The organism is Enterobacter cloacae complex sp. CARB60, from assembly GCF_036487345.1.
GTDB lineage: Bacteria > Pseudomonadota > Gammaproteobacteria > Enterobacterales > Enterobacteriaceae > Enterobacter > Enterobacter asburiae_D.
The window spans coordinates 1,783,910-2,014,595 of the sequence record NZ_JAZKLC010000002.1; the positions used below are offsets into that span (position 1 = coordinate 1,783,910).

The 230,686-nt window shown below is 55.7% G+C and carries 217 protein-coding genes, 2 tRNA genes, 1 other RNA gene and 4 pseudogenes (2 of these 224 cut by a window edge); 141 read left to right on the forward strand and 83 right to left on the reverse strand.

Annotation, left to right across the window (positions count from 1 at the left end; translation table 11 throughout):
* The 11 genes from tar to bglB form a co-directional block, all read left to right on the forward strand.
* On the forward strand, window positions 1-779 hold the 3' end of the coding sequence (gene tar, locus V4835_RS09510) for a methyl-accepting chemotaxis protein II (RefSeq protein ID WP_331412023.1). The gene continues 889 nt to the left of window position 1, outside the view; 779 of the gene's 1,668 nt are visible here — the last part of the coding sequence; the start codon falls outside the window, past its left edge; its stop codon occupies window positions 777-779.
* Between the two features lie 44 nt (window positions 780-823).
* Window positions 824-2,425 (forward strand): methyl-accepting chemotaxis protein IV, encoded by a 1,602-nt coding sequence (gene tap / locus V4835_RS09515; RefSeq protein ID WP_331412024.1) that lies wholly within the window; start codon window positions 824-826, stop codon window positions 2,423-2,425.
* Between the two features lie 19 nt (window positions 2,426-2,444).
* Window positions 2,445-3,311 carry a protein-glutamate O-methyltransferase CheR gene (cheR, locus tag V4835_RS09520; RefSeq protein ID WP_331412025.1) on the forward strand — a complete coding sequence of 289 codons (867 nt, stop codon included), beginning with the start codon at window positions 2,445-2,447 and terminating at the stop codon, window positions 3,309-3,311.
* On the forward strand, window positions 3,308-4,357 hold the full coding sequence (locus V4835_RS09525) for a protein-glutamate methylesterase/protein-glutamine glutaminase (RefSeq protein WP_063143692.1): 1,050 nt from the start codon (window positions 3,308-3,310) through the stop codon (window positions 4,355-4,357). Before cheR ends, V4835_RS09525 begins: the two co-directional genes overlap by 4 nt.
* 17 nt (window positions 4,358-4,374) lie before the next feature.
* Window positions 4,375-4,764 (forward strand): chemotaxis response regulator CheY, encoded by a 390-nt coding sequence (gene cheY, locus V4835_RS09530; RefSeq protein WP_008500431.1) that lies wholly within the window; start codon window positions 4,375-4,377, stop codon window positions 4,762-4,764.
* Window positions 4,765-4,774: 10 nt separating this feature from the next.
* Window positions 4,775-5,419, forward strand: coding sequence for a protein phosphatase CheZ (gene cheZ / locus V4835_RS09535; RefSeq protein ID WP_023312251.1), 645 nt, complete (start codon window positions 4,775-4,777; stop codon window positions 5,417-5,419).
* A gap of 147 nt (window positions 5,420-5,566) precedes the next feature.
* Complete coding sequence (gene flhB / locus V4835_RS09540) at window positions 5,567-6,715, forward strand: flagellar biosynthesis protein FlhB (protein WP_063143693.1); 1,149 nt, start codon at window positions 5,567-5,569, stop codon at window positions 6,713-6,715.
* Complete coding sequence (gene flhA, locus V4835_RS09545; RefSeq protein ID WP_063143694.1) at window positions 6,708-8,786, forward strand: flagellar biosynthesis protein FlhA; 2,079 nt, start codon at window positions 6,708-6,710, stop codon at window positions 8,784-8,786. Before flhB ends, flhA begins: the two co-directional genes overlap by 8 nt.
* On the forward strand, window positions 8,786-9,178 hold the full coding sequence (gene flhE / locus V4835_RS09550) for a flagellar protein FlhE (protein WP_213327877.1): 393 nt from the start codon (window positions 8,786-8,788) through the stop codon (window positions 9,176-9,178). The genes flhA and flhE overlap by 1 nt, the downstream gene beginning before the upstream one ends.
* A gap of 262 nt (window positions 9,179-9,440) precedes the next feature.
* On the forward strand, window positions 9,441-11,024 hold the full coding sequence (locus V4835_RS09555; RefSeq protein WP_331412026.1) for an MFS transporter: 1,584 nt from the start codon (window positions 9,441-9,443) through the stop codon (window positions 11,022-11,024).
* 4 nt (window positions 11,025-11,028) lie between these two features.
* Entirely contained in the window at window positions 11,029-12,168 is a 1,140-nt protein-coding gene (gene bglB, locus V4835_RS09560) for a beta-galactosidase BglB (protein ID WP_331412027.1), read from the forward strand.
* Window positions 12,169-12,244: 76 nt separating this feature from the next.
* Here the strand turns inward: bglB and argS are convergent, their stop codons facing one another.
* Window positions 12,245-13,978, reverse strand: a complete 1,734-nt coding sequence (gene argS / locus V4835_RS09565) for an arginine--tRNA ligase (RefSeq protein WP_331412028.1) — start codon at window positions 13,976-13,978, stop codon at window positions 12,245-12,247.
* A 239-nt stretch (window positions 13,979-14,217) separates the two neighbouring features.
* Here argS and V4835_RS09570 point away from each other — a divergent pair, with 239 nt between their 5' ends.
* Both V4835_RS09570 and cutC read left to right on the forward strand, forming a co-directional pair.
* Complete coding sequence (locus tag V4835_RS09570) at window positions 14,218-14,778, forward strand: VOC family protein (RefSeq protein WP_331412029.1); 561 nt, start codon at window positions 14,218-14,220, stop codon at window positions 14,776-14,778.
* A gap of 79 nt (window positions 14,779-14,857) precedes the next feature.
* Entirely contained in the window at window positions 14,858-15,601 is a 744-nt protein-coding gene (cutC, locus tag V4835_RS09575) for a copper homeostasis protein CutC (RefSeq protein ID WP_331412030.1), read from the forward strand.
* 166 nt (window positions 15,602-15,767) lie between these two features.
* Here cutC and cmoB read toward each other — a convergent pair whose 3' ends face one another.
* Genes cmoB through V4835_RS09600 form a run of 5 tightly spaced genes read right to left on the reverse strand, consistent with a single transcriptional unit; the run spans window position 15,768 to window position 19,348 of the window.
* The gene (gene cmoB, locus V4835_RS09580; RefSeq protein WP_023336115.1) at window positions 15,768-16,739 is read right to left on the reverse strand and encodes a tRNA 5-methoxyuridine(34)/uridine 5-oxyacetic acid(34) synthase CmoB; all 972 of its coding nucleotides are present in this window, start codon (window positions 16,737-16,739) and stop codon (window positions 15,768-15,770) included.
* Window positions 16,736-17,479, reverse strand: coding sequence for a carboxy-S-adenosyl-L-methionine synthase CmoA (gene cmoA, locus V4835_RS09585; RefSeq protein WP_032647795.1), 744 nt, complete (start codon window positions 17,477-17,479; stop codon window positions 16,736-16,738). Before cmoA ends, cmoB begins: the two co-directional genes overlap by 4 nt.
* Window positions 17,480-17,519: 40 nt before the next feature.
* Window positions 17,520-17,915, reverse strand: a complete 396-nt coding sequence (locus V4835_RS09590) for an MAPEG family protein (protein ID WP_021240443.1) — start codon at window positions 17,913-17,915, stop codon at window positions 17,520-17,522.
* Between the two features lie 51 nt (window positions 17,916-17,966).
* Window positions 17,967-18,785, reverse strand: a complete 819-nt coding sequence (locus V4835_RS09595; RefSeq protein WP_331412031.1) for a DUF72 domain-containing protein — start codon at window positions 18,783-18,785, stop codon at window positions 17,967-17,969.
* Complete coding sequence (locus tag V4835_RS09600) at window positions 18,782-19,348, reverse strand: hydrolase (protein ID WP_331412032.1); 567 nt, start codon at window positions 19,346-19,348, stop codon at window positions 18,782-18,784. Before V4835_RS09600 ends, V4835_RS09595 begins: the two co-directional genes overlap by 4 nt.
* A gap of 263 nt (window positions 19,349-19,611) precedes the next feature.
* Here V4835_RS09600 and aspS point away from each other — a divergent pair, with 263 nt between their 5' ends.
* The 7 genes from aspS to V4835_RS09635 all read left to right on the forward strand — a co-directional run bounded on the left by aspS (window position 19,612) and on the right by V4835_RS09635 (window position 26,157).
* Window positions 19,612-21,384 carry an aspartate--tRNA ligase gene (aspS, locus tag V4835_RS09605; protein WP_331412033.1) on the forward strand — a complete coding sequence of 591 codons (1,773 nt, stop codon included), beginning with the start codon at window positions 19,612-19,614 and terminating at the stop codon, window positions 21,382-21,384.
* 1 nt (window position 21,385) lies between these two features.
* Window positions 21,386-21,829, forward strand: coding sequence for a dihydroneopterin triphosphate diphosphatase (gene nudB, locus V4835_RS09610; RefSeq protein WP_033145850.1), 444 nt, complete (start codon window positions 21,386-21,388; stop codon window positions 21,827-21,829).
* A 27-nt stretch (window positions 21,830-21,856) separates the two neighbouring features.
* Window positions 21,857-22,597 (forward strand): YebC/PmpR family DNA-binding transcriptional regulator, encoded by a 741-nt coding sequence (locus V4835_RS09615; protein ID WP_010432574.1) that lies wholly within the window; start codon window positions 21,857-21,859, stop codon window positions 22,595-22,597.
* Window positions 22,598-22,631: 34 nt separating this feature from the next.
* Window positions 22,632-23,153, forward strand: a complete 522-nt coding sequence (gene ruvC, locus V4835_RS09620; protein ID WP_063143704.1) for a crossover junction endodeoxyribonuclease RuvC — start codon at window positions 22,632-22,634, stop codon at window positions 23,151-23,153.
* 80 nt (window positions 23,154-23,233) lie between these two features.
* The gene (ruvA, locus tag V4835_RS09625) at window positions 23,234-23,848 is read left to right on the forward strand and encodes a Holliday junction branch migration protein RuvA (protein ID WP_063143705.1); all 615 of its coding nucleotides are present in this window, start codon (window positions 23,234-23,236) and stop codon (window positions 23,846-23,848) included.
* Window positions 23,849-23,856: 8 nt separating this feature from the next.
* On the forward strand, window positions 23,857-24,867 hold the full coding sequence (ruvB, locus tag V4835_RS09630) for a Holliday junction branch migration DNA helicase RuvB (RefSeq protein WP_023336108.1): 1,011 nt from the start codon (window positions 23,857-23,859) through the stop codon (window positions 24,865-24,867).
* Between the two features lie 132 nt (window positions 24,868-24,999).
* On the forward strand, window positions 25,000-26,157 hold the full coding sequence (locus V4835_RS09635; protein WP_331412034.1) for a DDE-type integrase/transposase/recombinase: 1,158 nt from the start codon (window positions 25,000-25,002) through the stop codon (window positions 26,155-26,157).
* A gap of 78 nt (window positions 26,158-26,235) precedes the next feature.
* On the opposite strand, the gene znuB is transcribed toward V4835_RS09635, so the two are convergent.
* Both znuB and znuC read right to left on the reverse strand, forming a co-directional pair.
* Window positions 26,236-27,021, reverse strand: coding sequence for a zinc ABC transporter permease subunit ZnuB (znuB, locus tag V4835_RS09640; protein ID WP_331412035.1), 786 nt, complete (start codon window positions 27,019-27,021; stop codon window positions 26,236-26,238).
* Window positions 27,018-27,773 carry a zinc ABC transporter ATP-binding protein ZnuC gene (gene znuC, locus V4835_RS09645; protein ID WP_023312233.1) on the reverse strand — a complete coding sequence of 252 codons (756 nt, stop codon included), beginning with the start codon at window positions 27,771-27,773 and terminating at the stop codon, window positions 27,018-27,020. Before znuC ends, znuB begins: the two co-directional genes overlap by 4 nt.
* 77 nt (window positions 27,774-27,850) lie before the next feature.
* Here znuC and znuA point away from each other — a divergent pair, with 77 nt between their 5' ends.
* The 3 genes from znuA (at window position 27,851) to lpxM (ending at window position 31,223) form a co-directional block, all read left to right on the forward strand.
* Window positions 27,851-28,795, forward strand: a complete 945-nt coding sequence (gene znuA / locus V4835_RS09650; RefSeq protein WP_063143730.1) for a zinc ABC transporter substrate-binding protein ZnuA — start codon at window positions 27,851-27,853, stop codon at window positions 28,793-28,795.
* Window positions 28,796-28,810: 15 nt separating this feature from the next.
* Window positions 28,811-30,130: a murein DD-endopeptidase MepM gene (mepM, locus tag V4835_RS09655; RefSeq protein ID WP_063143707.1), complete on the forward strand. Its 1,320-nt coding sequence runs from the start codon at window positions 28,811-28,813 to the stop codon at window positions 30,128-30,130.
* Between the two features lie 121 nt (window positions 30,131-30,251).
* Window positions 30,252-31,223, forward strand: a complete 972-nt coding sequence (gene lpxM / locus V4835_RS09660) for a lauroyl-Kdo(2)-lipid IV(A) myristoyltransferase (RefSeq protein ID WP_023312230.1) — start codon at window positions 30,252-30,254, stop codon at window positions 31,221-31,223.
* 45 nt (window positions 31,224-31,268) lie between these two features.
* Here the strand turns inward: lpxM and pyk are convergent, their stop codons facing one another.
* Complete coding sequence (gene pyk, locus V4835_RS09665; RefSeq protein WP_063143708.1) at window positions 31,269-32,711, reverse strand: pyruvate kinase; 1,443 nt, start codon at window positions 32,709-32,711, stop codon at window positions 31,269-31,271.
* 140 nt (window positions 32,712-32,851) lie between these two features.
* Window positions 32,852-33,721: a MurR/RpiR family transcriptional regulator gene (locus V4835_RS09670; RefSeq protein ID WP_023312229.1), complete on the reverse strand. Its 870-nt coding sequence runs from the start codon at window positions 33,719-33,721 to the stop codon at window positions 32,852-32,854.
* A gap of 356 nt (window positions 33,722-34,077) precedes the next feature.
* Here V4835_RS09670 and zwf point away from each other — a divergent pair, with 356 nt between their 5' ends.
* The 3 genes from zwf (at window position 34,078) to kdgA (ending at window position 38,279) form a co-directional block, all read left to right on the forward strand.
* Entirely contained in the window at window positions 34,078-35,553 is a 1,476-nt protein-coding gene (gene zwf / locus V4835_RS09675) for a glucose-6-phosphate dehydrogenase (RefSeq protein ID WP_023312228.1), read from the forward strand.
* Between the two features lie 233 nt (window positions 35,554-35,786).
* A complete protein-coding gene (gene edd, locus V4835_RS09680) occupies window positions 35,787-37,598 on the forward strand; it encodes a phosphogluconate dehydratase (protein ID WP_331412036.1) in 1,812 nt (603 codons plus the stop codon).
* A 39-nt stretch (window positions 37,599-37,637) separates the two neighbouring features.
* Entirely contained in the window at window positions 37,638-38,279 is a 642-nt protein-coding gene (gene kdgA, locus V4835_RS09685) for a bifunctional 4-hydroxy-2-oxoglutarate aldolase/2-dehydro-3-deoxy-phosphogluconate aldolase (protein WP_014884307.1), read from the forward strand.
* Window positions 38,280-38,321: 42 nt separating this feature from the next.
* On the opposite strand, the gene purT is transcribed toward kdgA, so the two are convergent.
* Window positions 38,322-39,500 (reverse strand): formate-dependent phosphoribosylglycinamide formyltransferase, encoded by a 1,179-nt coding sequence (gene purT, locus V4835_RS09690; RefSeq protein ID WP_331412037.1) that lies wholly within the window; start codon window positions 39,498-39,500, stop codon window positions 38,322-38,324.
* Between the two features lie 170 nt (window positions 39,501-39,670).
* Between purT and V4835_RS09695 the strand changes: the two genes are divergently transcribed.
* Together V4835_RS09695 and ptrB are read left to right on the forward strand one after the other, a co-directional pair.
* Window positions 39,671-40,318 (forward strand): tellurite resistance TerB family protein, encoded by a 648-nt coding sequence (locus V4835_RS09695; RefSeq protein ID WP_331412038.1) that lies wholly within the window; start codon window positions 39,671-39,673, stop codon window positions 40,316-40,318.
* Window positions 40,319-40,403: 85 nt separating this feature from the next.
* Window positions 40,404-42,464 carry an oligopeptidase B gene (gene ptrB / locus V4835_RS09700; RefSeq protein ID WP_331412039.1) on the forward strand — a complete coding sequence of 687 codons (2,061 nt, stop codon included), beginning with the start codon at window positions 40,404-40,406 and terminating at the stop codon, window positions 42,462-42,464.
* Here ptrB and exoX read toward each other — a convergent pair.
* The 3 genes from exoX to V4835_RS09715 all read right to left on the reverse strand — a co-directional run bounded on the left by exoX (window position 42,461) and on the right by V4835_RS09715 (window position 44,139).
* A complete protein-coding gene (exoX, locus tag V4835_RS09705) occupies window positions 42,461-43,123 on the reverse strand; it encodes an exodeoxyribonuclease X (protein WP_259385788.1) in 663 nt (220 codons plus the stop codon). The genes ptrB and exoX overlap by 4 nt on opposite strands.
* 24 nt (window positions 43,124-43,147) lie before the next feature.
* Window positions 43,148-43,798 (reverse strand): carbon-nitrogen hydrolase family protein, encoded by a 651-nt coding sequence (locus V4835_RS09710; protein WP_331412040.1) that lies wholly within the window; start codon window positions 43,796-43,798, stop codon window positions 43,148-43,150.
* Between the two features lie 110 nt (window positions 43,799-43,908).
* On the reverse strand, window positions 43,909-44,139 hold the full coding sequence (locus V4835_RS09715; protein ID WP_013096102.1) for a DNA polymerase III subunit theta: 231 nt from the start codon (window positions 44,137-44,139) through the stop codon (window positions 43,909-43,911).
* Between the two features lie 137 nt (window positions 44,140-44,276).
* Between V4835_RS09715 and yobA the strand changes: the two genes are divergently transcribed.
* From yobA to V4835_RS09730, 3 genes are read left to right on the forward strand one after another with little or no spacing between them, the layout of a single operon-like run.
* Window positions 44,277-44,648 (forward strand): CopC domain-containing protein YobA, encoded by a 372-nt coding sequence (yobA, locus tag V4835_RS09720; protein ID WP_063143713.1) that lies wholly within the window; start codon window positions 44,277-44,279, stop codon window positions 44,646-44,648.
* A gap of 1 nt (window position 44,649) precedes the next feature.
* Complete coding sequence (copD, locus tag V4835_RS09725; protein WP_331412041.1) at window positions 44,650-45,519, forward strand: copper homeostasis membrane protein CopD; 870 nt, start codon at window positions 44,650-44,652, stop codon at window positions 45,517-45,519.
* 16 nt (window positions 45,520-45,535) lie between these two features.
* Window positions 45,536-45,874: a YebY family protein gene (locus V4835_RS09730; RefSeq protein ID WP_063143715.1), complete on the forward strand. Its 339-nt coding sequence runs from the start codon at window positions 45,536-45,538 to the stop codon at window positions 45,872-45,874.
* A gap of 440 nt (window positions 45,875-46,314) precedes the next feature.
* On the opposite strand, the gene V4835_RS09735 is transcribed toward V4835_RS09730, so the two are convergent.
* Together V4835_RS09735 and V4835_RS09740 are read right to left on the reverse strand one after the other, a co-directional pair.
* A complete protein-coding gene (locus tag V4835_RS09735) occupies window positions 46,315-47,211 on the reverse strand; it encodes a benzoate transporter (RefSeq protein ID WP_331412042.1) in 897 nt (298 codons plus the stop codon).
* Between the two features lie 174 nt (window positions 47,212-47,385).
* Window positions 47,386-48,327 carry a VirK/YbjX family protein gene (locus tag V4835_RS09740; protein WP_331412043.1) on the reverse strand — a complete coding sequence of 314 codons (942 nt, stop codon included), beginning with the start codon at window positions 48,325-48,327 and terminating at the stop codon, window positions 47,386-47,388.
* Between the two features lie 167 nt (window positions 48,328-48,494).
* On the opposite strand from V4835_RS09740, the gene pphA reads away from it, so the two are divergent.
* Window positions 48,495-49,139, forward strand: a complete 645-nt coding sequence (pphA, locus tag V4835_RS09745; RefSeq protein WP_331412044.1) for a protein-serine/threonine phosphatase — start codon at window positions 48,495-48,497, stop codon at window positions 49,137-49,139.
* Window positions 49,140-49,173: 34 nt separating this feature from the next.
* Here the strand turns inward: pphA and V4835_RS09750 are convergent, their stop codons facing one another.
* The 4 genes from V4835_RS09750 to yebS all read right to left on the reverse strand — a co-directional run bounded on the left by V4835_RS09750 (window position 49,174) and on the right by yebS (window position 54,925).
* Entirely contained in the window at window positions 49,174-49,413 is a 240-nt protein-coding gene (locus tag V4835_RS09750) for a YebV family protein (protein WP_063143718.1), read from the reverse strand.
* Between the two features lie 106 nt (window positions 49,414-49,519).
* The gene (rsmF, locus tag V4835_RS09755; protein ID WP_442877311.1) at window positions 49,520-50,962 is read right to left on the reverse strand and encodes a 16S rRNA (cytosine(1407)-C(5))-methyltransferase RsmF; all 1,443 of its coding nucleotides are present in this window, start codon (window positions 50,960-50,962) and stop codon (window positions 49,520-49,522) included.
* A gap of 77 nt (window positions 50,963-51,039) precedes the next feature.
* On the reverse strand, window positions 51,040-53,673 hold the full coding sequence (locus tag V4835_RS09760; RefSeq protein ID WP_331412046.1) for a PqiB family protein: 2,634 nt from the start codon (window positions 53,671-53,673) through the stop codon (window positions 51,040-51,042).
* On the reverse strand, window positions 53,642-54,925 hold the full coding sequence (gene yebS, locus V4835_RS09765; protein WP_063143721.1) for a membrane integrity lipid transport subunit YebS: 1,284 nt from the start codon (window positions 54,923-54,925) through the stop codon (window positions 53,642-53,644). Before yebS ends, V4835_RS09760 begins: the two co-directional genes overlap by 32 nt.
* 132 nt (window positions 54,926-55,057) lie before the next feature.
* On the opposite strand from yebS, the gene V4835_RS09770 reads away from it, so the two are divergent.
* From V4835_RS09770 to htpX, 4 genes are all read left to right on the forward strand, one after another.
* Window positions 55,058-55,555: a GAF domain-containing protein gene (locus V4835_RS09770; RefSeq protein WP_008500476.1), complete on the forward strand. Its 498-nt coding sequence runs from the start codon at window positions 55,058-55,060 to the stop codon at window positions 55,553-55,555.
* A gap of 96 nt (window positions 55,556-55,651) precedes the next feature.
* Entirely contained in the window at window positions 55,652-56,338 is a 687-nt protein-coding gene (gene proQ / locus V4835_RS09775) for an RNA chaperone ProQ (protein ID WP_023336085.1), read from the forward strand.
* 19 nt (window positions 56,339-56,357) lie between these two features.
* Window positions 56,358-58,406, forward strand: a complete 2,049-nt coding sequence (gene prc / locus V4835_RS09780) for a carboxy terminal-processing peptidase (RefSeq protein WP_063143722.1) — start codon at window positions 56,358-56,360, stop codon at window positions 58,404-58,406.
* A 193-nt stretch (window positions 58,407-58,599) separates the two neighbouring features.
* Window positions 58,600-59,481, forward strand: coding sequence for a protease HtpX (htpX, locus tag V4835_RS09785; RefSeq protein ID WP_014884290.1), 882 nt, complete (start codon window positions 58,600-58,602; stop codon window positions 59,479-59,481).
* A 50-nt stretch (window positions 59,482-59,531) separates the two neighbouring features.
* Here htpX and V4835_RS09790 read toward each other — a convergent pair whose 3' ends face one another.
* Window positions 59,532-60,905: an MFS transporter gene (locus V4835_RS09790; protein ID WP_331412047.1), complete on the reverse strand. Its 1,374-nt coding sequence runs from the start codon at window positions 60,903-60,905 to the stop codon at window positions 59,532-59,534.
* 179 nt (window positions 60,906-61,084) lie between these two features.
* Here V4835_RS09790 and kdgR point away from each other — a divergent pair, with 179 nt between their 5' ends.
* The gene (kdgR, locus tag V4835_RS09795; protein WP_032641251.1) at window positions 61,085-61,876 is read left to right on the forward strand and encodes a DNA-binding transcriptional regulator KdgR; all 792 of its coding nucleotides are present in this window, start codon (window positions 61,085-61,087) and stop codon (window positions 61,874-61,876) included.
* Window positions 61,877-61,942: 66 nt separating this feature from the next.
* Here the strand turns inward: kdgR and V4835_RS09800 are convergent, their stop codons facing one another.
* Complete coding sequence (locus V4835_RS09800) at window positions 61,943-62,182, reverse strand: YobH family protein (protein ID WP_063143724.1); 240 nt, start codon at window positions 62,180-62,182, stop codon at window positions 61,943-61,945.
* A 160-nt stretch (window positions 62,183-62,342) separates the two neighbouring features.
* Here V4835_RS09800 and mgrB point away from each other — a divergent pair, with 160 nt between their 5' ends.
* From mgrB to rlmA, 7 genes and pseudogenes are all read left to right on the forward strand, one after another.
* The gene (mgrB, locus tag V4835_RS09805) at window positions 62,343-62,486 is read left to right on the forward strand and encodes a PhoP/PhoQ regulator MgrB (protein ID WP_006175995.1); all 144 of its coding nucleotides are present in this window, start codon (window positions 62,343-62,345) and stop codon (window positions 62,484-62,486) included.
* A gap of 74 nt (window positions 62,487-62,560) precedes the next feature.
* Window positions 62,561-62,851 carry a YebO family protein gene (locus tag V4835_RS09810; protein ID WP_063143725.1) on the forward strand — a complete coding sequence of 97 codons (291 nt, stop codon included), beginning with the start codon at window positions 62,561-62,563 and terminating at the stop codon, window positions 62,849-62,851.
* A 22-nt stretch (window positions 62,852-62,873) separates the two neighbouring features.
* A complete protein-coding gene (locus tag V4835_RS09815; RefSeq protein WP_331412048.1) occupies window positions 62,874-63,863 on the forward strand; it encodes an MBL fold metallo-hydrolase in 990 nt (329 codons plus the stop codon).
* Between the two features lie 525 nt (window positions 63,864-64,388).
* Window positions 64,389-64,533: pseudogene (locus V4835_RS09820) on the forward strand (DUF2627 domain-containing protein).
* A gap of 13 nt (window positions 64,534-64,546) precedes the next feature.
* Window positions 64,547-64,756 carry a transcription antiterminator/RNA stability regulator CspE gene (cspE, locus tag V4835_RS09825; RefSeq protein ID WP_001062678.1) on the forward strand — a complete coding sequence of 70 codons (210 nt, stop codon included), beginning with the start codon at window positions 64,547-64,549 and terminating at the stop codon, window positions 64,754-64,756.
* A gap of 219 nt (window positions 64,757-64,975) precedes the next feature.
* The gene (gene ftsI / locus V4835_RS09830; protein ID WP_331412049.1) at window positions 64,976-66,694 is read left to right on the forward strand and encodes a peptidoglycan glycosyltransferase FtsI; all 1,719 of its coding nucleotides are present in this window, start codon (window positions 64,976-64,978) and stop codon (window positions 66,692-66,694) included.
* 65 nt (window positions 66,695-66,759) lie between these two features.
* Window positions 66,760-67,575: a 23S rRNA (guanine(745)-N(1))-methyltransferase gene (rlmA, locus tag V4835_RS09835; protein WP_331412050.1), complete on the forward strand. Its 816-nt coding sequence runs from the start codon at window positions 66,760-66,762 to the stop codon at window positions 67,573-67,575.
* Here the strand turns inward: rlmA and mntP are convergent.
* From mntP to manX, 5 genes are all read right to left on the reverse strand, one after another.
* Entirely contained in the window at window positions 67,572-68,138 is a 567-nt protein-coding gene (mntP, locus tag V4835_RS09840; protein WP_029741998.1) for a manganese efflux pump MntP, read from the reverse strand. The two genes, rlmA and mntP, sit on opposite strands and share 4 nt — an antisense overlap.
* A 398-nt stretch (window positions 68,139-68,536) precedes the next feature.
* A complete protein-coding gene (locus V4835_RS09845) occupies window positions 68,537-68,995 on the reverse strand; it encodes a DUF986 family protein (protein WP_023336075.1) in 459 nt (152 codons plus the stop codon).
* 55 nt (window positions 68,996-69,050) lie between these two features.
* Complete coding sequence (locus tag V4835_RS09850) at window positions 69,051-69,902, reverse strand: PTS mannose transporter subunit IID (RefSeq protein WP_006810994.1); 852 nt, start codon at window positions 69,900-69,902, stop codon at window positions 69,051-69,053.
* A 12-nt stretch (window positions 69,903-69,914) separates the two neighbouring features.
* Window positions 69,915-70,715, reverse strand: a complete 801-nt coding sequence (gene manY / locus V4835_RS09855; protein ID WP_008500490.1) for a PTS mannose transporter subunit IIC — start codon at window positions 70,713-70,715, stop codon at window positions 69,915-69,917.
* A 46-nt stretch (window positions 70,716-70,761) separates the two neighbouring features.
* Complete coding sequence (gene manX / locus V4835_RS09860; RefSeq protein ID WP_032641236.1) at window positions 70,762-71,727, reverse strand: PTS mannose transporter subunit IIAB; 966 nt, start codon at window positions 71,725-71,727, stop codon at window positions 70,762-70,764.
* Between the two features lie 317 nt (window positions 71,728-72,044).
* Between manX and V4835_RS24375 the strand changes: the two genes are divergently transcribed.
* Together V4835_RS24375 and yoaE are read left to right on the forward strand one after the other, a co-directional pair.
* The gene (locus tag V4835_RS24375) at window positions 72,045-72,203 is read left to right on the forward strand and encodes a protein YoaL (protein WP_442877312.1); all 159 of its coding nucleotides are present in this window, start codon (window positions 72,045-72,047) and stop codon (window positions 72,201-72,203) included.
* Window positions 72,191-73,750: a CNNM family cation transport protein YoaE gene (gene yoaE / locus V4835_RS09865; protein ID WP_331412051.1), complete on the forward strand. Its 1,560-nt coding sequence runs from the start codon at window positions 72,191-72,193 to the stop codon at window positions 73,748-73,750. The genes V4835_RS24375 and yoaE overlap by 13 nt, the downstream gene beginning before the upstream one ends.
* 6 nt (window positions 73,751-73,756) lie before the next feature.
* On the opposite strand, the gene V4835_RS09870 is transcribed toward yoaE, so the two are convergent.
* The 4 genes from V4835_RS09870 to pabB form a co-directional block, all read right to left on the reverse strand.
* Window positions 73,757-75,355 (reverse strand): EAL domain-containing protein, encoded by a 1,599-nt coding sequence (locus tag V4835_RS09870; protein WP_063143819.1) that lies wholly within the window; start codon window positions 75,353-75,355, stop codon window positions 73,757-73,759.
* A 130-nt stretch (window positions 75,356-75,485) separates the two neighbouring features.
* Window positions 75,486-76,850, reverse strand: coding sequence for an L-serine ammonia-lyase (gene sdaA / locus V4835_RS09875; RefSeq protein ID WP_063143820.1), 1,365 nt, complete (start codon window positions 76,848-76,850; stop codon window positions 75,486-75,488).
* Between the two features lie 185 nt (window positions 76,851-77,035).
* The gene (locus tag V4835_RS09880) at window positions 77,036-77,614 is read right to left on the reverse strand and encodes a CoA pyrophosphatase (RefSeq protein ID WP_331412052.1); all 579 of its coding nucleotides are present in this window, start codon (window positions 77,612-77,614) and stop codon (window positions 77,036-77,038) included.
* 6 nt (window positions 77,615-77,620) lie between these two features.
* Window positions 77,621-78,946 (reverse strand): aminodeoxychorismate synthase component 1, encoded by a 1,326-nt coding sequence (pabB, locus tag V4835_RS09885; RefSeq protein WP_331412053.1) that lies wholly within the window; start codon window positions 78,944-78,946, stop codon window positions 77,621-77,623.
* 61 nt (window positions 78,947-79,007) lie between these two features.
* Between pabB and V4835_RS09890 the strand changes: the two genes are divergently transcribed.
* Window positions 79,008-79,193, forward strand: a complete 186-nt coding sequence (locus V4835_RS09890; protein ID WP_063143823.1) for a YoaH family protein — start codon at window positions 79,008-79,010, stop codon at window positions 79,191-79,193.
* Window positions 79,194-79,199: 6 nt separating this feature from the next.
* Here V4835_RS09890 and V4835_RS09895 read toward each other — a convergent pair whose 3' ends face one another.
* Entirely contained in the window at window positions 79,200-79,544 is a 345-nt protein-coding gene (locus V4835_RS09895; protein WP_008500498.1) for a RidA family protein, read from the reverse strand.
* Between the two features lie 133 nt (window positions 79,545-79,677).
* Between V4835_RS09895 and V4835_RS09900 the strand changes: the two genes are divergently transcribed.
* From V4835_RS09900 to rnd, 5 genes are all read left to right on the forward strand, one after another.
* Window positions 79,678-81,588 (forward strand): ATP-dependent DNA helicase, encoded by a 1,911-nt coding sequence (locus V4835_RS09900; RefSeq protein WP_331412054.1) that lies wholly within the window; start codon window positions 79,678-79,680, stop codon window positions 81,586-81,588.
* Window positions 81,589-81,654: 66 nt separating this feature from the next.
* On the forward strand, window positions 81,655-82,350 hold the full coding sequence (gene tsaB / locus V4835_RS09905) for a tRNA (adenosine(37)-N6)-threonylcarbamoyltransferase complex dimerization subunit type 1 TsaB (protein WP_331412055.1): 696 nt from the start codon (window positions 81,655-81,657) through the stop codon (window positions 82,348-82,350).
* A gap of 37 nt (window positions 82,351-82,387) precedes the next feature.
* Window positions 82,388-82,969 carry a Slp family lipoprotein gene (locus V4835_RS09910; protein WP_121424134.1) on the forward strand — a complete coding sequence of 194 codons (582 nt, stop codon included), beginning with the start codon at window positions 82,388-82,390 and terminating at the stop codon, window positions 82,967-82,969.
* Between the two features lie 203 nt (window positions 82,970-83,172).
* The gene (gene fadD / locus V4835_RS09915) at window positions 83,173-84,858 is read left to right on the forward strand and encodes a long-chain-fatty-acid--CoA ligase FadD (RefSeq protein ID WP_331412056.1); all 1,686 of its coding nucleotides are present in this window, start codon (window positions 83,173-83,175) and stop codon (window positions 84,856-84,858) included.
* 71 nt (window positions 84,859-84,929) lie between these two features.
* Window positions 84,930-86,057 carry a ribonuclease D gene (gene rnd, locus V4835_RS09920; RefSeq protein ID WP_331412057.1) on the forward strand — a complete coding sequence of 376 codons (1,128 nt, stop codon included), beginning with the start codon at window positions 84,930-84,932 and terminating at the stop codon, window positions 86,055-86,057.
* A 73-nt stretch (window positions 86,058-86,130) separates the two neighbouring features.
* On the opposite strand, the gene minE is transcribed toward rnd, so the two are convergent.
* The 3 genes from minE to minC are packed head-to-tail and all read right to left on the reverse strand — an operon-like array spanning window position 86,131 to window position 87,947.
* The gene (minE, locus tag V4835_RS09925; protein ID WP_008500504.1) at window positions 86,131-86,400 is read right to left on the reverse strand and encodes a cell division topological specificity factor MinE; all 270 of its coding nucleotides are present in this window, start codon (window positions 86,398-86,400) and stop codon (window positions 86,131-86,133) included.
* 3 nt (window positions 86,401-86,403) lie between these two features.
* Window positions 86,404-87,216, reverse strand: coding sequence for a septum site-determining protein MinD (minD, locus tag V4835_RS09930; RefSeq protein WP_063143830.1), 813 nt, complete (start codon window positions 87,214-87,216; stop codon window positions 86,404-86,406).
* Window positions 87,217-87,239: 23 nt separating this feature from the next.
* Window positions 87,240-87,947 carry a septum site-determining protein MinC gene (gene minC, locus V4835_RS09935; RefSeq protein ID WP_032658477.1) on the reverse strand — a complete coding sequence of 236 codons (708 nt, stop codon included), beginning with the start codon at window positions 87,945-87,947 and terminating at the stop codon, window positions 87,240-87,242.
* 123 nt (window positions 87,948-88,070) lie between these two features.
* On the opposite strand from minC, the gene V4835_RS09940 reads away from it, so the two are divergent.
* The 3 genes from V4835_RS09940 (at window position 88,071) to V4835_RS09950 (ending at window position 89,587) form a co-directional block, all read left to right on the forward strand.
* Complete coding sequence (locus V4835_RS09940) at window positions 88,071-88,346, forward strand: YcgL domain-containing protein (protein WP_029742143.1); 276 nt, start codon at window positions 88,071-88,073, stop codon at window positions 88,344-88,346.
* 47 nt (window positions 88,347-88,393) lie between these two features.
* Entirely contained in the window at window positions 88,394-89,053 is a 660-nt protein-coding gene (locus tag V4835_RS09945) for a fumarylacetoacetate hydrolase family protein (protein ID WP_032658472.1), read from the forward strand.
* A gap of 93 nt (window positions 89,054-89,146) precedes the next feature.
* Window positions 89,147-89,587 (forward strand): YcgN family cysteine cluster protein, encoded by a 441-nt coding sequence (locus V4835_RS09950; protein ID WP_024909872.1) that lies wholly within the window; start codon window positions 89,147-89,149, stop codon window positions 89,585-89,587.
* Between the two features lie 125 nt (window positions 89,588-89,712).
* On the opposite strand, the gene dsbB is transcribed toward V4835_RS09950, so the two are convergent.
* A complete protein-coding gene (gene dsbB, locus V4835_RS09955) occupies window positions 89,713-90,243 on the reverse strand; it encodes a disulfide bond formation protein DsbB (RefSeq protein ID WP_063143832.1) in 531 nt (176 codons plus the stop codon).
* Between the two features lie 143 nt (window positions 90,244-90,386).
* A complete protein-coding gene (gene nhaB / locus V4835_RS09960) occupies window positions 90,387-91,925 on the reverse strand; it encodes a Na(+)/H(+) antiporter NhaB (RefSeq protein WP_331412058.1) in 1,539 nt (512 codons plus the stop codon).
* 201 nt (window positions 91,926-92,126) lie between these two features.
* Here nhaB and fadR point away from each other — a divergent pair, with 201 nt between their 5' ends.
* Window positions 92,127-92,846: a fatty acid metabolism transcriptional regulator FadR gene (gene fadR / locus V4835_RS09965; protein WP_063143834.1), complete on the forward strand. Its 720-nt coding sequence runs from the start codon at window positions 92,127-92,129 to the stop codon at window positions 92,844-92,846.
* Between the two features lie 111 nt (window positions 92,847-92,957).
* Here the strand turns inward: fadR and V4835_RS09970 are convergent, their stop codons facing one another.
* Window positions 92,958-94,490 carry a SpoVR family protein gene (locus V4835_RS09970; protein ID WP_023293929.1) on the reverse strand — a complete coding sequence of 511 codons (1,533 nt, stop codon included), beginning with the start codon at window positions 94,488-94,490 and terminating at the stop codon, window positions 92,958-92,960.
* Between the two features lie 320 nt (window positions 94,491-94,810).
* Here V4835_RS09970 and V4835_RS09975 point away from each other — a divergent pair, with 320 nt between their 5' ends.
* From V4835_RS09975 to V4835_RS24380, 3 genes and pseudogenes are all read left to right on the forward strand, one after another.
* On the forward strand, window positions 94,811-96,109 hold the full coding sequence (locus tag V4835_RS09975; RefSeq protein ID WP_063143835.1) for a D-amino acid dehydrogenase: 1,299 nt from the start codon (window positions 94,811-94,813) through the stop codon (window positions 96,107-96,109).
* A gap of 9 nt (window positions 96,110-96,118) precedes the next feature.
* Window positions 96,119-97,189 (forward strand): catabolic alanine racemase DadX, encoded by a 1,071-nt coding sequence (gene dadX, locus V4835_RS09980; protein ID WP_331412059.1) that lies wholly within the window; start codon window positions 96,119-96,121, stop codon window positions 97,187-97,189.
* A 16-nt stretch (window positions 97,190-97,205) separates the two neighbouring features.
* Window positions 97,206-97,352 (forward strand): annotated as a pseudogene (locus V4835_RS24380) (hypothetical protein); the annotation flags it as partial.
* Here the strand turns inward: V4835_RS24380 and V4835_RS09985 are convergent.
* Both V4835_RS09985 and ldcA read right to left on the reverse strand, forming a co-directional pair.
* Window positions 97,287-99,020, reverse strand: coding sequence for a potassium/proton antiporter (locus V4835_RS09985; protein ID WP_331412060.1), 1,734 nt, complete (start codon window positions 99,018-99,020; stop codon window positions 97,287-97,289). The pseudogene V4835_RS24380 and the gene V4835_RS09985 sit on opposite strands and share 66 nt — an antisense overlap.
* Before the next feature lie 97 nt (window positions 99,021-99,117).
* Complete coding sequence (ldcA, locus tag V4835_RS09990; protein WP_331412061.1) at window positions 99,118-100,032, reverse strand: muramoyltetrapeptide carboxypeptidase; 915 nt, start codon at window positions 100,030-100,032, stop codon at window positions 99,118-99,120.
* Between the two features lie 107 nt (window positions 100,033-100,139).
* Here ldcA and emtA point away from each other — a divergent pair, with 107 nt between their 5' ends.
* A complete protein-coding gene (emtA, locus tag V4835_RS09995) occupies window positions 100,140-100,751 on the forward strand; it encodes a membrane-bound lytic murein transglycosylase EmtA (protein ID WP_063143839.1) in 612 nt (203 codons plus the stop codon).
* Between the two features lie 38 nt (window positions 100,752-100,789).
* On the opposite strand, the gene ycgR is transcribed toward emtA, so the two are convergent.
* Window positions 100,790-101,521 carry a flagellar brake protein YcgR gene (gene ycgR / locus V4835_RS10000; RefSeq protein ID WP_193940724.1) on the reverse strand — a complete coding sequence of 244 codons (732 nt, stop codon included), beginning with the start codon at window positions 101,519-101,521 and terminating at the stop codon, window positions 100,790-100,792.
* Between the two features lie 208 nt (window positions 101,522-101,729).
* Here ycgR and V4835_RS10005 point away from each other — a divergent pair, with 208 nt between their 5' ends.
* Both V4835_RS10005 and V4835_RS10010 read left to right on the forward strand, forming a co-directional pair.
* On the forward strand, window positions 101,730-101,984 hold the full coding sequence (locus V4835_RS10005; protein WP_008502662.1) for a GlsB/YeaQ/YmgE family stress response membrane protein: 255 nt from the start codon (window positions 101,730-101,732) through the stop codon (window positions 101,982-101,984).
* 112 nt (window positions 101,985-102,096) lie between these two features.
* Window positions 102,097-104,199, forward strand: coding sequence for a TonB-dependent siderophore receptor (locus V4835_RS10010; RefSeq protein WP_331412062.1), 2,103 nt, complete (start codon window positions 102,097-102,099; stop codon window positions 104,197-104,199).
* A 64-nt stretch (window positions 104,200-104,263) separates the two neighbouring features.
* On the opposite strand, the gene V4835_RS10015 is transcribed toward V4835_RS10010, so the two are convergent.
* Both V4835_RS10015 and V4835_RS10020 read right to left on the reverse strand, forming a co-directional pair.
* Window positions 104,264-105,949 (reverse strand): alpha,alpha-trehalase, encoded by a 1,686-nt coding sequence (locus tag V4835_RS10015; RefSeq protein ID WP_331412063.1) that lies wholly within the window; start codon window positions 105,947-105,949, stop codon window positions 104,264-104,266.
* A gap of 102 nt (window positions 105,950-106,051) precedes the next feature.
* Window positions 106,052-107,008: an AraC family transcriptional regulator gene (locus V4835_RS10020; protein ID WP_331412064.1), complete on the reverse strand. Its 957-nt coding sequence runs from the start codon at window positions 107,006-107,008 to the stop codon at window positions 106,052-106,054.
* Window positions 107,009-107,123: 115 nt separating this feature from the next.
* Here V4835_RS10020 and V4835_RS10025 point away from each other — a divergent pair, with 115 nt between their 5' ends.
* Window positions 107,124-108,311, forward strand: a complete 1,188-nt coding sequence (locus V4835_RS10025; protein ID WP_331412065.1) for an MFS transporter — start codon at window positions 107,124-107,126, stop codon at window positions 108,309-108,311.
* 48 nt (window positions 108,312-108,359) lie between these two features.
* Here V4835_RS10025 and V4835_RS10030 read toward each other — a convergent pair whose 3' ends face one another.
* The 4 genes from V4835_RS10030 to V4835_RS10045 form a co-directional block, all read right to left on the reverse strand.
* Window positions 108,360-108,839: an Hcp family type VI secretion system effector gene (locus tag V4835_RS10030; protein WP_331412066.1), complete on the reverse strand. Its 480-nt coding sequence runs from the start codon at window positions 108,837-108,839 to the stop codon at window positions 108,360-108,362.
* 222 nt (window positions 108,840-109,061) lie between these two features.
* The gene (locus V4835_RS10035) at window positions 109,062-109,766 is read right to left on the reverse strand and encodes a hypothetical protein (protein ID WP_331412067.1); all 705 of its coding nucleotides are present in this window, start codon (window positions 109,764-109,766) and stop codon (window positions 109,062-109,064) included.
* Between the two features lie 281 nt (window positions 109,767-110,047).
* The gene (gap, locus tag V4835_RS10040; protein ID WP_331412068.1) at window positions 110,048-111,058 is read right to left on the reverse strand and encodes a type I glyceraldehyde-3-phosphate dehydrogenase; all 1,011 of its coding nucleotides are present in this window, start codon (window positions 111,056-111,058) and stop codon (window positions 110,048-110,050) included.
* Between the two features lie 78 nt (window positions 111,059-111,136).
* Window positions 111,137-112,117, reverse strand: coding sequence for a GlxA family transcriptional regulator (locus V4835_RS10045; RefSeq protein WP_331412069.1), 981 nt, complete (start codon window positions 112,115-112,117; stop codon window positions 111,137-111,139).
* Between the two features lie 149 nt (window positions 112,118-112,266).
* On the opposite strand from V4835_RS10045, the gene V4835_RS10050 reads away from it, so the two are divergent.
* Window positions 112,267-113,238, forward strand: coding sequence for a fatty acid desaturase (locus V4835_RS10050; protein WP_331412070.1), 972 nt, complete (start codon window positions 112,267-112,269; stop codon window positions 113,236-113,238).
* Complete coding sequence (locus V4835_RS10055; RefSeq protein ID WP_331412071.1) at window positions 113,231-113,989, forward strand: phosphate/phosphite/phosphonate ABC transporter substrate-binding protein; 759 nt, start codon at window positions 113,231-113,233, stop codon at window positions 113,987-113,989. Before V4835_RS10050 ends, V4835_RS10055 begins: the two co-directional genes overlap by 8 nt.
* Here the strand turns inward: V4835_RS10055 and V4835_RS10060 are convergent.
* Window positions 113,968-114,864 carry a LysR family transcriptional regulator gene (locus tag V4835_RS10060; protein ID WP_331412072.1) on the reverse strand — a complete coding sequence of 299 codons (897 nt, stop codon included), beginning with the start codon at window positions 114,862-114,864 and terminating at the stop codon, window positions 113,968-113,970. The genes V4835_RS10055 and V4835_RS10060 overlap by 22 nt on opposite strands.
* 22 nt (window positions 114,865-114,886) lie before the next feature.
* Window positions 114,887-117,175, reverse strand: a complete 2,289-nt coding sequence (locus tag V4835_RS10065) for an FdhF/YdeP family oxidoreductase (protein WP_331412073.1) — start codon at window positions 117,173-117,175, stop codon at window positions 114,887-114,889.
* 1,001 nt (window positions 117,176-118,176) lie between these two features.
* Here V4835_RS10065 and V4835_RS10070 point away from each other — a divergent pair.
* The 42 genes and pseudogenes from V4835_RS10070 (at window position 118,177) to V4835_RS10270 (ending at window position 163,074) form a co-directional block, all read left to right on the forward strand.
* Window positions 118,177-118,671, forward strand: a complete 495-nt coding sequence (locus V4835_RS10070) for a hypothetical protein (RefSeq protein WP_032641145.1) — start codon at window positions 118,177-118,179, stop codon at window positions 118,669-118,671.
* A 23-nt stretch (window positions 118,672-118,694) separates the two neighbouring features.
* On the forward strand, window positions 118,695-119,198 hold the full coding sequence (tssJ, locus tag V4835_RS10075) for a type VI secretion system lipoprotein TssJ (RefSeq protein ID WP_047652274.1): 504 nt from the start codon (window positions 118,695-118,697) through the stop codon (window positions 119,196-119,198).
* A 28-nt stretch (window positions 119,199-119,226) separates the two neighbouring features.
* Entirely contained in the window at window positions 119,227-120,570 is a 1,344-nt protein-coding gene (tssK, locus tag V4835_RS10080; RefSeq protein WP_331412074.1) for a type VI secretion system baseplate subunit TssK, read from the forward strand.
* A gap of 17 nt (window positions 120,571-120,587) precedes the next feature.
* Window positions 120,588-121,826 carry a DotU family type VI secretion system protein gene (locus tag V4835_RS10085; RefSeq protein WP_063143855.1) on the forward strand — a complete coding sequence of 413 codons (1,239 nt, stop codon included), beginning with the start codon at window positions 120,588-120,590 and terminating at the stop codon, window positions 121,824-121,826.
* 2 nt (window positions 121,827-121,828) lie between these two features.
* A complete protein-coding gene (gene tssM / locus V4835_RS10090; RefSeq protein ID WP_331412075.1) occupies window positions 121,829-125,449 on the forward strand; it encodes a type VI secretion system membrane subunit TssM in 3,621 nt (1,206 codons plus the stop codon).
* Window positions 125,450-125,465: 16 nt separating this feature from the next.
* On the forward strand, window positions 125,466-126,182 hold the full coding sequence (gene tagF / locus V4835_RS10095) for a type VI secretion system-associated protein TagF (RefSeq protein ID WP_024909832.1): 717 nt from the start codon (window positions 125,466-125,468) through the stop codon (window positions 126,180-126,182).
* A gap of 11 nt (window positions 126,183-126,193) precedes the next feature.
* Window positions 126,194-127,210 carry a type VI secretion system protein TssA gene (gene tssA / locus V4835_RS10100; protein WP_331412076.1) on the forward strand — a complete coding sequence of 339 codons (1,017 nt, stop codon included), beginning with the start codon at window positions 126,194-126,196 and terminating at the stop codon, window positions 127,208-127,210.
* Window positions 127,211-127,285: 75 nt separating this feature from the next.
* A complete protein-coding gene (gene tssB / locus V4835_RS10105; protein ID WP_008502644.1) occupies window positions 127,286-127,810 on the forward strand; it encodes a type VI secretion system contractile sheath small subunit in 525 nt (174 codons plus the stop codon).
* Window positions 127,811-127,813: 3 nt separating this feature from the next.
* Window positions 127,814-129,313 (forward strand): type VI secretion system contractile sheath large subunit, encoded by a 1,500-nt coding sequence (gene tssC / locus V4835_RS10110; protein ID WP_014884232.1) that lies wholly within the window; start codon window positions 127,814-127,816, stop codon window positions 129,311-129,313.
* A 374-nt stretch (window positions 129,314-129,687) separates the two neighbouring features.
* Window positions 129,688-130,170 (forward strand): Hcp family type VI secretion system effector, encoded by a 483-nt coding sequence (locus V4835_RS10115; protein WP_063143858.1) that lies wholly within the window; start codon window positions 129,688-129,690, stop codon window positions 130,168-130,170.
* 58 nt (window positions 130,171-130,228) lie between these two features.
* Window positions 130,229-130,720 carry a type VI secretion system amidase effector protein Tae4 gene (locus V4835_RS10120; RefSeq protein WP_063143859.1) on the forward strand — a complete coding sequence of 164 codons (492 nt, stop codon included), beginning with the start codon at window positions 130,229-130,231 and terminating at the stop codon, window positions 130,718-130,720.
* Window positions 130,717-131,070: a T6SS amidase immunity protein Tai4 family protein gene (locus V4835_RS10125; RefSeq protein ID WP_331412077.1), complete on the forward strand. Its 354-nt coding sequence runs from the start codon at window positions 130,717-130,719 to the stop codon at window positions 131,068-131,070. Before V4835_RS10120 ends, V4835_RS10125 begins: the two co-directional genes overlap by 4 nt.
* A gap of 86 nt (window positions 131,071-131,156) precedes the next feature.
* Window positions 131,157-132,920, forward strand: coding sequence for a type VI secretion system-associated FHA domain protein TagH (gene tagH, locus V4835_RS10130; protein ID WP_331412078.1), 1,764 nt, complete (start codon window positions 131,157-131,159; stop codon window positions 132,918-132,920).
* The gene (locus V4835_RS10135) at window positions 132,917-133,714 is read left to right on the forward strand and encodes a PP2C family protein-serine/threonine phosphatase (protein WP_014884226.1); all 798 of its coding nucleotides are present in this window, start codon (window positions 132,917-132,919) and stop codon (window positions 133,712-133,714) included. The genes tagH and V4835_RS10135 overlap by 4 nt, the downstream gene beginning before the upstream one ends.
* A 16-nt stretch (window positions 133,715-133,730) precedes the next feature.
* Window positions 133,731-134,729 (forward strand): hypothetical protein, encoded by a 999-nt coding sequence (locus V4835_RS10140; protein WP_063143862.1) that lies wholly within the window; start codon window positions 133,731-133,733, stop codon window positions 134,727-134,729.
* Between the two features lie 9 nt (window positions 134,730-134,738).
* The gene (locus V4835_RS10145; protein WP_331412079.1) at window positions 134,739-135,551 is read left to right on the forward strand and encodes a type VI secretion system accessory protein TagJ; all 813 of its coding nucleotides are present in this window, start codon (window positions 134,739-134,741) and stop codon (window positions 135,549-135,551) included.
* On the forward strand, window positions 135,544-136,107 hold the full coding sequence (gene tssE, locus V4835_RS10150; RefSeq protein WP_063143864.1) for a type VI secretion system baseplate subunit TssE: 564 nt from the start codon (window positions 135,544-135,546) through the stop codon (window positions 136,105-136,107). The genes V4835_RS10145 and tssE overlap by 8 nt, the downstream gene beginning before the upstream one ends.
* A gap of 2 nt (window positions 136,108-136,109) precedes the next feature.
* On the forward strand, window positions 136,110-137,981 hold the full coding sequence (gene tssF / locus V4835_RS10155; RefSeq protein ID WP_331412080.1) for a type VI secretion system baseplate subunit TssF: 1,872 nt from the start codon (window positions 136,110-136,112) through the stop codon (window positions 137,979-137,981).
* Window positions 137,978-139,021 carry a type VI secretion system baseplate subunit TssG gene (gene tssG, locus V4835_RS10160; RefSeq protein ID WP_331412081.1) on the forward strand — a complete coding sequence of 348 codons (1,044 nt, stop codon included), beginning with the start codon at window positions 137,978-137,980 and terminating at the stop codon, window positions 139,019-139,021. Before tssF ends, tssG begins: the two co-directional genes overlap by 4 nt.
* 38 nt (window positions 139,022-139,059) lie before the next feature.
* Window positions 139,060-141,675, forward strand: a complete 2,616-nt coding sequence (tssH, locus tag V4835_RS10165) for a type VI secretion system ATPase TssH (protein ID WP_331412082.1) — start codon at window positions 139,060-139,062, stop codon at window positions 141,673-141,675.
* Between the two features lie 24 nt (window positions 141,676-141,699).
* A complete protein-coding gene (locus tag V4835_RS10170; protein WP_331412083.1) occupies window positions 141,700-143,121 on the forward strand; it encodes a serine/threonine protein kinase in 1,422 nt (473 codons plus the stop codon).
* Between the two features lie 121 nt (window positions 143,122-143,242).
* On the forward strand, window positions 143,243-143,815 hold the full coding sequence (locus V4835_RS10175) for a hypothetical protein (RefSeq protein WP_331412085.1): 573 nt from the start codon (window positions 143,243-143,245) through the stop codon (window positions 143,813-143,815).
* A gap of 64 nt (window positions 143,816-143,879) precedes the next feature.
* Window positions 143,880-145,808, forward strand: coding sequence for a type VI secretion system Vgr family protein (locus V4835_RS10180; RefSeq protein WP_331412086.1), 1,929 nt, complete (start codon window positions 143,880-143,882; stop codon window positions 145,806-145,808).
* Window positions 145,809-145,819: 11 nt separating this feature from the next.
* Window positions 145,820-146,614 (forward strand): DcrB-related protein, encoded by a 795-nt coding sequence (locus tag V4835_RS10185; RefSeq protein WP_331412087.1) that lies wholly within the window; start codon window positions 145,820-145,822, stop codon window positions 146,612-146,614.
* Between the two features lie 2 nt (window positions 146,615-146,616).
* Window positions 146,617-147,879 (forward strand): polymorphic toxin type 46 domain-containing protein, encoded by a 1,263-nt coding sequence (locus V4835_RS10190; RefSeq protein ID WP_331412088.1) that lies wholly within the window; start codon window positions 146,617-146,619, stop codon window positions 147,877-147,879.
* The gene (locus tag V4835_RS10195) at window positions 147,872-148,252 is read left to right on the forward strand and encodes an immunity protein Tsi6 family protein (protein ID WP_063143873.1); all 381 of its coding nucleotides are present in this window, start codon (window positions 147,872-147,874) and stop codon (window positions 148,250-148,252) included. Before V4835_RS10190 ends, V4835_RS10195 begins: the two co-directional genes overlap by 8 nt.
* 36 nt (window positions 148,253-148,288) lie before the next feature.
* On the forward strand, window positions 148,289-149,389 hold the full coding sequence (gene tri1 / locus V4835_RS10200; RefSeq protein ID WP_331412089.1) for an ADP-ribosylarginine hydrolase Tri1: 1,101 nt from the start codon (window positions 148,289-148,291) through the stop codon (window positions 149,387-149,389).
* Between the two features lie 128 nt (window positions 149,390-149,517).
* On the forward strand, window positions 149,518-149,865 hold the full coding sequence (locus V4835_RS10205) for an immunity protein Tsi6 family protein (protein ID WP_331412090.1): 348 nt from the start codon (window positions 149,518-149,520) through the stop codon (window positions 149,863-149,865).
* A gap of 110 nt (window positions 149,866-149,975) precedes the next feature.
* Window positions 149,976-150,410 carry a hypothetical protein gene (locus tag V4835_RS10210; protein WP_063143876.1) on the forward strand — a complete coding sequence of 145 codons (435 nt, stop codon included), beginning with the start codon at window positions 149,976-149,978 and terminating at the stop codon, window positions 150,408-150,410.
* A gap of 174 nt (window positions 150,411-150,584) precedes the next feature.
* Window positions 150,585-153,170, forward strand: coding sequence for a type VI secretion system Vgr family protein (locus V4835_RS10215; protein ID WP_331412091.1), 2,586 nt, complete (start codon window positions 150,585-150,587; stop codon window positions 153,168-153,170).
* A 70-nt stretch (window positions 153,171-153,240) separates the two neighbouring features.
* Window positions 153,241-153,678, forward strand: coding sequence for a hypothetical protein (locus tag V4835_RS10220; RefSeq protein WP_331412092.1), 438 nt, complete (start codon window positions 153,241-153,243; stop codon window positions 153,676-153,678).
* Window positions 153,679-153,772: 94 nt separating this feature from the next.
* Window positions 153,773-154,327 carry a hypothetical protein gene (locus tag V4835_RS10225; protein WP_331412093.1) on the forward strand — a complete coding sequence of 185 codons (555 nt, stop codon included), beginning with the start codon at window positions 153,773-153,775 and terminating at the stop codon, window positions 154,325-154,327.
* A 3-nt stretch (window positions 154,328-154,330) separates the two neighbouring features.
* Window positions 154,331-155,407 (forward strand): hypothetical protein, encoded by a 1,077-nt coding sequence (locus tag V4835_RS10230; protein WP_331412094.1) that lies wholly within the window; start codon window positions 154,331-154,333, stop codon window positions 155,405-155,407.
* Between the two features lie 75 nt (window positions 155,408-155,482).
* Window positions 155,483-155,923: a DcrB-related protein gene (locus V4835_RS10235; RefSeq protein WP_331412095.1), complete on the forward strand. Its 441-nt coding sequence runs from the start codon at window positions 155,483-155,485 to the stop codon at window positions 155,921-155,923.
* A 3-nt stretch (window positions 155,924-155,926) separates the two neighbouring features.
* Window positions 155,927-160,342 carry an RHS repeat-associated core domain-containing protein gene (locus V4835_RS10240; protein WP_331412096.1) on the forward strand — a complete coding sequence of 1,472 codons (4,416 nt, stop codon included), beginning with the start codon at window positions 155,927-155,929 and terminating at the stop codon, window positions 160,340-160,342.
* A 25-nt stretch (window positions 160,343-160,367) separates the two neighbouring features.
* Window positions 160,368-160,724 carry an SMI1/KNR4 family protein gene (locus tag V4835_RS10245; protein WP_331412097.1) on the forward strand — a complete coding sequence of 119 codons (357 nt, stop codon included), beginning with the start codon at window positions 160,368-160,370 and terminating at the stop codon, window positions 160,722-160,724.
* Between the two features lie 170 nt (window positions 160,725-160,894).
* Window positions 160,895-161,094, forward strand: a pseudogene (locus V4835_RS24385) (RHS repeat domain-containing protein); the annotation flags it as partial.
* Between the two features lie 153 nt (window positions 161,095-161,247).
* A complete protein-coding gene (locus V4835_RS10250) occupies window positions 161,248-161,502 on the forward strand; it encodes a hypothetical protein (protein ID WP_331412098.1) in 255 nt (84 codons plus the stop codon).
* Complete coding sequence (locus V4835_RS10255) at window positions 161,499-161,747, forward strand: hypothetical protein (protein WP_331412099.1); 249 nt, start codon at window positions 161,499-161,501, stop codon at window positions 161,745-161,747. The genes V4835_RS10250 and V4835_RS10255 overlap by 4 nt, the downstream gene beginning before the upstream one ends.
* 136 nt (window positions 161,748-161,883) lie before the next feature.
* Window positions 161,884-162,102, forward strand: a complete 219-nt coding sequence (locus V4835_RS10260; protein WP_331412100.1) for a hypothetical protein — start codon at window positions 161,884-161,886, stop codon at window positions 162,100-162,102.
* A 210-nt stretch (window positions 162,103-162,312) separates the two neighbouring features.
* Window positions 162,313-162,678, forward strand: a complete 366-nt coding sequence (locus tag V4835_RS10265) for a hypothetical protein (RefSeq protein ID WP_331412101.1) — start codon at window positions 162,313-162,315, stop codon at window positions 162,676-162,678.
* A 102-nt stretch (window positions 162,679-162,780) separates the two neighbouring features.
* Window positions 162,781-163,074 (forward strand): YciI family protein, encoded by a 294-nt coding sequence (locus V4835_RS10270; RefSeq protein ID WP_331412102.1) that lies wholly within the window; start codon window positions 162,781-162,783, stop codon window positions 163,072-163,074.
* 54 nt (window positions 163,075-163,128) lie between these two features.
* Here the strand turns inward: V4835_RS10270 and ychF are convergent, their stop codons facing one another.
* Together ychF and pth are read right to left on the reverse strand one after the other, a co-directional pair.
* Entirely contained in the window at window positions 163,129-164,223 is a 1,095-nt protein-coding gene (ychF, locus tag V4835_RS10275) for a redox-regulated ATPase YchF (RefSeq protein ID WP_010432886.1), read from the reverse strand.
* 126 nt (window positions 164,224-164,349) lie between these two features.
* On the reverse strand, window positions 164,350-164,934 hold the full coding sequence (pth, locus tag V4835_RS10280; protein WP_023336005.1) for an aminoacyl-tRNA hydrolase: 585 nt from the start codon (window positions 164,932-164,934) through the stop codon (window positions 164,350-164,352).
* Between the two features lie 274 nt (window positions 164,935-165,208).
* On the opposite strand from pth, the gene ychH reads away from it, so the two are divergent.
* Window positions 165,209-165,484 (forward strand): stress-induced protein YchH, encoded by a 276-nt coding sequence (ychH, locus tag V4835_RS10285; RefSeq protein WP_032656663.1) that lies wholly within the window; start codon window positions 165,209-165,211, stop codon window positions 165,482-165,484.
* Between the two features lie 121 nt (window positions 165,485-165,605).
* Window positions 165,606-166,664, forward strand: a complete 1,059-nt coding sequence (locus V4835_RS10290; protein WP_331412103.1) for a MerR family transcriptional regulator — start codon at window positions 165,606-165,608, stop codon at window positions 166,662-166,664.
* Here V4835_RS10290 and dauA read toward each other — a convergent pair.
* From dauA to lolB, 4 genes are all read right to left on the reverse strand, one after another.
* A complete protein-coding gene (gene dauA, locus V4835_RS10295) occupies window positions 166,650-168,329 on the reverse strand; it encodes a C4-dicarboxylic acid transporter DauA (protein ID WP_331412104.1) in 1,680 nt (559 codons plus the stop codon). The genes V4835_RS10290 and dauA overlap by 15 nt on opposite strands.
* A gap of 124 nt (window positions 168,330-168,453) precedes the next feature.
* A complete protein-coding gene (prs, locus tag V4835_RS10300; RefSeq protein ID WP_003856663.1) occupies window positions 168,454-169,401 on the reverse strand; it encodes a ribose-phosphate diphosphokinase in 948 nt (315 codons plus the stop codon).
* Between the two features lie 125 nt (window positions 169,402-169,526).
* Window positions 169,527-170,396 carry a 4-(cytidine 5'-diphospho)-2-C-methyl-D-erythritol kinase gene (ispE, locus tag V4835_RS10305; RefSeq protein ID WP_331412105.1) on the reverse strand — a complete coding sequence of 290 codons (870 nt, stop codon included), beginning with the start codon at window positions 170,394-170,396 and terminating at the stop codon, window positions 169,527-169,529.
* A complete protein-coding gene (gene lolB, locus V4835_RS10310; RefSeq protein WP_023336000.1) occupies window positions 170,393-171,004 on the reverse strand; it encodes a lipoprotein insertase outer membrane protein LolB in 612 nt (203 codons plus the stop codon). Before lolB ends, ispE begins: the two co-directional genes overlap by 4 nt.
* A 326-nt stretch (window positions 171,005-171,330) precedes the next feature.
* Between lolB and hemA the strand changes: the two genes are divergently transcribed.
* From hemA to kdsA, 6 genes and pseudogenes are all read left to right on the forward strand, one after another.
* On the forward strand, window positions 171,331-172,587 hold the full coding sequence (gene hemA / locus V4835_RS10315) for a glutamyl-tRNA reductase (protein WP_023335999.1): 1,257 nt from the start codon (window positions 171,331-171,333) through the stop codon (window positions 172,585-172,587).
* Between the two features lie 41 nt (window positions 172,588-172,628).
* Window positions 172,629-173,711: a peptide chain release factor 1 gene (gene prfA / locus V4835_RS10320; protein WP_023335998.1), complete on the forward strand. Its 1,083-nt coding sequence runs from the start codon at window positions 172,629-172,631 to the stop codon at window positions 173,709-173,711.
* The gene (gene prmC / locus V4835_RS10325; protein ID WP_331412106.1) at window positions 173,711-174,541 is read left to right on the forward strand and encodes a peptide chain release factor N(5)-glutamine methyltransferase; all 831 of its coding nucleotides are present in this window, start codon (window positions 173,711-173,713) and stop codon (window positions 174,539-174,541) included. The genes prfA and prmC overlap by 1 nt, the downstream gene beginning before the upstream one ends.
* An 8-nt stretch (window positions 174,542-174,549) precedes the next feature.
* Window positions 174,550-174,633, forward strand: a pseudogene (locus V4835_RS10330) (siroheme synthase); the annotation flags it as partial.
* A gap of 41 nt (window positions 174,634-174,674) precedes the next feature.
* Window positions 174,675-175,484 (forward strand): invasion regulator SirB1, encoded by an 810-nt coding sequence (gene sirB1, locus V4835_RS10335; RefSeq protein ID WP_023312124.1) that lies wholly within the window; start codon window positions 174,675-174,677, stop codon window positions 175,482-175,484.
* 37 nt (window positions 175,485-175,521) lie between these two features.
* Window positions 175,522-176,376, forward strand: a complete 855-nt coding sequence (kdsA, locus tag V4835_RS10340; RefSeq protein WP_029741601.1) for a 3-deoxy-8-phosphooctulonate synthase — start codon at window positions 175,522-175,524, stop codon at window positions 176,374-176,376.
* An 85-nt stretch (window positions 176,377-176,461) separates the two neighbouring features.
* Here the strand turns inward: kdsA and chaA are convergent, their stop codons facing one another.
* On the reverse strand, window positions 176,462-177,562 hold the full coding sequence (chaA, locus tag V4835_RS10345; protein ID WP_063143884.1) for a sodium-potassium/proton antiporter ChaA: 1,101 nt from the start codon (window positions 177,560-177,562) through the stop codon (window positions 176,462-176,464).
* A gap of 270 nt (window positions 177,563-177,832) precedes the next feature.
* On the opposite strand from chaA, the gene chaB reads away from it, so the two are divergent.
* Both chaB and V4835_RS10355 read left to right on the forward strand, forming a co-directional pair.
* The gene (gene chaB, locus V4835_RS10350; protein WP_008499518.1) at window positions 177,833-178,063 is read left to right on the forward strand and encodes a putative cation transport regulator ChaB; all 231 of its coding nucleotides are present in this window, start codon (window positions 177,833-177,835) and stop codon (window positions 178,061-178,063) included.
* A gap of 177 nt (window positions 178,064-178,240) precedes the next feature.
* Entirely contained in the window at window positions 178,241-178,936 is a 696-nt protein-coding gene (locus V4835_RS10355) for a gamma-glutamylcyclotransferase (RefSeq protein WP_331412107.1), read from the forward strand.
* A gap of 30 nt (window positions 178,937-178,966) precedes the next feature.
* Here V4835_RS10355 and V4835_RS10360 read toward each other — a convergent pair whose 3' ends face one another.
* The 3 genes from V4835_RS10360 to V4835_RS10370 form a co-directional block, all read right to left on the reverse strand.
* Complete coding sequence (locus tag V4835_RS10360; protein WP_331412108.1) at window positions 178,967-179,203, reverse strand: hypothetical protein; 237 nt, start codon at window positions 179,201-179,203, stop codon at window positions 178,967-178,969.
* A 195-nt stretch (window positions 179,204-179,398) separates the two neighbouring features.
* Window positions 179,399-181,183, reverse strand: coding sequence for a methyl-accepting chemotaxis protein (locus V4835_RS10365; RefSeq protein ID WP_331412109.1), 1,785 nt, complete (start codon window positions 181,181-181,183; stop codon window positions 179,399-179,401).
* 106 nt (window positions 181,184-181,289) lie between these two features.
* Window positions 181,290-181,643, reverse strand: a complete 354-nt coding sequence (locus V4835_RS10370; RefSeq protein ID WP_008499522.1) for a DsrE/DsrF/TusD sulfur relay family protein — start codon at window positions 181,641-181,643, stop codon at window positions 181,290-181,292.
* Window positions 181,644-181,820: 177 nt separating this feature from the next.
* Here V4835_RS10370 and V4835_RS10375 point away from each other — a divergent pair, with 177 nt between their 5' ends.
* A complete protein-coding gene (locus V4835_RS10375) occupies window positions 181,821-183,227 on the forward strand; it encodes a YchO/YchP family invasin (RefSeq protein ID WP_331412110.1) in 1,407 nt (468 codons plus the stop codon).
* Window positions 183,228-183,230: 3 nt separating this feature from the next.
* Here V4835_RS10375 and narL read toward each other — a convergent pair whose 3' ends face one another.
* Both narL and narX read right to left on the reverse strand, forming a co-directional pair.
* On the reverse strand, window positions 183,231-183,881 hold the full coding sequence (gene narL, locus V4835_RS10380) for a two-component system response regulator NarL (RefSeq protein WP_008499531.1): 651 nt from the start codon (window positions 183,879-183,881) through the stop codon (window positions 183,231-183,233).
* Window positions 183,874-185,670: a nitrate/nitrite two-component system sensor histidine kinase NarX gene (gene narX, locus V4835_RS10385; RefSeq protein WP_331412111.1), complete on the reverse strand. Its 1,797-nt coding sequence runs from the start codon at window positions 185,668-185,670 to the stop codon at window positions 183,874-183,876. Before narX ends, narL begins: the two co-directional genes overlap by 8 nt.
* Window positions 185,671-185,979: 309 nt before the next feature.
* Between narX and V4835_RS10390 the strand changes: the two genes are divergently transcribed.
* The 5 genes from V4835_RS10390 (at window position 185,980) to narI (ending at window position 194,416) form a co-directional block, all read left to right on the forward strand.
* Complete coding sequence (locus tag V4835_RS10390) at window positions 185,980-187,377, forward strand: NarK family nitrate/nitrite MFS transporter (protein ID WP_033145765.1); 1,398 nt, start codon at window positions 185,980-185,982, stop codon at window positions 187,375-187,377.
* Window positions 187,378-187,756: 379 nt separating this feature from the next.
* Window positions 187,757-191,500, forward strand: a complete 3,744-nt coding sequence (locus V4835_RS10395) for a nitrate reductase subunit alpha (protein WP_331412112.1) — start codon at window positions 187,757-187,759, stop codon at window positions 191,498-191,500.
* Window positions 191,497-193,032: a nitrate reductase subunit beta gene (narH, locus tag V4835_RS10400; RefSeq protein ID WP_023312109.1), complete on the forward strand. Its 1,536-nt coding sequence runs from the start codon at window positions 191,497-191,499 to the stop codon at window positions 193,030-193,032. Before V4835_RS10395 ends, narH begins: the two co-directional genes overlap by 4 nt.
* Complete coding sequence (gene narJ, locus V4835_RS10405; protein ID WP_063143893.1) at window positions 193,029-193,739, forward strand: nitrate reductase molybdenum cofactor assembly chaperone; 711 nt, start codon at window positions 193,029-193,031, stop codon at window positions 193,737-193,739. Before narH ends, narJ begins: the two co-directional genes overlap by 4 nt.
* Entirely contained in the window at window positions 193,739-194,416 is a 678-nt protein-coding gene (gene narI, locus V4835_RS10410; RefSeq protein WP_023312107.1) for a respiratory nitrate reductase subunit gamma, read from the forward strand. Before narJ ends, narI begins: the two co-directional genes overlap by 1 nt.
* Here the strand turns inward: narI and V4835_RS10415 are convergent.
* Window positions 194,413-195,309: a DMT family transporter gene (locus tag V4835_RS10415; protein WP_331412113.1), complete on the reverse strand. Its 897-nt coding sequence runs from the start codon at window positions 195,307-195,309 to the stop codon at window positions 194,413-194,415. The two genes, narI and V4835_RS10415, sit on opposite strands and share 4 nt — an antisense overlap.
* A 107-nt stretch (window positions 195,310-195,416) precedes the next feature.
* On the opposite strand from V4835_RS10415, the gene V4835_RS10420 reads away from it, so the two are divergent.
* A complete protein-coding gene (locus V4835_RS10420; RefSeq protein WP_331412114.1) occupies window positions 195,417-195,860 on the forward strand; it encodes an Lrp/AsnC family transcriptional regulator in 444 nt (147 codons plus the stop codon).
* A 96-nt stretch (window positions 195,861-195,956) separates the two neighbouring features.
* On the opposite strand, the gene V4835_RS10425 is transcribed toward V4835_RS10420, so the two are convergent.
* The 5 genes from V4835_RS10425 to V4835_RS10445 all read right to left on the reverse strand — a co-directional run bounded on the left by V4835_RS10425 (window position 195,957) and on the right by V4835_RS10445 (window position 197,842).
* A non-coding RNA gene (locus V4835_RS10425) (RtT sRNA) lies at window positions 195,957-196,087 on the reverse strand.
* A 45-nt stretch (window positions 196,088-196,132) separates the two neighbouring features.
* A tRNA-Tyr gene (locus V4835_RS10430) sits at window positions 196,133-196,217 on the reverse strand.
* 35 nt (window positions 196,218-196,252) lie between these two features.
* Window positions 196,253-196,337 (reverse strand) — tRNA-Tyr (locus V4835_RS10435).
* Window positions 196,338-196,494: 157 nt separating this feature from the next.
* Entirely contained in the window at window positions 196,495-197,337 is an 843-nt protein-coding gene (purU, locus tag V4835_RS10440; protein WP_023335983.1) for a formyltetrahydrofolate deformylase, read from the reverse strand.
* Window positions 197,338-197,383: 46 nt separating this feature from the next.
* The gene (locus tag V4835_RS10445) at window positions 197,384-197,842 is read right to left on the reverse strand and encodes a YchJ family protein (protein WP_032642221.1); all 459 of its coding nucleotides are present in this window, start codon (window positions 197,840-197,842) and stop codon (window positions 197,384-197,386) included.
* A gap of 114 nt (window positions 197,843-197,956) precedes the next feature.
* On the opposite strand from V4835_RS10445, the gene rssA reads away from it, so the two are divergent.
* The 3 genes from rssA (at window position 197,957) to galU (ending at window position 201,072) form a co-directional block, all read left to right on the forward strand.
* Complete coding sequence (gene rssA, locus V4835_RS10450) at window positions 197,957-198,859, forward strand: patatin-like phospholipase RssA (protein ID WP_063143896.1); 903 nt, start codon at window positions 197,957-197,959, stop codon at window positions 198,857-198,859.
* A 90-nt stretch (window positions 198,860-198,949) separates the two neighbouring features.
* Entirely contained in the window at window positions 198,950-199,963 is a 1,014-nt protein-coding gene (gene rssB, locus V4835_RS10455; RefSeq protein ID WP_063143897.1) for a two-component system response regulator RssB, read from the forward strand.
* Between the two features lie 200 nt (window positions 199,964-200,163).
* Window positions 200,164-201,072: a UTP--glucose-1-phosphate uridylyltransferase GalU gene (galU, locus tag V4835_RS10460; protein WP_063143898.1), complete on the forward strand. Its 909-nt coding sequence runs from the start codon at window positions 200,164-200,166 to the stop codon at window positions 201,070-201,072.
* 200 nt (window positions 201,073-201,272) lie between these two features.
* On the opposite strand, the gene hns is transcribed toward galU, so the two are convergent.
* A complete protein-coding gene (gene hns / locus V4835_RS10465; protein WP_028013434.1) occupies window positions 201,273-201,686 on the reverse strand; it encodes a histone-like nucleoid-structuring protein H-NS in 414 nt (137 codons plus the stop codon).
* Window positions 201,687-202,235: 549 nt separating this feature from the next.
* On the opposite strand from hns, the gene tdk reads away from it, so the two are divergent.
* The gene (tdk, locus tag V4835_RS10470; protein ID WP_063143899.1) at window positions 202,236-202,850 is read left to right on the forward strand and encodes a thymidine kinase; all 615 of its coding nucleotides are present in this window, start codon (window positions 202,236-202,238) and stop codon (window positions 202,848-202,850) included.
* A gap of 65 nt (window positions 202,851-202,915) precedes the next feature.
* On the opposite strand, the gene adhE is transcribed toward tdk, so the two are convergent.
* Window positions 202,916-205,594 carry a bifunctional acetaldehyde-CoA/alcohol dehydrogenase gene (gene adhE, locus V4835_RS10475; protein WP_063143900.1) on the reverse strand — a complete coding sequence of 893 codons (2,679 nt, stop codon included), beginning with the start codon at window positions 205,592-205,594 and terminating at the stop codon, window positions 202,916-202,918.
* Between the two features lie 478 nt (window positions 205,595-206,072).
* On the opposite strand from adhE, the gene V4835_RS10480 reads away from it, so the two are divergent.
* The 7 genes from V4835_RS10480 (at window position 206,073) to V4835_RS10510 (ending at window position 213,960) form a co-directional block, all read left to right on the forward strand.
* Window positions 206,073-206,720 carry a YchE family NAAT transporter gene (locus tag V4835_RS10480; RefSeq protein WP_023312098.1) on the forward strand — a complete coding sequence of 216 codons (648 nt, stop codon included), beginning with the start codon at window positions 206,073-206,075 and terminating at the stop codon, window positions 206,718-206,720.
* A gap of 770 nt (window positions 206,721-207,490) precedes the next feature.
* Window positions 207,491-209,122, forward strand: a complete 1,632-nt coding sequence (oppA, locus tag V4835_RS10485; protein ID WP_063143901.1) for an oligopeptide ABC transporter substrate-binding protein OppA — start codon at window positions 207,491-207,493, stop codon at window positions 209,120-209,122.
* Between the two features lie 84 nt (window positions 209,123-209,206).
* Entirely contained in the window at window positions 209,207-210,127 is a 921-nt protein-coding gene (gene oppB / locus V4835_RS10490; protein ID WP_008502786.1) for an oligopeptide ABC transporter permease OppB, read from the forward strand.
* A 14-nt stretch (window positions 210,128-210,141) separates the two neighbouring features.
* Window positions 210,142-211,050 carry an oligopeptide ABC transporter permease OppC gene (gene oppC, locus V4835_RS10495; RefSeq protein ID WP_023312096.1) on the forward strand — a complete coding sequence of 303 codons (909 nt, stop codon included), beginning with the start codon at window positions 210,142-210,144 and terminating at the stop codon, window positions 211,048-211,050.
* An 11-nt stretch (window positions 211,051-211,061) separates the two neighbouring features.
* Complete coding sequence (locus tag V4835_RS10500) at window positions 211,062-212,075, forward strand: ABC transporter ATP-binding protein (RefSeq protein WP_029741727.1); 1,014 nt, start codon at window positions 211,062-211,064, stop codon at window positions 212,073-212,075.
* Window positions 212,072-213,076: a murein tripeptide/oligopeptide ABC transporter ATP-binding protein OppF gene (oppF, locus tag V4835_RS10505; protein ID WP_023335972.1), complete on the forward strand. Its 1,005-nt coding sequence runs from the start codon at window positions 212,072-212,074 to the stop codon at window positions 213,074-213,076. The genes V4835_RS10500 and oppF overlap by 4 nt, the downstream gene beginning before the upstream one ends.
* Window positions 213,077-213,090: 14 nt before the next feature.
* Window positions 213,091-213,960: an ion transporter gene (locus tag V4835_RS10510; RefSeq protein WP_063143903.1), complete on the forward strand. Its 870-nt coding sequence runs from the start codon at window positions 213,091-213,093 to the stop codon at window positions 213,958-213,960.
* 31 nt (window positions 213,961-213,991) lie between these two features.
* Here the strand turns inward: V4835_RS10510 and V4835_RS10515 are convergent, their stop codons facing one another.
* Both V4835_RS10515 and cls read right to left on the reverse strand, forming a co-directional pair.
* Entirely contained in the window at window positions 213,992-214,321 is a 330-nt protein-coding gene (locus tag V4835_RS10515; RefSeq protein WP_006810881.1) for an HI1450 family dsDNA-mimic protein, read from the reverse strand.
* Window positions 214,322-214,354: 33 nt separating this feature from the next.
* Window positions 214,355-215,815 carry a cardiolipin synthase gene (cls, locus tag V4835_RS10520; protein ID WP_023335970.1) on the reverse strand — a complete coding sequence of 487 codons (1,461 nt, stop codon included), beginning with the start codon at window positions 215,813-215,815 and terminating at the stop codon, window positions 214,355-214,357.
* 144 nt (window positions 215,816-215,959) lie between these two features.
* Here cls and V4835_RS10525 point away from each other — a divergent pair, with 144 nt between their 5' ends.
* From V4835_RS10525 to V4835_RS10535, 3 genes are all read left to right on the forward strand, one after another.
* Complete coding sequence (locus V4835_RS10525) at window positions 215,960-216,133, forward strand: YciY family protein (RefSeq protein WP_086379783.1); 174 nt, start codon at window positions 215,960-215,962, stop codon at window positions 216,131-216,133.
* 108 nt (window positions 216,134-216,241) lie between these two features.
* Entirely contained in the window at window positions 216,242-216,877 is a 636-nt protein-coding gene (gene leuE / locus V4835_RS10530) for a leucine efflux protein LeuE (protein ID WP_023312092.1), read from the forward strand.
* A gap of 93 nt (window positions 216,878-216,970) precedes the next feature.
* The gene (locus V4835_RS10535) at window positions 216,971-217,924 is read left to right on the forward strand and encodes a bifunctional helix-turn-helix transcriptional regulator/GNAT family N-acetyltransferase (RefSeq protein ID WP_331412115.1); all 954 of its coding nucleotides are present in this window, start codon (window positions 216,971-216,973) and stop codon (window positions 217,922-217,924) included.
* A gap of 41 nt (window positions 217,925-217,965) precedes the next feature.
* On the opposite strand, the gene V4835_RS10540 is transcribed toward V4835_RS10535, so the two are convergent.
* Window positions 217,966-218,262: a YciI family protein gene (locus tag V4835_RS10540; protein ID WP_032656697.1), complete on the reverse strand. Its 297-nt coding sequence runs from the start codon at window positions 218,260-218,262 to the stop codon at window positions 217,966-217,968.
* Between the two features lie 220 nt (window positions 218,263-218,482).
* On the opposite strand from V4835_RS10540, the gene tonB reads away from it, so the two are divergent.
* Window positions 218,483-219,205, forward strand: a complete 723-nt coding sequence (tonB, locus tag V4835_RS10545; RefSeq protein ID WP_331414108.1) for a TonB system transport protein TonB — start codon at window positions 218,483-218,485, stop codon at window positions 219,203-219,205.
* A gap of 39 nt (window positions 219,206-219,244) precedes the next feature.
* On the opposite strand, the gene yciA is transcribed toward tonB, so the two are convergent.
* From yciA to V4835_RS10565, 4 genes are all read right to left on the reverse strand, one after another.
* The gene (yciA, locus tag V4835_RS10550) at window positions 219,245-219,640 is read right to left on the reverse strand and encodes an acyl-CoA thioester hydrolase YciA (RefSeq protein ID WP_023335966.1); all 396 of its coding nucleotides are present in this window, start codon (window positions 219,638-219,640) and stop codon (window positions 219,245-219,247) included.
* Window positions 219,641-219,744: 104 nt separating this feature from the next.
* Window positions 219,745-220,284, reverse strand: coding sequence for a septation protein A (locus V4835_RS10555; protein ID WP_023312088.1), 540 nt, complete (start codon window positions 220,282-220,284; stop codon window positions 219,745-219,747).
* A gap of 55 nt (window positions 220,285-220,339) precedes the next feature.
* Window positions 220,340-221,083: a YciC family protein gene (locus tag V4835_RS10560; protein WP_063145431.1), complete on the reverse strand. Its 744-nt coding sequence runs from the start codon at window positions 221,081-221,083 to the stop codon at window positions 220,340-220,342.
* A 25-nt stretch (window positions 221,084-221,108) separates the two neighbouring features.
* The gene (locus tag V4835_RS10565; RefSeq protein ID WP_063145430.1) at window positions 221,109-221,513 is read right to left on the reverse strand and encodes a YkgJ family cysteine cluster protein; all 405 of its coding nucleotides are present in this window, start codon (window positions 221,511-221,513) and stop codon (window positions 221,109-221,111) included.
* A 282-nt stretch (window positions 221,514-221,795) separates the two neighbouring features.
* Here V4835_RS10565 and ompW point away from each other — a divergent pair, with 282 nt between their 5' ends.
* Together ompW and V4835_RS10575 are read left to right on the forward strand one after the other, a co-directional pair.
* A complete protein-coding gene (ompW, locus tag V4835_RS10570) occupies window positions 221,796-222,428 on the forward strand; it encodes an outer membrane protein OmpW (RefSeq protein WP_023312086.1) in 633 nt (210 codons plus the stop codon).
* A 145-nt stretch (window positions 222,429-222,573) separates the two neighbouring features.
* A complete protein-coding gene (locus V4835_RS10575) occupies window positions 222,574-222,783 on the forward strand; it encodes a hypothetical protein (RefSeq protein WP_154816154.1) in 210 nt (69 codons plus the stop codon).
* 156 nt (window positions 222,784-222,939) lie between these two features.
* Here the strand turns inward: V4835_RS10575 and yedF are convergent, their stop codons facing one another.
* The 7 genes from yedF to V4835_RS10610 form a co-directional block, all read right to left on the reverse strand.
* Complete coding sequence (gene yedF / locus V4835_RS10580) at window positions 222,940-223,173, reverse strand: sulfurtransferase-like selenium metabolism protein YedF (protein WP_003856774.1); 234 nt, start codon at window positions 223,171-223,173, stop codon at window positions 222,940-222,942.
* Complete coding sequence (gene yedE / locus V4835_RS10585; RefSeq protein WP_331412116.1) at window positions 223,170-224,381, reverse strand: selenium metabolism membrane protein YedE/FdhT; 1,212 nt, start codon at window positions 224,379-224,381, stop codon at window positions 223,170-223,172. The genes yedF and yedE overlap by 4 nt, the downstream gene beginning before the upstream one ends.
* 181 nt (window positions 224,382-224,562) lie before the next feature.
* Window positions 224,563-225,372, reverse strand: coding sequence for a tryptophan synthase subunit alpha (trpA, locus tag V4835_RS10590; RefSeq protein ID WP_063145426.1), 810 nt, complete (start codon window positions 225,370-225,372; stop codon window positions 224,563-224,565).
* Window positions 225,372-226,565: a tryptophan synthase subunit beta gene (trpB, locus tag V4835_RS10595; protein WP_063145425.1), complete on the reverse strand. Its 1,194-nt coding sequence runs from the start codon at window positions 226,563-226,565 to the stop codon at window positions 225,372-225,374. The genes trpA and trpB overlap by 1 nt, the downstream gene beginning before the upstream one ends.
* 10 nt (window positions 226,566-226,575) lie before the next feature.
* On the reverse strand, window positions 226,576-227,934 hold the full coding sequence (trpCF, locus tag V4835_RS10600) for a bifunctional indole-3-glycerol-phosphate synthase TrpC/phosphoribosylanthranilate isomerase TrpF (RefSeq protein WP_063145424.1): 1,359 nt from the start codon (window positions 227,932-227,934) through the stop codon (window positions 226,576-226,578).
* Window positions 227,935-227,937: 3 nt separating this feature from the next.
* On the reverse strand, window positions 227,938-229,533 hold the full coding sequence (gene trpD / locus V4835_RS10605) for a bifunctional anthranilate synthase glutamate amidotransferase component TrpG/anthranilate phosphoribosyltransferase TrpD (protein WP_148241845.1): 1,596 nt from the start codon (window positions 229,531-229,533) through the stop codon (window positions 227,938-227,940).
* Window positions 229,533-230,686, reverse strand: the 3' portion of a protein-coding gene (locus V4835_RS10610; protein ID WP_331412117.1) for an anthranilate synthase component 1. The gene runs 409 nt beyond the window's last position; only the last 1,154 of its 1,563 coding nucleotides appear in the window; its start codon lies off the right edge, out of view; it ends in the stop codon at window positions 229,533-229,535. The genes trpD and V4835_RS10610 overlap by 1 nt, the downstream gene beginning before the upstream one ends.

Consider the following 230,686-nt stretch of genomic DNA (forward strand, 5'->3'; position numbering starts at 1 on the left):
CTTCCGCCCTGGAAGAGACGGCCGCCAGCATGGAGCAGCTCACCGCGACCGTGAAGCAGAACGCCGATAACGCCCGCCAGGCGTCTCAGCTGGCAGAAAGCGCCTCCGAGACCGCGCAGCGCGGCGGTCGCGTGGTGGACGGCGTGGTGAAAACCATGCACGAAATCGCCGACAGCTCGAAGAAAATCGCCGACATCATCAGCGTCATCGACGGCATTGCCTTCCAGACCAACATTCTGGCGCTGAACGCCGCCGTGGAAGCGGCGCGTGCGGGCGAACAGGGACGCGGGTTTGCCGTGGTGGCCGGGGAAGTGCGCAACCTCGCCAGCCGCAGCGCCAACGCGGCAAAAGAGATCAAATCGCTGATTGAAGATTCCGTCTCCCGCGTGGATACCGGCTCCGTGCTGGTGGAAAGCGCCGGGGAGACCATGAATGACATCGTGAATGCCGTCACCCGCGTGACGGACATCATGGGTGAAATCGCCTCTGCGTCCGATGAGCAGAGTCGTGGTATCGACCAGGTTGCCCTGGCGGTATCGGAAATGGATCGCGTGACACAGCAAAACGCCGCGCTGGTGCAGGAGTCCGCTGCGGCGGCCGCTGCCCTGGAAGACCAGGCGAGCCGTCTGAAGATGGCCGTCTCGGCGTTTCGTCTCGCTTCACTCGCTGGAAACACGGTCACCCCGCAGGCGACGTATCGCGCGCCAGCCGCTCAATCGGCTGCAAACCGTACGCGCACCGCGACGACCGGACAAGATGAAAACTGGGAAACATTTTGACTGACAATTAAACCGCGGCTGCTTGCCGCTTGATGGGAGCGTGGATGTTAAATCGTATTCGTATCTCGACCACACTGTTTTTGATTCTGATCCTTTGCGGTGTGTTGCAGGTTGGCAGTAACGGGTTGTCTTTTTGGGCGTTTCGCGATGGCTATCAGAATTTGCAGCAAGTTGAGGCGAGTAATCAGCAGCGCTCCGCACTGGCACAAACGCGTGCCGTGCTGTTGCAGGCAAGCACCGCGCTGAACAAGGCGGGAACCTTAACCGCGCTGAGCTATCCGCCGGATGACATTAAGGCGCTGATGGCGACCGCGCGCGACAGCCTGAAGCAGGCTGACGCGCAGTTTAAAGCCTTTACGGCACAGGCCGCCGACAGCGAGAAAGAGAAAGCGCTGAAGGCCGCCATGAAGACGAACTTTGAACAGTGGTACAGCGATCTGGACCACCAGGCGACGTGGCTTGAGAACAACCAGCTTTCGGACTTTATGACCGCACCGGTTCAGGCGTCTCAGGCGGCGTTTGACGGCAGCTTTAACGCGTGGCAGCAGGATATTAACCAGTCTGTTCAGCGTGCCGGCGATCAGAGCCGTAGCAGCTATCACATGTCGGGCGTCATCTTTGCCGTGGTGGTGATTCTGGCAGGGCTGCTGACCGGCGGGGCGCTGCTCTGGTCGCGCAGAATGATTGTGCAGCCGCTGGCAATCATCAGCAGCCACTTCGACAGTATTGCGAAAGGGGACCTGGCGCGTCCGGTCGCGGTGTTCGGCAAAAACGAAATTTCGGCGATCTTTGCCAGCCTCAAGGCAATGCAGGGATCGCTGCGGGAAACGGTGAGCGACGTGCGGCAGGGCAGTTATGCCATGCACACCGGGATCTCCGAGATTGCGGCGGGTAACAACGATCTCTCGTCCCGTACCGAGCAGCAGGCGGCCTCGCTGGCGCAGACGGCGGCCAGCATGGAGCAGTTGACCGCGACGGTAGGCCAGAACGCCGATAACGCGCGTCAGGCGTCTGACCTGTCAAAACAGGCGGCGATGACGGCGAAGAAAGGCGGCGACCAGGCCTCCCATGTCGCCAGCACCATGCAGGAGATTGCCACCAGTTCGCAGAAAATTGGTGACATCATCAGCGTGATTGACGGTATCGCGTTCCAGACCAACATTCTGGCGCTGAATGCCGCCGTTGAGGCGGCGCGCGCCGGTGAACAGGGGCGCGGATTTGCGGTGGTGGCGGGGGAAGTGCGTAACCTGGCGAGCCGCAGCGCCAACGCGGCGAAAGAGATTAAGGTGCTGATCGAGGAGTCGGTCTCGCGCGTTCAGCAGGGCTCAACCCTGGTGGATACGGCGGCGAAAACCATGCACGAGATCGTCACCTCCGTCACGCGGGTGAACGACATCATGGGCGAGATTGCCTCGGCGTCGGACGAACAGCGTCGCGGCATTGAGCAGGTTGCCCAGGCCGTCAGCCAGATGGATCAGGTGACGCAACAGAACGCCTCGTTAGTGGAGGAAGCGGCAGCGGCAACCGATCAGCTGGCCAGCCAGGCCGATCGTCTGACCGGACTGGTCGCGGTGTTTAATGTGAAAGAGCACGTTGAAGCAGTAACAGAAGTCGGGCGGTCGCAGGCCGTGCCAGTTGTATCCTGAATGTAATTAAGAAGGCGCTATGACATCACCAATGCCCCCTGGGCAAACGTCATTATTGTTGCAGATGACACAGCGCCTCGCGCTGTCCGACGCGCATTTTCGTCGGATATGTCAGTTAATCTACCAGCGTGCGGGGATCGTGCTTGCGGATCATAAGCGGGACATGGTCTACAACCGTCTGGTGCGGCGCTTGCGCACGCTGGGGCTGGACGATTTTGGCCGCTATCTGAGCATGCTCGAGGCGAACCAGAACAGCGCCGAGTGGCAGGCTTTTATTAACTCGTTAACCACCAACCTGACGGCGTTTTTCCGTGAAGCTCACCACTTCCCGGTCCTGGCCGAGCACGCCCGCCGTCGCACCGGGGAGTATCGCGTATGGAGTGCGGCCGCCTCAACGGGTGAAGAGCCGTACTCGCTGGCGATCACCCTTGCTGACACCCTGGGTATGACGCCCGGACGCTGGAAAATCTACGCCAGCGATATTGATACCGAGGTGCTGGAGAAGGCGCGCAACGGCGTTTATCGCCAGGATGAACTGAAAACGCTGTCGCCGCAGCAGCTGCAGCGTTATTTCATGCGCGGCACGGGCCCGCATGAAGGCCTGGTACGCGTACGCCAGGAGCTGGCGAACTGCGTCGAATTCGCGTCCGTAAACCTGCTGGATAAGCAGTACAACGTGCCGGGGCCGTTCGACGCCATATTTTGCCGTAACGTCATGATCTATTTTGATAAAACGACGCAACAGGACATTCTGCGTCGGTTTGTTCCGTTGCTCAAGCCTGACGGTTTACTGTTTGCCGGGCACTCGGAAAACTTCAGCAACCTCGCGCGTGAGTTTAGCCTGCGTGGGCAAACGGTATATGCGCTGAGTAAGGAAAAAGCATGAGTAAAATCAGGGTGTTGTCTGTCGATGATTCAGCGCTGATGCGTCAAATCATGACTGAAATTATCAATAGCCACAGCGACATGGAGATGGTGGCCACTGCGCCCGATCCTCTGGTAGCGCGGGATTTAATTAAAAAATATAACCCCGACGTGCTAACGCTGGATGTCGAGATGCCGCGCATGGATGGCATCGATTTTCTCGAAAAATTAATGCGGCTTCGGCCCATGCCGGTGGTAATGGTCTCCTCCCTGACCGGAAAAGGATCGGAAATCACCCTGCGCGCGCTGGAGCTGGGGGCGGTGGATTTTGTCACCAAACCGCAGCTCGGCATTCGCGAAGGGATGCTGGCCTACAGCGAAATGATCGCGGAGAAGATCCGCACCGCGTCGCGCGCAAAGCTTGCCGCCCACACGCCGATGGCCGCGCCTGTGACCCTGAAGGCCGGTCCCTTACTCAGCTCGGAAAAACTGCTGGTGATTGGGGCGTCAACCGGAGGAACAGAGGCAATTCGTCATGTACTCCAGCCATTGCCGCTTTCAAGTCCGGGTATTCTGATCACTCAGCATATGCCGCCAGGCTTTACCCGTTCGTTCGCCGAACGCCTGAACAAGCTGTGCCAGATCAGCGTGAAAGAGGCGGAAGACGGCGAGCGCGTGCTCCCGGGACATGCCTATATCGCCCCGGGCGACAAGCATATGGAGCTGTCGCGCAGCGGCGCTAACTATCAAATCAAAATTCATGACGGACCGCCGGTTAACCGGCACCGTCCGTCGGTGGATGTGCTGTTTCATTCGGTGGCGAAACATGCGGGGCGCAACGCCGTGGGGGTGATCCTGACGGGGATGGGCAACGACGGTGCCGCCGGAATGCTTGCAATGCACCAGGCTGGTGCCTGGACGATTGCGCAGAATGAAGCAAGTTGTGTGGTGTTCGGCATGCCGCGCGAGGCCATCAATATGGGTGGCGTGAGCGAAGTGGTCGATCTTAGCCAGGTAAGCCAGCAGATGCTGGCGAAAATCAGTGCCGGACAGGCAATACGTATTTGACTCAGGAGTATTATTTTATGGCGGATAAAGAGCTTAAGTTTTTGGTTGTGGATGACTTTTCCACCATGCGTCGCATCGTGCGCAACCTGCTGAAAGAGCTGGGCTTCAACAACGTTGAAGAAGCAGAAGACGGCGTTGATGCGCTGAACAAACTGCAGGCTGGCGGGTTTGGTTTTGTTATCTCCGACTGGAACATGCCAAACATGGACGGTCTGGAACTGCTGAAAACCATTCGTGCCGATGCGGGAATGGCGTCTATGCCGGTTCTGATGGTCACTGCAGAAGCGAAAAAAGAGAACATCATTGCCGCTGCACAGGCGGGCGCAAGCGGCTATGTGGTGAAGCCATTCACCGCGGCAACCCTGGAAGAGAAGCTCGGTAAGATCTTCGAGAAACTCGGCATGTGAGGTGATGGAAATGTTGCAACCTGCTATGAAACCCGTTGAAGAACACTCGCCGAGCGATATCATCGTCCGCATCGGCAGCCTGACGCGCATGCTGCGTGACAGCCTGCGCGAGCTGGGGCTGGATCAGGCGATTGCCGAAGCGGCGGAAGCTATTCCTGATGCCCGCGATCGTCTGGACTACGTTGTGCAGATGACCGCTCAGGCCGCGGAACGTGCGCTGAACAGCGTTGAAGCGTCACAGCCGCACCAGGATGCGATGGAGAAGGGGGCGAAAGCGCTGAGCAAACGCTGGGACGAGTGGTTTGAGAACCCTATCGAGCTGGCGGATGCCCGCGAGCTGGTGACGGACACCCGTCAGTACCTGGGTGATGTGCCGGGCCACACCAGCTTCACCAACGCCCAGCTGCTGGACATCATGATGGCGCAGGATTTCCAGGACCTGACCGGTCAGGTGATCAAGCGCATGATGGATGTTATCCAGGAGATTGAGCGTCAGCTGCTGATGGTTCTGCTGGAGAACATTCCGGAACCGGCAGCCCGTCCAAAACGCGAAAACGAAAGCCTGCTCAATGGTCCTCAGCTCGACGCCAGCAAAGCGGGCGTTGTGGCAAGCCAGGATCAGGTCGACGACCTGCTGGACAGCCTCGGCTTCTGACGGTCTGTTCCGCCTCAGGGGTTTACGCCGCCTGAGGCGGTTTACGACAAAATCACCGAAAAGAGCCCGATTAAACGGGCTTTTCCCGCCATTGGATTTCCGCTGCGCTGGCATGATACCCGTGACGTAATGGGCTGAGCATGCACTGTGGCAGAAGAGAACGACGACAAAACGGAAGCCCCCACACCCCACCGACTAGAAAAGGCGCGTGAGGAAGGGCAGATCCCCCGATCCCGAGAATTGACCTCCCTGCTGATCCTTATCGTAGGGGTGTGCATTATCTGGTGGGGCGGGGAGTCGCTCGCCCGCAAGCTGGCGGGGATGTTGTCTACCGGCTTACGTTTTGACCACAGCATGGTCAACGATCCAAATCTGATCCTCAGCCAGATTATTCAGCTTATTAAAGGGGCCATGGTCGCGCTGTTGCCCCTGATTACCGGGGTCGTGCTGGTCGCGCTGGTCTCTCCGGTAATGCTGGGCGGTCTGGTTTTTAGCGCCAAATCGCTGCAGCCGAAATTTTCCAAACTGAACCCGCTGCCGGGCATTGCGAAAATGTTCTCAGCGCAGACCGGGGCCGAGCTGCTCAAAGCCGTTCTCAAATCGGTGCTGATGGGCAGTTCCGCAGGGTTTTACCTCTGGTACCACTGGCCGGAAATGATGCGTCTTATCAGCGAATCGCCGCTCACCGCGATGAGCAACGCGATGAATCTGGTCGGGCTCTGCGCGCTGCTGGTGGTGCTCAGCATTATCCCGATGGTGGGTTTTGACGTGATCTTCCAGCTTTATACCCACTTCAAAAAACTGCGCATGTCACGTCAGGATATTCGCGACGAATATAAGCAGATGGAAGGTGACCCGCACGTGAAAGGGCGCATCCGCCAGATGCAGCGTGCCGTCGCCCGTCGACGCATGATGGAAGATGTGCCGAAGGCCGACGTCATTGTTACCAACCCGACGCACTATTCCGTTGCGCTGCGCTATGACGAAAACAAAATGAGCGCGCCGAAAGTCGTCGCGAAAGGGGCCGGACTGATCGCACTGCGTATCCGGGAAATTGGCACAGAACACCGCGTGCCGATCCTGGAAGCCCCCCCGCTGGCGCGTGCTTTGTACCGCCATGCGGATATTGGACAACAGATCCCGGGACAACTCTACGCCGCCGTGGCGGAAGTGCTGGCCTGGGTATGGCAGTTGAAGCGCTGGCGTCTGGCCGGCGGTCAACGGCCTGTGAAACCTGAGAACCTTCCGGTGCCTGCCGCGCTGGATTTTATGAACGAGAAGGACACTGATGGCTAATCTGGTGGCAATGTTGCGCCTGCCCGGCAACCTGAAATCGACCCAATGGCAGATCCTTGCCGGGCCGATTCTGATCCTGCTAATTCTGTCGATGATGGTACTGCCGCTCCCGGCGTTCATCCTCGATCTGCTTTTCACTTTCAATATTGCGCTGTCCATTATGGTGCTGCTGGTGGCGATGTTCACCCAGCGTACCCTGGAGTTCGCCGCGTTCCCGACCATTCTGCTGTTTACCACCTTGCTACGACTGGCGCTGAACGTGGCGTCCACGCGTATCATCCTGATGGAAGGTCACACCGGTGCGGCAGCGGCAGGTAAAGTGGTGGAGGCGTTCGGCCACTTCCTGGTGGGCGGCAATTTCGCTATCGGTATCGTGGTGTTCGTTATCCTCGTTATCATCAACTTTATGGTTATCACCAAAGGTGCAGGGCGTATCGCGGAAGTCGGCGCGCGTTTTGTGCTGGACGGGATGCCGGGCAAGCAGATGGCGATCGACGCCGACCTGAACGCCGGTCTTATCGCCGAAGATGAAGCCAAAAAGCGCCGTTCGGAAGTGACGCAGGAAGCGGACTTCTACGGCTCCATGGACGGTGCGAGTAAGTTTGTGCGCGGTGACGCCATCGCGGGCATTCTGATCATGGTGATTAACGTGGTCGGCGGCCTGCTGGTCGGGGTATTGCAGCACGGGATGGACATGGGCCACGCGGCGGAAAGCTATACGCTGCTGACCATTGGTGACGGTCTGGTCGCGCAGATCCCGGCGCTGGTTATCTCCACGGCGGCGGGTGTGATTGTGACCCGCGTGAGTACCGATCAGGACGTTGGCGAGCAGATGGTGGGCCAGCTTTTCAGCAACCCGCGCGTTATGCTGCTGGCCGCTGCCGTTCTCGGTTTGCTCGGTCTGGTGCCGGGGATGCCAAACCTCGTCTTCCTGCTGTTTACGGCGGGCCTGCTGGGGCTTGCCTGGTGGATGCGCGGTCGTGAAATCAAACCTGCGGCGGAGCCTGTTCCGGTCAAAATGCCGGAGAACACCCAGGCCGTAGAAGCCACCTGGAACGACGTTCAGCTGGAAGATTCCCTGGGAATGGAGGTCGGGTATCGCCTGATCCCGATGGTCGATTTCCAGCAGGATGGCGAACTGCTTGGCCGTATCCGCAGTATCCGTAAAAAATTCGCGCAGGATATGGGCTTCCTGCCGCCGGTTGTCCACATCCGGGACAACATGGACCTGCCGCCCGCGCGCTACCGCATTCTGATGAAAGGTGTCGAAATTGGCAGCGGTGATGCCTATCCGGGCCGCTGGCTGGCGATTAACCCGGGCACCGCCGCAGGCACGCTGCCGGGCGAGCAAACCATCGATCCGGCCTTTGGCCTGGCCGCTATCTGGATTGAAAGTGCCCTGAAAGAGCAGGCGCAGATCCAGGGATATACGGTTGTTGAAGCCAGTACCGTGGTGGCGACCCATCTTAACCACCTGATTGGGCAATTCTCGGCGGAGCTGTTTGGCCGTCAGGAAGCGCAGCAGCTGCTGGACCGCGTCACGCAGGAGATGCCTAAGCTGACGGAAGATCTGGTTCCGGGCGTGGTGACGCTGACGACGCTGCACAAGGTGCTGCAAAACCTGCTCGAAGAAAAGGTGCCGATCCGCGACATGCGCACCATTCTGGAAACGCTGGCAGAGCATGCGCCAATCCAGAGCGATCCGCACGAGCTGACGGCGGTGGTGCGCGTGGCGCTGGGCCGCGCGATCACCCAGCAGTGGTTCCCGGGAACCGGAGAAGTGCAGGTTATTGGCCTCGATACGCCGCTTGAACGTCTGCTTCTGCAGGCCCTGCAGGGCGGGGGCGGGCTGGAGCCGGGTCTGGCGGACCGTCTGCTGGCGCAAACGCAGGAGGCGCTGGCGCGTCAGGAGATGCTGGGCGCGCCGCCGGTGCTGCTGGTGAACCATGCGCTGCGTCCGCTGCTGTCGCGCTTCCTGCGTCGTAGCCTGAATCAGCTGGTCGTGCTGTCGAATCTGGAGCTGTCGGATAACCGTCATATCCGCATGACCGCGACGATTGGAGGAAAATAATGCGTAAATGGCTTTGGATTTTGCTCTTCCCACTGGCGGCACAGGCTGGCGGGGAGGGGACCTGGCAGGCGAGCAGCATGGGTGTGACCCTCAGCAACCGGGGCGTCGCCATGTCCTCTAACCCGCTTTCGCCTTCTGACGGGGTTTCCGGTCAGATGGGCCTTGTGGTCTGGAACTACCGGCTGATTGGCCCAACCCCGGCCGGACTGCGGGTGCGCCTCTGTTCTCAGACGCGCTGCACGGAAATCGACGGCGAAAATGGCACAACGCAGGCGTTCAACGGCGTACCGGCCATTGAACCTCTGCGTTTCATCTGGGAAGTGCCGGGCGGTGGACGCTTAATCCCGGCCCTGAAAGTACAGAGTAATTCTGTCATCGTGAACTACCGCTAACACCCTGTCTTTTCACCAGCCATCAGGCAATTCTGATGGCTGGCTCTCAAAACTGCCTTCGCCTTTTGAATAAATAGAAACACTGTTTTATAAATCAGTGACGCGCGTGACGATACTCTTTGCATTTTTGCCATTCACCCGCTTTGTGATGGCAGAAACAGAAAGGTATCAACAGGCCAATGGATTTACTGTAGCCGTATAAAAGCTCCCGGACGAAGCATGCTTGCAGGGAGTCTCCCAAAACTGATTAGGGTTGACGGCAATGAAAACACGTAAAATTGGACTCGCAAATTATCTTGCTTACGGATCAGGCGATTTCCTCGGGGCGGGTACTACCGCCCTGACGGCGGCCTGGCTTTTATATTTTTATACCACCTTCTGCGGGCTCTCACCGATCGAAGCCACGTTCATCTTTGCCGCGGCAAGGGTGCTGGATGCCGTTGTTAGCCCGTTAATGGGTTTTTTAACCGATAACTTTGGTACGACCTGGCTCGGTAAGCGCTTCGGCCGCCGTAAGTTCTTTATCCTGCTGGGGATTCCGTGCGTGTTCAGCTACTCGCTGATGTGGGTTGGCGACATGAGCTTCTGGTACTATCTGCTGACCTATCTGGTGTTTGATATTGTCTACACCATGATTCTGGTGCCGTACGAAACGCTGGTGCCGGAAATGACCGACGACTTTAAACAGAAAACCAAGTTCTCCGGGGCGCGTATCTCTATGGCGCAGATGTCCGCCATTCTGGCCTCCTTCCTGCCGGGGATCCTGTTGACCCACTTCGGGAAAGACAACGCGGTTTCCTTCTTCTACGCAAGCCTGGTCTTCTCCGTGCTCTGCGCGCTGATGCTGACCTTCGTCTGGTTCTTCACCTGGGAACGCCCGCGCGAAGAGTGGTCTGAAGCGGCGCTGCGTGCTGAAGAAGAGAAGAAGAAGCTGACGCTGGGGCAGAGCCTCAACCGCCTGTTCGTTGAGTTAAGCTCCACGCTGCGCATCAAAATTTTCCGTCAGCATCTGGGCATGTACCTCGGCGGCTATATCGCGCAGGACGTGTTTAATGCGGTATTCACCTACTACGTGGTGTTCGTGCTGATGCAGGAAGCGTCTATGGCGTCCAATCTGCTGGGCACGATGGCTATCTTCCAGTTCCTTGCGGTTATCGCCATGATCCCGCTGTGTATCCGCTTCGGGCCTGCGCCGTCCTACCGCATGGTCGTGGTGCTGTTTGGCCTGGCGTCTCTCTCTTACGCCATGCTCTATTACGCGGGCCTGAGCGACGTCTATGCTCTGCTGTTGCTGATTTCTGCGGTGGCTGGGCTGGGCCGCGGCGGTATCAACTACGTGCCATGGAATACCTACACCTACATTGCTGACGTGGATGAAGTGATCACCGGCCAGCGCCGCGAAGGGATCTTCGCGGGCATCATGACCCTGACCCGTAAGGCGTCACAGGCCGGTGCGGTGATGCTGGTGGGCATTGTGATGCAGATGTCCGGCTTTGTCAGCGGTCAGAAAGTGCAGCCTGCGGAAGTGAGCCACACCATTTTGATGATCCTGAGCGTGGGAACCATTCTGGTGCTGTTCTGCGGCTTCCTCGTTTCCCTGCGCTTCAAGCTCAATTTGCAGACCCACAGCACGCTGCGCGAGGAGACCGCGAAAATGCGTGAGTGTGGTCATGCGATGCCTGAGTCAGCGACGCCACACGCCCGCGCCACCGTCGAGATGCTGGCCGGTATGCCTTATGAGTCACTGTGGGGCAATAACAACATCGGTTATCTGAATCGCAACAAGCCAGCGGCGCCTTCGCTGAAGGATCGCGCGGTACTGAATTCGACATACAACAGAGGTTAAGATAATGAAAGTTTGGCCTGTCAAACATAGCCCGTTACTGCGTCAGCCAGAGCGCTTTATTGCCCGGGACGAGCTGAAATCGCTGATTCAAAAGGTGACGCATAGCCTGGTCAGTATCCATGACAAAACGGGTGAATTTTTGCTGCGGCTGGACGACGGGCGCGTGATCGACACCAAAGGCTGGGCCGGATGGGAGTGGACGCACGGCGTCGGCCTGTACGGTATCTGGCAGTATTACTGCCAGACCGGCGACGAAGGTATGCGAGGCATCATCGACAGCTGGTTTGCCGACCGCTTTGCGGAAGGCGCGACCACCAAAAACGTGAATACCATGTCCCCGTTCCTGACGCTGGCCTATCGCTACGAAGAGACCCAAAATCAGGCCTGGCTGCCGTGGCTGGAAAGCTGGGCGGAATGGGCGATGGCCGAGATGCCGCGCACTGAACACGGCGGGATGCAGCACATCACCCTGGCGGAAGAGAACCATCAGCAGATGTGGGATGACACGCTGATGATGACGGTGCTGCCGCTGGCGAAAATTGGCAAGCTGCTCAACAAACCGGAATACGTTGAAGAGGCGGTATATCAGTTCCTGCTGCACGTGCAGAACCTGATGGACCGGGAGACCGGGCTGTGGTTCCACGGCTGGAGCTACGACGGTAATCATAACTTTGCCCGTGCCCGCTGGGCGCGCGGCAACAGCTGGCTCACCATCGTCATCCCGGATTTCCTTGAGCTGGTGGATCTGCCGGAAAACAACGCCGTGCGCCGCTACCTGGTGCAGGTATTGAATGCGCAGATTGCCGCGCTGGCGAAGTATCAGGACGATAGTGGGCTATGGCACACGCTGCTTGACGATCCCCATTCGTATCTTGAGGCGTCCGCCACGGCAGGGTTTGCCTACGGCATTCTGAAAGCCGTGCGCAAGCGCTACGTTGGCGCGGAGTATGCCGACGTGGCAGAAAAAGCGATTCGCGGAATCGTCAAGAATATCTCGCCGGAAGGCGAGCTGTTGCAAACGTCGTTCGGTACGGGGATGGGAAGCGATCTGGCGTTTTATCGTCAAATCCCGCTGACCTCGATGCCGTACGGGCAGGCGATGGCGATACTGTGTCTGACGGAATATTTGCGGAAATACTTCTGAACCTGTGGATATCCCCGGTGGCGCTGCGCTTACCGGGGCTACAAAACAAAACCCGGCTTGCGCCGGGTTTTTTGTATTACATGCGTTCTACGGTTTCGATACCCAGGGTATCCAGACCCAGCTTCAGGGTCTTCGCCGTGAGCTGCGCCAGCTTCAGGCGGCTGTTGCGGACCGATTCGTTTTCCGCAGACAGAATAGGGCAATGCTCGTAAAAGCCTGAGAACAGACCCGCCAGATCGTACAGGTAAGCACACATTACGTGCGGCGTTCCGTCACGCGCGACAACCGTCAGCGTCTCTTCGAACTGCAGCAGACGCGCCGCCAGCTGTGCTTCACGGTCTTCCGTGATGGTCACGGCAGCATTCGCCAGCGCGCTTTCGTCGATGTTAGCCTTACGGAATACGGAGAGCACGCGGGTGTAGGCATACTGCATATACGGCGCGGTGTTGCCTTCAAACGCCAGCATGTTATCCCAGTCGAAGATATAGTCGGTGGTACGGTTCTTGGAGAGATCCGCGTATTTCACCGCACCGATACCCACGGCGTTCGCCAGTTTTTCCAGTTCGTCAGCATGCATGTCCGGGTTCTTCTCGGCCACCAGACGGCGGGCGCGTTCCAGCGCTTCGTCCAGCAGGTCGGACAGCTTCACGGTACCGCCCGCGCGGGTTTTGAACGGCTTGCCGTCTTTACCCAGCATCATGCCGAACATGTGGTGTTCCAGCGGAACGCAGTCCGGCACGTAACCGGCTTTGCGCACGATGGTCCACGCCTGCATCAGGTGCTGGTGCTGACGGGAGTCGATGTAGTACAGCACGCGGTCGGCGTGCAGCGTTTCGTAACGGTATTTCGCGCAGGCAATATCGGTGGTGGTGTAGAGGTAGCCGCCATCCTTTTTCTGGATGATCACGCCCATCGGTTCGCCTTCCTTGTTTTTGTACTCATCAAGGAACACAACCGTTGCGCCTTCGCTCTCAACCGCCAGGTGCTTGGCTTTCAGGTCGGCCACAATGCCGGGCAGCATTGGGTTATAGAGGCTTTCACCCATTACGTCGTCACGGGTCAGGGTGACGTTCAGTCGGTTATAGGTGAGCTGGTTCTGAGACATGGTGATGTCAACCAGCTTGCGCCACATCTCGAGGAAGTATTGATCGCCGCCCTGCAGTTTTACCACGTAGCTGCGCGCGCGCTCGGCAAAGGCTTCGTCTTCATCGTAGTGTTTTTTGGCTTCGCGGTAGAACCCTTCCAGGTCCGCCAGCGCCATTTCACCCGCGTTTTCCTGCTGCTGTTTTTCCAGGTAGGCAATCAGCATGCCGAACTGGGTACCCCAGTCGCCCACGTGGTTCGCGCGGATCACCTTGTGACCGAGGAACTCGAGCGTGCGCACTGCGGCATCACCGATGATGGTGGAGCGCAGGTGGCCAACGTGCATCTCTTTCGCCACGTTCGGGGCAGAGTAGTCGATCACGACGGTCTGCGCCTCCGGCTGGGAAACACCCAGACGGTCAGATTTCAGCGCCGCGTCAACGTGGCGTGCCAGGAATGCAGGCTCAAGGAAGATATTGATAAAGCCCGGACCGGCGATTTCGGTTTTGCTGGCAATGCCGGAAAGATCCAGATGCGTCAGTACCTGCTCAGCGAGCTGTCGCGGCGGCATGCCCAGTTTTTTAGCCACTGCCATCACGCCATTAGCCTGATAGTCGCCAAACTGTACTTTTGCTGACTGACGAACCTGCGGTTCGCAATCCGCAGGCGCACCTGCGGCAATCAGTGCCTGACTGACTTTTTCGGAGAGAAGAGCCTGAATATTCACCTGGATACCTTACGTTTTTGATGCGGGCCTACAACCGCCCGCGCCAGTTAAAGAATTTAGGGCGGGAGTATACTGCAAATGCCTTCTGGCGTCAGCATCACGGGCCCCGAAGATCGCTCAGAATCCAGGCGGTGAAGGTGTGCATAATCATGCAGTCGCAAAAAGCCGGATTCTGCGGTTGGTCAAAACAGGTCAACAGAGTAAATTAGCGGCTTTGCGACACGAAAAGAGAGTGAATTATGGCGAACTGGCAATCCATTGACGAACTGCATGATATTTCCGCAGATTTACCGCGCTTCACCCAGGCGTTCACAGAACTTGCCACCCGTCTGGGTCTGGATATCGCACCGCTTGAGGCCGATCACATCTCTTTGCGCTGTCATCAGAATGCCACCGCCGAGCGCTGGCGTCGCGGGTTTGAGCAGTGCGGTGAGTTGCTCTCCGAGAACATCATTAATGGTCGCCCCATTTGCCTGTTTAAACTGCATGAACCGGTGAGCGTGGCGCACTGGCGATTCACCGTGGTTGAACTGCCGTGGCCGGGTGAGAAACGCTATCCGCACGAAGGCTGGGAACATATCGAAATTGTCCTGCCGGGAGAGCCGGAGACGTTGAACGCGCGCGCGCTGGCCCTGCTGTCTGACCAGGGTTTAAGCAAGCCGGGAATTTTTGTGAAGACAAGTTCCCCCAAAGGCGAGCGCGAGCGGTTACCTAACCCGACGCTGGCCGTCACGGACGGACAGGTTACGGTGAAGTTTCATCCGTGGACCATTGAACAGATCGTTGCCAGCGAAGCGTAAGAAGATGTGAGTTCACGCCGGGACTGAAAATTGACGGGGTGGCATGATGGTGCGTTTAGTGGGATTTCAGGAGGATTAAATGGCGCTGCTGGAGATTTGTTGTTACAGCGTGGAGTGTGCCGTGACCGCGCAAAAATACGGGGCTGACCGCATTGAACTGTGCGCGGCACCCAAAGAGGGCGGGCTGACGCCGTCCTTCGGCGTGTTGAAGTCTGCCCGTCAGGCCGTCACTATTCCCGTTCACCCGATTATTCGTCCGCGCGGCGGTGATTTTTGTTACACGGCGGGTGAGTTCAGTGCCATGCTTGATGATATCGCGCTCGTTCGGGATCTGGGGTTTTCGGGGTTGGTCACCGGCCTGCTGGATGAAGACGGCAATATCGATCTACCGCGCATGCGTCAGATTATGAGCGCCGCCCAGGGGCTGGCCGTCACTTTTCATCGCGCATTTGATATGTGTAAAGATCCGCTTCAGGCCTTTGAAACGCTGGGAGAACTTGGCGTGGCGCGCATTCTGACATCCGGTCAACAGGCGTCAGCTGAAAAAGGACTGCAATTAATTACGGAACTAAAAGCACATTCCGGTGTTCCAATAATAATGGCGGGTGCGGGAGTCCGCGCCAGCAATCTGGAACGGTTTTTAAACGCCGGGGTAGAAGAGCTGCACAGCTCCGCAGGTAAATGGATACCTTCGCCCATGCGTTATCGCAATACAGGGTTGTCAATGTCGACGGACGCTGAAGCGGATGAGTATTCACGCTACGGCGTAGAGGGAGAGTCGGTTGCGGAAATGAAGTCGCTGATTGAGCGCCATCACGTGTAGCAACGTACCGATTTTTACCGCGCATCATGTCGCCCAATATGATGCTTGCTTGTACCAGGCCCCTGCAATTTCAACAGGGGCCTTTTTTTCTCCTTCATATTTCTATTTTGGAGAAAACCTTCACTGAGTAGGCCGGGTAAGGCGTAGCCGCCACCCGGCTAAAGGGCTACGGCTTGGTCGCAATCAACACCGCGCGCATCGGGGCCGGATAGCCTTCGATGGTTTTGCTGTGGTCGGCCGGGTCGAGGAACTGCTCCAGCGATTCGGTGATCATCCAGTCGGTGCGGCGCTGTTCCTCAATTGAGGTCACGCTGACATCGGCAATCCGCACATCCACAAACCCGCACTTCTCCAGCCAGTTCTTCAGCGCCAGCGCGGAAGGGATGAAGTAAACGTTGCGCATCTGCGCGTAGCGATCGCCCGGCACCAGAACGGCATGCTCATCACCTTCAATCACCAGCGTTTCCAGCACCAGCTCGCCGCCGCTGACCAGCTGATCCTTCAATTGCCACAGGTGTTCAAGCGGAGAACGACGGTGATACAGCACGCCCATGGAGAAGACGGTATCAAACGCTTTCAGGGCGGGGAGCTGTTCGATGCCCAGCGGCAGCAGGTGCGCGCGCTGGTCGTTGCCCAGCAGCTTGCGCACCGCTTCAAACTGGCACAGGAACAGCTGCATCGGGTCAATACCGACCGCCAGATGCGCGCCCGCGCCAATCATGCGCCACATGTGGTAACCGCTGCCGCAGCCCACGTCCAGAATGGTACGTCCGGTCAGGTCGGAAAGGTGGGGCAGAACGCGATCCCATTTCCAGTCCGAGCGCCATTCGGTATTGATGTTCACGCCGTAAAGTGAAAACGGCCCTTTGCGCCACGGCATCAGGTTACGCATCAGCGTTTCGATGCGGTTGATCTGCCCGGCCGGGAGCGGCTCTTCGCTCTCGGCGGTTACGCTGTGCAGAAGATCCAGACGGTACGGGGTCAGTTCGGGCAGAAACTCCACCGCGTTTGACCACTGCTTTAACAGGCCGTGCTGCTGATCGCGCTGCCATGCGGCAATCTGCGCGGGCAAGGTTTCCAGCCAGTGGGAGAGCTGGTTTTTGGCAATCAGCTGATAGAAGTTACTGAATTCGATCATGCGGATTCCCCCGCTTTCAGCGCCACCAGAGAGCCAAAGTTAAAGCACTGGAACCACAGTTCGCTGTGCTCAAACCCGGCTTTGCTCAGACGCGCTTTGTGGGTTTCTACGGAATCCGTCAGCATCACGTTTTCGAGCATGCTGCGCTTCTGGCTGATCTCCAGCTCGCTGTAGCCGTTCGCCCGTTTGAAATCGTGGTGCATGTTGAACAGCAGCTCACCAACCTCGGCATCTTCGAAGCTGAATTTCTCCGAGAGCACCAGCGCGCCGCCGGGATTCAGCCCCTGATAAATTTTATCCAGCAGCAGCTGGCGGTCTTCAGGCACCAGGAACTGAAGGGTGAAATTCAGCACCACCATCGAGGCGTTATTGATCTCAATCTCGCGGATGTCACCTTCCACCACGTCTACCGGAACAGGGGCTTTGTACGCGTCGATATGGCGACGGCAGCGCTCAACCATGGCCGGGGAGTTATCGACGGCAATGATTCGGCAGCCTTCCTGGTGAATATTACGACGAACCGACAGCGTTGCCGCGCCGAGCGAGCAGCCCAGGTCATAGACCTGCGTGCCGGGTTGAACGAAGCGCTCAGCCAGCATGCCGATCATAGAGATAATATTGGAATAACCGGGAACAGAGCGCTGGATCATATCCGGGAAGACTTCGGCTACCCGTTCATCGAAGGTCCAGTCGCCCAGGCTGGCGATAGGCGCGGAAAAAAGCGTGTCGCGATCTGACATAACGTAAAAATCCGGGAAAAATAAAGTGGCGTATTGTGCGCTAATGGAGGGAGAAAACCAACTCCCACGGCATATACCACAGGTTAGCCAGCACCATCAGCAAAAGCGAACACCAGGTCGCACTCATGCCGGAACGACGCCAGCGGATTAAGCGGTGGTGAAAGCCGTAATAATGCATCAGGCGGCCAGCAATAAGAAGCAGGCCACAGATGTGCACCATCCAGGTTTCTGCGCCATTCATCTCCATAAATAGCAGCAGGATTAAGGCTGCGGGGATGTATTCGACCGCGTTGCCATGAATGCGGATAGCGCTTTGTAGCTCTGAAAATCCCCCGTCACCGTAAGAGACACGGTACAGCGTTCTGAGGCGCACAACATCAAATGAAAACTTAATCAGCAGTAATGCACCTAACACCGCATACAGCGCGCTGACCATACAAACTCCCTGTTTTTGGCAGATGGCACTTCACTATGATAGGGGGTGATATCAGAAAAGAGAAGATTGTTGTGGGATGGCAGGGGCGCTGCCCACGGACGGCACCGCAGCCTGCAAGGCCTGCCACAGAGCATCGACCAGTTCGGGCGCCTGGGCGATATCCGGCGTGTGCAAAAAGAGATACGGCGTAGTGGTATGTTCCCACTTCGGCAATGTTTGCAGCCAGACGGCGAACATCGCCTGATTTTGCTGCATGTTATCGCTGCCGATAAACCTGACCATGGGGTTATGTGCGGTCACGATGGCGTGGACCGGCACTTTCGGTTTTTTACGCTGCGCTTCAACGATGGCTTCGCTATGGGGGACAGCGCTGTGCACCGGGCGGCTATCGAGGATCACCCGGTTTACGGAACGCTCAAGCAGGCCGCGATTGAGCGCTTTTTCTGCTTCGCCCTTCGCAAAAAATTCAGGATGCCTGACTTCCACGCCGTAGGTGAATTCACGGGGCAGGGCATCAAGGAACTGCCAGAGCGCAGGCAAATCGCGCGGGCCAAACGTGGCGGGTAGCTGGATCCAGTACTGACCGATGCGGTTCGCCAGCGGCGACATGCGCGCGAAAAATTCTTCGGTCAAATCGCCGCAGTTACGCAGCGCGGCGTTGTGGGAAATGGTGGCCGGAAACTTGAAGCAGAAGCGGAAGTCGTCGGTCGTTTGTTCCCGCCAGCGCGCAACAATCTCGGCTTTGGGGAGCGCATACAGGGTGGTGTTGCCCTCGACGCAGTTGAAGTGTCGGGCATACTCCTCAAGGCTGGTGATGCCAAGGCGCACCCATTTCGGGTGCGACCACTGGGGCAGGCCTACATACATCATAGTGCGCTGACAATCTCATCCGTGCTGCGCACGCGGCCGATGCGCGGGAAGATATGGGTCATGCTGCCCTGATGCTGTTCCGCGGAGGCTGCGCTGCAGGCATCTTCGGCGATCACCAGATTAAAGCCCAGCTCCCACGCGTTACGGGCGGTAGACTCCACGCCAATATTGGTGGAAATGCCGCATAGGATGATGGTGTCGATGCCGCGACGGCGGAGCTGCAGTTCGAGATCGGTACCGTAGAAGGCGCCCCACTGGCGTTTGGTCACTTCAATATCGCTGTCGCGTTTGCCGAGTGAGACCGGGTACGTCCACCAGTTTTCCGGCAGGGCGCGTGCAGGAGCATGGGCATCAACGGGCTGTTTTAACGCTTCGGCGTAATCCGCAGACCAGCCGACGCGCACCATGATAACAGGCGCACCGCTGGCACGACATGTTTCCGCCAGGCGAGCGGCGCGGCTGACTACATCATCCGCGGTATGCGGGCCACCGGCGAAGGGCAGAATGCCTTCCTGTAAATCAATCACGACAAGTGCGGTTTTACTGGCATCAAGTGTTAACATCGTTACTCCCGTTAAATTAGTCACTTCCAGACACCATACGACGTGATGGCCTGTTCCTGGTCGGATAATTTTGTTAATTTTTGTGAGAATGCGCAATAAGAGTGCAGCAAACGACCGCCAGGCCGTGGTTCGCTCTTATCGTCCGGCGGAATTTCCAGTATAATAGCCGCCTTTTTTCATCCAGTTGTGACATACAGAAAGCTGCGACATAGTAGCCTGCATACCAGGCGACATTTAGCCTGCGGCTAATTAAGGGATATCTCATGCGTACAGAATATTGCGGGCAGCTGCGTCAGTCCCACGTCGGACAGCAGGTAACCCTATGTGGTTGGGTCAATCGTCGTCGTGATCTTGGTAGCCTTATCTTCATCGATATGCGCGACCGCGAAGGTATCGTTCAGGTGTTCTTCGACCCGGATCGCGCAGATGCGTTGAAGCTGGCCTCTGAGCTGCGTAATGAGTTCTGCATTCAGGTTACCGGCACCGTGCGTGCGCGTGACGAGAAAAACGTCAACGCCGACATGGCGACGGGCGCCATCGAAGTGCTGGCGTCCGATCTGGTGATAATCAACCGTGCAGAAGCGCTGCCGCTGGACTCCAACCACGTCAACACTGAAGAAGCGCGTCTGAAATACCGCTACCTGGATCTGCGTCGCCCGGAAATGGCCCAGCGCCTGAAAACCCGTGCGAAAATCACCAGCCTGGTGCGTCGCTTTATGGATGACCACGGTTTCCTCGATATCGAAACCCCGATGCTGACCAAAGCCACGCCGGAAGGCGCGCGCGATTACCTGGTCCCATCCCGCGTTCATAAAGGTAAATTCTACGCGCTGCCGCAGTCTCCACAGCTCTTCAAACAGCTGCTGATGATGTCCGGCTTCGATCGCTACTATCAGATCGTTAAATGCTTCCGCGACGAAGATCTGCGCGCTGACCGCCAGCCAGAATTTACCCAGATCGACGTGGAAACCTCCTTCATGACCGCCGAGCAGGTGCGTGAAGTGATGGAAGCCCTGGTGCGTAGCCTGTGGAACGACGTGAAAGGCGTTGAACTGGGCGATTTCCCCATCATGACCTTCGCTGAAGCCGAGCGTCGCTACGGCTCCGACAAACCAGACCTGCGCAACCCGATGGAGCTGGTGGACGTGGCAGACCTGGTGAAAGCCGTTGAGTTTGCCGTATTCTCTGGCCCGGCTAACGATCCGAAAGGCCGCGTAGCAGCGCTGCGTGTACCGGGTGGTGCAGCACTGAGCCGTAAGCAGATCGACGACTACGGCAACTTCATCAAGATCTACGGCGCGAAAGGTCTGGCCTATATTAAAGTGACCGAGCGTGCGAAAGGTCTGGAAGGTATCACCAGCCCGGTAGCGAAGTTCCTGAACGCAGAGATCGTGGAAGCGATCCTTGAGCGCACCGGCGCGCAGGACGGCGACATGATCTTCTTCGGCGCAGACAACAAGAAAGTCGTGGCGGATGCGATGGGCGCGCTGCGTCTGAAGCTCGGCAAAGACCTGAGCCTGACCGACGAAAACAAATGGGCGCCGCTGTGGGTTATCGACTTCCCAATGTTTGAAGACGACGGTGAAGGCGGTCTTACCGCAATGCACCACCCGTTCACCTCGCCAAAAGACATGAGTGCGGCAGAGCTGAAAGCGGCGCCGGAAGACGCGGTCGCGAACGCTTATGACATGGTTATCAACGGCTACGAAGTGGGCGGCGGTTCCGTGCGTATTCACAGCGGCGAAATGCAGCAGACCGTGTTCGGCATCCTGGGCATCAACGAGCAGGAGCAGCGCGAGAAGTTCGGCTTCCTGCTGGACGCCCTGAAATACGGCACGCCTCCGCACGCGGGTCTGGCCTTCGGTCTTGACCGCCTGACCATGCTGCTGACCGGCACCGATAACATTCGTGATGTTATTGCCTTCCCGAAAACCACTGCCGCAGCGTGTCTGATGACCGAAGCGCCAAGCTTTGCCAACCCGGCCTCTCTGGCCGAGCTGGGCATTGAAGTGGTGAAGAAGGAAGAGAAAAACTGATATGGCATATAAGCTTCCCGTTTCGGTCCTGGTGGTCATTTATGCAGAAGATACGAAGCGGGTGCTGATGTTGCAGCGGCGCGATGACCCTGATTTCTGGCAGTCGGTAACCGGCAGTCTGGAAGAGGGGGAAACCGCGTCGCAGGCCGCCGCGCGTGAAGTAAAGGAAGAGGTCACCATTGACGTTGCCCGCGAGCAACTGACCCTGAAGGACTGTCAGCGCACGGTGGAGTTTGAAATTTTTAGCCATTTACGTCATCGCTATGCGCCGGGTACCGAGCGCAATACGGAGTCGTGGTTCTGTCTCGCGCTCCCCCATGAACGGGAGATCGTGTTTACCGAACACCTGACCTACCGCTGGGTGAATGCGGCGGACGCCGCCGCACTGACCAAGTCGTGGAGCAACCGGCAGGCGATTGAAGAATTTGTAATTAACGCAGCCTGAGAAGGCGCGATTTTTGGAGAACTTTTTATGGCAGGTCATAGTAAGTGGGCCAACACCAAACACCGCAAAGCGGCACAGGATGCCAAGCGCGGTAAGATCTTTACCAAAATCATTCGCGAGCTGGTGACGGCAGCGCGTCTGGGCGGCGGCGATGCGGGTTCTAACCCGCGTCTGCGTGCAGCGATCGATAAAGCGCTGTCTAATAACATGACGCGCGACACCCTGAACCGTGCTATCGCACGTGGCGTGGGCGGTGATGAAGACGCGAACATGGAAACCATCATTTATGAAGGTTACGGCCCTGGCGGTACTGCGGTGATGGTTGAGTGTTTGTCTGACAACCGTAACCGTACCGTTGCGGAAGTGCGCCACGCGTTCACCAAAACCGGTGGCAACCTGGGCACTGACGGTTCCGTTGCTTACCTGTTCAGCAAAAAAGGCGTCATCTCCTTCGAGAAAGGCGATGAAGATGCAATTATGGAAGCGGCCCTGGAAGCCGGTGCTGAAGACGTTGTGACCTTCGATGATGGTGCTATCGACGTTTACACCGCGTGGGAAGAGATGGGTGCCGTGCGCGACGCGCTGGAAGCGGCTGGCCTGAAAGCGGACAACGCTGAAGTCTCCATGATCCCGTCCACCAAAGCGGACATGGATGCGGAAACGGCACCAAAACTGCTGCGTCTGATCGACATGCTCGAAGACTGCGACGACGTGCAGGAAGTGTACCACAACGGTGAAATCTCTGATGAGGTTGCAGCGACTCTCTAATGAGAGCGTATAAACCCGTTACAGGAGATGCGTGATGTCGATTATTCTCGGGATTGACCCAGGCTCACGCGTCACCGGTTATGGCGTTATCCGTCAGGTGGGACGCCAGTTAACCTACCTGGGCAGCGGCTGTATTCGCACTAAAGTAGAGGATCTGCCGTCGCGCCTCAAGCTCATCTATGCGGGCGTGTCGGAGATCATCACCCAGTTTCAGCCTGACTTTTTCGCCATTGAGCAGGTCTTTATGGCGAAAAACGCCGATTCGGCGCTAAAGCTTGGTCAGGCGCGCGGCGTTGCCATCGTCGCTGCCGTGAACCAGGATTTGCCGGTATTCGAGTACGCGGCACGTCAGGTCAAGCAGACGGTGGTGGGCATTGGTAGCGCGGAGAAAAGTCAGGTGCAGCACATGGTGCGTACCCTGCTGAAGCTTCCCGCGAACCCGCAGGCCGACGCCGCGGATGCGCTGGCTATTGCGATTACCCACTGTCACGTCAGCCAGAACGCGATGCAAATGAGCGACTCGCGGCTCAATCTGGCGCGAGGCAGGTTACGATAATGACAAATCAGGCTGGATAAACATCCAGCCTTTTTTTATTATGTCGGCAGTTAATTTCTCCCAGAACGCAGGAGCGTCACGTGATAGGCAGACTCAGAGGCATCATCATTGAAAAACAACCCCCGTTAGTGCTGCTGGAAGTGGGTGGCGTGGGCTATGAAGTCCATATGCCGATGACCTGCTTCTACGAGCTGCCGGACGCGGGCAAAGAGGCGATTGTCTTTACTCAATTTGTGGTGCGTGAAGATGCCCAGCTGCTGTACGGCTTCAATAACAAGCAGGAACGGACCCTGTTCCGCGAGCTGATTAAAACCAACGGCGTCGGCCCGAAGCTGGCGCTGGCGATTTTATCCGGCATGTCAGCGGCACAGTTTGTGAATGCCGTTGAGCGCGAAGATCCTGCGGCGCTGATTAAGCTTCCGGGCATCGGCAAGAAAACCGCCGAGCGCCTGATTGTTGAGATGAAAGACCGCTTTAAAGGTCTGCATGGCGATCTGTTCACGCCGGCTGCCGATTTAGTGCTGACCTCTCCAGGCGGCCCTGCGACGGATGATGACGCCGAGCAGGAAGCTGTTGCCGCGCTGGTGGCGCTGGGCTATAAACCTCAGGAGGCCAGCCGTATGGTGAGTAAAATTGCCAAACCGGATGCCAGCAGTGAAACCCTGATTCGTGAAGCGCTGCGCGCTGCATTGTGAGGTAAAGGATGATTGAAGCAGACCGCCTGGTATCGGCAGGCACAATTCAGGCAGAGGACGTGGTGGATCGCGCGATCCGCCCTAAGCTGCTTGATGAGTATATCGGCCAGCCGCAGGTTCGTTCCCAGATGGAGATTTTCATCCAGGCGGCAAAACTGCGCGGCGATGCGCTCGATCACCTGCTGATTTTTGGCCCTCCGGGTTTGGGGAAAACCACGCTGGCGAATATCGTCGCCAATGAAATGGGCGTCAACCTGCGCACCACCTCCGGCCCGGTGCTGGAGAAGGCGGGCGATCTCGCTGCGATGCTGACCAACCTCGAACCGCATGACGTGCTGTTTATCGATGAGATCCACCGTCTGTCACCGGTGGTGGAGGAAGTGCTCTATCCGGCGATGGAAGATTACCAGCTGGATATCATGATCGGTGAAGGCCCGGCCGCGCGCTCTATCAAAATCGATTTGCCGCCGTTTACCCTGATTGGCGCTACCACCCGCGCCGGGTCCCTGACCTCTCCGCTGCGCGACCGTTTCGGCATCGTGCAGCGCCTTGAGTTTTACCAGGTGGCGGACCTCCAGCACATCGTTGGCCGCAGCGCCCGCTATATGGGGCTGGAAATGAGCGAAGAGGGCGCGTTTGAAGTGGCGAAGCGTTCCCGCGGTACGCCGCGTATCGCCAACCGGCTGCTGCGCCGCGTGCGTGACTTTGCCGAAGTGAAGCACGATGGCTCGATTTCCGCCGAGATCGCCGCTCAGGCGCTGGATATGCTGAACGTCGATGCCGAAGGTTTTGACTATATGGACCGCAAGCTGCTGCTGGCTGTGCTGGACAAGTTCTTTGGCGGCCCGGTCGGGCTGGATAACCTGGCGGCGGCAATTGGGGAAGAGCGTGAGACGATTGAAGATGTGCTGGAGCCGTATCTGATCCAGCAGGGCTTCCTGCAGCGCACCCCGCGGGGACGTATGGCAACGGTGCGGGCGTGGAATCATTTCGGCATTACGCCACCGGCAATGCCGTAAATCGTGCCGGATGACGGTTTCGGATGGTTTTGTAGCCCCGGTAAGCGAAGGGTATGAACCGGAAACATGGGTAACACTTTAGACCGGATACATGGGTAACAGTTATAACTGGCATAGAAGAGGAGACTCGCTATGCCCTGGACTGAGACCCGACCTATGCAACGCCTTGATTTTATCCGTGCCTGCCATGCAGGTACGGACTCCTTCTCCGCTCTTTGCCGTCTTTTTGGCATCAGCCGTAAAACCGGCTATAAATGGCTTCAGCGTTTTGACCCCTCTGACCTGTCATCTCTCTCTGACCGGTCGCGCGCGCCACACTCCCACTCCCGGACGGTTCCTGATGATATCGCCGGACACCTGACTGCCCTGAGGCAAAAACACCCTGACTGGGGCCCCAAAAAACTGCGGATGTGGCTGCTCAATCATCACGTCGATTTTACCGTCCCTGCTGCCAGCACTATCGGCGATATCCTCAAGCGTGAAGGCCTGGTTCCGGATAAAAAGCGAAAACGCAGAACACCGGGTAATCGCCAGCCTCTGACCATCATCAGTGAGAACAATCAGGTCTGGAGCGCTGATTTTAAAGGCAAGTTCAGGCTGCTGAGCAGAGAGTACTGCCATCCCTTCACCCTGACCGACAATCACAGCCGGTACCTTCTGAGCTGCCGGGGAACGGACCGGGAGAGCGAGCCCTTCGTCAGGCAGTGCCTGACGGATGCGTTCCTGGAGTACGGTCTGCCGGAAGTCCTGAGAACGGATAACGGTCAGCCGTTCGCGGGAACAGGTATCGCCGGGTTAAGTCGCCTTGCCGTCTGGCTGATAAAGCTGGGCATCAGACCGGAACGTATCAGAAAGGGGCATCCGGAAGAAAACGGCCGTCATGAGCGAATGCACCGCTCGCTGAAAAGTGCAGTGAAACAGGGCAACACCTTCATGACGATGGAAGAACAACAGCGGTGGTTCAGTGACTACCGGGAAGAGTTTAACCACGAAAGGCCGCATGAAGCCCTGGCGGGTGCAACGCCTGGAACGGTATGGAAACCCTCAGGCCGTCACTGGGATGGCAGGGTTCCTGAATATGTTTATCCGGAAGGAGGGACGGTCTACAGGGTGAAATCGAGGGGGACACTCTATATGGGGAAAAAGGGGACGGTGTTCCTGAGTGAAGCGCTGACTGATGAGTACATCATGCTGGAAGAACAAGATGATGGCCTTGAGGCCATCATCTTTAACGGAATAACGCTTGCGTACTATGACCGAAAAACCCAGAGTGTGCTCCGGATAGACTAAAAAGTGTTACCTATGTTCCCGGTCTGATCTGTCACCTATGTATCCGGTCATACAGAAGCGCCACCGGGGACATACCCGCTACTGTGCGGTCTTCTTCATCATACTGAAGATAAACAATACCGCCGCACTCAGCACCACGGACGGCCCCGCAGGCGTATCGTAGAACGCCGAGAAGGTTAACCCTCCCGTTACCGCAACCATCCCAATAATCACGGCCACGCCGGCCATCTGCTCCGGCGTACGGGCAAAGCGACGCGCCGTGGCGGCAGGGATGATCAGCAGCGACGTAATAATCAGCGCGCCGACAAACTTCATCGCTACACCAATCGTTAACGCCGTCACCAGCATCAGCAGCAGTTTTACGCGCTGCAGCTTCACGCCGTCGACAAAAGCCAGATCCGGGCTGACGGTCATGGCCAGCAAATTCCGCCACTGCCAGAGCAGAATAGCGAGCACCACCACCACGCCAATGGCGATAGAAATAAGATCTTCCGGCGTCACGGCCAGCAGGTCACCGAACAGGTAGGCCATCAGATCAACGCGAATATTGGACATCAGGCTGACCACCACAAGGCCCAGAGACAGGGCACTGTGCGCCATAATGCCAAGCAGCGTATCAATTGCGAGGTGAGGGCGCTTTTCCAGCCAGACCAGACCGGCAGCCAGCAGCAGCGTAACCACAATCACCGCGTAAAAAGGATTCACATTCAGCAGCAGACCAAAGGCAACGCCCAGCAGAGACGCATGCGCCAGAGTATCGCCAAAATAAGACATTCTGCGCCAGACGACAAACGAGCCGAGCGGGCCCGCGGCGCAGGCAAGCATAATCCCGGCCAGCCAGCCGGGCAGTAACAGTTCAATCATGAGTGTCCATTTCCCCGACGCAGTACGATTCGTCCCTGTAAATCATGGCGATGATTATGATGATGACGGTAAATGCCCAGCTGTTCGGCGCCGCGAGGGCCGAACATGGAGATAAATTCCGGGTGCATTGACACCACTTCAGGCGTACCGGAGCAGCAGATATGATGGTTGAGACACAGCACTTCGTCGGTTTTTGCCATCACCAGATGGAGATCGTGAGACACCATCAGCACTGCGCAATCAAGCTCTCGACGTAGCTGGTCGATCAGATCATAAAGCGCAACCTGACCATTCACATCCACACCCTGAGTCGGCTCATCCAGCACCAGCAGCTGCGGGCTGCTCAGCAGCGCACGGGCGAGTAACACTCGCTGCGTTTCACCGCCGGACAGTTTTTGCAGCGGCGCATCGACGAGATGGCCCGCCTGCACGCGTTTCAGTGCCGGGAGAATATCGGCTTTCCGCGTGCCGGGGCGCAGGCGCAGAAAACGGCTGACCGTCAGCGGCAGCGTGGCGTCGAGGTGGAGTTTTTGCGGCACATAGCCAATTCGCAATTTTTCCTCGCGCTTGATCACGCCTTCATCGGGTGCGACCAGGCCCAGCACCACGCGCACCAGGGTGGATTTGCCTGCGCCATTGGGACCGAGCAGCGTCAGAATTTTGCCGGGCTTCAGATCGAGCGACACGTCAGAGAGGACGCGGCGCTGGCCGAATGAGACCGAAATATTTTCAAGAGAAACCAATGTCGTCATGTCATTTTAAGCTTGAAGAAGTCAACGAATGTTATAATATCACATTCCACGCATTCACTACGATGATTAGTCGCATTATGTTACATAAAAATACGCTTCTTTTCGCAGCATTATCCGCTGCCCTTTGGGGTACAACCGCACAAGATGTTAACGCTGCGGTTGTCGCTTCGCTTAAACCACTCGGATTCATCGCGTCGGCCATTGCCGACGGGGTAACGGAAACTCAGGTTCTGCTCCCTGATGGTGCATCCGAACATGACTATTCCCTGCGTCCGTCAGATGTAAAACGCTTACAAAACGCGGACTTAGTCGTCTGGATTGGCCCGGAAATGGAAGCGTTCATGCAGAAGTCAGCAAAACAGGTTGCTGGCGAAAAGCAGGTTGCGATTGCTGAACTTCCCGGCGTGAAACCGTTGCTCATGAAAGGGGCGGATGACGACGGCGACGAACATGACCATCATGCTGCAGACGGTGAAAAAGGTGATGGAGATCACCATCACGGCGAGTACAACATGCATCTTTGGTTATCCCCAGAGATAGCGCGGCTTTCAGCGGTTGCAATCCATGACAAATTAGTGGAACTTATGCCGCAAAGTCGAGCCAAACTAGACGCCAACCTGAAGGATTTTGAGGCACAATTAGCCGCAACCGATAAGCAGGTAGGTAATGAGCTCGCACCGTTGAAAGGTAAAGGGTATTTCGTTTTTCATGACGCCTACGGCTATTACGAAAAACATTACGGTTTGACCCCGCTGGGTCACTTCACCGTCAACCCTGAAATTCAGCCTGGTGCGCAGCGTTTACATGAAATCAGAACACAGTTGGTTGAGCAAAAAGCGACATGCGTTTTTGCTGAGCCACAGTTCAGGCCAGCGGTCGTAGAAGCCGTGGCCAGGGGAACATCCGTGCGCATGGGAACCCTTGACCCGCTAGGTACGAATATCCAGTTGAGCAAAGCGAGCTATTCGCAGTTCCTCAGCCAACTGGCGAACCAGTATGCGAGCTGCCTGAAAGGAGATTAACGAGGAAGTGAATACGTGCAACAGATAGCCCGCTCTGTCGCCCTGGCATTTAACAATCTGCCTCGACCCCACCGCGTTATGCTGGGGTCGCTTACAGTACTCACCTTAGCGGTCGCCGTCTGGCGGCCCTATGTTTACCACCCGAGTTCTGCCCCTATCATCAAAACCATTGAGCTTGAAAAGAGCGAAATCCGTTCTTTGCTGCCTGAAGCCAGTGAGCCTATCGACCAGGCGGCTCAGGAAGATGAAGCCATCCCGCAGGATGAACTGGACGATAAAACCGAAAACGAAGCGGGTATCCACGAGTATGTTGTGTCTACCGGGGACACGCTGAGCAGCGTGCTGAACCAGTACGGCATCGACATGGGTAATATCAGCCAGCTGGCGGCGGCGGATAAAGATCTTCGTAACCTGAAAATCGGACAACAGCTCTCCTGGACATTAACGGCCGATGGCGATCTCCAGCGTCTGACCTGGGAAATGTCCCGCCGCGAAACCCGCACCTACGATCGCACTGCAAACGGTTTCAAGATGACCAGCGAAATGCAGAAGGGCGACTGGGTTAACAGCGTTCTGAAAGGCACCGTGGGCGCGAGCTTTGTCTCCAGCGCGCGAGATGCAGGCTTGACCAGCGCTGAAATCAGCTCGGTGATCAAAGCCATGCAGTGGCAGATGGATTTCCGCAAGCTGAAGAAGGGCGATGAGTTCTCCGTCCTGATGTCCCGCGAAATGCTGGACGGCAAGCGCGAGCAAAGCCAGCTGCTGGGCGTACGTCTGCGCTCCGAGGGCAAAGATTACTACGCGATTCGTGCCGAAGACGGTAAGTTCTATGACCGCAGCGGTACGGGCCTGGCGAAAGGTTTCCTGCGCTTCCCGACGGCAAAACAGTTCCGCGTCTCCTCTAACTTTAACCCGCGTCGTCTGAACCCGGTAACCGGGCGCGTCGCGCCGCACCGTGGCGTTGACTTTGCCATGCCGCAGGGCACGCCGGTACTGGCGGTAGGGGATGGTGAAGTGGTGGTGGCCAAGCGTAGCGGTGCCGCCGGATATTATGTCGCGGTACGTCATGGTCGCACTTATACGACCCGCTACATGCACCTGCGTAAGCTGCTGGTCAAACCGGGCCAGAAGGTGAAGCGTGGTGACCGTATCGCGATCTCCGGCAATACCGGACGCTCTACCGGCCCGCACCTGCACTATGAAGTGTGGATCAACCAGCAAGCAGTGAACCCGCTGACGGCGAAACTGCCGCGCACCGAAGGCCTGACAGGTAAAGATCGTACTGATTATCTGGCGCAGGTGAAAGAGGTGATGCCGCAGCTGAGCTTAGACTAAGCTCTCTGTTTTTGTTAAAAAAGCCGGCGCACACTGACGCCGGCTTTTTCTTTTGTGCGGGGACGGCTGCCTCGCTACACTATCTGAATAAAATTTTGCGTCATCAGACCCTGGATCCAGCATGGAAACCAAAAAAAACAATATTGAATACATTCCTGAGTTTGAAAAATCCTTCCGCCATCCGCGCAACTGGGGCGCCTGGCTTGGCGTTTACGCCTTTGCGGGGATGGCGATGCTGCCTGCTTCCGTCCGCGATCCTGTTCTGGGTAAAATTGGCCGTCTGGCCGGGCGTTTAGGCAAGAGCGCCCGCCGTCGCGCGCAGATCAACCTCTACTACTGTTTTCCTGAGAAAAGCGACGCCGAGCGCGAGGCAATCATTGATGAGATGTATACCACCGCGCCGCAGGCAATGGCGATGATGGCGGAACTGGCGCTGAAAGGGCCGGATAAAATCGTCGATCGCGTTGACTGGAAAGGGCTGGACATCATCGAGGAGATGCGCCGCAACGACGAGAAAGTCATTTTCCTCGTCCCCCACGGCTGGGGCGTTGATATTCCGGCGATGCTCATGGCGTCTCAGGGGCAGAAAATGGCGGCGATGTTCCATAACCAGGGAAATAAAATCTACGATTTTGTCTGGAACACGGTGCGTCGTCGTTTTGGCGGACGTTTGCATGCGCGTAACGATGGCATTAAGCCCTTCATTCAGTCGGTACGTCAGGGGTACTGGGGCTACTATCTGCCGGATCAGGACCACGGCCCCGAGCACAGCGAGTTTGTCGATTTCTTTGCGACCTATAAAGCGACGCTGCCCGCGATCGGCCGCCTGATGAAAGTCTGTCGTGCCCGCGTGATCCCGCTATTCCCGGTCTATGACGGCAAAACGCATCGACTGAGTATTGAGGTTCGTCCGCCGATGGACGATCTGCTCACCGCGGACGACCACACCATCGCGCGTCGAATGAACGAAGAGGTGGAGATACTGGTGGGGCCGCATGCCGAACAGTACACGTGGATACTGAAGCTGCTTAAAACGCGGAAACCAGGTGAAACAGAGCCCTATAAACGCAAAGAGCTTTATCCGAGGAAATAAAAAAAGCCCTCTCCATCTGGAGAGGGCTTTTTAACACAGACGTTATTACTCGACGGTCATAACGCGCGTGGTGTTGGTTGAGCCGATGGTGCTCATCACGTCGCCTTGGGTCACAATGACGATATCACCGGACACCAGATAGCCTTTGTCGCGCAGCAGGTTTACGGCATCGTGTGCGGCTGCCACGCCGTCATTGGTGCTGTCGAAGTGAACCGGCGTCACGCCGCGGTACAGCGCCGTCAGGTTCAGGGTACGTTCGTGACGGGACATGGCGAAGATCGGCAGACCAGAGCTGATACGAGAGGTCATCAGCGCGGTGCGGCCAGATTCGGTCATGGTGATGATCGCGGTAACGCCTTTCAGATGGTTTGCCGCGTACATCGCAGACATCGCAATCGCTTCTTCCACGTTATCGAACTGCACGTCCAGACGGTGTTTAGAGACGTTGATGCTTGGGATCTTTTCAGCGCCCAGGCAGACGCGCGCCATCGCGGCCACGGTTTCTGCCGGATACTGGCCCGCAGCGGTTTCCGCAGAGAGCATCACCGCATCGGTACCGTCCAGCACGGCGTTAGCCACGTCCATGACTTCTGCACGGGTTGGCATTGGGTTGGTGATCATGGATTCCATCATCTGAGTGGCGGTGATCACCGCGCGGTTCAGCTGACGTGCGCGACGAATCAGCGCTTTCTGAATACCGACCAGCTCAGGATCGCCGATTTCCACGCCCAGGTCACCGCGCGCCACCATTACCACGTCAGACGCGAGGATCACATCGTCCATGGCATCCTGATCGCAAACGGCTTCCGCGCGTTCAACTTTAGCGACGATTTTGGCATCGCAGCCTGCATCACGCGCCAGGCGACGCGCATAGTTCAGGTCTTCGCCGCAGCGCGGGAAGGAGACGGCCAGGTAGTCAACGCCAATCTGCGCGGCAGTTACGATGTCCGCTTTGTCTTTATCGGTAAGCGCTTCTGCAGAGAGGCCGCCACCCAGTTTGTTGATGCCTTTATTGTTGGAGAGCGGGCCGCCGACGGTGACTTCGGTGAACACTTTCATGCCCTGAACTTCCAGCACCTTCAGCTGTACGCGACCGTCGTCGAGCAGGAGGATATCGCCAGGCACCACGTCAGCCGGCAGGCCTTTATAGTCGATACCAACTTTCTCTTTATCGCCTTCGCCTTTGCCCAGGTTGGCATCAAGCAGGAATTTGTCGCCGATGTTGAGGAAAACTTTACCCTCTTTAAAGGTCGATACACGGATTTTTGGACCCTGCAAATCGCCGAGGATAGCCACGTGGCGGCCCAGTTTTGCTGCGATTTCACGCACTTTATCGGCACGTAATTTATGGTCTTCTGGCGTACCGTGAGAGAAGTTCATACGCACCACGTTGGCACCAGCGGCGATAATTTTCTCAAGATTATTATCGCGATCGGTGGCCGGGCCTAAGGTGGTTACGATCTTGGTTCTGCGAAGCCTTCTGGACATGTAATACTCCGTTGACTGAAACAACTTTGGTGTTGCGTGAACATTGAATCGGTCTTCATCTGCTGCAAGGCAGCGGAGAGTGGACCGAATGCCGTAAATCGTTACATCGTAATTATTGGTTACGTCTTCGTTATCAACTATCAGGGAACATCGCTCTTTATAAGCAATTCTTTATCAAAACGCGATTCCTTCAGCGCTTCCTTGACCCGCTTCAAGTTATCCCTGAATTTTGCCCCCCGACGTAAGGTAAAACCGGTCGCCAGCACGTCAATCACGGTGAGCTGCGCCAGTCGGGAAACCATCGGCATATAAATGTCGGTGTCTTCCGGCACGTCGAGAGTAATTGCCAGCGTCGCTTCACGCGCCAGCGGCGTGCCCGCCGTGGTAAGGGCGATCACCATGGCATCGTTTTCACGGGCCAGCTGCGCCAGCTCGACCTGACTCTTGGTGCGGCCGGTATGCGAAATCAGCACCACGACGTCATCTTCACTGCAATTCATACAGCTCATGCGTTGCAGCACAATGTCATCGGAGTAAATAACCGGGACGTTAAAGCGGAAAAATTTGTTCATGGCGTCATGCGCCACGGCCGCCGAGGATCCGAGGCCAAAGAACGCAATCCGCTTGGCCTGGGTGAGTAAATCCACCGCGCGATTCACGGAACTCATGTCCAGAGACTGGCGGACGTGGTCAAGAGAAGCCATAGCCGATTCAAAAATTTTCGCGGTATAGGCATCAACGCTGTCGTCTTCATCCACATTACGATTAACATAAGGGGTGCCGTTAGCCAGACTTTGTGCCAGATGCAGTTTAAAATCAGGAAAGCCGCGCGTTTCCAGGCTGCGGCAAAAGCGATTGACCGTCGGTTCGCTAACACCCGCTTCCTGTGCCAGAGCGGCGATGCTCGAATGAATCGCCTGAGCGGGGGAGGCGAGAATGACCTCGGCCACTTTTCGCTCGGATTTGCTAAGGTGTTCCAGTTGAAACTGGATTTTTTCCAGCATGTTCATGTTAACAGGATGCTCATGGGTGTAAACGATTTCATAAATTGATGAAATCGTGATTCGATTTAGCCGATATTACCCTCGTGGCTTCCATAAAGGGTAATAATCGACAAGATAATGTTGTTGTTTTTTTTCATTACTTGATCGGTGTCGGGTTTTGCCGTGGCCCTGTTGCGCAAAGAAACGACGGTTGTTGCGTCATTGCGCCGTCGTAATCCTCCAAAGGGGGAAAAATCGCGGTATCGCACGCGACGATAAGCGCTAATGGTTTCGGGAATGACGTAAAAGCAGTACAGTGCATTGTAATAAAATTACAACGATACCTGGCAGAAGTACCAGGTGATCCAACTGAGGAGAATGACATGGCGGTAACGCAAACAGCCCAGGCATGTGACCTGGTCATTTTCGGCGCGAAAGGCGATCTTGCACGCCGAAAATTGCTGCCTTCCCTGTATCAACTGGAGAAAGCGGGCCAAATTCATCCGGATACCCGTATCCTGGGTGTAGGGCGCGCCGACTGGGACAAAGACGCTTATACCAAAGTCGTCCGCGAGGCGCTCGAAACTTTCATGAAGGAAAAAATTGATGAAAGTTTGTGGGATACCCTGAGCGGACGTCTCGATTTCTGCAACCTGGACGTCAATGACGTCAGCGCGTTTACCCGCTTAGGCGCGATGCTGGATCAGAAAAACCGTGTCACGATTAACTATTTCGCCATGCCGCCAAGCACCTTCGGCGCTATCTGCAAAGGTCTGGGCGAAGCCAAACTGAACGCCAAACCGGCGCGCGTCGTGATGGAGAAGCCGCTGGGTACGTCGCTGGCAACCTCGCGTGAAATCAACGACCAGGTGGGCGAGTTCTTTGAAGAGTGCCAGGTCTACCGTATCGACCACTATCTCGGTAAAGAGACGGTACTGAACCTGCTGGCGCTGCGTTTCGCTAACTCCCTGTTTGTGAATAACTGGGACAACCGCACTATCGACCACGTGGAAATCACCGTGGCGGAAGAGGTGGGGATTGAAGGTCGCTGGGGTTACTTTGACCAGGCCGGCCAGATGCGCGACATGATCCAGAACCACCTGCTGCAGATTCTGTGCATGATTGCCATGTCTCCACCGTCTGACCTGACGGCTGACAGCATCCGTGACGCAAAAGTGAAAGTGCTGAAGTCACTGCGCCGCATTGACCGCTCCAACGTGCGTGAGAAGACCGTTCGCGGCCAGTACACCGCCGGGTTTGCGCAAGGAAAAAAAGTGCCCGGCTACCTGGAAGAAGAGGGCGCGAACAAGTCCAGCAACACCGAGACGTTCGTGGCGATCCGCGTGGATATCGACGACTGGCGTTGGGCGGGGGTTCCGTTCTACCTGCGCACCGGTAAGCGTCTGCCGGCCAAATGTTCCGAAGTGGTTGTTTATTTCAAAAACCCGGAACTGAACCTGTTCAAAGAGTCCTGGCAGGAACTGCCGCAAAACAAACTGACCATTCGTCTGCAGCCGGACGAGGGCGTGGATATCCAGATCCTGAACAAAGTGCCGGGCCTGGATCATAAACACAACCTGCAGACCACCAAGCTGGATCTGAGCTACTCCGAAACCTTTAACCAGACGCACCTGGCCGATGCTTACGAGCGTCTGCTGCTGGAAACCATGCGCGGTATCCAGGCGCTGTTCGTGCGCCGCGACGAAGTGGAAGAGGCGTGGAAATGGGTCGACTCCATCACCGAAGCCTGGGCTGCCGATCAGGATGCGCCAAAACCGTATCAGGCGGGGACATGGGGACCTGTCGCGTCGGTTGCGATGATCACCCGCGATGGCCGCTCCTGGAACGAGTTTGAGTAAGATAATCCTCTAGCTCGAAAGTGTTATTTTACCGGTAACATGATCTAACACAGCTAGTGGCACAATTTTCAACTTTTAAGCTCCGCGTGGATTCACCCGCGGAGCTTTTTTTATTACACTGCCGGAAGTGATTTTGCCCCTGAGCTCCGGACAGCAAGCGTTTCAGCGTTGTTAACAACTGCCAGCGACTTTGTAAACTCCCGAGCCCGGACAGATAAATTAGAGGAGCATTTATGAATCCGACATTGTTACGCGTAACACAGCGCATTATCGAGCGCTCGAAAGAGACCCGCTCGGCCTACCTCGCCCGGATTGAACAGGCAAAGCGCAACACCGTCCACCGATCTCAGCTGGCCTGCGGAAACCTGGCGCACGGCTTCGCCGCCTGCCAGCCAGATGATAAAGCGTCGCTGAAAAGCATGTTGCGTAACAATATCGCCATCATTACCTCCTATAACGATATGCTTTCCGCGCACCAGCCGTATGAGGTCTATCCCACTATCATCCGTAACGCGCTGCACAGCGTGAATGCCGTGGGCCAGGTGGCGGGCGGCGTCCCTGCCATGTGCGACGGCGTGACGCAGGGGCAGGACGGTATGGAGCTGTCTCTGCTGAGCCGCGAAGTGATTGCCATGTCCGCGGCGGTTGGCCTGTCACACAACATGTTTGATGGCGCGCTGTATCTCGGCGTGTGCGACAAGATTGTCCCGGGCCTGGTGATGGCGGCGCTGTCGTTTGGCCATCTGCCTGCGATCTTCGTGCCGTCAGGCCCGATGGCGAGCGGTCTGCCGAACAAAGAAAAAGTGCGTATTCGCCAGCTGTACGCGGAAGGGAAAGCAGACCGTCAGGCGCTGCTGGAGGCGGAAGCCGCGTCCTATCATGCGCCGGGGACCTGTACGTTCTACGGTACGGCTAACACTAACCAGATGGTGGTGGAATTTATGGGGATGCAGCTTCCGGGCTCGTCCTTTATCCAGCCGGATGCGCCGCTGCGCAAGGCGCTGACCGAGGCCGCAGCCCGTCAGGTTACGCGTCTGACCGGCAACGGCAACGAATGGATGCCGATGGGCAAAATGGTCGACGAAAAAGTCATCGTCAACGGGATAGTCGCGCTGCTGGCAACCGGAGGGTCAACCAACCACACCATGCATCTGGTTGCCATGGCGCGTGCGGCGGGCATTCTGATTAACTGGGATGACTTCTCCGAGATCTCTTCCGTGGTGCCGCTGATGGCACGCCTCTACCCGAACGGTCCGGCGGATATTAACCACTTCCAGGCCGCAGGCGGCGTACCGCTGCTGATGCGCGAGCTGCTGAAAGGCGGACTGCTGCATGAAGACGTGAATACCGTGGCGGGCTTTGGCCTTAAGCGCTACACCCAGGAGCCGTGGCTGAACAACGGCGAGCTGGACTGGCGTGATGGGGCGAGCGCCTCACTTGATGCGCAGGTGATTGCCACCATCGACAAACCGTTCTCACCTCACGGCGGCACCAAAGTGCTGAGCGGCAACCTCGGTCGTGCGGTAATGAAGACCTCTGCCGTACCGGAAGAGAACCAGATTATTGAAGCGCCGGCGGTGGTGTTTGAAAGCCAGCACGATGTGTTACCCGCCTTTGACGCCGGTCTGCTCGATAAAGACTGCGTGGTGGTGGTGCGTCACCAGGGGCCTAAAGCTAACGGGATGCCAGAATTACATAAACTTATGCCACCGCTTGGTGTATTATTGGACCGCCGTTTCAAAATTGCGTTAGTCACCGATGGACGCCTCTCTGGGGCATCCGGTAAAGTGCCTTCAGCCATCCACGTGACGCCGGAAGCCTACGACGGCGGGCTGCTGGCGAAAGTGCGCGACGGTGACATGATCCGCGTGAACGGTCAGACTGGCGAGTTAACCCTGCTGGTCGATGACGCCGAGCTGGCGGCACGTCAACCCCATATTCCTGACCTGAGCGCATCGCGCGTGGGGACCGGACGCGAAATGTTCAGCGCGCTGCGTGAGAAACTCTCCGGTGCGGAGCAGGGCGCAACCTGTATTACGTTTTAAGACGACTTGATTTTAACGATCTGGCGAGAGAAAACTCTGATGAAAAACTGGAAAACAAGTGCAGAAGCAATCCTGACCACTGGCCCTGTCGTGCCGGTTATCGTGGTAAACAAGCTGGAGCACGCTGTACCGATGGCGAAAGCGCTGGTTGCGGGCGGCGTTCGCGTTCTGGAAGTGACCCTGCGCACCGCCTGCGCGATGGACGCTATTCGTGCTATCGCCAAAGAAGTGCCGGACGCCATCATCGGTGCGGGTACCGTTCTCAACGCGCAGCAGCTGGCAGAAGTGACCGAAGCGGGCGCGCAGTTCGCCATCAGCCCGGGCCTGACCGAGCCGCTGCTGAAAGCCGCCACAGAAGGCACCATTCCGCTGATCCCGGGCATCAGCACCGTCTCTGAACTGATGCTGGGCATGGACTACGGTCTGAAAGAGTTCAAATTCTTCCCGGCTGAAGCGAACGGCGGCACCAAAGCGCTGCAGGCGATTGCGGGTCCATTCTCTCAGGTACGCTTCTGCCCGACGGGCGGTATCTCTCCTGCCAACTACCGTGACTACCTGGCGCTGAAAAGCGTGCTGTGCATCGGTGGTTCATGGCTGGTTCCGGCGGATGCGCTGGAAGCGGGCGACTGGGATCGCATCACCAAACTGGCTCGCGAAGCGGTTGAAGGCGCGAAGCAGTAAGCCATTCGTCATATGAAAAACGGGCCTTACGGCCCGTTTTTTTTATCCTGCAACCTTGACGCTCGCAGCGGCCGCTTTCGCTCTCGCCACGGCGTCGTCCACGTTATCTCCGGTGGCTAACGCCACGCCAAGACGGCGGGTTCCGTCGATCTCCGGCTTGCCGAACAAACGTACCTGCAATCCTGCCCCCACCGCCCCGTCGACGTTATCAAACGTGACGTTCTGGCTGGTTAACTGCGGCAGGATCACCGCCGAGGCGGCCGGGCCATACTGACGAACACCGCCGACGGGCAGGCCGAGGAACGCGCGCACGTGCAGGGCGAACTCGGAGAGATCCTGCGAAATCAGCGTGACCATGCCGGTATCATGCGGGCGAGGGGAAACTTCGCTGAAAATCACCTCATCACCGCACACAAACAGCTCCACGCCGAACAGGCCAAAGCCGCCCAGCGCCAGGACGGTTTTACGGGCGATCTCCTGAGCACGCTCCAGCGCCAGGGCGCTCATCTGCTGCGGCTGCCAGGATTCGCGGTAATCGCCATCCTCCTGACGGTGGCCAATCGGGTCGCAGAAATGGACGCCGTCAACGGCGCTGACGGTCAGAAGGGTGATTTCGAAATCAAACTTCACGACGCCTTCGACGATGACGCGACCGGCTCCGGCACGGCCACCCTGCTGGGCATAATCCCACGCGTTATCCAGGGTGCTGCTGTCGCGAATAAAGCTCTGTCCTTTTCCGGAGGAGCTCATCACCGGCTTAACGATGCACGGGTAGCCAATCTCCTCGACGGCCTTCAGGAATGCGGCTTTATCGCCCGCAAAACGGTAGCTCGAGGTGGGCAACCCCAGCTCTTCCGCCGCCAGGCGACGAATGCCTTCGCGGTTCATGGTCAGCTTTGCGGCTTTTGCGCAGGGCACCACGCGCTGGCCTTCCTGCTCGAGAGCGATCAGCGTATCGGTGGCAATGGCTTCAATTTCCGGTACGACGAAATCGGGTTTCTCGCGCGCGATCAGTTCGCGAAGGGCATCGCCATCCAGCATGTTAATCACATAAGAACGATGGGCGACGTGCATGGCGGGTGCGTCGGCGTAACGGTCTACGGCAATGACTTCCACACCTAAACGTTGGCACTCAATGGCGACCTCTTTACCCAGCTCGCCCGATCCCAACAGCATCACTCGCGTCGCCGCAGGCCGCAGCGCAGTTCCTAAACGAATCATAACAATCCCCCTAAAAAAGTTGCGCGCAGTATAAACGAAAACGTTTGCGTATGTCTTGTGCACGGCTAAACGAGGAGGCAGAAATTTGCGCTTCTTTAGCCCGACCAGACATTTCCTGACGCCTGCTCGCTTACGCTGTGGAACATGTTCACCGTTAAGTGAGGGAAACCATGTCTGGCTGGTTAAATCAACTGCAATCCCTGTTAGGGCAGAAAACATCGTCTGGCGAGCGGGACCTTAGCAAACTGCTGGTACCCGGGGCGCTCGGCGGGCTGGCAGGCCTGCTGGTCGCGAATAAATCCTCACGCAAGCTGCTGGCAAAGTATGGAACAGGCGCGCTGCTGGCCGGCGGCGGCGCCATCGCGGGCACCGTGCTGTGGAATAAATACAAGGACAGGGTACGGACCGCGCACAGCGATGAACCGCATTATGGCGAGCACACCTCGCCGTTGGATCTGCGGACCGAACGGCTTATTCTCGCGCTGGTTTTTGCCGCGAAAAGTGACGGGCATATTGACGATAAAGAACGATCGGCGATCGAGCAGCAGCTGCGCGAAGCCGGTGTCGAAGAGAAGGGAAGATCGCTGGTGGCGCAGGCGATTGAACAGCCGCTCGAGCCGCAGCGTCTTGCGCAAAGTGTGAAGAATGAGGAAGAGGCGCTGGAGCTCTATTTCCTTAGCTGTGCCGCCATCGATATCGATCACTTTATGGAGCGGAGCTACCTTAACGCCCTGGGCGATGCGTTAAATATCCCTCAGGACGTGCGCGAGGGCATTGAGCGGGATATCCGGGAACAAAAACAGGCGTTACAGGGATAGCCGTCGCCGTCGCGACGCGGTTTCGCTTGCATCATGCGTGGGTTTTGCCAACCTTATAGGGTGTAAAACTTAAAAGAATGATGACATGCCACCGAAAGCCCGACGTACTCCTTATGCGATCACCACGCATGGCGATACGCGTATAGACAACTATTACTGGCTGCGGGACGATTCGCGCTCCCGGCCAGAGGTACTCGACTACCTGCACGAGGAAAACGACTATGGCCGCAAGGTCATGTCCAGCCAGCAGACGCTTCAGGACCAGCTGCTGAATGAAATGGTGCAGCGTATTCCTCAGCGCGATATCTCCGCGCCCTGGACCAAAAACGGCTATCGCTATCGCCATATTTACGAGCCCGGCAATGAGTATCCCATCTACCAGCGTCAGTCGGTGTTAAGTGCCGAATGGGATGAGTGGGATATTCTGCTGGATGCCAACCAGCGCGCCGCCCACAGCGAGTTTTATACCCTGGGCGGCATGTCCATTTCGCCTGACAACGCGGTAATGGCGCTGGCGGAGGATTATCTCTCCCGTCGCCAGTACGGCCTGCGGTTTCGCAATCTGGACACCGGCAACTGGTATCCGGAAATGCTGGAAAACGTCTCCCCGGATTTTGTCTGGGCGAATGATTCCGAGACGGTTTACTACGTCAAAAAGCACGCGTCGACGCTGCTGCCTTACCAGGTGTGGCGACATACGGTAGGAACAGACTCCGCTGACGACGAGCTGGTCTATGAAGAGAAAGACGAAACGTTTTATGTCAGCCTGCATAAAACCTCCTCACGCCACTATGTGATTATCTTCCTTTCCAGCGCGACGACCTCGGAAGTTCTGCTGCTGGATGCCGAACTGCCCGATGCCCAGCCGCTCTGTTTCCTGCCGCGCCGCAAGGATCACGAGTACAGCCTGGATCACTTCCAGCACAGCTTTTACTTGCGCTCCAATCGCGAGGGCAAAAACTTTGGTCTCTATAAAACCAAAGTGCGCGATGAGCGCAAGTGGGAGGTGCTTATCCCCGCGCGGGATCAGGTGATGCTCGAAGGGTTCACCCTCTTTACCGACTGGCTGGTGGTGGAAGAGCGTCAGCGCGGGCTGACCAGTATCCGGCAAATCAACCGTAAAACCCGGGAGGTAGTGGGGATTGCGTTCGACGACCCGGCCTACGTGACGTGGATTGGTTTCAACCCTGAACCCGAATCGTCGCGGTTGCGCTACGGCTACTCGTCCATGACCACGCCGGACACCCTGTTTGAGCTGGATATGGATACCGGGCAGCGTCAGGTGATTAAACAGAGCGAGGTAAAAGGGTTTGAGTCCGAAAACTACCGCAGCGAGCACCTGTGGGTCACCGCCCGCGATGGTGTCGAGGTGCCGGTCTCTCTCGTTTACCATCGGGCGCATTTCCAGAAAGGCAAAAATCCGATCCTGGTGTACGGCTACGGCTCGTATGGCTCAAGCATGGACGCCGATTTTAGCAGCAGCCGGTTAAGCCTGCTCGATCGCGGTTTTGTTTTCGCCATCGCCCATATTCGCGGCGGCGGTGAATTGGGACAGCACTGGTATGAAGACGGGAAATTCCTGAAAAAGAAAAACACCTTCAATGACTATCTCGACGTCTGCGATGCGCTGATTGAGCAGGGCTACGGGGATCCGCAGCTTTGCTTTGGAATGGGCGGCAGCGCGGGGGGAATGCTGATGGGGGCGGCGATCAACCAGCGCCCCGACCGCTTTAAGGGGATTGTCGCGCAGGTTCCGTTTGTCGATGTGGTTACGACCATGCTCGATGAATCCATTCCGCTTACCACTGGAGAGTTTGAGGAGTGGGGGAATCCGCAGGATGAGATGTACTACCGCTATATGAAAGCGTACAGCCCGTACGATAACGTGGAGGCGAAAGCCTACCCGCATATGCTGGTCACTACCGGTCTGCATGATTCTCAGGTGCAATACTGGGAGCCGGCAAAATGGGTGGCAAAGCTGCGGGAGCTGAAAACCGATGACAACCTGCTGCTGCTGTGTACCGACATGGATTCCGGACACGGGGGTAAATCGGGACGGTTTAAATCGTATGAAGGGGTTGTCCTTGAATATGCCTTCCTGATAGGCCTGGCGCAGGACACGCTGCCAGGCCGTGCGGAGCGTTAGGCGTCGCCCAGATAATGTTTCAGCGTTAAGCGCAGCTCCGGGCTCATTCTGTCGAGGTTGTTATACAGCCAGCGCAAATAGCCCGGGTCTTTATCCGCCACCTCGGACACCGGCTTCCCGCGATATTTCCCAAAGGTAAACGTGGTCAGTAGCGCGGGGCGTCCGGTGATGGTCGCCATATCATCCGGCGTCCAGCCAGAGATATTCATAATGTCAATCAGCAGCGCGGCGGTGATATAGCAGTCATACAGGGCGCGGTGATGGTGAAGCCCCTCAGGGGTACGGACGCTGAGCTTACGGGATTTATACAGCGCCATATTGCTGTATTTGATCCCCGGCCAGAGGCGACGCGCTAGCTTCATGGTACAAATCCATTCGCCCGGCATTTCAGGTAACACCCGGCGGTCAAAGCTGGCATTATGCGCGACGTACCATGGGCTACCGTAATAGTGAGGAATGACCTCTTCTATCCACGGCTTATCCGCCACCATCGATTCGGTAATGCGATGGATAGCCATCGCCTGAGGGCTGATGGGGCGATCGGGACGCACCAGATGGCTCATTGGGTTGACGATTTTACCGTCAACCACGTCGACAGAGGCCACTTCTACAATTCCGCCCTGAAGATCGCAAGTTTCGGTATCGATGACGCGCAGCATTGAAAACTCCTGAGCTTAAAACGCCTAGCCTAAAGGAATGATATCGCCTTGCCAACCCTCTCCGCCGAGCGTACCGGTCACCAGAAGCTCGCCAGTATCCGCACGCACGATCAGCTGGCCTTTTTCATCCCACAGCGCGCTACCGCCGCAGGCGTTTGCCATCAGCACCGCAATGGCATATTTATGCGCGAAGCGCTGCAGGGTACTGATGGACTGCCGCCAGCGGTTATCCCTTACTGACTGGCAGCTGGTAACAAGCGTTGCCCTGGGATCGAGATTGGGGGAATCGGCATGCGCATCAATGATGGTAAGGTGCTTATCCCCCGGCACCAGGCTGGCACCGTGACCTTGCGGGTAGCGCAGGATGCGGTGGCGAGCGGGCGTAAAAAGCGCGAGGCCTTTCTGGCGCTGACCATTCCGCTCCAGGGGAATCCCGGCAATAACGGTAATCCGGTAAAAATGTGCCGCGTTAAGCAGCGGTTCCAGCTGCGCGTCATCGGGTGGGGGAGGGAGCGTCGACGTGCCTGAGCCCGTTAATGAGAGTTCAGGGAAGACCAGCAAATCACACCGCTGCCGTGCTGCTTCGGCGATGAAGCGCAGGTGGTGCGTAACATGGTCATCCACGCTCTGGTGCTGACCGCTATACTGGGCTGCCGCTATATTCCAATGTGACATCGTGACTTCCTTATACACTGAGTCGCAGAGATTTAAGAATACACCTAAATTAATCAGGGTTTTCTTATCCTGCCAGATTCCGCGTAAGGAAGTGTAACGACTCGTTAAGCTTATTTAACTTTTGGCTCGTACGGTAAACGGGAGAGGTTAACCGAGGCGAGACGGTGGGCAATTAATCTTTCGCGAAACCAGTCGCGCAGATGGGCGGGTTGTTCCCGTTCCACGACTTCAGCCACGATGGGCATGTTGTAACGCTCTTTAAACGCGACGCCAGCGGCAGCGAGATCGACATTCACTTTATCCATCTCGTCCTGCGGAAGGGCGGCCAGATTGATCTTCATTACCTTCTCCTTTTTATGCGGCGGCAACGTTACCGCGAATGCACGATGATGACAAGCGGAGGCAGGATGTTCCTCGACTCGTTTATTATACAGCGTTATTCTTTAGCATACAGACATAACAAAAAGGAATGATTGCGATGGGTTTCTCCGCCTCCCGCGCGGTATGCGCACTGGTTTTTGTGGCCTCAACAATGATGGCACCCTCCGTGATGGCACATGCACATCTTAAACAGCAGATTCCGGCAGCAGACAGCGTGGTGACCGCACCGCAGGCACTGACGCTGAATTTTTCGGAAGGTATCGAACCTGGGTTTAGCGGCGTGGTGGTAACGGATGCGCAAAAGCAGGTCATCAAAACGGGAACCGCCACGCGAGACGAAAAGAACAAGGCTCAGCTCACCGTTCCGCTGGAACAAACGCTGGCTTCGGGGACTTACCAGGTGGACTGGCACGTGGTCTCCGTAGACGGCCATAAAACCAAAGGCAGCTATCACTTTAGCGTGAAATAACATGCTGGCGCTGTGTTATATCGGGGTGCGCTTTATCCATTTCGGGGCGCTGATGCTGGTTTTCGGCAATGCGCTTTACAGCGTCTGGTTTGCGCCTTCGTCTCTCCATCGTCTGATGTCCCGGCGATTCCAGTCGCAGCAGAAAGTGGCTGCCTTAGTGGGCCTGGCGGCAGCGTTCCTGATGTTTATGCTGCAGGGCGGATTGATGGGTAACGGCTGGGGAGATGTCTTTGCTCCGCAGGTCTGGTTCAGCGTGATGGGGACCCGGTTTGGTGGCGTCTGGCTGTGGCAAATGATCCTCGCGGCGATGATGGTCGGTGCGGCATGGCTTGCGCCGCTGAAAGGTTCGCGGCTGCTGCTGCTCGCAATGGGCCAGCTTATCCTGCTGGCTGGGGTAGGGCACGCGGCGATGAACGACGGTCCGATGGGGGCGTTGCAGCGTCTTAATTATGCTTTTCACCTGATCTGTGCCGCAACCTGGGTTGGCGGATTACTGCCTCTGCTGTTCTGCATGCGCCTGGCGAAAGGACGGTGGCAGAATGCCGCCATCTTTACCATGATGCGCTTCTCGCGCGTGGGGCATTACGCCGTCGCGGGCGTGCTGCTCACCGGCGTGATAAATGCGCTCATGATACTGGGCGTCCATATTCCCTGGCAGGCTGGCTACGTGCGGTTTTTGTTGTTCAAATGTGCGCTGGTGGCGTTGATGGTGGTAATTGCGCTGGCAAATCGGTATTTTCTGGTGCCACGGTTTCGTCCGGAGACCGGGCGAGCACAACAGATTTTTATCAGGATGACACAGGCAGAAGTGGTGCTGGGAGCGCTGGTACTGGCAACGGTCAGTCTGTTCGCCACCTGGGAACCCTTCTGACAAGGTTAAATATCATATGAAAAAGACAGTATTTTCTCTCCTGTTGCTGGCCTGCACGGGGAGCGCGCTTGCCGCGCCGCAGGTTATCACCGTTAGCCGTTTTGAAGTGGGTAAGGACAAATGGGCGTTCAATCGCGAAGAGGTGATGCTGACCTGCCGTCCGGGCCACGCGCTGTATGCGATCAACCCGAGCACGCTGGTGCAATACCCGTTAAATGATACCGCAGAGCAGCAGGTAGCCAGCGGTAAGAGCAGCGGCCAGCCGATTAGCGTTATTCAGATCGATGATCCGGCGCATCCGGGACAAAAAATGAGCCTGGCACCGTTTATCGAGCGCGCCGACAAGCTCTGCTAACGTTCAGGTTTCCAATAAAAAACCGCAGATGCTTACGAAAGCACTGCGGTTTTTCAGTTTAAATGATGCTCTGACGCTTTTTTTCAGGCCGCTTTTGCTGTGGACTGGAAAACCTGGCGTCGTCATCTATTCTTAAAAGGCAAGGCGACTTAGCCTGCATTAATGCCAACTTTTAGCGCACGGCTCTCTCCCAAGAGCCATTTCCCTGGACCGAATACAGGAATCGTATTCGGTCTCTTTTTATCTGTATGTTTTTCAAAGCGTTGTTCGGTGATGACTCGAAATCACCCGAAACTTTCTCGAACTTTCCATATCCTGTCTAAACCATAACATACTCAGGACCGCGTGCGTCCAGGGTTTTTTGGGATCTTTGTTAAAATTTTGTGGCCGAGCGACCGCTGAGCAAACGTCTTCTGGCGAGCAAAAGGGCAGCCCGTAAGTTAAATAATGAACGCGCTGAATTTATCTTTGTGGCGGACAATGTACTCCGGGAAGTTTTCAACCGTCAGCTCTTGCTTGATTAACGTCCTGTCGCGTCCCCAGATATCTTCCGCATTTTTAATGACCTTCATAATGTGTTCCGGGTTGTTAAACTCAGGAAGATCATATTCAGTATGGGAAATGGTAGACATTTTTTCGGAGATACGCTCAGGTGTCATCACCCATGAGAAATGCCAGCCACCATTTTCAATGACGCAGTTGTTAACCTTGAACCAGTTCCATTTTAGCCACGACCAGCTTTTGACGCTTCGGGTGCGTTTAAGATTCCTGAATGATTCAGGTTCACCGCCAAAGAAATTAACGAGATTTTTATATTGGGTAGCTCTCGGTAATTTACATTTTCTTGGCGTGTTGTCAGTATTAAAAACCTGCAGGTTAAACTGATAATTGTAGAAATTCTGATAAATAGTGGTGCAGAGTTTTTTGGGATTTATTGATGCGACCACCCAAGGTGAAAATATCTCATCCACATCGGAAATTAAAATCAAATCATCATCGTTGGCCTGCGTCAAACCCTGCATGATAGCATTCCTCTGCGCGGCTTCATTTGCCCACGCATCTACCACCATACCTTCTGGCAGACCCGGAATGACTTCTCGAGCCGAATGTGATTCTTCAGCAGCTTTCGTTATTGGTTCTTTATCATGAACAACGTAGATAATTTTATCTTTAAACTGACTGTATTTATTAATGTCAAAATGCAGCTGTCTCTTTTTTCCGGTAAAGGTATGCGTTGACTCAACGATAACGAAGCGATCGACAACGTCCGCTAGCGTGTTAAGCCTGATTTCGAGAAGCATATCTTCATCGTAATATAAGAAGCAGTCATAGATCATTACCGAAGTCCCTCATTTTTGCGCCCACATTGCGCTTTTCCCAACGTATTCGTCAGTTTCATTTTGCACAATGCTAACTGAGCGCCCTCGCCCTGTGCAATAGTGGGCTGCTTTATCATTCCTCTTTTAAACAGAATGGATCCACTGTGCAGTGAGCGAAAGCGCCAGCAAGGCTTAAAAGTGGGACTTCACGGACGCCTCTATTTCATCGAGCAGCTCAAAGCGACGGCGGTATTCGGCTCGTTTTTTACTGGCAATCTCTTCCAGGGACTTCCGTTCCATCTGAAGCGGCAGCTGCCAGCAGTAGGCCGAGAGCTTTTTGCCGTCCAGAGATCCCCAAAACTCATCGTAGCTGGCATGGAAATGGCGGCCTTTGCTCAGGCGATATCGCAGCGCGCGGAAAACGTGCCCCTCATCGCTGACGGCAAAAATAGCCCGGATGGATGACTGCGCGGCAAGCTGGAAGAGGACTTCCATTAACACCCGTTTAGGGAACAGGCCGTGGCAGGCGCGGGTGGCCTGTTTTATGACGTCTCGCGATACGCTGCGGCGGGGACCCTGAAGGCCGCCGATGACCATCACTTGCTGACCGTTGCTGCGCGCGACGCTGAAGGTCAGGCTGGCCAGAAGCGTATCTTCGTTGTCGCGAAGCCACAATGTGCTTTCGCCTTCGCGCTCGGCTTTCCCCGCAGAGGAAGCATTGACCGTATAGGTTACCCCGTCTTTGGCGTGGAACTGTACGACGGTTTGCTCCTGCGGGCTGGTCAGGGCCTGAGCGAGACCGCTCTCTTTCAGGCTATCAATCCAGTAGTAATGGTTGACGATAGCGTCGGCGCGATCGTTAGCCGTCAGGCCGCGCATCAGATACTGCCGGTGGGTCTTGCTGGGTAACGTGATTTGTGAGGCAAGTAGCCTGTCGAAATCGTCGCGCCCGGAAAGGGCTTCCAGCATGCGATGGGTAGAGGACCAGAACAAAAGCGAGCGTAAAAGGAACTTCAGGCGATATTCGCGCTTCCTCCAGATTGGCCCCGGCACGCGTTTGCCGTTCACCAGCTCGGAAATAATATTTGTGCGATGCGGATAAAAAACATCGTTATGCAGGTGCGTATTAGACACGTGAAGACCCCTCTTTTTTTTCTACCCTTATTCTAAGGAGCCAGGAAAAAGGGATTAATAGCGCAAGGATCTTTATTTCTGTTTGGTTTACCGTTTGTTTCACTTCATGAGGACCGCGCCCGTCTGTTGCCTTTTCTGCGGTGGCTATACTGTTAAAAGGAGGTCCTATGTATCAGCGAATTGAAGGTGGGGTGTGGCGTCACGTCTGGGTTGTCAGCGATATACACGGGTGTTACCAGTGGCTTATGGATGAGCTTAAACGCCGTCACTTTAACCCGTATGAGGATTTGCTTATTTCCGTCGGGGATATGATCGATCGTGGCCCTGATAGCGTGAAATGCCTGCAGTTAATTCATGAAAAATGGTTCCGTGCCGTGCGGGGAAACCATGAGCAAATGGCTCTCGACAGTCTGGATAATAACGATTTTTCGCTCTGGACGATAAATGGCGGAATGTGGTTTGCCAATCTTGAACGCGACCAGCAACAGCTTGCGCTGTCGTTGCTTGAGGCCTGTCGGAAATTACCGCATATCATCGAGATAACCTGTGCGAACGGTCTGAATGTGATTGCCCATGCTGATTATCCGGCTGCGGAATATCGATGGCAAAAACCGGTTAGCGCTGAGCGCGTTTTATGGAACCGCGACAGGTTGATGGGATTTATGATGGGCAAAGGGCAGGGCATCAGCGGCGCGGATCATTTCTGGTTTGGCCATACGCCCCTCGACAGAAGGTATGATTTTGATAATCTGCACTACATTGATACGGGGGCGGTTTTCGACGGTTACTTTACGCTGGTGCAGCTGCAGTAATAAATAACCCGCCTTCGGGCGGGTTCTCTTTAGGTCAGGCAAGACGCATGACCCAGGCATCGGATTTACTATCGTAATGCTCACGGTAAAGGACAGAATGTTCGCCATCAAGTATTGCCGGGACGCTGGTGTCTGCATCCCATGCATCAAGCTGCATGCACAAATCCGGGTCGGATTTGCAGGGAATACTTAACGTTCGATCGCCCTGTGCTTCGCCGCGCAGCTCTGCGTCGTCGATCTCAAAAGCGCCAATACGCACGCTGGTTTTCGTCATAGTGCTCTCCGGGTCGGTTGTCAAAATCTGGTATGACCAGTGCGATCACCCATTTTTGATCGTAGACAAGGAGAGCAAAATCGCCAGTAAAAAAATGCGCTTTTTTTCAGTCAGTGCGATCGTTACCGGTAAACAGCCGGCCGTCCCGGACCAGCTCGCGCGGATAGCTGTTTTTCAGCCTGGAGCCGACTTTTTTTGCCAGCCCAAGCGGGTACCCTTGATAGGTCACTATCACTTCATCATGTGATGGCGCGCTGTCCGGATAGACATCGCGACCACGGTACCACTCTTCGGCTTCCTGATGCGTCAGGGCAAAGGTATTCTCGCGTCCGGCAAGGGCGATAACGGCCTCATGCTGCCAGCGGTACCCTTTGTTATGCACTTCCGCCAGGCGGATCCCGATTCGCGAAAAACGGACCTTTCCGATGAGCGGCTCGATCTGTGCCGGGAACAGCCATATCTCTTTATCACGCATCCAGAGATGCAGGCTCTCATCCCAGACCAGCCCAACCTTTTTAGCTGCGGCTTCAAGCTGTGCGGCATCGCGACCTTTAAGGGGGGCAAACGGGAAGTTGCCGACCTTGAACTTAGGTGCGGGCAGGGGAGCAACCGCCTGCGTTTTACGCAGACGCGCCACAAAAAAACCTTCGCAGTCGTAAATCTGCGGGAACACGTGGAGGAAACCCTCGGGGGTGACCGCCTCTTGCGCCGAGGCAAACAGATCGTTAAGCGGCAGGAACTCGACTGCGTCAGGGTAGTTCGCTTTCAGCCACTGACAGACTTCTTCGTTTTCATCGCGGTTTAGGGTGCATGTTGAATAGACCAGCGTACCGCCAGGGCGCAACGCGTGAAATGCGCTCTCGATCAGCTCTCGCTGCGTGGCGGCGATCTCAAGGTTGCTTTCTACGGACCAGTTCTTTAACGCATCGGGATCTTTACGCACCACCCCTTCGCCGGAGCAGGGGGCGTCCAGCAGAATGGCATCAAAGGCTTCCGGTAGGGCGGCGCCAAACACGCGTCCATCAAAGTGCGTCAGGGCAACATTATGAATGCCGCAGCGGCTGATGTTGGCATGAAGCACCTTCACGCGGCTGGCGGAAAACTCGTTGGCGAGGATCGCCCCGTGGTTACCCATCCGGGCGGCAATCTGCGTGGTTTTCGAGCCGGGCGCCGCGGCAACATCCATCACGCGCTCAGGCGCGTTGCCATCGGCAAACAGGGCGGCAACCGGCAGCATCGAGCTGGCTTCCTGAATATAGAACAGACCGCTCAGATGTTCAGCGGTACTGCCCAGCGGCAGCGAGGCCTCGTCATCGCGTTCAATCCAGAAACCTTCAGCACACCACGGTACCGGCGTAAGCTGCCAGCCGTACGCCGAGACCAGCGCCAGAAAATCATCGACGCTGATTTTCAGCGTGTTGACGCGAATACTTCGGCGTAATGGACGCTGGCAGGCGGCGATAAAATCGTCTAACGACAGGTGAGAAGGAAGCGCCTCGCGCATCTGCGCCAGGAATTGTTCAGGAAGAAATACGGAGTTTTGAGCCACGGGCACACCACAGGGAAAAGTTCAGGCGCGCAGTGTAACATAAAGGCTCCGGTGCGTTGACACCGAAGCCTGTCAGATTAACGCGGCAGAGCGGTTCCCCACTCGCGCCACTCTTTCGGTTCGCTTTCGAGCAGCAGGAAGTGTTTACCCGGCTGCGCTTTAGGCGCCAGCGGCGTTCCCGGCGGCGTGGCAAACGCGATACCGCCACGAATGAACTGGTTGAAGGTGCCGGTTTTCACCACGCCTCCCGTCAGGCCAAAGTCCAGCGAATAGCCGGATGCCAGCCAGAATACCGAGTTATTACGTACCAGGTGCTGGTAGCGTTCGCTGATGCGCAACGCCACCATTACGCGGTCGGAGAGCGTACCGAGCGTCAGGCCCGTGACCGTGCCCACTTCAATGCCGCGGAACAGTACCGGAGTGCCGATGTTCAGCGAGCCCGCTTCCGGCACTTCCACAACGATGCTCAGGCCGCCAAGGTAGCGCGAGTCGGTGATCGTGGCTTCCTGCAGTTCGAAATCACGACGGGCATTGCCCTGGCCTGGCTCAACGTTGATGTACGGCTGCAAAATGGTGTCGAGATGCTCAACGCCCGCGGCTGAGATCTGCGGCGTGACCACCGAGAAGCGCGAACCCGTGCGGGCGAAGGTCTGCATATATTCCGGGTAAAGCACGGCGGTAGCCTGCACCTCGTTACGCGAGGTAATCAGCTTCAGCTTCTGGATCTGCCCGATATCAATGCCCAGATAGCGGATTGGCATACCTTCCGCCAGCTTACCGGCATCAAACGCGTGCAGGGTAATCTGTCCACCCACGGCGCGTGCGGCGGTTTCGGACGGGAAGAGAATACGCTTATCACCTTTACGCAGATTCGCGCCCGCGCCGCTGAGGTTATCGAAGCTAATCGCCCCGCGCAGCGCGCGTGAGAGCGGGGAGGCCTGTACGGTCAGCCCGTTACCGTTAAGCTGAACTTTCGCGCCGCCTTCGGCCCAGAAGACGCTGTTTGGCGTCAGCAGCTTGCGGTACTCCGGCTTGATATGCAGTTCGATATCGAACGCGTCCGCACGCGGGCGAACGGTGATCACTTCCCCGACTTCAAACTTGCGATACAGCACTACGGATCCCGCCTGTACGTCCGGCAGCGTCTCGGCGCTTAGCGTCAGCGTGGTGGTAGGAAGATCGCTCAGGCTGTTTTCAATCGCTTTCTCCAGGTTGGCATACAGCGGATAGCTGTCGCGCACGGGGCCTTTATCGCCGGGCAAAATACGGATACCGCCGTTAACCCATTCGCTGGCACTGGCACCGAGGAACTCCACGCCGTCCAGACCCACCTTCACGTCGACGCGACTGTTCACCACGAATTTGCTGTCACCATGCACCAGGTCGCTGTACTGCGGATCGATGGCGACCGAGAACGTCACGCCATCCGCGGAGAGCTTACGCTCCAGCACCTGACCGACCTGCACGCCGTGTAAAATTAACGGCTGTCCGGCTTCGATACCGTAACTTTCTGGCGCACTCAGCGTGACCGTCACCACGCCCGGCTTTTGCAGCAGGGTTTTATCCGCCGGGGCAATCACGAAGCTATTGCTGGGCTCACCATCACCGGGGATGAGCTCAAACGTATTTCCGGTCAACAGCGTGCTGAGGCTGGCATCGTTCAGTGAGAGCTTTGGACTGCGCATTTCGATGCGCGTTTTCTCGCGCAGGAGATCGACCACGCTCGGATCGACCGTCATTTCGCCGGTGACCGAACCACCCGGGTTGAGCGTCATTTTGGTGAGCTGACCAACCTGCAACCCCTGATACATCAGCGGCGTCGAACCCGCTTTTAGCCCTTTAGCATCGGGCAGGGCGAGTTTGACGATCACGCCGCGCTGGCTGTGCGCCAGGTCAGCATACAATCCAAATGAGTCATCCGCGGTGGCAGGGCTTGAGTTTTCCGGTGAGTCAAAGGCAATGGCGCCATTCACCAGCGCGGCCAGACTCTCCAGCTTCACTTTCGCACCGCTCAGGCTGAGATCCGCATCCACGCCGGAGACGTTCCAGAAGCGGCTGCCTTTTTTCACCAGATTGGTGAAGCGACGCTCGATCAGCACGTCGATGGTGACGCCCTGTTTATTCGGGTTGATCGCGTAATCGTACACGCGGCCAACCGGGATTTTGCGGAAATAGACCAGCGAGCCACTGTTCAGAGAACCGAGATCCGGCGCCTGCAGATGGATCATTAAATCGCCGTTATTGAGCCGGTACTTGGGCTGTGTATCCAGGGCAACAAAGTGATCCTGCGGCTCGCCTTTACCCGGCATCATGCCAATATAGTTACCGCCCACGAGCGCATCCAGCCCGGAGACACCGGCCAGAGAGGCTTTTGGCGTCACCAGCCAGAACTGCGTTTCGCTGCGCAGGGCATCCTGCATGTCAGATTTAATACTGACCCGCACCTGAATCTTGTTCAGCCCTTTTCCAAGGGAGATGTCCTGTACCGTACCCACCTCAACCCCCTGGAAGCGAACGGGCGTTCGCCCGGCGACGATGCCGTCGGCGGTCTGGAAATCAATGGTGACCGTACTCCCGCGATCTTCATAGCTCGTCCAGATCAGCCAGCCAGCAATCATCAGGGCGATGACGGGCAGCAACCAGAATGGCGAAATGCGGCGTTTTGTTTTAATTCTCGCTTCAGTCGGCGAAGCGGGGGTTTCCTGACTCATGTGCATCCCAAAGTAAGCGGCTATCCAGCCATTCCACAGCAAGAATAGTCAATATCACCGCAGAGCCGAAATAAAAAGCCGCGGGTCCCATTGTAAAAGCAAGTAGCTGGTCGCGATTGATGAGCGACATCATCAGCGAAATCACGAACAGATCTAACATTGACCAGCGGCCAATCCAGGTGACGAATCGCAGAAGCAGAATGCGTGTCCGTAAGCCTTGTTCACATTTAAAGTGAATGCTGATGAGCAGGGTAAACATCACCACCACTTTGGTAAAGGGAACCAGGATACTGGCAATAAAGACGATCGCCGCCACCCCGACGTTGCTGTGCGCAAGGGAGATAATCCCGGAGAGGATAGTATCCTCCTGACGCCCGCCATTCACGTAAATGATGGAAATCGGCAGCATATTGGCTGGGATCAGAAACACCAGGGAGGCGATCAGCGCGGCCCAGCATTTTTGCAGACTGTTGTTGCGCCGCAGTCTCAACGGAATGTGGCACCGCGGGCAGCGTCCACGCGCGTCGGGCAAGCCGGTATAGTGACATCCCAGACAGACGCGCAGATTGTCATCGGGACGCGTAGCGGGGCGCTGAGGGTAAAACCGTTCCCAGAGCTGCTCAACGTTCAGGTGGATAAGCGTCAGGATGCTCAGCAATACCAGACTGATGAAGGCAAAGAGCCCGATACCGGGCTGCAAAAAGGCATAGTCCTGTACCTTTATTGACGCAACGCCCACGCCCACCAGATAAATATCCAGCATCACCCACTCTTTGAGCTTATCCAGCATCAGCAGCACCGGGCGAAGGTTCATGCCGAGAATATTGCCAAACCAAAGATAGGCAATGGCGGCAACCAGCACCAGCGGCGCGCCAACGGTGCAGAACAGCACCATGGCAGCGGTGATGGGATCGCCCTGACGGGTCATCTGCCAGATACCCTGCAGCACGTTGGCGTCAATACGCACGCCAAGCAGGTAGAGTTTCAGCAGCGGTTCGCTCCAGGCGAAGGGCATCAGCAGCAGCATGGTGACGGCCATGGCGGCGAGGCGGGTTAGCGACCAGTCGCGACCGTCACGGATTTTGGCGTCGCAGCGGGGACAAAAGGCACTTTGGTGCGATTTCATCTTCGGCAACATAAAAAGCGTATCGCACTGGGGGCAACGCTGATAATGTGCACGTGGCAAAGCTTCGCTTACCGTATGGACAGTTATCTTTCTTGTCGGCGTAATTTTGGTTGTTTTTAAGGCCATCAGCAGCGCACAAATAAGTATTGTTGAAAGTTATAATAACTCATGAACGGATTCATCTTGAGCATGAGCGCATTTAATGCTTATTTTAATAGGCTATGCGGTAAATTTGTAAGACAACTAAGTGATTGAATAATGAACAAAACAGAATTCTACGCGGATCTGAACCGCGATTTTAAGGCATTGATGGCGGGTGAGACCAGCTTCTTAGCCACTCTGGCAAATACTAGCGCATTGCTGTTTGAACGTCTCTCTGACGTGAACTGGGCCGGCTTTTACCTTCTGGAAGGTGAAACGCTGGTGCTTGGCCCGTTCCAGGGCAAACTGGCCTGCGTGCGTATTCCGGTAGGGCGCGGCGTATGCGGTACGGCGGTGGCCGAGAACCAGGTCCAGCGTGTGGAAGACGTTCATGCGTTTGACGGGCACATTGCCTGTGATGCCGCCAGTAACTCTGAAATCGTTCTGCCGCTGGTGGTCAAAAATCAGATTATTGGCGTTCTGGATATCGACAGTACGGTCTTCAGTCGCTTTACAACCGAGGACGAACAGGGGCTGCGCGAGCTGGTGGCGAATCTGGAAAACGTACTCGCTGCAACCGATTATCAAAAATTCTTTGCGAGCGTCGCAGGATAATCAACGGATAACGTAGCATTTACTGATAGCGTCATTATAATGACGCCTGTTCATGCCTGCGCTTGTTGGCAACGTCCGTTGTAATCAGGAAATTTCATGGAAAATCAACCTAAGTTGAATAGCAGTAAAGAAGTTATCGCATTTCTGGCCGAGCGTTTCCCGCAGTGCTTCAGCGCGGAAGGTGAAGCTCGTCCCCTGAAAGTCGGTATTTTTCAGGATCTGGTGGCGCGTGTTGAAGGGGAAATGAACCTCAGCAAAACTCAGCTGCGTTCCGCCTTACGTCTTTATACTTCGAGCTGGCGTTACCTGTACGGTATCAAAGCTGGCGCGACCCGCGTGGATCTCGACGGCAACCCGTGTGGTGAGCTGGACGAGCAGCACGTTGAGCACGCGCGCAAGCAGCTTGAAGAAGCCAAAGCACGCGTTCAGGCACAACGTGCAGAACAGCAGGCGAAAAAACGCGAAGCCGCAGCGGCAAACGGCCAGGAAGAAGCGCCTCGTCGTGAGCGTAAACCACGCCCTGCGCCGCGCCGTCACGATAATAACGATCGCAAACCGCGTGCAGACAAACCAGCAGCAAAAGCCCCGCGTGCCCCTCGTGAAGAGCCGCGCCATACGCCGGTTTCTGACATTAACGCTCTGAGCGTAGGTCAGGCGCTGAAGGTAAAAGCGGGTAACAATGCTATGGACGCCACCGTACTGGAAATCACCAAAGATGGCGTTCGTGTACAGCTGACTTCTGGTATGTCAATGATTGTACGCGCAGAACACTTGTTGTTCTGAAACGGAGGCCAAGCCTGGCATGAACACTTTTTTTAAGCTCACCGCGCTGGCGGGCCTGTTTGCCATAACAGGTCACGCTTTTGCAGTGGACGATATCACGCGTGTTGATCAAATTCCGGTACTCAAGGAAGAGACGCAGCACGCGACGGTGAGCGAGCGCGTGACCTCACGTTTTACCCGCTCGCACTATCGTCAGTTCGATCTCGATCAGGCCTTTTCGGCCAAAATCTTTGACCGCTATCTGAACTTGCTGGATTACAGCCATAACGTTTTGCTCGCCAGCGATGTCGAGCAGTTCGCTAAGCGCAAATCCGAGGTGGGTGATGAGTTGCGTTCAGGCAAGCTGGATCTGTTTTACGATCTCTACAACCTGTCGCAAAAGCGCCGTTTTGAACGCTATCAGTACGCGCTGAAAGTGCTGGAACGTCCGATGGACTTCACCGGTACCGACACCTTTAATCTGGATCGCAGTAAAGCACCCTGGCCGAAAGATGAAGCCGAGTTGAATGCGCTGTGGGACGGTAAAGTTAAATACGACGAACTGAGCCTGAAGCTGACCGGCAAAGACGAAAAAGAGATCCGTGACACGCTGACGCGTCGTTACAAATTCGCCATTCGTCGTCTGGCCCAGACCAACAGTGAGGATGTCTTCTCGCTGGCCATGACCGCCTTTGCTCACGAAATCGATCCGCATACCAACTATCTCTCTCCACGCAACACCGAACAGTTCAATACCGAGATGAGCCTGTCTCTGGAAGGTATCGGCGCGGTGCTTCAGATGGACGATGATTACACGGTGATCAATTCGATGGTCGCGGGTGGCCCGGCATCCAAAAGCAAAGCGATTAGCGTAGGCGATCGCATTGTGGGTGTAGGACAAACCGGCCAGAACATGGTCGACGTGATCGGCTGGCGTCTCGATGACGTGGTTGCGCTGATCAAAGGTCCGAAAGGCAGCAAGGTTCGTCTGGAAGTTCTGCCTGCCGGTAAAGGCACCAAAACCCGTATCGTTACCCTGACCCGCGAGCGTATCCGTCTGGAAGACCGCGCGGTGAAAATGTCGGTGAAAACCGTGGGTAAAGAGAAGGTAGGTGTCCTGGATATTCCTGGCTTCTACGTAGGGCTGACTGACGATGTGAAAGTTCAGCTGCAGAAGCTTGAAAAGCAGAACGTCAGCAGCATTATCATCGACCTGCGCAGTAACGGCGGCGGTGCGCTGACGGAAGCAGTTTCACTCTCTGGTCTGTTCATTCCATCTGGTCCTGTGGTTCAGGTGCGCGATAACAACGGTAAAGTGCGTGAAGATGCCGACAACGACGGTGTGGTCTACTACAAAGGCCCTCTGGTGGTCCTGGTTGACCGCTTCAGTGCTTCCGCGTCTGAAATCTTTGCCGCTGCAATGCAGGACTATGGCCGCGCGCTGATCGTCGGTGAGCCAACCTTCGGGAAAGGCACCGTTCAGCAGTATCGCTCTCTGAATCGTATTTACGATCAAATGCTGCGTCCGGAATGGCCTGCACTGGGCTCGGTTCAGTACACCATTCAGAAGTTCTACCGCGTGAACGGCGGCAGTACGCAGCGTAAGGGCGTAACGCCGGACATCATGATGCCGACAGGCACGGAAGAGACGGAAACCGGCGAGAAGTTTGAAGATAACGCGTTGCCGTGGGACAGCATCAATGCCGCGACCTACGTGAAAGCGGGTGATATGACGCAATTTGGCCCTGAACTGCTGAAAGCGCATAACGACCGCATCGCGAAAGATCCGGAGTTCCAGTACATCATGAAGGACATTGCACGGTTCAATGCCCTGAAAGATAAGCGGAATATCGTTTCTCTGAACTACGCACAGCGTGAGAAAGAGAACAACGAAGACGATGCAACCCGCCTGGCGCGTATCAACGATCGCTTCAAGCGTGAAGGTAAGCCTCTGCTCAAGAAACTGGACGATCTGCCAAAAGATTACCAGGAGCCGGATCCGTATCTGGACGAGACGGTGCATATCGCTCTCGACCTGGCGAATCAGGAAAAAGAGAAACCTGCCGTACAGCCGGCTCCGGCAAAATAATCTCCCAACAGGCACAAGAAATTGTGCCTGTTTCTTTTTGTTCTTCATCCTTCCGTCAGCCAGATTTCCAATTGTGTAAAGTTGTGTCTTTCTGGTGACTTACGCCCGCCGGATGCTTGAAAATAGCCGCAATACCCATACGATGTGGGTAATCGCATAGTGCGTTTTGTTAAACTGAGGTAAAAAGAAAATTATGATGCGAATCGCGCTCTTCCTGCTCACCAACCTGGCGGTCATGGTGGTTTTCGGGCTCGTGCTAAGCCTGACGGGAATTCAGTCGAGCAGCGTTCAGGGTCTGTTGATTATGGCGCTGCTGTTTGGTTTTGGTGGCTCGTTCATCTCCCTGCTGATGTCGAAGTGGATGGCGCTGAAATCGGTGGGTGGTGAGGTTATTGAACAGCCGCGTAACGATATGGAACAGTGGCTGATGAACACGGTGGCTCAGCAATCCCGCCAGGCCGGGATCGCCATGCCGCAGGTGGCGATTTACCATGCCCCGGACATCAACGCTTTCGCTACTGGCGCTCGTCGCGATGCGTCACTGGTTGCCGTCAGCACCGGATTGCTGCAGAACATGAGCCGTGACGAAGCCGAAGCGGTTATTGCCCACGAAATCAGCCATATCGCCAACGGTGACATGGTGACCATGACCCTGATTCAGGGCGTAGTGAACACCTTCGTGATCTTCATCTCCCGTATTCTGGCGCAGATTGCGGCAGGCTTTATGGGCGGCAACCGCGACGAAGGTGAAGAGAGCAACGGCAACCCGCTGATCTACTTCGCCGTTTCGATGGTTCTGGAACTGGTATTCGGTATTCTGGCCAGCATCATCACCATGTGGTTCTCCCGCCACCGTGAATTCCACGCGGATGCCGGCTCGGCGAAACTGGTTGGTCGTGAGAAGATGATTGCCGCGCTGCAGCGTCTGAAAACCAGCTACGAGCCGCAGGAAGCGAACAGCATGATGGCCTTCTGCATTAACGGTAAATCCAAATCGCTGAGCGAGCTATTTATGTCTCACCCGCCGCTGGATAAACGTATCGAAGCGCTGCGCAGTGGGGAATACCTGAAGTAACGCAACGAACCTTAGTAAGCCGGGCAGGAGAACACTCCGCCCGGCTTTTTTTATGCCTGAACTCTGGGCTGAGTCACGCGCAGGCCGCTGACGACCGCCGCGAGGGAGGCAAGAGCACCCGCGGTGAGAAGCGCAACATGGTTGCCGTTTTGTCCGGCGAGGTTAAACATCAGGGCAACCAGCGCCGCACCGGTGCTTTGTCCCAGAAGGCGCGCGGTCCCCAGCATGCCGCTGGCACCTCCGCTGCGATGACGCGGCGCGGAGGTGATAATGGTGTGGTTGTTAGGGGACTGGAACAGGCCAAACCCTGCGCCGCACAGAATCATGCGCCAGATGATGTCCAGATCGGTTGGCGATGACGGTAGCAGAGCCAGCGCGAATAGGCCTGTCGCCATTACCGCCAGCCCCAACGCTCCCAATAAACCGGCATGGACGCGTTCAATCAGATAACCTGCCAGCGGTGCCATTACCATTGTCGCCAGCGGCCAGGGAGTTAACAGCAGGCCGGTCTCCACTTCTGAACGGCCTACGACGCTCTGCAGAAAGAAGGGCAAAGAAACCAGAGCCAGCATCTGGGCGCAGAACGAGCAGACTGACGTGCAAATGGAGAGGGAAAAGAGGGGAATACGCAGCAGATCGACCGGCAGTAAAGGCACCGGGAGAGTGAGCTGGCGGCGAACAAAGAAAAAGCCGATCGCCAGAAGGGCGATGAGCTCCGCGCCGGTAAGCATCAGAGACTGTCCCTGCGCAAAGCCGCTCAGGGCTGTAATCAGCAGGCCAAAAGTCAGAGCATTCATCACTGCACTCGCCACATCGAAGCGCGGCATGGTGCTTTTGGGACCGTTAGCGGGGAGAAAGCGCAGGGCGAAGAATATCGCGACGATACCCAGCGGCACGTTAATGGCGAACAGCCATTGCCATGACGCAACGGAAAGGATCGCCGCCGCAATGGTTGGTCCGGCGGCGGAAGAGACGGCGACAATAAACGAGTTTATCCCCATGCCGCGCCCCAGATGACGCTGAGGATAAATTAAGCGGATCAACGCCGTGTTTACGCTCATGAGCGCCGCGCCGCCAAAACCCTGCGCAATACGGGCAAGCGTCAGGGTATGCAGTGAATCTGAAAGTGCGCATAGCAAGGACGTGAAGGTGAAAACCACCAGACCGCACTGATACACCCGACGGTAACCGAACATGTCGCCCAGGAAAGAGAACGAGAGCAGGGAAACCACAATCGCAATCTGATAGGCGTTAACAATCCATATCGAACTGGCGGGAGAGGCGTGCAGATCGCTGGCGATGGTTGGCAGAGCAACGTTCGCGATTGCGCCGTCAAGGACGGCCATTGAGATACCGATAATGATGGTCGCTATAGCGCCATACCGCTGGGGTAACGGCAGGCCATCGGAAAGGGTCTTTTCCATTAGGATTTAAAAAGCTCAGCGTGAAATTATTCTCATGGTAACTATTTTAGCATTGTTACAGCCGGGATATGTCGCAGATTTGTAACGAAGTAAACGCGGATTGATTGCAGGTGACATGACGGGAACTTATAATAAAAACCGGTTCTGATTTTTATAAAACACTCTCTATGAGGTGGTAAATGGCTATTGCGGATTTGGATAAACAGCCAGATTCTGTTTCTTCCGTGCTGAAGGTGTTTGGCATCTTACAGGCGCTGGGAGAAGAGCGTGAAATAGGTATTACAGAGTTGTCGCAGCGCGTGATGATGTCAAAAAGCACCGTTTATCGCTTTCTGCAAACCATGAAGTCGCTGGGCTACGTTGCCCAGGAAGGCGAATCTGAAAAATACTCTCTGACGCTGAAGTTGTTTGAGCTGGGTGCCCGCGCGCTACAAAATGTTGACCTGATCCGCAGCGCCGATATTCAGATGCGTGAAATCTCTCGCCTGACCAAAGAGACCATCCATCTCGGCGCGCTGGATGAAGACAGCATTGTTTACATCCATAAAATCGACTCCATGTACAATCTGCGCATGTATTCGCGCATTGGTCGTCGCAACCCCCTCTACAGTACCGCCATTGGTAAGGTTCTGCTGGCGTGGCGCGATCGTGAGGAAGTGAAGCAGATCCTCGAAGGCGTGGAATACAAGCAAAGTACTGCGCGAACCATTACCAGCACGGACGCGCTGCTGACGGTGCTCGATCGCGTACGCGAGCAGGGGTATGGCGAAGATAACGAAGAGCAGGAAGAGGGGCTGCGCTGTATCGGCGTTCCGGTGTTTGACCGCTTTGGCGTGGTGATCGCGGGCTTAAGTATCTCCTTCCCAACCTTACGCTTCTCCGAAGAGCGTCTGCATGAGTATGTGGCTATTCTGCACACTGCCGCACGCAAGATTTCTGAACAGATGGGTTATCACGACTACCCGTTCTAATCTTTATCCGCATAAAAAAACGCCGCATCTGTTGCGGCGTTTTTTGTCAGTCATTTGCCCGGCTGTTTAGCCATTATCAATCACGACGGATGTTTTACGCAGTACGGGACAGTTCGTTAAACCAATGAACCCGCTGTCAGAATGCAGATACTGTGCAGTGCTCAGTCCTTGTGCTGTTACATACTTACACTGAATGCCTAAGCCGGCAGCGTTTTCGGTGCTTCCCACAAGCACGCCATAACCCGTTAGCAGAAGGCCAATCCAGACGATGGCCAGTGCAATAATTGTTCGAATGATTAAGCGCATCATTACCTCTTTTATCGTTGTTATCATAATGCTAGCGTAAACGGTTTACGCGACGAAACAAGTGCAGGAATCTGAAAAAAGCGCGATGGAGGCACAGTTAGTCCTTGTTTAAGATAAGCGTGATAACCTCGTTACATCAGGTCATTAGACGGAGTGTGGAGTGAAAAAAATACGCTGGGTAATTCTGATTATCGTGCTGATAGCGTGCGTGGTGTTATGGACGCAGACGATCAATGTGATGTGCGATCAGGATGTACAGTTTTTTAGCGGCGTCTGCGCAATCAATAAATTTATTCCGTGGTAACACGCATTTTTTCTCAAGGTGATTTCCTTCCTTCGCGCCAGTGGTAAAATAGACGTTTTTATTGAGGTGGTGAAATGGGTGAGTTACTGAATTCAGGGTTGCTGAATATGGCATCCCTGATGATTTCTATGGTTGTTCTGCTTGTGGGACTGGTCATTTGGTTTTTCGTGAACCGCGCCAGTTCCCGTACTAACGAGCAGATCGAACTGCTGGAAGCGCTACTCGATCAGCAAAAACGTCAGAATGCGCTGCTGCGCCGTCTGTGTGAGGCTAACGAACCGGAAGAGAAAGACGCGCCGAAAGACCCGGTCGCTGAAGATAACAAAGACGAAGACGACTTTATCCGCCTGGTGGCTGAGCGTTAATCTTTTTGTCTGGGAGGTGGCTGTGGTCTGGAAAAATCCCTGGTATGACCCCTCCCTGAAACATCACACCCCGAACGGTTTTCGTAATACCGATCCTGTCGGACATCAACCCGGCGATCTTGACCGTTGGCGTAAAGCGCGTAAAGAGGCGGGTTTACCGAAGCCGCCCTCGCTGGGTTATGAAGACTTTATCCACCGGTGGTGGCAACCGGTTGAGCTTACGCAATCTCATGAAGATGGGGTGTGGTGGCTCGGACACGCGAGCGTGTTGCTGCAGCTGGACGGCAATATCATCCTTACCGATCCGGTGTTTTCACGGCGCGCTTCTCCGCTCCCTTTCCTGGGACCACAGCGCAAAACGCCTCCCGCGCTGTCAGTCGATCAACTTCATCAGCTTGATGCGGTCGTCATTTCCCATAATCATTACGATCATCTTGATGATGCGACCATACGCCGTATCCTCAAACGCTTCCCCGGCGTCAGTTTTTTTGTTCCGCTAGGCCTGGCCGACTGGTTTCGCCGTCGAGGAGCAAAACGCGTGGTTGAGCTCGACTGGTGGCAGAGTTTCACCTGGCAGGGGATGACGCTGACCGCCGTACCGGCACAGCACTGGAGTATGCGCACGCCATGGAACCGCAATCGCTCTCTATGGTGCGGCTGGGTTATGGAAGGGCGACATCATCGTTTCTGGTTCAGCGGTGATACGGGGTATTCGCCCGAGCTGCTGTTGATACCTGAACGCCTGGGCCATATTGATGCTGCTGCGTTACCGATTGGTGCCTATGCCCCGCGATGGTTCATGGCTGTCCATCATATGGATCCGCAATCTGCGGTGGCATTGTGGCAGCAGTTGGGTTGTCCTCTGGCGTTTCCCATTCACTGGGGCGTGTTTGAACTGGCAGATGAATCCCTGGATGAACCTGTGCGGGAGTTAACTGACGTGCTAGATAATTTAGCACCAGTTAATCATTCTTTCAGGATACTGAAAATTGGTGAATATTTATCCTTATAAACGAAGCGATAAAAGAGTGCATATATTCTGTATGTAAACGCGTGCAGGAATGTTTTATTTTTATCGAAACGTTTTGCTTGCCTTCTTTTGATGCAGGGTCATAAAAATTTCATTATTTTAGTGCATAACGCTGTTTATTAACTGGTGCATTTTAATACAGTTGGAGGCAGGTTATTAACGGTGTTTTTTCTCTGAAACAATTTGGTCGCGTTACAATGATTTAAGCATAAGTTTTCACAAATTGTTCTAACTCAATCAAGAAGTAAGATTTCTTTTCCCGGTTGCTGGACGCTTCGTAATGAATGAGCTATGTTAAAAAAGTCTTAGATTACAGCGGTTGTGAAGGCAACGCTGGGTCTTTGTTACGCAGCAGAGCTGTCTGTACGTGATGCGCATAATTGTGCAAAACCTGACAGGCACTGTTCGAATTTGTGCGGCGGATCGAGACATGTTTAAAAATGGCTTGCCATATTAAACATAGTGTGTGATAACACGTTTTGGGTCAAACGAGGTACAGTTCTGTTTATGTGTGGCATTTTCAGTAAAGAAGTCCTGAGTAAACACGTTGTCGTTGAATACCGCTTCTCTGCCGAACCTTATATTAGTGCCTCATGCAGTAATGTCTCAGTTTTATCTCAGTTAATGCCTGCGGGCTAAGAAAACACTCTAAGGAATTTTGCAAAATGGCAAAGATTAAAGGTCAAGTTAAGTGGTTCAACGAGTCTAAAGGTTTTGGTTTCATTACTCCTGCTGACGGCAGCAAAGACGTGTTCGTACACTTCTCTGCAATCCAGGGTAACGGCTTCAAAACTCTGGCTGAAGGCCAGAACGTTGAGTTCGAAATTCAGGACGGCCAGAAAGGCCCAGCTGCAGTTAACGTAACTGCTATCTGATCGAACCGCTGCTGACTGAAGCGCTTAGCACTTCAATCTCAGACATAAAGCCTCGCACAACGCGGGGCTTTTTTATGTCCCTTATCTTTCAAAATATTACCATTCGCGGTCTTGTTAGTAACTTGTTGCAAAGCTGCGAGGTTAGTAGCACTGTTTCACCACCCTAAACCCATCTTTTCCCGTTAAATCAGGGCGTTGTTTAACAGTCCAGGGGTTCAGGTGAAGAATAAATTAATAACGGCCGCCGGAAATTTCATGCCGGCGCGTTTTGTGCTGCTCTGTTTAGCTATTTTTTGTAGTCTGGCTTTTTTGCTGGGCCGCGTTGCCTGGCTGCAAATCATCAAGCCTGACAATCTGGTGAAGCAGGAAGATATGCGCTCCCTCCGCCAGCTGGCGATTAATGCGCCGCGGGGTATGATAATGGATCGCGAAGGTCGCCCCCTTGCGGTGAGCGTGCCTGTCCGGGCCGTGTGGGCCGATCCTAAAACGGTGCTGGCAAAAGGGGGCGTTGGCGCTGACGAACGCTGGCAGGCGTTGGCAAACGCGCTGCATCTGTCCCTGGGCACACTCTCGGCGCGAATCAACGCCAACCCGCAGGGCCGTTTTATTTATCTTGCCCGTCAGGTCGATCCTGCGCAGGCAAAGTGGATCGATAAGCTCAATCTACCCGGCATCAATTTACGCGATGAGTCCCGCCGGTTTTATCCTGCCGGCCATGTGGCAGCGAACCTGATTGGCTTCACCAATATTGACGGGCAGGGCATTGAAGGCGTGGAAAAGAGCTTCAACGCGCAGCTGACCGGCAAGGCGGGTGTGCGGCAGGTAAGGGAAGACCGCTACGGACGCGTGATTGAAAACCTGACGGAAGTGGCACCCGCACCGGCGCATAACATCCAGTTAAGTATCGACGAGCGTCTGCAAACCATTACCGAAGATGCGCTCGATAATGCCGTGGCCTGGAACAAGGCCGAGTCTGGGGCATCGGTGTTAATTAATATCCCAACCGGGGAAATCCTCGCCATGGCGAGCTATCCGGACTTCAACCCTAATAATCGGGAAGGCGCGACGATAAACGATTTTCGCAACCGCGCGATCAGCGATACGTTCGAACCCGGTTCGACCGTCAAGCCGCTGGTGCTGATGACGGCCCTGCAGCAGGGGCTGGTCCAGCCGGACAGCGTGATTGATACTCGCCCGTATACCCTTGACGGACATCGTATCCGCGATGTGGGTTACTACCCTGAACTGACAATGACCGGGATCTTGCAAAAATCGAGCGACACCGGCGTTTCCCGACTCTCCCTGGCAATGCCTGTCCAGCATCTTATTGATACCTATCGAAACTTTGGTTTTGGCACCAATACGGGTCTTGGCTTAACGGGTGAGAGCGCGGGGCTGTTGCCCCAGCGTAAATACTGGGGCCAGCTCGACCGCGCGACCTTTGCCTTCGGCTACGGGCTGATGGTGACGCCGCTCCAGCTGGCGCACGTCTACGCCACCATTGGCGGCTTCGGGCTTGAGCGACCTCTCTCGATTACGCGTATCGATCCACCCGTTATCGGGCACCGTGTTATGCCGGAAGAGATTGCGCACGAGGTGGAGCACATGATGGAGAGCGTTGCGCTGCCCGGCGGCGGTGGGGTTAAGGCCGCCGTTCGTGATTACCGGGTGGCGGTGAAAACCGGTACGGCGAAGAAAATTGACGACAGCGGGAAGTACGTCGATAAATATGTTGCCTATACTGCCGGCGTTGCGCCTGCCAGCGATCCGTGCTTTGCCCTGGTGGTGGTCATTAACGATCCGCAAAATGGCGCCTACTACGGCGGTGCCGTTTCCGCGCCTGTCTTCAGCGAGATTATGGGCAACGTGCTGCGCCTGGAGAACGTGAAGCCTGACGGGTTACCGGCGGGTTCCGATCACCTTATCGTTATGCGTTAACCGGGCGTTTATAACCAGGGCGAATAGCGGTACACTTCGCCCTTTGATTATGCTCCGGAGTCACCATGTCCTTCAGTTGTCCCCTTTGCCACGCCCCCCTGACGCACTCAGATAAAAGTTATACCTGTCCGCAGGGGCACCAGTTTGATATGGCAAAAGAAGGCTACGTGAATCTTCTGCCGGTGCAGCATAAGCGCTCCCGCGATCCCGGCGACAGTGCAGAGATGATGCAGGCGCGCCGCGCGTTTCTTGATGCCGGGCACTATCTGCCGCTGCGGGAGACCGTCGCGCAGATGCTAAATGACATTCTGCCGGGTTCAGCCACCGCCATGCTCGATATCGGCTGCGGGGAAGGGTACTACACCGCACGGTTTGCCGAGGTTGCCGGTGAGAAGGGCGCGTTGACGTTCGGTCTGGACGTGTCGAAAGTGGCCATTCGCGCGGCGGCAAAGCGTTACGCGGACGTGACGTTCTGCGTGGCATCCAGCCACCGGCTGCCGTTTGACGATGCCAGTATGGACGCTGTTATCCGCATTTACGCGCCCTGCAAGGCGGAAGAGCTGGCTCGCGTGGTGAAACCGGGCGGGTGGGTCGTCACCGTGACGCCGGGCCCGCGTCATCTTATGGAGCTGAAAGGGCTGATCTACGACGAAGTGCGTCTGCATGCCCCTCATTCTGAACAGCTGGCCGGTTTTAGCCTGAAGCAGGAGCAAAGCGTGGCGTATGAAATGACGCTGAAAGGGGAAGAGGCCACCGCGCTGCTGCAGATGACGCCGTTCGCGTGGCGGGCAAAACCGGAAGTATGGGAAGCGTTAGCGGCACATTCAACATTTTGCTGCCAGACGGATTTCAGTATCCACGCCTGGCAGCGCGAAGATTAACCGGCGAAGTGTGCCCAGAGGATCTGGGCACCAATGCCAATCAACACAATTCCCCCCAGGATCTCGGCGCGTTTACCCAGCAGCGGGCCGATAAACCGTCCGACCATCATGCCCAGCGTGGACATAATCAGCGTTGCGCAGCCGATGGCCAGCGCGGTGGCGATAATATTGACCTGCAGGAATGCCAGACCGACACCGACGGCCATCGCATCAAGGCTGGTGGCTATCGCCGTGGTGACCAGCAGCCAGAACCCGTGGCGATGCTGCGGCTCTTCGTCTTCATCATCACCGCCGCGAAAACCTTCAATCACCATTCGACCGCCGAGAAATACCAGCAGTACAAACGCAATCCAGTGGTTCCATTCCAGCACGAACTGGCTGGCGAGCATGCCAAGACCCCACCCGATAAGCGGCGTCAGCGTTTCGATAGCACCGAAAATCAGGCCGGTACGCAGGGCTTCTGAGAATTTAGGTTTATGGAGCGTGGCGCCTTTTCCGATGGAAGCAGCAAACGCGTCCATGGACATGCCAAAAGCGAGGAGGATCGTAGCGGAGATATTCATAACAGCGTCCAGACCGGGGATATCCATATGACACATCACTGCCCCCAGTAAACAGCAGTTGATGTATCTATGGTCTCGCCTGATCGCGCCGCACTTAAGATGTGCTGTCAGCGATCCGTACGCGCCACGTTTTTCAACGAGCATGTTGACACGTACATTTCCTGCGAGCAGGAAATCGGCTACTCCCCAACGACGGGCGCAACCTTAACATATTTTGAGAATATAAAACAACAATGAAGAGGCATTATTTAAAATGCTTATTGATAACGATTTTCATTTGTCTTTATGCGTGAAGATATCGTTAACAAATAGAGAGCAAATTAACGAAGAGGATATAGCTTTGGCTATATTTCATGCGCAAGATAAACGCATTATATAGCCATTGCTATATATCTAACTCATTGAGTTTTAACGAGTAGCTTGTATATCTTTTCCAGGTCATCAATATTCTTCACCCGAATAAGCAGGCGGCGTTGTTCTAATTGCATCACCAGCACACCGTCTTCGGATAAATTCATCTCTTTAATACGGTTATATTCTATCCACACATTGGCGAAGAAAAATCCGCGGGATTTAAAAATGATTTTCGGCGTGCGGATCCAGAACAGATAAACAGCCATTAATGCCAGCGCACATAATAACCATGTGGTTAATATTGCACCATGTCCGGTGACGTTATTGTAAATAAGAATAGCGATGAGACCCGCGAAGATAAACGCATCCACGCGCCCGCGTCGCAGAAGGGGAAGGGAGAGCAGCGTCTCGCCGTGACGGCGGGGCATGATGAACTCGTCATAGATCGCGTAAGCCAGAAGGGCAGCAATAAATAAAACCAGTACGATGTCCGTGACAGTCATTCATCCTCCAGATAAAAAAAACCGGGGGCAAGCCCCCGGCCTATAGCATTGAAACTTACAGACCCAGCAGGCCGACAGCGTAGCCCGCGATGCCGATGACGAAGAAGCCAACGATAATCCACAGCGGGTTCACTTTCTTACGCAGCAGCCACATGCAGGCGAAGGTCAACAGCAGCGGTACCAGGCCAGGCATCAGCTGGTCCAGAATCGTCTGCACGGTGGTGACGCGCGTCTGACCATCCTGCCCGGTGATGGTCGATACCACCAGCGGGATGTTTACGTGCGTCCACTTGTTAACCAGCGCCCCCATGACAAACAGGCCGAGGATTGACGCCCCCTCAGTCAGTTTCTGCAGGAAGCCGCCGCCCATGTCCTTAACGATATCCACCCCTTTACGGTAGCCGTAGGCCACGCCGTAATAACGGGTCAGCAGACGCACGGCGTTGAACAGGATGAAGAACAGCAGCGGGCCAAGCAGGCTGCCGCTCATCGCGATACCGGCACCCAGCGCCGCGAAGACCGGACGCACGGTACCCCAGAAGATAGGATCACCGACACCGGCCAGCGGACCCATCAGGCCGACTTTGATACCGTTGATAGCACCATCGTCAATCTCTGCGCCGTTCGCACGCTGTTCTTCCATCGCCAGCGTTACGCCCAGTACGGGGGCCGCAACGTAAGGATGAGTATTAAAGAATTCCAGGTGACGCTTGATCGCCTGACGGCGCGCTTCGTTGTTTTCCGGGTACAGGCGTTTGATCGCCGGTACCATGGAGAAGCAGAAGCCCAGCGCCTGCATACGTTCGAAGTTCCATGAACCCTGAAACAGGTTAGAACGGATGAACACGCCACGAATATCACCCGGAGTGAGTTTTTTCTCGGTGGTAGTTTTTGTCATATCAACCATTTCGCTCACCTGTTAGTCCAGTTCGTTATCGAGATCGTTGTTACCAGCAGCCTGCGCTGGGGCACCCGCGACGCGGTTGTATTTCGGGCTGAGCTGGATGTAGAGAATCGCCATCACCGCACCAATCACGCCCAGTGCAACCAGGTTGAAGTTGGTGAAGGCAGCGGTCACGAAGCCGAGGTAGAAGAACGGCATCAGGTAGCCTGCGCGCATCATGTTGATGACCATCGCATAACCGACAACCACGATCATACCGCCCGCGATGTTCAGACCGCCGGTGACCACTTCTGGAATGGCGTTCAGCATGCTCTGGACTTCACTGGTACCGACAGAGATCGCCACGATAACCGCTGGGATCGCGATACGCATCGCCTGCAGGAACAGGGACGAAACGTGGATCCACGACAGGGCCGTGAGGTTACCGTTTTCGGCCGCCTTATCCGCCGCGTGCTGGAAGGCAACGGTGATAGTACGAACGATGATGGTCAGAACCTGGCCCGCTGCTGCCAGCGGGATCGCCAGGGCGATACCGGCACCAATACTCTGGTGACCAGCAATAACCAGAACGGTTGAAATGATAGAGGCCAGCGCGGCATCGGGCGCAACCGCCGCGCCGATGTTCATCCAGCCCAGGGCGATCATTTCCAGGGTACCACCGATGATGATACCGGTTTTCATGTCACCCAGAACGGCCCCAATCAGCGTACAGGCCACCAGAGGGCGGTGGAACTGAAATTCATCAAGTACGGATTCCATACCCGCAATACATGCGACGACGAACACCAGCACAATCTGAAGAGTGGTAATCTCCATTGCACTTCTCCTATTACATAAGCTTTATGTGAGAACCGGCGCGGGCTTATTTCCCAACTTTGCCGATCAAATCCATCATTTTCAGTTTTTGATCCGTGGAAACCTTACGGGCTTCCAGTTCAATACCGCGCGCATTCAGCTTGTTGAATGCCTCGATATCTTTCGCATCGACTGAAATGGCGTTGTTGACCTGCGTTTTGCCCTGACGGAATGCCATACCACCAATGTTCACGGAGGTGATTTTCACGCCGCCTTCAACAATGCGCTCAACGTCTGTCGGGTTAGTGAACAGGAGCATTACGCGTTCACCCGCGTATTTCGGGTTGTTGTAAACGCGGATCATCTTGGCGACATCCACGACGTGCGCGGTAACGCCAGGAGGAGCAACCTGAGTCAGGAGGGTTTTACGTACGGTATCGGCGGCAACTTCGTCGCTGACCACGATAATGCGTCGAACGTTGGTCTCTTTGGTCCAGCGCGTTGCAACCTGGCCGTGGATTAAGCGGTCATCAATACGCGCAAGGCCGATAACCATGTAATCGTTCGGGCCCATCGGTTTTGCCGGTGCCGCCGCTTTTGGTGCCGCTGCAGGCGCAGGGGCGGGTTTTTCAACCGGCTGCGCTTTCAGGGCTTTTACCCCTTCGCGACCGGTTTCAACGGCCAGTGCCACCAGCTCGTCGAACGACGGATTGTCGTCGCGCGCCATGAAGGTTTCCACCAGCATGGGAATATTCACCCCGGCGACAACTTCATAGTGCTCTTTATCGACGACAATGCGGCTGGCGGCATTGAACGGGCTGCCGCCCCATGTATCAACGAGAAACAGCACGCCTTTGCTGGTATCCAGCTTCGCGAGTTGAGCGTTGTACTTCTCTATCAGCGTCTCGGCATTTTCACCGGGAACGAAATCGATCCAGCCGACGTTTTCCTGCTCGCCCAACAGCATCTCTGCCGTTTTGAGTAGCTGCTCAGCAGCCCAACCATGTGTGCCTATGACAATAGCAATGGTCACTTGCTACCTCCTTTTATTATCATTAATACGCCTGCCAGGCAGTCGTACTGAGAATCGTATTGGCGAACCGAATCGATTCAGATAAGGGTTAGAGTTCAAAAAAACTAAGACTTCCGCGAATTATTTTAGATAGTGAAAAAATAATTTATGTGATGAAGATCCGTAATTTAGCCATGCGTTACAGATTTATCTGTAGAGTAAAGCCGCTGTGTTACAGAACTTTGCAAAGGAACGTAAATCTTTGCTAAAAACACATTGTCTCTGATATGTTTAGCCTCCGTTTAATTGTTCAGGAGTATAGGGCTACAGCCCACTATATGGACCGTCACCGACGTCAGTCATCTGCCAGGCCATTTCGCGCCTTATTCACCGGCGATCCTCGCCACGTATCGACTCTGTCTTCCTCTGTTTTGCCCACGTTGAGTGGGGCACCGTTTCGTCATTCCTTTAGCAGGAGCTTGTCATGGAATTCTTAATGGACCCGTCAATCTGGGTAGGATTGGTCACGCTGGTGGTGCTGGAGATTGTTCTCGGCATCGATAACCTGGTGTTTATTGCCATCCTTGCGGACAAACTGCCGCCAAAACAGCGTGATAAAGCGCGTCTGATAGGTCTTTCGCTGGCGCTGGTCATGCGACTGGGGCTGCTCTCCGTCATCTCCTGGATGGTCACGCTGACCAAACCGCTGTTCTCCGTCATGGATTACACCTTCTCCGGCCGTGATTTAATCATGCTGATCGGGGGGATATTCCTGCTTTTCAAAGCGACGACAGAGCTTCATGAGCGGCTGGAAAACCGCCAGCACGATGACGGGCACGGTAAAGGCTATGCCAGCTTCTGGGTGGTAGTGCTGCAGATCGTGGTGCTTGATGCGGTCTTCTCGCTGGATGCGGTGATCACGGCGGTCGGCATGGTGAACCATCTGCCGGTAATGATGGCGGCTGTCGTCATTGCGATGGCGGTAATGCTGCTGGCCTCGAAGCCGCTGACGCGCTTCGTCAACCAGCATCCGACGGTGGTCGTGCTGTGTCTGAGCTTCCTGCTGATGATCGGTCTGAGCCTGGTGGCCGAAGGCTTTGGCTTCCATATTCCGAAAGGCTACCTGTACGCCGCGATTGGCTTCTCGATCCTGATCGAGCTTTTCAACCAGATTGCGCGCCGTAACTTTATTAAGCAGCAGTCGAATCAGCCGCTGCGCGCCCGTACCGCAGATGCCATTCTGCGCCTGATGGGCGGTCGTCGACAGGTGAACGTCCAGTCTGATTCCGAAAACCATAACCCGGTTCCGGTCCCGGAAGGGGCGTTTGTGGAACAAGAGCGCTACATGATCAACGGCGTGCTCTCCCTGGCCTCCCGTTCGCTGCGCGGCATCATGACGCCGCGCGGGGAAATCAGCTGGGTCGATGCTAACCTGAGCGTTGATGAAATTCGCCAGCAGCTGCTCTCTTCACCGCACAGCCTGTTCCCGGTGTGTCGCGGTGAGCTGGATGAGATCATCGGCGTCGTGCGGGCGAAAGAGATGCTGGTGGCCCTGGAAGAGGGCGTCAACGTGGAAGCCGTTGCCGCCGCGTCGCCTGCGATTGTCGTGCCGGAAACGCTGGATCCTATCAACCTGCTCGGGGTGCTGCGTCGCGCTCGCGGCAGCTTTGTTATCGTCACCAACGAGTTTGGCGTGGTGCAGGGGCTGGTTACGCCGCTGGACGTGCTGGAAGCGATTGCCGGTGAATTCCCGGATGCCGACGAAACGCCAGAAATTGTTGCCGACGGTGAAGGCTGGCTGGTTAAAGGTACCACCGACCTGCACGCGCTCTCGCACACGCTGGGTCTGGAAAACGTGATCAACGATGAAGAAGACATCGCGACCGTTGCCGGTCTGGTGATCGCCGTTAACGGGCAAATCCCGCGCGTCGGCGATGTGATCGAACTGGGGCCGCTGCACATTACGATCGTTGAAGCCAACGACTATCGCGTTGATATGGTTCGTATTGTTAAAGAACAATCAGCCCACGACGAAGATGAGTAAGCCGGCTTAGCGCAGCGGCATTAAGGGTACGATGTGCCCGTTATGATGCGCTGGCGGGGACGCGCTTCCCGCCAGCCACTTCGGAAAATCCCTTAGCGGCATGGGCCGCGCATAGAAAAAGCCCTGCAGGACAGGCACGCCATGGCGGCGTAAGTAACGCGCCTGCTCCTCTGTCTCGACCCCCTCAGCAACCAGTTCAATATTCAGCCGCTGGCCCAGCGCAATAATCATGTCCGTCACCGTCGAGTTCACGGCGTCGGTGCCGATGGCGGTGGTAAACGACTGGTCAATTTTCAGCACGTCCGGGTGCAGCTTTTCAAGCCAGGAGAGGGAGCTGTTCCCGGTGCCAAAATCATCGATGGCCAGCTTCACCCCTTTGCGATGCAGTTCGCGCACGATGCGATAATCCGCATCCAGCAGCGCATCCCGTTCCGTGAGTTCAATCACCAGCTGCTGGTGCGGGAAGGCGCTGAACCAGAGGCGGTTCAGGTCCTGTATCAATACCGCGTGTCGGAAATGGCTGGCGGCGACGTTGATACCGATGTGAAAACCGGCGTTGGCGGGGAAGTAGCCTATCTGGCGCACCGTTTCGGCGATGACATAGCGGGTCAGGGGGACAATCTGGTTATGTTCTTCTGCCAGAGGAATAAACACTTCCGGGGTGATCCAACCCTGACGGGGGTTATTCCAGCGCAGCAGGATCTCCACGCCGGTGCACGCCTGGGTACGGGCATTCACCAGCGGCTGGCAGAAAAGCTCAAATTCCCGCTCCGCAATCCCCATATCAATCTCCCACGTGAAGCTCATCCGGTTTGCGGTTGCCAGCCAGGCGAGATAGCCCAGCAGCAGGCTGAGCATCAGCCCCAGCGGCAGCTGGGCTGGGAGGCTTTTTAAGGCTAACTCTCCAGGGCCTGGACCGCTGACCGTAATGGTGAAAGGATTTCGGGTTGATGACTGCCGGAAAAGAGAGCCCTCCTCATCAAAGGTCAGGCTGTCGCTGACGCGTTGTCCATAGCGCAGAAAGCGATCGCCCACGGTCAGCGCCACGTCATTAATAAGCGGACGCTGGGGCTCGAGGATCATTTTGGCGATCAGATCGATATTGATGATCTCAATAACGCCAGCTTCACCGTCCTGAGAGACGGGATACCACTGGACCAATATCGGGCTATCTTTAAGCAGCCACTGGTCGGTCGATAAAATCAGCTTCGCCGTGCTGGCGGGGAGTTCTTTCAGGAAGTCGCGAACGGGGACGTTGCGGCTTCCGAAAATACTCGAGCAATACAGAATACCTTCGTTAATCAGGGCGATGGAGCGTACCGTCTGCAAAATGGCGGCCTGCTTTCGCAGCGCCAGGTGCGCCTGCGGGCAGGGCTGTCCCACCAGGGGCTGCAGCACGCTGCGGCGGTTCTCTAGAGACAGCAGAACGTTATCAAGGGCGCGAACGGTGTGGCTGGTAAAATCGAGGATCCGCTGTTGGTTAACATTGCGCTGTGAAATAAAGCGAATGCCTAACGTCAGGATGAGCGTGAGGAGCGCAACCGTGACGCAGACGATGACGCGTTTTCGGCGATAGTTTTTAATGATCGTTTGTGCAGTTTGCATGAACGGTCGCCTGATAAGCCACCAGCCACAAAAGCCGGACGCAACAGTGAAAGTGTAGTGGGGAAAGCAGAAGGAGACGAGGAAGAAGAGGGAAATTCGCCCATCCGTTGCAGATGGGCGAAAGGCAGTATTAGTCGCACTGCACCTTAATGGCCAGGCCACCGCGGGACGTCTCGCGGTATTTCGCGTTCATGTCTTTGCCCGTTTCGTACATGGTTTCAATCACCTTATCCAGCGATACGCGAGGTTCGCTGGTACGGCGCATCGCCATACGTGAGGCGTTGATGGCTTTCACCGAGGCAATCGCGTTACGCTCGATGCACGGCACCTGAACCTGGCCCGCGACCGGGTCACAGGTCAGACCGAGGTTATGTTCCATACCGATTTCTGCCGCCACGCAAACCTGCTCAGGGCTTGCGCCCAGCAGCTCTGCCAGACCCGCCGCCGCCATGGAGCAGGCAACGCCGACTTCACCCTGACAGCCCACTTCAGCACCGGAGATGGAGGCGTTCATTTTGTACAGCGCACCGATGGCACCTGACGCCAGGAAATAGCGGATATAGATGTCCGGCGTCACGGGCTCAATAAAGTGATCGTAGTAGGCCAGCACTGCCGGAACGATACCGCATGCACCGTTTGTTGGCGCCGTCACGACGCGGCCACCGGCGGCGTTCTCTTCGTTAACCGCCAGAGCAAACATATTCACCCAGTCGACCACGTTCATCGGGTCGTTGGAGAACTTGTCCGTGGTCACCAGCATACGGCGCAGGGCAGAGGCACGACGCGGTACGCGCAGTGGACCCGGCAGAACGCCTTCGGTGTTCATCCCGCGATCGATACAGGCGCGCATGGTTTGCCAGACGTTCGCAAAATAGTCTTCAATCTCTTTTTTGCTGTGCAGGGCCAGTTCGTTCTGCATCACCATACCGGACAGGGAAAGACCGGTCTCTTTGCAGTAGCCCAGCATCTCGGTAGCCGATTTGAACGGGTACGGTACGTTGACGTCGCCGACGCTGTCTTTGCCAAAATGCTCTTCATCCACGATGAAGCCACCGCCGATGGAGTAGTACGTTTTGCTGTAAATCTCTTTTTCACCGCTATAAGCGTGAATGGTCATACCGTTTTCATGCAGCGGCAGGTTGTCGCTACGGAAACGCATGCCGTCATCCTGCGGGAAATCGACTTCCTGCTGGCCGTTTGCCAGCAGCAGGCGGCCGCGTGTTTCCACGTCGCGGATGAATGCCGGGATGGCATCAATATCAACGGTATCCGGCATATTGCCCGCCAGACCCATAATAATGGCGATATCGGTGTGGTGGCCTTTACCCGTTAATGACAGCGAGCCGTAAACATCCACGGCGACACGGGTAACGCTTTCCAGTAATCCTTTTTCGACCAGATCATCGACGAACTGTTTACCGGCCTTCATCGGGCCAACAGTATGGGAAGACGAAGGGCCAATTCCCACTTTGAACATGTCGAATATACTAATCACTTTCACACTCCTGACAGGGTTACCGGGGTTCCAGTAACGATGTTATAACTGCGCATAGTGTAAGAGGGAACACCAACCTCGGCTTAACTATTCACATGAATTAAACTAATGGTTAACGATGGGTTTTGCTAATAGCGCGACGCAGATCGCAAACCTTGCAGAAGAGGGCGGAACGTAAAGTATAGTCAAGGCTTCAGGCCGATTTGCAACGCCAGCTCACGAATAATGCCCGCCGTCATGCCCCAGACAAAATAATGCTGATACCAGGACAACCAGACCCGATGGTCATGCCCGCGACGCTGAATATCCAGCGGGTGATAACGACTCAGTCGGAGGGCTTCATCCAGCGGCATTTCAAACACCGCAGAGACTTCATCGACGCTGGCGTGATACTGCAGGCCCGGCGGGATAATGCCCACCACCGGCGTAACCTGAAAACCGGTGACGCTGTCGACGGGCGGCAGCACGCCGATGACCTCCACAGCCTCTGGCGGAATGGCAACCTCTTCCTGCGCCTCCCGCAGCGCGGCGGCAATCAGCGAGGCGTCGGAGCTGTCTACGGCGCCACCCGGAAAGGCGACCTGGCCCGCGTGCTTGCGTAAATGGGGAGAACGCTGGGTGAGCAGCAGGCCAGGCTGCTCGCGACGAACGACCGGGATCAGTACGGCCGCCTGTCGCTGATTCAGCGTCTCGCGGTTGACCTGCGGTCGTAATAGCTGAAAGCGAGATAAAAAGTTATCCAGCGTCAGGTTCTCTTTTTCCACCCGTGATTACTCCAGTTTTTTCAGGATACGGTTAACTTTATCAAAGGTTTCCTGATATTCCGCATCGACCTGGCTATCGGCAACAATGCCGCCCCCGGCCGAACAGTAAAGATTTCCGTCGCAGGCGGTCAGCGTGCGAATGGTAATGCTGGTATCCAGCGTGCCGCACAGGCTGATATAGCCAATGCTGCCGCACCAGGCGTTGCGGCGGTGCGGTTCCAGCTCATCAATGATCTCCATCGCCCGCACCTTTGGCGCGCCGGTGATGGAGCCGCCCGGGAACGCCGCGCGCAGAAGATCGCAGGCGGTGCTGGATGCTGGCAGCGTCGCGGTGATGGTACTGACCAGATGATGCACCGCCGGGAAAGGCTCGACGACAAACAGTTCCGGCACGCGCACGCTGCCCGGAACGGCTACCCGGCCAATGTCGTTACGCATCAGATCGACAATCATCAGGTTCTCGGCGCGGTCTTTCGGCGAGGCGGCCAGCTTTTCCGCCTGCTGGCGATCGGCGTCGGGATCGGCAAGACGCGGCAGGGTGCCTTTGATTGGACGGGTTTGAATCGTGCCCTCGGCCAGATGAATAAAGCGCTCGGGCGACAGGCTGAGTATGGCCCCCTGTTCCAGACGGACAAACGCGCTGAACGGCGCCTTATTGCTGGCATTCAGACGGGTAAACGCCTGCCACTCATCCCCCTGGTAGGTCGCCTGGAAGCGCTGGGCGAGGTTAACCTGGTAGCAGTCACCGCTTTGCAGATACGCCTGAACGCGCGAGAATTTTTCGGCATACTCCGCTGCGCTCATATTTGAGCGCCAGCCGGAGGTCAGCGCGAACGTCTTTTTCGGGGCAGGCTGCTGCGCCTCAAGCCACGCCAGACGCGCCTGCACGTCATGATGGCTCAGCAGGGAAACCGTTTTTTTCTGGTGATCAACAATTAACGCCCAGTCATACAGCCCAACGGCCATATCTGGCAGTGAAATATCAGCCTGCGCATGCTCCGGCAGCGTTTCGAAACGACGACCCAGATCGTAACCAAACAGGCCCAGCGCGCCCCCCTGAAAAGGGAGGTCCGGGTTCGGCGTGGCAGATAAGCCCAGCGCGTTAATGGCTTGCTGAAGCTGCATCAGCGGATCGTCCGTTAACGACAGGTCTTCGGTTGTCAGCGTCTTGAGCGGATCGGCCACCAGAATATCGAAGCGGCTATAGGGATGGTGCGCATGGCCGGAATGCAGCAGCATCGCAAACGGAAGATGGCTCAGGCGGGCAAACCAGAATTCAGCGGCGTCTGCACGCCAGGGCAAGGTAATAACAGTGGGGAAGCGCATGTTCATGTGTGGCATACTACCGGGCAGCGTGAAATAATTAGCGCGAATAATTTAGCAGGAGTTGACGATGTTTGCAGGTTTACCTTCTCTTAGTCATGACCAACAGCAGAAAGCGGTTGAACGCATTCAGGAACTGATGTCCCAGGGGATGAGCAGCGGAGAGGCGATTACCGTTGTCGCTCAGGAGATTCGCGCCAGTCATACCGGCGAGCGGATTGTGGCGCGATTCGAAGATGAAGATGAAGAAGAGTAACCGGGCTTAAACCGCCGCGATAATCTTGATCTCAACCTTATACTCCGGTTTCATCAGCGTGGCCTGTACGGTGCAGCGTACAGGCGCGTGACCCGCCACCACCCATGCATCCCAGGCTTTGTTCATCGCCGCGAAATCGTCTTTGTTTGCCAGGAAAATCGTCGCATCCAGAATGCGGGATTTGTCGCTGCCCTGTTTTTCCAGTACCGCATCAATCTGCGCCAGGGTGTTAGCCGTCTGCTCGAACGCATCCGCGTCCAGATTAGCCGGTACGCCGGTGTAGTAGAGCGTCTGGTTATGGATCACCACATCAGACCAGCGGGCTTCGGCATCAATGCGCACAATTGTCATAAACGTTTCCTCGTTATTTTTCATCGTCAGGCGGCAAGACTGCCATATTGTTCTGCTGTCGTCACTATTTGGGGTGGCACATGAAAGGATGGGCTGACATAATCCCTGTGCAAAAATACAGTGAGAGAGCACCGTGGCAGACGATTTTTCCCCTGAAGGTCAATTAGCGCAGGCTATCCCCGGCTTTAAACCCCGTGAGCCTCAGCGTCAGATGGCGCACGCTGTGGCACACGCCATCGATAAGGCTCAGCCGCTGGTGGTCGAAGCCGGAACCGGCACGGGTAAAACCTATGCTTACCTTGCTCCGGCGCTGCGCGCGAAAAAGAAGGTGATTATTTCCACCGGATCGAAGGCGCTGCAGGATCAGCTCTACAGCCGCGATTTGCCTACGGTGGCTAAGGCGCTGAAATACAAGGGGCGTCTCGCCTTGCTGAAGGGGCGCTCCAACTATCTCTGCCTGGAACGTCTCGAGCAGCAGGCGCTGGCGGGCGGCGACCTGCCGGTGCAAACCCTCAGCGACGTCATTGTCCTGCGTGCCTGGGCGAACCAAACCGAAGAGGGTGATATCAGCACCTGCGCGAGCGTGCCGGAAGACTCCCCGGCCTGGCCGCTGGTGACCAGCACCAACGACAACTGCCTCGGCAGCGACTGTCCGCTGTATAAAGACTGCTTTGTGGTGAAAGCGCGCAAAACGGCGATGGATGCCGATGTGGTGGTGGTCAACCACCATCTGTTCCTCGCGGATATGGTCGTCAAGGACAGCGGTTTCGGCGAGCTGATCCCGGAGGCGGATGTGATGATCTTCGACGAAGCCCACCAGCTTCCGGACATCGCCAGCCAGTATTTCGGCCAGTCGCTTTCCAGCCGCCAGCTGCAGGATCTGGCGAAAGATTTCACCATCGCTTACCGCACCGAACTCAAAGATACCCAGCAGCTGCAGAAGTGCGCTGACCGTCTGGCCCAAAGCGCGCAGGATTTCCGCTTACAGCTCGGCGAGCCGGGCTATCGCGGTAACCTGCGCGAGCTGCTGGCGGACAAAAACATCCAGCGCGCGCTGCTGCTGCTCGATGATGCCCTGGAACTCTGCTACGACGTGGCAAAACTGTCCCTCGGCCGTTCCGCGCTGCTGGATGCGGCCTTCGAACGCGCCACGCTCTATCGCGGGCGGCTCAAACGGCTGAAAGAGATTAACCAGCCGGGGTTCAGCTACTGGTATGAGTGCACCTCGCGGCATTTCACGCTGGCGCTCACGCCGCTGACGGTGGCGGATAAATTTAAAGAGGTGATGGCGCAAAAGCCGGGAAGCTGGATCTTCACCTCGGCAACCCTGTCGGTGAATGACGATCTGCATCACTTCACGGAACGTCTTGGCATTGAGGAGGCGGAATCGCTGCTCCTGCCCAGCCCGTTCGATTACGAAAAACAGGCGCTGCTCTGCGTTCCCCGTAATCTGCCGTTGCCGAACCAGCCGGGTGCGGCGCGCCATCTGGCCGCGATGTTAAAACCGATGATCGAGGCCAACAACGGCCGCTGTTTTATGCTCTGCACCTCTCACGCCATGATGCGTGACCTCGCCGAGCAGTTCCGCGCCACCATGACCTTACCGGTGCTGCTGCAGGGCGAAACCAGCAAAGGCCAGCTGCTGCAGCAGTTTGTCAGCGCCGGGAATGCCCTGCTGGTAGCGACCAGCAGCTTCTGGGAAGGGGTCGACGTGCGGGGCGATACGCTCTCGCTGGTGATCATTGATAAGCTGCCGTTTACCTCCCCGGACGATCCGCTGCTGAAGGCGCGCATGGAAGACTGCCGCCTGCGCGGGGGCGATCCGTTTGACGAGGTACAGCTGCCGGACGCGGTGATTACCCTCAAGCAGGGGGTAGGGCGATTGATCCGCGACGTTACCGATCGCGGGGTGCTGGTCATTTGCGATAACCGGCTGGTGATGCGTCCTTACGGGGCAACCTTCCTTGCCAGCCTGCCGCCCGCGCCCAGGACGCGGGACATAAAACGCGCGGTGCGCTTCCTGGCAAACCCAACGGCGGAGTAATTTACCCCGGAGTGTGCTAAGATGCGCGCCATTTTGTGACTGACCCTTGCGAGAGCGCGACGACTCATGCGAATTCTGGCTATAGATACCGCAACAGAGGCTTGCTCTGTTGCTCTGTTGAACAACGATGCTGTTTCTGCTCATTTCGAAGAGTGCCCACGGGAACACACCCAGCGCATTCTGCCCCTGGTAAAAGCCATTTTAACCCAGGGCAACACCTCCTTAACCGACCTCGACGCGCTGGCCTTTGGCCGTGGTCCCGGCAGCTTTACGGGCGTACGTATCGGGATTGGCATTGCGCAGGGGCTGGCGCTGGGCGCCGAACTGCAGATGATCGGCGTCTCTACCCTCGCCACCATGGCGCAGGGGGCATGGCGCATGACTGGGGCAACGCGCGTGCTGGCCGCAATAGATGCCCGCATGGGCGAAGTCTACTGGGCCGAATACACCCGCGACGAGCAGGGCGTGTGGCACGGTGAAGAGACGGAAGCCGTGCTTAAGCCGGAAGCGGTCACTGAGCGACTGCAACAGCTCTCCGGTGAGTGGGCAACCGTCGGCACCGGCTGGCCGGCGTGGCCTGAGATGGCGAGCGGCACCGGCGTGACGCTGGTGGACGGCAACATGCTGCTGCCGGCTGCGGAAGATATGCTTCCGATTGCCTGCCAGCTGCTCGCAGCAGGAAAAACCGTTGCCGTTGAACACGCGGAGCCGGTTTATTTGCGAAACACCGTTGCGTGGAAGAAACTTCCGGGCCGCGAGTGAATCTCAGTAACAGGAACTGAGAAAAAGGAGTCGCATCATGGCGGTTCAGACTAAAGTAGTACGCCTTATTATGGCAGGCGCGGTTGCCATAGCACTGAGCGGATGCGTTTCCGTTCCTGATGCGATTAAGGGCAGCAGCCCGACGCCACAGGAGGATCTGGTTCGGGTGATGAATGCGCCTGAGCTGTACGTCGGCCAGGAAGCGCGCTTTGGCGGTAAGGTCATCGACGTACAAAACCAGCAGGGGAAAACCCGTCTGGAGATCGCGACCGTTCCGCTGGACAGCGGCGCGCGGCCGGTACTGGGTGAGGCCTCCCGGGGACGTATCTATGCGGACGTCAGTGGTTTCCTCGATCCGGTCGATTTTCGCGGACAGCTGGTGACCGTCGTCGGGCCGATTACCGGCGCCGTGCAGGGTAAAATCGGCAGCACGCCGTATAAATTTATGACTATGCAGGTCAACGGGTATAAACGCTGGCGGCTGGCACAGCAGGTGATCATGCCGCCTCAGCCGATGGATCCGTGGATGTGGGGTCCACATCCTTATCGTTACGGCTACCCGGGCTGGGGGTGGTACAACCCGGGTCCTGCACAGGTTCAGACGATCGTTACTGAGTAACTTACTGTTATTGTTAGAAAAGAGACAGCGGCTCAGCCGCTGTCTCTGTTTTTTTACGGATAAAACGAAAAAAAAGAGTGACGCGCTTCGCAACCTTAAATCTGAACAATTAATAAACTGGTACGCTGAGTTAATATAATGTTAACAAACTGTTTATTATCGGGGTTGTGATGACGACGAACACTCATTTCAGAGGTGATGCATTGAAGAAGGTTTGGCTTAACCGTTATCCCGCAGATGTTCCTGCTGAGATCAATCCTGACCGTTATCAATCCCTGGTGGAATTATTTGAACACTCGGTAAGGCGCTACGCGGACCAGCCCGCATTCGTGAATATGGGCGAGGTTATGACGTTCCGTAAGCTTGAGGAGCGTAGCCGGGCGTTTGCGGCGTATCTTCAGGAAGGGCTGGGGCTGCAAAAAGGGGACCGCGTCGCGCTGATGATGCCGAACCTGCTGCAATACCCGGTGGCGTTGTTCGGTATCCTGCGAGCCGGGATGATTGTCGTCAACGTTAACCCATTGTACACCCCGCGCGAGCTGGAGCATCAGCTGAACGACAGCGGCGCGGCCGCGATCGTCATTGTGTCCAACTTCGCCCATACGCTGGAAAAAGTGGTCGACAAAACCCAGGTTAAACACGTCATCCTGACGCGCATGGGGGATCAGCTCTCTACCGCCAAAGGCACGCTGGTTAACTTTGTCGTCAAATACGTCAAACGTCTGGTGCCAAAATACCACCTGCCGGACGCCATCTCCTTCCGCCGCGCGCTGCATGCGGGCTACCGTATGCAATACGTCAAGCCGGAAGTGGTGTCAGAAGATCTGGCCTTCCTGCAGTATACCGGTGGCACCACCGGCGTGGCGAAAGGCGCGATGTTGACGCACCGGAACATGCTGGCGAACCTTGAGCAGGTAAACGCGACTTACGGGCCGCTGCTGCATCCGGGCAAAGAGGTGGTGATCACCGCGCTTCCGCTGTATCACATCTTTGCGCTGACCATGAACTGCCTGCTGTTTATTGAGCTGGGTGGTCAGAACATCCTCATCACCAACCCGCGCGATATCCCGGGCCTGGTGAAAGAGCTGGCGAAATATCCGTTCACCGCCATGACCGGGGTAAATACCCTGTTCAACGCGCTGCTTAATAACAAAGAGTTCCAGCAGCTGGATTTCTCCTCGCTGCATCTCTCTGCGGGCGGCGGCATGCCGGTTCAGCAGGCGGTCGCCGAGCGCTGGGTGAAGCTCACCGGTCAGTATTTGCTGGAAGGTTATGGACTGACGGAATGTGCTCCGCTGGTCAGCGTTAACCCGCATGATATCGACTATCACAGTGGAAGCATTGGTCTGCCGGTTCCTTCCACAGAGGCCAAACTGGTCGATGATAACGATAACGAAGTCGCGCCGGGCGAGCCGGGTGAGCTGTGCGTCAAAGGTCCGCAGGTGATGCTGGGCTACTGGCAGCGCCCCGATGCGACCGACGAAATCATTAAAGACGGCTGGCTGCACACCGGTGATATCGCGGTAATGGATGACGAGGGCTTCCTGCGCATCGTCGATCGCAAGAAAGACATGATCCTGGTCTCCGGCTTCAACGTCTATCCGAATGAGATCGAAGACGTGGTGATGCAGCACAGCGGCGTGCTCGAAGTGGCTGCCGTCGGCGTCCCTTCCGGCAGCAGCGGTGAAGCGGTCAAGATATTTGTGGTCAAGAAAGACGCTTCACTCACGGAGGAGGAGCTGGTAACGTTCTGCCGTCGTCAGCTGACGGGCTACAAGGTGCCGAAACTGGTTGAATTCCGCGATGAGCTGCCGAAATCCAACGTCGGAAAGATATTACGACGAGAATTACGTGACGAAGCCCGTGGCAAAGTAGACAATAAGGCCTGAGCTTCACGTTAATCGCCCAGACGCCGGTTAAGCCGGCGTTTTTTATGGGCGCAAACAAAAGAGAATCCGATTTGAATTACCAGATGATCACGACCAACGACGAGCTGGCTTCGCTGTGCGAAGTGACGCGCGACTTTCCTGCCATTGCCCTGGATACCGAGTTTGTCCGTACCCGGACCTATTATCCGCAGCTGGGTTTGATTCAGATGTACGACGGTAAACACGTCTCCCTGATCGACCCTCTCGGCATTACCGACTGGACGCCGATGCGTGATCTGCTGCTCGATACCGCCGTGACGAAATACCTGCACGCAGGCAGTGAAGATCTGGAAGTCTTTCTGAACACTTTTGGCATCATGCCCCAGCCGCTGATTGACACGCAGATCCTCGCGGCATTCAGCAACCGTCCGCTCTCATGGGGCTTTGCTGCCATGGTAGAGGAGTATACGGGCCTGACGCTGGATAAAAGCGAATCCCGTACCGACTGGCTGGCGCGTCCGCTAACCGAGCGTCAGTTGGAGTATGCGGCGGCTGACGTGTTTTACCTGCTGCCGATTGCCGGACAGCTGATGAAAGAGGCAGAAGCTTCTGGATGGCTGTCTGCGGCGCTCGACGAGTGTCGTATGACCCAGCAGCGCCGCCAGGAAGTGGTCGACCCAAAAGAGGCCTGGCGCGATATCAGCAACGCCTGGCAGCTGCGTACGCGTCAGCTGGCGTGCCTGCAGCTGCTGGCAGACTGGCGCTTGCGTAAAGCGCGCGAGCGCGATCTGGCCGTTAACTTTGTGGTTCGCGAAGAACATCTCTGGGCGGTCGCGCGCTATATGCCGGGCAGCCTGGGCGAGCTGGACAGCATTGGGCTTTCGGGCAGCGAGATCCGCTACCACGGTAAAACCCTGCTGGCGCTGGTCGCAAAAGCGCAGGAGTTACCGGAAGATGCGCTGCCGGAACCGCTGTTGAACCTGATGGATATGCCGGGCTATCGCAAAGCGTTTAAGGATATCAAAGCGCTGGTGCAGGACGTTGCGGCGGAAAGCAAGCTGGGCGCGGAGCTGCTCGCCTCACGTCGTCAGATTAACCAGCTGCTGAACTGGCACTGGAAGCTGAAGCCGCAGAGTGGCGTGCCGGAAATGATGGCGGGATGGCGCGGGAAATTGATGGCCGATCGCCTGAATACGCTGCTGGAAGGTTATCCACGATAAAAAATATGCCGGGCGATAACCCGGCATATTCCCCCGATGGCGCTACGCTTACCGGGGCTACGACATCAAAAATCTACGGACGCGACTCTTCCGCTTCCGGGAGCGTCACGTTCAGCTCCAGAATCGAAATATCCCCGTCTTTTTGTTCCAGCTGCACCGTGACCATCTCCGGGTCAATCTGCACGTACTTACAGATCACTTCCAGGATGTCCTTGCGCAGCTGCGGCAGGTAGTGAGGCTCGGCGTCGCTACGACGACGCTCCGCAACGATAATTTGCAGACGTTCTTTTGCGATGTTGGCGGTGTTCTTTTTCCGCGAGAGAAAAAAGTCCAGTAATGCCATAACTTATCCTCCGAACAGGCGTTTGAGGAAACCTTTCTTCTCTTCTTCAATGAAGCGGAAAGGACGTTCTTCTCCCAGCAGACGGTCAACGGTATCGGCGTAAGCTTTACCTGCATCTGCCAATGTATCAAGGATCACTGGCTCGCCCTGGTTAGACGCGCGTAACACGGACTGATCTTCCGGGATAACGCCCACCAGCTTAATGCGCAGGATCTCCAGCACGTCTTCCATGCTCAGCATGTCACCTTTGTTCACGCGGCCCGGATTGTAGCGGGTGAGCAGCAGGTGTTCTTTAATCGGGTCTTCGCCATTTTCCGCACGACGGGATTTAGAGGCGAGGATCCCGAGAATGCGGTCTGAGTCACGCACGGATGAAACTTCAGGGTTGGTGGTGATAATTGCTTCATCAGCGAAGTACAGCGCCATCAGGGCACCGGTTTCGATGCCGGCAGGGGAGTCGCACACAATGAAGTCGAACTCCATTTTTTTCAGCTCGTCGAGCACCTTTTCCACCCCTTCACGGGTCAGGGCGTCTTTGTCACGCGTCTGAGAAGCCGGAAGAATGTAGAGGTTGTCGGTGCGCTTGTCTTTAATCATCGCCTGGTTCAGCGTGGCATCGCCCTGAATGACGTTCACGAAGTCATACACGACGCGACGCTCACATCCCATGATGAGGTCGAGGTTACGCAGACCGATATCGAAGTCGATAACGATGGTTTTCTTTCCCTTCTGGGCCAAACCAGTAGCGATGGCCGCGCTGGAGGTGGTCTTGCCAACGCCTCCTTTACCCGAAGTAACAACAATAATGCGTGCCATAGAAATTCCTTGTTAAAAAGGGATCAATTCAACGGTTGAACGGTCAACGCGTCGTCTGCCAGAAGCAGGCGAGCCGCTTTGCCATAAAATTCGGCTGGGATCTTATCGCTCAGCCAATATTCACCTGCGATGGACACCAGTTCCGCCGTCAGGTGAGTACAAAATATTTGCGCATCTCGATCGCCACTTGCACCTGCGAGCGCACGTCCACGCATCATACCGTATACGTGAATATTGCCATCTGCAATCAGCTCAGCGCCAGCACTGACGTGGCTTGTAACAATCAGATCACAGTTTGGTGCATAAATGCGCTGACCGGAACGAACCGGCACATCAATCATTCGCGTTTTTGTGACGGTAGTAACGTTTTGCACCACAGGAGGGGGCGTTTGCACGGCAACGGGGGCCGCACGCGAGGCTTTTTCTTTGCCCTCATTCAGAAGAGGCAGCCCCGCACGCTCAATTTCCGCTTTCAGCTCAGTATCTTTGCAGCCGCTGATGCCCACGATACGCAGTCCGGTCGAGGAGACGGCCTGCTGGAGAAGTTTCCAGTTAACCGGAGCCTCAAGACCGCTGACGTTGATAACAACAGGGGCGTGCTTCAGAAAGGCGGGAGCCTGGGCGATTTTGTCTTCTAACGCCTGACGAATAACCTCGGGTTTTGCATCATGCAAATGTACCACTGATAAGGTGAAGCTACTGCCTTTAAGCTCGATGGGCGTGTTTGACATCCTGGCCTTACTCAATTTGCTATTAACCGCAACCACTCGCTGCGATATTCCGAAGAGTATCAGGCATGTTATAGTCAGGAGTATATTGAGGCAAGCAACCACCCATTAATTCAGAGTAAAAACATGTTTTGTGTGATCTACAGAAGTACAAGCCGTGACCAGACCTATCTTTATGTCGAAAAGAAAGACGATTTTTCACGCGTGCCTGAAGAATTAATGAAGAACTTTGGCCGACCACAGCTGGCGATGCTGCTGCCGCTTGATGGTCGTAAGAAACTGATTAATGCCGATCTGGATAAAGTGAAAACGGCCTTAGCCGAGCAAGGCTATTATTTACAGCTTCCACCGCCACCCGAGAATTTATTAAAACAGCATCTTGAGGCGAACGGTAAAAAATAGTCTCAACTGTTTTTGGGCACAACACATCAACCGTTTAGGGGTCGACCATGTATCAACATCATAACTGGCAAGGTGCATTACTGGATTATCCCGTCAGCAAAGTGGTTTGCGTGGGCAGCAACTATGCAAAACATATTCAGGAGATGGGCAGCGCGACGCCAGAAGAGCCGGTCCTGTTCATTAAGCCTGAAACGGCGCTTTGCGATATCCGCCAGCCGCTGGCGCTGCCGCAGGGGCTGGGCTCGGTGCATCACGAAGTTGAGCTCGCCGTGCTGATCGGCGCGACGCTGCGCCAGGCCTCAGAAGAACATGTTCAGAAAGCGATTGCCGGTTACGGCGTGGCGCTGGATCTCACGCTGCGTGACGTGCAGGGCAAAATGAAGAAAGCAGGGCAGCCGTGGGAAAAGGCCAAAGGATTTGATAATTCCTGTCCGATCTCGGCGTTTGTGCCGGTAAGCGAATTTACCGGCGATCCGCAGGATACCCCGCTTAGCCTGAAGATTAACGGCGAGATCCGCCAGCAGGGCACCACCGCGGACATGATCCATAAGATTGTGCCGCTGATCGCCTACATGAGCCGCTTCTTTACCCTGAAACCGGGCGATGTGATCCTGACCGGAACCCCAGAAGGTGTTGGCCCGCTGCTCAGCGGTGACGAGCTTGAGGTCGGTTTTAACGGCCTGTCGCTGAAAACCCGCGTGCTGTAACCCCATCTTGCCGCCTGAAGAGGGCGGCAAAACTTGCAACAACGTGCCAGACTCGTTATAAGGTGCGCTTTCTTTTGACGTGTGGACATCCTGATGAACGACATCCCTTTCTGGCAAAGCAAAACTCTCGACGACATGACTGACGCGGAATGGGAATCATTGTGCGACGGCTGCGGGCAATGCTGCCTGCACAAGCTGATGGATGAAGATACGGATGAAATCTACTTCACCAACGTTGCCTGCAAGCAGCTAAACATTAAAACCTGCCAGTGCCGCAACTATGAGCGTCGGTTTGAATTTGAGCCTGACTGCATCAAGTTAACCCGGGATAATCTGCCGACGTTTGAATGGCTGCCGCATACCTGCGCGTATCGCCTGCTGGCGGAAGGGAAAGGTCTGCCTGACTGGCATCCGCTGTTAACCGGTTCAAAAGCGGCAATGCACGGCGAGCGTATCTCCGTGCGCCACATTGCGGTGAAAGAGTCCGAGGTGCGTGACTGGGAAGACCACATCATGAATCACCCGACCCGTTGAGATTAAAAAACCCGCCGAGGCGGGTTTTTTATTATGTTTGTGCGGCCTGATGCCCTCACCCCAACCCTCTCCCACGGGAGAGGGCGCAAACACTAAAAACGGCAACCGAGGTTGCCGTTTTGCTTTTACCTTCCAAAAAGATCGCGTTTCTTCGGTTTGAACGGCTGGGCGATCAGCACCAGCAGCGCCACGACGAAGTAGGCGGCAAAAATGCCCACCAGCCACTGCGGCATCTCCAGCGTCAGGAATTCCCACTGACGAACGGAGCAGTCACCGGATGCGACAAACACCTGCGGCAGCCATTTGTCCAGCGGCAGCCAGGTCGGGAAGCGGGCGGCAAAATCACAGGTCATAAACGGTGACGGATGCAGTTGCATCATGGTGTGTTGCCAGGAGAGTTCAATCCCTTTCCAGGCGCTGTAGATCCAGATGGCAATACCGGCATAGCGAAGCGGCGATTTTGGGGCAATCGCGCCGACCAGGCCCGCACCCATAATGCCGAACAGCGCGCAGCGTTCATAAATACAAAGCACGCAAGGTTTCAGTCCCATTACATGCTGGAACCACAGCGCGACCATTTCCAGCGCAAAGGCGGTCAGGGCCATTAACAACCACGCTCCGCGACCGCGGGAGCACTGGTTTAAAAATCTCAACATAATCATTTCCCTGGAACATGCTTAGAAAGCGCAGTGTAAACGAATTCGTTTTTCGCGCCACCTGTACCTGACGAAATAAAACGTAATTGGATGTTTATCGTGCGAAAAGGCAAACGGGCAGCGAACTGCCCGAGATGCATAGTTTACTGCGCCGCAAGTATACCCGCTTGTATCAACCATTGCGTACAGGGAATGAGGGTAATTTTGACGCAAAGCAATCCCACGATCGTGAGCACCAGCGTGTAGGGCAGCGCCATCCACACCATCCTGCCATAAGAAAGTCGTATGAGTGGCGCGAGGGCGGAGGTCAGCATGAACAGGAAGGCGGCCTGGCCATTTGGCGTCGCCACCGACGGCAGGTTGGTGCCGGTATTGATTGCCACGGCCAGCAGCTCAAACTGTCCGGCGCTGATGACGCCTTGCTCCATGGCCGCTTTGGCCTCGTTGATGTAGACCGTCCCGACGAAGACGTTATCTGAGATCGACGAGAGCAGGCCGTTAAACAGGTAAAACAGCGACAGCTGAGCATCCGGTGACGCCCGTAATACAAAGGCAATAATCGGCGCGAACAGGTGCTGGTCGATAATCACGGCCACGACGGCAAAGAACACCGCCAGCAGGGCGGTAAACGGCAGGGCTTCGGTAAACGCCTTGCCGATGGCATGTTCGTCCGTCACGCCGGTAAAGGTGGTGGCGAGAATAATGACCGACAGGCCAATCAGCCCCACTTCGGCAAGATGAAGCGCCAGCGCCGCGATAAGCCAGACGCCGATGATCCCCTGTGCAATGAGTCGTAGCGTCTCCTGGCGCGTCCGCTGGCTGCGGCTCTGCTGATCGAATTTATGCAGCTCCTGACGAACCGGCTCCGGGAGCTGCGCCCCGTAGCCAAAGAGGCGAAACTTCTCCACCAGCAGACAGGTCGCCAGACCGCAGATCAGCACCGGTACGCTCACCGGCGCCATTCTCAGGAAGAACTCACCAAAGTGCCAGCCCGCCGCTTTGGCAATGATCAGGTTTTGCGGCTCGCCCACCATGGTCATCACGCCGCCCAGCGCGGTACCGACGCCAGCATGCATCATCAGGCTGCGCAGGAAGGCGCGAAACTGCTCCAGTACGTCACGATTATGCGCATCGACGTGGCTGTCATCCTGCAAATCTTCACCCGGGCGAGAGGAGGCCACGCGGTGATAAATACCGTAAAACCCAACCGCAACGCTTATCACCACCGCGACGACCGTCAGCGCATCCAGGAACGCCGACAGGAAGGCGGCCGCAAGGCAAAACGCCAGCGAGAGGAACATTTTCGACGGAATGCTGAGCAGCAGGCGCGTGAAGATAAACAGCAGCAGCTGTTTCATGAAGTAGATGCCCGCCACCATAAACATCAGCAGCAGCAGCACTTCGAGATTTGACGCCAGCTCTGCTTTGACATGCTCGGCGCTGGTCATGCCGATGACGACTGCCTCAAACGCCAGCAAACCACCCGGCAGCAGGGGATAACATTTCAGCGCCATGGCCAGGGTGAAGATAAACTCCGCCACCAGCAGCCACCCGGCAATGAACGGGTTTACGCTAAAGAGGAGGGGGTTAACGACCAGGAACACCAGAAGTATAAGTTTGTACCAGTCCGGAGACTGGCCTAAAAAGTTGCGCCACAGTGCGCGCCCAAAAGAAATTTCCACGACAGACGTCCTTCCCCGTCAAGTAAAACAAAACATCAGTATACGCAAAAATCGCGGCCTGGAGGCGAATAAGGCTGTATTGTAAATTTCACAAAAATGAAACGGCGATCCCTCTTTTCTCTCTTTGCCGTGCTACCTGCCACTGCCTGCCTCTGGTATGATGAGTCCAATTTGCTAAAGCTGTGTAATGGAAATCTCACTATGGTCATTAAGGCGCAGAGCCCGGCGGGTTTCGCGGAAGAGTACATCATTGAAAGCATCTGGAATAATCGTTTCCCTGCGGGGTCCATCCTTCCGGCTGAACGCGAACTCTCTGAACTGATTGGCGTCACTCGCACCACGCTGCGTGAAGTGCTCCAGCGGCTGGCGCGCGATGGCTGGCTGACGATCCAGCACGGTAAACCTACGAAAGTGAACAACTTCTGGGAAACGTCCGGGCTGAACATTCTTGAAACGCTGGCGCGTCTCGACCATGAAAGCGTGCCGCAGCTCATTGATAATCTGCTCTCCGTTCGCACCAACATCGCGACGATCTTTATTCGTACCGCTTTCCGTCAGCATCCGGAAGACGCCCTTGCGGTGCTGGCCAGCGCGAACGAGGTGGAAGATCATGCCGATTCCTTTGCCACCCTCGATTACAACGTGTTTCGCGGCCTGGCGTTTGCCTCCGGCAACCCGGTGTACGGCCTGATCCTCAACGGTATGAAAGGGCTTTACACCCGCATCGGCCGCCACTACTTTGCCAACCCGGAAGCGCGTAGCCTGGCGCTGGGCTTCTACCATAAGCTGAGCAAGCTCTGTACCGAAGGCCTGCACGATCAGGTTTATGAGACGGTGCGTCGCTACGGCCATGATTCCGGTGAAATCTGGCACCGTATGCAGAAAACGCTGCCGGGTGATTTAGCGATTCAGACCCGCTAAAAGAAAAAACCTCTCCTATGAGAGGTTTTTTTTTGCCCGGTGGCGCTTCGCTTACCGGGCCTACAAAACCCGTAGGCCGGGTAAGGCGCAGCCGCCACCCGGCAAAAAACACTACAGCGTATTCAACCGCGCCGGGCAGCGTTCCAGCAGCTCGACGCTCCCGTCTTCATTCTGCTGCTCCAGCTGCACGTCAAAGCCCCACAGGCGATGCACATGCTTCAGCACCTCTTTACGCCCTTTATCCAGCGGCGCCCGATTGTGCGGGATATAACGCAGCGTCAGGGAGCGGTCACCGCGCAAATCGACGTTCCATACCTGAATATTCGGCTCAAGGTTGCTCAGGTTGTACTGGGAAGAGAGGCGAGAGCGGATCTCACGGTATCCCTCTTCGTTATGGATCGCGGAAATCTCAAGATAGTTGTTGCGGTCGTCGTCCAGCACGGTGAAGAAGCGGAAGTCACGCATGATTTTCGGCGACATAAACTGGCTGATGAAGCTCTCATCCTTAAAGTCGCGCATCGCGAAGTGCAGCGTTTCCAGCCAGTCAGAGCCGGCGATATCCGGGAACCAGTACTTGTCTTCTTCCGTCGGCGACTGGCAAATACGCTTAATGTCCTGGAACATGGCAAAACCAAGCGCATACGGATTTATTCCGCTGTACCACGGGCTGTTGTAGGGCGGCTGGAACACCACGTTGGTATGGCTGTGGAGGAATTCCATCATGAACCGCTCGGTGACTTTCCCCTCGTCGTACAGATGGTTGAGGATGGTGTAGTGCCAGAAGGTTGCCCAGCCTTCGTTCATGACCTGCGTCTGCTTTTGCGGGTAAAAATACTGGCTCACCTTGCGCACGATGCGCAGGATCTCACGCTGCCACGGCTCCAGCAGCGGGGCGTTCTTCTCCATAAAATAGAGCAGGTTTTCCTGCGGCTCGGACGGATAGCGACGCGCTTCGGCGATCGTTTTTTCCTCCTCACGCTTCGGCAGGGTACGCCACAGCATGTTCACCTGGCTTTGCAGGTACTCTTCGCGGCTTTTCTGCCGGGCCTTTTCCTCCTGCAAAGAGATTTTCTGCGGACGTTTGTAGCGGTCCACGCCGTAGTTCATCAGCGCGTGGCAGGAGTCGAGCAGTTTTTCCACTTCGTCCACGCCGTAGCGCTCTTCGCAGTCGGTAATGTATTTACGGGCGAAGATCAGGTAATCGACGATGGAGCTGGCATCCGTCCAGCTGCGGAACAGATAGTTATTCTTGAAAAATGAGTTGTGCCCGTAGCAGGCGTGCGCCATCACCAGCGCCTGCATGGTAATGGTGTTCTCTTCCATTAAATAGGCGATGCACGGATTGGAGTTAATGACAATCTCATACGCCAGCCCCTGCTGGCCGTGCTTATACAGCCGCTCGGTTTCAATAAATTTTTTACCAAACGACCAGTGCGGATAGTTAATCGGCATCCCGACGCTGGAGTAGGCGTCCATCATCTGTTCGGACGTAATGACTTCAATCTGATGGGGATAGGTATCCAGACGATACAGCTTTGCGACCCGGTCGATTTCGGCGAGGTAAACATCCAGCAGCTCGAAGGTCCAGTCGGGTCCATCGCTCAGACGTGTGTTGTCCTTGTTCAGGGAATCAATAGTAGCCATTAGCGCGCCCTCGTTGTGGGTGCTCTCTCTGTCTGGAGAGCCTCCTTTCAAGCATAGATCAACGTGTTAAAAAGCGTGCTGGGGCAGAAATTTTTTCTTTGCGTTTCGCGTTTTTGATACGGCAAAAAAACGGTGTGCCTCAGCATATTATGCTGGTTAAAAATAACGCGCAGCAGGAGATCCCAAATTAGCACTATCCCCTGATGCTGGGGGATGTGTGAGGTAAGTCACCATAAAAAAGTCGTATGTTGAATAATATTTTCAACTAGGTTATCAATCTGTAATTAGAAGATTGTTCTTTTGCACATAATGGAGTGGCTATGCGTGTTGTCATACTGGGAAGTGGTGTCGTTGGGGTAACCAGCGCCTGGTATTTAAGTCAGGCGGGACATGACGTAACCGTTATCGATCGTGAATCCGGTCCCGCGCTTGAAACCAGCGCGGCGAACGCCGGGCAAATCTCTCCGGGGTATGCGGCACCGTGGGCTGCGCCGGGCGTTCCGCTGAAAGCGATTAAATGGATGTTCCAGCGCCATGCGCCGCTGGCCATCAGCCTTGACGGCACGCAGTTCCAACTGAAGTGGATGTGGCAGATGCTGCGCAACTGCGACACCCGCCACTACATGGAGAACAAAGGGCGCATGGTGCGCCTGGCGGAATACAGCCGCGACTGTCTGAAAGCGCTGCGCGCGTCGACGGGGATTGAGTATGAAGGCCGTCAGGGCGGGACGTTACAGCTGTTCCGCACCGAGCAACAGTACGAAAATGCCACCCGCGATATCGCCGTGCTGGAAGATGCCGGCGTACCGTACCAGCTCCTGGAAGCCAGCCAGCTTGGCCAGGTTGAACCGGCGCTCGCGGAAGTGGCGCATAAGCTGACGGGCGGCCTGCGCCTGCCGAATGACGAAACCGGTGACTGCCAGCTCTTTACGCAACGTCTGGCGCAAATGTGCGAGCAGGCGGGGGTGAAGTTCCGCTTCAACACCTCTGTCGACAAGCTGCTGTCGGAAGGGGAAAAGATTTACGGCGTGAAGTGCGGCGACGAGGTGATCAAAGCCGATGCCTACGTGATGGCGTTTGGTTCGTACTCCACCGCCATGCTGAAAGGCATTCTCGACATTCCTGTTTACCCGCTGAAGGGCTACTCGCTGACCATTCCGGTGAAAGAAGAGAGCGGCGCGCCGGTGTCGACCATTCTGGATGAAACCTACAAAATCGCCATTACCCGCTTCGATAACCGTATTCGCGTAGGCGGCATGGCGGAAATTGTCGGCTTCAACACCGAGCTGCTGCAGCCGCGTCGTGAAACGCTGGAGATGGTGGTGGGCGATCTCTTCCCGCGCGGAGGTTTTGTTGAGCAGGCGACGTTCTGGACCGGCCTGCGTCCAATGACCCCGGACGGCACGCCGATCGTGGGCCGCACGCCGTATAAAAACCTGTGGACCAATACCGGACACGGCACGCTTGGCTGGACGATGGCCTGCGGATCGGGCCAGCTGCTGAGCGACCTGATTTCCGGGCGCACGCCGGCAATTCCGTTTGACGATTTAAGCGCAGCACGCTATCAATCGGGGTTTACGCCTTCGCGTCCACAGCATCTGCACGGCGCGCATAACTAAGGAGCTGTCATGTCCCGTCCTGTTCTGGCCCAGCTGAACCTGCAGGCCCTGAAGGATAATCTGCAAATTGTTCGTCGGGCGGCACCCGGTTCGCGCGTCTGGTCGGTGGTGAAAGCGAATGCCTACGGCCACGGCATCGATCGTATCTGGAGCGCGCTGAGCGCGACCGACGGCTTTGCGCTGCTGAATCTGGAAGAGGCCATCCTGCTGCGCGAGCGCGGCTGGAAAGGGCCCATCTTGCTGCTGGAGGGCTTCTTCCACGCGGACGATCTGCCGCTGCTGGACAAGTACCGTCTGACCACCAGCGTTCACAGCAACTGGCAGATTAAGGCGATACAGGATGCGAAGCTCCATGCTCCGCTGGATATCTATCTCAAGGTCAACAGCGGCATGAACCGCCTGGGCTTCCAGCCTGAGCGGGTGCATACGGTCTGGCAGCAGCTGCGCGGCATGAAGAACGTGGGCGAAATGACGCTGATGGCGCATTTTGCCGACGCGGAAAAAACCGACGGAATTGCCGATGCCATGGTGCGCATTGAGCAGGCGGCGGAGGGGCTGGACTGCCCACGCTCGCTGTCGAACTCGGCGGCCACGCTGTGGCATCCCGAGGCGCACTATAACTGGGTGCGTCCGGGGATTGTTCTGTACGGGGCATCTCCCTCAGGCCAGTGGCAGGATATCGCCAACAGCGGCCTGAAGCCGGTGATGACCCTGCGCAGCGAAATCATTGGCGTCCAGACGCTGAAGGCCGGTGACACGGTGGGCTACGGCAGCCGCTACCGGGCACAGGGCGAGCAGCGAATTGGCATCGTGGCGGGCGGCTATGCCGACGGCTACCCGCGCATCGCGCCGACCGGTACGCCGGTCTGGGTCGATGGGGTTCGCACCGGAACGGTGGGCACCGTATCAATGGATATGCTGGCCGTTGACCTGACGCCATGCCCGCAGGCAGGCATCGGTTCGCCGGTCGAGCTGTGGGGTAACGAAGTTAAGATTGATGACGTGGCTGCCGCGGCGGGCACGGTGGGGTATGAATTGATGTGCGGGCTGGCACCGAGAGTGCCGGTTGTGACGGTGTAACGAATGCTTGTGTCGGGTGGCGCTCACGCTTACCCGACCTACGTTCGAGGGTTTTGTAGGCCGGGTAAGGCGAAGCCGCCACCCGGCAAAAAAACCGCTACTCTGTTTCCTCTTCCATCGGCCTGACGCCGACTTTTCTCACCGCGTTATCTTCTTTCTCCGCAACCGTCCAGATCATCCCGGCGAACTCTACCTGGTCGCCGACGACGGGGGCCGCCCCCAGCAGTTGCTGAATGATTTCCCCTAACGTTTGCTGCTTGTCGCGGTACTCCAGCCCTTCATCCAGGCCGTAAATCAGCGCCACATCGGCAAACTTGGCGCTGGCTTCCAGAATAAAATCGCCGAAGAAACGCTGGTCCAGCGCCACCGGAGGCGACTGGCTGAACAGCTTGCCCAGCGCGGGCAGGTCGCGCTCGCGGCCAATGACGCAGAGAATATCCCCTTCGCGCAGGCGGGTGCTGCCGGTAGGGTGCAGCAGGACATTATCGCGGAACAGGGCGGCAATACGCGTTTCGGCCGGCATGTGCAAATCGCGCAGCGAGGCCCCCACGCACCATTTGTCGGCGCTCAGCTGATAGACAAACTGTTCCCACGGGTTCTCCGGGTGAATGTCGAGCCCCACGCGGGAGACCGGCCAGCCCACGGGAGGCACCACGACTTTGGCTTTTTTCGCCGCCCACCCGAGCGAGGTGCCCTGGAACAGCAGTGAAATCAGCACCACGAAGAACGCCACGTTAAAGAACAGCCGCGCGTTATCCAGACCGGCCATCATTGGGAACACCGCAAGGATAATCGGCACCGCACCGCGCAGGCCCACCCAGCTGATAAAGATCCGCTCGCGCAGGTTGAAGCCGCGAAACGGCAGCAGGCCTGCAAATACCGACAGCGGACGGGCGAAGAAGATCATCCACGCGGACAGCAGCAGCGCCGGAACGGCGATCGGCAGCAGATCCGATGGCGTAACCAGCAGGCCCAGCACCAGGAACATGCCGATCTGCGCCAGCCAGGCCAGACCGTCAAAGTTCTGCAAAATGGCATGCCGGTTGCGAATTGGGCGGTTGCCCATCAGGAACCCGCAGAGGTAGACGGCGAGGATGCCGCTGCCGTCCAGCGCGGTGGTGACGCCAAAAATCAGAATCCCGCCGCTCAGCGCCAGCAGGGGGTAAAGCCCTGCGGGCAGCGAGATGCGGTTGATCATCTGCTGTAAGAGGTATCCCCCCGCCAGGCCGATAACAATCCCCAGCCCGAACTGCTGCAGGATATGCCAGACGAACATCCAGCTCAGGCCCGTCTCGTGCTGCTGGATCATCTCAATCAGGGTGATGGTGAGAAAAACCGCCATCGGATCGTTACTGCCGGACTCAATCTCAAGGGTGGAGCCGACGCGTTCGTTAAGCCCTTTTCCGCCGAGCAGGGAGAACACCGCTGCCGCATCGGTTGAGCCCACGATGGCGCCAATCAGCAAACCTTCCATGATATTGAGATGGAAAAGCCACGCGGCCATCATTCCGGTGAGGCCAGAGGTAATCAACACGCCGACCGTGGCGAGCGACAGCGCAGGCCCTAACGCCACGCGGAAGGAGCTCGCCTGAGTGCGCATCCCGCCGTCCAGCAGGATCACCGCCAGCGCGAGGTTACTCACCATGTAGGCAAAAGGGTAGTTATCGAATGGGATACCGCCAATGCCATCAATGCCGGCGAGCATGCCGATGGCGAGGAAAATGACAAGAATAGGTATGCCGAGACGCGATGAAAATGAACTTAATAAAATACTGCTGGTTACAAGGACGGAACCCAAAATGAAAAGGCTGATTATCGCTGCGGCATCCAATGTTCTCTTACTCCCACCTCAATGTTAACGCTGTTACTAAAACCCTAACATATTAACAACGGCAACAGCGTTTTATTAAGGGGGTATAACGGCTTTTTTATGCCTTTATGACAGGATGGCCGCTAATGGTCAGCCTAGTGCCGGAATCATTGTGGATCAGGGCGACGTGCGCCCCGAGCGCCAGGGTCACGGTTCGCTGCTCATGGCCAAAATCCAGACCGGTGATGACCGGAATATCCAGCCGTGAGCGAACGAAGTCGACCATGGTCTCAAGGGTGTAACCCGCGTCATAGTCATTCGGGGCAGAGCCGCTGAAGCTGCCCAGCACAATCGCGGACTGGCGTTCAAGAATACCGGCATGATAAAGCTGCAAGAGCATGCGCTCGACGCGGAACGGATGTTCGTTGATATCTTCCAGCACCAGAATGCCGTCCTCGATTTGCGGCATCCACGGCGTGCCGATAAGCGAGACCAGCATCGCCAGGTTACCGCCCCAGAGCTGGCCTTCACACTCCCAGTGCGGTCCATTGCCCTGCCACTCCACGCTGTAGGTGGGATTACGCAGCGCGCGCCAGAAATGTTCCACGGTAAACGCATCCAGCTCCGGTGCGCCGAAGTTACCGGCCAGCATCGGACCGCTGAAGGTGATAACGTTATGCAGAGCCAGCAGCCCGAGCTGGATGACGGTGAAATCGCTGTGGCCGCAAATCAGCAGGGGATCGTGCTGCTGGCGCAGAGCCAGCGCCTGCCAGTCAATGCTCTCCAGCAGCCGGCTCGCACCGTACCCGCCGCGCACCGCTAGCACGATCCGGTTTTCGCCCGTCAGGTTCACCAGACTATTGATATCATTCAGCCTCTGCGATTCGGTACCGGCAAAACGCTGCTGGCGGCGGGGGATAATCGTCTGATTTTCTACCTGATGACCCGACTCCAGCAAACGCTGAACGCCCCGCTGCGCCGCGTCCTGGTTAATGCAGTAGCCCGACGGCGCGATGAGATGAAACTGAGACATGGCAATTCCTTGCTGAATGAGAAACTAATTGTCTATATCATGCCGCTTATACGCCGCCTGCTTCAAGAGGCGGCGCACCGCGATGACCGGCTATAAGGATAGATGACGTGAAATTGAGATGGTTTGCTTTTTTGATTGTGTTGCTTGCTGGCTGTAGTTCAAAACATGATTATCAAAACCCACCCTGGAACCCGGAAGTGCCGGTGAAACGGGCCATGCAGTGGATGCCGATCAGTGAACAAGCCGGGAAGGCCTGGGGCGTCAGCCCGCGTCTCATCACGGCGATCATTGCGGTGGAGTCCGGCGGAAATCCTGCGCTTGTCAGCAAATCCAACGCGGTGGGCCTGATGCAGCTTAAAGCGTCAACGGCGGGGAAAGAGGTTTATCGCTATATGGGCTGGAGCGGCCAGCCGTCGACCAGCGAGCTGAAAAACCCGGAACGCAACATATCAATGGGCACCGCTTATCTGAGCATAATGGAGCATGGCGTGCTGAAGGGCATTAAGGATCCGGAGGTGATGCAGTACGCGCTGGTGGTGTCTTACGTTAACGGTGCCGGCGCGTTGCTCAGAACCTTCTCCTCTGACCGCAAAGAGGCGATAGAAGAGATTAACGGCATGGACAAAGACGAATTCTTTGAACATGTGGCGAAAAATCACCCGGCACCACAGGCGCCTCGTTATATCTGGAAAGTACAGAAAGCGATGGATGCCATGTAATGCCGCAGACGGGCGGCGGTCACGCTGCCCGATTTCCCTTACAGAACTTTATTTGCGCGTTCCCGTGCCTCCCGCTCCAGCGAATAGATAATGCGCTGAAGCTCGCGCTCTGCGCCGGGCCCGACGTTCAGGAAACGGAAGCTCAGACGCGGCGTGGTGATGGTTTCATTTTTGCTGTCCACGACGGTGCGGTCGCTGATGGCAATCAGCTGTGCATCGAAATAAAAGCGACCCCAGCCCCCCATATCCAGCTCAATTTGCGAAAACCGCATGCCCTCTACCAGTCCGTCGGGTTTCGGCGTATCCATCAGTGCGCCCATGCCGCCCAGCGACAGGTCGAAGAGGCGGAAGCGGATCTCTTTTTTGTCCGGCATTTTGGCCTTACAAAAATAGGCGGGATGGAGCGGGGCGCTGATGCGGAAATATTCACGACGCTGGACGAACCAGAGGTTGGTGGGAAGCGGGGTAGCAAAAGCAGGGAGTCCCTGGTATTCGCTCATTTCCAGCCGCGTCAGGACAAACTCCACTTTGGCGCCCTGCGTTTCGGCCATTACCGCGACATTTTCCGCTTTCAGCGCCGCGCGGTTTTCATACTCCTGACTGCCTAAATCAATCACCAGCCGCTCCTGCGAGGCGTCAAGGATCTTGCTGATGAACTGATTATTCGACCAGCTGATGCGCAGCGGCACTTCACCTTTTTGCAGGTCGCGTAATACCCCTAATACAGCCAGCGGATTTTGCTTGAGGAACTGCTCACTGTAATGACTCACGCCGGATGGCTCCTTGATTGATGACAGACTGTCTTAGCGTTATCGGCAATCTGCAATGAAACTTAATACAAACCGGTGAGTTTTTTTTGCCTGTTTAGGCAAAGATAAGTCGGTGAGATGAAAATGGTTTTCCGGCGATGACCTATACTTAAGTTAGCTGTGCAGAAGGTTTTCTGCGCACGCGTTAAACCTGCAAGAGGGCATCGCTATGGGTATCATCGCCTGGATTATCTTTGGTCTTATTGCTGGCGCTATCGCTAAACTGATCATGCCGGGAAACGATGGCGGCGGCTTTATTTTGACCTGTGTACTCGGGGTCGTTGGTGCGGTTGTGGGCGGCTGGCTGGCGACGATGTTTGGCTTTGGAGGCAACATAAGTGGTTTCGACCTGCACAGTTTTCTGGTCGCTGTCGTGGGTGCCATTGTGGTGCTGGGCATATTCAGGTTGCTGCGACGAGCATAAAATTTCATAAACGGCTCTCTGCGGAGGGCCGTTTTTTTGTCTGAGTATTGATTTGTTAATCTAAATGATAATAATTGTCGTTCCGTATTGCATCCAATAATAAGACGACATTATGAATAGCTCACGCTTTACGCTTTGCGCCCTGGCAGGCGCCGTTACGCTGGTATTGCAGGTCCCGGCGCTCGCCGAAGAATCCACCATCGTCGTCACGGGCTCAGAGCAGGGCAGCGCGCTGCCGGCCTGGACGAACAGCGCCACGAAATCGGCCGTTGCCGAAAGTAAAACGCCGCAGGTCATCACGACCCTCTCTGCGCCGGAAATTGAAAAGCGTCACGCGAATTCGGTGAATGAAATCCTGCGCTATGCCCCAGGCGTCTCAACCGAGGTGCGGGGGAATACCTCCTACATGAGCGAATATAAAATTCGTGGCTTTACCGTCGACCAGGAGTTCTACAACGGGCTGCAGCTGCCCTATAACGTCACCGGCAATACCAAAGCGCGAATCGATCCGCTGCTGATTGACAGCGTTGATATCCTGAAAGGCCCCTCATCGGTGCTTTACGGCGGCGGTTCGCCGGGCGGGCTGGTGAATATTCAAAGTAAAAAACCGCAGCGGGAAGCCCGAACGGAGATCGGCGTTAACACCGGAAACCGTAATCTGAAAGAGGGCTATCTCGATTCAACCGGGCAGATTGCCGACAGCGACTGGAACTACCGTCTGCTGGGCAAAGCCACGGAAAACGACGATCAGCCGCACACCACCCGGTATGAGAACTACCTGGTTGCGCCGTCCGTCACCTGGCAACCGGACAGCAAAACGCGCCTCACCCTGGACGCGCTGGCGCAAAACACCCCGAGCCTGACGCCGTCTAACCCGCTGCCGCTCGCTTACCTGCGCTCAAAATACGCGGGCAAGCGCGATTATGCCGGAGACGAATGGAGCGGGTTTAAGCAGCGTCAGTGGATGCTGGGCTACAGCTTTGAACATGAATTTGACAGCGGCTGGGGCTTTAATCAGAAGGCGCGCTATTTCGACGTCGATACCCACCAGCGCAGCGTCTACGCTACAGGGGCGGGAAGCGAGGTGTATCAGCTCAACCGCTTTGCTTACACCACCGATGAAGACCTTAAGAGCTTCAACATCGACAACCAGGTGACCAAAACCGTTGCGCTGGGCGACTGGAAACACCATCTGCTGGCCGGGTTTGACTATCAGAAGCTGAACTCCCACTTCCACTATCGCTACGCGTCGGCCACGCCGGGCATTGATATGCGCCATCCTGACTATTCGCAGATCGACGATAGCGCTCTTGGGCTTTATACCGCCCAGAAAAACCGCCTCAGCTATCAGCAGAACGGCTATTACTTACAGGATCAGGTCGAGTTTGGCGGCCTCAACCTGCTGGGCAGCCTGCGCTACGACGATTACCGCTCCGTCACCACCAACTACCTGCAAAACGGTGATAAAGCCTGGGTATCGCAGGATCGCGTCACCAAACGCCTGGGCGCGCTTTACGCCTTCGATAACGGGATTTCGCCATTTATCAGCTACTCAGAAGGTTTTGCACCGGTGTCACCGCAGGGAACGCTCGTGGCGAAAGACGTTAAGCCGACCACCAGCAAGCAGGTGGAAGGCGGGGTGAAATATCTGCTGGCCGACTACGCCACCACCTTTACCGCCTCGGTGTTTAACATTCGTCAGAAAAATGTCGTCACCTCCGATCCGGGCTTCCTGAACTATCGTCAGACCGGGGAAGTGGAATCTAAAGGGGCCGAACTGTCCGCCATCAGCCGCCCGACGGACAACCTGACGCTGATTGCCAACTATGCGTACACCCACGCGATCAACCGGGAAGATGACAAGTACAAAGGTAAACGTCCAACGCAGGTCCCGGAGAATGCCTTCAACCTCTGGGGGGATTACACCTTTGACAACACGCCGCTGAAAGGGCTGATGCTGGGAGCGGGCGCACGCTACACCGGGCCGATGGAAATCTCTCCGGCAAACGATACGGGTAAACTGGGGGGCACGACGCAGTACGATCTGGCGGCTTCCTACCGGATGGGCGAAATCCTGCCCTCGCTGGCGGGGCTAACGCTTAAGGCCAGCGCGCAGAACATCACCAATAAAGAGACGCTGACCTGCTACGACGCGACCAACTGCTGGATTGGGCGTGACAGGACGTATCAGCTAGGGGCGAGTTACAGTTTCTAAGTAACTCCCTGTGAGTTCAAAATGTAGGCCGGGTAAGGCGAAGCCGCCACCCGGCAATACTCCTTTACTGCGCCGCAGCTTTTACCGGCGCAGCCTCATCATTCGCCGCAGGCTGGTTCTCCGGCACGCTGTCGCACGGTTTTGCTTTCGGGCAGACCCGATCGAGCATTTTCAGCGTCACGCCGTTGCTCCAGCCGAAGCCGTCCTGCAGCGGATACTCTCCGCCGCCGCCGCCCGTACCGGTTGTCGACACGTCATATTTCTCGACCAGTTTCTTTTCCCTATCGTAAGTATGCTGAACGTTCTTCAGGAAGCGCCAGGTCACATCCATCGAGACCTTCTCTTGCCCGTAATTCTGCAGACCTTCCGCGGCCACCCATTGCAGCGGGGCCCAGCCGTTTGGCGCATCCCACTGCTGACCGCTATTGACGGTGGTGGTCGCAATACCGCCCGGTTTCAACAGGCGCGATGAGGTTGCCGCGGCGACTTTATCGGCCCGCTCCTGCGCCGCCGCCTTCACGTAAAGCGGGAACAGGGCTGCCGCCGTGAGCTGATTGCGAACCTTCTTGCTCTTCAGATCGTAATCCGCGTACCAGCCCTCTTTATCATTCCACAGGTGGCTCTCGATGGCTTTCTGACGCGCCGTAGCCAGCGCCTCGTATTTGCTTGCGCTGGCGGCGTCGCCACTCTCCTGGCCTGCCCGCGCCAGCAGTTTTTCCATCTTGAACATCAGGGCGTTCAGGTCCACGGGGACAATGCTGGTGGTCCGGATGGTGCCGAGCTTTTGCGGGTCGTCCATCCAGCGGGAGCTAAAGTCCCAGCCTGAAGCCGCAGCGGAGCGCAGATCGCGGTAGATCTCGGTCGCAGGTCGGTTAGGGTTACTTTTTGCGGTATTCACATCGTCAAGCCAGGACTCCGGGCGCGGGGTATCGCGGTCGTCCCAGTAGCGGTTGAGGACAGCGCCGTCATCCAGCTTCACCACGCGCTTGTTAGCCTGCCCCGGCTGAAGGGCGTCGACGCCGTCCATCCAGTAGGCATACTCTTTCTCCATCTGCGGACGATACTTCTTCAGCGCATCGCTATCGTGCGTTGCCAGCAGTTCCACCATCAGCGAGAAGAACGGCGGCTGGGATCGGCTCAGGTAATAGCTGCGGTTGCCGTTGGGAATGTGGCCGAAGGTGTCAATCTCATAGGCAAAGTTATCCACCATGTCGCTGATTTTGTCCCAGTGGTTGCTCTCTGCCAGGCCCAGCATGGTGAAATAGCTGTCCCAGTAGTAGACCTCGCGGAAACGTCCGCCGGGCACAACGTAAGGTTTGGGTAACGGCAGCAGGGAATCCCATTTGTTGCTGGCTTTATCCGTGGTGCGCGTCAGTACGGGCCAGAGATCGTCAATGTGCTCACGTAAACTTTGTCCAGCAGGCGGAACATATTTTTCCCCTTCCGCAGGGAGCGTAAAGTTCATCTCGACAAAGTGGCGTAAGTCAAAGCTGGACTGCGTGTGCTGCATCCGATAGTCCGCCAGAATCATCAGCGGGTCGCTTTTGGGGACGGCATCAGCGAAGGTTTTCTGATCGGGAAACAGTTTGGCGCTTTGCACATCATTAAACAGCGGGCCCAGCAAAATATCGGGTGAGGTTGTCTGGGCTGCGGGGCTATCGTCGGCATAACCGAAAGTCGTTACGCCGAGCAGCGCGCCTCCTAACGCAAGGGGCAAGAACGCGGGGCGTAGTGTACGAGGTCTTATCATCAGTTCGTCTCCTGTCTTCACTAAACAGCGTGACCGCTGTTGTCAATCACCTGAAAACCTTAGACGAATATTGCCCGCTTCGCGTTAAATATTGCTGGCCATTCAGACCTCTTCCGGCGTCTGGCTGGCTTCCCGCAGCGTGCCCGGCGCATGTCCAATAATGCGCTTAAATGCCCGGCTAAATGCCGCCAGAGAGCCGTATCCCAGCCGCAGCGCGACGGTTTCAATCGGCTGATTTTCGTGGCGAATGTACTGGATGGCCAGCCGCATCCTCAGCTCGCTGAGATATTTTGCCGGGGTCGTTCCCGTCGCGGCCAGAAACCGTTCGGCGAACACGGAACGGGACGTGCCCGCTTCTTTTGCCAGATCCGCCACGCTCCAGTTCAGGCCGGGCTGCTGGTGCATGGCGTAAATGGCCCGGCTCAGGCGCGGGTCGCGCAGAACCTGCACCCAGCCGGTAGCTTTACCACAGCCGCCTTCAACCCAGCCGCGCACGATTAACGCCGCTACCACGTCGGCCAGGCGCGCAAGGATCCCGGCGTACCCGGCCTGACGCGCCACGGATTCCCGCTCCATCGCCGCCAGCAGCGGGTGGATCTCCGGCCAGGTGGACATCAGCCGGCTGACCATCATCACTTCCGGCATCGCCTTAATTAGCGGCTGCATCCCGCCCAGCTCAAAATCCATGCACCCGCTAAAGATGATGGTGTTCTCGCTTTCCGGACAGGGCTCGCAGGTGATGGCGCAGACCGAGCTGCAAATCGGTTCGCTGGGAAAGGCGCTGACGGGGGTAATGGTGGCCTGCTCGTCGGAGAGCAGGGCATGGGAATTGCCGCCTGGAATAAACAGGGCGTCACCGCTGCTCAGCTGAAAGGCTGCACCGCTCTCCATTCGCAGCAGGGCGCTGCCGTGGCTCACGAAATGAAACTGCGCTTTACCGGGTGCGTGGTTGAATGCGACGCCAAACGGCGAGCTGGCTTCAATCCGCCGGTATTTCACTCCTGACAGGCGCATGCCGCGTAAAAGTTCGCTGATCAAATCGGGTGACTGTGCGGTCATGGCGCAACTCCGGACGAATAATCAATAAGTGGAGATTATATGTCATAGATCGTCCAGGGTGAACCTTCTATGCTTTTGCGACAGTTGTCACATTTCTATAACGGGAGAAAAACAGATGAATTCATGTGTCGCGGCGAGCGAGGCGGTAACGCCTGCAAAACCCGCCTGGCGGGCCGTCTATTCACTGGGGCTGGGGGTATTTGGGTTAATTACGGCAGAATTTCTTCCCGCCAGTTTGTTAACGCCGATGGCCGCGAGCCTGGGCGTGAGTGAGGGAATGGCCGGACAGGCCGTCACCGCCACCGCGCTGGTGGCGCTGGTGACCGGACTGCTGATTACCCCTGCGACCAAAAGCATCGACCGCCGCTGGGTGCTGATGTTTTTCTCGGTCCTGCAAATTATCTCCAGCCTGCTGGTAGCTTTTGCGCCGACTCTGCACGTGTTGCTGATGGGGCGTCTGCTGCTGGGGGTAGCTATCGGGGGATTCTGGGCGATGTCGACGGCGACGACGATGCGTCTGGTTCCGGCGGATAAAGTGCCGAAGGCGCTGGCGGTGATCTTCTCCAGCGTATCGATTGCCACGGTGGTCGCGGCGCCGCTCGGCAGCTATCTGGGCAGCCTGATCGGCTGGCGCAACGTCTTTGTTCTCTGCATCCTGCCGAGCATGCTGGCGCTGCTGTGGCAGCTCTGGGTACTGCCGTCCATGAAGCCGGAGAGCAGCGGCAGCCTGAGTACGCTGTTCCGCGTCCTGCGTCGTCCGGGGATGATCGGCGGCATGCTGGCGACCATCCTGATCTTCAGCGGCCATTTCGCCTTCTTTACCTACCTGCGTCCGTTCCTGGAAACGGTGGGTCAGGCAAGCGTTGAGACCATTTCGCTGATCCTGCTGGGCTTTGGGCTGGCCAACTTTGTCGGTACCTCCGTTGCCGGGCATCTGCTGGCGCGCAATCTGCGCCTGACGCTGGCGCTGGTGCCGTTCGCGATGGGCGTTCTCGCGCTCACGATGGTGGCGTTTGGTCATCTGGCTATGCTGGACGGGTTCCTGGTCGCGCTGTGGGGCTTTGCCTTTGGTCTGGTTCCGGTGGGCTGGTCAACCTGGCTTGCTACCACCGTTCCGGATGAAGCCGAAAGTGCAGGAGGGCTGCTGGTGGCATCAATTCAGCTGGCAATCAGCGCCGGTGCGGCCGGGGGCGGGGCGGTATTTGACCTCAACGGCGCCAGCGGCGTATTCGCGGGAAGCGGTTTCCTGCTGGTGATGGCGATGGTGATCGTGTTTATGGGTGTGAAGGTTAAGGCGGAATGAGTGCTTTCCCTCTCCGTTGGGAGAGGGACTTAACGGATGTCCATTGTTCTATGCTACCGCTCTTTCATTCCATGTGTCTTTAAACATGATGTTCCCGTCACAATATTTCCATTCAATCGATTCATAGCGAAGTTCGACTTCTTCCATATGCGCACTTGCGATACCGAGCGGGTGCAATACTGGCGAGATCCTCGTTATCTTTACGTTTTCCAGAGTGATATTGAAGTATTCGCGCTCAATACCGGCGTCATCAATTTTATACATTTTGATTAATGCAGATTTGAATGTTTTGCCTGTACATACAGCACGAAATAAATAGGGTGTGATGCGGTCTATTTCTTTTTCAAAGGTAATAGGAACATGAAGGCGCGTTCCTGTCAGTTTTCCCGTGTTGGAACTGGTGGGGATCCAGACGGAGTGATTAAACGATTTGAGTTCGGTAGAGCCCAATCTTGTAGGCATTAAACACTCGCCTAAAACGGGAGAATTATTTTCGTCAGTAAACCATATATGTGCTGGAGTAGACATTTATTCATCCTTTATTTTTGTAACGAAATGCAATGAAGTACACAACTAATACAATAAACCCAACGACTCGTAGTGCAATTTTTTCGTTTTCTATAAAACTCACTACGACAGCACCAAGAATGACAGCGAATATTCCAGTGCCATACCAAAAAAAATCATCCATAATGTCTTGTAAAAAACTTTTTAAAAATTGCATCAAAAATATTTTTATAGATTGCCACATTATCGCATCAATCTATTTAGCGCATCAGCAATTTCACCATCGGATGCTGTGTTTAAGTTAAGATACCCAGCTTTCATTATCACTGGTTCAATAAGGAAATACATCATTTCTAACTTTTCAACATACAGCGCATGGTAAAATAACGGTTGGAATTTTTTAAGCGTATTTGCGCTGTCTGCCGCGTGTTGAACTATAGCGTACAGGTTTAATACGGTAATTACACCTCCGGTGCTCCAACCAACCTTTTTCATAAATGCACTTTGTACGGCCACGTTCATGTTATTACCATAACAGATGTATGACGTGACGGCATAAATTAAGCCATTCTTAGATGCTTGCTTTAATGAATAGTTTGTTGTAAATGGTATTAATTTTTGGAGAATGGTTTTTCTTTGACTACTGGATTTGTTCTGAAGCATCGTTTCAATATAAATCCTTACCATTCTAAAAATTACATCTCTATGCTTAACAAGTTCGGCGACTCCTGCTAAGAACCTTAAATCTTCCGAGCCCAAACGTTTACAGACATCTTGATAATTGTCTGTAAAGCAAGAGGTATAATAAAGCAGGCGAGTGGTAGCATCACCAAGATTGTTTAAATATTCTATGACACCATCCTTTACCCCCGCGACGGCGCGATCGAGCCTTACTGCAAGATCTTTATCGGATCCAATTCTTTCTATAATTTCCTTACTGTAATACATAATAAGTCCCTGTTGTGTACAGGGTTTATCATGGTCTACGTTATCGTCTAAGGACAGTGATCTCACTCGCATTTTTATAAGTGAAATAAAGAATAACCACTAACCTATTATCTAAGTTAATCGGTGCTTTTTTATAATTGATACGATGAATTGGAAAGTGTTGAATAAACGTAAGATTATTTTGAATTATATATTCTGCGAGGAGTGGGGGGATATTACTGAATGATGACATAATTTGTAGGCCGGGTAAGCGCAAGCGCCACCCGGCATCAAGGTAAGGCTTACAGCCCTTTCTTATCCATCAGTACCGCCAAATCTACCAGGCGGTTAGAGAAGCCCCACTCGTTGTCATACCACGCCAGGATCTTCACCATGTTCCCGCCAATTACCAGCGTGGAAAGCCCGTCGATAATTGAGGAGCGTGGGTCGCCCTGGTAATCGCTGGAGACCAGCGGTTCATCGCTATAGCCCAGAATGCCTTTCAGGGGCCCGCTGGCGGCAGCATTGCGGAACGCGTTATTTACCTCGTCGGCGGTCACGTTCCGGCTCAGCGTTACCGTCAAATCCACAATCGACACCACCGGCACCGGCACGCGCAGGGAGTACCCGGTCAGTTTGTCGTCAAGGGAGGGGATCACTTTCCCCAGCGCTTTCGCCGCGCCGCTGGAGTAAGGCACAATCGACAGCGCCGCCGCGCGTGCGCCGCGCAGATCTTTCTCCGGCTGGTCGTGCAGCGCCTGGCTGTTGGTGTAGGCATGGGTGGTATTCATCAGGCCATGCTCAATCCCGAACTGCTGATGCAGCACCTGAGCGGCCGGTGCCAGACCGTTGGTAGTGCAACTCCCGTTACTCACCACAGCGTGTCGGGCGGGATCGTACTGCTCATGATTAACCCCCATCACAATCGTCAGGTCATCGTTCTTCCCGGGAGCGGAAATGATGACGCGCTTAGCGCCGCCGTGGGTAATATGCACCGCCGCTTTTTCCCGCTCGGTAAAGAAGCCGGTGGCCTCAATCACCACGTCAGCGCCGACATCACGCCACGGGATATTCGCCGGATCGCGTTCGCTAAATACGGCGATCCGCTGCCCGTCTACCTGCAGCGCGCCGTCTGCCGCTTCAACGGGTGCGGGCAGCTTGCCCAGAAGGGAATCATGCTTCAGCAGGTGGGCGAGGGTTTTACTGTCCGTCAGATCGTTAATGGCCACAATCTGCAGATCCGGGTTACCCAGCGCCGCGCGCAGGAAATTACGTCCGATACGGCCGAAACCGTTAATACCGACCTTAACCATGGTGCACTCCTTATCTCTGGTGTCTGGAGTCACTGTAGGCGTCGGGCCGATTGGCGTAAACGACAAAAAAGGATCAGATTACGCCATCTTGCGGCAGTGGAATCGCTGGCGGTACTCGCCGGGCGTGAGGTGAAGCTGTTTCTCAAACACGCGGCGCAAATTAAGGCTGGTGCCAAACCCGCTTTGCCCGGCAATGCGCTCAAGGGAATCGCTGGTCTGCTCAAGCAGCTGGCGAGCGGCGGCCAGACGCGCCTCGGTCACGAAGCGGGCCGGAGAGACGCCCGCGTCGCGGGTAAACACGCGGGTGAAGTTACGCGGGCTCATCGCCGCTTTCTCGGCCAGGTTTTCCACGCACAGGTCGGCGGTGAGGTTCTGCAGGATCCAGGCTTGCAGTTCGCTTATCGGGCCCGATGTGCCAGGCTGCTGCAGGCTGTAACGGCTGAACTGCAGCTGGCCGCCGGGACGGCGCAGATACATCACCATGTCCTGCGCCACGTCGCGGGCGAGGGTAAATCCGTAGTCGTCTTCCACCAGCGCCAGGGTCAGATCGAACCCGGAGCTCACGCCGCCGGAGGTCCAGATGGGGCCATCCTGAATATACAGCGGACCGCCTTCGACGTGGATAGCCGGATACTGGGTTTGCATCGTCTCCAGCAGCCGCCAGTGGGTGGTCGCGCGCCGACCGTCCAGCAAGCCGGTCTGGGCCAGCAGCATCGCACCGCCGCAGATAGAGGCGACCCGGCGGGCATGCGGCGCAGCGAGGTGAAGCCAGTCCACCACCGCCGTGCTCTCCTGCTCGTTCATGCCGCGTCCGGTAATGATAATGGTATCCAGCGGTTCACGCGGATCCAGCTCCGGCAGACGATAGTCCGCCAGCAGATTCAGGCCGGACTGGCCGTGGATCACCTGGTGAGGCTGCGTGGTGGCGATGATAATCCGGTAGCGGGGGTGGGAAAGCCCTTCCGGGTGCAGCCGGTTGGCCTGCATCAGAATGTCGGCGATACCGGCGGCTTCAAACAGCATGCCGCCGTCGGGAACGATAATCAGGATCTTCTTCATGTCCTGAAAAGTACCTTTATCACGGAATAAGTCAAGCGGCGCGTGCGCCCCACGTTTCTGGCAAAGCAAAGCGATTTAAGTTCTTTGTTATTTCAGGCGTTATCCCCGATCGTCAGGGCACTGTCACTGGCGAAACGGCGTCTGAAGGAATGAGTCAACGAAGCTCCCTCTATTTACATCCGCAACAACGCGAACAAATCCGCCACCTTGCATCGGGTTTTTTATGGCGAAGCGAACTGCCCACGTGGCTGTTGATCGTCACTATTTATGCCGGCTGGTTTGCCACGCTGACTTTCTGGCAAACGCTCGGCCTGCTGCCCGCCACGCTGCTGCTGATCGGGTTTACCGCCTGGTATATGTCCCTGCAGCATGAGCTGATCCACGGACACCCCACGCGTTTTGCCTGGCTTAACCAGCTGTTTGGCACGCTCCCGCTGGCGGTCTGGTATCCGTATGGCCTGTACCGGGACTCCCATCTTGCCCATCATCGCCACCATAGCCTGACCCATCCGGTGGATGACCCGGAGTCGTACTATTTCACCGACGAGAGCTGGGCGCGCTTTTCGCCGTGGCAGAAACGCGCGATCCGCGCCCGGAATACCTTTACCGGGCGGCTGATGCTGGCACCGCTGCTGGATATCCTTCAGACGCTGGGCAGCGCCGCGGCGGCGTTTCGTCACCTTCAGCTGCGGGCAATGACGATGTGGCTGGTCCACGTTTTGCTGCTGGTGGCGCTCTTCGCCTGGATGACGCATACCGGTTTTTCACCCGTCTGGTTCGTGCTGGCGGTCAGCTATCCGGCGCTGGCGCTGACCAAGATCCGATCGTTTCTCGAACATCGCGCGGCGGACGATCCCCTTGCGCGCTCCGTTATTAACGAGGCCGGGCTGTTCTGGCGGGTGCTGTTTTTGAATCTGAACTACCATTCAGTCCATCACGATCTGCCGGGCGTTCCCTGGTACGGGCTGAAGGCGATCTACCAGCAAAATCGGGAGGCGTACCAGCAGCGAAACCACGGTTTTCTCGTCAGAGGCTATGGTGAATGGCTGCGTCAGTTCTGGGCCAGGCCCGTCGACGTCACCGTTCATCCCGGAAAACAACAGGGGGAAGGGTATGAGTAACCTGCTGGCGTTTCCCATGTACGCGGTGGATCGCGCCGACACCCGCGCGCTCTGGCTGGCGGTAAAGAGGCTGCTGGCTGCGCGCGGTGTGTCCGTCGATCGTGACCCCGGCTGGCCGGAGTCCGATCTGCTGACCCACTGGCAACAGCCTGCGCTTATCCTCAGCCAGACCTGCGGTTATCCGCTGGTCACGCAGCTCCCGGACGTGCAGGTGGTCGGCTGTTTTCACTACGCGGCACCGGGCTGCGAAGGGATCCAGTACCGCAGCTTTCTGGCGGTGCGCGAGGAGGATCGGCACCTGACGCTGGCGGATTTTCGCGGACGTCGTGCGGTCTGTAATTCCCCGGACTCGCAGTCCGGCTACAATGCGCTGCGAAAAAAAGTGGCTCCCCTGCTGAGCGGCGGTCCGTTTTTCGCGCAAACGTCCTTTAGCGGCAGCCATCGCCAGTCGCTAATTGATGTGAAGCGCGGAGCAGGGGATATCGCGGCCATCGACTGCGTGACCTGGGCACTGCTGCAGCGCCATGAGCCGGAACGGCTTGCGGGGCTGGCGGTCATTGACCGTACCCCGCTGACGCCGGGACTGCCGCTGATTACCTCGCATAACACCTCACCTGAAACGCTTAACGCCATACGCGATGCGCTCCACGCGCTGGTCAGTTCACCGGAACATCGGGAGATTTGCGACGCGGTGCTGATCGGCGGTTTTAGCGTGGTGACGCGCGAGGCCTACGCCTCATTGTCCGCGTGATAAATCTCCCGCGCGTCGGTAAAACAGCGCAGCGCCAGCGAGGAGACGGGCTTCTGCCTGCGCATAATCAGGCCGACAGGCGCCTCAATGTTCGCATCGGCGATGGGGACAATCCTGAAGTTGCTGTTCAGTGCCTCCAGCCCGTTGTTCAGCGGCATGACGGCGCAGCACACGCCGCTCTGAACCGCCTGAATGATCTGGAACGTCGAGTCGCTCTCGAAAACGGACGTCGGTTCGATGCCGGACGATTTAAAGCTGGCCTCCATATGCGCCCGGTAGTGCATCCCTTTGGTCAGGAACCCCAGCGGAAAATCCGTCAGTTCGTGCCAGGTCAGCGTTGCCTGGCCGAGCTGGAAATGGCGGACGTCGTGCAGCAGGCCCATCTTCGTTGTTGGCAGCTGAATAATGTCAAACAGGCTGGTGTCGATGCTGTTGAGGTAGCAAATTCCCAGCTCAAGCTGGTTGCGGCTGACGCCGTCGGCAATTTGCGCTGAGGACATGGAATAGAGGCTATAGGTCAGCTCCGGGTATTTTTGCGTCAGTTGACGAATAAAAATCATCGGATCCACGCTCGCCAGCGGCACCATCCCCAGACGTAATTCGCCCACCACCTGGCCTTTGCACAGCGCGGCTTCCGCCTGTAGCCCGTCGTGCGCGGCCAGCAGGGCGCGGGCCCACGCGAGGATGCGTTCACCCTCCGGCGTAAACCCTTCAAAGCGCTGTCCGCGCACAATCAGCACCAGCCCCAGCTCCTCTTCCAGGCCGCGGATGCGCATGGAGAGGGTCGGCTGGGTGACGTTGCACTGCGAGGCCGCTTTACCAAAGTGCCGGGTCTCGTCGAGTGCGATTAAATATTTTAACTGTTTAATATCCATCATATTCTCTGCGCGAGCAGCCTTACAGCATGCGGATCTCTTTTGAGCGCAGGGTGATGCGAACCGGAACGGATTTATACGACGGCGTACCGCTGTCCTTATCCAGATAATCAAGCGGCACCAGCACGTTGGCCTCCGGGTAATAGGCGCCGACGGTGCCCGGCGCGATGCTGTACGCTACCACGGTAATGTCTTTCAGACGCTGAACGCTGCCGGGGAGGGCGGTCTCGATATCCACGCGGTCGCCGTGTTCCAGTCCTGACTGCGCCATATCGTCTTCGTTCATAAACAGCACGTCGCGGCGGCCAAATACGCCGCGGTAGCGGTCGTCCAGGGCGTAAATGGTGGTGTTGTACTGGTCGTGGCTGCGCAGCGTGATCAGGCGCAGAACGTGCTCGCCTTCACCGCTGGCGTTCTCGTGAACGCCGTCGAACACCGAGAACATCGCTTTTCCCGTCGCCGTTGGCCAGATGCGCTGCGTCGGCGGCAGCGGCATACGGAAGCCGCCGGGAACGCGGATCCGCGCGTTGTAGTTCTCAAAGCCCGGAATGGTCTGCTCGATCAGATCGCGGATCCGGTCGTAATCCTCAACCAGCGTTAGCCATACCACGCGGGTGGCCTGCAGGGTGGCTTTCGCCATGCCCGCGACGATAGCGGGTTCTGACCGGAGCAGCGGTGAGGCGGGTTTCAGCTTGCCGGATGAGGCATGCACCATCGACATGGAGTCTTCGACGGTGATGGACTGACGACCGGTGGCCTGAATATCCAGTTCGGTACGGCCGAGACACGGAAAGATAAAAGTCTCTTTGCCCACCAGCAGATGGGTGCGGTTGAGCTTGGTGCCGACGTGCACGCTCAAATCCAGGTTACCCATCGCCGGAAAGCCCCGCTCGTGATCGGGCATCGCGACGGCAAAATTACCGCCGAGGCAGATGAGCGCTTTCGCGCGGCCGTCGATCATCGCCTGCGTGGCCTGCACCGCATCGTGTCCGTGGTGAGACGGCGGCTCAAAGCCGAAAACGTCCTTCAGACGGTTCAGGAAGGCCGGGGTAGGCTTCTCGCTAATCCCGACGGTACGGTTCCCCTGAACGTTTGAATGGCCGCGCAGGGGGCAGATACCCGCGCCGGGCTTGCCGATATTCCCGCGCAGCAGCAGCAGGTCAGCGATCAGGCGGACGTTCGCCGTGCCTTTATTGTGCTGGGTAATGCCCATCCCGTAGGTAATGATGGTGGCATTTGATTTCGCATAGGCGTCGGCCACCTTCTTGAGCGCCGCCCGGTTCAGGCCCGACTCGCGCTCGATCTCGTCCCAGCGGGTTTGCGCGATATCGGCGGCGAAGTCCTCTATGCCCTGGGTGTGTTCGGCAATAAATGCATGGTCGAGCACGTCACCGCGTTCGGCCTCCATGTCGAGAAGGTGTTTGGCAATGCCCTTCAGCGCGGCGGCATCGCCTCCGGCCTTCACCTGGAAATAGGTCGAGGCGATATCCGTTGAGCCGTAGGTCGCCATTTCAATCACGCTTTGCGGGTCCGCAAAACGTTCGAGGGCGCGCTCGCGCAGCGGGTTAAAGACGATAATCGGCACGTTGCGACGGGCCAGCTCGTGGAGGGTACCCATCATTCGCGGATGGTTGGTGCCGGGGTTGTGGCCGATGGAGATCACCAGCTCGGTCTTGTCGAAGTCGTCCAGCGAGACGGTGCCTTTCCCGATGCCAATCGAGCGCGGCAAACCGACGCTGGTGGCCTCGTGACACATATTCGAGCAGTCGGGGAAGTTATTGGTGCCGTATTCGCGAGCGAACAGCTGGAACAGATACGCCGCTTCGTTGGAGGCGCGTCCGGAGGTATAGAACTCGACCTGGTCCGGTTCGAGCCCGCGCAATACTTCGCCGATGCGTTCAAACGCCTCGTCCCAGTCGACGGGCCGGAAGGTATCGCTTGCCCGGTCATAGCGTAGGGGATGCGTGAGTCGACCGTAGCCTTCCAGTTCGAAGTCCGATTTTGCCAGCAGCGAGGAGACGCTGTTTTCCGCCAGAAATGCGGGAGTCACACGTTTGCTGGTTGCTTCCCAGGTCACCGCTTTGGCGCCGTTCTCGCAGAACTGGAACGTCGATTTGTGTTCTTTATCGGGCCACGCGCAGCCCGGGCAGTCAAAACCGTCAGGCTGGTTGGTGCGCAGCAGCGTCGCGGGGGCATCAAGGGTATCCATCTGGGTACGTACCGCGATGGCCGTCGCTTTTAACGCGCCCCAGCCGCCGGCAGGACCATCATAGTGTCTGATACCGGGCACTGAGCGTCTTTTATTGTTCATACCAACTCCTGGTTCGTTCGGTCTTACGGCGACTGAGCCAATGAAACACTGAAGAAGACAATAAGCGAAAGCAATGACGGCCGGGTGTCTGTGCGCATACGGTGCGTCAAAATACCTTATCTTAAATTCTATTTATTACAGTGATTTAAAAGCTATGCCGCATAAATATTTAAAGAAATTATAACGAAATTTTATCATTTTAATAATAAATCTTATCTATCACACGGTAGGTGGGATAGATGGCGGCGAGCCCAGGAGGATGTAGTACCGGTTAAACTTCGAATGAAGCTCTCGGTCGCTAACAAAGGCAATATTCGCGCCAGGCTGGCCGTCTGGCGCATTTTGGAGATGTTGTGACGACAGGAATGTTTACTCTGGCTTAATGATTAATGGATATAATTTATGTCTGAGTGGGCAATTATCACAGCCTGAAATATAAAGTTATTTTGAGGCGTAAAATTAACGTCATGCTGCATAAGTGAAATATTCCCATTTTGGCGGTGAATTACGACGAATATTAAAGATACCCTGTTAGTGCAACAAATAATTCATCGTTGATATATTCTTCTGACATCACCAATACGCGAATTCTACTAATTATGGTAGTGGCGATAATAGCGATATTGCGTTAATGAAAGTCGTTCTCTTTTGTATTTATTAATTTTAAAACAATAGGTTATGTCATGTTTGGGGGAGGAAATATGAGGGGTTAGGCTGCGTCGGGTTTTTTCATCAGATTAATCCTATAATCTTCCGACTGCTTCATTTACCAACAGTTACGTAACGGTAAATATTGAATTGATGCAAAGCTCATGTAAACTTGTTTACCGTTTGTCAAAATATGTCAGGAAGACGCTGGGCCTTATTCTGAAGGGCTCGTGCGGTAGCTATGCCCTTAAAATAGTAACGCCCCGAAAATATCCTGGCTATTTTAACAATAGCACTTAAGTCAAACTTCACTCCCTTATCTTCATCATCGAAATATCGCTACGGAAAAGCATATGAAAATGCGCGTACTGTTTTCACTTCTGTTTGTAATGGCGGTGGCGGGCTGTAAAGCGCCGCAGAAACCTGTAATCAACGACGATACGATCGAGACCAGCCAGGTCAACGGCGTAACCTTAACCCACCGTCACGCCGTTACGCCGCCGGCGGAGTTCACGCCGGTCAACGAGCCGTATCGTGCCATGTATCCGGCCTCCCTGATGAGCCGTCCTGACTTCGGCGGCAAAGTTATCCGCAATCTCGAGACCGGAAAAACGTACGTGGTGCTGGGGCAGGTTGAACACTACTGGATGGCGCTTGCCGATGAAGGTAACGAGCAGCTGATTGGTTACGTCCCGATGCGCGCCGTGATCAAGGCCGACCAGTACGACGCCGCCGTGCGTAAACAGGCCATTCGTCCGAAGGCGCGTAAAAAAGCGACCTGTGTCGATGTCGATGGCAACAGCAAAGCCTGCAAAGACAGCGCTAACGGTACCTGGATCCTGAACTAAACGGCTTTCATGAGCGCATTTTTATGAATAATAAAAATTTTCATAAGCTGTGGTTATTCTTTTACGCGGTGATTTTCGCCCTGGTCAGTGGTTGTACGTCGTCTTCACACAGCGACCCCTCCCGCTACAATCTGCAGTTTCAGGCTCATCCACAAATCAATGAATCTGCGCCGCTTAAGGTCCGGGTGCTGTTGCTGAAATCCGATGCGGATTTCATGTCCAGCGACTTCTACTCTCTGCAGAACAACGCGTCAGCCACGCTTGGCGCGAATCTGCTGAACAGCGACGTGTTCTTCCTGATGCCGGGACAGCTGTCCAAAACCCTCAGCGGGCAAAGCTCTCCGGAGGCCCGCTACATCGGCGTGATGGCGGAGTATCAGGTGCTGGATGGCAAAAAATGGCGCGTTTCACTCCCTTTGCCCGTGCCTGGCGAAAATCATATCTACCAGTTCTGGAAATGGTCCGCGGATGAACTTCAGGCCAACGTTTTTCTCGACGTAAACGGCATTCGGGTCATCAGCCAGTAACGCGCTTCAAAACAGGAAACACATCATCATGACGAAAGCAGAAAAGGTCGTCTGGACCGAAGGCATGTTCCTGCGTCCACACCATTTTCAGCGGACTGAAAGTTATCTGCTCAACCATGTTCGTGAATGGGGCGCGCTACAGCGGTCATATCTCTGGGGCTTTCTTGACGTTGAACTGGATGAAGCGATGCTTCGTCAGGGATGCATTGCCCTGAGCTACTGCAGCGGCTTGCTGCCGGACGGCACCTTTTTCCAGGTGCGTAACGGGCGCAACGGTCCTGCACCGCTGAAAATTCCTGACAATCTCACCAACGAAAAGGTGGTGCTCGCGCTGCCGGTCCGTCGTGGCGAGAGAGAAGAGGTGATTTTTAGCGAAGAGCCAGCTTCGCTGGCGCGCTTCATCGCTTTCGAGCAAGAGGTGGAAGACGACAACGCCATGTCGGTGGGGGATGCCACCGTCCAGTTTGGCCGTCTGCGCCTGACCCTGATGCTGGAAAAAGACCTCACGGCAGAATGGATCGCCATCGGCGTGGCGTTTGTGACGGAGAAACGTAACGACAACCACGTGCGGCTCGACAACAGCTACATCCCGCCGATGCTCAACGCCAACAACAGCCCGCAGATCTACAGCATGATCAACGATCTGCACGGTCTGCTGGTGCAGCGCAGCCAGCAGATTGGCGGCCGTTTGCGCCAGCCCGGCCGCTTTAATACCTCCGAACTGATTGAGTTCACGCTGCTGTCGCTGGTTAACCGTCATCTGGGCGAGGTTTCTCATTTAAAAACCCTGCCGCTGCTGCATCCGGAAACGCTCTGGCGCAGCTGGCTGCCGTTTGCGACCGAGCTCGCCACCTGGACGTCCCAGCGTACCGCCGAAAGCGTGCTGCCGATTTACGATCATGACGATCTGGCAAACTGCTTCAGCAAGCTGATGCTGATGCTGCGTCAGGGGCTGTCGCTGGTGATGGAAGACCACGCGATTCAGCTGCCGCTTAACGAACGCTCTCACGGCCTGAACATCGCCACGGTGCCTGAAACCAGCATGGTGCGTGAGTTCGGCTTCGTGCTGGCGGTAAAAGCCAATGTGCCAGGCGAACACCTGCAAACCCATTTCCCGGCGCAGATGAAGGTCGCGCCGGTCTCGAAAATCCGCGATCTGGTTCAGCTTCAGCTGCCGGGCATTATGCTGCGCGCCATGCCGGTCGCGCCGCCGCAGATCCCGTGGCATGCCGGCTACAGCTACTTTGAACTGGAGAAGGGCAGCGAGCTGTGGCACGAGATGGATAAGTCCGGTGCATTCGCCCTGCATCTTGCAGGGGAATTCCCGGGGCTGGATATGGAGTTTTGGGCCATCCGTAGCCCGACAGAATAATAAAGCGAGCGCTTAATATGCAGGAACGACAGGATACCGGCAGTGATGCCGCGTTTACCGGAGCCAGTAGCAACAATCAGCTGGTGGCGGCCGCCAATCCGCTGCTCAACGCGATTCCGCAGATCCGTCACTCGGTCTCCCATGACGATCAGGTGGCGTTACGCCAGCGTCTGATCGACGAGATTCGCCGTTTCGAAGTCCGCTGCCAGCAGGCGGGGCTGCCTTATGAAGTGATCGTCGGGGCACGTTACTGCCTGTGTACGGCGCTCGATGAGGCCGCCGCGCTCACCCCCTGGGGCAGCAGCGGCGTCTGGTCAAGCAACGGTCTGCTGGTGACGTTCCATAACGAAACCTGGGGCGGCGAGAAGTTCTTCCAGCTGCTGGCGCGCCTGTCGCAGAACCCGCGCGAGCATATTCTGCTGCTGGAGATGATCAACTACTGCCTGCTGCTGGGCTTCGAAGGACGCTATCGGGTGCTGGACAATGGCCGCACCCAGCTTGAAACCATCAAGCAGCGGCTGTGGCAGATGATCCGCGGCGTGCGCGGCAGCTATCCGGCGCCGCTTTCTCCCCATCCGGAAGATCGTCCGGTGCTGCGCAAGCTCTGGCGGCCGATGGTTCCCCTGTGGGCCTGCGTGGCGCTGGCCGGGTTTATCGCCTGCCTGTTTTATATCGTGCTTAACTGGCGGCTTGGCGATAACACCAGCCCGGTGCTGGCGAAGATTTACCAGTCCCAGCTGCCGGAAACCACTATTCAGCAGCCGGCCCGTCAGCTACCGGCGGTGCTGAACCTGCGCGGCTTCCTGAAGCCTGAAATCGAGGCTGGCCTGGTCGCGGTGAAAGACGAAGCGGATCGCAGCGTCGTTATCCTCAAAGGCGACGGGCTGTTTGCCTCTGCCTCTACCGTCGTGCGTGACCGCTATGAGCCGGTCATCAACCGCATTGCGCAGGCGATGAATAACGTCAGCGGCAAAATTCTGGTGGTGGGCTACAGCGACAACGTGCCGATCCGCAGCGCGCGCTTTGCCTCTAACTATGAACTTTCTCTGGAACGCGCCCGCTCGGTGCAGAAAATGCTGCAGGGAAGCCTCTCTCAGCCTGGCCGCGTGAAGGCGGAAGGGCGGGGCGAGATTAACCCGGTGGCGCCGAACACGACGCCTGAAAATCGCGCCCGTAACCGCCGTGTGGAAATTACTCTGCTGGTGTCGCCTGAAAACACTCAGGCTGAGCTGAACGGATTGCCGCAAGGAAACTAAGGATGCTGACTACACTTCTTTCCATTTTGACCAACCGCATTCTGTGGAGCTTCCTCGGCGTAACGGCGCTTGCGGCGGTGATCTGGATGATTGGTCCCCTGTTGTCCATCGTGGACACCCGACCGCTTGAGTCTGAACAGAACCGTATTATCAGCATTGCCGTGGTCTATCTGCTCTGGGCACAGGGCCACATTCTGCCGCGCCTGTACAATGCCTGGCTGAACCGCAAGCTGATGGACAAGCTCAAGGAGAATACCGCCAGCCCGGAAGCCGCGGATCCGCAGAAGCGGCTGAACAGCGAGGAGCAGATCCTCGCCAGCCGTTTTGATGAAGCCGCGCAGATGCTGAAAAAAGCGCACTTCAGCAAAGCGGGCCAGAGCGCCCAGTGGACGCAGCGCTTCAGCACGCAATATCTCTATCAGCTGCCGTGGTACGTCATTATCGGCGCACCGGGCTCCGGTAAAACCACGGCGCTGGTCAATTCCGGGCTGCAGTTCCCGCTGGCCGATCGTTTCGGTAAGACCGCGCTGCGGGGCATTGGCGGCACGCGTAACTGCGACTGGTGGTTCACCAACGAGGCGGTGCTGCTGGACACGGCGGGCCGCTATACCACCCAGGAGAGCGAGCAGGTGCAGGACGCTGGCGAATGGCTGGAGTTCATGGGGTTACTGCGTAAGTATCGCCGCCGCCAGCCGATCAACGGCGTCATCATCACCATCAGCATATCTGACCTGCTCACCCAGTCCGCCGAGGCGTCCCGCCAGCAGGCGGTGAACCTGCGTCAGCGTCTGTCCGAGCTGCATGAACAGCTGGGTATCCGCTTCCCGGTGTACGTGATGGTGACCAAGGCCGACCTGCTTAAAGGCTTCCGCGCCTGGTTTGCCGACTACGACAAAGCGCAGCGCGACCAGATCTGGGGCTTTACGCTGCCGTGGGAGCAAACCAAACACGCCGATTACGACCTGATGGGCAACTTCCAGCAGGAGTTTTCTCTGCTACAGCAGCGCCTCGATGCCGGGCTGCCGGAAACCATGCTGAAAGAGCATGACGCGAAAACCCGCGCGGAAGCGTATCTCTTCCCGCAGGAGTTCGCCGCGCTGCGTCCGCTGCTGGCGGACTACCTGAGCACGGTCTTCGCCCGCTCCAACTTCGAAACCGAGTTCTCTCCGCGCGGGATCTACTTCGCCAGCGGGACTCAGGAAGGCATGCCGTTCGACCGCGTGATGGGCGAACTGAACCGCGCGCTGTCGCTGCCGGAAGGGGGCGAGGCGGATAACTGGGATTCGGTCAGCAAAGAAGCGCCTATTCCGGGTGCTAAAGGTCAGAGTTTCTTCATTAAGAACCTGCTGCAAAACGTCATCTTCCAGGAAGCCGGGATCGCGGGCGAAAACCGCTGGTGGGAGCTGCGCAACCGGGCGGTGATCTGGTCCGGCTACGCGGCGCTGCTGGCCCTGCTGGCGATCCTCGGCGGTCTGTGGCTGACCAGCTATGCCAAAAACAAAACCTATCTGGCAGAGGTGGATGCGAAGGTGCCGCTGCTGGACCAGCAGAGCAAGGCGTTACAGAATCAGCCGCAGCGTGACCTGTTCGATCTGCTGCCGCTGCTGAATGGTCTGGTCGACCTGCCGAAAAGCGACGCGTTTGATGTCAACGATCCGCCGGTATCCCGCCGTATGGGGCTCTATCGCGGGGATGACGTCAGCGATGCCGCGCAGTCTCTGTACCAGAAAGCGCTGGATCAGATGCTGTTGCCTGCCGTCGCCATGCACATCACCACCTGGCTTCGCAACGACAACGGCAGCGATGTGGAATACAGCTATGAAGCGCTGAAAGCCTATCAGATGCTGTATCAGCCGAAGCACTATGACGGCAAATTCCTGCATTCGTGGGTGATGCTCAATCTGCAGCGAAATCTGCCGCAGAACGTCACGAAGGCGCAGCTGCAGCAGCTTGAATGGCACCTGACGCAGCTGCTGGAACCGAAAATTCAGGCCTCGCCGTACGCGCAGGATGAATCTCTGGTTGCCCGCGAAAGAGCGATGATCAACCAGCAGCCGCTCTCCACGCGCGTATACGGCCGTCTCAAGCGCCTGCTGGAGCATGATGACAACCTGAAGCCGGTCTCCCTTTCCGACCTGGGCGGACCGCAGAGCGAGCTGGTGTTTTCACGCAAAAGCGGCAAGCCGGTGAGCGAAGGCGTACCGGGCCTCTATACGCCGGACGGCTACTGGAAAAGCTTTAACGGGCAGATTGACAGCGTCACCACCGCCCTGCACGAGGACGACGCCTGGGTGCTGGGGGCCGCCACGGCGCAGGAGGATAAACAGCAGATCGATAACGCCGTGCGCCAGCTCTACATGCGCGACTTTATCGCTAACTGGGATCGCTTTCTCGCTGACATTCAGCTCAACAACAGCGCCGATCTTTCCCAGCGCATCAACACCGCGCGCCTGCTCTCCGGCGCAAACTCGCCGCTGCGCCGCCTGGTGCAGAACCTGAGCCAGGTCCTGACGCTGTCGCGCAATGCGCCCGCGCCGGACGATGCGGGTAAAGCGCAGGCGCAGAGCAACCGCGCCACCCGCACGCTTGAAGCGCTGTTCAGCAACAGTGACGCTGCGCCGACCCAGGCCGCCGTGGTCACCCAGGCACCGGAGCAGCTGGTGACCGACCACTATGCGCCGATGATTGAGCTGGCGCAGCCGCTGGAGAAGGGCGGGAAGACCATCGTGTTTGATGATTTTCTCAAGCAGGTGGACGAGCTCTATCGCTACCTGACCGCCGTCCAGGACGCCGCCAACAGCGGTATGCCTGCACCGGGCGGCGAGGCGATCAGCCGTCTGCAGGCCAGCGCCGGTCGCCTGCCGGGCGGTCTGCAAACCATGTTCAGCAATATGGCGGTGGGCGCCAGCAGCGATACCCAGCGCCGTGACCTCGAAAACGTGCGGAAGCGGATTAACGTTGAGGTGGGCGGTTTCTGCCGTCAGGCGATTGCCGGTCGCTACCCGCTGGTGCGCAGCGCCAGCACCGAGGTCACCCCTGACGATCTCGCGCGCATGTTTGCGCCGGGAACCGGGCTGATGGACGCTTTCTTCCGCGACAATCTGACCAATAAAGTGGACACCACGCAGGCAAACTGGCGCTTTATGCCGGGCATCGACGGTAAAACGCTGCCGGGAAGTGAAGGGCTGCTGAGACCGTTCCAGCAGGCCCAGTCGATTCGCGACGCCTTCTTTGCTAACGGCGCAACGACGCCGTCCTTCAAGGTGACGGTTCGCACCGTGCGAATGGATAACACTATTCTGAACCTGACGCTGGACGTTGACGGCCAGCTGCTGCGCTACAGCCACGGTCCGCAGGCCGTGCAGATCATGAACTGGCCGGGGCCGGGCGGCACCAACCAGGTACGCATGCAGCTGGGGCTGGCTAACGGCAGCACGGCGACGCTGGTCACCAACGGCGCCTGGGCGCTCAACCGCTTCTTCGATAAAGCGAGCACCAGCCCGGGCGCGGGAAGCCTGAGCCGTCAGGCCACCTTCAACGTTGACGGACATCAGGTCACGCTGGAGTTTGCGCCAAACAGCATTCGTAACCCGTTCCAGCTTCCCCGTTTCTCATGCCCATAACCGCAAGGACAGCCGTATGACGAATACCCCTGCGATGAACCGCTACAGCTGGTATGGCAAGTTACCCAGCGCCGGAGATTTTTTGCAGCGTCGCTTTCCTGACACTTTACAGCGCCAGTGGTCACACTGGTTCCAGGTCGGTCTGCTGGCCTGGCAGCAGGAAGAGCAGCGCAGCGGCGAGCGCCAGTTCCAGAAAGCGCCAGTCTGGAATTATGTGGTGCCGCCGATGCTGGGCAGCCAGATGATCCAGATGGGCTGCCTGCTGCCCGGCCGCGACAGCGTTGGCCGACAGTACCCGGTTTGCCTTCAGCTGAGCTTCGCCCCGTCAGAGTGGTCGACCAGCCTGCTCAGCCAGGCCGAAAGCTGGTACCAGCAGATTGGGCGCCTGGGGCTGCACGCGGTGCGCAACAGTTTTTCCGCCTCGCAGCTGGATGAGATGCTAATGACCATTCCGGCGCCGCAGCCCGTCGAGCCGCAAAAGCGTTCCGACATCCTTGATGTGATTGGCTATGACGAGGACGGTCAGAGCACGCTGGGCTGGCCTCAGGCGGCGGAGTGCTTTGACCCGCTGCGTCAGACCAGCTACTGGTGGACCAACCGCTGCGACGGTTATCCGCTATACACCCACGTGCACAGCGGTAACTTTACCGGGCAGCTTTTCACCCTGCTGTTCGACCCGGCAGGGGGCGCCCGTCCGGGGCGTCACGGTCTCTATCCGCCCATGTTTGAATAAGCAGGGATCTTATGAATATCGAAGAATTTCTCGCGCCAATAAGCCCCGAAAAACCCTGCGGCGAAAACCTGGAGTACGACGCCGACTTCCAGAGCATGAATCAGGCCAGTCAGGGGAAAGCGGAACAGCAGTTTGGCGACACCATTATCCCGGCAGAGCCCGCTGACTGGAACACGGTAGAAAAATTCGCCACCAGCCTGCTGACCCGCACCAAAGATCTTCGCGTACTGCTGGCGTTAACCCATGCCTGGACGCGCCGCCGCGGGCTTGCGGGCTACGCGGACGGATTATTGCTGGTGCAGGAGGCGATCGCCCGTTACTGGGAGACGCTCTATCCGCTGCTGGAAGAGTATGGCGAAACCGATCCGTTCTATCGCATTAACGCCCTGGCGGGGCTGAGCGATAAATCCGACCTGACCGTCGCCGTGCGAAACGCCTCGCTTCTGCGTTCAAACGGCGATGAAATTTCGCTCCGGGATGCCCAGGCCCTGCTGGACGGCAGCAAGACGGAGTGTCCAGACTATCCCGGCGGCCGTCCACGGCTGATTGACGAGCTGGCCCGCGGCGACCAGCCGGGCACCGCAGCGGTCATCGTCATTAACGAACGTCTGCTGGCGATCCGCGAGCTGCTCACCGGGCATCTCGGTGAAAGCGGCGTGCCCGAGATGGAGCAGCTGCTGAAAACCGTCGGCCTGGTCGCCAGCGCGTGTCAGGTGACCGACATCAGCAAGCTGCTGCCGAATCGTGAGGCGCAGGCAGAACCACAGGCCGAGCAGCAGTCGGCGGCAGCGCAGCCCGCTCAGCCGGTCACCGACTGGCGAAGCGTGCAGGTTACCAGCCGCGCCGACGCGCAGCTGATGCTGGAAAAAGCGAAGCAGTATTTTGCGCAGTACGAACCGAGCCACCCCGCACCGCTGATGATTGAACGGGTGCAGCGGCTGTCAGAACTTAACTTTATGGACATTATTCGCGACCTGGCGCCAGACGGCGTTAACCAACTTGAAAACATCTTTGGGCGCCGCGAATAACGCGTCCAGGCATTATGACGACAGGCATGGAGCCTGCCGTTTCACCTTCACCGCGCATCTTTGATGGAGAACATCATGGCAATGAGTAACAGTGGGCAGAAATTCATCGCACGTAACCGTGCCCCCCGCGTGCAGATCGAGTACGACGTAGAGATCTACGGTGCAGAACGTAAGATTCAGCTGCCGTTTGTGATGGGCGTCATGGCCGATCTGGTCGGCAAACCGGTGGAAAATCTGCCGGCCGTCGACGAGCGTAAATTCCTCGAAATCGACATCGACAACTTTGACGAACGCATGAAGGCGCTGAAGCCGCGCGTGGCGTTCCAGGTGGATAACACCCTGACCGGCGAAGGCAAGCTCAACGTGGATCTGACCTTCGACAGCATGGACGACTTCCTGCCGGATGCGGTGGCACGCAAGGTTGAGCCGCTGAACAAGCTGCTGGAAGCGCGTACCCAGCTCTCCAACCTGCTGACCTATATGGACGGCAAAAACGGTGCGGAAGAGCTGATCGCTAAAATTCTGCAGGATCCGACGCTGCTCAAATCCCTGAGCCAGTTGCCGAAAAATGACGAAAGCGCGAAAGGTAGCGAGGAATAATCAATGAGCAACCAGACTCAACAACATGAGCAGCAGGCGGGTCAGGCGTTCAGCCAGGATGAGTTCAGCGCGCTGCTGAACAAAGAGTTCCGCCCGAAAACCGATCAGGCGCGCTCCGCCGTTGAAAGCGCGGTCAAAACCCTGGCGCAGCAGGCGCTGGAAAATACCGTCACCTTCTCCAACGATACCTACCGTACCATTCAGAACCTGATTGCCGGTATCGACGAGCAGCTGTCGCAGCAGGTGAACCAGATTATTCACCACGAAGAGTTTCAAAAGCTGGAGAGCGCCTGGCGTGGTCTGAGCTACCTGGTGAACAACACTGAAACTGACGAGATGCTGAAGATCCGCTTTATGAGCATCTCTAAGCAGGAGCTGGGCCGCACCCTGAAGCGCTTCAAGGGCGTGGGCTGGGACCAGAGCCCGATCTTCAAGAAAATCTACGAGCAGGAGTACGGTCAGTTCGGCGGCGAGCCGTTTGGCTGCATCGTCGGCGACTACTACTTCGACCACAGCCCGCAGGACGTTGAGCTGCTGGGCGAAATGGCGCGCATAGGCTCTGCGGCGCACTGTCCGTTCATCACCGGTACCGCGCCGGGCGTGATGCAGATGGAGTCCTGGCAGGAGCTGGCTAACCCACGCGACCTGACCAAGATCTTCCAGAACACCGAATACGCGGCCTGGCGTTCACTGCGTGAATCCGAAGATGCCCGCTATCTGGGCCTGGTGATGCCGCGCTTCCTGTCGCGCCTGCCGTACGGCATTCGCACCAACCCGGTCGACAGCTTTGATTTCGAAGAGCAGACCGACGGCGCGAACCACAACAGCTACTCCTGGGCGAACGCCGCCTATGCGATGGCCGCCAACATCAACCGCTCCTTCAAAGAGTACGGCTGGTGCACCTCGATTCGCGGCGTGGAGTCCGGCGGGGCGGTGGAAAACCTGCCGTGCCACACCTTCCCGAGCGATGACGGCGGCGTGGACATGAAGTGCCCAACCGAGATCGCCATCAGCGATCGTCGTGAAGCCGAGCTGGCGAAAAACGGCTTTATGCCGCTGGTTCACCGCAAAAACTCCGACTTTGCCGCCTTCATCGGCGCGCAGTCTCTGCAGAAACCGGCGGAGTACCATGACCCGGATGCCACCGCTAACGCGCGTCTGGCCTCTCGTCTGCCGTACCTGTTCGCCTGCTGCCGCTTTGCCCACTACCTGAAGTGCATCGTGCGCGACAAAATCGGCTCCTTCCGCGAGCGCGAAGAGATGGAACGCTGGCTGAACGACTGGGTCATGAACTACGTGGACGGTGACCCGGCGAACTCCTCTCAGGAGACCAAGTCCCGCAAACCGCTGGCGGCTGCGGAAGTGCAGGTGCAGGAAATTGAAGACAACCCGGGCTACTACGCCGCGAAGTTCTTCCTGCGTCCACACTACCAGCTGGAAGGTCTGACCGTTTCCCTGCGTCTGGTATCTAAACTGCCGTCGCTGAAGACGAAAGACGCGTAAGAGCGTCAGACTGCTGACAACGTGCGTTTAGTGAGTTTCGCCCGGCGGCGCTACGCTTGCACGGGCCTACAATGAAACGTGCAATCTATTGATATCGTTGCTCAATGTAGGCCGGGTAAGCACAGCGCCACCCGGCAGGAAAGACGGCTAAATTGTTAATGCTGTCCTTAACAGGTTCCAGAATAACGCACGGTAATAATGACTTCACACTCCTTCCGTTATTTCGAAGGAATGTAAGACTGTCAAATGACACGGGTCGTTTGATATGAGGCAGAGGTAAAATATGGACGGTTTTATTCAGCCCCATGCTTTCCTGTTTGCCATATAAGGGCTTTTTCGAAAGCAATATTGTTCATCCACGAAGAGTAGATATTATGGCTATTGATATGTTTCTGAAGGTCGAGGGTGTTACGGGCGAATCTAAAGATTCTAACCACACCGGCTGGACTGATATTACCTCCTTCTCCTGGGGCGCTTCCCAGCCAGGTAATATGAGCGTTGGCGGTGGCGGCGGTGCCGGTAAAGTTAACTTTAACGACCTGCACGTAAACGCGCTGATCGACAAATCCACCACAGCTGTACTGAAACACTGCGCCAGCGGTAAACACCTGACTAAAGTTGAACTGTCCGTCTGTAAAGCCGGCGGCCAGCAGGTGGAATACTCCCGCATCACGCTGGAAGATGTGCTGGTCACTTCTGTTCAGTACACCGGTGCAGACAACGGCGATACCGTTGGTGTGACCTATGCATTCCAGGCTGCGAAAGTGAAACAGCAGTACTGGGAGCAGACCACGTCTGGTGGTAAAGGTGCTGAAAGCAGTGCTGGCTGGAACATCAAAGAAAACAAAGAAGCATAATAATAGTGGGCCCGAAAGGGCTCACTTTATCCTGAGCTTCTTATCAAGGAGAAATGAGATGTCTCAAATGCGTCCTGCTTTTGGCGCCGCCTGGAACCGATTCAGAGAAGTGAACGTAAACGTAGAACAGGTTGGCAAGTTATTGGGTGGAAAAGTTCAGCATAATATCGACGCCGGTATTTTTAAAAATGCCTGCCCAATACGTATGAGCTACGTCTTGAATTATTGTGGTATTCCGATTCCTTCTAATAGCAAATATGCGACAGTGACCGGAAATGACAAAAAGCGCTATATGTTCCGCGTTAAAGATATGATCGCATTTCTACCCACGGTTCTGGGCAATGCAGATATGTCAGTCTCTTCCCCAACGCCTGCCCAATTTGCTGGCAAGCAAGGTATTATCATCTTTACCGGTCACGGCTGGAGCGATGCAACCGGGCATGTAACTCTCTGGAATGGAAATATTTGCTCTGATGACTGTCATTTCCTTGGTTCTCCAGGAAATGGTTCGTTTATTCCTGCCAACGCAACATTCTGGAGCCTGAAATGAAACGTTTACTGCTGCTCGTGTTGGCATTAAATGCCTCTGTCGTTTATGCCCAAACGCTGCCTGATATCAGCGCTTTTTCTCAGCAACAAATTTTTGAAAACTGGGTGCAAAACCGGTGTATCGGTAAGATTGCGGACAGCAAAGCCCTGAAAGCTGATGCAGACGCCAGCGCCGCCGCCTGGCTCGAAGCAAGCAATCTCCCTGCTGAGAATTTTGAAAAAGCCGACAAGGTGATTGTTTCTTTACTGAAAGAGAAAGTCGGCGGTACTGAACCGGGTCATTATCAGGTCTTGAAGTGCAGCTTAATCGTCAATAGCGACGCGATTCGTCCGCTCAAAACAGCAGAATAGAAAAGATGGAATCGGCCCCAAACGCCGCCGTTCTCGCTCCGAGAGCGGCAGCGTTTGAGCGCTAATCATACCAGCAGGAATACGCCATGCGATTCACGATTATTTCTACGAAACCCGGTCATCAGCCGCCGCAAAGCAGCTGTGATTTTTACGCCCCGGGCGGCACCATTGGGCGCGGTACGGATAACAATCTGGTGTTGCCGGACAATGACCGCACCATCTCTCGTCTGCAGGCCATTGTTCACGTGGACGCCCAGGGCGAATGCCGCGTGACCAACCGTGGTAGCGTCACCCGCGTGGTATTAAATGATATTCCGCTGGAGCGAGGGCGTCAGGTTGAACTGCAGGATGGCGACATTCTCGGTATTGATGACTACCGTATCGAAGTCACCGAGCTGATCCACGATACCCAGCCCGTGAGCCGAATGGCGGCCAGCATGCATCAGCAGGCGCGTCCGACAGCCGCACCCGCGACCGCTCCACAGCCGAAACCGGCGAGTGCCGCACCGCGCGGGAAGGCCGAGCCGACCGCCGTGCCAACGGAGATCTGGGATAGCCTGATGCAGGAGTTCTCCATCTCCGACAGCATCTCCAGCAACCGTACAAAACCGCAGCCTGCTGCATCGCACGATCCGTTCTCCCAGCCTGCGGCCCCGGAGCGTAACGCCGAAGATCCGCTGGCGATGTTCAACGACAGCGATCCAAAGCTCGAGCGTAAGAATGTCGATCCGGACACGCTGTTCAGCGACGAAGCGCTGTTCAAAAAAGAGAGTATTTTTGACGACGTCACCCCGTCAACGCTGGTGCCGCCGGGCGAGAATAGCCCCGTTAAGCCAGAAGAAGAGGCGACGGATGAGCTCGATCCGCTGGCCCTGTTTGGCGGTAAGGCCAGCGCGCCAGCCGCGCGTAATGACGACCCGCTCGGGCTGATGGGCGGCGCGCTATTGACCCATCCGGATGACATTATTGCCGAGAAGCCTGCGCCAGTGCCGGAGCCTGAACAGGAAGAGGACGTGCTGGCCGGTTCTCCGCTGTTCGCCCCCGAGCCGCAGGAAGAACCGCGTGCTGAAGAAGAGCCCGCGCGACCGGATTACGCAGGCTTCACCATGCCAACGCCACAGGCCGTTGCGCGCAGCAGCGCTCAGGCCCCGAAGGGCCGCCTGCGCATCGACCCGGTCAATAACGCCGCCACCCCAACCGCCACGGCGAACAGCGGTGAGAAGGGCGACGTGTTGCAGGGCGAGCTGCTGGAGGCGCTGCTGGAAGGCATGGGCCTGAGCGAAATGCAGCCCGTCCCGCAGTTTGACCGCGAAAATATGCGTCAGCTGGGGCAGATCCTCGGCATGTTCTCTCAGGGAACCGTGGCGCTGCTTTCCTCGCGCTCCATCCTCAAGCGCGGCGTAAAAGCCGATATGACCATGGTGCTGGACGATGCCAACAACCCGTTCAAGCTGTTGCCGACCGGCAAAACCGTGCTGATCCAGATGTTCGGCACCCCGATGCCGGGCTTTATGCCGCCGACCAAATCCGTGCGCGACGCGCTGATCGATCTGCAGGCGCACCAGCTGGGCATGATCTCCGGTATCCGCGCCATTATTGCCGCGATGCTGCAGTCCTTTAATCCGGAACAGCTGGAGGAGCAGGCGAAGCAGAACGGGATGACCTCCCGTCTGGCGCTGCCGGGCAGCCGCAAAGCCGCCCTGTGGGACTATTTTGTGCGCAGCTATGGCGAGACGGCTGGCGAGATTGAGGATGACTTCCACACCCTCTTCGGCGAGGCCTTCCTTCATGCGTATGACATGGAGGTGAATCAGTACAAAGACTCACAGAGCGGATCGGAAGACAAATGAATATCGCAACGGCTTCTCTCTCCCGCCAGGGGACGCGCGCCAGCAACCAGGATCAGACGGGAGAAACCATAGGGGAACGTTCGGCCTGCTTTGTCGTCTGCGACGGCATCGCGGGGCTGCCGGGCGGTGAGGTGGCTGCAGAGCTGGCCCGCAACAGCATCATCTCCCGCTTCGATGGCGACAAGCATCTTAACGCGCAGCACATCCGCGACTACGTGCAGACGGCGAACCGCACTATCCTCAGCGAACAGCAGGCCGTGCAGGACTATCGCCGGATGGGCACGACGCTGGTCAGCCTGTTCATTGACCGTGATTACGGGCTGGCCTACTGGGCGCACGCCGGAGACAGCCGCCTGTACCTGTTTCGCCGGGGATGGCTGTGGCATGTGACCACCGACCACAGCCTGGTGCAGCAGATGAAAGATGCCGGTCACCAGACCGACAACCTGAACAGCAATTTGCTCTATCTGGCGCTCGGGATTGAAAACGGCGGGCCGGAAGCGAGCTACAGCGACGTGGTGCAGGTTGAAGACGGCGATGCCTTTTTACTGTGCACCGACGGGTTCTGGCACGGCGTCAGCGAAGAGCAAATGAAGCAGTCGCTGCATATGGTCAATACGCCGCAGGAGTGGCTGACCTTAATGAACCAAATCATTCAAAAGAATGGCGAACAGGAGGGGAATGCTCAGGATAACTATACTGCCCTGGCGGTATGGATGGGCAACCCTCAGGACACCACTTTGCTGCACACCCTCTCTGACGCAGCACAATTTCTTCCCTGCGGAACTGATTAGACACACAAGGAACGATATGAAACTTTGGCTATCGGGTTTGGCACTTCTGGCGGTCACCTCCACCGCGCAGGCTGAGAATTTCCGCATCGTGCAGTCTCCTGCGCAGAAGCTGGATATCTGGATCGACAACATTAAAGACAATACGCCGCAGAGCTGGTGTAAGCCTGAGGTGGCGCTGCGTATTGTGGCGAACGGCAAGAAAGACGTCTCCGTGCTGGAGAACTTTGTGCCGCGTCTTGGCTCCCTGCTGGAACACCAGTGCAGCAAAGTGAATAAACTTAGCTGGACGCTCAACGATCCGGCGGGTACCACGCTGGCGCAGGGCACGGCAGGCAAAGCGCAGGACTGGGCGCTGGTGGTGAAACAGGAGCAGGCCGCGCCCGCTGCGACCGTCACCGCAACCCCAGCTAGCGGCGCGTTATTGCCGCCAGACCAGAACGTGGCGTCCCGCACCGTCGCCGCCGACCGCACACCGTGGCAGGAATTTACCCTGCAGGACGGCTGCCACCTTCGCACCTTCTGGGAAGGGGGCGCTTCCGCTCCGGCGCTCTTTATTCCGGATTCTGACACCACCCGCTGCGGTAACGGCAGCTGGCTGAGCGGACACACCGTTGTTTCGCAGTCCCGCAGCGGCGGACAGAAAGAGATGGCGGTGACCTACATCCATGGCTTCCCGGTGACCGGACTGAATCAAAGCGCCGATCCTGAAAACGCGCTGATCACCTCCGTCAACAAGGAGCGCATGGTATTCAGCACGCCAAACAGCGACCAGAGCTGGATGATCCTGCCTTACGATAGCGCCCTGAACAGCTGGAAAAGCAACGGCACCGTAGCGGTAGAGATTTCCCGTGAAATCGCCAGCGATGACGCAAAGCTGCAGGCGCGTATCGCGGCGGTGAAAAAGACCTGGAGCGCCTGGGTCGCACCCGGCACGCCGCTGAATATCGTTCTGATTGATACCCTGCGTCCTCAGCTTCGCGATCCGGCCGTCGGCGCGTGGCGCGCGGCGAATTAAGGAATGGCTATGAATACGCTCTATCAACGCCTGGCGGGCGAGTCGCTCAGCGATGCGCTGGCGCGCCTTGAGGCTGAAATCAAAGCCCGTCCGGCGGATGCCGACCTTCGCGCCGCGTTCGTGCAGTTTTTAACCCTCAGCGGCAACTGGGCGCGTGCGCTGACCCAGCTGAAAAGCTGGCTGGCGCTCAAGCCTCAGGCGAAGCCCACCGTCACGCTGCTGGAGCAGTCCATCCAGGGCGAGCTGCAGCGCGCGCAGGTGATGGCGGGACAGGCGCGTCCGGCTATGCCTGAAGCCCAGTGGCCGTGGCTGACTGCCCTGGCCGCGGCGCTGAACGAGAAGGGCGAGCGCGCCCGGGCGCTGCGTCTGGAGGCCCTTGAACAGGCTCAGGCAAACCCAGGCGGCATCACCCTCGAAAACGAGGAGACGCAGGCCTTTGACTGGCTGATGGACGGCGATGCCCGCCTCGGCCCGGTCTGCGAAACCATCGTCAACGGCCGCTATTTCTGGCTGCCGTTTAGCGCTATCGCGGAGATCCGTTTCCAGGCGCCTGCCAGCGTGACCGATCTGGTCTGGCGTCACGCGCTGGTGCGCCTGACCGACGGTACGGAGCAGGTGTGTCAGATCCCGGCGCGTTATCCTTTTGCTGCCGATGCCCCTGATGCTGTCAAGCTGGGCCGCACCACCGAATGGCAGCCGCTCGACGAAGACGGCACCCTTTACGAAGGGATGGGCCAGAAAGCCTGGCTGAGCGAGCAAAGCGAAAGCCCGCTGCTGTCCTTAAGCCTCGTGACGTTTGCGACGGACGGAGCCGATGAGTAATCCCGCTGGCGAAGGCGATCTGCTGCGCAGCGGCTGGCAAGCCCGCAGCAGGCAGGAGAAGGTGGGGGCGCGCGACAAGATGCAGCCCTCGCTGCTGGATCGCCTCACCGATAACGACCCGGAAAAAAAGCGCGAGTCGGCCAACAGCAATCTGATCACCCACGCCGCCCTGCGCCGCAATGTGCTGCGCGATCTGCAGTGGCTGTTTAATACCATTAACCACGATGCCTCCGGCGATTTGAGCGCCTTGCCGCACGTGAACCGCTCGGTGGTCAACTTCGGCGTCGCGCCGCTGGCCGGAAAGAGAATGTCGGATATCGAATGGCACGATATCCAGCGCAAGCTCACCGAGGCCATCATCAATTTTGAGCCGCGCATTTTGCCGCAGGGGCTGCAGGTCCGCTGCGTGTCGGATACCTCCTCGCTGGATCTGCACAACGTGCTCTCCATCGAGATTAAAGGGCGTCTGTGGTGCGTGCCGTACCCGCTGGAGTTTCTGTTTCGTACCGATGTCGATCTGGAAAACGGCCATTTTGAACTGAAAGATGCGGGGTAATCATGGAAAGTAAACTGCTCGAATACTACAACCGCGAGCTGGCCTACCTGCGCGAAATGGGGGCCGAGTTTGCCGAACGCTACCCTAAGGTCGCCGGACGGCTGGGCATGCGCGGCATCGAAGTGGCGGACCCGTATACCGAACGTCTGATGGAGGGCTTCGCCTTCCTGACCTCCCGCGTGCAGATGAAAATGGACGCGGAGTTTCCGCGCTTCTCCCAGCGTCTGCTGGAGATGATTGCACCTAACTATCTTGCGCCCACGCCGTCGATGGCGATCGCGGAGATTGAGCCCGACAGCAGCCGGGGCGACCTGAGCAAGGGCTTTATCGTGCCGCGCGGCACCATGATGGACAGCCTGGCGCTGAAAAAAACCGGCGTGACCTGCAGCTATACCACGGCGCACGAGGTCAACCTGCTGCCGCTGAAAATCGACAAGGTCGAGCTGGGCGGAGTGCCCGCCGATCTGCCCCTGGCGCAGCTGGGGCTGAGCCAGCGTGGGATCGGCAGCGCCTTACGGATCCGCATCGCCTGCGACGGCCCGCAAAACCTCGGGCACCTGGATTTCGACCGCCTGGAATTTTTCCTCGGCGGTCCGGACATTGAAGCCCTGAAGCTGCTGGAGCTGGTGATGGAGCACCACGCCGGGATCGTCTGTCAGACGGTCAGCCAGCAGCCGCAGCGACGGCTGCTGGCGTCGGACGCGCTGCGCCAGGAGGGCTTTGAGCCTGACCAGGCGCTGCTGCCGGACGATCTGCGCAACTTTGATGGCTATCGCCTGCTGCAGGAGTATTTCGCCTTTCCGGCCCGTTTCCGCTTTATTAGCCTGAGCGGTCTGAGCACGCTCATCCAGCGCTGTGAAGGCGAAAAAGCCTTCGACATCTTCATTCTGCTGGATAAGTCGGATGAACAGCTGGAGCGCGTGGTCGATGCCAGCCATCTGGCGCTGCACTGTACGCCGGTCATCAACCTGTTCCCAAAGGTCGCGGCGCGGCAGAAGCTCAATGAAGGCCAGCATGAATACCATCTGGTGGTCGATAACATTCGTCCGCTGGATTATGAAATTTACGCGGTCAAAAAAATCTATGGCAGCGCGGACGGTCAGCGTGATGACCAGACGTTTCGTCCATTCTGGAGCACCTGGAGCGGCGATGCGGGCAACTACGGGGCCTATTTTTCCCTGCGCCGCGAACAGCGCGTGCTGTCCGAGCACGCCCTGCGCTACGGTACCCGCACCGGCTATATCGGCTCGGAGGTCTTTGTCTCGCTGGTGGATGAACAGCATGCCCCCTGGCAGGAAAACCTGCGCTACATCTCTGCCGAGGTGCTCTGCACCAGCCGTGACCTGCCGCTGATGCTGCAGCAGGAGCTCGGGCAGTTCATTATGGCCGACTCCATGCCGGTGAAATCCCTCACCCTGCGCAAAGGCCCGACGCCGCCGCGCCCCGCGCTGGCAGAAGGGTTCAGCACCTGGCGGCTCATCAGCCAGCTGCAGATGAACTACCTCAGCCTGATGGACAGCGAAGACGAAGACGGTGCGGCCGCGCTGCGCCAGCTGTTAGGGCTGTACGCCAACCTGGCAGAAACGCCCGTTGCGCGTCAGGTGGAGGGGGTACGCCACTGCGTGCTGGAGCCGGTTCACCGCCGCGTGCCTGAACCCGGCCCGGTCGTTTTCGCCCGCGGGATCGGCATTACCCTGACGGTAGATGAGCGCGCCTTTTCCGGCGCCAGCCCGTGGCTTTTCGGCAGCGTGATGGAGCGTCTCTTTGCCCGTCTGGTGTCCATCAACAGCTTTACGGAGTTCACCCTGAAAAGTCAGCAGCGCGGCGAAATTGGCTACTGGGCGCCGCGCATGGGTAAAAGGGCGCTGATATGAGTGACGCTGCCACTGCACCGCTGCGCGTGCATCGCCTGACCCGTCTGCCGGATACGTTCTGGAGCGGGGTCCGCGAGACGCCCTGGCGCTACGATCTGTTTCAGCTGTTAAGGCGCATTGATGCCCAGGGCGGCGAGCGCTACCCGCTGGGACGCGCGCCGCTGCCGAAATTTGAGCCGCTGCGCATCGGCCAGCAGCCGTCGATGAGTTTTGCGCCGTCGACGCTGGCCCAGGTGCGTCAGCGGGAGGAAAGCGGGCTTCATGAGGTCTCTATCCTCAGCTTCGGCCTGTTTGGCCCGAACGGCCCGCTGCCGGTCCACATGACCGAATACGCCCGCGAGCGTATTTATCATCATCAGGACACCAGCCTCAGCGCGTTTGCCGATCTGTTCCATCACCGCCTTGCGCTGCTGTTTTACCGCGCCTGGGCGGATGCGCAGCCGACCGTCTCTCTGGATCGCGCCGATAACAGGCGCTTTGAGGGCTACCTGGCGTCGCTGATTGGCATGGGCCAGCCGGGTCAGATGAACAAAGGCAGCCTGAGCTCGCACGCCCGCTTTACCCACGCCGGACACCTGACCCGTCACGGGCGGGATCCGGAGGGGCTGGAGAAGATCCTGCGCAACTATTTTAAAGCGCCGGTTAAGCTGGTGAGCAACGTACCGCAGTGGATGCCGCTTTCCACGCGCGAGCAGGCGCAGCTTGGCGCAGGACGCCGCATGCCGCGCATGGGTGAGTCCGCTTTTCTCGGCGTCGCCGTCCGCGACGTTCAGCATAAGTTTCGCATCGACATTGGCCCGCTGAGCGCGGAGGAGTACAACCGTTTTCTGCCGGGGGAAGCGTGGGTCACCGAGCTGCGCGACTGGGTGCGTCAGTACGCCGGGGTGGAGTTTGAATGGGAAACGCGGGTGATCCTGCGCGAAGACGCGGTGCAGGGCACCACGCTCGGGAGCGCCGGGCGATTAGGCTATAACACCTGGCTGGGCCTTCAGCCGCAGCCTGTCCCGCGTGGCGATCTGGTGTATCGCGCAGAGCGGTAATCCTTCCGTATACCGAATTATTGTTAATGGAAACTAACATGTCAGAAATTAGCCGTGCCGTGCTTTTCGGCAAACTGGATACGCTGTTATTTACCTCTCTGGAAAGCGCCACTGCGTTCTGCAAGCTGCGCGGCAACCCCTACGTTGAGCTGGTGCACTGGCTGCATCAGCTGATGCAGCAGCAGGATGGCGATCTGCAGCAGGTCATTCGCCACTTTGCCCTCGACGAGCAGCAGCTGACGCGCGATATCGTTGCGGCGCTGGATGTCCTTCCGCGTGGCGCCAGCTCAGTTTCCGATCTCTCCGAGCATATCGACAGCGCCGTGGAGCGCGCCTGGGTCTTCGGCTCGCTGAAGTTTGGCGTCAGCCGTATTCGCGGCGGCCACCTGCTGATCGGCATGCTTAAAACCTGGAACCTGGCCAACGTCCTGAAAAGCATCTCATCGCAGTTCACCCGCCTTAACGTCGAGGTGCTGATTGAGCAGTTCGATACCATCTGCGTCAACAGCAAAGAGACGCAGCAGGCCGCTGCCGACGTCGATGCCCCGGCGGGTGCGGTACCGGCGGCGCAGGGGACGCTGGCCCAGTACGGTCAGGACCTGACCGCCCGCGCCCGCGACGGGAAGATTGACCCGGTTGTCGGGCGCGACGAGGAGATCCGCCAGATGGTGGATATCCTGATGCGCCGCCGCCAGAACAACCCGCTGCTGACCGGGGAAGCCGGGGTCGGCAAAACGGCCGTCGTTGAAGGGCTGGCGCTGCGTATCGCCGACGGCGACGTCCCGGAGCCGCTGCAAAATATTCAGCTGTGGCTGCTGGATATCGGCATGCTGCAGGCTGGCGCAGGCATGAAAGGCGAGTTTGAGGCCCGTCTGCAGGCGCTCATTAATGAAGTCCAGTCCAGCGCCACGCCAATCATTCTGTTTATCGATGAGATCCACACCCTGATTGGCGCAGGCGGCCAGCAGGGGACCGGCGATGCGGCGAACCTGCTGAAGCCTGCCCTGGCGCGCGGACAGCTGCGCACCATCGGGGCCACCACCTGGGCGGAATACAAAAAGTACATCGAGAAAGACCCGGCGCTAACCCGTCGTTTCCAGACGGTGCAGGTTCACGAGCCGGACGAAGCGAAAGCCATTCTGATGCTGCGCAGCACCGTGTCGCCGCTGGAGACGCACCACCAGGTGCTGCTGCTCGACGAAGCGGTCAGCGCGGCGGTGAAGCTGTCGCATCGCTACATTCCGGCGCGTCAGCTGCCGGACAAAGCCGTTGCGCTGCTCGACACCGCCTGCGCCCGCGTCGCGGTCAGCCAGAGCGCGCCCCCTGCGCAGCTCGAAGACTGCCTGCGCCATCTTGCCGCGCTGGACGTGGAAATTGAGATTGCTGAACGCGAAGCGCGCGTCGGTGCCGGTGAGGCCAATCGCGTGACCGCTTTACTCGACGAACGCGACGCGTATGAAACAAAGCGCGAAGCCCTGGCCCAGCGCTGGGAAGAAGAGCGCAGCCTGGTGCAGGAGATTATTCGCCTGCGCGCGGCGCTGTTCGCGGCGGGCGATGAAGACAGCGCCGAGCTGCGCGGCCAGCTGGCGGAACAGCAGCAGGCGCTGAACGCTTTACAGAGTGATGAACCGCTGCTGTTTGCGGCTGTGGATGAAAACGTGGTTGCCGCGGTGGTCTCTGACTGGACCGGGATCCCGCTGGGCCGGATGGTGAAAAACGAGATCGACGCGGTGCTCAACCTCGCCGACACGCTGAACCAGCGCGTTATCGGCCAGCGTCACGGTCTGGATCTCATTGCCCGCCGCGTGAAAACCTCGCGGGCGAAGCTCGACGATCCGAACAAACCGGTGGGCGTCTTTATGCTGTGCGGCCCGTCCGGCGTCGGTAAAACCGAAACCGCGCTGGCGCTGGCGGAATCCCTGTACGGCGGCGAGCAGAACGTTATCACCATCAACATGAGCGAGTTCCAGGAAGCGCACACCGTTTCCACCTTAAAAGGTGCGCCTCCGGGGTACGTAGGGTATGGTGAAGGCGGCGTGTTAACCGAGGCCGTGCGCCGCCGTCCGTACAGCGTGGTGCTGCTGGACGAAATTGAAAAAGCGCACCCGGACGTCCACGAGATCTTCTTCCAGGTCTTTGATAAAGGCTGGATGGAAGACGGCGAGGGGCGCCACATTGATTTCCGTAACACCATCATTATTTTGACCTCTAACGTTGGCACCGACCTGATTAGCGCCATGTGCGCCGATCCGGAGCTGATGCCGGAGCCTGAGGCGTTAAGCGGCGCCCTGCGCCAGCCGCTGCTGGAGGTATTCCCACCGGCGCTGCTGGGCCGCCTGCTGGTGGTGCCGTACTACCCGCTCAGCGACGAGATGCTGGGGCAGATTGTTCGCCTGCAGCTCAAGCGCATCCAGCGTCGTCTGCAAGAGAATCACAGCATTATTTCTGAGTTTGACGACAGCGTGGTGGAACAGATTGTTCAGCGCTGTACCGAGGTGGAGTCCGGCGGCCGCATGGTGGACGCTATTCTGACCAACACCTTGCTGCCTCAGATGAGCCAGATTTTACTTACCGCCAGCCGCAGCGACGAGCAGTACCGACGTCTGCACGTCACCTGCGAGCAGGGCGAGTTTCACTGTCAGTTTGCCGCGTAATAATCATCAAGAGAACTGTAAAAGATGACGGATAATGATAACAATCGGACTGTCCCAAACGCGCTCCCGGTCGGGTACCGCTTCAACGAGTTTGAAATCAAAGAGGTGATCGGCGGCGGCGGTTTTGGCATTGTCTATCGCGCGTGGGATCACCAGCTCGAACGCACTATCGCTATCAAAGAATTTATGCCTTCCTCGCTCGCGGTGCGCGGCGACGACATGACCCTCGTGCTGCGCAGCGAGCGCTTTGGCAAAGCGTTTTCCGCAGGCCTGAACAGCTTCATTCAGGAAGCCCGTCTGCTGGCGCGCTTTAACCACCCGAACCTGCTGCACGTCCTGCGCTTCTGGGTGCAAAACGATACGGCCTACATGGGGACGCTGTTTTACAGCGGCACCACGCTTTCTCGCCTGCGCGAAGAAAAGCCGGAGCTGATCAACGAAGCCTGGATCCGCCGCACGCTGCCGATGCTGTTCGGTGCGATCAAGACCATCCACAACGAAGGCTACCTGCACCGCGACATCTCTCTGGATAACATTCAGATCCAGGATAACGGCCTGCCGGTGCTGCTCGATTTCGGCTCCGCGCGCCGCACCATCGGTAACCTTTCCGACGAAACGGAAACCATGCTGCGCCCGGGCTTTGCGCCGATTGAGCAGTACACCGACGACAACGAAAGCGAGCAGGGCCCGTGGACGGACATTTACGCCCTTGGCGCGGTGCTGCGTACTCTGATTGTGGGTTCTCCACCGCCGGTCAGCGTGGTGCGCTCGATTCAGGATACCTGCAAACCGCTGGTCGAACTGATGCCGCAGGGCTATTCCATTCCGCTGCTGCAGGCCATCGACCGCGCGCTGGCGCTGCACATGGAGGACCGTCCGCAGTCAATCGACGAGTTCGCCGCGCTGATAGAGATGCCGGTCGCCGGGATCAACGACGTGCTGACGGCGAAAAAGCCCGGCACGATGCTGGTTCCGGTCGAAGACGAAAAACCGGCTTCGCTGCTCGACTGGCGCCGCTACAAGGTCCCGGGCATGGTTGCCGCGGGCCTTCTGGTGGGTGTTGTCGCCGGGGCGCTGCTGTTCAGCGGCGGTAACGATGCGCCTGAGCAGGCTGCACAGGCACCGGCAGAGACGCGTCCGGCTGAAACCGCCGCGAACGCGCCGGACGTGAAGCCAGAAACGGCGAAGGCTAACCAGCAGGCGACGGCGCAAGAGACTCCACCGCCTGTCGACGCTAGCCCCGTTGCGTTGGTCTATATCCGCATCCTCGACGGCGAAACGCTGAAAGTGAACGGCGAGCCAAAAGCGTTGCGTCCGGCGGCCAACGGCTATGCATCGCTCAAGCTGCCAGCCGGTGAAGTGAGGATTGAGCTGCAGGGCAACGGAAGAACGCGTGGCCAGACGCTAGATATCACCAAGCCTGGCACCTGGCTGGTGAATCCTTAGGAACGTACGATCTTCGAGCCCAGGGACTTATTCCAAAGGTGTTCGATGATTGTTTCTCCTCTTTACGTACAAAATCTCATTAGAATTAAATGCCCAATTGGCTCAGGAGCGGTGGTCTTAATTGACCACCCACAGTGAAAAACAACCGGGCTTTTTTTCTCCGACCTCGGGGAGTGAGATGAAGCGAAGATGCGGAATTCCATTTTTTGTAAATGATAATAACGTTCGTAAACTAAAAAATGTCGCGCATTTAAAGAGTAAAATAGGGTATTTCTGGGGAAGCATGGATCTTCTCGCCATTTTACTTTATTGCGTGAATTCAGTTCGCCACGACAGAATCCCATTCATTTCTGACGCAAAAGCGTTTAGTGCTTCGTTGCATTATTATACAGATGATGGTTTTAGCATTTTGGTCATGCTTTTTTTTGTGCTTGACTTACTTTTATTACTCTCTTTGTTTGCTTCGGCCTGGGTATTCTTTAAACGAAAGAACGGAGCGGTTAAATTTGCCCTTGCTCAGGAATTATTTCGTTTGATTTCATTCAGATGCTCGGTCTCATTTTTCCCTCTTTTAGTAAGCATGTTTGATGTTTCAAACATCTGGTTGAATGTTGGGTTATTTGTCACTTCAGAGACACTGAAAATCTACTCTCTTGTTTTTTGGATGAACAAGAGGGAAAAGCCCCTTTCTTGAATGACGCTTTATCACAGATGCGAACCTTTTTTCTGCATCGCATAAGCTAGATGGAATAAAGATTATGCTCAACCGAATTACCGTTCAGCTCCCGGTGGAGGGGCTTCTGTTCTGGAAACTGACGGGCCGCGAGGCGATGTCCGAGTCGTTCGCGCTGACGCTGACCGTGCTCGGCACGGACGCGCGCATCGACCGCAGCAAGCTGCTGGGCCAGCCGGTCACGGTGACCATCCCGACGCAGAGCCTGCTGACCTCCCGCTATGTTAACGGCAAGATTACCCGCGTGGCGGTCAGCGCCGTTGAGCTGACGGGCACCCGCTACGCGGTCTACCAGCTGACGGTGGAGCCGGACCTGTGGCCGATGAAGCGCGACCGTAACCTGCGTATCTTCCAGGGGCAGACGGTGCCGCAGATTGTGAAAACCCTGCTGGGTGAGCATCAGGTTAACGTTGAGGATAAACTCACCGGTAGCTACCGGGTGTGGGACTACTGCGTGCAGTATCAGGAGTCGAGCCTGGACTTCATCAGCCGCCTGATGGAGCTGGAGGGGATTGCCTATCACTTCAGCCACGAGGCGGATAAACACACCCTGGTGCTCACCGACGCCGCCACGCAGCATCAGCCGTTCAGCGGCTATGAGGTCATTCCTTACCACCAGACGCCGTCAGGCGGCAGTACGGATGAAGAGGGCATCAGCCAGTGGGCGCTGGAGGACAGCGTGACGCCGGGGATTTACAGCCTCGACGACTATGACTTCCGCAAGCCGAACGCGTGGCTGTTCCAGGCCCAGCAGAACCCGGCGTCGCCGAAGCCGGGCAGCATTGACGTGTACGACTGGCCGGGACGCTTTGTGGATAAAGGGCACGGGGAGTTCTATGCCCGCATCCGTCAGGAGCGCTGGCAGGTTGAGCATCAGCAGATTCAGGCCACCGCGACGGCGGCGGGGATTGCGCCAGGGCACACCTTCACGTTAACCAACGCGCCGTTCTTCAGCGACAACGGTGAGTATCTGGTGACGGCGGCGGGTTACCACCTCGAAGAGAACCGCTACGCCAGCGGCGAGGGGGAGACCATTCACCGCACCGATTTTACGGTGATTCCGTCGGCGGTGGTGTACCGTCCGGCGCAGACCACGGCGTGGCCGCGCACCTACGGCCCGCAGACCGCGAAAGTGGTGGGGCCGAACGGCGAGAGTATCTGGACGGACAAATACGGTCGCGTGAAGGTGAAGTTCCACTGGGACCGCCTGGCGAAGGGCGATGACACCAGCTCCTGCTGGGTGCGCGTGTCGAGCGCGTGGGCGGGCCAGGGCTACGGCGGGGTACAAATCCCGCGCGTTGGCGATGAAGTGGTGGTGGACTTTATCAACGGCGATCCGGACCGGCCGATTATCACCGGTCGCGTGTACAACGACGCGAGTATGCCGCCGTGGGCGCTGCCGGCGGCGGCGACGCAGATGGGCTTTATGAGCCGCTCTAAGGGGGGCTCCGTGGACAACGCCAACGCCCTGCGCTTTGAGGACAAGGCGGGCGCAGAGCAGGTGTGGATCCAGGCCGAGCGGAATCTGGATATTAACGTCAAAAACGACGAGTCGCATTCTACTGAAAAAAATCGTACTCAGTTTGTTGGCGAAGATGAAACCTTGCGGGTAGCGAAAAACCAGAAATCAGGTATTAAAGGCGATGTGATATGCCTGACGGGTAAGAGCCGAAACGATAAAGTGGTTAACAACTTTATCCTTTCCGCAGGTAATACACTGAGACTGGAATGTGGTGAAAGTGCTATCGAGCTATCAAAAGACGGCAGCGTTAATATCATTGGGAATAACTTTAACTTTACTGCAAAAGAGAATGCGCAAATTAATACGCTTTCCGGTGAGTTGCATTTGAATCCTGATGATGGACGAAACGTTATCGATCCTCCTGGCGCATCCCATCAGGGTGAAATCCAGCAGGAAGTGGATAGTTTTTTTGTTATTAATGGCAATAAATAAGAGTAACCCGAATGGCTGAATATATTCTTCAGGAAGCATCCCTCGCCTTACCTGATGTGTTTAAAGACAGAACCATGAATTTATTTACCCTGAGTGATAACGGAGCCAGCGAGTTTACTTTTGTTGTTTCTCGTGCGAGTGCTAAAAACGAAGACAAAGTCCATGATGCGGCAACACGGCTGGTACGTGAACTGGAAATTACGGTGCCCGACTTTCGTCTCGAATCCTCTCAGATGACCTCTGTTGATGGTCTCCCGGCGGTTGAGCTTTTTTATCAGTTCAAAAATGATAATGCGATCATTTTCCAGAGGCAGACCGTTATTTTGCTCGGTGACCATCCTGGCGGCCAAAAGATGGTGTGTTATATCGGTACTTGCCCGGGCGAGTTTACCGATTATTATCATAATCAATATCAGGAAATTATCCGCAGTATTAAGTTCCACAAACCGGCTCAGACTGAAACCCAAGAAATGCTCGCTGCCGACAGCCAGGGGCCATTTTTTGCGCTTGATAGTGAGAGTAAGGTACTCAGTGTCTTTGAAAACATTCAGGAACTGTATGGACACCTTTCACTTCAGCGGGCGAAAGAGGGGCAATATTTGCTTTTTGAAAAGCGGGGGAAACCACTCAGTATTGCACCCGTTCCGGACAGCCAACCCCTTCGTTATGCGCTCTGGACGACTTCCTCTGACAAATCACATCACTTGCTTTCACAGCTTTCCGTATGCCGCCAGATCACTGGTTCTGACCAACTTAATACACCCGATCGGATACGCGGGTATCTGATGGCACAGCGAGCCGAATAGTTATGTCCGAATGTCTGGCCGCTCGCGTAGATGATGAGATTGCTCATACAGCCTCAAAAGGCTGGATGATCGCAGGATTGGTTGGTGGGGCAATTCTGGGCGCAGCTGCCGTTGTCGTCACCGGAGGGACCGCGCTGGTTGCTGTTTCCGCCGTTGCGGCTGGGGCATGTGCTGCGGGTGGGTTGGGTGAGCTCCTCGGCAGTATGTCATGGGCTCCACGCCATACTACCGGTACGCTAAAAAAAGGTTCACCCAATGTCTTTATCAACAGCCGAAAGGCTATCCGCGCTCACCTGTCAGCCGGAGAGTGTGATGAGCACAGCGGTAGCCTGCAACGGGTTGCGGAAGGTTCGATAAAAGTTTACATCAACAACTTTCCCGCCTCTCGCACAGGCGATAAGTTGACATGCAGCGCCGAGATTAGTCAGGGATCGCGTAATGTTATTATCGGTGGAAGCAAGGTTCAGACCGATGAAATAAGTCCTGAAATCCCGGAATGGGTGAACTGGACGATGCTCGCCGTTGGTGCCGGAGCGATGGCGGTGCTGGCCAGTCCGGCAATCGCACTTCTGAGTACACTCGGTGCGATGGGCGGTGGCACTGTGGGTAGCTACGCGGGTGGAATGCTGTTTGGCGAAGGCAGCGACGGTCAGAAATGGGGGATGCTGATCGGCTCCGTTATCGGCGGCGGGGCTGGCATGAAGGGAGGGGCAAGGTTTGATGCGTGGCGGGCTGGTAAGCCTGTTCTCGAACCGGTTAAGCCAAATATTTCGGCCCGAAGAGCTGAACTTAATGAAAAATTTGGACGCACGGGCGATCTCAATAAAGATATTAATATCCGTGCAAATCAAAAAATTGTTGATGATTTTATGCGTTCTCAGGGTGTTGAAGAAAGTAAAATACCAGCTTATCGCAGCGGTATAGATCTTGAGCAGAGAGTGACAATTGAAACAATCAATAAAGGGAAAATAGCTTATCAGAATCAATCCCCAGGGAATTGGCAAGGAAATTGGTATTCACTTGATGAATCGACCCCTGCCACAAAACTTGGAATTAACCCAGAAGGACAGGTCAGGGATACAGGGTTAATTGTTCCTAAAGAAGTAAAACCTTATCAGGCGCAACAAAAAGTAGAAATGCTTCGAAGTAGTGCCACACCAGCCTTGGACACGTGGTCTGTACCAGACAAACCTTTCCAGACAGAAGGCGGTGGGATACAATGGTTTACCACTAAGCGTGATATTTGGACTCCATATAATGAATGACATGACAGCTCTAAATTATGTTGAAAAAGCATTAACTTTAGCAAAGAAGAGATATGCCGAGGTCAAAAGTCTCAATCCCAACTCCCCGATTTTACAAATGTACGACTCTATTGTGCAACAATTATTATTTCTACGGGATTTAATCGAAGGCAAGGAAAAGGATAAGGCGAAATTATGGAAAATGACGTTCGGTATGTATGCAGCGAAAGAGTTTGATAATTCGGATGAGTTGTTTTTTGAAAGATTGTCGGATGCCTGGTTTATTGTTGATCAAATCCGCCGAGGATTAAAGGTTAGGCTGCCGCATGAGGTTGATGCCAATTACAGAATAAAGCAACAAAATCTTAAAATGAAATATCCTAATGAATTTTAGGTTTTGACATTAAATATATTTTATTATGGGTGAGTGGTGATTTATTTACATGCTAATTTGAGTATATTGTTTAAATATGTAGATAGATATCGTAAGTATTTACCTGTTAGCAGTCGTTCAGTCCAGCAGAAGATGCAGTATAAATATAATGATAATCTATTAGAATCATCTTTTTATTGCGATGCACAAAAACAATGGGACTTAACACCATCATGTAACATCTCACTAGCGGAATCGCGAGATCGTGCTGTTGGTGCGCTTATTGGTCTTGCTGTTGGAGATGCTGTAGGGACGACGCTCGAATTTTTACCTCGTGACAAAGCACACGTCAAAGATATGACAGGTGGTGGGCCATTTCGACTTCGCGCAGGCGAATGGACGGATGATACATCCATGGCATTATGTCTTGCGGAAACGCTTCTTGAGAAAGGTGATGCTGATACTATATGCTTCAGGAATAAGCTTCTGGAATGGTATCAGCATGGTTATAACAGTTCAAATGGCGTCTGTTTTGATATAGGTAATACAACGCGATTTGCTTTAGAACAATATTTAACAATTGGCCCAGGATGGAGCGGCAATACTGCGCCAGAAACTGCAGGTAATGCTTCTATTATCAGACAAGCCCCTGTCTCTATTTTTTTTAGAAAGTCATTAAGCAAAGCGTTTTATGAAGCTAAAAAACAGAGTATCGCAACACACGGTGCCGCGGAAGCAATAAATAGCACACAGTATTTAAGTTATTTGCTTGTGCATATGATTAACGGTAGCAATAAAGATTTTGTTTTTTCTCCGCACGTTATGCCGCTTCAGCCACGCGTAATGATTATCAACGCGGGTGAATATAAGCAAAAAACTCGCGATCAGATTCGTTCAAGTGGTTATGTTATCGATACGCTTGAGGCCGCAATGTGGTCCGTATGGAATACTGATAATTTCCGCGATGCGATTCTGCTGGCCGCCAATCTTGCTGATGACGCTGACAGCGTTGCGGCTACAGCGGGACAAATAGCTGGAGCATTATATGGTTATTCCGGTATTCCCCAGGAGTGGACAAATAAACTCGTGCAACATGAACGTATCGCTAAAATGGCAGGTGAGTTATTCGATAGAGCACCTGAGGACAATTTTTTATAATTGTATAATCCCTATGGCACGGCTATTTTCCCGTGCCTGATATTTGGTCAGTTAAAAAAATCTCTTCCAGTCAATAGGTGGTGGGGTAAAGTATATTTTCAATATAAAACATATGTTTAAGATTGCTCATGAATAAAGTAGATTATACCGAGCTGAATTATATCAGTGATGCCCTTGATATAATTAATCAACGATTGGAAGCAAAACCTGATTTTTCACTGTATGTTATGGTGAAGTGCCAGTTGGATTATATCAAATCAATTTTAATAGGTGCTGAAAAAGATAAAAGTAAATTACATGCATTGAATCTTGGAGTGCTCACGTCCAAAGAATTTGATACAACCGATGCCGAGCTTGCTGAGCATTTATCTAATGCTAATTATATAGCTTCGCAGATGGGGCAAGGATTAAAGATCATTCTTCCTCATGAACAAGATGTGGAATATTTGAAAAGACAAAAAAGATATCTCAAGTGATTAAGGTTTTTTTGTTTTAATGTCTGATAAGCTGTGAACATTCTAGTCCCGATTGGTTTTTTTTTACTGTTTGCATGGCGACTAATAAAAAATGAGTGGAGTATGAAAAGATGAAATGGATTGGTTGTATGTTTTTCATTCTTATCACTTTAGCATACATCTGGAATGGAAAAGATTTGTTCGGCAAAAAACAATGGTTCCTGGCTGGGTTGATGTTCGTTCTGGTGCTAGTGACTACGGTTGTTATTGGCTTTACGTTGAAATGGTTCGCTCAGTCAATGTCATTATTCTCCGTTGCAACGGCGAAACAATATTCGATTATCTTTTCCATGTCTTTTCTGTGTGTATGGGGATTAAAGGTTACCGTTGTGCTGCTATGCACGATTTTTCACGGGGTCATAGAGGCGCATAAAAAATACAATGCAGAAAATTATGAAAAAACGTCGTCTATAACACGCGTCGTTGCGCCTGGCTTGCTTTTCGTTGCTAAAAGCGTAGTTTCCCTGGGTGGCGTCCTTATGTTTTCAGGTTTATGGCTTAAATAAGCACGATATTAACTTAAAAATATCTCAGTGAAACTACAGGAAAAGTAGTTTTATTTTTTGGCAAGCGAAGTCAATCTTACAGCTACTCATTATCACATCAACGGCGTTTCCGCTTTGCATACTGAGATGAGTTAACTTCTGGCACTGAGATTCGTCCATAGTGGAATAAAGATTATGCTCAACCGAATTACCGTTCAGCTCCCGGTGGAGGGGCTTCTGTTCTGGAAACTGACGGGCCGCGAGGCGATGTCCGAGTCGTTCGCGCTGACGCTGACCGTGCTCGGCACGGACGCGCGCATCGACCGCAGCAAGCTGCTGGGCCAGCCGGTCACGGTGACCATCCCGACGCAGAACCTGCTGACGTCCCGCTATGTTAACGGCAAGATTACCCGCGTGGCGGTCAGCGCCGTCGAACTGACGGGCACCCGCTATGCGGTGTACCAGTTTACGGTTGAGCCGGACCTGTGGCCGATGAAGCGCGACCGTAACCTGCGTATCTTCCAGGGGCAGACGGTGCCGCAGATTGTGAAAACCCTGCTGGGCGAGCATCAGGTTAACGTTGAGGATAAACTCTCCGGCAGCTACCGGGTGTGGGACTACTGCGTGCAGTATCAGGAGTCGAGCCTGGACTTCATCAGCCGCCTGATGGAGCTGGAGGGGATTGCCTATCACTTCAGCCATGAGGCGGACAAACATACCCTGGTGCTTACAGACGCCGCCACGCAGCATCAGCCGTTCAGCGGCTATGAGGTCATTCCTTATCACCAGACGCCGTCAGGCGGCAGCACGGATGAAGAGGGCATCAGCCAGTGGGCGCTGGAGGACAGCGTCACGCCGGGGATTTACAGCCTCGACGACTATGACTTCCGCAAGCCGAACGCGTGGCTGTTCCAGGCCCAGCAGAACCCGGCGTCGCCGAAGCCGGGCAGCATCGACGTGTACGACTGGCCGGGGCGCTTTGTGGACAAAGGGCACGGAGAGTTCTATGCCCGCATCCGTCAGGAGCGCTGGCAGGTTGAGCATCAGCAGATTCAGGCCACGGCCACGGCGGCGGGGATTGCGCCAGGACACACCTTCACGTTAACCAACGCGCCGTTCTTCAGCGACAACGGTGAGTATCTGGTGACGGCGGCGGGTTACCACCTCGAAGAGAACCGCTACGCCAGCGGCGAGGGGGAGACCATTCACCGCACCGATTTTACGGTCATCCCGTCGGCGGTGGTGTACCGTCCGGCGCAAACCACGGCGTGGCCGCGCACCTACGGCCCGCAGACCGCGAAAGTGGTGGGGCCGAACGGCGAGAGTATCTGGACGGACAAATACGGTCGCGTGAAGGTGAAGTTCCACTGGGACCGCCTGGCGAAGGGCGATGACACCAGCTCCTGCTGGGTGCGCGTGTCGAGCGCGTGGGCGGGCCAGGGCTACGGCGGGGTACAAATCCCGCGCGTCGGCGATGAAGTGGTGGTGGACTTTATCAACGGCGATCCGGACCGGCCGATTATCACCGGTCGCGTGTACAACGACGCGAGTATGCCGCCATGGGCGCTGCCGGCAGCGGCGACGCAGATGGGCTTTATGAGCCGCTCTAAGGGGGGCTCCGTGGACAACGCCAACGCCCTGCGCTTTGAGGACAAGGCGGGCGCAGAGCAGGTGTGGATCCAGGCCGAACGCAACATGGACACCAGCGTTAAAAATGATGAAACGCACAGCGTCGGCGGCGAGCGCAGCCATTACGTGAAGAAAAACGAGCTGCATCGCGTGGAAGCTAATCAGATCCAGGCGGTGAAAGGCGGGACCGAGATCCTGACGGGGAAAGGCAAGCTGGATGCGGCGGTGGAGCAGTACGTTATCGCTTCCGGAACAAAGCTGCGGCTGGTCTCTGGTGAAAGCGCCATCGAGCTGAATGCTAACGGCAAGATTAACCTGATTGGCAAAGAGTTTAATTTCTTTGTGGAAGGGGATGGTCATATCACCACGGGCGGTAAGCTGCATCTGAATACCTCTGGCACCAAGCCGGGCACCACGGCTCCGGGGGCGGGGCATAAAGGGGATATTGATGCGGCGGTGCAGGCGAAATTTTCGCCACAAGAGAGCGCTAATCGTCCTGCCCCCGTTGCGGCTCCTGCAGCAGGCCAATCGAAACCGGCTCCTGCTTCAGCTTCAACAACAGCTCCCCCTTTGAAAGGTAATTATGTTTACAAAAATAGTCCGAATGGCTCAGATGTTATGCCTTTCAATGACGATGTTGTAAAAGAAATTAATAAGTCGCCTACCCTTCAAACTCAGTTAAAAGATTTGAAAGACAAGGGATGGGCGATTCAACCAGGTGCGACTGGTGGGGGGAGTTATACTGATTCGGATAATAAACTGATCGTTATGGATCCCGAACACATGGAAGACACAGCCAATACAGTACAAACACTGGCTCATGAAGCAGGGCATGCAACATATCCTGTTGCAGCGGACTATTCTAGTAAAGAAAACTTCGTTAACAGCCAGCTTATGGATGAAGGTGGTGCAACATTGAATAATATTAAAATACAGCGTGAAATCCTGGGAAATGGCGGTATTGATATTGATATAGCGGGAAGCCCTGAAAATCTCAAAGCTTACAATACTGCCTATGATAAAATGATAAGTGGTGAGCTGTCGCGCGTTGATGCAGCAAAAGCTATAGGTAAAGTCTATGGTAAAGGCGAAATAGCTTCGGGTACCGATCTCAACTACAGCGATTATTACGGGAGTTTCTATGGTAAGTAGAATGACAAAAAACGCCATCCTTTTTTTGCTCCCACTCTTTTCAACATTTTCTTACGCAGGACAAACAAACATGAACCAAGATTCTTTATGGCATATTGTTAAAGAACTCAAAACAGTATGGGGAAAACAGGTCGAGGACGTAAGTAAACTTCTCAATCAACCACTCATCAAAAAAAATCCGGAAATGAAAGACCGTTATACCTCGGTTCCATTCACATTATCTGATGGAACACGTATCAGCGATGTAGATGTTCGTTTATGGGGAAATGAAGACGATAGCGTTTCACTTGTCTCGTTTGTAATCGAACAGCCTTGCATTACGCTCGACCAGGTCAAAGCGCATTTTCCGGATGTTAAGTTATCGAATATTCCTCGCGGGAATACCGCAGGGCAAGCTGTGGGATATCGAACCGCCACTGATGAACGTGGGCTTGCATGGGCATTTAGTTTTCCTGTAATGAACCAGGAATGCCTAAATCGAGTCGTTATGTCACGTTACGATCGTTAATAAGTGTTGCGTTTTCCTGCCGGTACGGGTATTTCGCTGCCGGTTTGCAGCATCCGCGATAAGCGTAATTTACATCAAGTCAGTGACGATTAACGTGAAAAAACACACTCCGACCTTTCTTTGTTCTGCCCTGATATTTACCTGTCTGAGCAGCAATGTGGTTTTGGCTCAGGTTATGCCGCTCGTTCTGACAAAACAGGATTTTTCCGTGAAGGTCAAAGACCAGACTGTCACCCTGGGCGACAGATGGACTCCTTATATTGCCCGTAAAATTCAAATGCCGGTGGAAGGCAGTTTTACCGGTGAGGTACCTTTTGACGGAACCCAATATAAATTCTTCCAGCATCAAAGGACTGGGTTAGAAATATTCAGTTCCAATCTCTGGTGGGATAAAGCGGAAAGAAGCGTTGATGATTACATCGTATCTCAAATTACGCTGACTGCCGAAGACTTCGCAACGCCGCGCGGTGTCCACGTGGGTTCAACGAGAGAGGAACTGAACCACGCATACGGTAACGGTCAGGAAGACAATGATTCGGGGGAGCAGTGGATTACCTATGAGTTGGGTAAAAAAGCGCTCTCGTTTGAGATGAAAGGCGGCAACGTTGTGAAAATAACAATGAATTACGATAATGGTTCTTCAGAGTGACTTATGACCAAGAAATATCTTGCAGTCGTATTGTTTACCGCTTTATTGGCAGGCGTCGTTGAAACATCATCTGCGCTTGAATTATCGCAATACAATAAGCTCGAAACGGTAAGCCGCATCGTTAACGATAGCGAAGTGACAGACAATCTCCGGAAGACGCTGGGAAATCATTACCAGACCTTTATTGATAACTTTGATGTCTTTGGTGAACCACATACCACCACAGGTGGCGGATTGTTTGTAGAAGGCTGGCTAAAGGATCTCTACCAGGAGAATGCGTCAGCGATGGTCATCAATCCTGATGGCAAAATCTTTGCGGCCTGGGTGGTTCCGGAGTCGGACGTTATTCATTACCAGTCTTCAGATAATAGCCCGGTTATACATGCCGATATTCAGCAATGGGCCGCCAGATTCAATGCGATGCATTTTGCAACGAACAGCCAGTCAGGCCTCGCGTTTGACGGAGAATGGGCTGGCGAATTCGAGAACGATTCGACGTTAACCTTGCGGTTAGCTGAATCAGGCAACCGTATCACCGGGTCTTATTGCTATATCTCCCAAAGAGGAAACCGCATAGATTGCCCGGAAAATGATGAGCGTAATCTTAGCGGTACGATCGCAGGCAATCGTGCCAACGTTGAGTTCAACTCATCGTTTGGCGGCGTAGGCGGACGGGCTGTTCTGGAAATAAAGGGGAGTGAAATGGAATGGCGTTTAGTGACTCCTCCTCAAAAAGGAAATTATTATGCTCCGCTGCGTTATACGTTGCGTAAAGCCGCTTCGGTTCATAGCGCTGAAATCAGAAAGCTCGACACCGAAAAGTTCGCTATTTCGCTGGTAAACACGTGCGGTCATTTTGATAGCGAATGTGACCAGATGGTTTATCTCGGCGTGCGCAAAAGCGATAACAGTACGATCTCCTTAAGGGGAAAAACGTTGCACGACTCCGCAGGTAAAATAATCGGCTCAACGTACAAGAATGGCGAAACCGTTTACAGCGTGACGTATGCTCCCGCGAAATTGGTTGTCAGCAAAGGCAGCCATGTTTTAGTCGAACAGTCAGGCCAGTGGCTTAAATAATAAAACAGCCAGCCAAAGGGCCAGCATGGATTGGCCTTCTTGTTTCTCTCAATATTAATCATCCCGAGTTCACTTATGAAATACACCCTCCAGGAAGGTTCGTTTTCCCTTTTTCCTGCTGCCTGGCAGGATAACAGCATGAACATTATTCGCGATGACGAAAGCGGGCTGTCCGTGGTGGTCAGTCGCGGCGTTATCCCGGATGGCAGCAGCTATGAACAAGAGTTCCACCGCCAGTGGGATGTGCTGCGTCCTCAGATGGGCGAAATTGCCCAGAGCGAATTCCGGAACGTAAAGGCCGGGCCTGACGGAAAAATCAACGGGCTGGAAGTTGAGACGACGTTTGACCGTAACGGGCAGCGCCTGTGGCAAAAACAGCTGGCCGTACAGACGCCGGGCAAACCGGTACTGATGATTTTTACCCTCTCGGCACTCAGAGCATTCACCGAAGAGGACGAGGTGCGCTGGAGCGCGCTTAAGCAGAGTCTGACGCTAAACGACAACCGGAATGTGTAAGGCATGAGCGATAACAACGCGGCCCGTAAGGGCGACGAGATTATTCACTCCAGCATTTTTGCTGACATCACCAGCATTGTGGCGGAAGGTGCCGCCTATGCGGTGATCGGTGCGGCAGTCGGCGCTGCAGCCACGGTTGCGGCGCCATTGCTGGGGGCGGGGGCAGCAGCAGCAGGCGTGGCGGCAATTGGATCCAGCTGTCTGTTAAGCGGCATCATTGGCGGCGTGCTGGCGAACGTCGCGGGGATCACCGACGATATCAGCAACGCCGCTGAGGGGTTAGGCAATGCGCTTTTCCCGCCGTCGCCTGCGGGTAAAATCACTACCGGTTCCAGTAACGTTCTGACCAACGCAATCCCCGCCGCGCGCGCGGCAGGCACGCTGACGCCCGCCGATACGCCGTCCCCTGAGCCGCAGTCGCCGGGCAGCTTTGCCGATTACGCGGGGATGCTGCTTTCCGCCGCCGGACAGTTTGGCAGCGAAATGTGGCAGCCGAGCGTGGCCTCTGCCGCCACGGGAACCTCGCCGCTGGAAGAAGATAAGGTGGCGTGCGAAAAGCACTCCGGGCCGCAGTATCTGGCGGAAGGCTCTAAAAGCGTCTTTATCAACGGGCAGCCCGCGGTGCGTGCCAAAGATCGCACCACCTGCGAAGGCACCGTTTCCGACGATGTCTCCCCGAACGTGATCATCGGCGGGGACACGCTCACGGTCCGCGATATCAAAAGCGGTAAAACGCCGGGTCTGGCGCTGGGGATGATTGCGCTCTCCCTGCTGCGCGGGCGTCCGGGTAAGATCCTGAAAAACATGCCCTGCGCGTTGGCTTCAGCTGGCGGGGGGATGCTGGCCGATATGGCAGTGAATGCCGTGTTTGGCTCCTCGCACCCGGTTCACGCCGCCACCGGCGTGAAGGTGCTGAATGACGACGACGAGCTCGATTTCTCGCTGCCGGGGCGCTTCCCGCTTCGCTGGCAGCGCAGCTACAACAGCCTGACCACCCGCGAAGGGCTGTTTGGTCTGGGCTGGGCAACCACCTTTGACAGCTATCTGGCGCTGGAAGAAAACAACGCTACCTGGTTCGACGAAACCGGGCGCGAGCTGAGCTTCGAGCTGCCGCCCGTCGACCGCGCGTTTTACAGCATCAGCGAAGGGATCATTATCCGCCGTAATGAGAACGGCGACGTGGCGATTGCCGACGATGACGGTGCGGTATGGCGTCTGTATAAACCGACCCGCGCGAATCCATCCATCCTGCGTCTGGCCTCCCTCAGCGACGAATACGGCAACGCGCTGCTGACGGAGTGGGACGAGCGCGGCAGGCTGGTCGGTCTTCACGACGAGCCGCGGGCGATAGACGTCACCCTGCGCTATGAAGATGAGCGTTTCCCGCATCGCGTTACCGCTGCCAGCCATTTTGACGGCAGCCAGACATGGCCGCTGATGCTGTGGGGCTACGACGCGCGCGGCCAGCTGGCGAGCGCGACGGATGCCTCCGGCGTGGTGACGCGTGAATACCGTTATAACGACCACGGCCTGATGGTCTGGCACCGGATGCCGGGCGGTCTGGAGAGCGAATACCGCTGGAAAAAACTCGATCACTGGCGCGTGGTGGAAAACCGCACCAGCACCGGCGACGGGTGCCGCTTTAGCTACGATTTAGCCGCCGGGCTGACGACCGTTGAACACTACGACGGTCAGACGCGCCGCCACTACTGGAACGCGCAGAACCTGATTGTCCGCTACGTTGACGAGCGCGGTGAAAACTGGCGCTACGAGTGGGATGACAACGAACTTCTGACGCGTCGCATCGATCCGCTCGGAAACGCCGTCACCTTCGTCTACGACGAAATGGGCAACCGGATTCAGGAGACCGATGCCGACGGCAATACCCGCACCACCACCTGGCTGGAGCACCGCGCGCTTCCTGCGGCCATTATCGAGGCCGACGGCAGCGCCACCCGGCTCTGGTACGACGAACATCACGGGCTGAAGCGCGTGGTGGATCCGATGGGTCAGACTACAAAACTGCGCCGGGACGAGTTCGGCCAGGTCGTAGAGGAGGTCGATGCCGCCGGAAACAGCCGCTACCAGGAGTACAACGAGGCCGGGCAAATTGTTCGTGCGACGGACTGTTCCGGGCGTATTACCCGCTATCGCTATCACCCGCTGGGTTGGCTGGTCGCCGAGATGAGCGCCGACGGTGAAGAGACGCGCTACCGCTACGACGCTGCAGGGCGTCCGGTGCAGCTAGACCGCCCGGAAGGCTGGACGGAATCGCTCAAATGGAACGAACGTGGCCTGCCGGTGAAGCATGCGGGCGCCGACGGTAAAGAAAGTGAGTTCAGATACGATGAGGCAGGGCGCTTAACCGCCACCCGCAATACCCAGGGCGAAGAGGTGCGCCGCTGCTGGGACAGCCGCGGGCGTCTGATTGCTCTTGAAAACGAAAACGGCGAAGCGTATCAGTTCCGCTGGGGTGCAGACTCGCTGCTGCTGGAAGAGGTGGGGCTCGATGGCGTGGCCTCGCAGTATCGCTACGACGCCTGCGGGCGCACGATAGCGCGCACGTTTGCCGCCGCTCATCCGGAGGCCATCACCCACGCCTTCGCCTGGAGCGCGAGCGGCCAGCTGGTCGCCCGCACCACGCCGGAAGGCCAGACCCGCTACCACTATACCCCGTCCGGGCTTTTGAGCCGGATTGGGCTGCATCCAGCGCTTGCAGCCGACGCGTGGACCACCGAGGCAGAGCAGGAGCTCGCCTTTGACTATGACGCGCTTGGTCGCGTGACGCGCGAAGCGGGCGAGCACGGCGAGCTGGCGTGGGAGTATGACGCGCTGGGCAACCGCACCTCCGTCACGCTTCCCGACGGCCGCGAGCTTAAGCAGTTTTACTACGGCAGCGGGCATCTGCTCAGCATTGCTCTCGATAAGCTATCGGTTTCTGATTTTACACGCGACGAACTCCACCGGGAGACCAGCCGCACGCAGGGGCTGCTGACCACCCGCAGCGAATACGACCGCCTTGGGCGACTGCATCGCCGGGACGTTTTTACTGGCAATGCCCAGCGCCCGTCGCCGCGCCGCTGGTCCCGCCGCTGGGATTACGACTACCGCAATAACCTGGTGCGGGAAGAGCGGGACGATAACCCGTTCAGCTGGTATCGCTGGCAGTACGACAGCGCCGGGCGCCTGCTCGTTCAGGACGGCACGCTGCCCGGCCAGGAGCAGTGGCGCTGGGACGCTGCCGGTAACCCGCTCGAAGGATCTGCTGAGCAGGTCACGCACAACCGCCTGACGCAGCTGAACGGCATTCGCTGGCACTATGACATCCACGGCCGCACCGTGGAGAAAGATAACGGCCAGACCCGCTGGCACTACCGCTACGACGGCGAACATCGCCTGACGGAGGTCATCAGTCAGCCGCGGGACCGCAATAAACCGCAGACGCAGGTCAGCTTCCGCTACGATCCGCTCGGGCGACGCATCAGCAAAACGCGACGCCAGATGCTGGGCGGACAGCCAACCGGCAAGCCGGTTACCACCCGGTTTGTCTGGGAAGGGTTCCGCCTGCTGCAGGAGGTGCTCGGGGATGTGCCGCTCACCTACGTCTACAGCGATCAGGACAGCTACGAGCCGCTGGCTCGTATTGACGGCGTTGATGCCCCGGAGATTTTCTGGTTCCACTGCCAGCCCAACGGCACGCCAGAGCGGATGACGGATATTGAAGGGCAGGTGCGCTGGGAAGGGGTGAACAGCGCCTGGGGCAAGCTGCTGCGGGAAAGCGAGACGCAGGTATCAGGATATTCTCAGAACCTGCGGATGCAGGGGCAATACCTGGACCGTGAGACAGGGCTGCACTACAATCTGTTCCGGTATTATGACCCGGACTGCGGGCGGTTTACGCAGCAGGACCCGATAGGGCTGGCGGGGGGGATAAACCTTTACCAGTATGCGCCGAATGCGCTGGGGTGGGTGGACCCGTGGGGGTTGTCGAGATGTAAAGCACCGAACGGATATAAAACGGGTGATGTTGATCCACATGGTAATCTTTCTCCTGGTGTTAACAGGGCGTCGGGCCACACAAATAGTAAAAATGATGGGTTTGTACAAAGTCATCACCCAATACAAGATGCTTGGGCTAAGAAAAGAATTAACGGTTACCAGAGAAATACTGCACCTGCTACGTTACTTAAATCCGCATCAGGTAGTCCACACGCTAATATAAGTTCTGCTCAACGAACTCGTAGAGCTTTACCGGGAGGTTGGGATACAACGTTGAAACAAGAGTTTCATATCAGTTACAAGGAAATGATTGATGCAGGTGTTCCAAAGCAGCAGGCGAGGAAATCGATTAGTGACTCGTATAAATATTTTGACCAATTGAGAGAGTCTAATAGTAGTAATATTTATTTTGATATATAACTTATTCATTTATAGGTAAGCCGATATGGAAAAACAGGATTTAATTGATCAGCTAAATGAAATTGAAAAACTCATGCGCATGTCTTTACCTTCTGAATATAAGCGCTTTATGATTGAAAATGTCAAGGACACTGACTCTTATGAAATTCAACGAGCAAATGGTGACCAGCTTTATGTTTTCAATTGTTTTGATTTACTTGAAAGAAACAATACATATACAATTCAAGAGGTTGAGCCTGACTTTTTATTGATTGGTCAAGATGGTGATCTTGGGTACTTTTTGAATTTGCGCAAAGGTACTGATGAGATTTATTCTTTAGATCTTGGAGCGTTAGGAAGCCTAGACATGGATAAAGAAAGTAATAGCATATTTTTGCTATAATTTTTTTATTTATTAAACAACTTAGTTCAGTATATTCGGAAAATCCACGTTAAATCGTGGATTTTTTCTTTCAAACAAATCGAACATAAAAAAGTTCATCACATCGTAATTTTTAATGATGTAATCTTTACCTTTCGCACCCAGCGATGCGCCGCTAGTCTCTCTGCTCGGATTGCGACTACCGCAATAACCTGGTCCGGGAAGAGCGGGACGATAACCCGTTCAGCTGGTACCGCTGGCAGTACGACAGCGCCGGGCGCCTGCTCGTTCAGGACGGTACGCTGCCGGTAACCCGCTGGAAGGGTCTGCTGAGAAGGTCACGCAGAACCGCCTGACGCAGCTGAACGGCATTCGCTGGCGCTATGACATCTGAGGTATCTTGTGGATGATGGTTCGATTAACGCATAGGTGCCTAAAACATTTGAATCCAAATCCGCACCAGTCACTTATTTTGGTTTTGATAAATTAGACTCCGGGCGCACAGTAAGAGATGCATTCCAGATCAAAGGAGCAGATAAATAAATTGAATCCACTTGATCCTTTAGATAAATCATGGAGTGATGGACGTCTTAGAGCTGAGTTTGATACGCTTCAATTATATGAAAATGGTGTTCCGCAAGTGCGAACCCCGAGAATGTTCGGCGATAGACCAGGAGCGCCACCTGAACTGTTTACTAAGGCATACCCTGAATACGGTGAAGGTAATGTTCAACAGGTGCATGCTGAAAATAGAGTTATTAATTTCGACAAGATAGATATTCTACCAGAGGAACCATGATAAATTTACAATCTTATGATGAAGCATTGGATTTCTTGGCACTATTTTTTCAAAAATACATTCTTGATTCTAATTATCTTCAGGATATGCAATCTATTTTAGCTGGATGTCGCAAAGAACAAATGGTAGCTATTCGAGCTATAGACTCATGTTTTATGGGATATAGACGAAAGACTCAGGATTATAGAGCCCCTACTATTGAGGAACAGGAGATATGGAAGCAGTTGTTCAATGTATGGCAATAAAATATTAAACCAACAACTGGAAAATATTTATGGATTCCTGGTGATAAGACGTCGGGAGGTATCCCTGAGGCCGTAATAGATCAAACATCTGTCAGTGATGCTTTGATTACGCCAATTATAAATAGAGGTATAAAAAATGGATGAAGTTATTTTTACAGGTTTAGGTGTTGACATAATCAAAAGAGATGGTGAATATTTTATCCGATATGATACCGGAACTATTGCTATGATTGAAAAGGAGTCGAAAATTACTCCGGAAGAAGCATTGAAAGCACAAAAAAGTGAAAATGATGCTTATGAGGTTATTATAGCTACTCAGACTAGAGAAGGAAAAAACAAGCCTTTCTTTTCATAAGGGTAACGCATTATTATATTGTATGGGAAATTAATTAATTTAATGTTGAACAATGCTCTTCCATTTGAATTTGAAGATTTTCTAGGTTTTAATATTTGAAAAAGTTATTGTTTTATTTGGTGCGTTAAATATTGTTATAGAGTTGGTTTCTTTGTAAAACTCGATGGTAACCCGCAGGTTTTTAGTTATCAAGTAATTTGAGGTTTAACTATGATTGAAAATCTCAATTGTATAAAAGAAAATAACTTGCTCGAATGGATATGTGGTGAAAGAAATTTACTAATTAATGTGCCATTTTTAGACTACGCAATTGTCGATTCAACACGTCAATTAATATTTGTATTGAGTAAAGCAAAGCTATTACCAACCGCTTTAACCATCTTCAATGCTCAGGGCGAAAAATTATTTTGGACTGCGCCTCCTGAAGACGCAACTTTCTATTACTTAACATTCAACCTGTCAAAGGAAGTGGTCGTTGTCTGTAGCTATACAGCAAAACAAAATGGTTGGCATGATTGGTTTTATTCCTATGATATGAAGCGTAACGAGTTGTCTCGATCAGGCCCTGCATATTAATGTCTCTAAAGCGCCCAAAAAACGATAACAATAACCGGTGGCAAAAGAGGGCTGCATAAGCAGTTCCAACAAGCGGTTTAAAACAGAGCTGAGAGGAAAAGGATGAGCACGGTTTACATTGTCATTTTAACCTATATCAAACCACTCGAAGAGATTGACGCAGCGATACCAGCTCATGTGGAGTGGCTAAAAAAGGGGTATGCAGAGGGGATATTTCTGGCTTCCGGAAGACGGATCCCAAGAAACGGTGGAGTCATTCTTGCTAAGTGTGAGAGTCTGGCCTCACTTGAAGAGCGCTTGCGCAAGGATCCTTTTCAGGCGTTAAAGCTTGCGACTGCCGAAATCATTCCCTTTGAACCCAGTATGAAGACAGATCTCTTAGAGAATGTGTTTTGACGCCGCAATAAAAAAATCCACGCCTAAGCGTGGATTTTTTTCATTCAAAACAAATCAAACGTTAAACAAGAAGTTCATCACATCGCCATCTTTAACGATGTAATCTTTCCCTTCCGCACGCATCTTGCCTGCTTCTTTCGCGCCTTGCTCACCCTTGTAGGTGATAAAGTCTTCAAACGCGATAGTCTGTGCACGAATAAAGCCTTTCTCAAAGTCGGTGTGGATTTTACCGGCCGCCTGAGGCGCAGTCGCACCCACAGGAATCGTCCACGCGCGTACTTCTTTCACGCCTGCAGTGAAGTAGGTCTGCAGGTTCAGCAGCTCATAGCCTGCACGAATTACGCGGTTCAGGCCTGGCTCTTCCAGACCCAGCTCGGCCATGAACTCTTCGCGGTCGGCGTCGTCCAGCTCGGCGATATCGGATTCAACGGCAGCGCAAACCGCCACAACCACAGAACCTTCAGCCGCTGCGATTTCGCGCACTTTATCCAGGTACGGGTTGTTCTCGAAACCGTCTTCGTTAACGTTGGCGATGTACATGGTTGGCTTCAGGGTCAGGAAGCTCAGGTATTTGATTGCCGCCTTGTCTTCTTCAGTCAGGTTTTTCAGCGCGCGCAGCATGCCCGCGTTTTCCAGCTGTGGCAGACATTTTTCCAGCGCAGCCAGTTCCGCTTTCGCGTCCTTGTCGCCGCCTTTGGCTTTCTTCTGCACGCGGTGAATCGCGCGTTCGCAGGTGTCGAGGTCAGAGAGCGCCAGCTCGGTGTTGATGACGTCGATGTCGTCAGCCGGATCCACTTTGTTGTTTACGTGGATGATGTTGTCGTTCTCGAAGCAGCGCACAACGTGGCCGATCGCTTCGGTTTCACGAATGTTGGTCAGGAACTGGTTACCCAGGCCTTCACCTTTGGATGCGCCTTTTACCAGGCCCGCGATGTCCACGAATTCCATGGTGGTTGGCAGAATGCGCTGCGGCTTCACGATTTCCGCGAGTTGGTCCAGACGCGGGTCCGGCATTGGCACAACGCCGGTGTTAGGTTCGATGGTACAGAACGGGAAGTTCGCCGCTTCGATACCCGCTTTGGTAAGCGCGTTAAACAGGGTGGATTTGCCCACGTTTGGCAGACCGACGATACCGCATTTGAATCCCATTTCTAAATCACCTTAATATCTTGATAATCAATCCGTTAACGATAACCGACTGATGAAAAGTAAATAACTACGCCTATTATACACGTAACCCGCATGACGCGCGGTAAAAAAGCCGTATCGGGCGGATTATTGCGCTTTGAAAGCGTGTAAGCGGTTTGTCGCTTTGGTTAACCCGTCTTTCAGCCAGATTTCGGTGCAGCGCGCCGCTTCGTCTACCGCCTCGTCAATCAGTTTCTGTTCGGAAACCGGGGGTTTACCGAGTACGAAACCGACAACTTTGTTTTTATCGCCCGGATGGCCGATTCCTACGCGCAAACGGTGGAAATTCGGGTTATTGCCCAGCTTGCTGATGATGTCTTTAAGACCGTTATGGCCGCCATGTCCGCCGCCCAGTTTGAATTTTGCCACGCCGGGGGGGAGATCCAGCTCATCGTGGGCCACCAGAATTTCATCCGGATTAATGCGATAAAACGTTGCCATTGCCGCCACGGCTTTTCCGCTCAGGTTCATAAAGGTGGTGGGCACCAGTAAGCGAACATCCGCGCCAGCAAGGTTGATACGCGAGGTATACCCAAAGAATTTAGGTTCTTCACGCAGGGGAGCACGTAACCGCTCGGCCAGCAGATCGACATACCATGCCCCGGCGTTGTGGCGGGTGGCCGCGTATTCTGCGCCCGGGTTGGCGAGGCCGACAATCAGTTTAATCGTCACGATTCAATTCCTAATGGGTTCCAGATCTGGCGCGTAGTTTACTGTCTGGCGCGCCGCTTGACAAAATTCTGCGATCTTCTCAGCGAAATACGAATAATTTCTGATTTGAACAATTAGATTTTCAAGCTGTTCAAAGTCTTATTTGTAAACTTTTGTTTGGGAGTTATCTGTAATTGTGATCATTCACGCAACTCATAAAAGGGGCGTTGTCTATACTTTACACACAAGGATTAGGGGCTTTTCCCCTGACAACCCAAAGTTCCGGAGGTGACACATGAAACGCAAAAACGCTTCGTTACTCGGTAACGTGCTGATGGGATTAGGGCTGTTCGTGATGGTAGCCGGCGTGGGTTATTCAATTTTAAACCAGTTACCGCAGCTTGACCTCCCGCAATACTTTGCGCATGGCGCGATATTGAGCATTTTCGTTGGTGCGGTATTGTGGCTGGCAGGGGCTCGCGTGAGCGGCCATGAGGAAGTGTGTGACAAATACTGGTGGGTGCGCCACTACGATAAACGCTGTCGTCGCGACCAGCATAAGCACAGCTAGTGCTAGGATAAAGAACACCGAAACGGCTCCCGAGGGAGTCGTTTTTTTTTGCATCAAGGGTTGACCCTCACGTAACGTAAGGCTCCAGAGTGGCGCCACTGGCAAAGAAAAAGGAGCAGTTATGTTGATTCAGGTGGGTGAGCTGGCGAAACGTGCCGGGATCACCGTGCGGACATTGCACCACTATGAGCAAACAGGGCTGTTGCTGCCTTCTGCCAGAAGCGCGGCAGGTTATCGGCTTTACAACCTGGCGGATGTCCAGCGTCTGCACATGATCAAGGCGCTGGCAAAAGCGGGGCTGGAACTTGCTGAAATCAGGGATTTCCTGGAACAGGAGTCGCTGTCGTTAACCGAGTTACTCGATGCGCAAATCACGCTGCTGGATAAACAGCTGCGCAGCATACATACGCTGCGCGAGCGTCTGGTGGAGCTGCGGACCGGGCTTATCGACGATGCGACGCCGGATCTGGAATCCTGGCTACAGACTCTGGAGTTAATGAATATGTACGATCGCTGGTTTAGCAAAGAAGAGTTACAGCAGCTGCCGTTTGCGGTGCAGAAGGAGGCACTGACGGCTATCTGGTCAGGGCTGGTTGCAGAGGCCAAAACGCTTCTGGAGCAAGATATACCCGTTACGGACGCTCGGGCGATGGACCTGGCGACGCGATGGATGGAACGCCTGGAGCACGACACGGCGGGCAAGCCGGAGTTTCTCACCCGGCTGAACGAGATGCACAGCGTTGAACCGCAGATGCAGGCGCAGACCGGCATCACGCCGGAGATGACGGATTACATCACGCGCGCGTTTGCGGAATCTAAGCTCAGCATATGGGAGAAGTATCTCACTGCCGAAGAGATGGCCTTTACCCGGGCACACTACTTTGACCGCATGATGGAGTGGCCGCCGCTGGTGGCGAAACTGCATCAGGCGCAGCGAGAAAATAGTGATCCTGCCTCGGAGGAGGCGCAAAAGCTGGCTGAAAACTGGCTGACATTGTTCCAGTCTTACGCGGGCACGAACCCGGAGACCCAGCAAAAGTTTCGCACTGCCATGCAGCAGGAGGCGCACCTGATGAAAGGAACATGGATGACGCCTGCCGTGCTTGGGTGGCTCCAGCAGGCGATCGGGGTGATGATGCAGAGACGTTTCTCTGCATCAGGTCACTCACAGATCCGCTAGCGCGGCTTCACGGTTAGGGTAGAAGGAGAGTCGGCCAGGGATTGGCTGCACGCCCGCGCGCGCCATGGTGCGCAGCGGCTGAAACTCCAGGTTACTCACCCGCAGCTCGCAGCCTTCCGGCAGACGTGCAACAAAGCGCTGGAAGGCATCCAGGCCGCCTGCATCCAGCACGGGTACGGCATCCCACTTCAGCACCACAACCCGTTTGCCCGCGATGCGGGACTCCAGATCGCTGAACAGACCTTCCGCCGCGGCGAAGAACAGCGGGCCTATCACGCGCAGCACCAGCACATCGTCAGGCACCTCCACGTTAACCGGGGAAAGGCGCGTCATCTGCGCAATACGGCGCATAAACAGCAGGGACGCCAGCACGATCCCGACGCTGATGGCGATAACCATATCGAACAGCACCGTCAGCGACATGCAGATCAGCATCACGATGATGTCGTCTTTCGGCGCGCGACGCAGCAGGTGAACGACCTTATGCGCCTCGCTCATGTTCCAGGCCACCATCAGCAGCAGGGCGGCCATGGCGGAAAGCGGCAGCCAGGAGAGCAGCGGGGCGAGGATCAGCAGGGCGAGGATCACCAGCAGGGAGTGGATGACCGCCGAAACGGGTGAGGTTGCCCCCGCGCGCACGTTTGCCGCAGAACGGGCAATCGCAGCCGTAGCCGTAATACCGCCGAAGAACGGCGCGACGAGGTTGCCCAATCCCTGACCGACCAGCTCGCTGTTGGCTTTGTGTTTGGTGCCGGTCATACCGTCCAGAACGACGGCACAGAGCAGGGATTCAATCGCCCCCAGCATCGCCATAGAGAACGCGGCGGGAAGCAAAGCACGCAGAGAATCCCAGCTGAGGGTGAAGCTGGAGCCGGGCATGTCCCACGGCAGCACCAGCTGCGGCAACAGTTGCGGAATGCCGCTACCCTGTGAACCGTCCGCCAGAACATAGTGGAACTGCGAGCCGATAGTCGCGACATGGCCGCCGAACATATTGACGATGGCCATCACCGCGCAGCCCAGCAGCAGCGCGGGAAGGTGGCCCGGCAGACGGATCCCCAGACGAGGCCAGACGATCAGCGTGCCCAGCGTCACAATCCCAATGGCGGCGTCGCCCAGGTTGGCCGTCGGCAGCGCCATAAACAGCGCCCCTACTTTTTGCAGGTAGTGCTCCGGTACGTGGGGCATCTGCAGGCCGAGGAAGTCCTTGATCTGCATGGTTCCGATGGTGATACCAATCCCCGAGGTGAATCCCAGCGTCACGGAAAGGGGGATGTACTCGATCAGCCGCCCGAAGCGGGCCAGGCCAAACAGAATCAAAAAGACGCCGGACATCAGGGTGGCGACCAGCAGGCCTGCCAGACCAAACTGCTGTGAAACCGGGTAGAGGATCACCACGAAGGCGGCGGTCGGACCGGAGACACTGAAGCGCGAGCCGCCCGTCAGGGCGATGACTATCCCGGCAACGGCCGAGGTGTACAGACCGTACTGCGGCGCAACGCCGCTGCCAATCGCCAGCGCCATTGCCAGCGGGATGGCGATAATGCCGACGGTGATCCCGGCAATCAGGTCACGTATAAATCGTGACGAGGTGTACTTCTCTTTCCAGCAGGCGTCGATGAGGGCGCGAAAGGGCAGAACATGTGAGGAGGTTACGTTTTTCACAATTATCTTTCATCCGTATGCGCATCATCTGTCATGTGAATGGCAGGTGAAGGAGGCATTAATCATACAAATAAAACCCAGAGACAAAAAAACCCGCCGCAGCGGGTTTTTCGGCCGTGTTCGATTAGTGTTCGAACATTGCTGAGATAGATTCTTCGTTGCTGATACGACGAATCGCTTCGGCCAGCATCCCGGACAGGGTCAACGTACGCACGTTTGGCAGCGCTTTGATCTCGTCGCTCAGTGGGATGGTATCGCATACCACCACTTCGTCAATGACGGAGTTGCGCAGGTTGTTTACCGCGTTACCGGAGAAGATCGGGTGAGTCGCGTAAGCAAACACGCGCTTGGCACCACGTTCTTTCAGCGCTTCAGCTGCTTTACACAGCGTACCGCCGGTATCGATCATGTCGTCAACCAGCACGCAGTCACGGCCAGCAACGTCACCGATGATGTGCATCACCTGAGAAACGTTAGCGCGCGGACGGCGTTTGTCGATGATCGCCATGTCGGTATCGTTCAGCAGCTTAGCGATAGCACGGGCACGTACCACGCCGCCGATGTCCGGAGAAACCACGATTGGGTTATCCAGGTTCAGCTGCAGCATGTCTTCCAGCAGAATTGGGCTGCCGAATACGTTATCAACCGGGACGTCGAAGAAGCCCTGGATCTGCTCTGCGTGCAGGTCAACGGTCAGTACGCGGTCAACGCCGACGCTGGACAGGAAGTCAGCGACAACTTTAGCGGTGATTGGCACACGTGCGGAACGGACGCGACGGTCCTGACGGGCATAGCCGAAGTAAGGGATTACAGCAGTGATACGGCCTGCGGAAGCGCGACGCAGGGCGTCGACCATAACAACCAGTTCCATCAGGTTGTCGTTCGTTGGAGCACAGGTGGACTGGATGATGAAAATATCACCACCGCGTACATTTTCGTTAATTTGTACGCTGACTTCGCCGTCGCTAAAGCGACCTACGGCGGCGTCGCCGAGGGAAGTGTACAGGCGGTTGGCAATACGTTGTGCTAGTTCCGGGGTGGCGTTACCAGCAAAAAGCTTCATATCAGGCACGAGAAGAACCTCAGGCATGCGTCCAGTGGTGGATAGCGTTCGCCGCAAACTGTGCGGGCCAGGCAAATGCTATCCAGGCGGTGTATTAAAGAGCGCGATGCAACGTCTGGAACAGGGTGACGTTGTCACCGAAACTCAGTCTGCGCCAGAATGGCCTGCTGTAGGGGGGAGGTGTTCATCCCACGTGCTACAAAACCATGCAGCCAAACCGGCGCTTGCTCAAGCACCTGACGAGCGGCGGATTCGGTGTCAAATTCAGCAAAGACACAGGCCCCTGTACCAGTCAGGCGCGACGGCGCGTATTCTAACAGCCAGGAAAGCACCGCATCAACCTCGCGAAAACGTTTTCTTGCGATATCCTCGCAATCGTTGCTGAATTCACAATTTAATAACGTTTCTATTGACCGAACCGTGGTATTCCTTTTGAGGTCAGGATCTTTAAAGATGACCGGGGTCGGAATGCTGACGCCAGGGTGGGCCACCAGATACCACTTCTCCGGCGGTTCAGCCGGGGAGAGGATCTCACCCACGCCCTCAGCAAAGGCCGCATGACCGCGAACAAACACCGGGACATCCGCCCCCAGCGTCAAGCCTAAGGCTGCCAGTTCGTCCTTCGACAGCCCGCAGCCCCAGAGGTGGTTCAGGGCAACCAGCACCGTGGCGGCGTTGGATGAGCCACCGCCCAGACCGCCGCCCATCGGCAGGCGCTTCTCGATACGGATATCCGCCCCGCTTCCTGCGGGCAGACGGCCCGATTCCGCTGCGGCTTTCACCAGCAGACGCGCGGCGCGCACGATCAGGTTGTCCTCATGCGCCACGCCGTCGACCGGCGTCAGCAGGCAAATCTGGCCGTCCTGGCGCAGTTCAATGGAGATCGTGTCGCCATAGTCAATAAACTGAAACAGCGTCTGCAGGGTGTGATAACCGTCAGCACGCTGGCCGGTGATGTATAAAAACAGGTTCAGCTTTGCCGGAGAGGGCCAGTGGGTCATCATTTAACGATCCAGTTGTCCATTTTCAGCTTAATACGCTGGCTGCCCTGGGTCAGTTCCATATTCGATGGCAGCGACGGTTTACTCTTACTGTCATAGGCGCTGTACACCACTTTCCAGGTTTTACCGTTCTGGGTGTAGTTCACCTGGCTCAGACGGTACTGGTCGTCAAGGCTGTAGTCAGTTGCCTCACCCGGCAGGCCAAGGATCCACTGGCGCAGGCTGTTGAGCGGGATAGGCATCCCGGTCAGCTTGCCAATCATCTCTTCGGCATCGGTCGCGGTATAGTGCTGGCCTTTGTTATCGGTGATCTGCGCTTCACCCGGTTTCGCGATAAGCTCCAGCTCGGTGCTGCCCAGCGGGTTCAGCAGCAGCAGGCGATAGTTGTCCTGACCCGTCTGCTGCCAGAAGAAGCGGGCATAAACCTTTTGTTCGTCAGAGAGATAAGCGAAAGCGCCGCGGGTCTGGTACTGGTTCAAATTACGGACGTCCTGCTGGTGCTGACGCCACTGCGGTGAATCAGGGCTTTTGCCCGGGCCTTTTGGTTGGGTGACGGTACAGGCGGTCAGAACCAGTGCTGCCAGCGGCAGCAGGCGAATCAGTCGGGTCATAATGAGGACAAATCCTTGAGATACGTTGCAGTTATAGCTGTTAATGCTAGCGTCGAAGGGGGCTACCGTCTACGTTCAAATTATCTCAAAGCGTTGTATCTACCCTAAATAATTCAAGCTGCATGAAGGCGGCAAGAGAGTGAATCCCCAGGAGCATAGATAACTATGTGATTGGGGTGAACGAGCGCAGCCAACGCGCATGCAGCTTGAAGTATGACGGGTATAAGCTATTACTCCGAAAGGGGGCAGTCCCTTTTATTGATCTCGCGCATCCTGTATGATGCGTTCTGCTAACCTTATTAACGCTGGTACTACTCCCGCTCAACATGACCCTATTAGCACTCGGCATCAACCACAAAACGGCCCCGGTTTCGCTGCGAGAACGCGTGACGTTTTCGCCGGATACGCTTGACCTGGCGCTGGACAGCCTGCTTGCACAGCCGATGGTGCAGGGTGGCGTGGTGCTCTCGACGTGCAACCGTACCGAGCTGTATTTAAGCGTGGAAGAGCAGGATAACCTGCATGAAGCGCTGATCCGCTGGCTATGCGACTACCACAATCTCAACGAAGACGAGCTGCGCAACAGCCTGTACTGGCATCAGGACAACGATGCGGTCAGCCATCTGATGCGCGTCGCCAGCGGGCTGGATTCGCTGGTGCTGGGCGAGCCGCAGATCCTGGGTCAGGTGAAAAAAGCGTTTGCGGACTCGCAAAAAGGGCATCTGAAGGCCAGCGAGCTGGAGCGCATGTTCCAGAAGTCGTTCTCCGTGGCGAAGCGTGTGCGAACCGAAACCGACATTGGTGCCAGTGCGGTTTCCGTTGCTTTCGCGGCCTGCACCCTTGCACGCCAAATCTTTGAATCCCTGTCTACCGTCACCGTGATGCTGGTGGGTGCGGGCGAAACCATCGAACTTGTGGCGCGCCATCTGCGCGAGCATAAAGTGAAAAAGATGATTATCGCTAACCGCACCCGCGAACGCGCGCAGGTGCTGGCGGATGAAGTGGGTGCAGAGGTGGTTGCCCTGAGCGACATTGATGAACGCCTGAAAGAGGCGGACATTATTATCAGCTCTACCGCCAGCCCGCTGCCGATTATCGGAAAAGGGATGGTGGAGCGTGCGCTGAAGTCCCGTCGCAATCAGCCGATGCTGCTGGTGGATATCGCCGTCCCGCGCGATGTTGAGCCGGAAGTGGGCAAGCTGCCTAATGCCTACCTCTACAGCGTGGATGACCTGCAAAGCATCATTTCGCACAACCTTGCCCAGCGTAAAGCGGCGGCGGTTCAGGCGGAAACCATTGTTGAGCAGGAAACCAGTGAGTTTATGGCCTGGCTGCGCGCGCAAAGCGTCAGCGAGACCATCCGCGAGTACCGCGGGCAGGCGGAGCAGGTGCGTGATGACCTGACTGCCAAGGCGTTAGCAGCCCTTGAACAGGGCGGTGACGCAAATGCGATTATGCAGGACCTGGCGTGGAAACTGACCAACCGCCTGATCCATGCACCAACCAAATCTCTTCAGCAGGCCGCCCGTGACGGGGATGATGAACGCCTGACTATTCTGCGCAACAGCCTCGGGCTGGAATAGCGCCCTATACCCATTTTCTAAGACAAGGTGCACTTACGCCTATGAAGCCTTCTATCGTCGCTAAACTGGAAGCTCTGCACGAGCGCCATGAAGAAGTACAGGCGCTGCTCGGCGATGCCGGGACCATTGCGGACCAGGAACGTTTTCGCGCGCTCTCACGTGAATACGCGCAGTTAAGTGATGTTTCTAAATGCTTTACCGACTGGCGACAGGTTCAGGAAGATATTGAAACAGCGCAGATGATGCTCGACGATCCTGAAATGCGCGAAATGGCGCAGGAAGAGTTGCAGGATGCGAAAGCGCGTTCTGAAGAAATGGAGCAGCAGCTCCAGGTGCTTCTGCTGCCGAAAGATCCGGACGATGAGCGTAACGCGTTTGTGGAAGTGCGCGCCGGTACCGGCGGTGATGAAGCGGCGCTGTTTGCCGGGGATCTGTTCCGCATGTACAGCCGCTACGCCGAATCGCGTCGCTGGCGCGTGGAGATCATGAGCGCCAACGAAGGCGAGCATGGTGGCTACAAAGAAGTTATCGCCAAGATCAGCGGCGACGGCGTGTACGGTCGTCTCAAGTTTGAATCGGGCGGTCACCGCGTGCAGCGCGTACCGGCCACCGAATCTCAGGGACGCATTCACACCTCAGCCTGTACGGTAGCGGTGATGCCGGAGCTGCCGGAAGCAGAGCTGCCGGACATCAATCCGGCGGACCTGCGTATTGATACTTTCCGCTCCTCTGGCGCGGGCGGTCAGCACGTCAACACCACCGACTCCGCCATCCGTATTACCCACCTGCCAACCGGCATCGTCGTCGAATGCCAGGACGAGCGCTCACAGCACAAAAACAAAGCCAAAGCGTTATCCGTGCTGGGCGCGCGTATCCACGCAGCCGAAATGGCGAAACGCCAGCAGGCAGAAGCGTCTACGCGTCGTAACCTGCTGGGCAGCGGCGATCGCAGCGACCGTAACCGCACCTATAACTTCCCGCAGGGCCGCGTAACCGACCACCGCATCAACCTGACGCTCTACCGTCTGGACGAGGTGATGGAAGGGAAGCTGGATATGCTGATTGAGCCTATCGTGCAGGAATACCAGGCCGACCAGCTGGCGGCACTGTCCGAGCAGGACTAATGGATTTTCAGCGCTGGTTACGTGAGGCGGCCGGAGAGCTTTCCGAAAGCGAAAGCCCGAAACGCGATGCCGAAATTTTGCTTGAGCATGTGACGGGTAAAGCCCGCACGTATCTGCTGGCTTTTGGCGAAACCGAACTGACCGCGGAGCAGGAAGCGCAGCTCGCCGCGCTGCTTGCCCGTCGTAAAACCGGCGAGCCGGTGGCGCACCTTGTCGGTGAGCGTGAGTTCTGGTCATTACCGCTGTACGTCTCGGCGGCGACGCTGATCCCGCGTCCGGACACCGAGTGTCTGGTTGAGCAGGCGCTTGCGCGTTTGCCGGCGGCGGCCTGCAGCGTTCTCGATCTCGGGACGGGAACAGGAGCCATCGCGCTGGCGCTCGCCACCGAGCGGCCCGACTGCGCGGTGACGGCGGTGGACGTAATGCCCGACGCGGTGGCGCTGGCGCAGCGTAACGTGGAACGTCTCGGTGTCCGCAACGTGACGGTGCTGCAAAGCAGCTGGTTTGCCGCGCTGGAGAATCGCTTATTTGCGATGATTGTCAGCAATCCTCCTTACATCGACGAACATGACCCGCACCTTGCGCAGGGAGATGTTCGCTTCGAACCGCTGACGGCGCTCGTGGCCGCCAACGCGGGATTAGCCGATCTTGATCACATTGTGACAACGTCACGGGAACATTTACTTCCCGGCGGCTGGCTGCTCGTGGAGCATGGCTGGACGCAGGGAGAAGCCGTGCGGGCACTGTTTACGCAAGCAGGTTACGCCGCAGTCGAAACCTGCCGCGACTACGGCGGCAACGAACGCCTGACGCTGGGGCAGTGGTCTTGAGTTCCGGGTATCTGCCATTTACTGATAAAGGCGTAAGGCTGACTGAAAGGCAGTTTGGCGTTATCATCTACATCGTTTTGAGTTTTATCGCGCCTGAGCGTCATTGTACGCTCAGGCGTTACTGGGGTAAGTCATGAGGTCCTTAGCCGATTTCGAATTTAATAAAGTGCCGCTTTGCGATGGCATGATCCTGATTTCTGAGATGATTCGCGACGATTTTACGTCGCAGTTTGTCTACGATGAGCTGGAGAATCTGGTCAGCCTGGCGCGTGAAGAGATTAATCAGGCTCGCCCGCAAGACTGGCAATTAGAGAAGCTGCTGGAGCTTTTCTACGGCGAATGGGGTTTCTGCGACACGCGGGGCGTATATCGTCTGTCTGACGCCTTATGGCTGGACCAGGTCTTAAAAAATCGTCAGGGCAGCGCCGTGGCGCTGGGTTCTATTTTGCTGTGGGTCGCGCACCGCCTGGATATTCCGCTGGTCCCGGTCATTTTCCCGACGCAGATGATCCTGCGTGCAGAGTGGCTGGACGGCGAAATGTGGCTCATTAATCCCTTCAACGGCGACACGCTGGATGAACATACGCTGGACGTGTGGCTGAAAGGCAATATCAGCCCGGTGGCTGAACTCTTTAACGAAGATCTCGACGAGGCGGATAACGCAGAGGTCATTCGCAAGCTGCTGGATACGCTGAAGTCCGCGTTAATGGAAGAGCGTCAGATGGAGCTGGCGCTGCGCGCCAGTGAAGTGCTGCTGCAGTTCAACCCGGAAGACCCGTACGAAATTCGCGATCGCGGGCTGATCTATGCGCAGCTCGACTGTGAGCACGTGGCGCTGAATGATTTGAATTATTTCGTCGAGCAGTGTCCGGAAGACCCCATTAGCGAAATGATTCGTGCGCAGATCAACGCGATCTCGCACAAACAAATTACACTGCATTAAATCTTAATTCCGATTCACACCTGAATAAGGCGATCCTATGAAACAAAAAGTGGTTAGCATTGGTGATATCAAGGTAGCAAACGACCTGCCGTTCGTACTGTTTGGCGGCATGAACGTACTGGAATCCCGCGACCTCGCCATGCGTATCTGCGAACACTACGTGACCGTGACCCAGAAGCTGGGCATCCCGTACGTGTTTAAGGCCTCTTTTGACAAAGCCAACCGCTCCTCCATCAACTCTTACCGTGGCCCAGGCCTGGAAGAGGGAATGAAAATTTTCCAGGAGCTGAAGCAGACTTTTGGCGTGAAAGTGATCACCGACGTGCATGAAGCCTCACAGGCGCAGCCGGTGGCAGACGTGGTGGACGTGATCCAGCTTCCGGCGTTCCTGGCTCGCCAGACCGACCTGGTTGCGGCGATGGCGAAAACCGGTGCTGTTATCAACGTGAAGAAACCACAGTTCGTGAGCCCGGGTCAGATGGGTAACATCGTCGATAAGTTTATCGAAGGTGGCAACGACAAGGTGATCCTGTGTGACCGTGGCGCAAACTTCGGTTACGACAACCTGGTTGTCGACATGCTGGGCTTCAGCGTGATGAAAAATGTCTCCGGCCAGTCTCCGGTGATTTTCGACGTGACCCACGCCCTGCAGTGCCGCGACCCGTTCGGCGCCGCGTCCGGTGGCCGTCGTGCCCAGGTTACCGAGCTGGCGCGTGCCGGTATGGCGACCGGCCTGGCAGGTCTGTTTATTGAAGCGCACCCGGATCCGGCAAATGCTAAATGCGACGGCCCATCTGCGCTGCCTCTGGATAAGCTGGAGCCGTTCCTGAAACAGATCAAAGCGATTGACGATCTGGTGAAGAGTTTCGACGAGCTGGATACCAGCAACTAATAAAAAAACCCGCTTCGGCGGGTTTTTTTATGGGGCATATTGCCGGGTGGCGCTGCGCTTACCCGGCCTACAAAACCCGTAAAGGCTACGCAAAAATCGTCATCAAGTACGCAATAAACAACGCCATATGCGCCGCGCCGTTCAGCACGTTGGTGCGTCCGGTTGAGAACGAAATCTGGCACAGCAGCAACGAGGCGACCATCACAATCATCTCCGGCGCACCCAGCGCAAACTGCAGCTCGTTGCCCGTCATAAAGGCAATCAGCGTCACCACCGGTACGGTGAGTGAAATCGTCGCCAGTACGGAGCCGAAAAACAGGTTCATTGCGCGCTGTACCTGATTATTCAACACCGCTTTCAGCGCACCCAGCCCTTCAGGGGACAGAATCAGCAGGGCTACCAGGAAGCCGGTAAACGCTACCGGTGCGTTCAGCTCGGTTAACAGCGTTTCCAGCGGGTTGGCATTCATCTTGGTGACCGCAATCACCGCAATCAGATGCACGATCAGCCAAACCGTATGCCACGCGCTGCTGTGGGCCGACGGCTTGCCGTGGTGCGGGTCATCATCGTCGCCGTCATCCTCATGCTCGTACACAAACAGGCTCTGGTGCGTTTTGGTTTGTATCAGCAGGAACACGCCGTACATGGCGGCGGAAATCAGTGCAACCAGCAGCGCCTGACCGGTGGTGAAGTTCGCACCCGGCAGCGCCATCGGGAAGACCAGTACGATAATGGCCAGCGGGAAGAGGGCAATCAGATACTGTTTGATGCCGAACAGGTTCATATACTGGGTCGCGAACTTACGGCCGCCCAGCAGCAGAGAGAAGCCCACCAGGCCGCCCGTCACAATCATAATGATCGAGTAGAGCGTGTCGCGCATCAGCGTCGGCGCGGCATCACCCGTCGCCATAAGCGCGGAAATCAGGCTGACTTCGAGAATAACGACGGAAAGGCTGAGAATTAACGATCCGTACGGCTCGCCCAGACGGTGGGCCAGGACGTCCGCATGGCGAACGACGCTAAACGCGCTGGTTAAGATGCCGACCAGAGCAAGAATATTGATACCAACCACCACTGGCAGTGACTGACTGCTTCCCCAGAAGAGCAGCACAGCCAGTGCCAGAACCGGGAAAATGAGTGACGTCTCCTTGTGGCGGGTCTTTACCGCCTCTTGTGTTGCTGTCATGTGCTTCTCCATCAATGCAGGTGCTTGTAATTATAGATAGAATTTTGAGGTCATTAAACTAACAGATCTCTGTTAAATACCCTTTATTTTTTACTTAATTTTACCCTTTGTCGTAATTTCTTTGTTTGGTGTCCATAATTCGCTGTCTTTATTATATATTCATTAAATAACAATGAATTATAAAAAGCATATATTCATAAATTATCGCGGAGTGGCACCATGCCATATCGTCGTCCACACTTATCTCTTTAGCCAAAAGAGAGGTCAGTGATGCCTTATAAAACGAAACGCGAATTACCCGATAACGTACAAAACGTGCTGCCCGCCCACGCGCAGGATATCTACAAAGAGGCGTTTAACAGCGCCTGGGATCAATACAAAGATAAGGACGATCGCCGGGATGATGCCAGCCGTGAAGAGACGGCCCACAAAGTCGCCTGGGCCGCCGTAAAACATGAATATGAGAAAGGAGACGACGATAAATGGCATAAAAAGAAATAGCCATGAAATAATTCGCTGCCTTCATTTTGACTTTTCAGGCGGTTGAACTTCCGTTGTATTGCAACTGGTCCGCTAATTGCTTATCGTTATTTAACTGCTGGCAAAATGACCAGCACATAATGCCGGGAAGGCGAACTACAGATGTCGCAAGGAAGCATGCAGTGGCGGAGGTGTAAAGTGTTAACGCGTGATTTCTTAATGAAGGCAGATTGTAAGACGGCATTTGGTGCTATTGAGGAATCGCTTCTCTGGTCAGCTGAACAACGTGCGGCGTCACTCGCTGCCACGCTTGCCTGCCGCCCGGATGATGGCCCGGTATGGATTTTTGGCTACGGTTCCCTGATGTGGAACCCGGCTCTGGAATTTGTCGAATCGGCAACGGGAACGCTGCCTGGCTGGCATCGCGCATTTTGCCTGCGCCTGACGGCCGGACGCGGCAGCGCGTGCCAGCCGGGGCGCATGCTTGCACTGAAAGAGGGCGGGCGCACCACGGGCGTGGCGTATCGCCTTCCGGATGCCACGCTGGAACAGGAGCTCACGCTACTCTGGAAGCGTGAAATGATCACCGGCTGCTATATGCCGAGCTGGTGCAAGCTGGAACTGGACGACGGACGCACCGTCAATGCGCTGGTGTTTATTATGGATCCGCGCCATCCGCTGTATGAAGCGGACACCCGTACGCAGGTGATTGCCCCGTTGATCGCCGCCGCGAGCGGGCCGCTGGGCACCAACGCGCAGTATCTCTTCTCCCTCGATCAGGAGCTAACTCGCCTCGGCATGAAGGACGACTGTCTGAATGAGCTGGTGGTGAAGGTGAAGGCGCTGCTGGAAGGGAACCCGCTCAACGGCGCGCTGCGACCGGGTTTTGCCTGATAATACGCCCGGCTTGCCGGGCGTTTAATGTTATGCGGCCACGTAGCTGACGGAATGCTCCAGCGACTGACTGTGGCTGTCGATCAGCACATCCCACGTGCCGGTATACGGCACGGTAAGCCACGCTTTATCATCCTGCACGGTCAGAATATCCGCCTGGGATTGTTTTGCTTTCGCACTCATCAGATGAATACGACAGCGCTCTGAGCAACGCACCACTACCGTATCCCCGCCAAACAGTTTCAAACTTGTTTTTACCAGTGCCATTTTTTTACCCCGTCGATTTTGCCCGTCCCGAGCGTGATATTGTTCACAAATTACTCATTGCATAACACCAAAGCGGGGAGCGAGGGATGATGATTTTGATCAAAAAATGGCATAACGTTTAAACAAAAATGACAAAATGCCTGAAACCATTCAGCTGGCGCGGGTTTTACCCGGTAAACCCGCGCCGGAATAAAATTAAATGCGGAAATGGCCGGCTGTTTCAGCAAGGTCGCCCGCCTGGCTCTGCAGTGCACCCGCGGCGGCGGCGGATTCCACCACCAGCTCGGCGTTCTGCTGCACCATGCGGTCGAGATGGGTCACCGCGTGGTTGATCTCGTGAATGCCTTTCATCTGCTCGCTGGTGGCGATGGAAATTTCGCGCATGATGCCTGAGACGCTGCCGATGCTGGAGCGGATCTCATCCATGCTTTCCCCTGCCAGATGCACGTAGCGGGAGCCGGTTGCCACGCTGTTGGTGGTCGAATCAATCAGCGATTTGATCTCTTTCGCCGCCTGAGCGCTGCGGCTCGCCAGGTTACGCACTTCGCCTGCTACAACGGCAAATCCGCGCCCCTGCTCACCGGCACGCGCCGCCTCGACGGAGGCGTTCAGCGCCAGAATGTTGGTCTGGAAAGCAATGCCGTCAATCACGCTGGTGATATCGCCAATTTTTGCCGACGCGACTTCAATGGACTGCATGGTGCTGATCGCCTGCGATACCACCTCGCCGCCGCGCGCCGCGGCCGCTGAGGCTTTGCTCGCCTGATCGTTGGCTTCTGCTGCCGATTCATTCGACTGGGTCACGGAAGCGGTGATCTGCTCTACTGCACTGGCCGTTTCGCGCAGGCTGGATGCCGCCTGCTCGGTGCGTCCGGAAAGATCCTGGTTACCTGCGGCAATTTCCTGCGCCGCGTTTTTCACCGATTCACTGGCATCCCGGAGCTGTACCATCACCACCGACAGCTTATCGCTGAAGGCATTAAAGGCCTGGGCAATCTGCGCGACCTCGTCCTCGCCGCTGTCCGGCAGGCGCTGGGACAGATCGTTAGTCCCGTTGGCAATGTTGTGCATCGCGTCGCGAATGTCGGACAGACGCTTCAGCAGGCGGGCAATCAGGAAGTGAACAATGGCCGCGCTCAGGAGTGCCAGGATCACCAGCGAAATCGCCGATGCTTTAAGCAGGGAACGCATGCCGGAGGTGGCGTCACCGTTGTCGAGCGCGACGACTAACAGCCAGTTAGTGCCCGGTACGGCTGTCGCCACGAAGGTTTTTTCAGCGTCGTTCAGCGTTCCGTCCACCGGCGTACCGCTTTTCAGCGCAGCAAAATCAATGCCTTTGATCGTCTCAGCAAACGGTTTGAGCGTAAGAGCGGGATCGTTAGCGGCAATCACGCTGCCGTCGCTGTTCAGAAGCAACCCGCTGCTGGCCGGGGTCGGATGGATCCCGCGCACGTTAGCCACAACGCTGTCCATGGCGACATCGCCCGCCACTACCGCTTTCAGGGTGCCATTTTCTTTCACCGGCACGGCGAAGGTCACCACCAGTTTACCGGTCCCCGCGTCAACGTAGGGCGCGGTGACAACCGGACCGTCCGTGCTGACCACCTGCTGATACCACGGGCGAATGGTCGGGTCATAATCCGCCGGAACGCCCGCCGGTTCAGAGAATTTCGCCGTTTTGCTGGCGTAGCCAACATAGACGTTGGTAAATCCACCCGCCTGCGCAAGCTGTTTAAACACCGGAACCGGATCGTCATTCAGCGCAACGGTCTGCGCGGAGGCAATCACCGTCATCTTGCTTTTTACCCAGTCGGCAATCGCCATGTTATGGCTGGCGCTGGTGCTGGTCAGAATATCGCGCTGGGACTGCTGGTTATCCTGACGTGTGACCTGAAAGTTAATAACGGTATTGAGGAGAAGGGCGACGACCAGACAGCCTGCCGTCGCAGCGATGATGCGTGCACGAATCGATCTGAACATAAGTGAAATACCTGCTGTGTTGTTTCCATGCCTATCGGCAACCCCGCAGGTAAACTTGATGCTGAAACCGCGTCCATAAGAAAATAATATTTTTACGAGTTTATTATTAAAAAGTTAATACTTTATCTGCGGACAGCGTCCACTCGGCCAGTTCAACCAGCGTACCAATTTCTACGCCATCAATCAGCGGCAGGCCGGTAATGCCGCGACCGTCGGTGCAGGTCTTGCACAGCTTCACCGGCACGTTTTGCGCGGTCAGGATCTCCAGCATCTGCTGAATGTTATAGCCCTCTGCCGGTTTTTGACCTTTCAGCCCGGCGGTGACCGCGTCCGACATTAAAAAGAGCCGTAACGCCAGGTCGCTCTCTTTTTCACGCAGCGCAATGGCCAGGCGCAGGCTGTTAAAAAGGGATTCGCTGCCGTAGGCCGCACCGTTGGCGACGATCACAATCTTTTGCATGTTGACTCCTGTTCTTATAAAGGCACGAAGAATATAGGGTTTACCGAGTTTACGCTGCTTGCAGCCGACAATAAACTTCAGGATATTCCTGAAATGTCCCGTAAGGCTGCAATTCTTTCCCAATGACGTTAAGGTAAGAGAGTCTTTTACAAAACTCAGGCGCAAATCCCGACGTTGATGGCTGTATCGTCCTGCATTCGTTTGCTCTTATTACTCCCCCTTATTACGGCCGGAGCCGTTCACGGTGCGCCGAATTCCTTTATGCATCAAGCACAGAATCCCTTCGATAACAATGGGGATAGTTTGCCTGACCTCGGCATGGCGGCACCAACGGGCGAGGGGGAGAAGCATCTGGCCGAAATGGCGAAAGCCTTCGGTGAAGCCAGCATGACCGACAACGGCCTGACAACGGGCGAGCAGGCGCGTCAGTTTGCGTTTGGTCAGGTGCGCGACGCGGTGAGCGGCGAAGTGAACCAGCAGATTGAATCCTGGCTTTCGCCTTGGGGGAACGCCAGCGTGAACTTACTGGTAGATAATGATGGCAAATTTAACGGCAGCAGCGGGAGCTGGTTTATCCCCTGGAACGATAACAACCGTTATCTGAGCTGGAGCCAGCTTGGCCTGACCCAGCAGACGGATGGCCTGGTCAGTAACGCTGGAATCGGTCAGCGCTGGGTCGCAGGGAAATGGCTGCTGGGTTACAACACGTTTTACGATAACCTTCTGGAGGAAAACCTGCAGCGTGCCGGGCTGGGGGCGGAGGCGTGGGGGGAAAATCTACGCCTGTCAGCCAACTATTATCAGCCCTTTTCCGGCTGGCGCGAGCGCTCCGACGTCCAGGAGCAGCGCATGGCGCGCGGATATGACGTCACCGCTAAAGCCTGGCTGCCGTGGTTCCATCACCTCAATACCAGCGTCAGCGTCGAGCAATACTTTGGCGATAACGTTGACCTCTTCAACAGCGGAACCGGCTATCACAACCCGGTGGCGGTGAATCTGGGGCTTAACTATACCCCCGTTCCGCTGGTCACCTTGACCGCCGCGCATAAGCAGGGCGAAAGTGGCGAGAGCCAGAATAACCTCGGACTGAAGCTCAACTATCGCTTTGGCGTACCGCTGGCTAAGCAGCTTTCCGCCGGTGAAGTTGCCGCCACGCGCTCCCTGCGCGGAAGCCGCTATGACTCGCCTGAGCGCAATAGCCTGCCGGTGATGGAGTTCCGCCAGCGTAAAACGCTGTCCGTGTGGCTGGCAACGCCGCCGTGGGATCTGAAAGGGGGTGAGACCGTTATGCTGAAGCTTCAGGTTCGCAGCACGAACGGCATTCGTCAGATCCACTGGCAGGGGGATACGCAGGCATTGAGCCTGACGTCGCCGGCTAAAAGCAACAGTAGCGACGGCTGGAGCGTGATTATGCCTGCCTGGGATGAGCGTGAAGGGGCGACAAACCGCTGGCACCTGTCGGCGGTAGTGGAAGATGAGAAGGGCCAGCGCGTCTCGTCTAATGAGATCGCGCTGACCGTCGTGCAGCCGCTGGTCGCGTTGCCCGACAACGACCCGCGCTGGAAGCTTCTGCCGGAGGAGTAATCCTTAAAAAATGCGTTCCTGATGCACCCACACCGCGGCTTCAACGCGGGATTTCAACTTCATTTTCTTCAGCATATGCTTCACGTGCACTTTGACCGTGCTTTCGGTGATGTCCAGGCGGCGGGCGATCATTTTGTTCGGCAGCCCCTGAGCAATGAGTTTGAGAATATCGCGCTCGCGCGGGGTTAACTGGCTGACGTCACGGTCAGAGGTGGCGCGATTGGCGCGCAGGCTGGCGGCCAGGACCGGCGTTAAGGCTTCGCTGAGCACCATCTCGCCCGCCGCGGCCTGCTGCAGCGCCTTAAGCAAGTCTTCCGGCTCCATATCCTTCAGCAGATAACCATCCGCCCCGCGCTTCAGCGCCGTGACAACATCCTCTTCATGGTTTGACACGCTAAAGACGACGATGCGCCCGGAAAGGGATTTTTCCCGCAGCTTGTCGAGCGTTTCCAGACCGTTCATGCCGGGCATATTCAGATCGAGCAGGATCAGATCGGGATCGAGGGATTCGGCAAGCTCAATGCCCTGTTCACCGTTGCTGGCTTCGCCAACCACGGTGATATCGGGTGCCATGCTGACCAGCTGTTTTACGCCAGTACGCAGCATTGGATGGTCGTCGATCAACAGGATGGATGCCGGTTCCTGATTAGTCATGGGTTTCTCCTTGAGCAGTTGTAAGCGGTTTCTCGGGAATAAAGGTGACGACAACTTCCGTGCCGCCCGTCTCTCTCCGGCGAACCTGGCAATCACCGCGCAGGCTTTGGGCGCGGTCTCGCATAATAATTAAACCATAGTGGTTAGTGCGTTCGGCATTTTCCGGCACGCCGCGGCCGTTGTCATGAACCGTGAGCTTCACCTGATTGTTGTGCTGGCTGACGGTGACCGTTACCGCCGTCGCGCCGGAGTGCTTGAGCACGTTGCTCAGCGCTTCACGGGCGATCTGCAGTAAATGTATGGCCTGGTGGGAGGGAACAAACCGCGGCGGCAGCTGGTAGTCCAGCCTTACCGGGAACCCCAGCCGGGCGCTAAATTCGTGGCAGCTGGCTTCCAGCGCCGGGCGCAGGCCAGGCTCGGTCAGCTGCAGACGGAAGGTGGTCAGCAGCTCGCGAAGCTGTATCCAGGAGGTGTTCAGCTCGTTGCGGATCTGGCTGAGCAGCTGCTTATTGCTTTCCGGCATCTCCGCATCCTGCATCTGCAGGCAGCTCACCTGCATTTTCATACAGGAGAGCGACTGGGCGATAGAGTCGTGAAGCTCGCGGGCAATAGTCGCGCGCTCTTCCATAACAATCAGCTGCTGCTGCTTTTCCTGATGCCTGTCGAGCGCCAGCGTGGCCGTTAGCTGCTCGACCAGCGTATCAACCAGCTGCTGCTGGTCATGGCTAAGGTGACGCCCGGCAGGCAGCGTTGCCAGCAGAATACCGTACTGGGTGTGGCTGTCGGTCAGGCGCCACTTCAGGGTGGTGCCGCTGGAGGTGAGCGGCGGCAGGCCGCGAGGGCAAAGATGACAGCCTTTGTCATCGCAGGACATATCTGACTGGCAGGTAAATTCCTGATGGTTATCTTCGTCTTCCACATCGTAGACGCGCAGCTCAAGGTCGTGGAGCAGGGTCAGATTTTGCAGGCCGTTCAGCACCGGCGAGAGGCGTTCACAAAGCGGCACCTGCATGTGCAGCCGACGGTTGGCCTGCCACAGGAAGGAGAGGATCTCGTTTTTCTGCTCCAGGCCGGCCGTTTTTTCCTGAACGCGCTGTTCCAGCACCGCGTAGCTCTCGGAGAGCTCTGCCGACATGGTATTGAGTGCCTGGCCGAGCATGGCCATCTCGTTGCGCCCGCTGATGTGCGTGCGCTGGGTAAAATCGCGTGCGGTAACCGCGCGGGCCATTGCCAGCAGCTGTTTCCACGGGTTCAGCAGCCGCGCGCGGAGCCAGAGGATGGTGAAGATCAGCAGCAGCCCCATAAACAGCGCCATCGCGCGGTGCACCATCACCACCCGGTCGATGCGTAATTCGGTGGTTTGGTCAAAAGAGGAGACCAGCGCATCAATGCGCGAGACGAACCCCGCGACGTCCTGCGCAACGGTTTCTGTGCTGCGCGCCTGCTTGAGTCCGGGCTCCAGCTGGGTGTGCCAGTAGCCCTGAAGGGCGTTAAGCTGGGACTGCTGACCGGCGCGGATGGCGGCGTTTTCCAGTTCGGGGCTGAAGACCGTGCGCTCCATTTCATCAATCAGGGGACGATCGTCCTGCGTCAGGGGAACCGATGCCAGCAGGCGATAACTCTGCATGCGTAGCGAGCCTGCCTCGTTGATGGCATGCGCATTACCCTGTACTCCCTGTACCAGCCAGCCAGAGATCGCCATGCCGGTCACGCCGATGGCGGTGGACAGCAAAACAATTAGGGCTAGCTGATTCACGAGCGTCAGCGGAGATAAACATCTTTTTAACATAGAGGTGGCGTGCTCCTGACGTGGCCTGCCTGCAGGAATGGCGCTATTCTGGTGCATACCCTGGAGTATACCCATACCAATAAAGGATTACCCCTAAATTGCCAGCGGAGTAGGGGGAAGGAGGTGGGGGTAGCCAGGAACCGTCAGTGCCGTGAAAAACCACGTCTTTTTTACCGAATTAGCCTACTCACTAAGGGTAAGGCCTTATTTTGCGCCGCAAATCCTCCCACTTTTCCTTTGATTTATATCAACTTACCGCCGCCCTAAAACCCTAATGTTTGCAGCATCATTCGAGAATCAGAGGTGTCTATGAGTCACTCATCCGCTCCCGAAAGGGAAAATGGTGCCGTTATTACAGACTGGCGTCCAGAGGATCCGGCGTTCTGGCAACAGCGCGGCCATCGTGTAGCAAGCCGGAATCTATGGATTTCCGTGCCGTGTTTGTTATTAGCGTTTTGCGTATGGATGTTGTTTAGCGCGGTGGCGGTCAATCTGCCAAAAGTTGGGTTTACGTTTACGACCGATCAGCTGTTTATGCTGACCGCGCTGCCGTCGCTGTCAGGCGCGCTGCTGCGTGTACCTTACGCGTTTATGGTGCCGGTGTTTGGCGGTCGTCGCTGGACGGCGTTCAGTACGGGCATCATGATCGTCCCTTGCGTGTGGCTCGGCTTCGCGGTGCAGGATACCTCTACGCCGTTCAGCGTATTCGTGATTATCTCCCTGCTGTGCGGTTTTGCGGGTGCGAACTTCGCCTCCAGCATGGCAAACATCAGCTTCTTCTTCCCGAAAGCGAAGCAGGGCGGCGCGCTGGGCATTAACGGCGGTCTGGGGAATATGGGCGTCAGCGTAATGCAGCTGATTGCTCCGCTGGCGATCTCGGTCTCCATTTTTGCGGCCTTTGGCGGCGGTGGCGTTGAGCAGGCGGATGGTTCTTCCCTCTATCTGCAAAACGCCGCCTGGATCTGGGTACCTTTCCTGGTGGTCTTCACCCTCGCAGCCTGGTTCTTTATGAATGACCTCTCCGCGTCGAAGGCATCGCTGAGCGAACAGCTGCCGGTGCTGAAGCGTGGACACCTCTGGGTAATGGCGCTGCTGTATCTGGCTACCTTCGGTTCGTTTATCGGCTTCTCGGCGGGCTTCGCGATGCTGTCGAAAACGCAGTTCCCGGAGATTCAGATCCTGCACTTTGCCTTCTTCGGGCCGTTTATTGGTGCCCTGGCACGTTCGCTGGGCGGCATGGTGTCTGACCGCCTGGGCGGTACCCGCGTGACGCTGGTTAACTTCGTCGTGATGGCGGTCTTCTGCGCGCTGCTGTTCCTGACGCTGCCCGTCGACGGACAGGGCGGTAACTTCATCGCCTTTTTCGGCGTGTTTATGGTGCTGTTCCTGACGGCCGGGCTGGGGAGTGCGTCTACCTTCCAGATGATCTCCGTGATCTTCCGTAAGCTGACGATGGATCGCGTGAAGGCGCAGGGCGGGAGCGAAGAGCAGGCGATGCGCGAAGCGGCGACGGATACGGCTGCGGCGCTGGGCTTTATCTCTGCCATCGGCGCGATTGGCGGCTTCTTTATCCCGAAAGCGTTCGGTATCTCTCTGGACCTGACCGGCTCTCCGGCCGGTGCCATGAAGGTCTTCCTCGTCTTCTATATCGCCTGCGTTGTGATTACGTGGCTGGTATATGGCCGAAATACTAAGAAAAATAAGTAAGTGTGATTATCCGTTTACGCGGCCTTCGGGCCGCTTTTTTTTGCGCTGTAAATAGTTACAACATACTGACGAGTTTGCACAGGAGGCCAGCGGGTAACGCTGCGATCGCCATCGCTTTACAGGTCGCTCTACCCCTTAATACCTGAGATGTTAAATGTTGACCGGCTTTTTGTACGATAAAATAAAAATAGTCATATATTTCATATATATATTGATTTTTATAAGATACCGCTTTGGTGGTATTCGGTATAACTCCTCGCCTGAAAGTCCCTCCTCGTCTTGATCGTTATCAATTCTCCCCCTCTTTCAGGGCGTTACCTTCGCTGCAAATCAGCAATGTCGATTTAGAGAGCCACAGGCTCCACACAGGAGATACCCGATGAGCAAATTTTTGGACCGGTTTCGCTACTTCAAACAGAAGGGTGAAACTTTTGCCGATGGGCACGGCCAGGTTCTGGATACCAACCGGGACTGGGAAGACGGTTACCGTCAGCGCTGGCAGCATGACAAAGTCGTCCGTTCGACCCACGGCGTGAACTGTACTGGCTCATGTAGCTGGAAGATTTTCGTTAAAAACGGTCTGGTGACCTGGGAAATGCAGCAGACCGACTATCCGCGCACCCGCCCGGATTTGCCAAACCACGAACCGCGCGGCTGCCCGCGTGGCGCCAGCTACTCCTGGTATCTCTACAGCGCTAACCGTCTGAAATACCCGCTGATGCGCAAGCGCCTGATGAAGATGTGGCGTGAAGCGAAAGTGCAGCACAGCGATCCGGTGGATGCCTGGGCGTCCATCATCGAAGACGCTGACAAAGCAAAAAGCTTCAAGCAGGCTCGCGGTCGCGGTGGTTTCGTTCGCTCCTCATGGAAAGAAGTGAACGAGCTGATTGCCGCCTCCAACGTCTACACCGTCAAAACCTACGGTCCTGACCGCGTGGCGGGCTTCTCGCCAATCCCGGCGATGTCGATGGTTTCTTACGCCTCCGGAGCTCGCTATCTGTCACTTATCGGCGGGACCTGCCTGAGCTTCTACGACTGGTACTGCGACCTGCCGCCTGCGTCTCCGCAGACCTGGGGCGAGCAGACCGACGTGCCGGAATCCGCGGACTGGTACAACTCCAGCTATATCATCGCCTGGGGCTCTAACGTTCCTCAGACGCGTACGCCGGACGCGCACTTCTTTACCGAAGTTCGTTACAAAGGCACCAAAACCGTAGCGGTGACCCCCGACTACGCGGAAATCGCCAAGCTTTGCGATCTGTGGCTGGCGCCGAAACAGGGTACCGATGCCGCAATGGCGATGGCGATGGGCCACGTCATGCTGCGTGAATTCCATCTTGATAAGCCAAGCCAGTACTTCACCGACTACGTTCGCCGCTACACCGACATGCCGATGCTGGTCATGCTGGAAGAGCGTGAGGGCTACTATGCTGCTGGCCGCACGCTGCGCGCTGCCGATCTGGTGGATTCGCTGGGTCAGGAAAATAACCCTGAGTGGAAAACCGTTGCGTATAACAGCAACGGCGAGCTGGTGGCGCCAAACGGCTCTATCGGCTTCCGCTGGGGCGAGAAGGGCAAGTGGAACCTTGAGCAACGCAACGGCACTACCGGCGAAGAGACGGAGCTGCGCCTGAGCATGCTGGGCAGCCAGGACGAGATCGCTGAAGTCGGGTTCCCCTATTTTGGTGGCGAAGGTTCAGAGCATTTCAACAAGGTTGAACTGAAAAACGTTCTGATGCACAAACTGCCGGTTAAACGCCTGCAGCTGGCCGACGGTTCTACCGCACTGGTTACCACCGTTTATGACCTGACCATGGCGAACTATGGTCTGGAACGCGGTCTGGGCGATGAAAACTGCGCAACCGGCTATGACGACATGAAAGCCTACACTCCGGCCTGGGCGGAGCAGATCACCGGCGTGCCTCGCGCACACATTACCCGTATCGCGCGTGAGTTCGCAGAAAACGCGGACAAAACGCACGGTCGTTCGATGATCATCGTCGGTGCGGGTCTGAACCACTGGTATCACCTCGATATGAACTATCGCGGTCTGATCAACATGCTGATCTTCTGCGGCTGCGTGGGTCAGAGCGGCGGCGGCTGGGCGCACTACGTGGGCCAGGAAAAACTGCGTCCGCAGACCGGCTGGCAGCCGCTGGCGTTTGCCCTCGACTGGCAGCGTCCGGCACGCCACATGAACAGCACTTCCTACTTCTATAACCACTCCAGCCAGTGGCGCTACGAAACGGTCACCGCGCAGGAGCTGCTGTCGCCGATGGCGGATAAATCCCGCTACAGCGGCCACCTGATTGACTTTAACGTGCGCGCAGAGCGCATGGGATGGCTGCCGTCGGCGCCGCAGCTGGGCACTAACCCGCTGCGCATTGCGGAAGCGGCGAAGCAAGCGGGCATGTCACCGGTGGATTACACCGTGAAATCCCTGAAGGATGGCTCAATCCGCTTCGCGGCTGAACAGCCGGAGAACGGTAAAAACCACCCGCGTAACCTGTTCATCTGGCGCTCCAACCTGCTGGGCTCGTCCGGTAAAGGCCACGAGTACATGCTGAAATACCTGCTCGGTACCGAAAACGGTATCCAGGGGAAAGATCTCGGCAAGCAGGGCGGCGTGAAGCCGGAAGAGGTGGAGTGGAAAGATAACGGTCTCGACGGCAAGCTGGATCTGGTGGTAACGCTCGACTTCCGTCTGTCCAGCACCTGCCTGTACTCCGACATCGTGCTGCCAACCGCGACCTGGTACGAAAAAGACGACATGAATACCTCGGATATGCATCCGTTTATTCATCCGCTGTCTGCGGCCGTTGACCCGGCGTGGGAATCGAAAAGCGACTGGGATATCTACAAAGACATCGCGAAGAAATTCTCTGAAGTCTGCGTAGGGCACCTGGGCAAAGAGACCGACGTGGTGACGCTGCCAATCCAGCACGACTCCGCCGCCGAACTGGCGCAGCCGCTGGACGTGAAGGACTGGAAAAAAGGCGAATGCGACCTGATCCCGGGCGTGACCGCGCCGCACATTATTCCGGTTGAACGCGACTACCCGGCAACCTACGAACGCTTTACCTCTATCGGCCCGCTGATGGAAAAAATCGGTAACGGCGGTAAAGGGATCGCCTGGAACACCCAGAGCGAAATGGATCTGCTGCGCAAGCTTAACTACACCAAAGCGGACGGCCCGGCGAAAGGCCAGCCCATGCTGAACACGGCGATTGATGCGGCTGAAATGATCCTGACCCTGGCCCCGGAAACCAACGGCCACGTTGCCGTGAAGGCCTGGGCGGCACTGAGCGAGTTCACCGGTCGCGACCACACGCACCTGGCGAAGAATAAAGAGGAAGAGAAAATCCGCTTCCGCGATATTCAGGCGCAGCCGCGTAAGATTATCTCCAGCCCGACCTGGTCAGGCCTGGAAGATGAGCACGTGTCTTATAACGCCGGCTACACCAACGTTCACGAGCTGATCCCATGGCGCACCCTGTCCGGCCGCCAGTCGCTGTATCAGGATCACCAGTGGATGCGCGACTTTGGTGAAAGCCTGCTGGTCTACCGTCCGCCAATCGACACCCGCTCCGTGAAGTCCGTGATGGGGGCGAAATCGAACGGTAACCCTGAGAAGGCGCTGAACTTCCTGACGCCGCACCAGAAGTGGGGTATTCACTCCACCTACAGCGACAACCTGCTGATGCTGACCCTGTCGCGCGGCGGTCCGATTGTCTGGATGAGCGAAGCGGATGCCAAAGATCTGGGTATTGAAGATAACGACTGGATCGAAGTGTTCAACAGCAACGGTGCCCTGACGGCGCGTGCGGTGGTGAGCCAGCGCGTACCGGCCGGGATGACCATGATGTACCACGCGCAGGAACGTATCGTTAACCTGCCGGGGTCAGAAATTACCGAGCAGCGCGGCGGGATCCACAACTCCGTGACCCGTATTACGCCGAAGCCGACCCACATGATCGGTGGCTATGCGCAGCTGGCCTACGGCTTTAACTACTACGGCACCGTAGGATCGAACCGCGATGAGTTCGTGGTGGTACGTAAGATGAAGAACATTAACTGGTTAGACGGCGAAGGTAATGACCAGGTACAGGAGAGCGTAAAATGAAAATTCGTTCACAAGTCGGCATGGTGCTGAATCTGGATAAATGCATCGGCTGTCATACCTGCTCGGTCACCTGTAAAAACGTCTGGACCAGCCGTGAAGGTATGGAGTACGCCTGGTTCAACAACGTGGAAAGCAAGCCGGGCACCGGCTTCCCGACAGACTGGGAAAACCAGGAGAAGTGGAAGGGCGGCTGGATCCGTAAAATCAACGGCAAGCTGCAGCCGCGCATGGGTAACCGTGCGATGCTGCTGGGTAAAATCTTTGCTAACCCGCACCTGCCGGGCATTGACGATTACTACGAGCCGTTTGACTACGACTATCAGAACCTGCACAACGCGCCGGAAAGCAAACACCAGCCGATCGCCCGTCCTCGCTCGCTGATCACCGGTCAGCGCATGGACAAAATTACCAGCGGTCCAAACTGGGAAGAGATTCTGGGCGGCGAGTTTGAGAAACGCGCCAAAGACCAGAACTTCGAGAACATGCAGAAGGCGATGTACGGCCAGTTCGAAAACACCTTCATGATGTATCTGCCGCGCCTGTGCGAGCACTGCCTCAACCCGGCGTGCGTGGCGACCTGCCCGAGCGGCGCCATCTACAAGCGTGAAGAAGACGGCATCGTGCTGATCGACCAGGACAAGTGCCGCGGCTGGCGTATGTGCATCACCGGCTGCCCGTACAAAAAAATCTACTTCAACTGGAAGAGCGGCAAGTCTGAGAAGTGCATCTTCTGCTACCCGCGTATCGAAGCCGGGATGCCAACCGTCTGCTCCGAAAGCTGCGTAGGCCGTATTCGTTATCTCGGCGTGCTGCTGTATGACGCGGACGCGATTGAAAACGCAGCCAGCACCGAGCACGAGAAAGATCTGTATCAGCGTCAGCTGGACGTGTTCCTCGATCCAAACGATCCGAAGGTGATTGAGCAGGCGCTGAAAGACGGCGTGCCGCAGAGCGTCATCGACGCGGCGCAGCAGTCTCCGGTGTACAAAATGGCGATGGACTGGAAGCTGGCCCTGCCGCTGCATCCGGAATACCGCACTCTGCCGATGGTCTGGTACGTGCCGCCGCTGTCGCCGATTCAGTCTGCGGCTGACGCGGGCGAGCTGGGCAGCAACGGCATTCTGCCGGACGTGGAAAGCCTGCGTATTCCGGTTCAGTACCTGGCGAACCTGCTGACCGCAGGGGATACCCAGCCGGTACTGCTCGCGCTGAAGCGTATGCTGGCGATGCGTCACTTCAAGCGTGCGGAAACCGTAGACGGTGTTACCGATACCCGCGCGCTGGAAGAGGTCGGTCTGACCGAAGCCCAGGCGCAGGAAATGTACCGCTATCTGGCGATTGCCAACTATGAAGACCGTTTCGTGGTGCCGAGCAGCCACCGTGAACTGGCCCGCGAAGCCTTCCCGGAAAAAAATGGCTGTGGCTTTACCTTTGGCGACGGCTGCCACGGGTCAGACAGCAAATTCAACCTGTTCAACAGCCGCCGCATCGACGCTATGGATGTGACCAGCAAAACGGAGCCGCACCAATGATTGAACTCGTCATTGTTTCGCGTCTGCTCGAGTACCCGGATGCTGCGCTTGCGCAGCATCAGCAGGAACTTTTTGATGCACTCGCGTCATCTGAAAACCTGGATAAAGAGGATGCCCAGAAGCTGGGCGTCTTCCTCCGCGATCTGCTCGCGCGCGACCTTCTGGATGCCCAGTCGGACTACAGCCAGCTGTTTGATCGAGGCCGTGCAACGTCTCTGCTGCTGTTTGAACACGTGCACGGTGAATCCCGTGACCGCGGTCAGGCGATGGTAGACCTGATGGCCCAGTACGAACAGCACGGCCTGCTGCTCGACAGCCGCGAGCTGCCGGATCATCTGCCGCTGTACCTGGAGTACCTGGCGCAGCTGCCGAAAGAGGAGGCGTTAGGCGGTCTGCAGGACATCGCGCCGATCCTGGCGCTACTCGGCGCGCGTCTTCAGCAGCGCGAGAGCCGCTATGCGGTACTGTTCGATCTGCTGGTGAAGCTGGCCAACGCCGCGGTCGACAGTGAAAAAGTGGCGGAGAAAATTGCGGATGAAGCCCGCGATGATACGCCACAGGCGCTGGATGCGGTCTGGGAAGAAGAGCAGGTGAAATTCTTTGCTGACCAGAACTGCGGCGAGTCTGAAATCTCCGCTCACCAGCGTCGTTTTGCCGGCGCGGTTGCCCCGCAATATTTGAATATCTCTAACGGAGGACGGCACTAATGCACTTCCTGAATATGTTCTTCTTTGACATTTACCCGTATATCGCGGGCACCGTGTTCCTGGTGGGAAGCTGGCTGCGTTACGACTACGGCCAGTACACCTGGCGTGCTGCCTCCAGCCAGATGCTGGATCGTAAAGGGATGCATGTGGGCTCTAACCTGTTCCACATTGGTATTCTGGGGATTTTTGCCGGACACTTCCTGGGAATGCTGACGCCGCACTGGATGTACGAAGCGTGGCTGCCGATTGAGGTGAAGCAGAAGATGGCGATGATCGCCGGCGGTGCCTGCGGCGTGATGACCCTGGTGGGCGGCCTGCTGCTGCTGAAGCGTCGTCTGTTCAGCCCGCGCGTGCGTGCGACCACGACCGCAGCGGACATTCTGATCCTCTCCCTGCTGATGGTGCAGTGCGCGCTGGGCCTGCTGACCATTCCGTTCTCGGCGCAGCATATGGACGGAAGCGAAATGATGAAGCTGGTCGGCTGGGCGCAGTCCGTGGTGACCTTCCACGGCGGAGCGTCCGCGCACCTGGACGGCGTGGCGTTTATCTTCCGCGTTCACCTGGTGCTGGGCATGACGCTGTTTGTGCTGTTCCCGTTCTCTCGCCTGGTGCATATCTGGAGCGCGCCGGTGGAGTACCTGACGCGCAAATATCAGATTGTGCGCGCCCGCCGCTAATTCACCGTTTTGATACCAACCCCGCACTCGCGGGGTTTTTTTTCGCCCCAGCCCAGGTTGTTGCCCGCTGCAGCAAACAGGATCAGCGCACCGCCCGCCAGCTGCGTCAGGTTCAGCGAGTGTCCGAATACCAGATTATCGACAACGATCGCTACCACCGGATAGATAAACGACAGGGAACCGGTTATCGGCGTAGGCAGCTTCTGAATTGCGCTGTAGAGCAGCTGGTACATAATGCCGGTATGGACGATGCCCAGCGTCAGCAGGATCGGCCAGGGAAAATCACCTGAAAATGATGGCATGCTGGCAAACGGTAAAAGCATCACGACGCCCGTCAGCACCTGGATAAAGGCAATATGCTGCGGCGCAACGGATCTGAGTTTGCGGGCAATAATGGCCGTGACCGCGTAGAAGAAAGCCGCGGCCATCGCCAGACCGATTCCGGCGAGCCATTCACTGCCATGCGCGCCGGTCAGCTCGCTGGAGAGCAATATCACCACGCCGCCAAAGGCGAGGAACAGCCAGCCCCATTTCACCACGCTGACGCGTTCACCTAAAAACATCCCCATCAAGACCAGCATAAACGGCTGGGTGTTATAGACCACGGTAGAAAGACCAATAGAGATCCGTTCATAGGCTGCGAAGAGCAGCAGCCAGTTCACCACTAATGCCACGCCGCCGAGAATGGCCAGCAGCAGCGTGGTGCGGGTGAGGGGACTAAAGGGCTTTTGACTTACCCGGATAAAAATAAAAAGCGCTATAGCCCCGATAAGACAGCGCCAGAACACCACTTCCGTCACCGGCAGACCGCTGAGTAAAACAAACGCACCAATAGAGCCGGAAATTAACATCGCCAGGCTCATTTGCCAGACGCCTTTATGTAAATCACGCATCATCCACCTCCTGATTAGTGACGCTATTGTCGAAAATTGCTGTCGGGTTTTACAGAGGTGAGATAAGGTTGAATACGTTAATGGCTTTTTAAAATTAGGTAAAAGCGATGGAATACCTTCTCGATGATATCGATCGACAAATTTTAGCCTGCCTGGTCGAGGATGCGCGCATGTCTTTGAAGGTGCTCAGCGGACGCATCGGTCTGACTTCACCCAGCACGGCAGAACGCCTGAAAAGGCTGGAAGAGCGCGGTGTGGTTCAGGGGTATGGCGCACGGGTGAATCTGGCGGCGCTGGGGTATACGCTGCAGGCGCTGGTGCGCGTGCGGCCTTTGCCGGGGCTGTTGCATAAGGTGGATAAGTACATTCAGGCGATGCCGGAGTGTATTGAGAGCGACAAGGTCACCGGGGAAGATTGCTTTGTGATTAGGCTGGTGGTGCGGTCGATAGAGCAACTGGATGCGTTGCTGGACGGCCTGGCAGATCATGCCCAGTGTAATACGTCGATTGTGAAAAGTTCGCCGGTGAAGAGACGGTTGCCACCGATGTAGGTTTCTGTCGCCGGGTGGCGGCTGCGCCTTACCCGGCCTACAACGACGGATTCGGTTCAGTTTTATAATGATTTTTTTGGATTATTCGGGAAGTGATGGTGGTGGGGGAAGGATTACTCGGCGCGTTGCGCCTCGCCCTTCGGGTCGTTGCCTGCGGCAACGCTTTCTCGCTACGCTCGAATCGAACCTTAGTCGAAGCTTCTCATCCTTCCCCGTGACGGAAATGCCTGATGCCTGGTGCGAACAGAAGGTTTGGAGTTATTTGGAAGTGATGGTGGTGGGGGAAGGATTCGAACCTTCGAAGTCGATGACGGCAGATTTACAGTCTGCTCCCTTTGGCCGCTCGGGAACCCCACCAGGGGTAATTCAAATTTTGAGGTCGTGCTGAGAGATGGTGGTGGGGGAAGGATTCGAACCTTCGAAGTCGATGACGGCAGATTTACAGTCTGCTCCCTTTGGCCGCTCGGGAACCCCACCACGGGGTAATGCTTTTAACTGGCCTGCTTCCTGCTGGAAGCGGGGCGCATCATATCAAATGAGACGCCCCTGTAAAGCATTCCTTTAGGGAAATGAAGTTGTTTGCCTGCTTTTTATCCGTAAAGGCGCAAAGCTAATCAATTCATTTTCCGAAAGATTAAAGAATGATGGTTCTGTTGCCGTACACGAAGACCCGCTGCGCCAGCACCTGATACAGCGCACGGCTAAGCACGTTCTTCTCGACGTCACGTCCGGCGCGCATCATGTCCTCGGCGGTGTAGGTGTGGTCCACATGAATCACGTCCTGCATGATGATTGGGCCTTCGTCGAGGTTGTCGTTCACGTAGTGCGCGGTCGCACCGATGATCTTCACGCCGCGCTCGTACGCCTGATGATATGGGCGAGCACCGATAAAGGCCGGCAGGAACGAGTGGTGAATGTTGATGATCTTGTTCGGGAAACGCGCCACGAAGGAGGGCGTCAACACGCGCATGTATTTCGCCAGCACTACGTAGTCCGGATTATGCGCTTCAATGGCCTGTGCCATCAGATCGTCGTGTTCTTCACGGGTATGGCCTTCGTGGCTCACCAGCTCGAACGGAATATCAAAACGCTCGACCAGCGTGCGCAGCGTCTCATGGTTGCCAATAACGGCAGCAATTTCAACGTCCAGACCGCCGTAGTTGGCTTTCATCAGCAGGTCGCCAAGGCAGTGTGCTTCTTTGGTCACCAGAATCACAACGCGGCGTCGGCCTGCTGGGGTTAACTCGCGCACGGAACCTTCCGGCAGCGCGCTGTCCAGATCGGCAAGCAGGGTGGTGTCGTTGAAAATACCTTCCAGCTCGGTACGCATAAAGAAGCGGCCGGTACGGTGGTCAACGAACTCGTTGTTCTGCACGATATTCAGTTCATGTTTGTAGCAAATGTTGGTAATTCGTGCGATCAGCCCTTTTTGATCGGGACAGATGGTGCGCAGAACTTTACGTTGTAATGATTGCATCGCCGGGAAATCCTGTTTGTATTTGCGAAATCTGGGTTGTCAGGCGTTACTGCCCGCAACACTTTTTAAATTTTTTACCTGAACCACAAGGGCAGGGATCGTTACGACCAAACTGCGGGCGCGTTCCGTCAATATAATACCACTGCCCGCTTTCCTTTAAGAACCGGGAACGCTCGATAATGGCACCAGGTTTATTATTCTCGGTAAAGCGGGCAACAAAGCTGACGTAACCTTCATCAACATGACTGCCTGTTGAGGATTCATAGACGGTGAGGCCGAGCCACTGCGTGTTCGTAAACCCGGCTTCGATGTCCTGTCTGAATTCGGCAGCGCGGCAGGAGGGATGCCAGGTTTTAATCAGATAGTCTGCGTCTTTGATCACAAAAGCAGTGTAACGTGAACGCATAAGGTGTGACGGGTCTGGTGCAACCTGATCGCCAGACAGATATCGCTGGCAACATAGGCTATACTCCAGAGCGCTACCACAGGGGCAGAGTTGAGACACGATTCTCTTCCTGGAACAAAATATAAAGGCGTAAAACGCTTCGGGTAGCACTATGTTAACTGAGGCGTTGCGTTGACGCTATGTCAGGAATCCAGGGGAAGTAAAACAGGACTAATGAGAAAGGTTAAAATTGGGCTGGCGCTGGGTTCAGGTGCCGCCCGGGGATGGTCACACATCGGCGTAATTAATGCCTTAAACAAGATGGGCATTGACGTTGATATCGTCGCAGGGTGTTCAATCGGATCGCTTGTCGGCTCCGCTTACGCGTGCGGGAAGCTTCCGGAACTCGAGACCTGGGTGCGCGCCTTCAGCTACTGGGACGTGCTGCGTCTGATGGACCTCTCGTGGCAGCGTGGCGGGCTGCTGCGCGGAGAGCGCGTCTTTAACCAGTTCCGCCAGGTTATGCCTCTCGAAGACTTCACGGATTGTCAGATGCCTTTCGGCGCCGTCGCGACGAACCTCAGCACAGGACGCGAACTCTGGCTAACCGAAGGGGATATTCACCTTGCGGTGCGTGCCTCCTGCAGTATGCCGGGGCTCATGGCACCTGTCCCACACAACGGCTACTGGCTTGTCGACGGTGGCGTCGTGAACCCGGTCCCCATCTCTCTGACCCGTGCTATGGGGGCGGATATCGTGATTGCCGTCGACCTGCAGCACGACGCCCACCTGATGCAACAGGACCTCATGCCGGTCAATCTCCAGAGCGAAGATGCCGAGGGCGAAAAACTGGCCTGGCATGAACGCCTGCGAGGAAGAATCGGGCGTATGGCCGCACGTCGCTCGGTTGCCGCGCCGACGGCAATAGAAATCATGACCACGTCAATCCAGGTACTGGAGAATCGCCTTAAGCGCAATCGTATGGCAGGCGACCCGCCAGATATTCTTATTCAGCCTTACTGTCCGCAAATATCTACCCTTGATTTCCATCGGGCTGAGGCCGCCATCGCAGCGGGCTCGTTAGCCGTCGAAAAGAAAATGGACGAATTGTTGCCTTTTGTGCGAGCAGCACGTTAAGCACCTTTTTTGATTACTTCAGCAAAATCTGACAGGCGATAGTGCCGATCGCATGCCACTATTTAGTTACTGTCAGCCAGGGGAGGAACCATGACGCAGCCATTGGCCGGAAAACACATTTTGATTGTTGAAGACGAGCCCGTTTTCCGATCGCTACTGGATTCGTGGTTATCCTCGCTGGGAGCAATCACTTCACTGGCTGAAGATGGCATCGACGCTCTGGAAAAAATGATCAGCATTACGCCCGATTTGATGATTTGCGACATTGCGATGCCGCGCATGAATGGGCTGAAGCTGGTTGAACATCTGCGCAACGAAGGCAATCAGACGCCGATTCTGGTGATCTCTGCCACAGAGAATATGGCGGATATCGCCAAAGCATTACGTCTTGGGGTGCAGGATATTCTGCTTAAACCGGTCAAGGATCTTAACCGGCTGCGAGAAACGGTTTTAGCGTGCCTATATCCGAATATGTTTAATTCCCGGGTAGAGGAAGAGGAGCGTCTTTTCCAGGACTGGGATGCTCTGGTGAGTAATCCACCTGCCGCAGCGAAACTGTTGCAAGAACTCCAGCCGCCCGTACAGCAGACTATTTCACACTGTCGCGTAAATTATCGCCAGCTGGTGGCGGCCGATCAGCCAGGACTGGTGCTGGATATCGCACCGCTATCTGATTCCGACCTTGCATTTTATTCTCTGGATGTCACCAGGGCGGGGGATAATGGCGTATTAGCCGCGTTACTTCTTCGCGCGCTATTTAATGGTTTGCTGCAGGAACAGTTATCGCATCAGGGGCAACGGCTGCCGGAGCTGGGCAGTTTACTCAAACAGGTTAACCAGCTTTTTCGGCAGGCCAATTTGCCCGGGCAGTTCCCGCTGCTGGTCGGCTATTACCACAGCGGTTTAAAGAATCTGATTCTGGTTTCAGCAGGTCTCAACGCTTCACTGAATACCGGTGAACACCATATTCAGGTGAGTAACGGTGTGCCGCTTGGGACATTGGGAACGGCGTATCTTAATCAAATTAGCCACCGCTGTTCCTCCTGGCAGTGCCAAATTTGGGGTGCCGGGGGACGGCTACGCCTAATGTTGTCCACAGAATAAGCAATCGGATCTTAATTTTAAGATTGCTTTACCTGTGTTTTACGGGGAGTGCTACTATCGCTGCCCAGTTTCATGCGTATTTATCCTAATTGATCGGCAACGCGTTCTTTTCAGACCCGGACTGCGGGGCGAGGCTGATATACTCAACGCGTTATTTATTGCATAAAAGTTCAAAACTTGAACAGCTCAGGAGAATTTGAATGGCTGCCCTAAATTCGAAAGTCAGAAAGGCCGTCATCCCGGTAGCGGGATTGGGGACCAGGATGTTACCAGCAACTAAGGCGATTCCTAAAGAGATGCTGCCTCTGGTTGATAAGCCATTAATTCAGTATGTCGTTAATGAATGTATCGCTGCCGGCATCACTGAAATTGTGCTGGTTACGCATTCATCAAAGAACTCTATCGAAAACCATTTCGATACAAGCTTTGAACTTGAAGCCATGCTGGAAAAACGTGTTAAGCGTCAGCTGTTAGAAGAAGTTCAGTCTATTTGCCCTCCACACGTCACCATTATGCAGGTTCGTCAGGGCCTGGCTAAAGGTCTGGGCCACGCTGTTATGTGTGCACATCCTGTTGTGGGTGATGAGCCTGTAGCGGTAATTCTGCCAGACGTTATTCTGGACGAATACGAATCCGATCTTTCTCAGGATAACCTGGCTGAGATGATCAAACGTTTTGACGAAACCGGCAGCAGCCAGATCATGGTTGAGCCTGTTGAAGACGTGACGGCATACGGTGTGGTTGACTGCAAAGGCGTTAACCTTGAGCCGGGCGAAAGCGTGCCAATGGTTGGCGTGGTAGAGAAGCCTAAAGCTGACGTAGCGCCTTCTAACCTGGCCGTTGTAGGTCGCTATGTCCTGAGCGCTGAAATCTGGCCACTGCTGGCGAAAACGCCTCCAGGAGCAGGTGATGAGATCCAGCTGACGGATGCCATCGATATGCTGATCGAGAAAGAGACCGTTGAGGCTTACCATATGAAAGGTAAGAGCCACGACTGCGGTAATAAGCTCGGTTATATGCAGGCGTTTGTTGAATATGGTATTCGCCACAATACCCTTGGTGAAGAATTTAAAACCTGGCTCAAAGAGAACGCAGGTATTAAGAAATAAGCCACGGCTGCAAATGTTCGAAACCGGTGAGGCGCTGCCCACCGGTTTTTTTATGCCCAAAACACCCCGCAACGAGCATGGTTGTAAGCGTTGTGAAATAGCTAAATAACGCTTTATGACAGAGTGTAAGGGGATGTTTGCGACAAATTTTGGTTAAAAAAAATCCCGCGTTATGCGGGATTTTTCTGAATGTGGCGTGATTAATCCTTGATCAGGAAATCATCCAGCTGTTTACCTTGCTCATCCATGGCTTTCTTGATAACAGCAGGAGTACGACCCTGGCCAGTCCAGGTTTTAGTTTCGCCGTTCTCGTCAACGTAGCTATATTTAGCAGGACGAGCAGCACGCTTGGCTTTGGTACCGGTTTTAGCTGCAGCGATGCTGTTCAGCAATTCATTTGGATCGATACCATCAGCAATCAGCATTTCACGATATTGCTGCAGTTTACGAGTACGCTCTTCGATTTCAGCAGCAGCAGCGCTTTCTTCTTCGCGACGTTCATTAACTACAACTTCTAATTTTTCCAGCATTTCTTCAAGCGTTTCGAGGGTGCATTCTCTTGCCTGCGCACGAAGAGTACGGATGTTGTTCAGAATTTTAAGTGCTTCGCTCATTGTAGTAATCTCAAACTTATAATGGGGGGTGGTTTGTTGTCCTAATAATAGAGCCATAAATTCAGATGTGCAATAGCCAGGAATGTAAGGAATTCAAAAAATACTAAATAATGCCGCTATTATTAATTACGCTAACTTAAATTTCATCACCCGACAGTCTCGCTTGTTATCACGTAAACCTGCTTAACCCGGTCGATTGCATCTTTTTTTTGTGACATTTACCGCAGGAATTATAGTTGCGACGGATAAATATCAGCCTTTTGTATTAGTTCCCAGCCGTGATGTTAAGACTGAAATAGTTAATAAATAGTGAATTTTAATGAACGGTGATTCCACTATAAAAAGAAGTGTTATGTTTGGCTGAACTTATAACATATTGGCCTTGCTGAATGCGTTTACTTCATGTTTTAACGGATTATTTTCGAAAACAGAAGGTTCTGAACTCCGCGCTGGACCGCGTCCTCTGTGCGCTGTATCGCTGATGACCTGACAAAATATGGTACAATGACTCATCGGGAATATTACACATTGATTAGGGTTTTACGGCCAATGGCACAACTTTATTTCTACTATTCGGCGATGAATGCCGGTAAATCCACCGCGTTGCTGCAATCCTCATACAATTACCAGGAACGCGGGATGCGTAGCGTTGTTTATACGGCTGAAATTGACGATCGCTTTGGCGCAGGGAAGGTGAGTTCCAGAATAGGGCTCTCGTCGCCTGCCAGGCTGTTTAACCCGAAAACCGATCTGTTTGAAGACATTCGCGCAGAACATGCTGATCGGCCCATTCACTGTGTCCTGGTAGATGAGAGCCAGTTTCTGACGCGTGAACAGGTTCACGCCCTTTCCGAGGTGGTTGATGAGCTCGATATCCCGGTGCTTTGTTACGGGCTGCGCACGGATTTCCGCGGTGAGCTCTTTGCCGGGAGTCAGTATTTGCTTGCCTGGTCGGATAAACTCGTTGAGCTAAAAACGATCTGCTTCTGCGGTCGCAAAGCCAGTATGGTGCTTCGTCTCGACCAGGCCGGAAAACCTTATGCAGATGGTGAGCAGGTGGTGATAGGCGGCAATGAGCGTTATGTATCGGTATGTCGTAAGCATTATAAAGAAGCGCTGTCTGTAGGCTCGCTAAGCGCGATTCAACACGACGACAGAATATAACGTTAGCCTTGTTATTCAGACATAAAAAAACCCGCCATAAAGGCGGGTTTTTCGTTTGCTGTCAGTTAAGCGCTTTTCTTCGCTTTCTTGTCAGCTTTGATGACAGGAACTTCTGTTTTCACAGCAGCAACGTCATTTTCTTTGAACTCACGACCGTAGAAGGTATCCAGAAGAATCTGTTTCAGTTCGGAGATCAGTGGGTAGCGCGGGTTAGCACCAGTACACTGATCATCGAATGCATCTTCAGACAGCTTGTCTACGTGAGCGAGGAAGTCAGCTTCCTGTACGCCCGCTTCACGGATAGATTTTGGAATACCCAGTTCAGCTTTCAGGCTTTCCAGCCATGCCAGCAGTTTCTCAATCTTCGCAGCAGTACGGTCGCCCGGTGCGCTCAGACCAAGGTGGTCTGCGATTTCAGCATAACGACGACGTGCTTGCGGACGGTCGTACTGGCTGAAAGCAGTCTGCTTGGTTGGGTTGTCGTTAGCGTTATAACGGATAACGTTGCTGATCAACAGGGCGTTCGCCAGACCGTGAGGAATGTGGAACTGAGAACCAAGCTTGTGCGCCATAGAGTGGCAAACACCCAGGAAGGCGTTCGCAAACGCGATACCGGCGATGGTTGCTGCACTGTGAACGCGTTCACGTGCTACCGGGTTTTTAGACCCTTCGTTGTAGGACGCTGGCAGGTTTTCTTTCAGCAATTTCAGAGCCTGCAGAGCCTGACCGTCAGAGAACTCAGACGCCAGTACAGAAACGTAGGCTTCCAGGGCGTGAGTTACCGCATCCAGACCACCGAACGCGCACAGTGACTTCGGCATTTCCATGACCAGGTTCGCATCAACGATAGCCATGTCTGGGGTCAGTGCATAGTCAGCCAGTGGGTATTTCTGACCTGTTGCATCGTCTGTTACTACCGCGAATGGCGTAACTTCTGAACCGGTACCGGAAGTGGTGGTTACCGCGATCATTTTCGCTTTTACGCCCATTTTCGGGAACTTGTAGATACGTTTACGGATGTCCATAAAGCGCAGCGCCAGTTCTTCGAAGTGGGTTTCAGGATGCTCGTACATGACCCACATGATTTTCGCGGCGTCCATTGGGGAACCACCGCCCAGTGCGATAATCACATCTGGTTTGAAGGAGTTAGCCAGCTCAGCACCTTTACGCACAACGCTCAGGGTAGGGTCAGCTTCAACTTCAAAGAACACTTCAGTCTCAACGCCAGACGCTTTCAGCACAGAAGTGATCTGGTCAGCGTAGCCGTTGTTGAACAGGAAACGGTCAGTCACGATGAGCGCACGTTTGTGGCCATCAGTAATCACTTCATCCAGCGCGATTGGCAGTGAGCCACGGCGGAAGTAGATAGATTTCGGAAGTTTGTGCCACAACATGTTTTCAGCTCGCTTAGCAACGGTTTTCTTGTTGATCAGGTGTTTTGGACCAACGTTTTCAGAGATGGAGTTACCACCCCAGGAACCACAACCCAGAGTCAGGGAAGGTGCGAGTTTAAAGTTGTACAGGTCACCGATACCACCCTGAGAAGCAGGGGTGTTAATCAGGATACGTGCAGTTTTCATCATCTGACCGAAGTGAGCAACACGTTCTGGCTGGTTATCCTGGTCGGTGTACAGACAAGACGTGTGGCCGATACCGCCCATGGCAACCAGCTTCTCGGCTTTCTCTACCGCGTCTTCGAAATCTTTCGCACGGTACATTGCAAGCGTTGGAGACAGTTTTTCGTGTGCAAACGGCTCGCTTTCGTCGACAACTTTCACTTCACCGATCAGGATTTTGGTTGTAGCCGGAACGGTAAAGCCTGCGAGTTCAGCAATTTTGTACGCTGGCTGACCCACGATAGCGGCGTTCAGCGCGCCATTTTTCAGGATGATGTCCTGAACCGCTTTCAGCTCTTTGCCCTGCAGCATGTAGCCGCCGTGGCTGGCGAAACGTTCGCGAACGGCGTCGTACACGGAATCGACAACAACAACAGACTGTTCAGATGCACAGATCACGCCGTTATCGAAGGTTTTAGACATCAGTACAGACGCAACGGCACGTTTGATGTCAGCGGTTTCGTCGATAACAACAGGGGTGTTACCTGCGCCCACGCCGATGGCTGGTTTACCGGAGCTGTATGCAGCTTTAACCATGCCAGGACCACCGGTCGCCAGGATCAGGTTAATGTCCGGGTGATGCATCAGGGCATTGGAGAGCTCAACGGAAGGTTGGTCGATCCAGCCAATCAGATCTTTTGGTGCGCCAGCAGCGATCGCCGCCTGCAGGACAATATCCGCAGCTTTGTTAGTCGCGTCTTTCGCACGTGGGTGTGGAGAGAAGATGATTGCGTTACGGGTCTTCAGGCTAATCAGTGATTTGAAGATAGCAGTAGACGTTGGGTTAGTAGTCGGAACAATACCGCAGATGATGCCGATAGGTTCAGCGATGGTGATGGTACCGAAGGTGTCGTCTTCGGACAGCACGCCACAGGTTTTCTCATCTTTATAGGCGTTGTAGATATACTCGGAAGCAAAGTGGTTTTTGATCACTTTATCTTCCACGATACCCATGCCGGATTCGGCAACGGCCATTTTAGCGAGAGGGATTCGAGCATCTGCAGCAGCCAGTGCGGCCGCGCGGAAGATTTTATCAACCTGTTCTTGGGTGAAATTGGCATATTCACGCTGGGCTTTTTTAACGCGCTCGACGAGTGCGTTCAGTTCAGCGATATTAGTAACAGCCATAATGCTCTCCTGATAATGTTTAAACTCTTTTAGTAAACCAGCGCTCGATACGTCACACAGTATAGACAGAGCCGATACGACTTGCGTAACACAAAGTAAAACAAAGAGTTACTTTCTGCGTCAGCACACTAATTTACTAAAAGAGCCTTACCTTAGCATCATCCCTTTTTGTCAGGCGATCTCCCTGGGGGCGTAACCAAGATTACTCACTTCTGAGTACGAAAATCATGATCTGTGTCAATTTTCTCCCAAGCTGATACCTTTCAGCAGGGTTATTTTGTGCTGATTTTTCCAGTGTTAAATAATTACGTAAGTATTGGAAGCGGCACTATCATTGATTATACATATGTTTAACATCCTGAAATGATAAAGTTTTGGTACAGATTTCAAGTGAAGTATGCGGATAAAAAGGGTATCTTCAGCGCGATTTCTCATGACAAATTGTCAGTCCCGGGCATGTGTATAAGCGGAGCAAAACGTGATCCAAACGCTCTTTGATTTTCCAACGTATTTTAAATTTTTTATTGGTTTGTTTGCCCTGGTCAACCCGGTGGGGATCATTCCTGTCTTCATTAGTATGACGAGTTACCAGACGGCGGCGGCCAGGAATAAGACCAACCTCACCGCTAACCTGTCAGTGGCTATCATATTGCTCACCTCCCTTTTTCTGGGTGACGCCATTCTCCAGCTCTTCGGGATCTCGATCGACTCTTTCCGCATTGCGGGTGGGATCCTGGTCGTGACCATCGCCATGTCCATGATCAGCGGTAAGCTGGGCGAGGATAAACAGAACAAGCAGGAGAAGTCAGAAACCGCCATCCGCGAAAGTATTGGCGTGGTTCCGCTGGCCTTACCGCTCATGGCTGGCCCCGGTGCCATCAGTTCAACTATTGTCTGGGGCACGCGTTACCATAGCCTGATGCACCTGATTGGTTTTTCCGTCGCCATTGCGCTTTTCGCGCTCTGCTGTTGGGGCGTATTCCGCATGGCACCCTGGCTGGTGCGCCTGTTGGGACAGACGGGCATTAACGTCATAACGCGTATCATGGGCCTGCTGTTGATGGCGTTAGGGATTGAATTCATCGTGACGGGTATTAAAAGCATCTTCCCCGGTTTGCTGCACTGATATTTCGTATGAAAGAACGGAGCGACGGCTCCGTTTTTTTACGTCATTATCAGTAAATCCTATAACTAAAGTTGAAATGCTCACATATCATAATAAATTCTACTAATAATGTTCATTGCTTGTATTTCAACAAGTTATTAATTCCCCTAAAACCCGCCTGCGCAGAAAACCTGCGATCGCTCTGTTATTTTACTCACATGATAGTCTGGGGCTTGCTGAGAGATAACCGAAATGATATTAGTAATTTCAACATTCCCCTAGATGAATGTGCTAAATAATAACCAGTTGTTAAATTTTTGTACAAAATCACTCGATGATAGCGCAGCGACGCGCTTGTAGAGAAAAATTTCTCTATCTTGTTGAATACCATGATTTTTAAGCGGTGTTCGATGTCCGGCAGGGCTGCCCTCAACGATGCGGTACTCACCGTAAAAGAGAATTGCTTAACAAATTTGCAAAATGTATTGGCGCACGTTTACGCCATTTGATACTTTCCGGCCTAATATTTTGCAGCATAAAACAAGCAGATGAGAATTATTTTCATATGGTTCTCTTCTCAGATATCCAGCGCAGGTCTCAAACAGGGGAGGCCTGTAAAGAATCGACGCAAGACGGCCATACGAGCGGTCAGTAATAAAAAAGTCGGTGATAGCAAGCTGTAAAAGAAGAACCTGACAGCAGCAAAAAAAACTCCTGCGCTGTACAGGCCCCAACAGGGGATTACACAGCTGGCGAAGGCCAGTCATTATAATGAGTGGAGTACCAACACAATGTCCATCATCACAAAAAAAAATCTGGTAGCGGCAGGGATTTTAACTGCGCTAATCGCGGGCAACGCTGCAATGGCTGCGGACGTTCCTGCAGGTGTTCAACTGGCGGAGAAGCAGACGCTGGTGCGTAACAACGGTGCGGAAGTTCAGTCTCTTGACCCGCACAAAATTGAAGGTGTTCCTGAGTCTAACGTTAACCGCGACCTGTTCGAAGGCCTGCTGGTGACAGACGTAGACGGCCACCCGGCGCCGGGTGTTGCAGAAAAATGGGAAAACAAAGATTTCAAAGTCTGGACCTTCCATCTGCGTAAAGATGCTAAATGGTCCGACGGTACACCGGTTACAGCCGAAGATTTCGTTTATAGCTGGCAGCGTCTGGCGAATCCAACGACCGCCTCTCCGTATGCGAGCTACCTGCAATATGGCCACATCGCCAATATTGATGACATCATCGCGGGCAAAAAACCGATCACCGATCTGGGCGTAAAAGCGATCGATGCCAATACCTTCGAAGTGACGTTGAGCGAACCTGTTCCGTACTTCTATAAGCTGCTGGTTCACCCGTCCGTTTCCCCGGTTCCAAAATCTGCCGTGGAAAAATTTGGTGAAAAATGGACGCAGCCTGCCAATATCGTGACCAACGGTGCCTATAAGCTGAAAGACTGGGTGGTCAACGAACGTATGGTGCTTGACCGTAACCCGCAGTATTGGGATAACGCGAAAACCGTGATTGACCAGGTGACCTACCTGCCAATCTCTTCCGAAGTGACTGACGTTAACCGCTACCGCAGCGGTGAAATCGACATGACCTATAACAACATGCCGATTGAACTGTTCCAGAAACTGAAAAAAGAGATCCCTAAAGAAGTTCACGTCGATCCGTACCTGTGCACCTACTACTACGAAATCAACAACCAGAAAGCACCGTTTACCGACGTACGTGTACGTACTGCGCTGAAGCTGGCACTGGATCGCGATATCATCGTGAACAAAGTGAAAAACCAGGGCGATCTGCCGGCGTACAGCTATACCCCTCCATACACCGATGGCGCAAAACTGACTGAGCCAGACTGGTTCAAACAGACTCAGGAACAGCGTAACGCCGAAGCGAAGAAACTGCTGGCCGAAGCGGGCTACACCGCAGATAAGCCGCTGACCTTCAGCCTGCTGTACAACACCTCCGATCTGCACAAAAAACTAGCTATCGCCGTCGCCTCGATCTGGAAAAAGAACCTGGGCGCGAACGTGAAGCTGGAGAACCAGGAGTGGAAAACCTTCCTCGACAGCCGTCATCAGGGCACCTTTGATGTGGCGCGTGCTGGCTGGTGTGCGGACTATAACGAACCGACCTCCTTCCTGAACACCATGCTGAGCGACAGCTCGAACAACACCGCTCACTATAAGAGCCCGGCGTTCGACAAGCTGATTGGCGACACGCTGAAAACCACTGACGAAGCGCAGCGTAAAGAACTGTACTCTCAAGCCGAGCAGCAGCTGGATAAAGATTCCGCGATCGTACCGGTTTACTACTACGTTAACGCCCGTCTGGTGAAACCGTGGGTAGGTGGATATACCGGTAAAGACCCGATGGATAATATCTACGTTAAAAACTTGTATATTATCAAGCATTAATGGCAATGAGTGGGGCGGGCGTGCTCGCCCCACGGTGTCTAACCAACGTCACATAATATAGGCACACGCCAGAAGGTACGGGCAATGTTGAAATTTATCCTACGTCGCTGTCTTGAAGCGATTCCAACGCTATTTATTCTCATCACGATTTCCTTCTTCATGATGCGCCTTGCGCCGGGAAGTCCATTTACCGGTGAGCGTACGCTGCCGCCTGAAGTCATGGCGAATATTGAAGCGAAATACCACTTGAACGATCCTATCTCGACCCAGTACTTCAATTACCTGAAGCAGCTGGCCCACGGCGATTTTGGACCGTCATTTAAATATAAAGACTATTCCGTTAACGACCTGGTCGCGTCCAGCTTCCCGGTTTCGGCTAAGTTGGGTGCTGCGGCATTCATTCTGGCCATCGTTTTCGGGGTCACCGCAGGCGTTATCGCCGCGCTCAGACAAAATACCAAATGGGATTATGCCGTAATGGGGGTGGCAATGACCGGGGTAGTAATACCCAGCTTCGTTGTCGCGCCATTACTGGTGATGATATTTGCCATCACGCTGAAGTGGCTGCCTGGCGGCGGCTGGAACGGCGGGGCATTGAAGTTCATGATTTTGCCGATGGTGGCATTATCTCTGGCGTATATCGCCAGTATCGCGCGTATCACCCGTGGTTCAATGATCGAAGTGCTGCACTCGAACTTCATTCGTACCGCGCGCGCGAAAGGGCTGCCGATGCGTCGGATTATCTTCCGCCACGCGCTCAAGCCGGCGCTGTTGCCCGTGCTCTCCTACATGGGGCCGGCATTCGTCGGGATCATCACCGGCTCTATGGTTATCGAAACAATCTACGGCCTGCCTGGTATTGGTCAGCTGTTCGTTAACGGCGCGCTCAACCGCGACTATTCGCTGGTACTGAGCCTGACGATTCTCGTCGGTGCGCTGACCATACTCTTTAACGCTATCGTCGATGTGCTGTATGCCGTCATCGACCCGAAAATTCGTTACTAACGCTGGAGCACGCCATGATGTTGAGTAAGAAAAACAGCGAGGCGCTGGAAAACTTCAGTGAAAAACTGGAAGTAGAAGGTCGTAGCCTCTGGCAGGACGCGCGCCGTCGCTTTATGCACAACCGTGCAGCGGTTGCCAGTCTGGTTGTTCTGGTGATCATCGCGCTGTTTGTGACCCTGGCGCCGATGCTGTCGCAATTTACCTATTTCGACACCGACTGGGGCATGATGTCCAGCGCGCCGGATATGGAATCTGGCCACTATTTCGGCACGGACTCCTCGGGACGCGACCTGCTGGTGCGTGTCGCTATCGGTGGCCGTATCTCGCTGATGGTCGGTATTGCTGCCGCGCTGGTGGCGGTGATCGTGGGGACGCTTTACGGCTCACTTTCCGGCTATCTTGGCGGCAAAATAGACTCGGTAATGATGCGTCTGCTGGAAATCCTGAACTCCTTCCCGTTCATGTTCTTCGTCATCCTGCTGGTGACCTTCTTCGGCCAGAATATCCTGCTGATCTTCGTGGCCATCGGGATGGTGTCCTGGCTGGATATGGCGCGTATCGTTCGCGGCCAGACGCTGAGCCTCAAACGCAAAGAGTTTATCGAAGCCGCGCAGGTAGGCGGTGTATCTACCGGGAATATCGTGGTTCGCCATATCGTTCCTAACGTGCTGGGCGTGGTGGTGGTCTATGCCTCACTGCTGGTGCCAAGCATGATCCTGTTTGAATCTTTCCTGAGCTTCCTGGGTCTGGGTACGCAAGAGCCACTGAGCAGCTGGGGCGCGCTGCTGAGCGATGGCGCAAACTCGATGGAAGTTTCACCGTGGCTGCTGCTTTATCCGGCGGGTTTCCTGGTCGTCACCCTGTTTTGTTTTAACTTTATCGGCGATGGCCTGCGTGATGCCCTCGACCCGAAAGACCGTTAAGGAGCGCCGTCATGACAATTATTGAAACGGCCACTGCGCCACAGGTGCAACAGCAGAACAATCTCCTGCTGGATGTGAAAGACCTCCGCGTGACCTTTAAAACGCCGGACGGGGATGTTACGGCCGTCAACGATCTCAACTTCAACCTGCGCGCGGGTGAAACGCTGGGGATCGTGGGTGAGTCCGGTTCCGGAAAATCCCAGACTGCCTTTGCGCTGATGGGCCTGCTGGCCTCTAACGGCGTGATTGGGGGATCTGCTAAATTCAACGGCCGTGAAATCCTCAACCTGCCAGAACACGAGCTGAACAAGCTGCGTGCTGAACAGATCTCGATGATTTTCCAGGATCCTATGACCTCGCTGAATCCGTATATGCGCGTAGGCGAGCAGCTGATGGAAGTCCTGATGCTGCACAAAGGGCTGGGCAAAGCGGAAGCCTTTGAAGAGTCGGTCAAAATGCTGGATGCGGTGAAAATGCCGGAAGCACGCAAGCGTATGCGCATGTTCCCGCACGAGTTTTCTGGCGGTATGCGTCAGCGCGTGATGATTGCGATGGCGCTGCTGTGCCGTCCAAAGCTGCTGATCGCCGATGAGCCTACCACCGCGCTGGACGTTACCGTTCAGGCGCAAATCATGACCCTGCTGAACGAGCTGAAGCGTGAGTTCAACACGGCGATTATCATGATCACCCACGACCTGGGCGTGGTGGCGGGCATCTGTGACAAAGTGCTGGTGATGTACGCCGGTCGTACCATGGAATACGGCAAAGCGCGCGATGTCTTCTATCAGCCTGCGCACCCGTACTCGATTGGTCTGTTGAATGCGGTGCCGCGTCTGGATGCTGAAGGGGAATCCCTCCTCACCATTCCGGGCAACCCGCCAAACCTGCTGCGTCTGCCGAAAGGCTGCCCGTTCCAGCCGCGCTGCCCGCACGCGATGGAAATCTGCAACAGCGCTCCGCCGCTGGAAGAGTTTGCACCAGGCCGTCTGCGCGCCTGCTTTAAGCCGCAGGAGGAGCTGGTATGAACGCATTAGATGAAAAACGTAACGTGCTGCTCGAAATCGCTGACCTTAAAGTGCATTTCGACATCAAAGACGGCAAACAGTGGTTCTGGCAACCGCCGAAGACCCTGAAAGCGGTGGATGGCGTCACGCTGCGCCTGTACGAAGGGGAAACCCTGGGCGTGGTGGGAGAGTCCGGCTGCGGTAAATCGACCTTCGCGCGAGCCATTATCGGTCTGGTAAAAGCTACCGACGGAAAAGTGGCCTGGCTGGGCAAAGATCTACTGGGCATGAAACCCGACGAGTGGCGCGCGGTGCGCAGCGATATCCAGATGATTTTCCAGGATCCGCTGGCGTCGCTTAACCCGCGTATGACCATCGGCGAGATTATTGCCGAGCCGCTGCGGACCTATCATCCGAAGATGTCTCGTCAGGAAGTGCGCGATCGCGTTAAGGCGATGATGATGAAAGTCGGCCTGTTGCCTAACCTCATCAACCGCTATCCGCATGAATTCTCCGGCGGTCAGTGCCAGCGTATTGGTATTGCCCGTGCGCTGATCCTCGAACCGAAGCTGATTATCTGCGATGAGCCGGTTTCCGCGCTGGACGTCTCCATTCAGGCGCAGGTGGTTAACCTGCTGCAGAAGCTGCAGCGTGAAATGGGGCTGTCGCTGATCTTCATTGCGCACGACCTGGCCGTGGTGAAACACATTTCTGACCGCGTGCTGGTGATGTACCTGGGTCATGCCGTGGAGCTGGGCACCTATGACGAGGTGTACCATAATCCATTGCACCCATACACCAGAGCGCTGATGTCCGCGGTGCCGATCCCCGATCCCGATCTGGAGAAAAATAAAACCATCCAGCTTCTGGAAGGGGAATTACCCTCACCGATTAATCCGCCGTCGGGCTGCGTCTTCCGTACGCGCTGCCCGATGGCCGGGCCGGAATGTGCAAAAACGCGACCGGTTCTCGAAGGCAGTTTCCGACATGCAGTTTCCTGCCTGAAAGTAGACCCGTTATAATCGCAAGGGCTGACATGATGTCAGCCCTTATTTTTTGCGAGGTTACTGTGTCGCGTTTATTCACGTCAGCCCGTCGGCGGCTATATCATTTTTTATTCGATCCTGAAACGGTATCCGGGCGACGCTTCGAAGGTCTTTGCGGTTTATTTGCGCTCCTCAGCGTGGTTGTCATCTTTATTGAATCGGGTGCCGGGACGCAATATCACCTGACGTTTGACGAATGGCATATCTTTGTCTGGCTTGAGCTGGCGATTACCCTGGTCTTCACCGCCGAATATCTCCTCCGGGTAATAGCCTGGCCCAACCCGGCCAGATATGTTTTCAGCTTCTGGGGATTTATCGATTTAGCCACCATCCTTCCGCTCTACGTGATGTGGCTTTGGCCGGAGATCAGCCTGAGCTATGTCTTTGCCTGGCGAGCGATGCGCGTGATTCGGGTATTGCGTATTTTGAAATTACTGCGTTTTATGCCGTCACTGCGCATATTCTGGAGTGCGATCGTCAGCGCGCGGCATCAGCTAATTCTGTTCTATTCGTTTATTGCCATCGTCATGATTGTTTTTGGCGCGCTGATGTATTTAATAGAAGGGCCCAAATATGGCTTTACGACGCTGAATGCGTCCGTCTATTGGGCGATTGTAACCGTCACTACCGTGGGTTACGGCGATATCACGCCCCATACGCCGCTGGGTCGTATTGTCGCGTCAGTGCTGATTTTGATTGGCTATTCGGTGATTGCGATCCCGACGGGACTGATTACCACGCACATGAGCAGTGCATTTCAGAGCCGTAAGCAGCAGCGCAAGTGTCCTCATTGCCAGCAGGGCGAACATGAACACAGCGCGCGGTTTTGTTACCGCTGCGGCAGTGAATTGCCGGAGTAAATAAAAAAGGCTGCAATCGCAGCCTTTTTTATTATTCGCGCCAGAGTATATGGCACAGCTTATGGTCTTTCTCACGACAGAGCAGGACGCGCGCGAAGATATCGTTAATTTCGCCGCCGTCTTCATCGGCCAGCCCAATCACCACTTCGGCAAAGAAGTCAGGATTAAGGTCGAAATCCACATGCTCAGCCCAGTCTTCTGAAGGGTCGAACAATTCAGCGCCGCCGCGCTCTTCGAACTGCAGATTAAAGAGGATCACGTCTGCGGGATCGAGGTTATCAACCGCCAGTTCGAGAAAAATGTCATAGGCCTGCTCGAGCGTTTCGTCTTCGGTCAGGCGATTGTTCAGATCCATTTCCATGATGACTACCTGTTTAACATCGTTGGGCACGTTTTACAGCAACGGACTAAAGAAGTAAAACAGTCGTTCGGCAATTCTCTGCCACAGCGGACGTTTTACCCACAGTCTGGCATCCAGCAGCCGCGAGCGGGAGATATAATCATCCTGCACCGCGGCGAGATCGCCGCCAAAGCCGGCATCATCAATGACCAGCGTAATTTCAAAGTTCAGCCACAGGCTACGCATATCCAGGTTGACCGTTCCCACCAGGCTCAGTTCACCGTCGACGAGAACGCTCTTGGTGTGAAGTAATCCGCCTTCAAACTGGTAAATTTTCACCCCGGCGGCCAGCAGTTCGCTAAAGAATGCCCGGCTGGCCCAGCCTACCAGTAGGGAGTCATTTTTGCGCGGCAAAATGATGCTCACATCGACGCCGCGCTGCGCGGCGGTACAGATCGCGTGCAGGAGGTCGTCGCTGGGGACAAAGTAGGGCGTCGTCATGATCAGATATTCACGCGCTGAGTAGGTTGCCGTCAGCAGCGCCTGATGAATTAAGTCCTCCGGGAAGCCCGGTCCGGAAGCAATGGTATGAATGGTGTGACCGCTGGCCTCTTCAAACGGCATAATATTGCCGTCCGGCGGCGGCGGCAGGATACGCTTGCCGGTTTCAATCTCCCAGTCGCAGGAATACACGATGCCCATCGAGGTGGCAATCGGCCCCTCCATTCGCGCCATCAAATCAACCCATTGGCCTACGCCCGAGTCCTGTTTAAAGAAGCGCGGGTCAACCATGTTCATGCTGCCGGTGTAGGCAATATAGTTATCGATCATGATCATTTTGCGATGCTGGCGGAGATCCATTCGGCGCAGAAACACGCGCAGGAGATTTACCTTCAACGCTTCAACCACCTCGATCCCGGCATTGCGCATCATGCCCGCCCAGGGGCTGCGGAAAAATGCCACGCTGCCCGCGGAGTCAAGCATCAGACGGCAGTGAATGCCGCGTCGAGCGGCGGCCATCAGCGATTCAGCAACCTGGTCAGCCATTCCTCCGGGCTGCCAGATATAAAAAACCATCTCGATATTATGACGAGCCAGCTGGATATCGCGGATTAACGCCTGCATGACGTCGTCGGATGAGGTCAGCAGCTGGAGTTGATTGCCCTTAACTCCGCCAATCCCCTGACGGCGCTCGCACAGCTTAAACAGTGACGAGGCGACGCTGCTGTTCTCCTCGGCAAAGATATGCTTGCAGGCTTTAAGGTCGTGGAGCCACTTCGCGGTTGAGGGCCACATGGCACGGGCCCGCTCGGCGCGGCGTTTACCCAGATGAAGCTCGCCGAAAGAGAGATAGGCAATAATTCCCACCAGCGGGAGGATGTAGATTATCAGAAGCCAGGCCATGGCAGAGGGTACGGCTCTGCGCTTCATCAGGATGCGTAATGTCACACCCGCGATTAACAGCCAGTATCCCAAAATGACCAGCCAACTCACCACGGTGTAGAAGGTTGTCATAGGTAAAAAAATCCTTTTGAAAGCGTATTGTTATGAGTGTACGCATCAGGATTCATCTGGTAAATAAAAACGCCAGGTAAAAGCGCTGGTTTGCTGCCGGGTTGGGTTTATAATGGCGATTCTGTTAGTGAAAGAGTTGTAGACATGAAGCGCAGTAGAACTGAAGTAGGGCGCTGGCGCATGTTGCGACAGGTGAGTCGTCGCAAGGCTCGTTGGCTGGAAGCACAATCCCGCCGCAATATGCGTATTCACGCCATCAGAAAATGTGGATTGACCAGGCACCGCAATGCGTTGCTGTTCGCAGTCCAGGATATCTGAAACCATGAGGGCACCGTAATGGTGCCCGCTGATTTTATAGCGTCTGATTTTTTGGGAATAGCGTATTTGCAGCGTTGTTCCTGTTGCGTTTAGCAAAAGGAGGGAGAAGTGTTTGCGGAGTTTGGCGTACTGAATTTCTGGACGTATGTTGTGGGCGCGTTTTTTATCGTGCTGGTGCCAGGACCGAATACCCTGTTTGTGCTCAAAACCGGGATTGGCCACGGTGTTAAAAAAGGGTATCTCGCCGCCACAGGCGTATTTATCGGCGATGCGGTGCTGATGTTTCTGGCCTGGGCGGGCGTCGCGGCATTAATTCAGACTACGCCGGTACTGTTCAATATCGTGCGCTATCTCGGGGCCTTCTACCTGCTCTGGCTGGGGGGCAAAATGCTCTGGTCGGTGGTGAACCGTCAAAAAAACGCTCATGAGAGCGGGCCTGAACCGGCCAGTATGATCATGAAACGTTCGCTGGTGTTAAGCCTGACCAACCCCAAAGCGATTCTGTTCTACGTATCGTTCTTCGTTCAGTTCATTGACGTGAATGCACAGAGCACCGGCACTTCTTTCCTGATCCTCGCGACGACGCTGGAGTTAATAAGCTTCATGTACATGAGCTTCCTGATCTTCTCCGGCGCGTTTGTCACACGTTACCTGAAAACCAAAAAGAAGCTGGCAAAGCTGGGGAACGGTCTGATAGGGCTGCTGTTTGTCGGGTTTGCGGCGAGGTTGGCGTCGCTGCATTGATGTATGAAAGGCTCCTGAGGGAGCCTTTTTTATTATGTTTGACAACCCCTCATTATTTAGTTGTATAGTACAACTAAATAATGAGGACAGAACATGCACAGTGAAACCCCGGTAGTCAGTGTTATTCGACGTTCCTCGCGCCTGATGGTGCGAGAGTTAGGTTTTATGGCCTCGACCCTGGCCTCAACAAATTACTCGCCTTCGGCCGTCCATACCCTGGTCGAAATAGCCCTACGCAAAGAGATGACGGCGAGTCAGCTGGTGCAGCTGCTGGGCCTGGAAAAGTCCAGCGTCAGCCGGATGCTGGCTCGCCTGATTGCCGCGGGTGAACTCGAGGAAGTGACTTCACCTAAAGATGCGAGAGCGAAGAGTCTCAGGCTGACCGCGAAAGGTCATGAGACGGCCAGTAAAATTAATACCTTCAGCAATGAGCGAGTGGTCTCAGCAATAAAAAGTCTTGCTCCTGCCCAACAGCAGACCATTTCTGAGGGACTCTCCCTTTATGCCAACGCGCTGCTGGCGTGCCGTGAGACGCCCAACGACACGCGCCCCGACGAGCTCACGGTAGTGCAGGGGTACATTCCCGGGATGATTGGCCGTATTGCGGAGATGCACGGGGTCTATTACGCGCGCGAGCATCATTTTGGCCGCTTTTTTGAGGCCAAAGTGGCTACAGGGGTTGCAGAATTTAGTGAGCGGTTGGATAAGCCGTGCAACCAGATCTGGCTGGCGGTGATGAACGGCAGGATAGTGGGAGCGGTGGCGATAGATGGCGAGGATTTAGCGCCGGGTGAAGCCCATCTTCGCTGGTTTATTCTTGACGATGGCTGCCGGGGGCACGGGGTGGGGAAAAAACTGCTGACCGAAGCGATGCGCTTTTGCGACAGCGTTGGTTTCTCTGCCGTGCACCTCTGGACATTCAATAAGCTGACCGCCGCCCGGCGTCTGTACGAGTCGTTTGGGTTTACGCTGGTAAAAGAGTGGGAAGGCGACCAGTGGGGAAGCCTGATTACAGAGCAGCAGTTTACCCGGCATAGAGACGCATAACCGCCGCGATAAAAAAGGCTCCTTTCGGAGCCGCTTTGGTATCAGAACACTTTCTTATACGGTCGAACCGTCACTTTCGCATACACACCTGCTGCGACATACGGATCTGCGTCAGCCCATGCCTGAGCGGTTTCCTGAGATTCAAACTCAGCAATCACGGTGGAACCGGCAAAACCGGCGGCGCCCGGATCGTTGCTGTCTACTGCAGGCATTGGGCCGGCGGTCAGTAATCGGCCCTCATCCTGGAGCAGCTGCAAACGTGCCAGATGTGCAGGGCGCACAGCCTGGCGTTTTTCGAGCGAATCAGCAACATCTTCAGAGTAAATCACGTAAAACACGGCGAAGCTCCTTAACCGGTAAAAGTGTCAGTTACGTTATGTGAAAGGGCAAACGACTGCAATGTAAAATAAAAACAATGTTAATACGCTGATCTGAATGCGCCTTTTTTGGCCTCTCATGCGCTAAAGTTGCGCCAGAACAAAGTGTCTTATTGAATATGATTGCTATTTGCATTTAAAATCAGTGTTCGGTTTTTTAACGTTGATGATTATGACTTCGATGACCCTTGATTTACCTCGCCGCTTTCCCTGGCCGACGCTACTTTCCGTCGTGATTCACGGTGCTGTTGTGGCGGGCTTGCTGTATACCTCGGTTCATCAGGTTATTGAAATGCCCGCGCCCGCGCAGCCGATCTCGGTGACGATGGTCTCGCCAGCGGATCTCGAACCGCCGCAGGTTGCCCCTCCGCCGCCGCAGCCGGTAGCTGAACCTGAGCCAGAACCCGAGCCCATTCCGGAGCCACCGAAGGAAGCGCCGGTGGTGATCCACAAGCCTGAACCGAAGCCTAAACCTAAGCCGAAGCCAAAACCGGTGAAGAAGGTCGAGGAGCGTCCAAAACGCGAAGAACGTCCGGTCGAACCGCGCGCGACCCAGACTGTCGAGAATGCGGCGCCTTCGCGTCCGGTGATGAATAACACCGCGACAGCGCCTAAGCCGACAGTCAGTGCCCCAGCGGGCCCGCGCGCGCTGAGTCGCAACCAGCCTCAGTACCCGGCGCGTGCTCAGGCCTTACGTATTGAAGGCCGCGTACGGGTTAAATTTGACGTCACTGCGGATGGCCGCGTGGATAACGTGGAAATCTTGTCGGCTCAACCTTCTAATATGTTTGAGCGTGAAGTGAAATCGGCGATGCGCAGATGGCGCTATGAAGCCGGAAAACCGGGCAGCGGACTGATTGTGAATATTGTTTTCCGCCTGAACGGCGGGGCGCAGATGGAATAAAAAAAAGCCTCCTGATGGAGGCTTTTTTATGCCTGTCGATCAGGCCTGCGGAAGTTGACGAGGTTTACCCTCGCTATCCACGGCGACATAAATAAACAGCGCTTCGGTGGCCTTATAACGCTGCCCAATAGGTTCGGAAGAGACTTTCTTAACCCATACTTCGATGTTGATTGAAATAGAGGTGTTGCCGCGTTTGACGCAGCGCGCGTAGCAGCAAACGACATCTCCCACCGCAACCGGGCGCAGGAAGGTCATGCCGTCCACTCGCACAGTCACCACGCGCCCGTGAGCAATCTCTTTTGCCAGAATTGCGCCGCCCATATCCATTTGCGACATCAGCCAGCCGCCAAAAATATCGCCATTGGCATTGGTGTCAGCGGGCATTGCCAGTGTGCGTAAAACCAGTTCGCCCTGCGGGGCGTTATTTGTTGTCATTGTTTTAACTCGTAACGGAAGACTTCAGGCGGGATGCTACTATGATTTCACAGCGGAGAGAATAGACCAGAACGCCTGTCGCTGACGTTCTGGTCAGTCATTAATCAGTGCTTATCGTCCTGCGGCATGTGGCGATAGATGTATACGCCGCTTAACAGCGTGAAGATAAGCGTTAGCGCGGTCAGGCCGAAGACCTTGAAGTTGACCCAGATATTCTGCGGCAGCCAGAAGGCGATATAGATATTGGCAAGACCACAGAGAATAAAGAAGACCGCCCAGGCGATATTCAGACGGGACCAGACTTCCTGAGGCAGCGTTAGCTCTTTGCCCAGCATGCGCTGAATCAGCGGCTTTTTCATGACCCACTGGCTAATTAACAATGCGCCCGCAAACAACGCGTAAATAACGGTCACTTTCCACTTAATAAATTCATCATTGTGGAAGAACAGCGTAAGCCCGCCGAACACGGCGACCAGGACGAACGTTATCAGCGCCATCTTTTCGACTTTACGATAGCGAACCCAGCTGTAGATCAGGACAACGGCGGTCGCAACGATCAGCGCAGTGGTCGCGGCGTAAATGTCATACAGCTTATAAAAAGCAAAAAAGACCACGAGCGGTAAAAAATCAAGAAACTGCTTCATTCTGTGATTCCATCTTCTGAACGGGGCGGGAGACAGCACTGCCCCCGCCTCAGGATTACTGACGAATTAACATATACAGGCGGAACAGATAGACCAGCAGTACCGCTGAAATTAGATTGCTCAGCGTATTCGCCACTACCGCGCCAACATTGGGCGTTAATACCGCAAAATTCGGTGCAAACAGCAGCAGGAGCGTTTTGGCGAGCAGCCAGCCGATCACGGCGGGCGCTACCAGACGCATATTAGCCCATGCCAGTCTGATGCTGCTGCGCATTGCGGTAAAAATCCCCATCTTTTCCTGCACGACCATCACAGGCGCAAATGAGAGCACGATAGCCAGTAATACGCCCGGCACCACGACCAGCATAATCCCCATTTGCACCAGCATGGTGGTTAAAAAGATCAGGATAAACAGCTTAGGTAGGACTGGCGCACTGGCACCAATCGCCCGTAAGGCGCTGACCCGGTGACCCGCCGATACCAGCTGAATCATCAGCAAAACGCCGCCCGCCAGAACCGCATTACCAATCAGGCCTGAGAACGTGGATGCGGCAGAAGCCCGCAGCAGAATTTGCTGCTGCTCCGGCGTCATGTTTTGCACCAGTTCAAATAGCCCCACGCTTCCGGCAAGGTGGTCACCCTGGCTCAGGCTGGCAATCTGTTCATCACTCGGTGAGAAGGCATGGCCCAGCACCACCGTGATAAAGGCACATAACAACGCGATCAGTAAAAAGGTTATGAACTGATTGCGGAAAAAGTTTCCCGTGTCACGGTAGACAGACTTCGCCGTGATAGACATGCACTCTCCTTGAGTATTGCAGGTGTTAATTAGCCGGCAATTGTACACCGGATGCAGCTGCTGTGGCAGCATCAAGGCTTGTATGGAAAAGCATATCTTTGTAAAGCGGCGGTAATCCAACGCGCGCCCGGGCGCGATTGCAGGCTTCGTTGACCTGCCCATCCTCCCCCGACATGGCAAATTCCCGGCACGGGCTGGGCCGATCCTCATAGATGGAACATCGGGTAGAGACCCCGGGCTCACCCTGTAGCGCGACGCAGCGCACCTGCTTTTGGTTTGTGCCGCTCATGCAGCGCAGAAAAGGCGTTAGCGGCTCTGTGAGATGAACCGGGACGGCACCGCCGCCATCGCTGGCTTCGGCCCAGTAGAAAGAGACTCGAAAATACGCACAACAGGCTCCGCACGTCATGCACGGGTTGATATCACTCATGGCACACCTGCAAAAGAAGAACGCATCAAATCAACTTGTGAGAGCGATAAATTATCCAGCCGCCAGAGGAAGAGCAAGAGGAGGAAAAGGGAAAATTTTGTAACCGTGAAATGCCAAAAATTGACATGGAAACAACTTATCGCTTTTGGATGCGTAACAAAAAATTAATCCAGATCAATGAATGTTAAGTTACTGGTTTTAATGTGATCTGTAGCAGATCACTTATTACTCATTTATGAGTATATTCTCACCCGCTATTAAAACCACAACGATGGAGCGGATATGAAAAAATTAGCGGTGGCAGCCCTTGTATTAAGCAGTCTCTCTGGCGGCGCGTATGCGCATGAAGCAGGCGAATTCTTTATTCGTGCCGGTTCGGCTACGGTTCGCCCAACTGAAGGATCCGATAACGTGCTGGGTATGGGCGGTTTTAACGTCAGTAATAACACCCAGTTAGGGTTAACCTTTACTTATATGGCGACGGAAAACGTGGGTGTTGAGCTTCTGGCTGCAACGCCGTTCCGTCATCGCGTGGGTCTGGGCGCAACCGGTGATATCGCTACGGTTCACCATTTACCGCCAACGCTGATGGCGCAATGGTATTTTGGCGATGCCAGCAGTAAGGTGCGTCCTTATATTGGCGCCGGCGTGAACTACACCACCTTCTTTGACGAGAAGTTTAACGATACCGGTAAAGAGGCCGGTCTGACTGACCTCAGCCTGAAAGATTCATGGGGTATGGCGGGGCAGGTCGGTCTGGATTATCTGATTAACCGCGACTGGCTGATCAACGCCTCGGTCTGGTATATGGATATTGATACGGACGTACGCTTCAAGGCGGGCGGTCAGCAGCAGAGTATCAATACTCGCCTGGATCCGTGGGTGTTTATGTTCTCTGCGGGTTATCGTTTCTGATCCGCCGTCAAACTGGCCACAGGGTGGCCAGTTTGCTTTGCTCACTTCAAAACGACGGATAAACCGGCCGCTCATCAAGCTTTTCGCAGTGCCTCAGGATCTTTTCCCCATCATATAAATAGCTGAAAGCGTCGCTGGACAGGGAATGGAAAAGAATATCGCCGTTGGCAAACGGGATAATTTCGGTATCACCCGCACGTTTATGTCCCGCACCGGTTTCAAAATGACCGTGCCATCGTTCCTGGGTATGGTCGTAAACGTGCAGAATGACCTCGACAAGTCCTCTTTGCGGACAATTAAGGCGCAGGAAGGTAGAAGAGAAATTCAGGGACAGCGCATGGAAGGGAATCAATAAGGCGAAAACCAGTAAAGCTCGTAAATACATCAAACCGCGAAAACCTCCTTCAAAAGGGAAATGAGATTTTACTTAAGTCAAAAATTGCGTTTTTGCCGTGGATCAAGATGTCCTATAATTCAATAGGATAAAGGCCCCTGACGAGGCCCTTAGCGATCACTTCTGAATCAAATAGCGAATGGTCGGGCCATCCTGCTGGATATCCAGCACCGTGTAGCCGTGGTTTTTGGCATCCAGCGGAATGTTGTTAATGGACTGCGGGCAGTCGCTGACCACTTCCAGAATTTCACCTTTCTTGAGCTGCGGTAGCGCTTCAAGCGTGGCAACAGCCGGATAAGGGCAGGGTTCACCAACCATATCCAGACGGTAATCGGGCACGATCTCTTTCATACAGCATTCTCCTGGCTTTCTGTTTTAACACTCGCACGTCGGAAGAAGCGTTTCTCCTGCGCGACAACCAGTAAAAAAGCAACCAACAGCAGGGCGTAGGTGACGAGCAGGCCGCCGAGAGGCCCGAAGGTGTTCAGCAAATTAACCTTGTCCCAGCTGGTGGCCAGGACGGGAGACAAGTCATCCCAGTAGTACGCCAGGATCGTAGAACCAATCACATTTCCCAGACCCACCCACCAGTAATGCACCTGGCCTTCAACGGCGCGATACATCCAGCCGGTTTCACACCCGCCAGCCAGTACGATCCCGAAGCCGAACAGCAGGCCGCCAATGACCGCGTTAGGACCGGCCCACATGATTTTCGGTTCGACGCCTAGCTGAACATAGCTGAAGATGCCGATGGCGCTGACCGCCATCCCGGCGATAATCGCCTTCGCCATCATCGTCCGACCGGTGATCCACATATCGCGAAACGCGGAGGTAAAGCAGATCTGCGCGCGTTCAATGAGCAGACCAAAACCCACGCCGAACAGCATCGCCAGGCCGAGTTTGGGCTGGTTCATCGCCGTGCACATTGCCCAGGCGACCATCGCAAAAAAGACCAGCATGCCGAGACGGAAACGGCGGCGTGCCTGTGAGGGTTTCTGGGTTAACGGAGACGCGCCGGTCACCTTGACCATTTTAACGGGGATCCGGAACAGCGGCAGAAGGGTGAATTTTGCACCAAAGTAAGAGCCGATGGCCGTGGCGACAGCAAAGAACCAGGCGTGAAGTGAAAACTGAGGAATACCCGTAAAGAAAGCGGCCAGGTTACAGCCCATCGCCAGACGGGCCCCAAACCCGGCAATGATACCGCCGATCACCGCCTGCATAATGCGAATACGGCTTTTGGGCATACGCAACTTAACGTTGTTTGCCCACAGCGCCGCCGCGAAACAGCCGCCGAACATGCCGATGATCATCATCCCGTCGATGCGGGTGAGCGGTGTGCCGTCCAGATGAATAAGTTTAAAGTACCCCCACTCTTCGGCATGCACGCCTGCGAGCTGCAGCAGCTGCCCACCCCAGCGGGTAAACTCGCCGGTCACCGCCCAGAAGGTACCGGTAATGCCAAAATAATAGGTAGAGAGAATGCCCGCCGCGATAACGGCCGGAACAGGTGACCAGAACTTAACCAGGTAAGTCTGTTTGAAGAATTGCCATGACATGAATAAGCCTCTGAACTCAGAAGGATTAAAGATAAAAAAGAGTTCAGATCATACGCTTACATGGCAGTTTGAAAAGTCATTCACACCGAAAATATCGAAAGGATCAATTTTGACGTAATCCTTTGTTGAGGGTGGGGAAGAAAGGGTAACCGTCTGGCAGGGATGCCAGACGGTGAAGGGATTATGCTTTACGCGTCGCCGCTTTCATTGCGGTCACAAACGCTTTCAGCTCGGCCAGCATCTGCTCGGGCTTGTCCACGTTCTTCTCAATGATCTTCACAATCGCAGAGCCGGAAATGGCACCTGCCGCCTTCGCGTCAACCGCCGCGGCGACCTGATCCGGAGAGGAGATCCCGAAGCCCTGCAGCGGCGGTGCGGCATGGTACTCGGCCAGCTTCTCCACCAGGTGATGCAGCGGCAGTGCGGCTTTATTCTCGGCACCGGTCACGCCAGCGCGTGAGAGCAGATAGGTATACCCGCGTCCGTAAGAGGCAATCTGGCGCAGCAGTTCGTCATCAGCGTTCGGTGGGCAGATGAAAATCGGGGCGACGTTGTGGCGCATCGCCGCCTGACGGAATGGCGCAGACTCCTCAACCGGCACGTCTGCCACCAGAACGGAGTCAACGCCCACGCGAGCGCACTCGGCGTAAAACTCATCGATACCGCGGTTGAACACCAGGTTGGCGTACATCAGCAGGCCAATCGGAATGGTAGGATGCTTCTGGCGGATCGCCGCCAGCATCTCGAAGCACTGGGTCGGCGTCACGCCGGAGGCAAATGCGCGCAGCGTCGCGTTCTGGATGGTCGGGCCATCCGCCAGCGGGTCAGAGAACGGAATACCCAGCTCCAGCGCGTCGGCACCGGCTTCAATCAGGGTGTCGATAATCTTCAGCGACTGTTCCGGGCCCGGATCGCCCAGGGTGACGAAGGGAACGAACGCGCCTTCCTGGCGGGATTTCAGCTCTGCAAATACGTTATCGTAGCGTTCCATCAGATTTCCCCTCGTGCTTTCAGAATATCGTGAACGGTGAAGATATCTTTGTCACCGCGGCCGGAAAGGTTCACCACCAGCAGCTGTTCTTTTTCCGGGTTTTCTTTAATCATTTTCAGCGCATGCGCCAGCGCGTGCGAAGACTCCAGCGCCGGGATGATCCCTTCGCTGCGGCACAGCGTTTTAAAGGCTTCCAGCGCTTCGTCATCGGTAATGGAGACATAGTCCGCTCGTCCAATACTGTTCAGGAACGCATGCTGTGGTCCAACGGACGGGAAGTCGAGGCCCGCAGAAATAGAGTAAGACTCTTCAATCTGGCCCTCATCGGTTTGCATCATAGGGGATTTCATACCGAAGTAGATCCCCACGCGGCCATGCTTCAGCGGCGCGCCGTGTTCACCCGATTCAATGCCGTGACCGGCAGGCTCGACGCCAATCAGACCCACGCTGGTGTCGTCGATAAAGTCTGCGAACATGCCGATGGCGTTAGATCCGCCGCCAACGCAGGCGATCACCGCATCCGGCAGGCGACCTTCTTTTTCGAGGATCTGCGCTTTGGTCTCTTCACCGATCATACGCTGGAATTCGCGCACGATAGTCGGGAACGGGTGCGGGCCTGCCGCGGTACCGAGCATATAGTGTGCGGTTTCATAGCTGCCAGACCAGTCGCGCAGCGCTTCGTTACAGGCATCCTTCAGCGTCGCGGATCCGCTGTGCACCGGGATCACTTCCGCCCCCATCAGTCGCATGCGGAAGACGTTCGGAGACTGACGCTCAACGTCTTTCGCCCCCATATAGATGCGGCATTTCAGACCGAGCAGGGCGCTGGCAAGCGCAGAGGCCACGCCGTGCTGACCTGCGCCGGTTTCGGCGATGATTTCGGTTTTACCCATACGCTTCGCGAGCAGCGCCTGGCCCAGCACCTGGTTAGTTTTATGCGCGCCGCCGTGCAGCAGGTCTTCACGCTTCAGATACAACGTGGTTTTGGTGCCTTCCGTCAGGTTGCGGCATTTGGTCAGCGCGGTCGGACGACCGGCGTAATTTTTCAGCAGGTCGGTAAATTCTGCCTGAAACGCCGGATCTTTCTGCGCGCTGACAAACGCTTCTTCCAGCTGGCGCAGCGCGGGCATCAGGATTTGCGGGACGTACATCCCGCCGAACTCACCAAAATACGGGTTAAGTAATGTCGTCATCTTCTCTTCCTTAATATGCACGCAGAGTTTTAAAAACCGAGGCCAGCTTGCTGGCATCTTTGATACCCGGTTCTAACTCTACGCCTGAATTGAAATCGAGGCCTGCGCAGCCGGTTTTGGCGGCTTCTACGCAGTTATCCGGGCTTAATCCGCCCGCCAGCAGGACGTTGTCCAGCTTTTCGCCGTTCAGCAGCGACCAGTCAAAACGCTGGCCGGTGCCGCCCTGGCCGTTATCGAGGACGTATCTGTCCACATGGTTCAGGTTACGCGAGGGCAACGTATCGCCAACGCTTTGCGCTTTCCAGATCTGCACCTGTGGTGGCAGCGCGGCGCGCAGGGCATCGATGTAGCGCTGGTCTTCACTGCCGTGGAGCTGCACCGCGCTCAGGGATAGCGCGTCGGCTTTTGCCTCAACGTCTGCAATATCTGCATTGCGGAAAACGCCCACGTAGCTGAGCGGAGCCGCTGCGATTACCTTACGCGCCTGCTCTTCGCTGACCGCGCGAGGAGAGGAATCCACAAAGATCAGCCCGCCGTAAATTGCCCCCGCTTCATACGCGGCCTGGGCATCCTGTTCGCGGGTTAAGCCGCAGACTTTGTTCTCACCCAGCAGCACGCGCCGTACTGCCGCATTGAGATCGTCATGCTCCATCATGGCCGAGCCAATCAGGAAACCGTTGGCGAAGTGGCTCAGCTCGCGCACCTGGGCGTAGCTGTTAATCCCGGATTCGCTGATCACCGTCACGCCAGACCCCAGACGCGGCGCCAGCTGGCGGGTACGGTTCAGGTCAATTGACAGGTCGCGCAGATCGCGGTTGTTGATCCCGACGACTTTGGCTTCCAGCGCAATCGCGCGCTCCAGCTCCTCTTCGTTGCTCACTTCGGTCAGCACGCCCATGTTCAGGCTGTGCGCCACGGCGGAAAGCTGGCGATACTGGTCGTCATCAAGCACCGAGAGCATCAGCAGGCAGGCGTCAGCCTGGTAAAAGCGCGCCAGCCAGATCTGATACGGGTCGATAATAAAGTCTTTGCACAGGATTGGCTGCGGCGCGATGCCGCTGACGATCGGCAGAAAATCGAAGCTGCCCTGAAAATATTTCTCATCCGTCAGCACGGAGATGGCTGACGCATGATGCTTATAAATGCCGGCAATACGCGCCGGGTCGAAATCGTCACGAATAACGCCTTTAGACGGGGACGCCTTTTTGCACTCAAGAATGAACGCGGTGCGCGCACCCTGCAGGGCATCATAGAAACGACGGCTGCTCGGGACGACGTCGTTCTGGAAACTGGCAAGCGGCTGCTGTTGCTTGCGGGCTTCCACCCAGATGGCCTTATCGGCAACGATTTTCGCTAAAACGGTCTGCATTCTTTACCCTCTTGCCGCAAGTGCGGTAACGCGATCGTAAGCTGCACCGGAGCGCAGTACATCCAGAACTTTTTGAACATTGGCCTTCAGGTCTTCCTCACCGTGCAAACGCATTAGCATAGCGACGTTGGCAGCAACGGCGGCCTCATGGGCGACCTCTCCTTTACCTTGTAATAAGCGCGTCAGAATGTCACGGTTTTCTTCCGGCGTACCGCCAGCCAGCGCTTCCTGGTGATACGGCGCGAGGCCGAAGTCGGCAGCGTCCAGCTGATAGCTCAGGATTTCACCGTCGCGCAGTTCGGCCACCAGCGTCGGCGCATGAAGAGAAACCTCATCCATACCACCGCTGTGCACCACGGCGGCACGTTGATAACCCAGCACGCGCAGCGTCTCGGCAATCGGCAGAACCAGTTCCGGGCTATAGACGCCAATCAGCGCCAGCGGCGGATGCGCCGGGTTGATCAGCGGGCCGAGCACGTTAAACAGCGTGCGGGTTTTAAGCTGCTGACGAACCGGCATCGCGTGGCGGAAACCGGTGTGATACTTCGGCGCAAACAGGAAGCAGACGCCCAGGTCATCCAGCGCTTCACGGGAACGCTCGGCGTTCATATCGAGATTAATACCGAATGCGGCGAGCAAATCGGAAGAACCTGAGCGGCTGGAAACGCTGCGGTTGCCGTGTTTCGCGACCTTCAAACCACACGCCGCGGCCACGAAGGCGCTGGCGGTGGAGATATTAATGCTATTACTGCCGTCTCCCCCGGTGCCGACAATATCGGCAAACTGATAGTCCGGGCGCGGGAACGGGGCGGCATTTTCCAGCAGGGCCGTAGCGGCACCGGCGATCTCCTGCGGGCTTTCGCCGCGCACCTTCATGCTCACCAGCGCGGCCGCCAGCTGTTCAGGCTTCAGCTCACCGCGAACCACGGCGGAGAAGAGCTGGTGGCTCTCCTGCTGGCTCAGGGTCTGCGCCTGGTACAGTTTTTCCAGAATAGGCTGCAGGGTATTGGTCTGCTCCAGCTTCTGTAACGCCCAGTCGAGCGTCTGCTCCAGCAGGCGGGCACCGTGGGAGGTCAGGATCGATTCCGGGTGGAACTGCAGGCCGCAGACGCGGTCCGCATCGTGGCGCACCGCCATCACCATGCCTTCAAACGAGGCGTTGATGGTCAGCCCGGCTGGAATATTGCTGCCAACCAGCGAGTGATAGCGCGCGACCGGGAGCGGGTTCGGCAGCCCGGCAAACATTGCCTGGCCGTCATGTTCAATGCTGGACGCTTTACCGTGGAGGATCTCACCCGCCTGGCCAACGTAGCCGCCATAGGCTTCAACAATCGCCTGATGACCGAGGCAGATGCCGATAATCGGCAGCTTGCCGCGCATACGGGTCAGCAGCTCCGGCATACAGCCCGCTTCGCTCGGTGCGCCTGGCCCCGGAGAGAGCATCAGCACCGGGCTTTGCATGGTTGCCAGACGGTCAATCAGGGTCTGCGCCGGAACGTGGTTGCGGTAGATAACGACGTTATGGCCATTCGCACGCAGCTGATCTGCCAGGTTATAGGTAAAGGAGTCGATATTATCGAGCAGCAGAATGTCAGCCATCAGAAAATCTCCTGTGCATGGTGTGCGGTAGCAATGGCGCGAAGGACCGCACGGGCTTTACTGCGCGTTTCGTCAGCTTCAGACTGCGGAACAGAATCAAGGACAATCCCGGCACCCGCCTGGACGGTGGCAATACCGTCTTCAACATAGGCGGAGCGGATCACGATGCAGGTATCCAGGTCGCCGTGGGCCGTGAAGTAACCCACCGCGCCGCCGTAGCTGCCGCGACGGCGTCCTTCGGCGGCGGCAATCAGCTGCATGGCGCGTACTTTCGGCGCGCCGCTCAGGGTGCCCATGTTCATACAGGCGCGGTAGGCGTGCAGCACGTCGAGGTCGTGGCGCAGCTCACCGACCACGCGGGAGACGAGGTGCATCACGAACGAATAGCGGTCGACTTTAGTCAGGTCAGCCACGTAGCGGCTGCCGGGGGTGCAAATGCGTGCCAGATCGTTACGCGCCAGGTCAACCAGCATCAGGTGCTCGGAGAGTTCTTTGTGGTCGGTACGCATTTCCAGTTCGATGCGGCTGTCCAGATCGCGATCCAGGGAGCCATCGGCGCGACGTCCGCGCGGACGGGTTCCGGCAATTGGGTAGATCTCAATCTGACGGCTGGTGGCGTCGTACTTCAGCGAGCTTTCCGGCGAGGCGCCGAACAGCGTGAACTCATTGTCCTGCATGAAAAACATGTACGGACTTGGGTTACTCTTTTTCAGCACGTCGTAGGCGGCGAGCGGCGACGGGCAGGGAAGGGAGAAGCGGCGGGAGGGGACGACCTGGAAAATTTCCCCGGCGCGAATCGCCTTTTGCATCTGGCGAACCACGGCGCCGTACTGATCGTCAGTCTGGTTAACATCGCATGTCATTTTCTCAACACGCTGCACCGGAAGTGCAGGCGGCGCTTCGGTCATCTGCTGCTGCAGTTGAGCGATGCGGTGCTCGAGACGGTTTTTCTCAGCGGGAGAAGGCGTCAACAGGCTCGCCTGAATGCGGGTATATTGCTTCTGGTGGTCGATCACCAGCAGGGTTTCAGCCAGATAGAAACAATAGTCCGGGCAGCGATTACCCTGCTCGGTTTCCGGCAAATCTTCAAATCCGGCGACCAGGTCATAAGCAAACAGCCCACCAAAGAACATCGCCTCACGCTCGTCTTCCG

Bases quoted from the DNA above. Each gene is read 5' to 3' on its own strand.
- tap (WP_331412024.1), top strand. From the start codon at position 824: ATGTTAAATCGTATTCGTATCTCGACCACACTGTTTTTGATTCTGATC.
- cheR (WP_331412025.1), top strand. From the start codon at position 2,445: ATGACATCACCAATGCCCCCTGGGCAAACGTCATTATTGTTGCAGATG.
- V4835_RS09525 (WP_063143692.1), top strand. From the start codon at position 3,308: ATGAGTAAAATCAGGGTGTTGTCTGTCGATGATTCAGCGCTGATGCGT.
- cheY (WP_008500431.1), top strand. From the start codon at position 4,375: ATGGCGGATAAAGAGCTTAAGTTTTTGGTTGTGGATGACTTTTCCACC.
- cheZ (WP_023312251.1), top strand. From the start codon at position 4,775: ATGTTGCAACCTGCTATGAAACCCGTTGAAGAACACTCGCCGAGCGAT.
- flhA (WP_063143694.1), top strand. From the start codon at position 6,708: ATGGCTAATCTGGTGGCAATGTTGCGCCTGCCCGGCAACCTGAAATCG.
- flhE (WP_213327877.1), top strand. From the start codon at position 8,786: ATGCGTAAATGGCTTTGGATTTTGCTCTTCCCACTGGCGGCACAGGCT.
- V4835_RS09555 (WP_331412026.1), top strand. From the start codon at position 9,441: ATGAAAACACGTAAAATTGGACTCGCAAATTATCTTGCTTACGGATCA.
- bglB (WP_331412027.1), top strand. From the start codon at position 11,029: ATGAAAGTTTGGCCTGTCAAACATAGCCCGTTACTGCGTCAGCCAGAG.
- V4835_RS09570 (WP_331412029.1), top strand. From the start codon at position 14,218: ATGGCGAACTGGCAATCCATTGACGAACTGCATGATATTTCCGCAGAT.
- cutC (WP_331412030.1), top strand. From the start codon at position 14,858: ATGGCGCTGCTGGAGATTTGTTGTTACAGCGTGGAGTGTGCCGTGACC.
- cmoB (WP_023336115.1), bottom strand. From the start codon at position 16,739: ATGATCGAATTCAGTAACTTCTATCAGCTGATTGCCAAAAACCAGCTC.
- cmoA (WP_032647795.1), bottom strand. From the start codon at position 17,479: ATGTCAGATCGCGACACGCTTTTTTCCGCGCCTATCGCCAGCCTGGGC.
- V4835_RS09590 (WP_021240443.1), bottom strand. From the start codon at position 17,915: ATGGTCAGCGCGCTGTATGCGGTGTTAGGTGCATTACTGCTGATTAAG.
- V4835_RS09595 (WP_331412031.1), bottom strand. From the start codon at position 18,785: ATGATGTATGTAGGCCTGCCCCAGTGGTCGCACCCGAAATGGGTGCGC.
- V4835_RS09600 (WP_331412032.1), bottom strand. From the start codon at position 19,348: ATGTTAACACTTGATGCCAGTAAAACCGCACTTGTCGTGATTGATTTA.
- aspS (WP_331412033.1), top strand. From the start codon at position 19,612: ATGCGTACAGAATATTGCGGGCAGCTGCGTCAGTCCCACGTCGGACAG.
- nudB (WP_033145850.1), top strand. From the start codon at position 21,386: ATGGCATATAAGCTTCCCGTTTCGGTCCTGGTGGTCATTTATGCAGAA.
- V4835_RS09615 (WP_010432574.1), top strand. From the start codon at position 21,857: ATGGCAGGTCATAGTAAGTGGGCCAACACCAAACACCGCAAAGCGGCA.
- ruvC (WP_063143704.1), top strand. From the start codon at position 22,632: ATGTCGATTATTCTCGGGATTGACCCAGGCTCACGCGTCACCGGTTAT.
- ruvB (WP_023336108.1), top strand. From the start codon at position 23,857: ATGATTGAAGCAGACCGCCTGGTATCGGCAGGCACAATTCAGGCAGAG.
- V4835_RS09635 (WP_331412034.1), top strand. From the start codon at position 25,000: ATGCCCTGGACTGAGACCCGACCTATGCAACGCCTTGATTTTATCCGT.
- znuB (WP_331412035.1), bottom strand. From the start codon at position 27,021: ATGATTGAACTGTTACTGCCCGGCTGGCTGGCCGGGATTATGCTTGCC.
- znuC (WP_023312233.1), bottom strand. From the start codon at position 27,773: ATGACGACATTGGTTTCTCTTGAAAATATTTCGGTCTCATTCGGCCAG.
- znuA (WP_063143730.1), top strand. From the start codon at position 27,851: ATGTTACATAAAAATACGCTTCTTTTCGCAGCATTATCCGCTGCCCTT.
- lpxM (WP_023312230.1), top strand. From the start codon at position 30,252: ATGGAAACCAAAAAAAACAATATTGAATACATTCCTGAGTTTGAAAAA.
- pyk (WP_063143708.1), bottom strand. From the start codon at position 32,711: ATGTCCAGAAGGCTTCGCAGAACCAAGATCGTAACCACCTTAGGCCCG.
- V4835_RS09670 (WP_023312229.1), bottom strand. From the start codon at position 33,721: ATGAACATGCTGGAAAAAATCCAGTTTCAACTGGAACACCTTAGCAAA.
- zwf (WP_023312228.1), top strand. From the start codon at position 34,078: ATGGCGGTAACGCAAACAGCCCAGGCATGTGACCTGGTCATTTTCGGC.
- edd (WP_331412036.1), top strand. From the start codon at position 35,787: ATGAATCCGACATTGTTACGCGTAACACAGCGCATTATCGAGCGCTCG.
- kdgA (WP_014884307.1), top strand. From the start codon at position 37,638: ATGAAAAACTGGAAAACAAGTGCAGAAGCAATCCTGACCACTGGCCCT.
- purT (WP_331412037.1), bottom strand. From the start codon at position 39,500: ATGATTCGTTTAGGAACTGCGCTGCGGCCTGCGGCGACGCGAGTGATG.
- V4835_RS09695 (WP_331412038.1), top strand. From the start codon at position 39,671: ATGTCTGGCTGGTTAAATCAACTGCAATCCCTGTTAGGGCAGAAAACA.
- ptrB (WP_331412039.1), top strand. From the start codon at position 40,404: ATGCCACCGAAAGCCCGACGTACTCCTTATGCGATCACCACGCATGGC.
- exoX (WP_259385788.1), bottom strand. From the start codon at position 43,123: ATGCTGCGCGTCATCGATACCGAAACTTGCGATCTTCAGGGCGGAATT.
- V4835_RS09710 (WP_331412040.1), bottom strand. From the start codon at position 43,798: ATGTCACATTGGAATATAGCGGCAGCCCAGTATAGCGGTCAGCACCAG.
- V4835_RS09715 (WP_013096102.1), bottom strand. From the start codon at position 44,139: ATGAAGATCAATCTGGCCGCCCTTCCGCAGGACGAGATGGATAAAGTG.
- yobA (WP_063143713.1), top strand. From the start codon at position 44,277: ATGGGTTTCTCCGCCTCCCGCGCGGTATGCGCACTGGTTTTTGTGGCC.
- copD (WP_331412041.1), top strand. From the start codon at position 44,650: ATGCTGGCGCTGTGTTATATCGGGGTGCGCTTTATCCATTTCGGGGCG.
- V4835_RS09730 (WP_063143715.1), top strand. From the start codon at position 45,536: ATGAAAAAGACAGTATTTTCTCTCCTGTTGCTGGCCTGCACGGGGAGC.
- V4835_RS09735 (WP_331412042.1), bottom strand. From the start codon at position 47,211: ATGATCTATGACTGCTTCTTATATTACGATGAAGATATGCTTCTCGAA.
- pphA (WP_331412044.1), top strand. From the start codon at position 48,495: ATGTATCAGCGAATTGAAGGTGGGGTGTGGCGTCACGTCTGGGTTGTC.
- V4835_RS09750 (WP_063143718.1), bottom strand. From the start codon at position 49,413: ATGACGAAAACCAGCGTGCGTATTGGCGCTTTTGAGATCGACGACGCA.
- V4835_RS09760 (WP_331412046.1), bottom strand. From the start codon at position 53,673: ATGAGTCAGGAAACCCCCGCTTCGCCGACTGAAGCGAGAATTAAAACA.
- yebS (WP_063143721.1), bottom strand. From the start codon at position 54,925: ATGGCCTTAAAAACAACCAAAATTACGCCGACAAGAAAGATAACTGTC.
- V4835_RS09770 (WP_008500476.1), top strand. From the start codon at position 55,058: ATGAACAAAACAGAATTCTACGCGGATCTGAACCGCGATTTTAAGGCA.
- proQ (WP_023336085.1), top strand. From the start codon at position 55,652: ATGGAAAATCAACCTAAGTTGAATAGCAGTAAAGAAGTTATCGCATTT.
- prc (WP_063143722.1), top strand. From the start codon at position 56,358: ATGAACACTTTTTTTAAGCTCACCGCGCTGGCGGGCCTGTTTGCCATA.
- htpX (WP_014884290.1), top strand. From the start codon at position 58,600: ATGATGCGAATCGCGCTCTTCCTGCTCACCAACCTGGCGGTCATGGTG.
- V4835_RS09790 (WP_331412047.1), bottom strand. From the start codon at position 60,905: ATGGAAAAGACCCTTTCCGATGGCCTGCCGTTACCCCAGCGGTATGGC.
- kdgR (WP_032641251.1), top strand. From the start codon at position 61,085: ATGGCTATTGCGGATTTGGATAAACAGCCAGATTCTGTTTCTTCCGTG.
- V4835_RS09800 (WP_063143724.1), bottom strand. From the start codon at position 62,182: ATGCGCTTAATCATTCGAACAATTATTGCACTGGCCATCGTCTGGATT.
- V4835_RS09810 (WP_063143725.1), top strand. From the start codon at position 62,561: ATGGGTGAGTTACTGAATTCAGGGTTGCTGAATATGGCATCCCTGATG.
- cspE (WP_001062678.1), top strand. From the start codon at position 64,547: ATGGCAAAGATTAAAGGTCAAGTTAAGTGGTTCAACGAGTCTAAAGGT.
- rlmA (WP_331412050.1), top strand. From the start codon at position 66,760: ATGTCCTTCAGTTGTCCCCTTTGCCACGCCCCCCTGACGCACTCAGAT.
- mntP (WP_029741998.1), bottom strand. From the start codon at position 68,138: ATGAATATCTCCGCTACGATCCTCCTCGCTTTTGGCATGTCCATGGAC.
- V4835_RS09845 (WP_023336075.1), bottom strand. From the start codon at position 68,995: ATGACTGTCACGGACATCGTACTGGTTTTATTTATTGCTGCCCTTCTG.
- V4835_RS09850 (WP_006810994.1), bottom strand. From the start codon at position 69,902: ATGGTTGATATGACAAAAACTACCACCGAGAAAAAACTCACTCCGGGT.
- manY (WP_008500490.1), bottom strand. From the start codon at position 70,715: ATGGAGATTACCACTCTTCAGATTGTGCTGGTGTTCGTCGTCGCATGT.
- V4835_RS24375 (WP_442877312.1), top strand. From the start codon at position 72,045: ATGGACCGTCACCGACGTCAGTCATCTGCCAGGCCATTTCGCGCCTTA.
- yoaE (WP_331412051.1), top strand. From the start codon at position 72,191: ATGGAATTCTTAATGGACCCGTCAATCTGGGTAGGATTGGTCACGCTG.
- V4835_RS09870 (WP_063143819.1), bottom strand. From the start codon at position 75,355: ATGCAAACTGCACAAACGATCATTAAAAACTATCGCCGAAAACGCGTC.
- pabB (WP_331412053.1), bottom strand. From the start codon at position 78,946: ATGAACATGCGCTTCCCCACTGTTATTACCTTGCCCTGGCGTGCAGAC.
- V4835_RS09890 (WP_063143823.1), top strand. From the start codon at position 79,008: ATGTTTGCAGGTTTACCTTCTCTTAGTCATGACCAACAGCAGAAAGCG.
- V4835_RS09895 (WP_008500498.1), bottom strand. From the start codon at position 79,544: ATGACAATTGTGCGCATTGATGCCGAAGCCCGCTGGTCTGATGTGGTG.
- tsaB (WP_331412055.1), top strand. From the start codon at position 81,655: ATGCGAATTCTGGCTATAGATACCGCAACAGAGGCTTGCTCTGTTGCT.
- V4835_RS09910 (WP_121424134.1), top strand. From the start codon at position 82,388: ATGGCGGTTCAGACTAAAGTAGTACGCCTTATTATGGCAGGCGCGGTT.
- minE (WP_008500504.1), bottom strand. From the start codon at position 86,400: ATGGCATTACTGGACTTTTTTCTCTCGCGGAAAAAGAACACCGCCAAC.
- minD (WP_063143830.1), bottom strand. From the start codon at position 87,216: ATGGCACGCATTATTGTTGTTACTTCGGGTAAAGGAGGCGTTGGCAAG.
- minC (WP_032658477.1), bottom strand. From the start codon at position 87,947: ATGTCAAACACGCCCATCGAGCTTAAAGGCAGTAGCTTCACCTTATCA.
- V4835_RS09940 (WP_029742143.1), top strand. From the start codon at position 88,071: ATGTTTTGTGTGATCTACAGAAGTACAAGCCGTGACCAGACCTATCTT.
- V4835_RS09945 (WP_032658472.1), top strand. From the start codon at position 88,394: ATGTATCAACATCATAACTGGCAAGGTGCATTACTGGATTATCCCGTC.
- V4835_RS09950 (WP_024909872.1), top strand. From the start codon at position 89,147: ATGAACGACATCCCTTTCTGGCAAAGCAAAACTCTCGACGACATGACT.
- dsbB (WP_063143832.1), bottom strand. From the start codon at position 90,243: ATGTTGAGATTTTTAAACCAGTGCTCCCGCGGTCGCGGAGCGTGGTTG.
- fadR (WP_063143834.1), top strand. From the start codon at position 92,127: ATGGTCATTAAGGCGCAGAGCCCGGCGGGTTTCGCGGAAGAGTACATC.
- V4835_RS09970 (WP_023293929.1), bottom strand. From the start codon at position 94,490: ATGGCTACTATTGATTCCCTGAACAAGGACAACACACGTCTGAGCGAT.
- V4835_RS09975 (WP_063143835.1), top strand. From the start codon at position 94,811: ATGCGTGTTGTCATACTGGGAAGTGGTGTCGTTGGGGTAACCAGCGCC.
- dadX (WP_331412059.1), top strand. From the start codon at position 96,119: ATGTCCCGTCCTGTTCTGGCCCAGCTGAACCTGCAGGCCCTGAAGGAT.
- ldcA (WP_331412061.1), bottom strand. From the start codon at position 100,032: ATGTCTCAGTTTCATCTCATCGCGCCGTCGGGCTACTGCATTAACCAG.
- V4835_RS10005 (WP_008502662.1), top strand. From the start codon at position 101,730: ATGGGTATCATCGCCTGGATTATCTTTGGTCTTATTGCTGGCGCTATC.
- V4835_RS10010 (WP_331412062.1), top strand. From the start codon at position 102,097: ATGAATAGCTCACGCTTTACGCTTTGCGCCCTGGCAGGCGCCGTTACG.
- V4835_RS10015 (WP_331412063.1), bottom strand. From the start codon at position 105,949: ATGATAAGACCTCGTACACTACGCCCCGCGTTCTTGCCCCTTGCGTTA.
- V4835_RS10020 (WP_331412064.1), bottom strand. From the start codon at position 107,008: ATGACCGCACAGTCACCCGATTTGATCAGCGAACTTTTACGCGGCATG.
- V4835_RS10025 (WP_331412065.1), top strand. From the start codon at position 107,124: ATGAATTCATGTGTCGCGGCGAGCGAGGCGGTAACGCCTGCAAAACCC.
- V4835_RS10030 (WP_331412066.1), bottom strand. From the start codon at position 108,839: ATGTCTACTCCAGCACATATATGGTTTACTGACGAAAATAATTCTCCC.
- V4835_RS10035 (WP_331412067.1), bottom strand. From the start codon at position 109,766: ATGTATTACAGTAAGGAAATTATAGAAAGAATTGGATCCGATAAAGAT.
- gap (WP_331412068.1), bottom strand. From the start codon at position 111,058: ATGGTTAAGGTCGGTATTAACGGTTTCGGCCGTATCGGACGTAATTTC.
- V4835_RS10045 (WP_331412069.1), bottom strand. From the start codon at position 112,117: ATGAAGAAGATCCTGATTATCGTTCCCGACGGCGGCATGCTGTTTGAA.
- V4835_RS10050 (WP_331412070.1), top strand. From the start codon at position 112,267: ATGAGTCAACGAAGCTCCCTCTATTTACATCCGCAACAACGCGAACAA.
- V4835_RS10055 (WP_331412071.1), top strand. From the start codon at position 113,231: ATGAGTAACCTGCTGGCGTTTCCCATGTACGCGGTGGATCGCGCCGAC.
- V4835_RS10060 (WP_331412072.1), bottom strand. From the start codon at position 114,864: ATGGATATTAAACAGTTAAAATATTTAATCGCACTCGACGAGACCCGG.
- V4835_RS10065 (WP_331412073.1), bottom strand. From the start codon at position 117,175: ATGAACAATAAAAGACGCTCAGTGCCCGGTATCAGACACTATGATGGT.
- V4835_RS10070 (WP_032641145.1), top strand. From the start codon at position 118,177: ATGAAAATGCGCGTACTGTTTTCACTTCTGTTTGTAATGGCGGTGGCG.
- tssJ (WP_047652274.1), top strand. From the start codon at position 118,695: ATGAATAATAAAAATTTTCATAAGCTGTGGTTATTCTTTTACGCGGTG.
- tssK (WP_331412074.1), top strand. From the start codon at position 119,227: ATGACGAAAGCAGAAAAGGTCGTCTGGACCGAAGGCATGTTCCTGCGT.
- V4835_RS10085 (WP_063143855.1), top strand. From the start codon at position 120,588: ATGCAGGAACGACAGGATACCGGCAGTGATGCCGCGTTTACCGGAGCC.
- tssM (WP_331412075.1), top strand. From the start codon at position 121,829: ATGCTGACTACACTTCTTTCCATTTTGACCAACCGCATTCTGTGGAGC.
- tagF (WP_024909832.1), top strand. From the start codon at position 125,466: ATGACGAATACCCCTGCGATGAACCGCTACAGCTGGTATGGCAAGTTA.
- tssA (WP_331412076.1), top strand. From the start codon at position 126,194: ATGAATATCGAAGAATTTCTCGCGCCAATAAGCCCCGAAAAACCCTGC.
- tssB (WP_008502644.1), top strand. From the start codon at position 127,286: ATGGCAATGAGTAACAGTGGGCAGAAATTCATCGCACGTAACCGTGCC.
- tssC (WP_014884232.1), top strand. From the start codon at position 127,814: ATGAGCAACCAGACTCAACAACATGAGCAGCAGGCGGGTCAGGCGTTC.
- V4835_RS10115 (WP_063143858.1), top strand. From the start codon at position 129,688: ATGGCTATTGATATGTTTCTGAAGGTCGAGGGTGTTACGGGCGAATCT.
- V4835_RS10120 (WP_063143859.1), top strand. From the start codon at position 130,229: ATGTCTCAAATGCGTCCTGCTTTTGGCGCCGCCTGGAACCGATTCAGA.
- V4835_RS10125 (WP_331412077.1), top strand. From the start codon at position 130,717: ATGAAACGTTTACTGCTGCTCGTGTTGGCATTAAATGCCTCTGTCGTT.
- tagH (WP_331412078.1), top strand. From the start codon at position 131,157: ATGCGATTCACGATTATTTCTACGAAACCCGGTCATCAGCCGCCGCAA.
- V4835_RS10135 (WP_014884226.1), top strand. From the start codon at position 132,917: ATGAATATCGCAACGGCTTCTCTCTCCCGCCAGGGGACGCGCGCCAGC.
- V4835_RS10140 (WP_063143862.1), top strand. From the start codon at position 133,731: ATGAAACTTTGGCTATCGGGTTTGGCACTTCTGGCGGTCACCTCCACC.
- V4835_RS10145 (WP_331412079.1), top strand. From the start codon at position 134,739: ATGAATACGCTCTATCAACGCCTGGCGGGCGAGTCGCTCAGCGATGCG.
- tssE (WP_063143864.1), top strand. From the start codon at position 135,544: ATGAGTAATCCCGCTGGCGAAGGCGATCTGCTGCGCAGCGGCTGGCAA.
- tssF (WP_331412080.1), top strand. From the start codon at position 136,110: ATGGAAAGTAAACTGCTCGAATACTACAACCGCGAGCTGGCCTACCTG.
- tssG (WP_331412081.1), top strand. From the start codon at position 137,978: ATGAGTGACGCTGCCACTGCACCGCTGCGCGTGCATCGCCTGACCCGT.
- tssH (WP_331412082.1), top strand. From the start codon at position 139,060: ATGTCAGAAATTAGCCGTGCCGTGCTTTTCGGCAAACTGGATACGCTG.
- V4835_RS10170 (WP_331412083.1), top strand. From the start codon at position 141,700: ATGACGGATAATGATAACAATCGGACTGTCCCAAACGCGCTCCCGGTC.
- V4835_RS10180 (WP_331412086.1), top strand. From the start codon at position 143,880: ATGCTCAACCGAATTACCGTTCAGCTCCCGGTGGAGGGGCTTCTGTTC.
- V4835_RS10185 (WP_331412087.1), top strand. From the start codon at position 145,820: ATGGCTGAATATATTCTTCAGGAAGCATCCCTCGCCTTACCTGATGTG.
- V4835_RS10190 (WP_331412088.1), top strand. From the start codon at position 146,617: ATGTCCGAATGTCTGGCCGCTCGCGTAGATGATGAGATTGCTCATACA.
- V4835_RS10195 (WP_063143873.1), top strand. From the start codon at position 147,872: ATGAATGACATGACAGCTCTAAATTATGTTGAAAAAGCATTAACTTTA.
- V4835_RS10205 (WP_331412090.1), top strand. From the start codon at position 149,518: ATGAATAAAGTAGATTATACCGAGCTGAATTATATCAGTGATGCCCTT.
- V4835_RS10210 (WP_063143876.1), top strand. From the start codon at position 149,976: ATGAAATGGATTGGTTGTATGTTTTTCATTCTTATCACTTTAGCATAC.
- V4835_RS10215 (WP_331412091.1), top strand. From the start codon at position 150,585: ATGCTCAACCGAATTACCGTTCAGCTCCCGGTGGAGGGGCTTCTGTTC.
- V4835_RS10220 (WP_331412092.1), top strand. From the start codon at position 153,241: ATGAACCAAGATTCTTTATGGCATATTGTTAAAGAACTCAAAACAGTA.
- V4835_RS10230 (WP_331412094.1), top strand. From the start codon at position 154,331: ATGACCAAGAAATATCTTGCAGTCGTATTGTTTACCGCTTTATTGGCA.
- V4835_RS10235 (WP_331412095.1), top strand. From the start codon at position 155,483: ATGAAATACACCCTCCAGGAAGGTTCGTTTTCCCTTTTTCCTGCTGCC.
- V4835_RS10240 (WP_331412096.1), top strand. From the start codon at position 155,927: ATGAGCGATAACAACGCGGCCCGTAAGGGCGACGAGATTATTCACTCC.
- V4835_RS10245 (WP_331412097.1), top strand. From the start codon at position 160,368: ATGGAAAAACAGGATTTAATTGATCAGCTAAATGAAATTGAAAAACTC.
- V4835_RS10255 (WP_331412099.1), top strand. From the start codon at position 161,499: ATGATAAATTTACAATCTTATGATGAAGCATTGGATTTCTTGGCACTA.
- V4835_RS10260 (WP_331412100.1), top strand. From the start codon at position 161,884: ATGGATGAAGTTATTTTTACAGGTTTAGGTGTTGACATAATCAAAAGA.
- V4835_RS10265 (WP_331412101.1), top strand. From the start codon at position 162,313: ATGATTGAAAATCTCAATTGTATAAAAGAAAATAACTTGCTCGAATGG.
- V4835_RS10270 (WP_331412102.1), top strand. From the start codon at position 162,781: ATGAGCACGGTTTACATTGTCATTTTAACCTATATCAAACCACTCGAA.
- ychF (WP_010432886.1), bottom strand. From the start codon at position 164,223: ATGGGATTCAAATGCGGTATCGTCGGTCTGCCAAACGTGGGCAAATCC.
- ychH (WP_032656663.1), top strand. From the start codon at position 165,209: ATGAAACGCAAAAACGCTTCGTTACTCGGTAACGTGCTGATGGGATTA.
- V4835_RS10290 (WP_331412103.1), top strand. From the start codon at position 165,606: ATGTTGATTCAGGTGGGTGAGCTGGCGAAACGTGCCGGGATCACCGTG.
- ispE (WP_331412105.1), bottom strand. From the start codon at position 170,396: ATGATGACCCACTGGCCCTCTCCGGCAAAGCTGAACCTGTTTTTATAC.
- lolB (WP_023336000.1), bottom strand. From the start codon at position 171,004: ATGACCCGACTGATTCGCCTGCTGCCGCTGGCAGCACTGGTTCTGACC.
- hemA (WP_023335999.1), top strand. From the start codon at position 171,331: ATGACCCTATTAGCACTCGGCATCAACCACAAAACGGCCCCGGTTTCG.
- prfA (WP_023335998.1), top strand. From the start codon at position 172,629: ATGAAGCCTTCTATCGTCGCTAAACTGGAAGCTCTGCACGAGCGCCAT.
- prmC (WP_331412106.1), top strand. From the start codon at position 173,711: ATGGATTTTCAGCGCTGGTTACGTGAGGCGGCCGGAGAGCTTTCCGAA.
- sirB1 (WP_023312124.1), top strand. From the start codon at position 174,675: ATGAGGTCCTTAGCCGATTTCGAATTTAATAAAGTGCCGCTTTGCGAT.
- kdsA (WP_029741601.1), top strand. From the start codon at position 175,522: ATGAAACAAAAAGTGGTTAGCATTGGTGATATCAAGGTAGCAAACGAC.
- chaA (WP_063143884.1), bottom strand. From the start codon at position 177,562: ATGACAGCAACACAAGAGGCGGTAAAGACCCGCCACAAGGAGACGTCA.
- chaB (WP_008499518.1), top strand. From the start codon at position 177,833: ATGCCTTATAAAACGAAACGCGAATTACCCGATAACGTACAAAACGTG.
- V4835_RS10360 (WP_331412108.1), bottom strand. From the start codon at position 179,203: ATGGCACTGGTAAAAACAAGTTTGAAACTGTTTGGCGGGGATACGGTA.
- V4835_RS10365 (WP_331412109.1), bottom strand. From the start codon at position 181,183: ATGTTCAGATCGATTCGTGCACGCATCATCGCTGCGACGGCAGGCTGT.
- V4835_RS10370 (WP_008499522.1), bottom strand. From the start codon at position 181,643: ATGCAAAAGATTGTGATCGTCGCCAACGGTGCGGCCTACGGCAGCGAA.
- V4835_RS10375 (WP_331412110.1), top strand. From the start codon at position 181,821: ATGGCTGTATCGTCCTGCATTCGTTTGCTCTTATTACTCCCCCTTATT.
- narL (WP_008499531.1), bottom strand. From the start codon at position 183,881: ATGACTAATCAGGAACCGGCATCCATCCTGTTGATCGACGACCATCCA.
- narX (WP_331412111.1), bottom strand. From the start codon at position 185,670: ATGTTAAAAAGATGTTTATCTCCGCTGACGCTCGTGAATCAGCTAGCC.
- V4835_RS10390 (WP_033145765.1), top strand. From the start codon at position 185,980: ATGAGTCACTCATCCGCTCCCGAAAGGGAAAATGGTGCCGTTATTACA.
- V4835_RS10395 (WP_331412112.1), top strand. From the start codon at position 187,757: ATGAGCAAATTTTTGGACCGGTTTCGCTACTTCAAACAGAAGGGTGAA.
- narH (WP_023312109.1), top strand. From the start codon at position 191,497: ATGAAAATTCGTTCACAAGTCGGCATGGTGCTGAATCTGGATAAATGC.
- narJ (WP_063143893.1), top strand. From the start codon at position 193,029: ATGATTGAACTCGTCATTGTTTCGCGTCTGCTCGAGTACCCGGATGCT.
- narI (WP_023312107.1), top strand. From the start codon at position 193,739: ATGCACTTCCTGAATATGTTCTTCTTTGACATTTACCCGTATATCGCG.
- V4835_RS10415 (WP_331412113.1), bottom strand. From the start codon at position 195,309: ATGCGTGATTTACATAAAGGCGTCTGGCAAATGAGCCTGGCGATGTTA.
- V4835_RS10420 (WP_331412114.1), top strand. From the start codon at position 195,417: ATGGAATACCTTCTCGATGATATCGATCGACAAATTTTAGCCTGCCTG.
- purU (WP_023335983.1), bottom strand. From the start codon at position 197,337: ATGCAATCATTACAACGTAAAGTTCTGCGCACCATCTGTCCCGATCAA.
- rssA (WP_063143896.1), top strand. From the start codon at position 197,957: ATGAGAAAGGTTAAAATTGGGCTGGCGCTGGGTTCAGGTGCCGCCCGG.
- rssB (WP_063143897.1), top strand. From the start codon at position 198,950: ATGACGCAGCCATTGGCCGGAAAACACATTTTGATTGTTGAAGACGAG.
- galU (WP_063143898.1), top strand. From the start codon at position 200,164: ATGGCTGCCCTAAATTCGAAAGTCAGAAAGGCCGTCATCCCGGTAGCG.
- hns (WP_028013434.1), bottom strand. From the start codon at position 201,686: ATGAGCGAAGCACTTAAAATTCTGAACAACATCCGTACTCTTCGTGCG.
- tdk (WP_063143899.1), top strand. From the start codon at position 202,236: ATGGCACAACTTTATTTCTACTATTCGGCGATGAATGCCGGTAAATCC.
- adhE (WP_063143900.1), bottom strand. From the start codon at position 205,594: ATGGCTGTTACTAATATCGCTGAACTGAACGCACTCGTCGAGCGCGTT.
- oppA (WP_063143901.1), top strand. From the start codon at position 207,491: ATGTCCATCATCACAAAAAAAAATCTGGTAGCGGCAGGGATTTTAACT.
- oppB (WP_008502786.1), top strand. From the start codon at position 209,207: ATGTTGAAATTTATCCTACGTCGCTGTCTTGAAGCGATTCCAACGCTA.
- oppC (WP_023312096.1), top strand. From the start codon at position 210,142: ATGATGTTGAGTAAGAAAAACAGCGAGGCGCTGGAAAACTTCAGTGAA.
- V4835_RS10500 (WP_029741727.1), top strand. From the start codon at position 211,062: ATGACAATTATTGAAACGGCCACTGCGCCACAGGTGCAACAGCAGAAC.
- oppF (WP_023335972.1), top strand. From the start codon at position 212,072: ATGAACGCATTAGATGAAAAACGTAACGTGCTGCTCGAAATCGCTGAC.
- V4835_RS10510 (WP_063143903.1), top strand. From the start codon at position 213,091: ATGATGTCAGCCCTTATTTTTTGCGAGGTTACTGTGTCGCGTTTATTC.
- V4835_RS10515 (WP_006810881.1), bottom strand. From the start codon at position 214,321: ATGGAAATGGATCTGAACAATCGCCTGACCGAAGACGAAACGCTCGAG.
- cls (WP_023335970.1), bottom strand. From the start codon at position 215,815: ATGACAACCTTCTACACCGTGGTGAGTTGGCTGGTCATTTTGGGATAC.
- V4835_RS10525 (WP_086379783.1), top strand. From the start codon at position 215,960: ATGAAGCGCAGTAGAACTGAAGTAGGGCGCTGGCGCATGTTGCGACAG.
- V4835_RS10535 (WP_331412115.1), top strand. From the start codon at position 216,971: ATGCACAGTGAAACCCCGGTAGTCAGTGTTATTCGACGTTCCTCGCGC.
- tonB (WP_331414108.1), top strand. From the start codon at position 218,483: ATGACCCTTGATTTACCTCGCCGCTTTCCCTGGCCGACGCTACTTTCC.
- yciA (WP_023335966.1), bottom strand. From the start codon at position 219,640: ATGACAACAAATAACGCCCCGCAGGGCGAACTGGTTTTACGCACACTG.
- V4835_RS10555 (WP_023312088.1), bottom strand. From the start codon at position 220,284: ATGAAGCAGTTTCTTGATTTTTTACCGCTCGTGGTCTTTTTTGCTTTT.
- V4835_RS10560 (WP_063145431.1), bottom strand. From the start codon at position 221,083: ATGTCTATCACGGCGAAGTCTGTCTACCGTGACACGGGAAACTTTTTC.
- V4835_RS10565 (WP_063145430.1), bottom strand. From the start codon at position 221,513: ATGAGTGATATCAACCCGTGCATGACGTGCGGAGCCTGTTGTGCGTAT.
- ompW (WP_023312086.1), top strand. From the start codon at position 221,796: ATGAAAAAATTAGCGGTGGCAGCCCTTGTATTAAGCAGTCTCTCTGGC.
- V4835_RS10575 (WP_154816154.1), top strand. From the start codon at position 222,574: ATGGAAAAGAATATCGCCGTTGGCAAACGGGATAATTTCGGTATCACC.
- yedF (WP_003856774.1), bottom strand. From the start codon at position 223,173: ATGAAAGAGATCGTGCCCGATTACCGTCTGGATATGGTTGGTGAACCC.
- yedE (WP_331412116.1), bottom strand. From the start codon at position 224,381: ATGTCATGGCAATTCTTCAAACAGACTTACCTGGTTAAGTTCTGGTCA.
- trpA (WP_063145426.1), bottom strand. From the start codon at position 225,372: ATGGAACGCTACGATAACGTATTTGCAGAGCTGAAATCCCGCCAGGAA.
- trpB (WP_063145425.1), bottom strand. From the start codon at position 226,565: ATGACGACATTACTTAACCCGTATTTTGGTGAGTTCGGCGGGATGTAC.
- trpCF (WP_063145424.1), bottom strand. From the start codon at position 227,934: ATGCAGACCGTTTTAGCGAAAATCGTTGCCGATAAGGCCATCTGGGTG.
- trpD (WP_148241845.1), bottom strand. From the start codon at position 229,533: ATGGCTGACATTCTGCTGCTCGATAATATCGACTCCTTTACCTATAAC.